Origin of the sequence: Clostridium sp. 'White wine YQ' (assembly GCF_028728205.1) — a bacterium.
Lineage (GTDB): Bacteria > Bacillota > Clostridia > Clostridiales > Clostridiaceae > Clostridium_T.
Genome location: NZ_JAQYUU010000005.1, coordinates 115,344 through 346,029, shown reverse-complemented (window position 1 = coordinate 346,029; position 230,686 = coordinate 115,344). Strand labels below are relative to the sequence as shown.

General features: G+C 34.3%; 208 protein-coding genes, 1 tRNA gene, 1 pseudogene and 1 riboswitch (1 of these 211 running past the window's edge). Of the genes and pseudogenes, 172 read left to right on the top strand and 38 right to left on the bottom strand.

Annotated elements, in window-relative coordinates; translation table 11 throughout:
• Nucleotides 1–49 precede the first annotated feature (49 nt).
• Together PTZ02_RS15780 and uraA are read left to right on the top strand one after the other, a co-directional pair.
• Nucleotides 50–796, top strand: a complete 747-nt coding sequence (locus PTZ02_RS15780; protein WP_274228755.1) for a peptidylprolyl isomerase — start codon at nucleotides 50–52, stop codon at nucleotides 794–796.
• Between the two features lie 152 nt (nucleotides 797–948).
• Nucleotides 949–2,247 (top strand): uracil permease, encoded by a 1,299-nt coding sequence (gene uraA / locus PTZ02_RS15775; RefSeq protein ID WP_274228754.1) that lies wholly within the window; start codon nucleotides 949–951, stop codon nucleotides 2,245–2,247.
• A 41-nt stretch (nucleotides 2,248–2,288) separates the two neighbouring features.
• Here uraA and PTZ02_RS15770 read toward each other — a convergent pair whose 3' ends face one another.
• Complete coding sequence (locus PTZ02_RS15770; protein WP_274228753.1) at nucleotides 2,289–2,936, bottom strand: HAD family hydrolase; 648 nt, start codon at nucleotides 2,934–2,936, stop codon at nucleotides 2,289–2,291.
• 204 nt (nucleotides 2,937–3,140) lie between these two features.
• Complete coding sequence (locus PTZ02_RS15765; protein WP_274228752.1) at nucleotides 3,141–4,496, bottom strand: [Fe-Fe] hydrogenase large subunit C-terminal domain-containing protein; 1,356 nt, start codon at nucleotides 4,494–4,496, stop codon at nucleotides 3,141–3,143.
• A 106-nt stretch (nucleotides 4,497–4,602) separates the two neighbouring features.
• Between PTZ02_RS15765 and PTZ02_RS15760 the strand changes: the two genes are divergently transcribed.
• Together PTZ02_RS15760 and PTZ02_RS15755 are read left to right on the top strand one after the other, a co-directional pair.
• Nucleotides 4,603–4,725: a hypothetical protein gene (locus PTZ02_RS15760; RefSeq protein ID WP_274228751.1), complete on the top strand. Its 123-nt coding sequence runs from the start codon at nucleotides 4,603–4,605 to the stop codon at nucleotides 4,723–4,725.
• A gap of 52 nt (nucleotides 4,726–4,777) precedes the next feature.
• Nucleotides 4,778–6,172 (top strand): N-acetylmuramoyl-L-alanine amidase, encoded by a 1,395-nt coding sequence (locus PTZ02_RS15755; RefSeq protein WP_274228750.1) that lies wholly within the window; start codon nucleotides 4,778–4,780, stop codon nucleotides 6,170–6,172.
• A 34-nt stretch (nucleotides 6,173–6,206) separates the two neighbouring features.
• On the opposite strand, the gene PTZ02_RS15750 is transcribed toward PTZ02_RS15755, so the two are convergent.
• Nucleotides 6,207–6,282, bottom strand: a tRNA-Pro gene (locus PTZ02_RS15750).
• Between the two features lie 143 nt (nucleotides 6,283–6,425).
• Here PTZ02_RS15750 and PTZ02_RS15745 point away from each other — a divergent pair.
• Nucleotides 6,426–6,728 carry a hypothetical protein gene (locus PTZ02_RS15745; RefSeq protein WP_274228749.1) on the top strand — a complete coding sequence of 101 codons (303 nt, stop codon included), beginning with the start codon at nucleotides 6,426–6,428 and terminating at the stop codon, nucleotides 6,726–6,728.
• Between the two features lie 42 nt (nucleotides 6,729–6,770).
• Here PTZ02_RS15745 and PTZ02_RS15740 read toward each other — a convergent pair whose 3' ends face one another.
• Nucleotides 6,771–8,108 (bottom strand): peptidoglycan bridge formation glycyltransferase FemA/FemB family protein, encoded by a 1,338-nt coding sequence (locus PTZ02_RS15740; RefSeq protein ID WP_274228748.1) that lies wholly within the window; start codon nucleotides 8,106–8,108, stop codon nucleotides 6,771–6,773.
• A gap of 335 nt (nucleotides 8,109–8,443) precedes the next feature.
• Here PTZ02_RS15740 and PTZ02_RS15735 point away from each other — a divergent pair, with 335 nt between their 5' ends.
• The 4 genes from PTZ02_RS15735 to rsmI all read left to right on the top strand — a co-directional run bounded on the left by PTZ02_RS15735 (nucleotide 8,444) and on the right by rsmI (nucleotide 12,986).
• Nucleotides 8,444–9,688 (top strand): C40 family peptidase, encoded by a 1,245-nt coding sequence (locus tag PTZ02_RS15735; protein ID WP_274228747.1) that lies wholly within the window; start codon nucleotides 8,444–8,446, stop codon nucleotides 9,686–9,688.
• A gap of 279 nt (nucleotides 9,689–9,967) precedes the next feature.
• Complete coding sequence (locus PTZ02_RS15730; protein WP_274228746.1) at nucleotides 9,968–11,191, top strand: C40 family peptidase; 1,224 nt, start codon at nucleotides 9,968–9,970, stop codon at nucleotides 11,189–11,191.
• Between the two features lie 216 nt (nucleotides 11,192–11,407).
• Nucleotides 11,408–12,154 (top strand): tRNA1(Val) (adenine(37)-N6)-methyltransferase, encoded by a 747-nt coding sequence (locus PTZ02_RS15725; RefSeq protein ID WP_274228764.1) that lies wholly within the window; start codon nucleotides 11,408–11,410, stop codon nucleotides 12,152–12,154.
• Complete coding sequence (gene rsmI / locus PTZ02_RS15720; protein ID WP_274228745.1) at nucleotides 12,147–12,986, top strand: 16S rRNA (cytidine(1402)-2'-O)-methyltransferase; 840 nt, start codon at nucleotides 12,147–12,149, stop codon at nucleotides 12,984–12,986. Before PTZ02_RS15725 ends, rsmI begins: the two co-directional genes overlap by 8 nt.
• A 161-nt stretch (nucleotides 12,987–13,147) precedes the next feature.
• Here the strand turns inward: rsmI and PTZ02_RS15715 are convergent, their stop codons facing one another.
• Nucleotides 13,148–13,387 (bottom strand): AbrB/MazE/SpoVT family DNA-binding domain-containing protein, encoded by a 240-nt coding sequence (locus PTZ02_RS15715; protein WP_024614332.1) that lies wholly within the window; start codon nucleotides 13,385–13,387, stop codon nucleotides 13,148–13,150.
• A gap of 912 nt (nucleotides 13,388–14,299) precedes the next feature.
• Between PTZ02_RS15715 and PTZ02_RS15710 the strand changes: the two genes are divergently transcribed.
• The 8 genes from PTZ02_RS15710 (at nucleotide 14,300) to rpiA (ending at nucleotide 20,851) form a co-directional block, all read left to right on the top strand.
• On the top strand, nucleotides 14,300–14,890 hold the full coding sequence (locus tag PTZ02_RS15710; RefSeq protein ID WP_274228744.1) for a DUF1836 domain-containing protein: 591 nt from the start codon (nucleotides 14,300–14,302) through the stop codon (nucleotides 14,888–14,890).
• A gap of 686 nt (nucleotides 14,891–15,576) precedes the next feature.
• Entirely contained in the window at nucleotides 15,577–16,014 is a 438-nt protein-coding gene (locus tag PTZ02_RS15705) for a PTS sugar transporter subunit IIA (RefSeq protein ID WP_274228743.1), read from the top strand.
• Nucleotides 16,015–16,491, top strand: a complete 477-nt coding sequence (locus PTZ02_RS15700; protein WP_274228742.1) for a mannose/fructose/sorbose PTS transporter subunit IIB — start codon at nucleotides 16,015–16,017, stop codon at nucleotides 16,489–16,491. It abuts the gene before it with no gap.
• Nucleotides 16,492–16,519: 28 nt separating this feature from the next.
• Entirely contained in the window at nucleotides 16,520–17,311 is a 792-nt protein-coding gene (locus tag PTZ02_RS15695; protein ID WP_274228741.1) for a PTS mannose/fructose/sorbose transporter subunit IIC, read from the top strand.
• A 19-nt stretch (nucleotides 17,312–17,330) separates the two neighbouring features.
• Entirely contained in the window at nucleotides 17,331–18,161 is an 831-nt protein-coding gene (locus tag PTZ02_RS15690; protein WP_274228740.1) for a PTS system mannose/fructose/sorbose family transporter subunit IID, read from the top strand.
• A 166-nt stretch (nucleotides 18,162–18,327) separates the two neighbouring features.
• Entirely contained in the window at nucleotides 18,328–19,071 is a 744-nt protein-coding gene (locus PTZ02_RS15685; RefSeq protein ID WP_274228739.1) for a DeoR/GlpR family DNA-binding transcription regulator, read from the top strand.
• A 21-nt stretch (nucleotides 19,072–19,092) separates the two neighbouring features.
• Complete coding sequence (locus PTZ02_RS15680) at nucleotides 19,093–20,154, top strand: Gfo/Idh/MocA family oxidoreductase (RefSeq protein ID WP_274228738.1); 1,062 nt, start codon at nucleotides 19,093–19,095, stop codon at nucleotides 20,152–20,154.
• 16 nt (nucleotides 20,155–20,170) lie between these two features.
• Complete coding sequence (gene rpiA / locus PTZ02_RS15675; RefSeq protein ID WP_274228737.1) at nucleotides 20,171–20,851, top strand: ribose-5-phosphate isomerase RpiA; 681 nt, start codon at nucleotides 20,171–20,173, stop codon at nucleotides 20,849–20,851.
• Between the two features lie 44 nt (nucleotides 20,852–20,895).
• Here the strand turns inward: rpiA and PTZ02_RS15670 are convergent, their stop codons facing one another.
• Nucleotides 20,896–21,255, bottom strand: coding sequence for a GtrA family protein (locus PTZ02_RS15670; protein ID WP_274228736.1), 360 nt, complete (start codon nucleotides 21,253–21,255; stop codon nucleotides 20,896–20,898).
• A gap of 197 nt (nucleotides 21,256–21,452) precedes the next feature.
• Entirely contained in the window at nucleotides 21,453–22,178 is a 726-nt protein-coding gene (locus tag PTZ02_RS15665; RefSeq protein ID WP_274228735.1) for a M15 family metallopeptidase, read from the bottom strand.
• Between the two features lie 192 nt (nucleotides 22,179–22,370).
• Here PTZ02_RS15665 and PTZ02_RS15660 point away from each other — a divergent pair, with 192 nt between their 5' ends.
• The 3 genes from PTZ02_RS15660 (at nucleotide 22,371) to PTZ02_RS15650 (ending at nucleotide 34,843) form a co-directional block, all read left to right on the top strand.
• Complete coding sequence (locus PTZ02_RS15660; RefSeq protein ID WP_274228734.1) at nucleotides 22,371–24,713, top strand: ATP-dependent DNA helicase; 2,343 nt, start codon at nucleotides 22,371–22,373, stop codon at nucleotides 24,711–24,713.
• 135 nt (nucleotides 24,714–24,848) lie between these two features.
• Nucleotides 24,849–26,075 (top strand): MDR family MFS transporter, encoded by a 1,227-nt coding sequence (locus PTZ02_RS15655; RefSeq protein WP_274228733.1) that lies wholly within the window; start codon nucleotides 24,849–24,851, stop codon nucleotides 26,073–26,075.
• A 128-nt stretch (nucleotides 26,076–26,203) separates the two neighbouring features.
• On the top strand, nucleotides 26,204–34,843 hold the full coding sequence (locus tag PTZ02_RS15650; RefSeq protein ID WP_274228732.1) for a GH36-type glycosyl hydrolase domain-containing protein: 8,640 nt from the start codon (nucleotides 26,204–26,206) through the stop codon (nucleotides 34,841–34,843).
• Between the two features lie 46 nt (nucleotides 34,844–34,889).
• Here the strand turns inward: PTZ02_RS15650 and PTZ02_RS15645 are convergent, their stop codons facing one another.
• The gene (locus PTZ02_RS15645; protein ID WP_274228731.1) at nucleotides 34,890–35,777 is read right to left on the bottom strand and encodes a VIT1/CCC1 transporter family protein; all 888 of its coding nucleotides are present in this window, start codon (nucleotides 35,775–35,777) and stop codon (nucleotides 34,890–34,892) included.
• Nucleotides 35,778–35,960: 183 nt separating this feature from the next.
• Here PTZ02_RS15645 and PTZ02_RS15640 point away from each other — a divergent pair, with 183 nt between their 5' ends.
• From PTZ02_RS15640 to PTZ02_RS15620, 5 genes are all read left to right on the top strand, one after another.
• Nucleotides 35,961–36,179: an asparagine synthase gene (locus tag PTZ02_RS15640; protein ID WP_274228730.1), complete on the top strand. Its 219-nt coding sequence runs from the start codon at nucleotides 35,961–35,963 to the stop codon at nucleotides 36,177–36,179.
• A gap of 329 nt (nucleotides 36,180–36,508) precedes the next feature.
• Nucleotides 36,509–36,964: a hypothetical protein gene (locus PTZ02_RS15635; protein WP_274228729.1), complete on the top strand. Its 456-nt coding sequence runs from the start codon at nucleotides 36,509–36,511 to the stop codon at nucleotides 36,962–36,964.
• 42 nt (nucleotides 36,965–37,006) lie between these two features.
• On the top strand, nucleotides 37,007–38,839 hold the full coding sequence (locus PTZ02_RS15630; protein ID WP_274228728.1) for a sensor histidine kinase: 1,833 nt from the start codon (nucleotides 37,007–37,009) through the stop codon (nucleotides 38,837–38,839).
• Between the two features lie 88 nt (nucleotides 38,840–38,927).
• Complete coding sequence (locus tag PTZ02_RS15625) at nucleotides 38,928–39,269, top strand: MmcQ/YjbR family DNA-binding protein (RefSeq protein ID WP_274228727.1); 342 nt, start codon at nucleotides 38,928–38,930, stop codon at nucleotides 39,267–39,269.
• 26 nt (nucleotides 39,270–39,295) lie between these two features.
• A complete protein-coding gene (locus tag PTZ02_RS15620; RefSeq protein WP_274228726.1) occupies nucleotides 39,296–39,853 on the top strand; it encodes a hypothetical protein in 558 nt (185 codons plus the stop codon).
• A gap of 16 nt (nucleotides 39,854–39,869) precedes the next feature.
• Here the strand turns inward: PTZ02_RS15620 and PTZ02_RS15615 are convergent, their stop codons facing one another.
• On the bottom strand, nucleotides 39,870–40,619 hold the full coding sequence (locus tag PTZ02_RS15615; protein WP_274228725.1) for a 3'-5' exonuclease: 750 nt from the start codon (nucleotides 40,617–40,619) through the stop codon (nucleotides 39,870–39,872).
• A gap of 173 nt (nucleotides 40,620–40,792) precedes the next feature.
• Between PTZ02_RS15615 and PTZ02_RS15610 the strand changes: the two genes are divergently transcribed.
• Together PTZ02_RS15610 and PTZ02_RS15605 are read left to right on the top strand one after the other, a co-directional pair.
• Nucleotides 40,793–41,941, top strand: coding sequence for a serine/threonine-protein kinase (locus tag PTZ02_RS15610; protein WP_274228724.1), 1,149 nt, complete (start codon nucleotides 40,793–40,795; stop codon nucleotides 41,939–41,941).
• A 203-nt stretch (nucleotides 41,942–42,144) separates the two neighbouring features.
• Nucleotides 42,145–43,944: a heme NO-binding domain-containing protein gene (locus PTZ02_RS15605; RefSeq protein ID WP_274228723.1), complete on the top strand. Its 1,800-nt coding sequence runs from the start codon at nucleotides 42,145–42,147 to the stop codon at nucleotides 43,942–43,944.
• A gap of 36 nt (nucleotides 43,945–43,980) precedes the next feature.
• Here PTZ02_RS15605 and PTZ02_RS15600 read toward each other — a convergent pair whose 3' ends face one another.
• Entirely contained in the window at nucleotides 43,981–45,693 is a 1,713-nt protein-coding gene (locus PTZ02_RS15600) for a methyl-accepting chemotaxis protein (protein WP_274228722.1), read from the bottom strand.
• A 15-nt stretch (nucleotides 45,694–45,708) separates the two neighbouring features.
• Complete coding sequence (locus tag PTZ02_RS15595) at nucleotides 45,709–46,287, bottom strand: TetR/AcrR family transcriptional regulator (protein WP_274228721.1); 579 nt, start codon at nucleotides 46,285–46,287, stop codon at nucleotides 45,709–45,711.
• A gap of 279 nt (nucleotides 46,288–46,566) precedes the next feature.
• On the opposite strand from PTZ02_RS15595, the gene PTZ02_RS15590 reads away from it, so the two are divergent.
• The 4 genes from PTZ02_RS15590 to PTZ02_RS15575 all read left to right on the top strand — a co-directional run bounded on the left by PTZ02_RS15590 (nucleotide 46,567) and on the right by PTZ02_RS15575 (nucleotide 49,448).
• Nucleotides 46,567–46,722: a hypothetical protein gene (locus PTZ02_RS15590; RefSeq protein WP_274228720.1), complete on the top strand. Its 156-nt coding sequence runs from the start codon at nucleotides 46,567–46,569 to the stop codon at nucleotides 46,720–46,722.
• A gap of 108 nt (nucleotides 46,723–46,830) precedes the next feature.
• Nucleotides 46,831–47,418 carry a TetR/AcrR family transcriptional regulator gene (locus tag PTZ02_RS15585; RefSeq protein WP_274228719.1) on the top strand — a complete coding sequence of 196 codons (588 nt, stop codon included), beginning with the start codon at nucleotides 46,831–46,833 and terminating at the stop codon, nucleotides 47,416–47,418.
• A complete protein-coding gene (locus PTZ02_RS15580; RefSeq protein ID WP_274228718.1) occupies nucleotides 47,415–48,158 on the top strand; it encodes a 4Fe-4S binding protein in 744 nt (247 codons plus the stop codon). Before PTZ02_RS15585 ends, PTZ02_RS15580 begins: the two co-directional genes overlap by 4 nt.
• A 111-nt stretch (nucleotides 48,159–48,269) precedes the next feature.
• Nucleotides 48,270–49,448, top strand: a complete 1,179-nt coding sequence (locus tag PTZ02_RS15575; RefSeq protein WP_274228717.1) for an acetyl-CoA C-acetyltransferase — start codon at nucleotides 48,270–48,272, stop codon at nucleotides 49,446–49,448.
• Nucleotides 49,449–49,540: 92 nt separating this feature from the next.
• Here the strand turns inward: PTZ02_RS15575 and mmsB are convergent, their stop codons facing one another.
• The 8 genes from mmsB to PTZ02_RS15535 all read right to left on the bottom strand — a co-directional run bounded on the left by mmsB (nucleotide 49,541) and on the right by PTZ02_RS15535 (nucleotide 59,673).
• Nucleotides 49,541–50,755, bottom strand: coding sequence for a multiple monosaccharide ABC transporter permease (mmsB, locus tag PTZ02_RS15570; RefSeq protein ID WP_274228716.1), 1,215 nt, complete (start codon nucleotides 50,753–50,755; stop codon nucleotides 49,541–49,543).
• 2 nt (nucleotides 50,756–50,757) lie between these two features.
• The gene (locus PTZ02_RS15565) at nucleotides 50,758–52,287 is read right to left on the bottom strand and encodes a xylose ABC transporter ATP-binding protein (protein ID WP_274228715.1); all 1,530 of its coding nucleotides are present in this window, start codon (nucleotides 52,285–52,287) and stop codon (nucleotides 50,758–50,760) included.
• A 71-nt stretch (nucleotides 52,288–52,358) separates the two neighbouring features.
• A complete protein-coding gene (locus PTZ02_RS15560) occupies nucleotides 52,359–53,390 on the bottom strand; it encodes a sugar ABC transporter substrate-binding protein (protein WP_274228714.1) in 1,032 nt (343 codons plus the stop codon).
• Between the two features lie 238 nt (nucleotides 53,391–53,628).
• Nucleotides 53,629–54,711: a D-xylose ABC transporter substrate-binding protein gene (locus PTZ02_RS15555; RefSeq protein ID WP_274228713.1), complete on the bottom strand. Its 1,083-nt coding sequence runs from the start codon at nucleotides 54,709–54,711 to the stop codon at nucleotides 53,629–53,631.
• A 12-nt stretch (nucleotides 54,712–54,723) separates the two neighbouring features.
• Complete coding sequence (locus PTZ02_RS15550) at nucleotides 54,724–56,274, bottom strand: response regulator transcription factor (protein ID WP_274228712.1); 1,551 nt, start codon at nucleotides 56,272–56,274, stop codon at nucleotides 54,724–54,726.
• On the bottom strand, nucleotides 56,267–57,781 hold the full coding sequence (locus PTZ02_RS15545) for a sensor histidine kinase (RefSeq protein ID WP_274228711.1): 1,515 nt from the start codon (nucleotides 57,779–57,781) through the stop codon (nucleotides 56,267–56,269). The genes PTZ02_RS15550 and PTZ02_RS15545 overlap by 8 nt, the downstream gene beginning before the upstream one ends.
• A complete protein-coding gene (locus PTZ02_RS15540; protein WP_274228710.1) occupies nucleotides 57,778–58,806 on the bottom strand; it encodes a substrate-binding domain-containing protein in 1,029 nt (342 codons plus the stop codon). The genes PTZ02_RS15545 and PTZ02_RS15540 overlap by 4 nt, the downstream gene beginning before the upstream one ends.
• Before the next feature lie 153 nt (nucleotides 58,807–58,959).
• On the bottom strand, nucleotides 58,960–59,673 hold the full coding sequence (locus PTZ02_RS15535) for a putative ABC transporter permease (protein WP_274228709.1): 714 nt from the start codon (nucleotides 59,671–59,673) through the stop codon (nucleotides 58,960–58,962).
• 272 nt (nucleotides 59,674–59,945) lie between these two features.
• Here PTZ02_RS15535 and truA point away from each other — a divergent pair, with 272 nt between their 5' ends.
• The gene (gene truA, locus PTZ02_RS15530) at nucleotides 59,946–60,683 is read left to right on the top strand and encodes a tRNA pseudouridine(38-40) synthase TruA (protein WP_274228708.1); all 738 of its coding nucleotides are present in this window, start codon (nucleotides 59,946–59,948) and stop codon (nucleotides 60,681–60,683) included.
• A gap of 82 nt (nucleotides 60,684–60,765) precedes the next feature.
• On the opposite strand, the gene PTZ02_RS15525 is transcribed toward truA, so the two are convergent.
• Nucleotides 60,766–61,200 (bottom strand): hypothetical protein, encoded by a 435-nt coding sequence (locus tag PTZ02_RS15525; RefSeq protein WP_274228707.1) that lies wholly within the window; start codon nucleotides 61,198–61,200, stop codon nucleotides 60,766–60,768.
• Nucleotides 61,201–61,495: 295 nt separating this feature from the next.
• Nucleotides 61,496–61,670, top strand: a riboswitch (Lysine riboswitch).
• A 113-nt stretch (nucleotides 61,671–61,783) separates the two neighbouring features.
• Here PTZ02_RS15525 and PTZ02_RS15520 point away from each other — a divergent pair.
• The 5 genes from PTZ02_RS15520 to PTZ02_RS15500 all read left to right on the top strand — a co-directional run bounded on the left by PTZ02_RS15520 (nucleotide 61,784) and on the right by PTZ02_RS15500 (nucleotide 68,305).
• Complete coding sequence (locus PTZ02_RS15520) at nucleotides 61,784–63,253, top strand: amino acid permease (RefSeq protein ID WP_274228706.1); 1,470 nt, start codon at nucleotides 61,784–61,786, stop codon at nucleotides 63,251–63,253.
• 236 nt (nucleotides 63,254–63,489) lie between these two features.
• Complete coding sequence (locus PTZ02_RS15515) at nucleotides 63,490–66,180, top strand: sigma 54-interacting transcriptional regulator (protein ID WP_274228705.1); 2,691 nt, start codon at nucleotides 63,490–63,492, stop codon at nucleotides 66,178–66,180.
• A gap of 174 nt (nucleotides 66,181–66,354) precedes the next feature.
• On the top strand, nucleotides 66,355–67,608 hold the full coding sequence (locus PTZ02_RS15510) for a PTS sugar transporter subunit IIC (protein ID WP_274228704.1): 1,254 nt from the start codon (nucleotides 66,355–66,357) through the stop codon (nucleotides 67,606–67,608).
• 23 nt (nucleotides 67,609–67,631) lie between these two features.
• Nucleotides 67,632–67,940 carry a PTS sugar transporter subunit IIB gene (locus tag PTZ02_RS15505; RefSeq protein WP_274228703.1) on the top strand — a complete coding sequence of 103 codons (309 nt, stop codon included), beginning with the start codon at nucleotides 67,632–67,634 and terminating at the stop codon, nucleotides 67,938–67,940.
• 14 nt (nucleotides 67,941–67,954) lie between these two features.
• Complete coding sequence (locus PTZ02_RS15500) at nucleotides 67,955–68,305, top strand: PTS lactose/cellobiose transporter subunit IIA (RefSeq protein ID WP_274228702.1); 351 nt, start codon at nucleotides 67,955–67,957, stop codon at nucleotides 68,303–68,305.
• A gap of 54 nt (nucleotides 68,306–68,359) precedes the next feature.
• Here the strand turns inward: PTZ02_RS15500 and PTZ02_RS15495 are convergent, their stop codons facing one another.
• Nucleotides 68,360–69,241 carry an aldose 1-epimerase family protein gene (locus PTZ02_RS15495; RefSeq protein WP_274228701.1) on the bottom strand — a complete coding sequence of 294 codons (882 nt, stop codon included), beginning with the start codon at nucleotides 69,239–69,241 and terminating at the stop codon, nucleotides 68,360–68,362.
• Nucleotides 69,242–69,375: 134 nt separating this feature from the next.
• Between PTZ02_RS15495 and PTZ02_RS15490 the strand changes: the two genes are divergently transcribed.
• The 5 genes from PTZ02_RS15490 (at nucleotide 69,376) to PTZ02_RS15470 (ending at nucleotide 73,966) form a co-directional block, all read left to right on the top strand.
• Nucleotides 69,376–70,566, top strand: a complete 1,191-nt coding sequence (locus PTZ02_RS15490) for a DegT/DnrJ/EryC1/StrS family aminotransferase (RefSeq protein ID WP_274228700.1) — start codon at nucleotides 69,376–69,378, stop codon at nucleotides 70,564–70,566.
• A gap of 11 nt (nucleotides 70,567–70,577) precedes the next feature.
• Nucleotides 70,578–71,156, top strand: coding sequence for an acyltransferase (locus PTZ02_RS15485; RefSeq protein ID WP_274228699.1), 579 nt, complete (start codon nucleotides 70,578–70,580; stop codon nucleotides 71,154–71,156).
• Nucleotides 71,157–71,167: 11 nt separating this feature from the next.
• The gene (locus tag PTZ02_RS15480) at nucleotides 71,168–72,484 is read left to right on the top strand and encodes a nucleotide sugar dehydrogenase (protein ID WP_274228698.1); all 1,317 of its coding nucleotides are present in this window, start codon (nucleotides 71,168–71,170) and stop codon (nucleotides 72,482–72,484) included.
• Between the two features lie 182 nt (nucleotides 72,485–72,666).
• A complete protein-coding gene (locus tag PTZ02_RS15475) occupies nucleotides 72,667–73,497 on the top strand; it encodes a YihY/virulence factor BrkB family protein (RefSeq protein ID WP_274228697.1) in 831 nt (276 codons plus the stop codon).
• Nucleotides 73,498–73,609: 112 nt separating this feature from the next.
• Nucleotides 73,610–73,966 carry a single-stranded DNA-binding protein gene (locus PTZ02_RS15470; RefSeq protein WP_274228696.1) on the top strand — a complete coding sequence of 119 codons (357 nt, stop codon included), beginning with the start codon at nucleotides 73,610–73,612 and terminating at the stop codon, nucleotides 73,964–73,966.
• 66 nt (nucleotides 73,967–74,032) lie between these two features.
• Here the strand turns inward: PTZ02_RS15470 and PTZ02_RS15465 are convergent, their stop codons facing one another.
• The gene (locus PTZ02_RS15465) at nucleotides 74,033–76,666 is read right to left on the bottom strand and encodes an FAD-dependent oxidoreductase (RefSeq protein WP_274228695.1); all 2,634 of its coding nucleotides are present in this window, start codon (nucleotides 76,664–76,666) and stop codon (nucleotides 74,033–74,035) included.
• A gap of 528 nt (nucleotides 76,667–77,194) precedes the next feature.
• On the opposite strand from PTZ02_RS15465, the gene PTZ02_RS15460 reads away from it, so the two are divergent.
• The 17 genes from PTZ02_RS15460 (at nucleotide 77,195) to uvrB (ending at nucleotide 93,941) form a co-directional block, all read left to right on the top strand.
• On the top strand, nucleotides 77,195–77,758 hold the full coding sequence (locus PTZ02_RS15460; RefSeq protein ID WP_274228694.1) for a hypothetical protein: 564 nt from the start codon (nucleotides 77,195–77,197) through the stop codon (nucleotides 77,756–77,758).
• 210 nt (nucleotides 77,759–77,968) lie between these two features.
• The gene (locus PTZ02_RS15455) at nucleotides 77,969–78,271 is read left to right on the top strand and encodes a DUF6514 family protein (RefSeq protein ID WP_274228693.1); all 303 of its coding nucleotides are present in this window, start codon (nucleotides 77,969–77,971) and stop codon (nucleotides 78,269–78,271) included.
• Nucleotides 78,272–78,404: 133 nt separating this feature from the next.
• The gene (acpS, locus tag PTZ02_RS15450; RefSeq protein ID WP_274228692.1) at nucleotides 78,405–78,776 is read left to right on the top strand and encodes a holo-ACP synthase; all 372 of its coding nucleotides are present in this window, start codon (nucleotides 78,405–78,407) and stop codon (nucleotides 78,774–78,776) included.
• A gap of 9 nt (nucleotides 78,777–78,785) precedes the next feature.
• A complete protein-coding gene (locus tag PTZ02_RS15445) occupies nucleotides 78,786–80,279 on the top strand; it encodes an NAD(P)H-hydrate dehydratase (protein ID WP_274228691.1) in 1,494 nt (497 codons plus the stop codon).
• 275 nt (nucleotides 80,280–80,554) lie between these two features.
• The gene (locus PTZ02_RS15440; protein ID WP_274228690.1) at nucleotides 80,555–81,175 is read left to right on the top strand and encodes a germination lipoprotein GerS-related protein; all 621 of its coding nucleotides are present in this window, start codon (nucleotides 80,555–80,557) and stop codon (nucleotides 81,173–81,175) included.
• Nucleotides 81,176–81,187: 12 nt separating this feature from the next.
• The gene (alr, locus tag PTZ02_RS15435; protein ID WP_274228689.1) at nucleotides 81,188–82,348 is read left to right on the top strand and encodes an alanine racemase; all 1,161 of its coding nucleotides are present in this window, start codon (nucleotides 81,188–81,190) and stop codon (nucleotides 82,346–82,348) included.
• Nucleotides 82,349–82,456: 108 nt separating this feature from the next.
• Nucleotides 82,457–82,690: a hypothetical protein gene (locus PTZ02_RS15430; RefSeq protein ID WP_274228688.1), complete on the top strand. Its 234-nt coding sequence runs from the start codon at nucleotides 82,457–82,459 to the stop codon at nucleotides 82,688–82,690.
• A gap of 7 nt (nucleotides 82,691–82,697) precedes the next feature.
• The gene (locus PTZ02_RS15425) at nucleotides 82,698–83,051 is read left to right on the top strand and encodes a type II toxin-antitoxin system PemK/MazF family toxin (protein WP_274228687.1); all 354 of its coding nucleotides are present in this window, start codon (nucleotides 82,698–82,700) and stop codon (nucleotides 83,049–83,051) included.
• Between the two features lie 513 nt (nucleotides 83,052–83,564).
• Nucleotides 83,565–84,389, top strand: a complete 825-nt coding sequence (locus tag PTZ02_RS15420) for a transketolase (RefSeq protein WP_274228686.1) — start codon at nucleotides 83,565–83,567, stop codon at nucleotides 84,387–84,389.
• Complete coding sequence (locus PTZ02_RS15415) at nucleotides 84,389–85,333, top strand: transketolase family protein (protein WP_274228685.1); 945 nt, start codon at nucleotides 84,389–84,391, stop codon at nucleotides 85,331–85,333. The genes PTZ02_RS15420 and PTZ02_RS15415 overlap by 1 nt, the downstream gene beginning before the upstream one ends.
• Before the next feature lie 194 nt (nucleotides 85,334–85,527).
• A complete protein-coding gene (locus PTZ02_RS15410) occupies nucleotides 85,528–86,376 on the top strand; it encodes a YitT family protein (RefSeq protein ID WP_274228684.1) in 849 nt (282 codons plus the stop codon).
• Nucleotides 86,377–86,401: 25 nt separating this feature from the next.
• Nucleotides 86,402–87,250, top strand: a complete 849-nt coding sequence (locus PTZ02_RS15405) for a YitT family protein (protein ID WP_274228683.1) — start codon at nucleotides 86,402–86,404, stop codon at nucleotides 87,248–87,250.
• A 321-nt stretch (nucleotides 87,251–87,571) separates the two neighbouring features.
• A complete protein-coding gene (ftsE, locus tag PTZ02_RS15400; protein WP_274228682.1) occupies nucleotides 87,572–88,261 on the top strand; it encodes a cell division ATP-binding protein FtsE in 690 nt (229 codons plus the stop codon).
• Nucleotides 88,248–89,138 (top strand): permease-like cell division protein FtsX, encoded by an 891-nt coding sequence (ftsX, locus tag PTZ02_RS15395; protein WP_274228681.1) that lies wholly within the window; start codon nucleotides 88,248–88,250, stop codon nucleotides 89,136–89,138. The genes ftsE and ftsX overlap by 14 nt, the downstream gene beginning before the upstream one ends.
• A 100-nt stretch (nucleotides 89,139–89,238) precedes the next feature.
• Nucleotides 89,239–90,495 (top strand): S41 family peptidase, encoded by a 1,257-nt coding sequence (locus PTZ02_RS15390; RefSeq protein WP_274228680.1) that lies wholly within the window; start codon nucleotides 89,239–89,241, stop codon nucleotides 90,493–90,495.
• Nucleotides 90,496–90,509: 14 nt separating this feature from the next.
• Nucleotides 90,510–91,778, top strand: a complete 1,269-nt coding sequence (locus tag PTZ02_RS15385) for a site-2 protease family protein (RefSeq protein ID WP_274228679.1) — start codon at nucleotides 90,510–90,512, stop codon at nucleotides 91,776–91,778.
• A 189-nt stretch (nucleotides 91,779–91,967) separates the two neighbouring features.
• Nucleotides 91,968–93,941 carry an excinuclease ABC subunit UvrB gene (gene uvrB, locus PTZ02_RS15380; protein ID WP_274228678.1) on the top strand — a complete coding sequence of 658 codons (1,974 nt, stop codon included), beginning with the start codon at nucleotides 91,968–91,970 and terminating at the stop codon, nucleotides 93,939–93,941.
• A 72-nt stretch (nucleotides 93,942–94,013) separates the two neighbouring features.
• On the opposite strand, the gene PTZ02_RS15375 is transcribed toward uvrB, so the two are convergent.
• Nucleotides 94,014–95,024, bottom strand: a complete 1,011-nt coding sequence (locus PTZ02_RS15375) for an acyltransferase family protein (RefSeq protein WP_274228677.1) — start codon at nucleotides 95,022–95,024, stop codon at nucleotides 94,014–94,016.
• A gap of 310 nt (nucleotides 95,025–95,334) precedes the next feature.
• On the opposite strand from PTZ02_RS15375, the gene PTZ02_RS15370 reads away from it, so the two are divergent.
• From PTZ02_RS15370 to rlmD, 32 genes are all read left to right on the top strand, one after another.
• Nucleotides 95,335–96,174 (top strand): MurR/RpiR family transcriptional regulator, encoded by an 840-nt coding sequence (locus PTZ02_RS15370; protein ID WP_274228676.1) that lies wholly within the window; start codon nucleotides 95,335–95,337, stop codon nucleotides 96,172–96,174.
• Nucleotides 96,175–96,321: 147 nt separating this feature from the next.
• Nucleotides 96,322–97,230 (top strand): N-acetylmuramic acid 6-phosphate etherase, encoded by a 909-nt coding sequence (gene murQ / locus PTZ02_RS15365; RefSeq protein WP_274228675.1) that lies wholly within the window; start codon nucleotides 96,322–96,324, stop codon nucleotides 97,228–97,230.
• 35 nt (nucleotides 97,231–97,265) lie between these two features.
• Entirely contained in the window at nucleotides 97,266–98,693 is a 1,428-nt protein-coding gene (locus PTZ02_RS15360) for a PTS transporter subunit EIIC (RefSeq protein ID WP_274228674.1), read from the top strand.
• A gap of 83 nt (nucleotides 98,694–98,776) precedes the next feature.
• On the top strand, nucleotides 98,777–99,844 hold the full coding sequence (locus tag PTZ02_RS15355) for a DUF871 domain-containing protein (RefSeq protein WP_274228673.1): 1,068 nt from the start codon (nucleotides 98,777–98,779) through the stop codon (nucleotides 99,842–99,844).
• A 201-nt stretch (nucleotides 99,845–100,045) separates the two neighbouring features.
• On the top strand, nucleotides 100,046–102,868 hold the full coding sequence (uvrA, locus tag PTZ02_RS15350) for an excinuclease ABC subunit UvrA (RefSeq protein WP_274228672.1): 2,823 nt from the start codon (nucleotides 100,046–100,048) through the stop codon (nucleotides 102,866–102,868).
• A gap of 290 nt (nucleotides 102,869–103,158) precedes the next feature.
• Nucleotides 103,159–103,602 carry an FHA domain-containing protein gene (locus PTZ02_RS15345; protein WP_274228671.1) on the top strand — a complete coding sequence of 148 codons (444 nt, stop codon included), beginning with the start codon at nucleotides 103,159–103,161 and terminating at the stop codon, nucleotides 103,600–103,602.
• A 13-nt stretch (nucleotides 103,603–103,615) separates the two neighbouring features.
• Complete coding sequence (locus PTZ02_RS15340) at nucleotides 103,616–104,836, top strand: FtsW/RodA/SpoVE family cell cycle protein (protein WP_274228670.1); 1,221 nt, start codon at nucleotides 103,616–103,618, stop codon at nucleotides 104,834–104,836.
• Between the two features lie 3 nt (nucleotides 104,837–104,839).
• Complete coding sequence (locus tag PTZ02_RS15335) at nucleotides 104,840–106,303, top strand: peptidoglycan D,D-transpeptidase FtsI family protein (protein ID WP_274228669.1); 1,464 nt, start codon at nucleotides 104,840–104,842, stop codon at nucleotides 106,301–106,303.
• Between the two features lie 18 nt (nucleotides 106,304–106,321).
• The gene (gene uvrC / locus PTZ02_RS15330) at nucleotides 106,322–108,184 is read left to right on the top strand and encodes an excinuclease ABC subunit UvrC (protein WP_274228763.1); all 1,863 of its coding nucleotides are present in this window, start codon (nucleotides 106,322–106,324) and stop codon (nucleotides 108,182–108,184) included.
• 189 nt (nucleotides 108,185–108,373) lie between these two features.
• The gene (gene murB, locus PTZ02_RS15325) at nucleotides 108,374–109,291 is read left to right on the top strand and encodes a UDP-N-acetylmuramate dehydrogenase (RefSeq protein WP_274228668.1); all 918 of its coding nucleotides are present in this window, start codon (nucleotides 108,374–108,376) and stop codon (nucleotides 109,289–109,291) included.
• Between the two features lie 216 nt (nucleotides 109,292–109,507).
• A complete protein-coding gene (rapZ, locus tag PTZ02_RS15320) occupies nucleotides 109,508–110,392 on the top strand; it encodes an RNase adapter RapZ (protein WP_274228667.1) in 885 nt (294 codons plus the stop codon).
• Nucleotides 110,389–111,726: a gluconeogenesis factor YvcK family protein gene (locus PTZ02_RS15315; RefSeq protein ID WP_274228666.1), complete on the top strand. Its 1,338-nt coding sequence runs from the start codon at nucleotides 110,389–110,391 to the stop codon at nucleotides 111,724–111,726. The genes rapZ and PTZ02_RS15315 overlap by 4 nt, the downstream gene beginning before the upstream one ends.
• A gap of 150 nt (nucleotides 111,727–111,876) precedes the next feature.
• Nucleotides 111,877–112,833: a DNA-binding protein WhiA gene (gene whiA, locus PTZ02_RS15310; RefSeq protein WP_274228665.1), complete on the top strand. Its 957-nt coding sequence runs from the start codon at nucleotides 111,877–111,879 to the stop codon at nucleotides 112,831–112,833.
• A 170-nt stretch (nucleotides 112,834–113,003) separates the two neighbouring features.
• Complete coding sequence (locus PTZ02_RS15305; protein WP_274228664.1) at nucleotides 113,004–114,980, top strand: methyl-accepting chemotaxis protein; 1,977 nt, start codon at nucleotides 113,004–113,006, stop codon at nucleotides 114,978–114,980.
• A gap of 141 nt (nucleotides 114,981–115,121) precedes the next feature.
• Entirely contained in the window at nucleotides 115,122–118,697 is a 3,576-nt protein-coding gene (locus tag PTZ02_RS15300; RefSeq protein WP_274228663.1) for a DNA polymerase III subunit alpha, read from the top strand.
• Between the two features lie 413 nt (nucleotides 118,698–119,110).
• Nucleotides 119,111–120,070: a 6-phosphofructokinase gene (pfkA, locus tag PTZ02_RS15295; protein WP_274228662.1), complete on the top strand. Its 960-nt coding sequence runs from the start codon at nucleotides 119,111–119,113 to the stop codon at nucleotides 120,068–120,070.
• A gap of 93 nt (nucleotides 120,071–120,163) precedes the next feature.
• Nucleotides 120,164–121,582: a pyruvate kinase gene (pyk, locus tag PTZ02_RS15290; protein ID WP_274228661.1), complete on the top strand. Its 1,419-nt coding sequence runs from the start codon at nucleotides 120,164–120,166 to the stop codon at nucleotides 121,580–121,582.
• 448 nt (nucleotides 121,583–122,030) lie between these two features.
• Entirely contained in the window at nucleotides 122,031–122,852 is an 822-nt protein-coding gene (nifH, locus tag PTZ02_RS15285) for a nitrogenase iron protein (protein ID WP_202766945.1), read from the top strand.
• 134 nt (nucleotides 122,853–122,986) lie between these two features.
• Complete coding sequence (locus PTZ02_RS15280) at nucleotides 122,987–123,313, top strand: P-II family nitrogen regulator (RefSeq protein ID WP_274228660.1); 327 nt, start codon at nucleotides 122,987–122,989, stop codon at nucleotides 123,311–123,313.
• A gap of 16 nt (nucleotides 123,314–123,329) precedes the next feature.
• On the top strand, nucleotides 123,330–123,713 hold the full coding sequence (locus PTZ02_RS15275; RefSeq protein ID WP_202766947.1) for a P-II family nitrogen regulator: 384 nt from the start codon (nucleotides 123,330–123,332) through the stop codon (nucleotides 123,711–123,713).
• A 23-nt stretch (nucleotides 123,714–123,736) separates the two neighbouring features.
• Nucleotides 123,737–125,320 (top strand): nitrogenase molybdenum-iron protein alpha chain, encoded by a 1,584-nt coding sequence (gene nifD, locus PTZ02_RS15270; RefSeq protein WP_274228659.1) that lies wholly within the window; start codon nucleotides 123,737–123,739, stop codon nucleotides 125,318–125,320.
• Nucleotides 125,320–126,684 carry a nitrogenase molybdenum-iron protein subunit beta gene (nifK, locus tag PTZ02_RS15265; RefSeq protein WP_274228658.1) on the top strand — a complete coding sequence of 455 codons (1,365 nt, stop codon included), beginning with the start codon at nucleotides 125,320–125,322 and terminating at the stop codon, nucleotides 126,682–126,684. The genes nifD and nifK overlap by 1 nt, the downstream gene beginning before the upstream one ends.
• A gap of 78 nt (nucleotides 126,685–126,762) precedes the next feature.
• Nucleotides 126,763–128,103: a nitrogenase iron-molybdenum cofactor biosynthesis protein NifE gene (nifE, locus tag PTZ02_RS15260; RefSeq protein WP_274228657.1), complete on the top strand. Its 1,341-nt coding sequence runs from the start codon at nucleotides 126,763–126,765 to the stop codon at nucleotides 128,101–128,103.
• Nucleotides 128,104–128,116: 13 nt separating this feature from the next.
• Nucleotides 128,117–130,816, top strand: coding sequence for a nitrogenase cofactor biosynthesis protein NifB (gene nifB / locus PTZ02_RS15255; RefSeq protein ID WP_274228656.1), 2,700 nt, complete (start codon nucleotides 128,117–128,119; stop codon nucleotides 130,814–130,816).
• The gene (locus PTZ02_RS15250) at nucleotides 130,813–131,121 is read left to right on the top strand and encodes a 2Fe-2S ferredoxin (protein WP_202766952.1); all 309 of its coding nucleotides are present in this window, start codon (nucleotides 130,813–130,815) and stop codon (nucleotides 131,119–131,121) included. Before nifB ends, PTZ02_RS15250 begins: the two co-directional genes overlap by 4 nt.
• A gap of 32 nt (nucleotides 131,122–131,153) precedes the next feature.
• Nucleotides 131,154–132,185, top strand: coding sequence for a homocitrate synthase/isopropylmalate synthase family protein (locus PTZ02_RS15245; protein ID WP_274228655.1), 1,032 nt, complete (start codon nucleotides 131,154–131,156; stop codon nucleotides 132,183–132,185).
• Nucleotides 132,170–132,973 (top strand): homocitrate synthase, encoded by an 804-nt coding sequence (locus PTZ02_RS15240; RefSeq protein WP_274228654.1) that lies wholly within the window; start codon nucleotides 132,170–132,172, stop codon nucleotides 132,971–132,973. Before PTZ02_RS15245 ends, PTZ02_RS15240 begins: the two co-directional genes overlap by 16 nt.
• Before the next feature lie 330 nt (nucleotides 132,974–133,303).
• Nucleotides 133,304–133,852, top strand: coding sequence for an RNA polymerase sigma factor (locus PTZ02_RS15235; RefSeq protein WP_274228653.1), 549 nt, complete (start codon nucleotides 133,304–133,306; stop codon nucleotides 133,850–133,852).
• Nucleotides 133,852–135,213 carry a DUF4179 domain-containing protein gene (locus PTZ02_RS15230; protein ID WP_274228652.1) on the top strand — a complete coding sequence of 454 codons (1,362 nt, stop codon included), beginning with the start codon at nucleotides 133,852–133,854 and terminating at the stop codon, nucleotides 135,211–135,213. The genes PTZ02_RS15235 and PTZ02_RS15230 overlap by 1 nt, the downstream gene beginning before the upstream one ends.
• 192 nt (nucleotides 135,214–135,405) lie before the next feature.
• Nucleotides 135,406–135,834: a MarR family winged helix-turn-helix transcriptional regulator gene (locus PTZ02_RS15225; RefSeq protein ID WP_274228651.1), complete on the top strand. Its 429-nt coding sequence runs from the start codon at nucleotides 135,406–135,408 to the stop codon at nucleotides 135,832–135,834.
• Between the two features lie 127 nt (nucleotides 135,835–135,961).
• Entirely contained in the window at nucleotides 135,962–136,327 is a 366-nt protein-coding gene (locus PTZ02_RS15220) for a DUF1540 domain-containing protein (protein ID WP_274228650.1), read from the top strand.
• Nucleotides 136,328–136,567: 240 nt separating this feature from the next.
• Nucleotides 136,568–137,938: a 23S rRNA (uracil(1939)-C(5))-methyltransferase RlmD gene (gene rlmD, locus PTZ02_RS15215; protein WP_274228649.1), complete on the top strand. Its 1,371-nt coding sequence runs from the start codon at nucleotides 136,568–136,570 to the stop codon at nucleotides 137,936–137,938.
• 257 nt (nucleotides 137,939–138,195) lie between these two features.
• On the opposite strand, the gene PTZ02_RS15210 is transcribed toward rlmD, so the two are convergent.
• Nucleotides 138,196–138,780: a sigma-70 family RNA polymerase sigma factor gene (locus PTZ02_RS15210; RefSeq protein ID WP_257531235.1), complete on the bottom strand. Its 585-nt coding sequence runs from the start codon at nucleotides 138,778–138,780 to the stop codon at nucleotides 138,196–138,198.
• Between the two features lie 403 nt (nucleotides 138,781–139,183).
• Between PTZ02_RS15210 and PTZ02_RS15205 the strand changes: the two genes are divergently transcribed.
• From PTZ02_RS15205 to PTZ02_RS15170, 8 genes are all read left to right on the top strand, one after another.
• On the top strand, nucleotides 139,184–140,062 hold the full coding sequence (locus PTZ02_RS15205) for an NBR1-Ig-like domain-containing protein (protein ID WP_274228648.1): 879 nt from the start codon (nucleotides 139,184–139,186) through the stop codon (nucleotides 140,060–140,062).
• A 2-nt stretch (nucleotides 140,063–140,064) separates the two neighbouring features.
• Nucleotides 140,065–140,286 (top strand): helix-turn-helix domain-containing protein, encoded by a 222-nt coding sequence (locus PTZ02_RS15200; RefSeq protein ID WP_274228647.1) that lies wholly within the window; start codon nucleotides 140,065–140,067, stop codon nucleotides 140,284–140,286.
• 85 nt (nucleotides 140,287–140,371) lie between these two features.
• Complete coding sequence (locus PTZ02_RS15195) at nucleotides 140,372–141,973, top strand: type I restriction-modification system subunit M (RefSeq protein WP_274228646.1); 1,602 nt, start codon at nucleotides 140,372–140,374, stop codon at nucleotides 141,971–141,973.
• Nucleotides 141,960–143,090: a restriction endonuclease subunit S gene (locus PTZ02_RS15190; protein ID WP_274228645.1), complete on the top strand. Its 1,131-nt coding sequence runs from the start codon at nucleotides 141,960–141,962 to the stop codon at nucleotides 143,088–143,090. The genes PTZ02_RS15195 and PTZ02_RS15190 overlap by 14 nt, the downstream gene beginning before the upstream one ends.
• A 13-nt stretch (nucleotides 143,091–143,103) precedes the next feature.
• Nucleotides 143,104–144,009: an AbiJ-NTD4 domain-containing protein gene (locus PTZ02_RS15185; RefSeq protein ID WP_274228644.1), complete on the top strand. Its 906-nt coding sequence runs from the start codon at nucleotides 143,104–143,106 to the stop codon at nucleotides 144,007–144,009.
• A 17-nt stretch (nucleotides 144,010–144,026) separates the two neighbouring features.
• Complete coding sequence (locus tag PTZ02_RS15180) at nucleotides 144,027–147,191, top strand: type I restriction endonuclease subunit R (RefSeq protein ID WP_274228643.1); 3,165 nt, start codon at nucleotides 144,027–144,029, stop codon at nucleotides 147,189–147,191.
• Between the two features lie 32 nt (nucleotides 147,192–147,223).
• Nucleotides 147,224–148,168 (top strand): HamA C-terminal domain-containing protein, encoded by a 945-nt coding sequence (locus PTZ02_RS15175; RefSeq protein ID WP_274228642.1) that lies wholly within the window; start codon nucleotides 147,224–147,226, stop codon nucleotides 148,166–148,168.
• Entirely contained in the window at nucleotides 148,158–150,812 is a 2,655-nt protein-coding gene (locus PTZ02_RS15170) for a DEAD/DEAH box helicase (RefSeq protein ID WP_274228641.1), read from the top strand. The genes PTZ02_RS15175 and PTZ02_RS15170 overlap by 11 nt, the downstream gene beginning before the upstream one ends.
• 47 nt (nucleotides 150,813–150,859) lie before the next feature.
• Here PTZ02_RS15170 and PTZ02_RS15165 read toward each other — a convergent pair whose 3' ends face one another.
• The 6 genes from PTZ02_RS15165 to PTZ02_RS15140 form a co-directional block, all read right to left on the bottom strand.
• A complete protein-coding gene (locus PTZ02_RS15165; protein WP_443112628.1) occupies nucleotides 150,860–152,842 on the bottom strand; it encodes a DNA polymerase in 1,983 nt (660 codons plus the stop codon).
• A 64-nt stretch (nucleotides 152,843–152,906) separates the two neighbouring features.
• Nucleotides 152,907–153,059 (bottom strand): hypothetical protein, encoded by a 153-nt coding sequence (locus PTZ02_RS15160; RefSeq protein WP_257531256.1) that lies wholly within the window; start codon nucleotides 153,057–153,059, stop codon nucleotides 152,907–152,909.
• A gap of 70 nt (nucleotides 153,060–153,129) precedes the next feature.
• Nucleotides 153,130–153,693, bottom strand: a complete 564-nt coding sequence (locus PTZ02_RS15155; protein WP_274228639.1) for a DUF2815 family protein — start codon at nucleotides 153,691–153,693, stop codon at nucleotides 153,130–153,132.
• A gap of 14 nt (nucleotides 153,694–153,707) precedes the next feature.
• The gene (locus tag PTZ02_RS15150; RefSeq protein ID WP_274228638.1) at nucleotides 153,708–154,832 is read right to left on the bottom strand and encodes a DUF2800 domain-containing protein; all 1,125 of its coding nucleotides are present in this window, start codon (nucleotides 154,830–154,832) and stop codon (nucleotides 153,708–153,710) included.
• Nucleotides 154,829–155,158: a DNA ligase gene (locus tag PTZ02_RS15145; protein WP_274228637.1), complete on the bottom strand. Its 330-nt coding sequence runs from the start codon at nucleotides 155,156–155,158 to the stop codon at nucleotides 154,829–154,831. The genes PTZ02_RS15150 and PTZ02_RS15145 overlap by 4 nt, the downstream gene beginning before the upstream one ends.
• On the bottom strand, nucleotides 155,142–155,318 hold the full coding sequence (locus PTZ02_RS15140; protein ID WP_274228636.1) for a hypothetical protein: 177 nt from the start codon (nucleotides 155,316–155,318) through the stop codon (nucleotides 155,142–155,144). The genes PTZ02_RS15145 and PTZ02_RS15140 overlap by 17 nt, the downstream gene beginning before the upstream one ends.
• A 301-nt stretch (nucleotides 155,319–155,619) precedes the next feature.
• Here PTZ02_RS15140 and PTZ02_RS15135 point away from each other — a divergent pair, with 301 nt between their 5' ends.
• The 13 genes from PTZ02_RS15135 to PTZ02_RS15075 all read left to right on the top strand — a co-directional run bounded on the left by PTZ02_RS15135 (nucleotide 155,620) and on the right by PTZ02_RS15075 (nucleotide 167,225).
• On the top strand, nucleotides 155,620–156,078 hold the full coding sequence (locus PTZ02_RS15135; RefSeq protein WP_274228635.1) for a DUF7768 domain-containing protein: 459 nt from the start codon (nucleotides 155,620–155,622) through the stop codon (nucleotides 156,076–156,078).
• On the top strand, nucleotides 156,069–158,327 hold the full coding sequence (locus tag PTZ02_RS15130) for a phage/plasmid primase, P4 family (RefSeq protein ID WP_274228634.1): 2,259 nt from the start codon (nucleotides 156,069–156,071) through the stop codon (nucleotides 158,325–158,327). The genes PTZ02_RS15135 and PTZ02_RS15130 overlap by 10 nt, the downstream gene beginning before the upstream one ends.
• 153 nt (nucleotides 158,328–158,480) lie before the next feature.
• Nucleotides 158,481–158,762, top strand: coding sequence for a VRR-NUC domain-containing protein (locus PTZ02_RS15125; protein WP_073587856.1), 282 nt, complete (start codon nucleotides 158,481–158,483; stop codon nucleotides 158,760–158,762).
• A complete protein-coding gene (locus tag PTZ02_RS15120; protein WP_274228633.1) occupies nucleotides 158,743–160,116 on the top strand; it encodes a DEAD/DEAH box helicase in 1,374 nt (457 codons plus the stop codon). The genes PTZ02_RS15125 and PTZ02_RS15120 overlap by 20 nt, the downstream gene beginning before the upstream one ends.
• A gap of 45 nt (nucleotides 160,117–160,161) precedes the next feature.
• On the top strand, nucleotides 160,162–160,389 hold the full coding sequence (locus PTZ02_RS15115; RefSeq protein ID WP_274228632.1) for a hypothetical protein: 228 nt from the start codon (nucleotides 160,162–160,164) through the stop codon (nucleotides 160,387–160,389).
• Entirely contained in the window at nucleotides 160,386–160,802 is a 417-nt protein-coding gene (locus tag PTZ02_RS15110) for a hypothetical protein (protein WP_274228631.1), read from the top strand. Before PTZ02_RS15115 ends, PTZ02_RS15110 begins: the two co-directional genes overlap by 4 nt.
• 120 nt (nucleotides 160,803–160,922) lie before the next feature.
• Nucleotides 160,923–161,291, top strand: a complete 369-nt coding sequence (locus PTZ02_RS15105) for an HNH endonuclease (protein ID WP_274228630.1) — start codon at nucleotides 160,923–160,925, stop codon at nucleotides 161,289–161,291.
• A gap of 95 nt (nucleotides 161,292–161,386) precedes the next feature.
• Complete coding sequence (locus tag PTZ02_RS15100) at nucleotides 161,387–161,938, top strand: P27 family phage terminase small subunit (RefSeq protein WP_257531275.1); 552 nt, start codon at nucleotides 161,387–161,389, stop codon at nucleotides 161,936–161,938.
• Between the two features lie 18 nt (nucleotides 161,939–161,956).
• A complete protein-coding gene (metK, locus tag PTZ02_RS15095) occupies nucleotides 161,957–163,135 on the top strand; it encodes a methionine adenosyltransferase (protein ID WP_274228629.1) in 1,179 nt (392 codons plus the stop codon).
• Nucleotides 163,110–164,351, top strand: coding sequence for a site-specific DNA-methyltransferase (locus PTZ02_RS15090; RefSeq protein WP_274228628.1), 1,242 nt, complete (start codon nucleotides 163,110–163,112; stop codon nucleotides 164,349–164,351). The genes metK and PTZ02_RS15090 overlap by 26 nt, the downstream gene beginning before the upstream one ends.
• A gap of 129 nt (nucleotides 164,352–164,480) precedes the next feature.
• Complete coding sequence (locus tag PTZ02_RS15085) at nucleotides 164,481–165,284, top strand: virulence protein (RefSeq protein WP_274228627.1); 804 nt, start codon at nucleotides 164,481–164,483, stop codon at nucleotides 165,282–165,284.
• Nucleotides 165,277–165,501, top strand: coding sequence for a DUF4314 domain-containing protein (locus tag PTZ02_RS15080; RefSeq protein WP_274228626.1), 225 nt, complete (start codon nucleotides 165,277–165,279; stop codon nucleotides 165,499–165,501). The genes PTZ02_RS15085 and PTZ02_RS15080 overlap by 8 nt, the downstream gene beginning before the upstream one ends.
• Before the next feature lie 119 nt (nucleotides 165,502–165,620).
• Nucleotides 165,621–167,225, top strand: coding sequence for a terminase large subunit (locus PTZ02_RS15075; protein WP_337992999.1), 1,605 nt, complete (start codon nucleotides 165,621–165,623; stop codon nucleotides 167,223–167,225).
• Here PTZ02_RS15075 and PTZ02_RS15070 read toward each other — a convergent pair whose 3' ends face one another.
• Entirely contained in the window at nucleotides 167,226–167,663 is a 438-nt protein-coding gene (locus PTZ02_RS15070; RefSeq protein WP_274228624.1) for a sigma factor-like helix-turn-helix DNA-binding protein, read from the bottom strand.
• Between the two features lie 120 nt (nucleotides 167,664–167,783).
• On the opposite strand from PTZ02_RS15070, the gene PTZ02_RS15065 reads away from it, so the two are divergent.
• The 32 genes from PTZ02_RS15065 to PTZ02_RS14910 all read left to right on the top strand — a co-directional run bounded on the left by PTZ02_RS15065 (nucleotide 167,784) and on the right by PTZ02_RS14910 (nucleotide 199,308).
• A complete protein-coding gene (locus PTZ02_RS15065) occupies nucleotides 167,784–169,031 on the top strand; it encodes a phage portal protein (RefSeq protein WP_257531295.1) in 1,248 nt (415 codons plus the stop codon).
• Entirely contained in the window at nucleotides 169,028–169,729 is a 702-nt protein-coding gene (locus PTZ02_RS15060; RefSeq protein ID WP_274228623.1) for a head maturation protease, ClpP-related, read from the top strand. The genes PTZ02_RS15065 and PTZ02_RS15060 overlap by 4 nt, the downstream gene beginning before the upstream one ends.
• A 19-nt stretch (nucleotides 169,730–169,748) precedes the next feature.
• Nucleotides 169,749–170,954, top strand: coding sequence for a phage major capsid protein (locus PTZ02_RS15055; RefSeq protein ID WP_274228622.1), 1,206 nt, complete (start codon nucleotides 169,749–169,751; stop codon nucleotides 170,952–170,954).
• 13 nt (nucleotides 170,955–170,967) lie between these two features.
• Nucleotides 170,968–171,183, top strand: coding sequence for a head fiber protein (locus PTZ02_RS15050; RefSeq protein WP_274228621.1), 216 nt, complete (start codon nucleotides 170,968–170,970; stop codon nucleotides 171,181–171,183).
• Nucleotides 171,184–171,205: 22 nt separating this feature from the next.
• Nucleotides 171,206–171,523 (top strand): head-tail connector protein, encoded by a 318-nt coding sequence (locus PTZ02_RS15045; RefSeq protein ID WP_274228620.1) that lies wholly within the window; start codon nucleotides 171,206–171,208, stop codon nucleotides 171,521–171,523.
• Between the two features lie 3 nt (nucleotides 171,524–171,526).
• A complete protein-coding gene (locus PTZ02_RS15040; RefSeq protein WP_274228619.1) occupies nucleotides 171,527–171,859 on the top strand; it encodes a head-tail adaptor protein in 333 nt (110 codons plus the stop codon).
• Nucleotides 171,852–172,283: an HK97-gp10 family putative phage morphogenesis protein gene (locus PTZ02_RS15035; RefSeq protein ID WP_274228618.1), complete on the top strand. Its 432-nt coding sequence runs from the start codon at nucleotides 171,852–171,854 to the stop codon at nucleotides 172,281–172,283. Before PTZ02_RS15040 ends, PTZ02_RS15035 begins: the two co-directional genes overlap by 8 nt.
• Nucleotides 172,280–172,621 (top strand): hypothetical protein, encoded by a 342-nt coding sequence (locus PTZ02_RS15030; protein WP_274228617.1) that lies wholly within the window; start codon nucleotides 172,280–172,282, stop codon nucleotides 172,619–172,621. The genes PTZ02_RS15035 and PTZ02_RS15030 overlap by 4 nt, the downstream gene beginning before the upstream one ends.
• 3 nt (nucleotides 172,622–172,624) lie before the next feature.
• Nucleotides 172,625–173,215, top strand: a complete 591-nt coding sequence (locus PTZ02_RS15025; protein WP_257531312.1) for a major tail protein — start codon at nucleotides 172,625–172,627, stop codon at nucleotides 173,213–173,215.
• A gap of 12 nt (nucleotides 173,216–173,227) precedes the next feature.
• Nucleotides 173,228–173,614, top strand: a complete 387-nt coding sequence (locus PTZ02_RS15020; protein ID WP_274228616.1) for a hypothetical protein — start codon at nucleotides 173,228–173,230, stop codon at nucleotides 173,612–173,614.
• Nucleotides 173,615–173,816: 202 nt separating this feature from the next.
• A complete protein-coding gene (locus PTZ02_RS15015; protein WP_274228615.1) occupies nucleotides 173,817–176,237 on the top strand; it encodes a phage tail protein in 2,421 nt (806 codons plus the stop codon).
• A gap of 13 nt (nucleotides 176,238–176,250) precedes the next feature.
• On the top strand, nucleotides 176,251–177,102 hold the full coding sequence (locus PTZ02_RS15010; RefSeq protein WP_274228614.1) for a phage tail family protein: 852 nt from the start codon (nucleotides 176,251–176,253) through the stop codon (nucleotides 177,100–177,102).
• Between the two features lie 2 nt (nucleotides 177,103–177,104).
• Nucleotides 177,105–179,021, top strand: a complete 1,917-nt coding sequence (locus PTZ02_RS15005) for a siphovirus ReqiPepy6 Gp37-like family protein (protein ID WP_274228613.1) — start codon at nucleotides 177,105–177,107, stop codon at nucleotides 179,019–179,021.
• Nucleotides 179,022–179,039: 18 nt separating this feature from the next.
• The gene (locus tag PTZ02_RS15000) at nucleotides 179,040–179,543 is read left to right on the top strand and encodes a hypothetical protein (protein WP_274228612.1); all 504 of its coding nucleotides are present in this window, start codon (nucleotides 179,040–179,042) and stop codon (nucleotides 179,541–179,543) included.
• Between the two features lie 11 nt (nucleotides 179,544–179,554).
• Nucleotides 179,555–182,026 (top strand): hypothetical protein, encoded by a 2,472-nt coding sequence (locus PTZ02_RS14995; protein WP_274228611.1) that lies wholly within the window; start codon nucleotides 179,555–179,557, stop codon nucleotides 182,024–182,026.
• A gap of 80 nt (nucleotides 182,027–182,106) precedes the next feature.
• Nucleotides 182,107–182,547: a phage holin family protein gene (locus tag PTZ02_RS14990; RefSeq protein ID WP_274228610.1), complete on the top strand. Its 441-nt coding sequence runs from the start codon at nucleotides 182,107–182,109 to the stop codon at nucleotides 182,545–182,547.
• Entirely contained in the window at nucleotides 182,544–183,914 is a 1,371-nt protein-coding gene (locus PTZ02_RS14985) for a hypothetical protein (protein ID WP_274228609.1), read from the top strand. The genes PTZ02_RS14990 and PTZ02_RS14985 overlap by 4 nt, the downstream gene beginning before the upstream one ends.
• Nucleotides 183,915–183,930: 16 nt before the next feature.
• Nucleotides 183,931–184,668, top strand: a complete 738-nt coding sequence (locus tag PTZ02_RS14980; RefSeq protein ID WP_274228608.1) for an N-acetylmuramoyl-L-alanine amidase — start codon at nucleotides 183,931–183,933, stop codon at nucleotides 184,666–184,668.
• 142 nt (nucleotides 184,669–184,810) lie between these two features.
• Nucleotides 184,811–185,026, top strand: a complete 216-nt coding sequence (locus PTZ02_RS14975) for an SHOCT domain-containing protein (protein WP_274228607.1) — start codon at nucleotides 184,811–184,813, stop codon at nucleotides 185,024–185,026.
• 62 nt (nucleotides 185,027–185,088) lie between these two features.
• Nucleotides 185,089–186,648, top strand: a complete 1,560-nt coding sequence (locus tag PTZ02_RS14970; protein ID WP_274228606.1) for a recombinase family protein — start codon at nucleotides 185,089–185,091, stop codon at nucleotides 186,646–186,648.
• A 4-nt stretch (nucleotides 186,649–186,652) separates the two neighbouring features.
• Nucleotides 186,653–187,069 (top strand): recombinase, encoded by a 417-nt coding sequence (locus tag PTZ02_RS14965; protein ID WP_274228605.1) that lies wholly within the window; start codon nucleotides 186,653–186,655, stop codon nucleotides 187,067–187,069.
• On the top strand, nucleotides 187,066–188,640 hold the full coding sequence (locus PTZ02_RS14960) for a recombinase family protein (RefSeq protein WP_274228604.1): 1,575 nt from the start codon (nucleotides 187,066–187,068) through the stop codon (nucleotides 188,638–188,640). The genes PTZ02_RS14965 and PTZ02_RS14960 overlap by 4 nt, the downstream gene beginning before the upstream one ends.
• A 137-nt stretch (nucleotides 188,641–188,777) precedes the next feature.
• Nucleotides 188,778–189,002 (top strand): helix-turn-helix domain-containing protein, encoded by a 225-nt coding sequence (locus PTZ02_RS14955; protein ID WP_163190774.1) that lies wholly within the window; start codon nucleotides 188,778–188,780, stop codon nucleotides 189,000–189,002.
• 15 nt (nucleotides 189,003–189,017) lie between these two features.
• A complete protein-coding gene (locus PTZ02_RS14950; protein ID WP_274228603.1) occupies nucleotides 189,018–189,701 on the top strand; it encodes a hypothetical protein in 684 nt (227 codons plus the stop codon).
• Complete coding sequence (locus PTZ02_RS14945; protein WP_274228602.1) at nucleotides 189,694–190,104, top strand: DUF6508 domain-containing protein; 411 nt, start codon at nucleotides 189,694–189,696, stop codon at nucleotides 190,102–190,104. Before PTZ02_RS14950 ends, PTZ02_RS14945 begins: the two co-directional genes overlap by 8 nt.
• 13 nt (nucleotides 190,105–190,117) lie before the next feature.
• A complete protein-coding gene (locus PTZ02_RS14940; RefSeq protein WP_274228601.1) occupies nucleotides 190,118–191,743 on the top strand; it encodes a PD-(D/E)XK nuclease family protein in 1,626 nt (541 codons plus the stop codon).
• A complete protein-coding gene (locus PTZ02_RS14935; protein ID WP_274228600.1) occupies nucleotides 191,740–192,747 on the top strand; it encodes a hypothetical protein in 1,008 nt (335 codons plus the stop codon). The genes PTZ02_RS14940 and PTZ02_RS14935 overlap by 4 nt, the downstream gene beginning before the upstream one ends.
• An 18-nt stretch (nucleotides 192,748–192,765) precedes the next feature.
• Nucleotides 192,766–193,113: a hypothetical protein gene (locus PTZ02_RS14930; protein ID WP_274228599.1), complete on the top strand. Its 348-nt coding sequence runs from the start codon at nucleotides 192,766–192,768 to the stop codon at nucleotides 193,111–193,113.
• A gap of 31 nt (nucleotides 193,114–193,144) precedes the next feature.
• Complete coding sequence (locus tag PTZ02_RS14925) at nucleotides 193,145–193,984, top strand: hypothetical protein (RefSeq protein ID WP_274228598.1); 840 nt, start codon at nucleotides 193,145–193,147, stop codon at nucleotides 193,982–193,984.
• 6 nt (nucleotides 193,985–193,990) lie between these two features.
• Nucleotides 193,991–194,485 (top strand): Csac_0668 family 2Fe-2S cluster-binding (seleno)protein, encoded by a 495-nt coding sequence (locus tag PTZ02_RS14920; protein WP_443112627.1) that lies wholly within the window; start codon nucleotides 193,991–193,993, stop codon nucleotides 194,483–194,485.
• A gap of 756 nt (nucleotides 194,486–195,241) precedes the next feature.
• Nucleotides 195,242–196,189 (top strand): glycosyltransferase family 2 protein, encoded by a 948-nt coding sequence (locus PTZ02_RS14915; protein ID WP_274228596.1) that lies wholly within the window; start codon nucleotides 195,242–195,244, stop codon nucleotides 196,187–196,189.
• Nucleotides 196,190–196,209: 20 nt separating this feature from the next.
• Nucleotides 196,210–199,308 (top strand): GtrA family protein, encoded by a 3,099-nt coding sequence (locus PTZ02_RS14910; RefSeq protein ID WP_274228595.1) that lies wholly within the window; start codon nucleotides 196,210–196,212, stop codon nucleotides 199,306–199,308.
• Nucleotides 199,309–199,459: 151 nt separating this feature from the next.
• Here the strand turns inward: PTZ02_RS14910 and PTZ02_RS14905 are convergent, their stop codons facing one another.
• Nucleotides 199,460–200,200: an SDR family oxidoreductase gene (locus PTZ02_RS14905; protein ID WP_274228594.1), complete on the bottom strand. Its 741-nt coding sequence runs from the start codon at nucleotides 200,198–200,200 to the stop codon at nucleotides 199,460–199,462.
• A gap of 161 nt (nucleotides 200,201–200,361) precedes the next feature.
• On the opposite strand from PTZ02_RS14905, the gene PTZ02_RS14900 reads away from it, so the two are divergent.
• Nucleotides 200,362–201,291 carry an AraC family transcriptional regulator gene (locus PTZ02_RS14900; RefSeq protein WP_274228593.1) on the top strand — a complete coding sequence of 310 codons (930 nt, stop codon included), beginning with the start codon at nucleotides 200,362–200,364 and terminating at the stop codon, nucleotides 201,289–201,291.
• Nucleotides 201,292–201,397: 106 nt separating this feature from the next.
• Here PTZ02_RS14900 and PTZ02_RS14895 read toward each other — a convergent pair whose 3' ends face one another.
• Nucleotides 201,398–201,967: a TetR/AcrR family transcriptional regulator gene (locus PTZ02_RS14895; protein ID WP_274228592.1), complete on the bottom strand. Its 570-nt coding sequence runs from the start codon at nucleotides 201,965–201,967 to the stop codon at nucleotides 201,398–201,400.
• 214 nt (nucleotides 201,968–202,181) lie between these two features.
• Here PTZ02_RS14895 and PTZ02_RS14890 point away from each other — a divergent pair, with 214 nt between their 5' ends.
• Nucleotides 202,182–203,114, top strand: coding sequence for an SDR family oxidoreductase (locus PTZ02_RS14890; protein ID WP_274228591.1), 933 nt, complete (start codon nucleotides 202,182–202,184; stop codon nucleotides 203,112–203,114).
• 101 nt (nucleotides 203,115–203,215) lie between these two features.
• Here PTZ02_RS14890 and PTZ02_RS14885 read toward each other — a convergent pair whose 3' ends face one another.
• Nucleotides 203,216–203,734: a TetR/AcrR family transcriptional regulator gene (locus PTZ02_RS14885; protein WP_274228590.1), complete on the bottom strand. Its 519-nt coding sequence runs from the start codon at nucleotides 203,732–203,734 to the stop codon at nucleotides 203,216–203,218.
• Between the two features lie 118 nt (nucleotides 203,735–203,852).
• Between PTZ02_RS14885 and PTZ02_RS14880 the strand changes: the two genes are divergently transcribed.
• The 20 genes and pseudogenes from PTZ02_RS14880 (at nucleotide 203,853) to PTZ02_RS14790 (ending at nucleotide 219,887) form a co-directional block, all read left to right on the top strand.
• On the top strand, nucleotides 203,853–204,878 hold the full coding sequence (locus tag PTZ02_RS14880) for an SDR family oxidoreductase (protein ID WP_274228589.1): 1,026 nt from the start codon (nucleotides 203,853–203,855) through the stop codon (nucleotides 204,876–204,878).
• Nucleotides 204,879–205,386: 508 nt separating this feature from the next.
• Entirely contained in the window at nucleotides 205,387–206,157 is a 771-nt protein-coding gene (locus PTZ02_RS14875) for a hypothetical protein (protein ID WP_274228588.1), read from the top strand.
• Nucleotides 206,158–206,263: 106 nt separating this feature from the next.
• Nucleotides 206,264–206,410, top strand: a pseudogene (locus tag PTZ02_RS14870) (helix-turn-helix transcriptional regulator); the annotation flags it as partial.
• A 273-nt stretch (nucleotides 206,411–206,683) separates the two neighbouring features.
• A complete protein-coding gene (locus PTZ02_RS14865) occupies nucleotides 206,684–207,316 on the top strand; it encodes a TetR/AcrR family transcriptional regulator (protein ID WP_274228587.1) in 633 nt (210 codons plus the stop codon).
• Nucleotides 207,317–207,336: 20 nt separating this feature from the next.
• Nucleotides 207,337–209,475 (top strand): PEP/pyruvate-binding domain-containing protein, encoded by a 2,139-nt coding sequence (locus PTZ02_RS14860; RefSeq protein ID WP_337992997.1) that lies wholly within the window; start codon nucleotides 207,337–207,339, stop codon nucleotides 209,473–209,475.
• Nucleotides 209,476–209,703, top strand: coding sequence for a PEP-utilizing enzyme (locus PTZ02_RS19675; protein WP_337992998.1), 228 nt, complete (start codon nucleotides 209,476–209,478; stop codon nucleotides 209,701–209,703).
• Nucleotides 209,704–209,902: 199 nt separating this feature from the next.
• Nucleotides 209,903–210,604: an FTR1 family iron permease gene (locus PTZ02_RS14855; protein WP_274228586.1), complete on the top strand. Its 702-nt coding sequence runs from the start codon at nucleotides 209,903–209,905 to the stop codon at nucleotides 210,602–210,604.
• Nucleotides 210,605–210,860: 256 nt separating this feature from the next.
• Nucleotides 210,861–211,184, top strand: a complete 324-nt coding sequence (locus PTZ02_RS14850) for a PadR family transcriptional regulator (RefSeq protein ID WP_274228585.1) — start codon at nucleotides 210,861–210,863, stop codon at nucleotides 211,182–211,184.
• Nucleotides 211,185–211,186: 2 nt separating this feature from the next.
• Nucleotides 211,187–211,540 (top strand): DUF1048 domain-containing protein, encoded by a 354-nt coding sequence (locus tag PTZ02_RS14845; protein WP_274228584.1) that lies wholly within the window; start codon nucleotides 211,187–211,189, stop codon nucleotides 211,538–211,540.
• 152 nt (nucleotides 211,541–211,692) lie between these two features.
• Nucleotides 211,693–212,040, top strand: a complete 348-nt coding sequence (locus PTZ02_RS14840; RefSeq protein WP_274228583.1) for a DUF1048 domain-containing protein — start codon at nucleotides 211,693–211,695, stop codon at nucleotides 212,038–212,040.
• 9 nt (nucleotides 212,041–212,049) lie between these two features.
• Nucleotides 212,050–212,400 carry a DUF1048 domain-containing protein gene (locus tag PTZ02_RS14835; protein ID WP_274228582.1) on the top strand — a complete coding sequence of 117 codons (351 nt, stop codon included), beginning with the start codon at nucleotides 212,050–212,052 and terminating at the stop codon, nucleotides 212,398–212,400.
• Between the two features lie 38 nt (nucleotides 212,401–212,438).
• Complete coding sequence (locus tag PTZ02_RS14830) at nucleotides 212,439–212,627, top strand: cysteine-rich KTR domain-containing protein (RefSeq protein ID WP_274228581.1); 189 nt, start codon at nucleotides 212,439–212,441, stop codon at nucleotides 212,625–212,627.
• A 76-nt stretch (nucleotides 212,628–212,703) separates the two neighbouring features.
• The gene (locus tag PTZ02_RS14825; protein WP_274228580.1) at nucleotides 212,704–213,465 is read left to right on the top strand and encodes an ABC transporter ATP-binding protein; all 762 of its coding nucleotides are present in this window, start codon (nucleotides 212,704–212,706) and stop codon (nucleotides 213,463–213,465) included.
• Nucleotides 213,466–214,230, top strand: coding sequence for an ABC transporter permease (locus tag PTZ02_RS14820; RefSeq protein ID WP_274228579.1), 765 nt, complete (start codon nucleotides 213,466–213,468; stop codon nucleotides 214,228–214,230). It begins immediately after the preceding gene.
• Between the two features lie 258 nt (nucleotides 214,231–214,488).
• Nucleotides 214,489–215,304 (top strand): M55 family metallopeptidase, encoded by an 816-nt coding sequence (locus PTZ02_RS14815; RefSeq protein WP_274228578.1) that lies wholly within the window; start codon nucleotides 214,489–214,491, stop codon nucleotides 215,302–215,304.
• Between the two features lie 50 nt (nucleotides 215,305–215,354).
• Complete coding sequence (locus tag PTZ02_RS14810) at nucleotides 215,355–216,203, top strand: sialate O-acetylesterase (RefSeq protein ID WP_274228577.1); 849 nt, start codon at nucleotides 215,355–215,357, stop codon at nucleotides 216,201–216,203.
• Between the two features lie 52 nt (nucleotides 216,204–216,255).
• On the top strand, nucleotides 216,256–216,777 hold the full coding sequence (locus PTZ02_RS14805) for a PadR family transcriptional regulator (RefSeq protein WP_274228576.1): 522 nt from the start codon (nucleotides 216,256–216,258) through the stop codon (nucleotides 216,775–216,777).
• 238 nt (nucleotides 216,778–217,015) lie between these two features.
• The gene (locus PTZ02_RS14800; RefSeq protein ID WP_274228575.1) at nucleotides 217,016–217,534 is read left to right on the top strand and encodes a hypothetical protein; all 519 of its coding nucleotides are present in this window, start codon (nucleotides 217,016–217,018) and stop codon (nucleotides 217,532–217,534) included.
• A gap of 249 nt (nucleotides 217,535–217,783) precedes the next feature.
• Nucleotides 217,784–218,641, top strand: a complete 858-nt coding sequence (locus PTZ02_RS14795; protein WP_274228574.1) for an RCC1 domain-containing protein — start codon at nucleotides 217,784–217,786, stop codon at nucleotides 218,639–218,641.
• 121 nt (nucleotides 218,642–218,762) lie between these two features.
• Entirely contained in the window at nucleotides 218,763–219,887 is a 1,125-nt protein-coding gene (locus PTZ02_RS14790; protein WP_274228573.1) for a radical SAM protein, read from the top strand.
• A gap of 91 nt (nucleotides 219,888–219,978) precedes the next feature.
• Here PTZ02_RS14790 and PTZ02_RS14785 read toward each other — a convergent pair whose 3' ends face one another.
• Nucleotides 219,979–220,812, bottom strand: coding sequence for a helix-turn-helix transcriptional regulator (locus PTZ02_RS14785; protein WP_274228572.1), 834 nt, complete (start codon nucleotides 220,810–220,812; stop codon nucleotides 219,979–219,981).
• 139 nt (nucleotides 220,813–220,951) lie between these two features.
• On the opposite strand from PTZ02_RS14785, the gene PTZ02_RS14780 reads away from it, so the two are divergent.
• From PTZ02_RS14780 to ppsA, 3 genes are all read left to right on the top strand, one after another.
• A complete protein-coding gene (locus PTZ02_RS14780) occupies nucleotides 220,952–221,806 on the top strand; it encodes an NAD-dependent epimerase/dehydratase family protein (protein WP_274228571.1) in 855 nt (284 codons plus the stop codon).
• A gap of 390 nt (nucleotides 221,807–222,196) precedes the next feature.
• The gene (locus PTZ02_RS14775) at nucleotides 222,197–223,534 is read left to right on the top strand and encodes a WD40/YVTN/BNR-like repeat-containing protein (protein WP_274228570.1); all 1,338 of its coding nucleotides are present in this window, start codon (nucleotides 222,197–222,199) and stop codon (nucleotides 223,532–223,534) included.
• 223 nt (nucleotides 223,535–223,757) lie between these two features.
• Complete coding sequence (gene ppsA / locus PTZ02_RS14770; protein ID WP_274228569.1) at nucleotides 223,758–226,361, top strand: phosphoenolpyruvate synthase; 2,604 nt, start codon at nucleotides 223,758–223,760, stop codon at nucleotides 226,359–226,361.
• 103 nt (nucleotides 226,362–226,464) lie between these two features.
• Here the strand turns inward: ppsA and PTZ02_RS14765 are convergent, their stop codons facing one another.
• On the bottom strand, nucleotides 226,465–226,929 hold the full coding sequence (locus PTZ02_RS14765) for a phage tail protein (RefSeq protein WP_274228568.1): 465 nt from the start codon (nucleotides 226,927–226,929) through the stop codon (nucleotides 226,465–226,467).
• Between the two features lie 23 nt (nucleotides 226,930–226,952).
• Nucleotides 226,953–227,432, bottom strand: a complete 480-nt coding sequence (locus PTZ02_RS14760) for a GyrI-like domain-containing protein (RefSeq protein ID WP_274228567.1) — start codon at nucleotides 227,430–227,432, stop codon at nucleotides 226,953–226,955.
• Between the two features lie 111 nt (nucleotides 227,433–227,543).
• Between PTZ02_RS14760 and PTZ02_RS14755 the strand changes: the two genes are divergently transcribed.
• Nucleotides 227,544–228,515 carry a helix-turn-helix transcriptional regulator gene (locus tag PTZ02_RS14755; RefSeq protein ID WP_274228566.1) on the top strand — a complete coding sequence of 324 codons (972 nt, stop codon included), beginning with the start codon at nucleotides 227,544–227,546 and terminating at the stop codon, nucleotides 228,513–228,515.
• Between the two features lie 18 nt (nucleotides 228,516–228,533).
• The gene (locus PTZ02_RS14750) at nucleotides 228,534–229,100 is read left to right on the top strand and encodes a DUF4256 domain-containing protein (protein ID WP_274228565.1); all 567 of its coding nucleotides are present in this window, start codon (nucleotides 228,534–228,536) and stop codon (nucleotides 229,098–229,100) included.
• Nucleotides 229,101–229,292: 192 nt separating this feature from the next.
• On the opposite strand, the gene PTZ02_RS14745 is transcribed toward PTZ02_RS14750, so the two are convergent.
• The gene (locus PTZ02_RS14745) at nucleotides 229,293–230,183 is read right to left on the bottom strand and encodes a multicopper oxidase family protein (protein WP_274228564.1); all 891 of its coding nucleotides are present in this window, start codon (nucleotides 230,181–230,183) and stop codon (nucleotides 229,293–229,295) included.
• Between the two features lie 191 nt (nucleotides 230,184–230,374).
• On the opposite strand from PTZ02_RS14745, the gene PTZ02_RS14740 reads away from it, so the two are divergent.
• Nucleotides 230,375–230,686 carry the 5' portion of a MerR family transcriptional regulator gene (locus PTZ02_RS14740; RefSeq protein WP_274228563.1) on the top strand. The gene runs 387 nt beyond the window's last position, so only the first 312 of its 699 coding nucleotides appear in the window; the start codon lies at nucleotides 230,375–230,377; the stop codon falls past the right edge of the window.

Sequence of the window (230,686 nt, the reverse complement as noted above, 5' to 3'; positions counted from 1 at the left end):
ATTATGTTATTATTATAAAGTATGATTTTAAAATTAAAGGAGATTTTTTATGGAAAATAAAGTTTTGGCAGTTGTAGCAGGTAATGAGATAACAGAAAAGGATCTAAATGAAGCTATTTCTAAATATCCAGCTGACAGAAGAGGAATGTTAGCATCAGAAGAAGGAAAAAAACAATTATTAGAACAAGTTATTTCTTTTGAATTGATGTATAACTTTGGTAAAGAAAATTCTTTAGATAATACAAAAGAATTTGAACAAGAAGTTGAGAAGTTCAAAAAGGAACTACTAACACAAATGGTAATTAATAAAGTGGTATCAGAAGTAACAGTTACTGATGATGATGCACTTAAATTTTATAATGAAAATAAGGAAATGTTCCTTGAACCAGATACAGTTACAGCAAAGCATATATTAGTACCTTCTGAAGAAGAATGTAATGCTATAAAAGATGAAATAGAAACAGGAAGCATAACATTTGAGGAGGCAGCAGCTAAGTACTCTACTTGTCCATCAAAAGAACAAGGTGGTAATTTGGGATCTTTCTCAAGAGGAATGATGGTTCCAGAATTTGAGGAAGCTGCATTCAATGCTGAAATTGGAAAATTAACTGAAAGTGTTAAAACTCAATTTGGATATCATTTAATAAAAGTTGAAAGTAAAAACTCAGCCAAAGAATTAAGCTTTGACGAAGTTAAGGATGGGGTTGTTAACCAATTAATGCAACAAAGTCAACAAAAGAAGTATTTTGATTTAGTTGATGAGTTATCAAAAAAATACGGTGTTGAAAGAAAGTAGCTAACTATAACTCCCTAAAGATTTTAGCGAGTTATTATTTTTATCCTGACGTTTTTTTACAGTAATAAAAAGCTTGAAAAGTTATTAAAATAATGCTATAGTTATAAAAGCTTTAATTTAGTCCAGCGAGACTAAGAAGGGGGAATTTACAAATGAATGAAAATCAATTAGAAAAATCTATAGTGGACGTTAATGAGATGCCACCACTAAAAAAAGCAATTCCATTAAGTATCCAACATCTTTTTGCAATGTTTGGATCATCTGTATTAGTTCCAATTCTTTTCAAAATAGATCCCGCAACAGTATTATTTTTTAACGGTATAGGTACTTTACTTTATGCATTTTTGACAAAGAAACGTATACCAGCCTACTTAGGATCAAGTTTTGCATTCCTTTCACCAGTATTCATGTTAACAAGCCAAGGATATTCTTTTCAAACGGTACAAGGCGGCTTTGTGATAGCTGGACTAGTATTCGCACTAGTTGCGTTATTAGTAAAATTCGTTGGTATAGGAGTAATAAATAAATTATTTCCACCAGCAGCAATGGGTGCAATAGTTACAATTATCGGATTAGAACTTGCTCCAACAGCAGCGGACATGGCAGGATTTGCCGTAGGTGGATCAAATAATCCAACTGCATCAAATACTACTTGGATTATAGTTTCTATGGTTACCTTAGCAACAGTAATACTATGTAATATAATACTTAAAGGATTTTTAAAGGTTATACCTATACTTATAGGAGTAGTAGTTGGATATATTACAGCTTATGCAATGGGATTAGTAGACTTCGCTACAATAAGTAGTTCAAGCTTTTTAGCATTACCAAATATAAAAGTAGCAACTTTTGATTTACATGCAATATTAACTATTCTTCCAGCAGCATTTGTTGTTATAGCAGAACACATTGGTCACCTTGCTGTAACAAGCAGTATTGTAGAAAAAGATCTAGCAAAAGATCCAGGACTACATAGATCACTATTAGGTGATGGACTTTCAACTATGATATCTGGTATGTTTGGTTCAGTACCTACAACAACTTATGCAGAAAATATTGGAGTAATGGCTTTAACAAAAGTATATAGCGTATATGTAATTTGTGGAGCAGCACTAATTTCAATAGTATTAGGATTTTCAGGTAAGCTTTCTGCACTAATAATTAGTATTCCAACTCCAGTAATAGGTGGAATAAGCTTATTATTATTTGGAACAATAGCAGCATCAGGTTTAAGAACATTCATCGAAAAGAAAGTTGATTATTCAAAATCAAGAAACTTAATATTAACTTCTGTAATATTTATAGTAGGATTAAGTGGAATTAAGATAAATGTTTATGGATTAGAATATAAAGGAATGGTACTAGCAACAATAGTAGCAATAGCATTAAATTTACTATTCATTCTATTTGATGCAATAGGAATAATGAACGAAAAACCAGATGAGGTTTAATATTATAAAAAAAAGCTTGGACTTAGTCCAAGCTTTTTTATTTATATAGCAATATCATTAAAGCTATTTATATATTTATCAGCTTTCTGTATTAGCTGAGGTTTTTGGTGTTCTGAGTATTTATCATAAACTGCTACAACCTTCATTCCAGCAGATTTCGCACCTTCAACTGCAGCGAGTATGTCTTCGAATACAATACAGTTTTCGGGGGAAACACCTAACCTTTTTGCGGCAAGAAGGTAAACATCTGGATGACTTTTAGGTTTGTCAACCTCGTTTGTCGTTGTAATAGAGTCAATGTAATTACTAATACTATTACTTTCTAAAGCCACATCCAGTAAAGGTGAAGAGTTAGAGGTTGCAATTGCAATCTTAATACCTTTTTCTTTTAAAGAAGTAAGAAATTCTATTGCGCCAGGTTTCAATGGAGCATTATTTTTATAATTTTCATAAGCGAGAGAATTTATTTCCTCCATTATTTCTTCAACAGACTCAGAAAGATTAAAGGTTTTTCTAAAATATTCAGCAGTTTGCTCAAAACTTAGATGATTAATGTCATCCTCCAAGGTCTCAGGCTTAACAATCCCTTTGCTTTCCAAGTAGCTCTTATCAAGCTCGTCCCAAATCCACATCGAATCTATAAGTGTTCCGTCTAAATCAAATATTGCAGCTTGTACATCTTCGAACAAAATTTTCACCTCAAATATTATTAATATTATTATAAATTTAAAATAAATTTAGATTCTTTATAGGGTTTTAAGTTAAGTATCCTATCAAAAATCCTATGACTTAATGGTATATTAAAATCTTTAAGTACGCAATTAGTAAAATATATTTATATAAGAAAATAAGAGAGGGGAGACCTCTCTTAAGGTAAAAAACATAACATTAAGTTAGCTAAATGTTCTTTCGAAAATCTCAATTTTATGTTCATCTCTAAAATCTTCTAGTTTTTCAATACCAATTTTCTTGAAAACTTCATCTAAAACTGGACTATGCGTAGCTATTTTAACAGGTGAATCATATGCAAAATCATCAACGGCAGTCTTTCCTTCATCCCTAGAAACTATTGCTTTAGGACCACCAACACATCCACCAATGCAACCCATACCTTCGATGAAGTTAACATCACCTAATTCACCAGCTTGAGCCTTAGCTAGTATTTCCTTACAATCCTTAACTCCATGAGCCTGAGCTGTCTTCAACAACTTATGTTTCTCAGGAAATAATTCTTCTATAGCTTCAGATACTGCGATGGAAACACCACCTGTACGAGCATAAAGTCTTCCACCCCTAGAAGCATATTCTACAGAAGGTATCCCAGTAAGTTCTCCTGGGTTAATTTCGAGGACATCAAAAATATCTCGTACTTCTTGGAAGGTTAAGACATAATCTACTGAACCTTTGATATCAGGATCATTCCTCTCAGCTTTCTTAGCAATACAAGGACCTATAAAGACTACTTTTGCATCTGGGTTTAATGTTTTTAATACTCTCCCGGCAGCAATCATAGGTGAAACAGAAGGCGAAACATCTTTAACTAAATCATGATAAACTCTTTTTAGCATTCCAACCCACATAGGGCAGCAACAAGATGTAATCATAAGGTCACCAGCTTTATTAACATGCTTATCAAATTCTACAGCTTCTTTTATTGTTAACATGTCAGCAGCGAAAGCTACTTCAATCATATCCGTAAATCCAGCTTTCATAAAGGCTGCTCTTAATTGATCTAGGGATACATCAGGGCCCCATTGTCCTGAAATAGCTGGAGCTACAGCTGCTATAACCTTTTCATTATTCTTTAAAAGTTCTAATATAGGCATAAATTCAATTCTATCTAGTAATTTACCACTATCACAGGCTTCGACGCACATTCCGCAGTCGACACAAAGAGATTCATCTATGTATGTACCACCAGTTAAAGGATCTTCTAAGATAGCATCGAAAGCACAAACTCTTTGGCAGTTTGTTTTCTCACCAGGTTCCTTTCGACAACTGGTATTACAAGAAGCTAATTTTTCAACAATACGTTCCCTTATCTTGTATTCAGTTATTGCTCTTTTTAAGTTATATACATAGTTTTCGTCTTGCTTTACCTCTACTCCACACAAAGAAGAGATTACGGACATAGCTTCTTTTTTATCAGATTCAGAAGCATTTAAAATCTCATTTATGACTTCGTCAAAATTTCCATCATAATAAGACTTTACTAATTTTTTAAATAGTTGTTCATAATCTTTTTTCATAAAAATCCTCCTAAATAGCAATAATAGTTAGTATAAAGTTATTTTAACCTAAAAAATAATGTTTATTATGTCAACAAAATTCTGTCTAGTGAGGAGATATTTAACTATGATGTTATTTGTTACATTCTATATATTTATAATACTTCTTTTTTGGAGTCTTTGTAAAGCTGCATCAAAAGAAGAGAAATATTATGATATTTTTGATGAAAATAAAAATAAATTGAAATAATTATATATTTCTAAAAATATTATATATTGTTATTAATATTTTTGGAGGGTATATGGTAGATTTAGTAATAGATCCTGGTCATGGTGGAACAGATCCTGGAGCAGTAGGCAAAAGTGGTTTAAAAGAGAAAGAATGCACTCTATATATTTCAAAAAAAGTTAAGGAGTTTTTGGAGAATAAGAATGTTACTGTAGAGATGACTAGAGATGATGATAGTTATGTAACTTTAGAGGAGAGGGCAAACTTTGCAAATTTAAAGGGAGCAAGATATTTTATTAGCATTCATATTAATAGTGCAGAAGTAGATACTGCAGAAGGAACAGAAATTTATGCACTAAGCAAAGGAGGGGAAGGAGAAAAATTATCTGCAGTTATTCTAGAAAAAATGGTTTCTAATTTGCAGCTTAAAAACAGGGGTGTAAAATATGCAAATTTTACAGTATTAAAGCAAACAAATATGCCAGCTATTTTAGTAGAGGTATGTTTTATAAGTAATATAAAAGAAGAAGCCTTACTTAAAGATGAGATTTTCAAAAATAGAGTTGCTGTAAATATTGCGAATGGATTTTTAAGATATATTGGTAAAAGTGAAATTCCATTGGATGGTGATAATGAAACAGTTATGACGCCAATTGTTTCAAAGCCTCAAGCAATTCAGGCACAAGCAAAACAATGGGCAAAAGATAAAAATGCAGCAGAAGTTTTTATTTCTCTCGCAGATTTATATTGGAAGTTTAGTGAAGAGTGTGGAGGTGTTAATCCATTAGTGGCCTACACACAAAGTGCATTAGAGACTAATTATGGAAAATATACAGGTAAAGTACCTGTATACTATAAAAACCCTTGCGGGCTTAAGAAAACAGATGCAAAGGGAGACAATCCTGAAGATCATGCACAATTTTCTTCATGGGAAGATGGTGTACATGCTCACTTGGATCATTTAGCATTATATGCTGGAGCAAAAGGATATCCCAAATTAGATACTAAAGATCCGAGACATTTCCAATACTTGTTAGGAAGAGCAAAATATGTAGAAACATTATCAGGAAACTGGGCTCCATCTGATAATTATGGAATTAAGATTTTAAGTCTAATGGATGAAGTAGAAAAAACAATTATTAAGGAGGAACCAATGCCAGATACTCCAAATGATAATAATAGCAGTAATAATGAAAATAATAATGATAATACTACAAATGAAGGCGTAAATATTGATGAGATGAGAGCGTATATTAATGAGATTTCAGGAGATATGGATAACTTAAAAAACAAAATAAATCTCATGAATAAGTACTTAAATGCTATTGATGTATTTTTAAAGAAAGAAGAAAATATAAAGAATATATTAAATGATAATAATAAGTCATTAACAGAGAAAAATAAAAGCTATGAACAAACTTTGGAAGATATATTAAATTCAATAGCTAAAATTAAAAATATAGGATAATAAAAAAGGAATTGCAAAAGCAATTCCTTTTCTTTGGTCGGGGTGACAGGGATCGAACCTGCGACCTCATGGTCCCAAACCACGCGCGCTCCCATCTGCGCTACACCCCGAAGCACATAGATAATTATATATACTTTAGGAAGGTATGTCAATAATTAAAATGAAAAAAGATTTGAATGTTTTGAATACTTTACTTTTCAAGTTATAGTGTATATAATACCCTTATCTTAGAAAATAATAGGAGGATATACCTATGAGGGGAACTACAATTATAATGGTATTAGCAAGCTTAGTATTTATAATTATTGGAATACTGATATTATTAAATAAAAAAATAGCAGGAGTAATTGGTGGAGGGATGTCTCCAGAAAATCATAAAGCATACATTAAATTTATAGGAACATTTTATTTAAGTGTCGGATCGATTTGCATGATTTTTGGAATTCTTGATTATTTCTTTGCGAAGTATTCACTTCTATTTGTAATATTATTTGCATTGATTATGATTTCATCATCAATGATTCAAATGAAGATAGCAACAAAATACATAAAGTAATAAAAAGGTTTCTAAAAATATTTTTAGAAACCTTTTTTTATTCTATTGCTTACTATTAAGCATTTTATTTCTTATTTCTTTAAACTTAGGGAAAGCTTTTTTGTAAGCATTATATAAAAGGTTAGAATTTACTAAGTCAAACTCACCTATAAACTCTACAAAGTTACCATTAAAACCTTTTTTAAATTTATATAAGCCATAAAGCGGATTCTCAGGATTTAAGTCTCCAGAAACTCCTCTAAAGTCATATAAGTAGCAATCTAAATCAATTGAGTCAGAAATCATAGACCATTGCATTGCAAAGTTAGGCATTGTATCTCTTAAGATATTTTCTGAGGCACCATAGAGATACCAAGCTTTTCCGCCATAATATAAGTAAATTGAACCAGAAAGATATATTTCTTGACCTTTAAATTCTTCTATATCAGCAATCTTTTGATTGAAACCCTCAATTTGTCTTAAAGATTCTTTATATTTGTTTTCTGCATCAGAAATTTTCTTTTGGATTCTACCAATTTTACCTTCTTCAGTTTCAGTTTTTAACTTTTCTTTTTGTTCTTCAATTTTAGCTAAAGCTTTTTCGCGTGCTTCTTCTTGCTTCTTCAATTTATCTGATAGTCTTTTAAAGTCATTTTCATAACTATATTTAACCATATACAGTCTGCAATAAGGACTTATTTCGGTAATCATATCTTTAAAATACCCTTTATGTCTAACTATGAAATTATCTCTCTTACCGGTAGTAACCATGATTTCATGAAATCTTTCTAGAACCTCTTCATCTAAATTATCTTTGTCGTATACCTCAACAGAAAGACCTCTTTCCTCGGCAACTTTTATATTATATCTTGTCTTACTAGAAAAATTCTTAAAAACTTCTTTCTTAATAGCATTCTTGTTTTCACCAGTAGGAAGAGGAAGTCTAAAAACAAAGTTTGGTTGAATAGCCTCAAAATTCTTAGAATCAGTATTCTTATATCCTAATGAATTTAAGAAATTTTTTATATCGTTACCGCTATCTAAAAGCACTTCATTTTCCATTAGGTGAATATCAGGGTCAACAGTTAAAAATGCTATATTGTTTACTTTGGAATAGCCTCTTAAAAATTCTGTGAATTCAGCTAAAAGTTCTTTGTTTGTAAAATCGCAAACAAAGCCTCTTGGTGCATAGGCCATGTACTTATTTATATAGGGAATTTTTCTTAGTAGTAAAGTTGCAGCCAAGACCTTATTGTCTTCTGAATCATAGCCACATATAAACTTATGAGACCAATCCTTTTTAACTAAACTCCAATATGAAGTTTGAAAAATATGACCCTTAGGATCTATTTTATTAAAATCATTAATATCACTTTCTTGAACTTCTGTGAATTTATACAAATTTAGTATCCTCCCTTAATACAAGGTTTCAATTTTAACTACTTAAATTATAGGTATTAGGCAGAGCCCCTATATATAAAGGAGCCTAAAGTTATAAATTTCGTTTAATATTCAAAACCCATAGCTAAATTAATTATAAATAGCTTATTTTAAGCATAGTAATATTGTAATACGAATATTTTTACTAATCAAGTTTAGTATTAGTATTGCTTATTGAAAAAAACGTCTTCTTAAATATTATGGACAAATTTACTAAATTTAATATTATGTAACCATTGGATAAAAATTTAATAAATGGTATAATATTACAATAGGTAGTGAAAGGAGGTTTTAGCATGTTAGATAAGAAAAAACGCAGTATATTTTCTAATAAAAAAGGAGTTACATTATTAATAACTGCTGTGTTTTTAATAGGTGGTAATACACCGGTATTTGCTGAACCGATATTTACAAAAGAACAACAGCAACAATATGATGAATCTTCCTCCCAATATTCTAAGGCGCAAGATGAATTAAATGAACTTCAAAACAAAGTAGATGGGATAGTGAAAAATATACAAGAAGTTCAAGTTGATATTGATAAAAACAATAGTGAAATATCAAATATCAAAAATGAAATTAATGAATTGAACAAGGATATTGAAAAGACTAAAAATGACTTAGAAGTAAAGGAAAAAAATTTTGGAGTAAGATTAAGACAACTATATAAATCAGGGGGAGAAAAAAGTTACATTATAGTATTACTTAATGCTAAAAGCATCGGCGATTTTATCTCTAAGGCAGAAGCTATAAGTAAACTAATGTCTATGGATAAAAAAGTAATTGATGAACTAAATGATAAAAAGGAAGAGTGTGCCAACAAAATAAGTGAAATGGAAGATAAAAATAAAGAACTAGAAAAATTAAATAAGGATAATCAAGTTAAGATTGAAGAACTTGGTAAGAAACAAGATGAGCAAAATGTTTATGTAGATGAAGTAAAAAGTAAGATGGAGATAATAGCTAAGGATTTAGCACCACTGGAGAGACTTGAATATAAGGCATACGAACCAACTGTCAATAGTCCTACCAGTAAGGCATCTGACTTAAGTAATGTGATTAACATTTTAAAGAATATTCGAAAGAATATTAAAACTCCTGAAGTTGATAGTGAAATTGCAAATCTAATAGATATAGCAAGAAGTAGAATTGAATCAGGAAACTGTGTACAAGATGATCTGATAAATAGAGGTGGAATATCAGGAAGCAATTTAGATGTAGTAAGTTATGCAACACAGTTTATTGGAGCTCGTTATGTGAGTCCAGGGAATCCGCCGTATAGTTTTGATTGTTCTGGTCTTGTTCAATATGTCTATAGGCATTTTGGAATAGGATTACCAAGAACTACTTGGGACCAAGTTAATTATGGTACGCCAGTAAGTTACTCAGAATTACAAGCTGGAGATTTAGTATTCACCAACGGTAATGGACACGTCGGAATTTATGTTGGTGGAGGACAGATGATACATGCTTCAATGCCTGGAGTAGGTGTTATCCAAGGACCTATATATCATTTTGTCACTGCAAGAAGAGTGAGATAAATATACTTAAAATAGTGTGAATGAGGATGTTAGAGTTAATTTATATAATATTAACTTTAACATCCTTTTATGTTGAAAAATAAAATAAAACGTTGTTTATAAAAAGTTAATAATAAAAGAAAACTGCTAAAATAAGTAAAAAAATTAATATATTAAATGAAAAATGTAATATATTAACATTGAGGTGAATTTGGAAAAATGGTATAATAACAATGACGTTTAAAAGACGAAAGGGGGAAGTGGTGGTTATTGACTTGTCAATAATACCATTATGGTGATATGAAAAGAAAGGTTATTTCTGTTCTATTGACAGCAACACTAGTGTTAGGGACGGGTGTACAAGCATTAGCGGTACCTTTGACTGATAAACAACAACAAGAATTAAATGACAAAAACGCGACGTATTCAGATATTTCAAATAAATTAGACGACTTAACGAGTAAAGTTTATGCAATAGAAGCTCAAATAGAACCTATACAAACTGAAGTAGATAAAAATAATAAAGAAATTAAGGATACTCAAAACCAGATTGATAAAAATAAAAAAGAAATCGAATCCACAAAAAAGGACTTAGAGGAAAAGGAAAAAGTATTTGGTACTAGAATGAGAGAAATCTATAAGTCTGGTGGAGAAAGCAGTTATATTGCTGTGTTACTTAGTTCTAATAGCTTAGGTGATTTTGTTGCTAAAGCTGAAGCAATTGGAAAGTTAATGAGTTTAGATAAAAAGATTATCGATGACTTAGACTCTAAAAAGAAAGAGTATGATGATAAGATTGCTGACTTACAGAATAAGACTGAACAGCTTAAAAAATTAAATGCAGATAATCAAGTTAAATTAGTTGAATTAAATAGTAAAAAAGATGAACAGATGGTAGTTGTAAAACAAGTACAAGCTCAAGCAAACAGTGCAAAATCATCTCTTATGGCTAGTGAAAAACAATTATATCAACCATTTGCTGATATAGTTAATAATTCAGGAAGTTCTGTTGATGATTTGAATAATGCAATTTCGGCATTAAGAGGAATCAGAAATGCAAAGCAAGTTAAGACTGATGCTTCTGATAAAGCAATAGTAGATTTAATTGAAAAAGCTAAAACTTTAGTGAAACAAAAACAAGCTGCAAGTAACTATACTCCAAGCAGAGGAGGCGGAAGTACTCCAACAGCATCAAGCTCTGCAATTGTTTCATATGGATATAACTTTATAGGAAGACCTTATGTATGGGGTGCAACTGGACCAGATGCATTTGACTGCTCAGGACTAGTTCAATATGTTTATAGACATTTCGGTATTAATTTACCTAGAACAACATATGATCAAGTTAATGTTGGCTCACCAGTTTCATATGGTGATTTACAACCTGGAGATATAGTATTCACAAACGGAATTGGACATGTTGGTATCTATGTAGGTGGAGGCCAAATGCTTCATGCATCTATGCCAGGTGTAGGTGTTATCGTTGGACCTATATATCATTTTGTAACAGCTAGAAGAATTTAATAAAATTGATTAAATGGCGTATCTAAAGGGAGACCTTTGAGACGCCTTTTTAATTTGTTAAAACATTGATGTTTTGAATATCTATAGGTTTTTTATAGGAAACTTAACTTATACACACATGAATAAGTTATTAGTTGAACTTAAAACCCTGTATAACTATAATATAAAGGTAGTTAAATAATGGAGTGTGATTTTGTGAATTATAACGCATTACTAATGAATGATGAAACTTTAGATGATCTGCAATTAAATGGACTTATGTTAATCCAAAAGCAGAATGCTTTTAGGTTCGGTATAGATGCGGTACTTTTGGCTAATTTCGCTAATGTGAGAAAAAATAGCAGGGTTATTGATTTGTGTACTGGAACTGGCATAGTACCATTTTTAATAAAAGGGAAAAAGAATCCTAAATCTGTTTTAGGAATAGAGATTCAAGAAGAATTTGTGGAAATGGCTAATAGAAGTGTAGAAATAAATAAACTTAAGGATCAGATTAGCTTTATGACAGGAGATTTAAAAGATGTTGATCTTCTAAAAAAAATAGACAAAGCTGATGTCATAACAGTAAATCCTCCATATAAATTAAACTCATCAGGAATTATTAATCCTAACGATAGGTTGGCAATAGCCAGACATGAAATCTTATGCAATTTAGAGGATGTAATAATTGCAGCTAGAATACTATTAAAAGATAATGGAAGATTGTGCATGGTACATAGGCCAGAGAGGTTAGCTGATATTCTCTGTCTAATGAGAAAATATAAAATAGAACCCAAAAGAATACAAATGATTCATCCGAATACAAGAAAACCGCCTAATATTGTTTTGATTGAAGGTCAAAGAGATGGAGGAGCTTTTCTAAAATGGGAATCACCATTGTATGTTTATGGAGAAGATGGAAAATATACAGAAGAAATAGATGAAATATATGGTAGAAGTAAAGGAGAAGGTAGTAATGAGTAAGTTATATATTGTACCAACCCCTATTGGAAATCTTAAAGATATAACGCTTAGAGCACTAGAAACATTAGAATTAGTTGATACAATTGCAGCAGAAGATACAAGACAGACAATTAAGTTATTAAATCATTATAATATAAAGAAAAATCTAATAAGCTATCATCAACATAATGAAATGGGTAAATCAGATGAAATAATTAAAAGAATCAGTATGGGAGAAAATATTGCACTAGTAAGTGATGCAGGATCACCAGGAATATCAGATCCAGGAAGTGTTATTATAAGAAAATGCATAGAAGAAGGTGTGGAGTTTGAAGTGTTGCCAGGAGCTACAGCAATAATAACAGCACTTGTAGCATCTGGTCTAGATACAACTAAATTTTCCTTTAGGGGATTTCTGCCACGAGAAACAAAAGATAGAAGAGAATTAGTTGAAGAAATAAAAGAGTACCGAGATACTTTGATTTTTTATGAAGCACCCCATAGATTATTAGAAACTTTAAAGTTTCTAAGAGAATCCTTTGGTAATAGAGAAATATCAGCATGTAAAGAACTAACTAAACTACATGAAACTTTTGTTAGGGGCAAATTGGAAGACGTGATTGAATATTTCTCAAGTAATAATATTAAAGGGGAATTTGTATTAGTTTTAAGTGGGAAAAGTGATCAAGAATTAGTAGAAGAAGCTAAAGCCAAGTGGGAAAACCTGACTATAGAAGAACATATAATTAAATTTATAGATGAAGGTTTGGATAAGAAAGAGGCCATAAAAAAAGTTGCTAAAGAAAGAGGTTTATCTAAATCTGAAGTATATAAATATGGAGTTGGGATATAAAGTTAAAATTATCTAGGATACTTATAATGTTATCCTCAACCTTAGAATATTATAAATTCCTAAAGAGTAAAAAAAGCACTTCTGGGGAAGAAGTGCTTTAATACCACAAACGCTTGGGGAAAAGAGTTTGTGTGGAGAGATTGAAAGATAAATAAACTATCTTACTTCTTTAATTCTGCTAAACAATTTTTGCAGATGTTTTTACCTTTATAGTTTACAACATCTCTTGCGTCACCACAGAATATGCAAGCTGGTTCATATTTCTTTAATATAATTTGTTCACCATCTACATATATTTCTAAAGCATCTTTTTCCGCAATATCAAGAGTTCTTCTTAACTCTATTGGGATAACGATTCTTCCTAATTCATCTACTCTTCTTACTACACCTGTTGATTTCATAAATTTTCCTCCTCATTTTACATCCTTCGACATATTTCTACTTAATATTAGCAAAGTTGTAATTTAAAGTCAATACTTTTCTGTATTAAATTCACTCAAATTACAAATTTCTTACTTAATTAGCATCTAATATAAATATAATACCATTTAATTGAAATGTCAATAGTGTATTTTACTAAAAAATGTCAATAATAATGATATTAGGAAAAAAAGTCATAATTAAAGTAATGTCGCTAAATGGCTACGTTGAGCGATTTCTATGGAATATAACGTTGAATGTGCTGTGGTAAAGAGATGGCGAAAAAAATGTAACCATTTTACAACAAGAAGAAAAACATTGTCGAATTATTATATTTATGTCCATGAAATATCATAAATATGAATCCAAATTATATTTTTACATAAAAATTAATGTGATATATTTTAAATTTAGGTTTTGAGAAAAAATGAAAATATTTAGTAATAACTCATCAAAAATTATTGACAATAAATAGCATAATATTAAACTGGTTTTTAAAAAAATAAAATTTAAATAAATATCAAGATTAAAATGAAAAAGGTTGTAGTTATATTATGAATATTATAATATTTAAAGGTAATATTTTGTATGTAATAATATGAAAGAAATAGTCACATGAATTCCACAGATAATAAACAAGTTAATAACAGCTAAAATGTTGATAATGTGGATAATTCTAAAACTTATAAAAATAAATCCACATTTTTTATAAACTTATCCACAATATATGTTGATAACCTGTGAAAATATGTGGATTACCTTCTCAGGTACTATTTTCTAATAGGTTAGTGAATTAATAAAATATTAAAAAATATGTGATAACTTGTAAAGGGTTTAGCATTACTATATAATAAAATTGAAAGTGGAGATAATTATAAAATCGAGGTGTTTATATGAATAATAACAAATATGATGATCAGTATATGATGTCATTAGCTCAGGAGATGTCAAAAAACAATATGGTTTCCTATGAAGAGTTCCCCAAGTATGATTTGTTTTTATCACAGGTTATAGACTACTTAAATGATAAATTTACTGAGGATAAATATACAAACAATATAGTACAAAATTATGTTAAAAGTGAAGTAATATCTAAACCTGAAGATGGTAAAAAAAGAGGATATACAAAAGTACATTTAGCTCAGCTTGTTCTACTAAGCTATATGAGACCAGTTTTAACTACAGAAGAAATTAAAAAAGTATTTAAGTTAGCATTTAATGAAATAAATGTAAGGACAGATGATATTATTTCTTGGGAAGATGCCTATAAGATTTTCTCAGATATTCAAAAAGAAAGTTTTAATGAGTTGATTACAGGACCATTACTAAAAGATTCTAAATTAGATGGAATTATAAAAGATTTAAATTTAGAAGAAAAAGATGAGGAAAGAATTAAGTTATTTTTACAAGTTATTTCTCTAATAGCACAGGCGAGTGTTATTAAGAAACTTGTTCAAAGATTAGTGAATGAATATAATGAGTAGAATAGTTATTATACTGTGGGTATTTATGTAATAAGTTATGTAAAAAAAATGAGGTTAAAAAGATATTCTATATATAGTTATTATTGAAAGTAAATCTTAAAAGAGATATTTAAGATTTACTTTTTTTTTGATACAGCATTATTTGAAGGTATAGGCTAATTTAATATTATAAAAGTTTATTCATAAGATTGTTAGTTATATGTAGGGTTTGTATGGCGAAATTATGAGGATGAAGTTTGAAAACGTTAAGGAATTTAGAAAGAATGGGATATGTAATAAATGAAAAAAGTGATGAATATGAAGTAGCTGAAAAAATAACTTTAAAGATTGAAAAAAAATTAAGGTAAAAGTTCCTAAAATAGAAATTGAATATTTGGCTATACTATTAGTGAATTTAGAGGAAGAAAATACTGTTGGAAAAGATGATAAAGTAGTAATAAATATATGTTCATCAGGGCAAGGGACTGCTAAAAAATTCCCCAAAAGTATCAAAAAAAGGTTTAATACTGTATCAAAACAATGAGTAAAGTGTATCAAAAATGCAGAATAAAATTAATAAAAGTATCAAAAAATAAAAAAATATCAATGAAGTGGCTTACATTCATTTATACACTTTTTTTGGCATGGTACTTGACATAAGATATAGTGTCATAAAAAACAACGGAAATATAAAAGGAGGAGTTTAAATGACAGCAGTAATAGTTGCAACACATGGTAAATTTTCTGAAGAGGTTGTGAAATCCTCAGAAATGATATTTGGTAAGCAAGAAAATGTAGAATATGTAACCTTCGTACCAGGTGAAGGCACTGAAGATTTAATAAGAAAATATAATGAAGCTATTGAAAAGTTAGATACAAATAAGGGTGTTTTATTCCTAGTAGATTTATTTGGAGGAAGTCCATTTAATGCTGCAAGTACATTAGCTATATCGAATGAAAAGATGGATATAGTTACTGGTGTAAATCTACCAATGCTACTTGAAGTATATGGAGCTAGAATGATGTCTGATTTTGAAGAAGTAGTTAAAGCTGCACAAAATGCAGGTAAAGATGCTGTTAAGGCTTTCAAGGAAGGTCTTACAATAAATAAAAATAACGACCTAGATGATGAGGAGGTATTATAAATGAAAATTGTATTAGCAAGAATTGATGACAGACTAATACACGGTCAAGTGGCTACAGTTTGGTCAAAAGTTTCTGACTGTGAAAAAATAATAGTAGTAAGTGATGAGGTTGCAAAGGATGAGTTAAGGAGTACTTTATTAGTGCAAGTTGCGCCTCCAGGAATAAAAGCACACGTACTAAGTATCGAAAAAGCTATTAGAGTATATAACAATCCAAAGAATGATTTTAAAGCATTACTATTATTTACGAACCCTACAGACGTTTTAAGGTTAGTTGAGGGTGGAGTTAAGATTGAATCAGTCAACATCGGTGGAATGTCATTTAAAGAAGGTAAAAGACAAGTTACAGGAACTATTTCTGTAAACGAACAAGATGAAAATGCATTCAAAGAACTTAACAAAAGAGGAATAGAATTAGAAATAAGAGTTGTTGCATCAGACTCTAAGGTTCTATTAAAAGATAAATTGCCATTATAAAATTCTTTTTAAAAGGGAGGAATAAACAATGAACGCATTACAAGTTATACTAGTTGTAATTTGGGCATCTATTTCTGGTATTGGATCAGTACTAGATGAATTCCAAACACACAGACCTTTAATATCATGTACAATTATAGGACTTATTTTAGGAGATATCAAAACAGGTATTATATTAGGTGGTACTTTAGAACTTATGGCTTTAGGATGGATGAATATAGGAGCAGCAATGGCACCAGATGCAGCAATTGCTAGCTGTATTTCAACTATCTTAGTAATCGTTTCGCATCAAACAGTTGCAGAAGGAATAGCAATAGCAATCCCTCTAGCAGCAGCAGGGCAGGTTTTAACTATATTTGCAAGAACATTATCTGTTGGATTACAACATAGAGCAGATAGGTATGCTGAACAAGCAAACTTTACAGGTGTAGACATGTGTCACTTAGGTGGTTTAGTAATTCAAGCACTTCGTGTAGCTATTCCAGTTTTAATAGTTGCAATGTTTGCAGGAACAGATCAAGTTAACAATATGTTAAATGCTATTCCAGACGTTGTTACAAAAGGACTTCAGGTTGCTGGTGGATTCATAGTTGTAGTTGGATACGCAATGGTTATCAACATGATGGGAGCAAAACACTTAATGCCTATGTTCTTCTTAGGATTCGTAGTTGCTTCATTCTCAACTTACAACCTAGTTGCCTTAGGTATATTAGGAACTATATTAGCAATCCTTTACCTACAATTATCACCAAAATATAATGGTGTAGTAACTTCAGCAGGCGCAGCATCTGATGATCTAGATGATGACGTATTAGATTAGGAAAGGGGAGGAAATAGCAATGAGTGAACAAAAAAAATTAACAAGAAAAGACTTAGTAAGTGTATTCATTCGTTCAAACTTCCATCAAGGTTCTTGGAACTTTGAGAGAATGCAAGCTATAGGATACGCATATGAAATGAATCCAGTGCTTAAGAAATTATATACAACTAAAGAAGAACAAGTAGAGGCTTTAAAAAGACATCTTGAATTCTTCAATACTCATCCATATGTAACATCACCTATCTTAGGAGTTACGTGTGCAATGGAAGAACAAAGGGCTAATGGAGCTGACATAGACAATGGAGCTATCAATGGAGTTAAGGTTGGTTTAATGGGACCTTTAGCTGGAGTTGGTGACCCAATATTCTGGGGAACACTAAGACCTGTTCTTGCAGCATTAGGAGCATCTATAGCAACTGGTGGCAGTGTATTAGGACCGATATTATTCTTCGTATTATGGAATGTAATTCGTTTAGGATTCAGATGGACTACTCAATTCTATGGATATAAAGTTGGAGCTAATATTGTTAAGGATTTAGCTGGTAACAAGCTTCAAAAATTAACTGAAGGAGCTTCAATCCTTGGATTGTTTATCATGGGTGCATTAGTTGCTAGATGGACATCAATAAAAGTTCCGTTTGTACTTTCAACTGTAACTAATGCTCAAGGTAAAGAAGTAACTACAACAATACAAAGTGTTTTAGATTCATTATTACCTGGATTATTAGCATTAGGATTAACTTTCCTTTGTATGAGATTATTAAGGAAGAAAGTAAGTCCAATAACTTTAATATTTGGATTATTCGCTTTAGGTATCATTGGATATTGGTTAGGTATCTTAGGTCTATAAAAGTTAATAAGTATGTCAAATTAACCCCTGGGAAATTCACCTAATATGGTGGATTTTCTCAGGGATTTTTTTATTGTTACTAGGTTTCGAATGAAACAATATTGATTTCAAATGAAAGTGGATGTATAATAATATTAAAAATACAACTAAGTGGGGTGATGTTATTTTGAATGAAAGAAGAAATGAAATATTTAATATAATTTCAATAGAACCCAAGGTATCAGTAAAGAAATTATCAAATATTCTTGGCGTCTCAGAGGTTACAATAAGAAAAGATCTTTCAGCACTAGAAGAAGAGGGTGTTTTAAAAAGGACTCATGGTGGTGCTGTACAAATGGCTTCAAGTTCTATAGAAAAAAGATTATCATTTAGACAAAATGAAAAGCAAAGAATAGCAGAAGAGGCTTCAAAGTTAGTCCTACCAGGTGAGACTATATTACTAGAAGCAGGTTCTACTAATACGGTTCTAGCAAAAGAAATTTCAAAAAAATCAGGGGTTCATATAATAACCAATTCTCTATATATTACCTACATGCTTAAAGATACGCTTCAAGTTAAAGTGACATTATTAGGAGGAGAGTTGCAACAAGATTCAGAAGCAATGGTTGGACCACTCACCACTTTAAGTTTAAGTAAAATTGCAGTTGATAAAGCTTTTATTGGAATGGATGGTTTTTCTGAAAAATTAGGTTTTACCTGTGGAGATTTCTTTAGAGCTGAAGTTGGAAAGGAAATGTGTAAAAGAGCTGAAAAGACTATTGTTTTAGCAGATTCTTCAAAATTTGATAATATAGGAGTTACTCCAGTTGTAGAACTTAATGATGTTTATATGGTAATTTCAGATAAAGATATAACAAAAGAAAAATTGAGTATTTTAAAGAAACATAATGTTAACACTATCATAGTCTAGTATGAAAAGGAGAGGATTAATATGAATAAAACAGTGAATGTAGGATTGATTGGATATGGGGTTGCAGGACAAGTGTTCCATGCACCTATGGTTTATAGTGTAAGTGGATTAAAATTATATAAAATTTATGATTCAAGAGAGGAAAGTAAGGGGAAAATAAATTCTAAATTTGAAGATGTTCTATTTACTACTAATATCGATGAAATATATAATGACAAGAATATAGATTTAGTTATAGTAGCAACTCCTAATATAGCCCATTATGAACTTGCAAAAAGAGCATTAGTAGCGGGGAAAAATGTACTTGTAGAGAAGCCATTTACAGTAACTTCAGAAGAGGCGGATAAGCTAATTCAATTGGCAAAGGAAAAGAATAAGCTTTTAACTGTACATCATAATAGAAGATGGGATAGTGATTTTAAGACTATAAAGAGAGTAATTAATGGTGGGTTACTAGGAGAACTTGCAGAATATGAAGCTCATTATGATAGATTTAGAAACTTTTTTAAGGAAAATGCTTGGAGAGAACAAAATGCTCCTGGTTCAGGTATACTTTATGATTTAGGCTCTCACTTAATAGACCAAGCTCAAGACTTATTTGGGATTCCTGATGAAATTTTTGGAGATTTGAACATACAAAGAAAAGGTGGAGAGACAATAGATAACTTTGAGGTCATATTAAAGTATCCTAATTTAAAGGTTACATTAAAGGCAGGAATGCTAGTAAAAGAAGATAGTCCACATTTTGTTTTATATGGGAATAAGGGAAGTTTTGTTAAGTATGGTATGGATGTTCAAGAAGGAAATTTAAGAAAAGATTTAATACCTAAATATACTGAAGAATGGGGAAAAGAATCACAAGAACTATGGGGCACACTAAATACTGAGCTTAATGGACTTAATTTTAGAGGAAAAGTTGAAAGTGAAAATGGAGACTATAGAGCATTATATGAAAATGTATATAAAGCAATAATTGGTGAAGAAGAGTTAATCGTAAAACCACAAGAGGCCAGAAACACTATAAGAATAATAGAACTAGCAGAAGAAAGTAATAATAAAAAAGCATGGGTAAAATTTAGTTAATTATTTGGGGGTATTTATGGATGCTAATGAATTAAAAAAAGAAAGTGCTAAGAAGGCATTAGACTATATAAATGATGGAATGGTTGTTGGATTAGGAGCTGGCGGAAGTGTAGCATATCTTGCAGATTATTTAAGTGAGAAATCAAAGAATGGATTTAATGTGAAGATAGTGACTCCCTCCCGCGCGACTAAGTTAATGTGTCATGAGAAAGGATTAAATGTAATAGATACTTCACTCATAAGTAATATTGATGTAGCCTTTGATGGATGTGATGAGGTAGATTCAAAATTAAATGCACTTAAAAGTGGAGGAGGAGTTCATACAAAAGAAAAGCTAATAGGAACCATGGCAAAAGAGTATATTCTTTTAGTTGATGAAAGTAAATTTTCAAAGACACTTACTTTTAAGGCACCGGTAGTTTTAGAAATAATAGAAGAGGCCCTTAGTTATGTAATTCGTGAGGTAAAAGCATTAGGAGGAGAGCCTAAACTTAGAAGTTCAAAAGAAAAGGATGGTTTTGTAATAACAGATAACGGAAACCTTTTACTAGATGTAAGTTTTAAAAATGTTAATAACATTGAAAACTTAGATAAAATCCTAAAGAATATAAGAGGAGTTGTAGAAACTTCACTATTTGTAAATGTTGTAACAAAAGTCATAGTAGCATCTGAAAATGAAATAAAAGTTATAGAATAGTAAAAACTCCGAAGTACAATGAATAGGCTTCGGAGTTTAGCTTATTATTTAAATGTCCATATCTTATTAATTATAAAATTGGCTGCAAATCCTAAAATAATAGCAGGTATTTGGGAGAGTGTTTTATTAGCTCCAAGTATGTGCACAAAGAACCAAAGAGTTGAACTGTTAATTATAAATGATATAACATTGGTTATTAAAAATTTTACACCTGTATCCACTGATGCTTTTTTCTTAAATACAAAGTTACTACTTAAAATAAAGCCATTTATGGTTCCTGCGACATAACCAATAGCATTAGCAATTAAATAATTAACGTTTATATATATTAATAAATTATAAATAATAAAGGTAATTAAGGTGTTAAGTACACCAACCACTGAAAACTTTAAAAGTTTATCCATTATTAAATACATCCTTCCTGGTATATTATCATATTTGGGATTTCATAATTTATATTATAACAATATAAAATGGTGATTCAATGGATATTCTATGTGAATTTTATGGGATAACTCACATAATTAATGGTAAATGTACTTATAAAAAATAGTTCTAAGTAAATTTAGAACTATTTTTCAAAAAGTATGAATATTTGAAGTTAAAAGTCTTCTAATGGTATGTCTAAAATAGGATAATTATCAGCTTCAGAATCATCATAATGCCACCATTCAGTTTCTATGGTATCAAATCCATTCTTCTCCATTACTGAGGTGAGTAGTTCAAGATTTTTTTTCGCAGTATCAGAGATCTTTGTATTAGTTCTGTAGGCATTTGCATTAAATTCATCAAATCCAGTAGGCATTTCAAGTTCTTTACCCGTGCTATCTACTAGCGTGATGTCTACAGCTGCACCTCTATTATGTCTTGAACCACTAACATATGGTGAAGCAATAAATCGTCTATCTTTAACTAAGTTCCACAGGTTAACCTGTACAGAAGCTGGTCTATAGGCATCCCAAATTTTAATTTTATAACCAAGTTTCTTAAATTCATTATTTGCATTTATTAATTTATCTAAAGTTCCTTTTTGTAATAAGCAAGTATCTACAGGATATACTTTTTTGCCAGTAAAATTATTAGTAGTTGAATATCTTAAATCTATTATGAAACTTTCATCATAATCTAGTACGGGTACTAATCCACTTTGGTCAGAAGTAGTATCTTTTGACATGAGGTACTTTTCACCAGCTAGATTAATAACAGATGTAGTGGTTGGAGTACCTTTGCTCTGTGAAAAAAAAGCACCAGCGCCGAGTCCAGTTCCAATTCCTGCTGAAAATATTAATGCTGATATTATAAAAATCAATAAATTTTCTTTCTTCACTTAAATACTCCTTTCTACAAACATACTAGTTACTAATTATTATTTCGGTTAAAATAGTAATTAGTTAATATTATACTATATAATTCACATAACTAAGTTTTAATATTTAGTAAAGGTTTTTAAGTTTCCTATAAAAAACCTATAACATATTAAAATAAGAAATTATTTTTAGAAAGCTTAAAGAGGTTCAAAATGGACAATGGAGGAATAAGAATTTCTGTTAGAAATTTAATAGAATTTATATTAAGAAGAGGAAGTATTGATAGTAGTTATATGGGTAATAAAAGAGCGCAAGAAGGAACAAGGGCTCATCAATATCTTCAAAAAGAAAATTCTAAGATTTATGAAGAATATAAAAAAGAAGTTTATTTTAAGCATATTTTTGAAAGAGAGAGTATGTCAATTTCTGTTGAAGGAAGAGCAGATGGCATTATAAAAATAGATGACAGAATAATCATTGAGGAAATAAAAAGCACAACAAAAGAACTATTACTTATAGAAGAAGATAGTAATATGCTTCATTGGGCACAAGTGAAATTTTATGGATATATGTATCTAATAGAAAATAATGAGGACTCCATAGAGCTGCAGCTCACATATATTCATCTAGATAGCAATGAAACAAAAAAATTTAATAAAGTTTTTGAATTACAAGAATTAGAGGAATTCGTTAACTTTGTAGTAGATGAATATATAAAATGGGCTCTTTTTACCTTAGACTGGGTAAAAGAAAGAAATACTTCAATAAAGCTATTAGAATTTCCATTTGAAAAATATAGAAATGGACAGAGAGAATTTGCAGTAGTAGTATATAACACAATTAAATCAAAAGGAATGCTATTCGCACAGGCGCCAACAGGCATAGGTAAGACTATATCAACATTATTTCCATCAATAAAATCCTTAGGAGAAGAATTATCAGACAGGATATTTTATTTAACAGCAAAAACTATAACAAGAACTGTGGCAGAAGAATCACTGAGATTAATTAGAGATAAGAAAGTTAGAATAAAAAGTATAACTTTAACTGCAAAAGATAAAATATGCTTTAATAGTGATTCTAGTTGTAATGCTGAAGATTGCCCTTATGCAAAAGGATATTATGATAAGGTGAATGAAGCACTTTTTGATATTATAAATAATGAAGATGAATTTACCAGAGAAAAGATTGAAGGCTATAGTAAAAGATATGAAATATGTCCATTTGAGTTTTCACTAGAAATATCTAACTGGAGTGATGTTATTATTGGAGATTATAATTACGTATTTGATCCTAGAGTTTATTTAAAACGATTTTTTGATGAAAGTTCAGAAAAATATACCTTTTTAATAGATGAGGCTCATAATCTAGTATCTAGAGGAAGGGAAATGTTTTCTGCAACATTGGAAAAGAGAGCTATACTAAACGCAAAAAAAATATTAAAAGGAGAAAAAAAGTTAATTAAGTATTTAAATAAGATAAATACATACTTAATATCATTAAAAAAAGATGCTCAGGATAAAGCGGTAAGGGAAGCAATAGTAGATGAGCCTACAGTACTTTACGAATATATAAGAGGATATTTAAAAGAATGTGATGAATTTCTTGTAACTCACAAGGATTTTCCAGAGTATGAGCAGATATTAGAGTTATATTTTCAATTAAATACATTTATAAATATTAGTGGGTTTTATGACGAAAATTACTTAACTATAGTTAAGTTAGATGGAGAAGAACTGATTTTAAAGTTGTTTTGTATAAATCCAAGTAAGAATTTAAGAGAAGGAATGAATAGATCAAATAGCAAAATAGTATTTTCTGCGACACTTTCCCCGGGAAATTATTTTATTGAATTGTTAGGGGGAAGTGAGGAAAGTTATAAGATGAGTCTTCCATCACCTTTCCCAGAGAAAAATCTTTTGACACTAATTGCACCAGTATCCACAAGATATAAGCATAGAGAAGTAACTATAAATAAGATAATTTCTATGATAGTAGAATTCGTAAAAGCTAAAAGAGGAAATTATATGTGCTTTTTCCCATCATATAAATATATGAAGCAAGCTCAAGAAGTTTTGGAATCTATAAATGAAGATATAATATTTATGATCCAGAAGGAGAATATGAGTGAGGAAGAGAAAGAGGAATTCTTAGGAGAATTTAAAGAACCAAAAGATAAAAGTCAATTAGGCTTATGTGTAATGGGAGGAGTATTCTCCGAGGGAATAGACTTGACAGGAGATTCTTTAATAGGAGCAATAATTGTTGGGGTGGGTTTGCCTCAAATATCCTTTGAACAAGACTTAATAAAGGACTTTTTTAAGGAAAAGGGAGAGGGATATGATTATGCTTATACTTATCCAGGCATAAATAAAGTTATGCAAGCAGTAGGAAGAGTGATTAGAAGGGAAGAGGATAAGGGAGCTACATTACTTATAGATGATAGATTTATTAGTAATAAGTATTTAAGATTGATGCCAGAAAATTGGAGAGACCTCAAAATAGTCAGAGATAAGGAAGATATAATTAAAGAAATGGACGATTTCTGGAGTTAACTTAATATTTAAAAGGTACCATATTAAAGATAATATGGTACTTTTTTATAAAGATTTAGTCCATTCCCTTGAAGTATACTAATTCATGTTATATAGTTATATGTAATACTTAGAAGGGCTTAAGGGGGGGAAGAAATGCTTAATAAGTTTAATATATATAAGGGGCTACCGAAAACTATATATATAGTATTCATAGTACAAATAATCAATAGATTTGGTGATTTTGTTATGCCGTTCATGACATTATTCTTAATTAAAAAGTTGAATATGCCATTAAGTATGGTAGGGATAATTGTAATGGTAACATCACTAATAACAATACCTGGATCTATGCTAGGAGGGACTTTTGCAGATAAGTTAGGGAGAAAAAAGACTTATATATTTGCACAAACTGCATCAGCATTATTTCTCGTGCCTTGCGCATTCTTAGGTACATCATACATTATAGTAGCATTTCTTATGATATCAACGTTCTTTAATGGAGCAGTAAGACCAGCCTTGCATGCAATAATTGCAGATGTTTTGCCACCAGAAAAAAGACAAGCAGGATATTCACTTCAATACTTAGGAATAAATATTGGCGTTGCAATTGGTCCTATTGTAGCAGGGTTTCTATTTAATAATTTTCTTCCGATGCTTTTTATAGGAGATTCATTAACATCATTCATTGCATTAGGACTAGCGTATATTTATATAAAAGAAACTAAACCTAATCTTATAAAAGGGGAAAATAATCCTAAAGAAAAACTTAAAAAGGATAATATAGTACAGATCTTATTAGGAAAGCCAGAAATACTAGTATTTTTAGCTATTTATATTATATTTACAGTAGTATCAACTCAGAGTACTTTTGCATTACCTCTGATGATTGATAAGGTATTTGCTATAGACGGTGCAGAAAAATATGGTTTTCTAATGAGCGTTAACGCAATTACAGTTATATTCCTCACAGTTTTTATTACACGATTAACAAGGAGAATACATTCATTAATTAATATTTTGGTTGCAATAATGCTTTATGGAATTGGACTTGGGATGATAGGAATCATAAAGTCATATACACTATTTGTTATATCTACAGTAATATGGACTATAGGAGAAATTCTCATAGTTACAAATTTTGGGGTTTACTTGGCTAATAAAAGTCCTTCAGATTATAGAGCGAGATTTAGTGCAATTGGAAGCTTGAGTTGGGCTACTGGGGCATCAGTGGGTACTTCATTAGGAGGCAAATATATTCAAAAACAAGGAATTGTAGAAGTATGGCCTTTAGCATTTGTTTTATGTTCCTTTTCAGCATTTTTAATGTTTCTTCTTTATCTACACAGTACTAAAACAGAGAAAGTTAAAGCAGAATCATAAAAAAATATAATAAAAAATAGATTATTTATTTCGGCAGAGTAGATTAGCTACCTGCCGATTTTTTTACATATTTTTATATTCATAGGGGATAATAAATTTTACAATTAGAAAAATAAGGAGTGTGTGGAATGTTCTATATTTATATAATTCTTATATTATTCATAGCCATACTTGGGTTTTATCTATTTTTTAAATATAAAGGCAATGAAGAAAATAATTTAATGGAGGATGTTCCATCTATAAGTGTAAGTCAAGAGGATTTAGAGAAACACGCATTAGAAATATCTCAACACTTTAATTTGGTAACAACTAGATCTAATTCTAGAAGAAAGCTATTAAAGAGCTTAGATAAAAGTTATAGGAATATTATCCAAACATATGAGTTTATAGATAATGAGGTGAAATATAAAAAAGAGGTTGTGGCAGCAGCAGAATGGATGCTCGATAACCTTTATTTAATTGAAAAAGAATATAAAGATATAAAATATAATATGCCTAATTCTTATTACAAAGGATTACCTGTAATAAAAAAAGGAATAATGAAAGGATATCCTAGGATATACCATATAGCAGTAGAGCTTATTTCTCATACAGACGGAAGAATATATGAAGATACAATAGAAACCTTTATAAATGCTTATCAGAAAAATACAATACTCTCAATGGGTGAGTTATGGGCACTACCAATTATGATTAGAATTGCCTTAATTCAAAATATAAGCAAAATTGCTGAAAAGATTGCTTATGCACAAAAAGAAAAGGAAAAGGGAGAATTATTAGCAGAGGAATTAATAAATGCTTATAACAATAACAGATTGAATGATAAGCTACAAGAATTAAATGATAATACAGTCTACAGCTCACATTTTATAGAGAAGTTTGTGAAAATTTTAAGAAATAATGGAATAGATAGCATTGAATTATATGAATGGTTAGATAGCAAGTTAGAAATTCAACAGACTACAACTGATAAAATAATAATTGAAGAACATCAGTTGCAGGCTGCTTTTCAAATGTCTATAGGAAACTCAATAACAAGTATAAGAGAAGTTGGAGGAATCCCATGGAGGGATTCATTTGAAAAGTTAAGTTTAGTAGAAGGAATATTAAAGCAAGATCCTATTAAAATATATACCTCTATGGATTTTGAATCTAGGGATAACTATAGGCATATGGTAGAAAAAATAGCTAAAAATAAGAATGTGCCAGAGATTCTTATTGCAAAAAAAGCTATTGAATGTGCAAAAAGCTCAAATGACGCAGAGGAATATAGAAAACATATAGGATATTATCTTATAGATAACGGAATAAACGAGTTAAAATACGCTATAAATCCAAAAGCTACAATGGATAGAAGGTTTAATGAATATGTAAATAAGCATAAAGTGAAATTGTATATTGGTACAATTGTCATACTTACGACTTTATTATGTTTTTTGATTCTAGCATTGGTTTCAAATGGTGATAGGAATGTATCAGGAATTGTTTATATAATAGAATTTCTAGCACTAATAATTCCTTGTAGTGAAATAGTAATCTCAATATTTAATTGGAGCATAAATAGAATATCTACTCCAAGATTTATGCCTAAAATTGAATTTAAGGATGGTCTACCAGTAGAATGTTCAACAATAGTTGTCATACCAACTCTATTAACAAGTAAATCAAGAGCAAAAGAATTAATTAGTGATCTTGAGGTTTACTATCTAGCCAATAGAGAGAAAAATATATATTTTGCATTATTGGGAGATTTTAAAGATAGTCTGTTTAAAGAAGAATTACAAGATGAAGAAATTATTGAAACAGCACTAGCAGAAACTAAAAAGCTTAATGAAAAATACTCCGATTCAGGTGAAGATATTTTCTATTTTTTCAATAGATATAGGCAATTTAATGAAAATGAAGGAATATGGTTAGGCTGGGAGAGAAAGCGTGGAAAGTTAATGGAGTTTAATGCTCTTTTAAGAGGAAACAAAAATACCAGCTATAACATAGTGAGCGGAGATATAGAAAAGCTTAAAAATGTAAAGTATGTAATAACCTTAGATGCAGATACTCAGTTACCACGAGATATTGGTAAAAAGTTAGTCGGGGCTATGTGCCATGTGCTTAGTAAACCGTATTTAGATAAGGAACATAAAAAGGTTTTAAGAGGATATGGACTTATGCAACCACGTGTCAGCGTAGGAACAATGGAAGCTAACAAAACTATATTTTCTAAAATATTTTCAGGTGAAACAGGAATAGATATGTATACGAGCGCAATATCAGATGTTTATCAAGATATATTTGGTGAAGGAATTTTTACTGGTAAGGGAATTTATGATATAGACGTATTTAATTATATGTTAAAGGATGAAATACCTGAAAATAAAGTTTTGAGCCACGACTTGTTAGAAGGATCATATGTTAGAGCAGCTTTGTTAACTGATGTAGAGCTGATTGATGGATATCCTGCATATTATAATTCTAGTTCGAAGAGATTACATAGGTGGGTAAGGGGAGATTGGCAAATAATTAGTTGGATAACCAAGAAATCACCATTAAATTCATTATCAAGATATAAGATATTTGATAATTTAAGAAGAAGCCTTTTGGCACCATCAATAATAATGTTAGTTGCACTATCATTTTTGTTATTTCCTTTCTCTGACAAAGGATTAGTCGTTGCATTATTGGCGCTTTTATGCCCTGTAATATTTGATGTATCAGAAGCGGTAGTTTCACCAGTTAAAGGAATAAGTTTGTCAGGAAAAATAAGTAATTGTATGACAGCTATTGAACAAATGTTTCTAATATTTTGTTTTTTGCCATATCAAGCTTATCTAATGATAGATGCAGTTATTAGAACTTTATATAGACTTATTATTAGTAAAAGAAATTTGTTAGAATGGCAAACAGCTGCTGATGTTGAAGCTAAATTAGGTAGAAATCCAAAAAGCTTTATTAAGTCTATGTGGCCTGGAAGTTTAATTAGCTTAGTAATCCTAATATTATCATTTGGGGTATCGACTCAGTCAGGTACATTAATGATACCTTCATGTCTTCTTTGGTTTATCAGTCCAATAATAGCTTATTTTATAAGCAAGGAGATAAAGCCTAAAGAAAACATTTTAGAACAAGAAGATGTAAAACTATTAAGAAGGTTTAGTAGAAAGACATGGGCTTACTTTGAGGACTTTGTGAATGATGATAACAACTGGCTTGCTCCTGATAATTTTCAAGAGGATCCTCCAAAAGGAGTAGCTACTAGAACATCTCCTACAAATATGGGAATGGGTCTTACTGCTAATTTGGTTGCTTATGATTTAGGCTATATTGGAATGTTAGAAACAGTTGAAAGGCTTGAGAAAATAATTGTTAGCATGGAAGGGTTAGAGCAGTATAAAGGTCACTTTTATAATTGGTATGATACTGTTAGCAAGGAGCCATTATTCCCCAGATATGTCTCAACTGTTGATAGTGGTAACTTGGTAGGATATTTATGGTTAGTTTCTGAAACCTTGGATGAGTATAGAAAATCTATTATGATTAACGTAAATAAAATTCAAGGATTGTATGATACATTTAATTTGACTAATAAAGAAATAGAAGAACTAACAGGAATCAAAGAGCTTAATAATGAAGATATTAATGATATAAATCAGAATGAATTTGATATTATTACTTGGAAAGATATGTTGAATAAATTCAGTAATAGAGTAGCAGAAATAGAGAAATTACAAGATGGAAGACAATTATACTGGAATTCTAAAGCTAAAAAACTAATTGATGGATATAGTAGAGAGCTTGAAGAACTTTTTCCATGGGTAGATATGATATATGAAGATGAGAATGATACATCAAGTATAGTACAAAACCTTAAAAATTTATTATCGCAAACACCACTTTATTTAATTAATTCTGAAATTGAAAAGATTGAAAATGACATAGAAAGAAATATGAGAAATGATAGCTTAGAAGAACGTCAAAAGGATAAAATACATAAACTTAAAGAACTTCTAAATGAGAGTAAAGAAAATGTTTATAAGTTTATTGATAAAATATCAGAATTAAAAGCAAGAATAGATAAAATGGCTGAAGATACTAATTTCACTATGCTATATCATAAAAATAAACATGTATTTGCAATTGGATATGATATTGAAAAAGATTCGTTAAGTAATTCATATTATGATTTACTTGCTTCTGAATCAAGGCAAGCAAGCTTTGTTGCAATAGCCAAAGGTGACGTAGAGCAAGAGCATTGGTTTAACTTGAGTAGAGCAATGACTTTAATAGGTAATAAAAAAGGTCTGGTCTCCTGGAGTGGAACAATGTTTGAGTATTTTATGCCACTGTTGATTCTCAAAAACTATCCAGATACTTTACTTCAAGAAACTTATAATAGTGTTATTTACGGCCAAAAAGGGTACTGCAAAGATAGAAATGTACCATGGGGAATATCAGAATCAGCATTCTATACCTTCGATGCAGCTTTAAATTATCAATATAAGGCATTTGGAGTACCTGGAATAGGTTTGAAAAGAGGGCTATCAAATGAATTAGTAATATCTCCATACTCAACAATTATGGCATTACAGATAGATTTACTAGATTCAATAAACAATATGAAAAGGCTTATTAATGAAGGAATGGATGGAAAGTACGGCTTCTATGAAGCTCTAGATTATACAAAAGAAAGAGTACCTAAAGATTTGAAAAAAGGCATAGTTAAATGCTTTATGGTACATCATCAAGGCATGAGCTTGATGGCGCTAAACAATGTGTTAAATAATAATATTCTACAAGAAAGATTTCATAGAATTCCTAGGGTGAAAGCGACAGAGTTATTACTCCAGGAGAAAATTTCAAAGAGGATAATCTATAATAGAAAACATCAATTTGAGCCAGTAGAGTTTAATATTGAAAAACAACCTATTGTAATAAGAAAGTTTAATACAGCAAATACTCAAAGTCCAGAAACTAATATCATCTCAAATGGCAATTACTCAGTTATGCTAACTAATAGTGGAAGTGGCTATAGTAAGTGTGATGAATTGACTGTTTATAGATGGAGAGAAGACTTGACGCTAGATAATACAGGAATGTTCTTCTATATTAAGAATTTAAACTCAAATGAATATTGGAGTGCTGCATATGAACCTTGTAAAAAAGAAGGAGATAGCTACGAAGTTAAGTTTTCATTAGATAAGACTGAGTTTAAAAGAAAGGATGGAAACTTAAGTACTAAATATGAAATTGCCGTATCACAAGAGGATAATGCAGAAACAAGAAAAATATCAATAACTAACAATAGTGAACATTCAAGGACCATTGAGTTAACAAGTTATATGGAAGTTACACTAGCACCTTATAATGCTGATATTGTACATCCGACTTTTAGTAATCTTTTTATAAGAACAGAATATGTGGGAGAACCAGCTTGTGTTATTGCTAATAGAAGACCAAGAGCTAAAGGACAGAAAAAACCCCATGTAGTTCAAACAGTAGCAGTTCAAGGGAACTTACTAGGAAATATTGAGTATGAAACTAGCAGGGCAAATTTTATTGGAAGAGGTAATGATGTTTCTAGACCATTTGTAATGGAGAATGGAGCTCCTCTTACTAATACAACTGGTGCAGTGTTAGACCCAATAATAAGTATGAGAGTAAGGCTGGAGATTAAAGCAGGTGAAACTGCCAAGGTAGCATTTACATCAGCATTAGGAAATTCAAGGGAAGATGCAATAGAATTAGCAAAGAAGTATAGTCAAATGTTTAACGTAAAGAGAATATTTGAAATGGCATTAACCCAGACACACTTAGAAATGAAGTACTTAGATATTAAGTCTACTCAAGGAAACTTATATCAATATATGGCTTCAAAAATATTATTTATTAATCAGTCTCTGAGAGAACGAGAAAAATACATTAAAGAGATTAGAAAAGCACAATCTTCCTTGTGGCCTTATGGTATATCTGGTGATTTACCTATTTTACTTTTAATATTAAGAAACCAAAAGGATTTAGATTTAGTAAGACAGTTACTTAAGGCACATGAATATTGGTCAGCAAAAGGATTGAAGGTAGATTTAGTCATATTGAATCTTCAAAATACCGTGTATACCCAGCCATTGCAAGATGGAATTAGGGATATGATTACTTCAAGTCATGCAAGAGATAAAGAAAATAAGCCAGGAGGAGTATTTGTTCATAGTAAAGGAACTATGTCTAATGATGATGTGGATTTCCTTATTGCTATAGCAAGACTTGTTATAGATGCTGAAAAAGGCAGCCTTATGGAGCAACTTAAGGTTAAATATAGAAACAATCAAGAGGGAAAATTGCTACCAGTTAGAAGTAAATCATATAATACAAAAGCTTTCAGATTTGATGAAAGAAATTTAGAATACTTTAATGGATATGGTGGTTTTGATGAAGAGATGGATCAATATACTATCATATTAAAAGAGCATAAGAATACTCCAGCGCCTTGGATTAATGTAATTTCAAATGGGGAATTTGGATTCCATATATCTGAAAGTGGAAGTAGCTACACTTGGTATAAGAATAGTAGAGAGAACAAGGTAACTACTTGGTCAAATGATCCAGTAACAGATCCACTAGAAGAAGCTTTATATTTAAGAGATGAGGAGACTGGACAATTGTGGGGGATTACCCCAAAACCTATGAGAGACCAAGGGAAATATATTATTGAACATGGATTTGGATATTCTAGATTTAAACATGAGGCTAATGGAATAATTGGAGAAGTAACGTATTTTGTTCCCATTGATGAGAGTGTTAAGCTAGGAATAGTAAAGCTTAAGAATAACTGTGATGAAAATAGAAGGTTATCATTATCATACTACGCTCATATGGTATTAGGAGTAGTTCCTCAGCAAACAGCTCAATATATATCTACATATTTGCAAGATGGTAAATACATATATGCTCAAAATCCTTACAGTGAACATTTCGGAAGAGCATATGCATATTTAACAATTGCAGGTGGGGAAGAAACATCCTATACAGGAAATCGAACCGAGTTCTTTGGAAGAGGGGGTATAATTGATAGACCGAAAGCTCTAAAGTATGAGAAATTTAGTAATTCTGTTGGTTCAGGCTATGATCCTTGTCTAGCATGTAATACTAAAATAGAAATAAAGCCAGAGGAAGAATTAGAACTTGTGATAATACTAGGACAAAAAGAGAATATAGAAAATATCAATAAGGTTGTTGAGCAATATAGCAATATAGAAGCGTCGGAAGCAAAATTAAAAGAAATTAAGGAATATTGGGAGGAATTGCTCCATAGAATACAAGTTAAAACTCCAGATAAAACTATGGATATATTGCTTAATGGTTGGTTGATGTATCAAACAATATCTTGTAGATATTGGTCTAGAACAGCCTTCTATCAATCTGGTGGAGCAATAGGCTTTAGAGATCAACTTCAAGATGTTATGGCTATTGGATTTTTAAATTCAGAATTTACAAAGGAGCAAATTTTACACAGTGCCACAAGACAATTTGTTGAAGGCGATGTTCAGCATTGGTGGCATCCAGTAGTCAATAGTGGAATAAGAACAAGATTCTCAGATGATCTTTTATGGTTACCATATGTAACAATAGACTATATTAAAAATACTGGTGATTATAGCATATTAGAAGAGGAAGCTGGTTACTTAGAAGATGAACCATTAAAAGAAGGAGAAGATGAGAGATATAAAGTTACTCCTGAGTCAGATAAAAAAGGAAGTATATATGAGCATTGTGTAAGAGCCATAGAAATAGCATTAAAATTTGGACCACACAATATTCCACTAATGGGAAGTGGTGATTGGAATGATGGTATGAGTACCGTTGGAAATGAAGGTAGAGGTGAAAGTGTGTGGTTAGGATGGTTCTTATATAGTATACTTAATGATTTTAAGGAGATATCAAAATATAAAGATGATAATGAAAGAGCAAAGAGATATGAAGAAATGAGAGACTTTATAGGTGAAAATCTTGAGGAGAATGCTTGGGATGGCGGATGGTACAGAAGAGCTTATTTTGATGATGGAACACCATTAGGATCAATTGAAAATGATGAGTGTCAAATTGATTCATTATCTCAATCATGGTCAGTAATCTCAGGAGCGGGAAGAGAATCTAGGGTAGAAGAGGCTATGGCAGCTTTAGAAAGATATCTTGTTAAAGAAAATATGGGAATGGTTCTGTTATTAACTCCAGCATTTAATAATTCTATGCTAGAACCAGGATATATAAAGGGGTATGTGCCAGGAGTTAGGGAGAATGGGGGACAATATACTCATGCAGCAACATGGGTTATACTTGCAATGACTAAGCTAAAGTATAATTATAAAGCTTGGAGAATATTCCACATGATAAACCCAATTAACCACTCCAAGTCATATCTTGAGTGCGAAAGATATAAGGTTGAACCATATGTAATGACTGCTGATATCTATGCAACAGAAGGGCATGAAGGCAGAGGTGGATGGAGCTGGTATACAGGTGCATCTGGATGGATGTATAGAGTTGGTATAGATGGTATACTTGGACTTAAGCTAAAAGAAGGAAAGGGATTTTCAATAGAACCATGCATACCAGATGAATGGAATGGATATGAAATAAACTATAGAAAGGATGGGTGCACTTATCATATACAAGTAAAGAGAGGAGAAACCAAAGAAATATATTTAGATGGAGCTCCTATTAAAGATAATATAATACCATACTTAGATGATGGTGAACATGAGGTTCAAGTAATAATATAGAACAAATAAATTAAGGTGACTAGAATATCTAGTCACCTTAATTTATTTAAATAGAAATACCTAAGAAATGTTTTATAGCAACACCTATGATAAATGCAATGAATGAAACTCCAATACTTATAGAAGCCATTTCAAAAAAACGTTTTTTGAATGGGGCACCTTGTGCAACAGAAATATAGTAATTAAAAGCTGCAATTATTAAAAGGGTTGTAATTACCATTACAATAGTTGCAAGAATATATTGAGAATTATTAAAGATTAAGAATGGTAAAACCAATAAAATTACAGTTACTATATAGGACATGCCTGTATAGGTAGCGGATTTTGCAGCATCTTTTCGCCCTTCAGATCTAGAAGCTAAGTAATCAGAAGAAGCCATAGAAATTGTTGCGGATATACCAGTAACTAGGCCAAGTAATGCTATGATTTTAGTATTTTGAATAGCTAATATTAATCCAGCTAAAGTACCAGTTATTTCAACTAATGCGTCATTTAACCCAAGGACAATAGAGCCAACATATTTAAGTTTTTCTTCATCAAGCATAGCTATGAGCTCGTCCTCATGGCGTTCTTCTTCTTGAAGAATTTTTAATGCTTCTGGTATTTCTTTAGATAAGAGAGCATAGTATTTTGCTGATATTTCCTCGCTTCTTTCCATAAGCTTAATTGCGAAAGTAAAACCTAGTATTTGACTTATTAATGTATACCAAAAAACTTTCAATTTGTTTGGAGAAGTATCTTTGTGTGTATATTTCATCCAAATAGCGCTATGTTTTTTTTCATCATTAGCTATATTTTCAAGTATTTTTTTATTGCTATCTGATTTGATTTTTTTAGCGATGTTATTATAAATATGATACGCAGTGATTTCTTCCTTCTGAACTATTTCTAGTATTTCTTTTGATTCATAAGTTAAGTTTTTTACTTCTTTCATGATATACCCCCAATTTTAAACTTGTATATTTTATTTTCTTTACAAATAAAGAATAACTATTAATCAATAATATATATTTATTATACCATGTTTTGATGCAATTGGAAATGAAGGATAGATGTTACAGAGAATAAAATAAAAAAATGGATAAACTATATAATGAAAAAATAAGGAGGGATATTTATGAATTATAGAAGACATCATTCTGGAGTAAGAGAAGGATTAATACCTACGGCTTTAGGAACTGCAGTAACTGCTGGAGCAATAGCTGCACGTTGTATTGATATGAAGCAGCATCATGGTATGAAAAGAAGAGATGTATTACCAATGGTAGAGACTGCAATTATAGGATTTGGATTAGCACACATAGTATTAGGAGCTATAGATTTATTGCAAGATTAATGGCTATAAACTACTAAAGTTTATTATAAACTTTAGTAGTTTTTTTACTCTTTAGTAATTTATAATATTTTAGGCTCAGGATAACATTAAAAGTTTCCCATAAAAACCTATGGATTCCCCTAAAGAGTAAAAAAGAATTAGTCGCCTGCCAAATTTTCCTCACATGCGTTTGGAAAGGCAGATGCGAGAAAAAAATCGACAGCTCATAATCGCCTTGGCGATTTTTTTGGTATGTTATTAGTACGTATTTATTGACAAACATCTACCTTTATAACAAAATAATAATGTACTTTAAGGAAAAAAATATAAAAGAAAGAGGAATTTCACAAATGATAAAAAATTATTTAATTGAATTGATAGTAACGTGCATACCACAAATGTTTCTAATGGCTATAACAATATATATGATAGCAAATAAAATTTTTGATAAGAAAAAGATACTTATTTCAACAGCAATTATGGGTCCAGTTGGACTTGTTGTCCCTAAGCTTCCAATAAGTTTTGGGATTCATACAATAATTATAATGTGTATCTATATATTTGTATTAATAGTAATTAATAAAATAGAAGTTAGGAAGGCCGTATCCGGTATTTTAATATGTTTATTCATAATAATCATTTCAGAATTTATAAATTTTGCAATATTAGGATCGTTCGGAATAACGCCAGACAAAAAAGAATTTATAACGCAGTTTTATATGATGCCAGCAACACTAATATATATATTAATAAATTTTGCAATATATAAGTTGTTTTATTTAAAAAGAAAAAGTGTTCAAGCCTAGTAATGAAATACTAAAACAATTGTAAAGATGTAAGGGGAGACTATGGGAAATAAGTACAGTGAGAAAAGCATAAAAATAGAAGATATATTATTAATAGTAAAAACGCTAGCATTATTTGCATCAGCCACTGTAATATTCACCAAGTTTTCAATTAAAGTAGATGCATTAAGAGATAAAAGCAGCTTTATACCAGTGATGATTATAATAGCATCTATATTTATAATAGTTTATATAATGTGGCTGATCATGAATTTTAAAAGTAATAATAAACTTATTTTAATGATAGTAAGGTATTTAGAAGGGACAGTCTTTCTATCAATATTTACATCGATTTTGATAATTTCTAACGATAATGTATTTCAATATAAGTTATTATTTTTATTTATAATAATCACTACTACAATTCAATCAGGAATGATACCAGGAATTGAGATGGCAAGTGTAGCCTCGTTTATAATATTAGGCATAGATTTGAAATATGGTTCTCATTTAGTAATTAATACATATTTAGAAAATGATTTAATCATAATTACTACATTTATAGTAACTGCATTAGTATTAGGTTATTATGTAAAAACCGAGAAAGAAAAATTAGCTATTAGAGATGATCAATTACTATCTCTATCCCAAGAAATAAAAGAATATAATAGTAAAAGAAAGTACATAGAAGAGTTACTTATAAATAATGATTTTTGCTATAATAATTTGATTGAGAATTCTAAAAATATAATATTTATTCATAGAAATTTTAACCTAATATTTGCAAATAGAAGTGCTATGGAACTATTTGGCATAGATTCTTATGAAGAGCTACAAGGGAAAAGTTTTCTGGATTTATTTCATGAATCAGATACTATTAAAATAAAAAAAGGTATTAAATCCTTAATGGAGAGAAAAACAAATGAAATAAGGTTTAAAGGAATAATACTATCAAAGGCTAATGGTGAGAAATTAAAAGTTGATGGTAGCTCAACGTATTTCTTTTATGATGGAAGGCCAACAGTATTAAGTATTTATAGAGATATAACATATAAAGAGAAAGCTGAATCCCTACAAAAGGCTGTTAAAGAAAATGAAAGGCTGTTGCAGGAATCTAAAGAATTAAATAACACAATGATTGAAATATTTTCGAATATTTCGCATGAATTTAAAACACCACTTAATGTAATATCATCAGCATCTCAAGTATTAAGTCTGTATGAGAGAAAAGGTGATCCTATAATAGTTAAGAAGCAACAGTATCTAGAGTCAATAAAACAAAATTGTTATAGGCTCACTCGATTAGTTAATAATCTTTTAGAATTGACAAAGGTAGATAAAGGTGCAATTAAATTAAACTTACATAATCATAATATTGTAGTTATTGTAGAGGAGATAATATCATCTATAGTGGCATATGTAGAAAATAGAGGATTGAGTATTATTTTTGATACAGATATAGAAGAAAAATATGTATCCTGCGATGTGGAGAAAATAGAAGCGATTCTGCTAAACTTATTGTCTAACGCAATTAAATTTTCAAAAAGCGGAGATACAATATTCGTGCAAGTGACAGATAATGATGAATATGTTGATATTTCTGTTAAGGATACAGGATTAGGAATTCCTTCAGAAAAGATGGATTTAATATTTGAAAGATTTGGACAAGTAGATAAAACCTTTAGAAGAAATAATGAAGGTACAGGAATAGGTCTATCACTTGTAAAATCATATGTAGAAATGCATCATGGCAGTATTGAGGTTAAAAGTGAATTAAATGTAGGTAGTGAGTTCATAATTAAACTAATAGCTACAAATGACAATAGTATAGGAGAAACCTTTACCTATGAGCCTAGCATCGATATTATTAACATGGAATTTTCAGATATACAGTAAATGTTTAGCTTAAAATCAAAGGTTTATTAAATACCTTTGATTTATTTTTTATAGAATATAAGTAATTAAAATATTTATGGAGGAAAATATGAATATAAAAGATTATTGTTTGACATTTCCTTATTCAGTAGAAGACTATCCTTTTGGCCCAGAGACATTAGTAATGAAGGTAAATAATAAGATATTTGCATTATTAGGGAAAGATGATTCAATTTCATTAAAGTGCAATCCTTTTGCAGCCATAGAATATAGAGAAATGTTTAATGGGGTAAAACCTGGATATCACTTAAACAAGAAATATTGGAATACTGTTAGCTTAAATGATGATGTAAATGAAGAAATGATAAAAGTGATGATAAAAGAATCCTACATTGAAGTAGTAAAGAAATTCCCCAAAAGAGATAGGGAGAAGTATCTTAGTAAATTATAATTATAATACTGCTGGGAGGCATGAGGATGAGACCTTTATTGATTCCAATGAAAGAGGAAGAATTTAAACAAATATGTAAAATTAGAGTTAAAAATATAATGCAAGGTATGGATGATTATATTAATGGAATTTTAGAAATTAATAGTGACTTAGGTGAGAAAAAGACCTTTGAGAATTTTAACTTAAAATATGAAGATAGATTTATTAAGTTTATGGAGAATATCTATGACATAAATAAAGAAACTCCTGTTGTAGTTGATTTATATTTAAAAGATGTTGATCCAGAAGGAATAATTATCATGCTAAATTCATTAGATTATCAGGATCAAATAACTCTTATCAATCATTTGAAAAATATTAAAGGTGACGAGATCTACTTTAAGATAGATTCAAAAGAATTAATTCCATTTATAACAAAACTATCAACAAGAGAATTACATTTTTGTACAATTCATTTTACTAAAATCCCAGTTACAATCTGGGGAAATTATAATTTAGCCTTTCCTATTTTTTGTGAAAAGTTAGAGGATCTAAACTTTTATAAAAATATAGCAGAGGAATTTGGAATTATAATGGTAAAATAAAAATTAAATACGAGCTTTAATTTTTAACTTGAAATTGATTAGTTTTCCCCATGAGGTAGGCTAATTTTATAATTCCTTTTTCTTCTTTTGTCATTTTTCTATTATACATCTTTTCAAATTGCTCTATTAAATGATAATTATCAATTTTGCTCTTTGTATTTCTTCTTTTTGTGTTAGTATTCTTACTATATTTTTTTGAAACAAAATTCCCATTATATATATTAGTAAAGACTTGAGTAGTATAACAAGCATCATTATAAGCATCATGAAATTGATTGATAATAGGGATATCTAATAATGTAATAGCATTATTTAAGCCAATATTAGTACCTTTTGGGCAGTTAAAATGTTTAGAAGAATAATGCTGTATATCTATATATTCTTTAGAAATTAAAGAATCATCTAAATGAAAAAAGTATATATTCCTAAATAATTCTCTAATATCTGCAGTTCCCCATACGCAAAGTATATTTTCATCCTTTCCTATAAAATCGACGAATTCTAAATATATTTCACTAAAAAATTTTGAGTTATTAAGATCTTCAGTTGTTAAAGAAGTCATTTCCTTAATAAAAGAATGAAGATTTTTATATATCTGTGGTTTCACTAACCTATTAAAAGATGAAATAATGTTAAATTCACTATTTAATTTAACTGCACCAATTTGAATGATTTCAAAAGGACAGCTGGGATTGATTGGTGAATCATTATTTCTTGTATATTTATATCCTTGGTTAAATTCTAAATCAAATATTATATAATTCATTATTTCTCCTAAGTTTCATATATATATTAATTGTAGTTAGTATGTAGAAAAATTATAAAAAAATACACCAACATAAATAGCTAAGGAACTATCTTTAACCTTGTACCTTAAAAAATATTTATGTTCTTTCGAATTATTTAGAAGTATAAATTATAAATATTAGGGTGTGTGAAATGCTTAATTGTGGAGAAGTTTTAGATAAAAAATATAAAATAGTAAAGCATCTAGGAAATGGAGGAATGGGGACAGTATATTTATGTAAAGATATTAATTCTGGAGAATTTTATGCAATAAAAGAAATGAAAGAGGATAATGAATTTAAGATAGATGTATTATCAGAAGTTAATATGTTAAATCGATTAGAACATCCGGGGATTCCGAGGGTCACAGACACGTTTTCTACAGATGGAAATTTCTATATGGTTGAAGACTATATAGAGGGATGGACACTAAAAGAATACTTAACCGAAAAAGGAATGGTTGAAACTGAAGAGGCTTGCCATATAATACTAAAATTATGTGATATAGTAGGGTATTTACATAGTTTCAATCCTCCTATTATATATAGAGACTTGAAGCCAACAAATATTATGATAACAAAATATGAGAAAGTAGTATTAATTGATTTCGGAACGACGAAGGATTATAAATACAATAAAAACAGTGATACAGTGGTAATTGGAACAACGGGGTACGCTGCACCTGAGCAATATGGATTTGGACAGTCTTGTATTCAAACTGATATCTATGGAATGGGCGCTATAATGTATTTTCTTTTTACAAGAAAGGAAGTATCAAGAATTTCAGAATTGTTTAAGGATGATAACTATACAAAAGTTGAGCATGAACTTCAAAGAATAATAAAAAAATGTTTGGAATTTGATATTGCTGATAGATATAAGACTATTGATGAATTAAGAAAGGAAATTGACGGATATTTACGTGAAGGTAGATATGAGAAAACATCAATATTAATTAGTTCAAAAGATAATTATAACAAATCAACAAAGAAACCTAGGTTAAGAAAGAATATACTCGGGTTTTTAGTGTTATCAATAGCAGCTTTATTTGTAGTATACTCTTTTTTAAATAATAACACTACTAAAGCAGAAGACAAAAATAATGTAAGTAATCCAGTTGAAGATAGTAGTATAGATACCTTGCCTAAACCTGAGGATAGCCAGCCTATAAAAGAAGATACAGTTATCGACCATAGTGATCAAACAAAAGTTGACGATAATAACATCAATAAAGAAAATAATAATAAAGAAATATATAAGAAGCCGAATAAAAATAAAGGAAAAAATAAAAATAAGCATTAAATATAAGGACTATACTTACCTAAGTTTTACAGTGTAAGTATAGTTTTTTTGTTAATAAGAGTAATTTATAAATTGCTTTGCAATTAACCTAAAAATAGTATAAACTAATAGTAATTATTAAGAAATAATAAAATGGATTATTTCTTGAAAGTTGTTAATAGGTAATAGAATTTATTAAAAAGGTTGATTGTGGAGGGTTAATTATGAAAGGGACAGTAGTGAGAACATGGATGAAAACATGTAGAAGACTTTATAATGACGAATGTGTGGATAGAGCATTAGAGTTAGCTGGGTTTTCAAAAGATAAAGTTTTTTCACCATTAGAGGATGTTGATGATAGGAACATTAACAAAATAATACAAGAAATAGCAAAAGCTAATAATCTTACAATTTCAAATTTATGGAGAACAATAGGCATAGATAATGTAAAAAGTTTTACAGGTGATTATCCAGCTTTTTTTAAACATGAAAACTTATATACATTTTTAAAATCAATGTATGATGTGCATGTAATAGTAGTTAAGAGGATTCCAGGGGCAAAGCCGCCACTTTTAGATCTTAAACCGATATCAAAGAGACAAGCTGTTTTTGAGTACTCTTCTAAGAGAGGTATGTTTGATTATTTTCTAGGAATGCTAGAAGGAGCCGGTAATCATTTTAATGAGAAATTAATTGTTGAAGAGATATCTAAGACAGAAGATAACTTGAAATTAAAACTCACATTTGAAAAAGACATATATGCAAAGAAAAAATATGGACTTAACAAATTCATATCTTTAGGCTTTATAAGAAATATAGGAGTAAAAGTTTCTTTACTTACTACAGTAATTGTAGCAATAATAAATATTGCCGTTTATTTTACTAATAAAGATTTACTTATATATAGTTCTATAATAAGTGGATTTATTGGAACACTTATTGCAAATAATCTATTACATAAACCAATGCACGCAATAATAGAGGGCTTAAATAAACTTAAGGATAATAATTATGTAGATGATTTACTGATTGAAACAGGGGATTTCTATGAAGAATTATATAATTCAATAAGAGAATACAAGGACATAGTTACAAAAGACTTTGTGGGATTTAAGGGTGTAACAGATGAAATCAATACCTTTAGTTCAGAAGTAGGTAATATAGCAAATAAGATGGGAAATACTTCTGGTGAAATAGGTGGGGTTGTAGAACAGGTAGCAAATGCAGCCATACTACAAACAGCAGAAATTGAAGCGTCTGTATCCATGCTAAGAGATAGTGTAAAGTCAATTGTATCTGTAACTGCAAAGGAGCATGAAAATAAAGGTGAACTAGAAAAAGCAGTTGTAAAAATTAAAGATAGTTATGAAAATACAAGAAATACTTCTGATAAATTAAATAATGTTCTTGAGGGATTTGGAAGTGTTAAAAGTAATAGTTTAGAGCTTCAAAATAGAGCTCGTGGAATTACTCAAATAGTTTCATTAGTATCTTCAATTGCAGAACAAACCAATTTACTTGCGCTAAATGCATCAATTGAGGCAGCAAGAGCAGGTGAGTCAGGCAAGGGATTTGCAGTTGTAGCTGATGAGGTAAGAAAGCTTGCAGAACAATCCCAGGAAGCAGTAAATAATATTACTGGAGGATTAAGTGAGTTTATAGGTGAAGTAGATAATATAGTTGGTGATATTGCAAAACAATTTGACATTTTGAAACAGGAAAATGAAAAGTTAAATACAGCAGTAACATATAGTAGTAGTGCAAACGACACAATAAACGCAGTTGCTAGTAAAATGATAGAAACATCAAATAGGTTAGAAGAAGAAACTAAGGCAATGACTAAAGTTTATGATAAGATAGAATCTCTAGTGTCTATAGCAGAAGAAAATACAGCTGCATCAGAAGAAGTAAGTGCAAGTGTTCAGATATATACTGATGACATCTCCAAACTTACAGAGAGTATAAAAGAATTTAAGAAGCTTACATATCAATTTAATGAAGATTTGGACAAGTATAAGATATAATAATAATCCCCATGATTTCTATCATGGGGATTATTATTATAATTTAAATTTAGATGCCAATTTATTTAAGTTTTCAGCCAGTATAGCTTGAGATTGAGCAGCTTTAGCTATTTCTTCAATAGCAAAGGTAGTTTCGCTAATACTGTTCATTATTTCATCAGAACCAGCAGCAGATTCCTCAGCTGTTGCAGCAACAGTCTCGATTGCGGAGGTAACTTGATCGATAGTTTCAGACATTGTTTTACTACCAGATGCAATTTGTTCGGAAATTCCAGCTATGAATTCAGCGTCTAATTCATACTGCTTTCCTGTTTCCATAAGCAATTTATAGGTTGGTTGAACGTAGTTTGTCATGAAATCAAGCATGCTTTGTCCACTAATAGATAGGTTGTTTACAGCAACATCAATCTTTGTAACCATTTCTTGAATATTCTTTACAGATTCCGCAGATTCTTCAGCTAATTTTCTAACTTCATCCGCAACGACAGCAAAGCCTTTTCCAGTTTCACCAGCTCTAGCAGCTTCGATAGCAGCATTTAAGGCAAGAAGGTTAGTTTGCTCAGCAATATCACCTATAGATGAAGCTAATTCTTTTATTTCATTAACAACCTTGCTCTCTCTGATGGCATTGTTAATATCTTCTTCTTGCTTTTTATAAATTTCATTTCCTTCTGTTATTGCTTTAGATGCTTTCTCTTTAATGTTTAAGGCTCTAGATTCAATGGCTTTTACAGAGGCTAAAGCCTCATTAGCTTTATCAGCTAAGGAGTATGTAGTATCTCCTATTTGTTCAGAGGAAGCATTTATTTCTTCAGTTGTGGCACTAAGATCTTGGGCACCTTTAGCGATATCCATAGTGGACTCATTTACTGTAAGCATTTTAGAGGATATTTCCTGCATAGTAGCTGACAACTCTTCACTAGAAGAACTTATATTTTGAGAACTTGATAATAACTCAGAGATCAAATACTTTGTGTTTTGTACTGCATTATTTAAGGAATTAGAAAGCATTCCAATCTCGTCATTTGAAGTAACTTCAATTGAATGAGAAAGGTCACCATCTCCTAATGCATGTGCGAAGGCTTCTACCTTCTTTAATCTTCTTGATATGCTGCTAGATACTAAAATTCCACAGATTAGAGCAAATAAAAGACCTATAATTGTTGAAACTACAATTAAGACGTTTGATTTTTTAGAAACATCTATGTTAGATTTATTAGCATTTGCAGCCTGAGATACATTATATTGAATAAGCTGATCAAGAATATCAGCCATATTATTTCTGATTTTTGCAGAATCTTGTAAAGCGGGTATCGCTTCATCATACTTTTTTTCTTCAACAAGTTTGACTACCTTATCTCTAGCGTCTCTATATTGAGCAAGTATATTATTATAATCATTTAATAAATTCTTTTCAGTTGTATCTAAATTGAGTTTTCCAAACTTATCTAACAATGTATTGTTTTGAGTTTTTAGCTTGTCCATAAGATCCTTTGTTTCTGCAAGCTTACTGCTATCCTTGGAATAAACTAAAAGATAGAATTGGCTTTGGAGCTGCAAGGAGTTGCCTTTTATGGTATTTAAGGCATCTAAAGATTGTAAGCTATTTTCGTACATAGAAGTAGCACTATTAGATATTTTTTTCATATCTTGCATTCCAACTAAACCAACTTCAGCAATGAATAGTGATACTAGGATGAAACTTAATATAAGTTTGTGTGAGATTTTTGAGTTTTTTAATAATTTCATGATGTACCTCCTAAACTAATAATTCTTAGTTACTTCTTTCCAATATGGATTCCAGTATTTATTAAAGTACTCCAAACTTTGAGTACCATTGGAACTGATTATATCAATAGCAAGAGATTTAATTAGTGTGTTAAAAAGATCAATATGTTTGTCTAAATCATAATCTTTTAGAATATCTTGTTTAATACCAGTTATTAATATAGGCTTTACCTTTTCTATAACTTGAGAATATTTTTCTGTAGAAATGTGATTAATTTTCTCCTTTAAGTTATAGGGGGGGAACATGAAGTTACGCAATAAAAGTTTTGAATTGCAGTGAGCTTGTCTATCATAATTTACATAAAAAGCATATACATTATAAAGTTGGGATTCTACAGAGTCATATCGATGATTGTTAATAGCCTCTTGTATACAATCAATAAAGTCATCCCAAATATTTGATAATAGCGCAAAAAGAAGCTCTTGTTTTGATTTAAAGTGAGCGTATAAAGCACCAGGTGTTATATTTAATGAGCTAGTAATATCCCTGACAGAAGTGCCATCAAAGCCATGTTCACAGAAAAGTACTTTTGCGACTTGTAGTATTTTATCCAAGGTTGTAACCACCCTTCTAAACGAATGTTCATTAACACAATGTTAACATAAATTTTAACAAGATTCAATTTATTTCGACAAAAAATAACTATTTTTACTAGGGCTCAAAATTGGGTTTGTGGAATTATTTTAATTAAAAATAAAAAAATGGAAATATGGCTAATAAGACTTATATAAAATTAAAGAATATAATAATTTACTATTTATAATAAAGACGGTTGATGATAAAATTACTTAGGTATATGAAAAGCTTACTAACATTGAATTGGAGTTTATATTATGAATAATAACAATATGGAAATGATGAAGAAATTAATAGAAGAAAAAAAGAAAAAAGGTTTAGAGAAAAATAGTGCTAATAGGGCTCATAAATCAATAGGTCAAAAGAGAAATGGTAGAAGTAATAAAAATGGTGGCGGACTTTTTGATAAGTAGAATAAGAGAATACTGCCTAAATAAGAAATTTAAATAATTTCTTATTGACAAAATAGACAGACTGGTCTAATATTTAATTAGATAAAAATTTAACAAGGAGGGGAAGGCATGGCTAAAAATACAAAAGGGGAACAATCTAAGAATAAATTAATTGAATGTGCTGCTGAGCTATTTATGAAAAATGGATATAATGCAACAGGGATTAATGATATCTTAGCCCTAGCTGAATTACCTAAGGGATCATTTTACTTTCACTTTTCTAGCAAAAAGAACTTGGCAATAGAAGTTTCTTATTATTTTGATAGAAAAATAAATGAATGGATTATAGCAACTTCTAAAGGAAAGAAGTGGGATGAATTTATAACAGAACTAATACAACAAATGATAAGTGGTGCGGAACAAAATAAGCATTATGGATGTCCTTTTGCAGTATTAGGGTTAGAGATAGCATTTTCAGAACCAGATATCTCAGAATATTATAATAAGTCAATAAAAAAGTTAATTAGTGCTTTTAAAGATATATTTGAATTTTCTGGTATTGAGTCAGATGCCTCCGAAGAAATTGCTCATAAAGTTTTCGCAATTTATGAAGGATATTTAGTTTATTACAGAATAAGCAAAGATGTAGATGTTTTAAAAAGAATGCTAAAAGATTTAATTAATGTATACATAAATTATAAAGAGGTGAAGGTATGAAGGAAGCAATAAGAAATTATATTAAAAGTCTAGGAGTCGATGATGTAGGTTTTGCAGCAGTCGCCGATTATGTAAGTCCCAACACGCCAAAGATAGAATCTTTTTTCCCTAAAGCAAAGTCCATGATAGTAATGGCTTATAGAGAATTATCCACTTGCGAAAGCTTGGATCCGCAACTAGCAATGAATGGGAGACTAGATAAAAAGGATGTAATGAGAGCTGATGCATATAAAATATGTCATTATTTAGAGGATGAGTTCAATGCAAAGCTTGTATCTATCCCAGAATCCTTTCCTAGGGGAGGGACCTCAGCAGTGTCTCTTAGACATGCAGCAGTAGCAGCTGGACTAGGAAACTTCGGAAGGCATAACCTTGTGATTCATCCAGAGTTTGGCACTAGAGTTACATTTACAGCAATAGTTACAAATTTAGAATTAGAATCAGATGAAAAAATAGAAGAAAACTTTTGCAATAATTGTGGAATATGTGTAAAGAATTGCCCAGCTAAAGCCTTAGATGAAGAAGGAAAAACTGATATTTTTAAATGTATGAAGTCATCTCAACCATTTTCATTTATAGCTTATCTATCTTTTTTAGATAAATATATAGAAGCTGATAAAGAGAAGAGACAAGCTATGGCTATGGAATTTTTCCCTTATTATCAAGCGAATGCCTTTATAACACAATATTATTGTTTTAATTGTCTTAAACTTTGCCCAGCGCGTAGAAGAAGTAAGTAGTTTAAATTAAAGAATTTAAACTAAATTTTTAAATAAAAAATAAACAAACCGGTCTATTAATAATTGTTAAAAAAATAACTAAGAATAATATTATTTTAGGAGGAATTTGAAATGAAGGATGTAGTAATAGTAAGCGCAGTAAGAACTGCAATAGGAGCTTATGGTAAAACTTTAAAAGATGTACCTGCAGTAGATTTAGGAGCCATAGTAATAAAAGAAGCTGTGAAAAGAGCAGGAATTAATCCTAAAGATGTTAATGAAGTGATTTTTGGGAATGTTCTTCAAGCAGGACTAGGACAAAATCCAGCTAGACAAGCAGCCATAAAAGGTGGATTACCAGTAGAAGTACCAGCATTAACAATTAATAAAGTTTGTGGTTCAGGCTTAAGAAGTATAAGTTTAGCAGCTCAGATTATTAAGTCAGGAGATGCTGATATAATTATTGCTGGTGGAATGGAGAATATGTCAAGAGCGCCATATTTAGCTGAGAATGCTAGATGGGGCTATAGAATGGGACACTCAGAGTTAGTTGATGAAATGATAAGAGATGGGTTATGGGATGCCTTCAATGATTATCATATGGGGGTAACTGCTGAAAATGTAGCAGAAAGATGGAATGTTTCAAGAAAGGAGCAAGATGAGTTCTCTCTTTTATCTCAACAAAAAGCAGAAAAAGCCATAAAAGAAGGACGTTTCAAAGACGAAATAGTTCCAGTAGTTATCAAGACAAAAAAGGGAGAAATTGTTTTTGATACTGATGAATTCCCAAGGTTCGGAAATAGCATGGAAGCACTGAATAAATTAAAACCAATATTTAAAGTAGATGGAAGTGTTACTGCAGGAAATGCATCAGGAATAAATGATGGAGCAGCAGCATTAGTAATAATGAGTGCTGAAAAGGCAAAGGAACTAAAGTTAAAGCCTCTTGCTAAAATAAGTGGATATGATTCAGCAGGTTTAGATCCTTCTATAATGGGATATGGAGCATTTCATGCTACAAAAGGTGTACTAGATAAGTTGAATTTAAAGTCTGAGGACTTAGATTTAGTTGAAGCAAATGAAGCATATGCATCACAAAGTATAGCAATAGCTAAAGATTTGAATTTAGATTTGAGCAGGGTAAATGTTAACGGAGGAGCTATTGCTCTTGGTCATCCAATAGGTGCTTCAGGTGCTAGAATAGTGGTTACATTACTGCATGAAATGCAAAAAAGAGATGCAAAAAGAGGGCTAGCTACCTTATGTATAGGCGGAGGACAAGGAACTGCATTGGTGGTTGAAAGAGATTAATTTAGTTATATTATAAGTGTATCCGATAAATTTAATTAGAATATAAATAAGGGGCTGTTGCATTATGCAATAGCCCCTTATTTGGGAGAAAATTAAGCTGCTTTTTTTCTTGTTGCTATGTCAACTCTTACAGCTATAAGAAGTATTAAGCCTTTAATTATATATTGATAAGTTAAATCTACATTCATTAAACTCATTCCATTATTTAAGGTTGCCATAACGAGAGCACCAATCATTGCTCCCATAACAGAACCTTCACCACCCATGGCACTAGCACCACCGATATAGCAAGCAGCAATGGCATCTAGTTCGAATAAGTTACCTGCAGATGCAGTAGCTGAGTCAAGTCTACCAGTAAATACGATACCAGCAACTGCTGATAAGAATCCCATTATTACAAATATAAGCATTGTTACTTTTTGGATGTTGATACCAGAAAGTTTAGATGCTTCTTTATTTCCACCTATAGCGTATACATAACGACCAAGAGTAGTTTTGGTAGTTATGAAGGAGAATAGAAGTACAAGTCCAAGAACTAATACAATACTATAAGGAATACCTCTATAACTAATCATAATTAAGAATAGTAAGGCTATCATAGCTGATACTGCTGTTAGCTTTGCTATTTCTAGTGGAAGAGGAAGAACTTTAAAGTTATATTTAGTTACTCTTATCTTTCTCTTTCTAATTTCAAGGAATAAGTATGCAACTATGATTAATATTCCAAGAGCTATAGTAGTATCATTTAGATTATCTGAAATCTTAGGTAGATATCCTTGTCCGATTGCCTTAAAAGCAGGTTTGGTTGGCGCAATAGTTTGACCTTTAGTTACAGCCATAACACCACCTCTGAAGATCATCATACCACCAAGAGTAACGATAAAAGCAGGAACACCTTGGTATGATACCCAGAAACCTTGCCAAACACCAACAGCAATACCAACTAAGATAGTAACTACTATAGTTGGGGCTGTTTCCCATCCATATTTAACTTGTAATAGTGCAGCTATTGCACCAGTGAATCCAGCTACTGAACCGACAGAAAGATCTATGTGCCCAGCTATTATTATAAGTACCATACCACAAGCAAGTATTGCAGTAGTAGCAGTTTGAAGTAATAAGTTTGATAAATTTCTAGAAGTTAAGAATGTTCCATCAGTTAGGAATGTGAATATCAAACTTATAGCAATTAATGCTATAAACATTGTGTATTGTCTTAGATTAGTTTTCATAGATTTTTTTAGTACGGATAATATGGAACCTTCATTTGTAACCTTGGTTTTATTTTCAGTTTGAATATCTGACATATTTATTTACCTCCTGTTGCGTAATGCATTACTTTTTCTTGAGATGCTTCTTTCCAGTCGATTTCGCCTGTGAATTTACCTCTGTTCATGACTATAATTCTATCACTCATTCCTAATATTTCAGGAAGTTCTGAGGAGATCATTATTACAGAAACTCCTTTATCCACTAATTGGTTCATTATGTTATATATTTCAAATTTAGCACCAACGTCTATACCTCTTGTTGGTTCATCAAGTATAAGCACCTTAGGATTGGTCATTAGCCATTTGGCTATAGCAACCTTTTGTTGATTTCCACCACTTAGATTTTCAACCTTTTGTTCTATGGATGGAGTTTTGATATTTAAAGCTTTAACGTATGAGCTTGTTGCATTAATTTCTTCATTTGAGTTTATAACTCCAGAATGGCTTATGCCATTAAGACTAGAAATAGAAGTATTATTCATTATGTCCATCATTAAAATAAGGCCTTTTCCTTTTCTATCCTCAGATAGATAACTGATTCCGTTTGATATGGCATCTCTAGGATTTTTTATAGTAACCTTTTTACCCTCAACAAATATTTCTCCTACAGCATTAACACCATAGGCTCCAATAAGGCTCATTATAAATTCAGTTCTACCAGAACCCATTAGTCCAGCAATACCTAAAATTTCACCTTTTCTTGCCTTCATGCTAACATTATTTATGACTTCCTTATCAGGTATTTCAGGATTGTAAACTGTCCAATTTTTAATTTCTAGAACTACTTCCCCTGGAGTATGTTCTTTTCTAGGGAAACGTTGTGTTAATTGTCTTCCAACCATATGAGTAATTATTTTATCCTCAGTAAGTTTTTCATCTGGATTATGCATATCATTTGTGCACACTGTTTTACCATCTCTTATGATGGTAACAGTATCAGCTATATCAATGACTTCCTCCAGTTTGTGAGAAATGTAAATACAAGTTACACCTTTAGAACGCAGCTCTTTTAGTATAGTAAGAAGGTTTTTTGAATCTGTTTCATTTAAAGCTGCAGTAGGTTCATCAAGAATCAATATTTCAACATTCTTAGAAAGAGCTTTAGCAATTTCAATTAATTGTTGTTTTCCAATTCCTAGCTCGATAACCTTAGTATCAGGATTATCTTCTAGTTTTACTTCCTTCAATATCTTTTCTGCTGACATATAAGTTTTATCCCAATCAATAATACCGTTAGAATTAAATTCATTACCTAAAAATATGTTCTCAGCTATGCTTAAATATTTTACTAAAGTAAGCTCTTGGTAAATTATTGCAATACCAACTTTTTCACTGTCTTTTATATTCTCAAAGCTTTGAGTATTTCCTTTTACTAATATCTCTCCAGTATAGCTATTATGAGGGTAAACACCACTTAATATTTTCATTAATGTAGATTTACCAGCTCCATTTTCTCCAACGAGAGCATGGATTTCACCTTTTTTAACTTTAAAACATACATCATCCAGAGCTTTTACACCAGGGAATTCCTTCGTAATATGATTCATCTCTAGAATAAATTGATCCATAAATTATTGCCTCCCCGTCTGATTTTTCAAAACAGGGGGTATTACTAAACCCCCTGTTTAAAGCTTTTTATCTATTTTTTATAAACATCATCTTTCTTTAAGTAACCACTGTCTATAAGAACTTTGTCTAAGTTGTCTTTATCAACTACTTGAGCAGCAAGAAGTGAAGAAGGAACATCCATTTTACCATTGTTAACTTTTCCGTTAGATTCAACTGATTCACCTTTTGCAAATTTGATAGCTGCATCTATAGCTGCTTTACCTAATTCTCTAGTATCTTTGAAGATAGTCATTGATTGAGTACCTTGAACTATTCTTTGAGCAGCAGTAAGTTCTGAGTCTTGTCCAGTTACAGGAATTTTTCCAGCTAATCCTTGAGCAGAAAGAGCTTGGATTGCAGCACCTGCAGTACCATCATTTGGTGCAAGTATAGCATCTACTTTATTACTATTTGCAGTTAATGAGTTTTCTACAATTTTAAGTGCATTTGTAGGTTCCCAGTTATCTACTGCTAAATCAGTAACAACTTTTATATCTCCTTTATCAACTAAAGGTTGGATATATTTCATAGCACCTTTCTTAAATAGAGTTGCGTTATTATCTGTTGGAGCACCAGCCATTACGATGTAATTTCCTTTTGGAGCTTTTTTAGTGATATATTCTCCTTGAAGTTCTCCAACCTTTTCATTATCAAATGACATATATAAATCTAGGTCACAGTTAGCTATTAATCTATCGTAGGATATAACTTTTATTCCAGCAGCATGTGCTTTTTCAACACTTTGTGCAGAAGCAGAAGCATCAGCAGGAGCAAGAACTAAAACGTCTATTCCTTGAGATATTAAGTTTTCTACTTGAGATGCTTGTTGAGCAACATCAGTATCAGCTACTTGGATTTTTAAATCAACACCCTTTTCTTTTGCGTAAGCTTCCATAGTTTCTTTATCTCTTACCCATCTTTCTTCTCTTTGAGTTGGTAAGGAAACTCCGATAACTAATTTCTTGTCACTAGATGTAGTAGCGGCTTTCTTTCCGCAACCAGCAAATAGAGAAGCTGCCATAATACCAGTCATTAGTAATGCGCACACTTTAATTTTTTTCATAAATTTAATCCTCCTTAAATTTGTAAACGATTGTACATATAGATATTAATATTTTTTAAAGAGAAAAACCCTACACATAATTATCAAGGAAATTAAATTAATTAACTTTTGTAATTTTTTGAAAATAAAGACAAGCACTTTTTTGCGCTAATCTATATTTTTTTGATATATATATGATTTTTTTATGTAATAAAAAAATAACCTAAAGTTTAATATAATAAACTTTAGGTTATTTACATCAATTACCCGTTGGCCAGGATTCTTTTGGTACATTTATATATATTTCATTTATGCTATGAAAATTATCTTTCACAACTGTGCTAACCATATTATTTTTATATACAGTAATAGGATCTTCAACATAAAATGGTATATCAGAGGTTCCATCATATATTGTATTCTTAATAGATAAACGCTGATTTTTTGCTAACTTTACAGCATATTCTGCAGCCGTTTCTGCTAAAGGTCTAATGGGTTTATATATAGTCATAAGTTGAGTGCTCTCAACAACTCTTTGACATCCCCCTAAGGAGGCATCTTGTCCTATTACAGGAATAGTTCCTGCAAGTTTTCTTTCTGCTAATGCTTGTATGGCGGACTCTGCTAGTCTGTCATTTCCACACATTATTGCATCTATTTTTTCTCCTTTTGATAAGGCTTCATCCACACATTTATACGCAACATCTTCATTCCAGCTTGTTGCCCAAACTTCGTTTAAAATTTTAATTTTGCCGGAGTCTAAGGAATCTTTTAAGACTCTTTTAAATCCATTATTGACTAGGTGAGTATTATAGTCCTCTTGCCCTCCATTTATGATTAAATAGTTTCCTTTTGGTGCAGCTTTAAGTAATGATTGACCCATTAGTTCACCTACTTTTTCATTATCAAAAGATACATATAAGTCAACTGAAGAATCTTTTATTAATCTATCATAAGCGATGACTTTTATACCTTTCCTTTTAGCAATGGTAAGTATTGTTTGAAAAGCAGAGGAGTCGTGTGGCACAATTACGAGTACATCGACGCCTTCATCAATAAGAGATTTTACTTGTCTTATTTGTTCATTAGTATCATTATTAGCCTTTTCAACAAGTACTTTTGCACCTAATTGCTTGGATTTAGATACAAAAATATCTCTATCAGTCTGCCATCGTTCTATAACTAATGAATCTAGTGAAAGACCAATTTTAATTTGATGAGTATTAGTTGATTCATTTAGATTTTTGCTATAAATAGCCTTTGCTGTAAAAAGTGAAGCAATGGAAAAAGTAATTACACTGATGATTACTGTTCTTTTTTTAATTTTGGAGTTTTTACTCATGAAACTCCTCCCTTACTTAATCATAATACTTTTTAAATAATCTGTAGGAGATACCTTTTGAACCTTTTTAAATAATCTACTAAAGTAATTAGGGTCATTGTAACCTATCTTATAGCATATCTCTTTAATGCTTATATTTGAATTCTGCATAAGATCTTTTGCTTTATTTATTCTTACTCTTGTTAGATAGTCAATAAAGTTTTCCCCTGTTTCCTCTTTGAATAAACGACTAAAATAGTGTGGGCTCACACAGGCCTCTTTTGCAATTTCGTCCAAAGTAATATCAAGGCTGTAGTTATCAGAGATGTACTTTTTAGCATTAATAATTATTTTGCTAATATTTTTACGGTGACCTTTTCTTATTTCTACACATGTGAAACTTATCTTATCTCTAAACCAAAGTTCTAATTCATTTAGATTCTGTAGCTCTAAGATAGAATTTATATATTCGTTATTATAAAATATGTTAATATTTGAATCTATTAGTGATTTATGAAGCACTACTAAAAACTCTATAAGTGTTGTTTTAGCCTTCATTAAGTTATTATTAAAATTCTTTTGAATCCAATTGAAGAGTTCATTAAAGTATTTAAGGGATTCATCTGTTTCTCCTAATGTACAAAATTCTATAAGTTTCTTTTCAACATCTTTTGGATAATCTGTAGAGTAAACAGAGATATTCTCTATATTATTTATATGACATATTGATTCACTAGAATTACTTAAACTTCTTAAAGCTACCAAAGATTCCTCATAGGATATAAAGATCTTTTCTAGAGGCTTATAGCTACCTATTCCTATTTTAAAATTTATACTACTATAAAGAACACTCAAGTTCTTTATTATATAATTTCCGATATCAATAGTTGAGCCATTTGGTTCAGAATTTATCAATACAAGAATTCTGTTTAATACCAATGGACCAATTAGACATTTATACTTATATTTTAAAAAATCTCTCATACTATAATATATTGAAGGATTAATATTATTTGAATCCTTACTGTTTATATCTATTGCAACAAGATACCCACCAAGTTTATCTATATTAAGCAGCTTTTTATATTCTTCAGTAATAGTAAAATTCTTATTATCTACAATTAAGGAATATAGAAAATTATGCTCTAAAAGTGGAAGAGTAGTTTGAAATTTCTCCAGGTTTTCTAACTCTTTAGCGCGCTTTTCTCGTTCTTTAGTTATTTTATTAATTGCCTTATCTATTGACGCAATTAGAGTATTTTTATTCATAGGTTTAAGTATATAATCAATTACGCCTAATGTGAGTGCTTCTTTTGCAAACTCAAACTGCTCATAGGCAGAAATTACAATGAACATAGTTTCAGGAAAATTAACCTTAAGTTCTTTGATTGTGTCAATACCATTTAGTCCAGGCATTCGAATATCCATAAGAACTATATCTGGTCTAAAGTAAGACGCTTTTTCAATGGCTTCTTTTCCAGAACGAGCAGATTCATATATTATATTTGGAAAGTTATTTTTTATAATAAAGCTTATAGAGTCAATTACTATTTTCTCATCATCAACCATTAATAATCTATACATCCTCATTACCTCTTTTTTTAGGGATTTTTAAAATTATTTCAGTTCCTAGTCCTTTAACAGAATGAATATCAACTACATCATATTCATCATAAAATAGTCTAATTCTCTGAATTACATTTTTAAGTCCAATCCCTGTAGTATGTCTTTTCGTTTTATCATTATGTTCTTTATTTATTGACTTTAAATTTAATATATTTGCAACGGTATCCTTGTCCATTCCCTTACCATTATCTTTTACTATTATATTGATATGGGATATGTTATCTATAATGGATAAAGTGATTCTACCTCCTGATTCCATATCACCAACCCCATGAACACAAGCATTTTCAAAAATTGGTTGAATTATCATTGAAGGAATAGGGTAGTCCAAAAGATTTTCATCTACTTCAACTTTAAATTCAATTAGATCTCCAAATCGTGTTTTTAGAATATAAATATAGCTATTTAAGTTTGCAACTTCTTCCTTGAGTAAGACAGATTTGTCCATTTTGCTAAGGTTATATCTAAAAAGGTTAGACAAGTTTTCTATAAACACACTTGTCCTATCTGCATTTTCCATCATGGCTAGTTGAACGCCTGCATTTAATGTATTAAAAAGAAAATGTGGATTTATTTGTGACTGAAGTGCTGAAATTTCAGCATTCTTTAAAAGATTTTTCATCTTTAAGTTATTCATTTTCTCTTCCATTAAATTAGACTCTATTTCTGCTTGTAATTTTAATTGAGAAATATAAGTTTTTATATTATTTTTCATTTTATTAAAAGCAAAGGACATTATTTGAATCTCTTTGTTAACGTTTACCGGGACATCTTTAATATCGAAATTTCCATTTGAGATTTCCTCAGCAGCATGCGAAAGTATTGTGATTGGGTGAGAGATATTATTAGTGAATATAAATAGAATAATTATATTTATAATAAGTGTATCGATTATTATTATTATGTTTAGTATTTTTAAAGTATTAAGTTTGTCATACATATTAAAGTAAGTTGAAGTATTATCTTGAAATTGGGTTTCATTTAACTTATTTATATAGGATTTTATATACTCAGAATATTTTTCAGAATCTTTATATTTCTGATTATAAAGAGCTATATTTCCAACTCTCCTTGCATTAATTGCAGAATCAGCCTCATAAATATAACTGTCAGTTATATTAGCAATATCCTTTAATATAATTTGATTCTTATCATAGGTTAATTTTCTGCTAAAGGTATCTAACTTATCTTTTAAATCATCACTTAAGCGTACATAATTGTCGTAGCTATCAGAATTTTTGGTAGTTAGATAATTTAAAAGATTTGTATCAATTGCTTCTATATCTTTTGAAAGATCAGTGAGAGTTTTGTTGCTAGAATACATAGTATTCATTTTATTTGAAAAGCTCTGAGCATTATAAAATGTATAAATACTAGTTACAAGCATCAGCAAAATAAGTATAAATGAATATAGAAGTAGACTTTTTCTTATACTGTCTATCTTAAATAAATTCAATAATCTCATTTGCCATCAGAACTCCCGTCTCTAATATTTTTGATATAAGCGTTAACATTATCTGAATTAACTATATTAATATGGGTTAGGGTACTAGTTGAAGTTCCACCCATTTGTTTTACTTTCTTTAAATTCTCTACACTACTTTTCCCAATTTCTGATGGGTCTGGTATAAGGGTACTAAATATAACTCCCTTTTGTATATACTTGAGTATTTCAGGAGAGTTATCATATCCAATAACTGAAAAGTTACCTACCTTATTATATTCAACTAATTGTTGAGCTACACCAATAGTGTCATTAGAGCTTGTACAAACAATTGTGTTTGCATTAATATTACTTGTCAAAATATCGGATAATGCGTTTTTGGCACCTAAAATGCCTAATTCGGAATTTTTTATTGTGACCAAATTAATATTAGCATTATTTTTAATTGCATTTTTAAATCCCGAAATGTATGTTGAACCATTATCATTTCTCTTGCTACGATCATTATCAAGTATTATAGCTACATTGATTTTATCATTTGAAGTTTTAACAACTTCTGTTCCAGCCTGAGAACCTAAATCGAAATCACTTGTTCCAACAAAGGAAACACGTTTGCTATTAGAACAATCAGAATCAATAGTTATTACTGGAATGCCTTTGCTAAAAGCTTTGTCAATTAAAGCAGAAAAATCACTAGTATCGTATCCACGAACAATAATTCCTTCAACATTAGAAGCTATAGCCATTTCAAGATCATTTAGTGTTTCTGCATACTCGTCATCAGCACCAGTATAAATAACTTCCATTGCTATTTTTGAATCTTTTGAGGCCTTCATTATGCCGTTCTCAATATCTTGCCAATAGGGTTCATCAGTTTTATGAATAATAGAAACAAAATGATATATAGGAGTTTCTTTAGTTGAAAATATTGATGAATTTTCACTAACTAATTTATTTAAAGAACTAGAAGTATAAATTGACAATCCTAAAGAGAATACGAGAATAATTGAAAGAAAAATTAAAAGTATATAATATAATCTTTTCATATAAACACCTTGCATAAAGTAAAATAATAAGTACATATCAATTATAAGTTTTTTTTACACTCCATGCCAAGAAAATATTTCTAAATATTAAAAATATTTTAAATATTACTTTGTTTTTGGTAAATCTACATATTTTGAAACATATGTTTTATGCTATATAAACTTCATGTTAGGGAATATTTTACGTAAGTAAATATCGTTAAATTCTTTATCTAGATGCTTATAAAATATATTGTTAGTTTGAACAAACGAAGATCTTTCTACTGATCTAAGTATTGCTGAAACAGAGATAAATACATCAAAGCAAATAAAAATAAGAAGAAGAGATGCTATTAGCTCTCCTTCAGGCCTAGGAATTAAGCAGATTAACAGGGCTACGTTAGGATATAGATATCTGATAAACAATATTCCAGATAAAGTCCAGAAGAGGGAATACATAAGACATACTCTGCCGTTTATGTTAAAAGGAATATTACTATAATCCCAAGAAACACTACCAAATAATTTCTCTTGTAAAAAGCTAAATATATATTCAACTAAAGAACCATAGAAAAAACTTCCTAGTGCTAATTTAAGTATATTTGTTCTAAAGGAATTGAGTAAGAAGAGAAAAACAACTGCACCAACACCATATATGGGGCAGAAGGGACCAAAGATAAGTCCTTTTCTGCTCTCTATATATCCATTTTTTATAAAACACCAAAAACTTTCTATCAAAAAACCACCGATACTAAATAAGATAAGAATCCAGAATAATTCATAAAGTTCGAAACCTTTTATTTGCTTATTCCATATAGACTTTGTTTTATCGCTATCTTGATTAGAATAAAATAGAAGCATTTTACTACCAATTTTAAAATTCTGCATTTTATAATCTCCAATACGCTTATTACAATATGTATAGGATTTTTTATAGGTAACTTAATTTATTACCACATAAATAAGTTATTAGTTGAACTTAAGACCCTATAAAAGGTAAGCTTCTATAAATATATTATTTGAAAATATATTTAATGAATTAAAAATAATTTATCTCTGCTATTTTATTAATATGAAAATTGATGGATTTATTCAAAACATATGGATATAATTTAAATGTAAAATTACAGATATTAATAAAAAATTAAAGGTGGAAACATATGAGAAATTTAAAAATATTAATACAATATGATGGAACAAGATATAAAGGATGGCAAAGACAGAAGGAAAATTCGCCAACTATACAAGAAAAAATTGAATCTGTTTTATCTAAAATGACAGGAGAGGAAATTCAAGTAATAGGTTGTGGAAGAACTGATTCAGGCGTACATGCGGAAAACTATGTAGCTAATTTCCGTACTAATAGTAATATGTCTATAGATGAAATGCTTGATTATTTATATGAATATTTGCCAGAAGATATAGTTGTTAGAAGTATGAAAGATACAACAGAAAGATTTCATGCAAGATATAATGTCAAATCAAAGACTTATGTATATAGAATATATAATGATAGGTTTAGAAATGTATTTAATAGAAAATATGCATATCATTCAAATGAAAAATTAAATTTAGATGATATGAAAAAAGCATCAGAAGTTTTAATTGGGACTCACGATTTTCAAAGCTTTACAAGTTTAAAATCCAATTCTAAATCAACAGTAAGAACTATTAATTATATTAATATAACTGAAAATGATGGAATGATTGAAGTAGAGGTAAATGGCAATGGTTTCTTATGGAATATGGTAAGAATCATTGTAGGAACCCTATTAGAAGTTGGGGTGGGAAAGCTTAACGATAAGGATGTAGAAAGAATATTAGATGAGAAGAAAAGAGCTGAAGCCGGACCTATAGCTCAAGCTAAAGGATTGTGCTTAAAAAATGTTCAATATTAAAGAATAAATTAAGTTATCTATAAAAACCATAAAAGGCTAATTAAAATCTTTCAAACAGATTTTAATTAGCCTTTTAAATACATTATTTACGTGGACTTAATTGAGTTAAGGTCTTACTTAATTTTTTGAAATTATCATAAGAGTCCATATATCTTGCTCTAACTATAAAAGTTTTATTTTTTTTATATCTAATTTTTATTTTATCTTTGTCAGTAGCTATTTCTTTAATCTCATTTACAGTAAATTGTTTTTTTGAAATACCTATAGTATTTATTGTTATATTTGAATCCTCGATAATAACAAATTCACAGCTTTTTCTTATAAGAACTCCTGAAGAACTTAAGATTCCAGGAAGAAAAATAGCATAAGTGACTAAAAGATAAAAAATAAAAAAACTGCTTTTTGATTGTAGATAAAATATGATACTAAGCACTGTAAGTGCAATCAAACCAGAACCCAAAATTATAGAATTTTTAGTTAATAAGCCTTTATTATAATAAAAACTAGATTTTCTCATATAATTCTCCCCTTTTATTTTAGAATATGTAAATATACTGTGTAACTCATTATATATAATGTAGCATTAATGGCAGGTATAGTAAATATTAAAAATATACAAAATAAATAACAATTTTCATGAATTTTAATATTTATCTATAAAGATTCAAAACCTTGAAAGTTGGCGAAAAGAATAGTAAATGAAAGATAAAGATAGAATTTTTATAAAATCTAAGAAATTAATGAATTGTAAAAATTACTATTGACCAATCACAATGTCGAAGTATATAATAAGTTGGAAGTTAAAACAATATAGTCTAGATAGAGGCGCAAAGTTTAAGAGTAAAATTGCTGAGGTAAGCACAATGAAGCAATTCTAAAGGAAACTTTGCCGAAGTGTACAATCAATGCTTTAAGATTGTAATGCTGGGCTTGCATAAAATATGTGCAAGACTGTCACAAATTATTTTGTGGAGAGCTATCACTGATGCGTGTTTAATATATTTTCGTATTTACCTTTATGTATGAATATATTGATGCCCTGAGTGAATGCTCAGGGTTTTTTTAATTTTTAAAAGAAAATTATTTTTAAGGAGGACAAAATGAGTAACTCAAATTCTCAAATAGAGGGAAATAATCAAGAACTTAAAAGAAGTTTAAAGGCAAGACATTTAAATATGATAGCCTTAGGTGGTTCAATTGGAACTGGTATATTCGTTGCATTAGGAGCAACAATTAATCAAGCTGGACCTGGTGGAGCATTAGTAGCTTATGGATGCATCGCAGTTATGGTATACTTCCTAATAACAAGTTTAGGAGAAATGGCAACATTCATGCCTGTATCAGGATCATTTAGTGTATATGCAACTAAATTTGTTGATCCAGCATTAGGCTTTGCTCTTGGTTGGAATTATTGGTATAACTGGGCAATAACAGTAGCAGCAGAATTAGTTGCCGGATCGTTATTAATGAAGTTTTGGTTTCCAAATGTACCAGCAGTATTATGGAGTGCAATATTCTTAGTTATAATAGTTGCATTAAACATATTATCAGCAAAGTCTTATGGAGAATCTGAATTCTGGTTTGCTGGAATTAAGGTAGTTACTGTAATAGTATTTTTAGTTATAGGAGTTGCAACTATCTTAGGAATTCTTGGAGGAAATGCGGTTGGATTCAAGAATTTCACTGTTGATGGAGCACCATTTGTTGGCGGATTTAAATCAATATTTATGATATTCTTAATAGCTGGTTTTTCATTCCAAGGAACTGAACTTATAGGGGTAGCAGCAGGAGAAAGTGAAAATCCAGAAAAAACTATTCCGAAAGCTATTAATTCTGTATTTTGGAGAATATTAATATTTTATATAGGTACAATCTTTGTAGTTGGAGCAATTATTCCTTATACTCAAGCTGGAGTTGAAACAAGCCCATTTACACTAATATTTGAAAAAGCAGGAATCGCAGCAGCAGCATCATTAATGAATGCAGTCATATTAACTTCTGTACTTTCTTGTGGAAATTCAGGTATGTATGCATCTAGCAGAATGCTATTTGCTATGGCTAAAGAAGGCATGGCACCTAAGTGGTTAGGTAAAGTTAATTCAAAAGGTGTTCCTATAAATGCAGTGCTTTTAACAACTTTAGTAGCAGCTGCTTGTTTCTTAACTGGTATATATGCTGAAAGTACAGTATATGTATGGTTAGTTGCAGCATCAGGTTTAGCAGGCTTTGTAGCTTGGCTTGGTATAGCACTTTGTCATTTCCGTTTTAGAAGAGCATATGTTGCACAGAAGCAAGACATGAGTAAATTAAAATATAAAGCAAAGTTATTCCCAATAGGACCAATACTAGCACTAGCTTTATGTAGCATTGTTGTTTTAGGACAAGGAGTTAGCTATATTGAAGCTGAAAATATTGATTGGGGTGGACTAATTTCTTCATATATAGGTCTTCCTTTATTCTTAGGAATTTGGATTATTTATAAATTAAAATATAAAACAAAGGTAGTTAAGTTAGAGGATGTAGAGTTCGAAAATGTTGAACCACAAGAATTAGAAGAGTCAGTTGGATAAACTACTATAACATTAGATTAGAACAATACGTAATAAATAATAAGTAAACATAAAAAACAATAGATTTTTAGGGATGGACGTCTTAGTACGCAATATGCATACTGAGACGTCTTAATTTATTTTAAGATATAATCATGTTTAAACATAAGTTGTGTAAATGTTTAAATATGTTATATAATTTTTCTATTAGTAATATTTTTGAGAAAAATTCATTCATAGTAAGGGTGTATCATTTTATGAAAAGGATAGATAAGGTATATAAAACTTTATATGAGCTTTGTTTAAGGCAATATAAAAGTGGAGGAAATATAACAGGAATATCAGCCATAGAGCTTTCTAAAACTTTAGAGATACAAAGAACAAATGCATCAAGTGACCTTAATAAACTATATAGTCATGGAAGAGTAGAGAAAATTGAAGGAAAGCCTGTATTGTACAAGGTGTTAGATGAATCAATCTCTAAATATAGTAAAACAAGTGTAGATGTATTTGAAAATGTATTAGGGACGGGCATTTCTCTTAGAAACTCAATATTGCAAGCTAAATCAGCGATAGTGTATCCACCGGATGGGCTTCATACTATTTTGTTTGGAGAAACTGGGACAGGTAAATCTATGTTTGCAGAAACAATGTTTAAGTATGCTAAAGAAATAGGAAAGTTCAAGGATGATAGTCCCTTTGTAACATTTAACTGTGCAGATTATTCTAATAATCCACAGCTATTAATGGCTCAACTGTTTGGCGTTAAAAAAGGATCATATACTGGTGCAGATAAAGACAAGGACGGACTTATTGAAAAAGCTAATGGAGGGATTTTATTTTTAGATGAAGTACATAGACTCCCACCTGAAGGACAGGAAATGCTTTTCTATATAATTGATAAAGGTGTATATAGGAAGCTCGGAGAAACACAATTTGAAAACAACATAAAGGTTTTAATTATATGTGCAACAACAGAGAATACACAATCAGGGTTGTTAAAAACTTTTACTAGAAGAATTCCTATGACAATAAAGTTGCCGTCACTTAGAGAAAGAAGTCTAGAAGAACGATATGATTTGATAAAAACCTTTTTGAAGAATGAAGCTAAATGCATAAAAACAGATATTACTGTAACATCTAACACCCTTAAGGCATTATTATTATATGATTGTCCTAATAATATAGGGCAACTAAAAAGTGATATAAAACTATGTTGCGCAAAAGCTTTTTTAAATAATATGCTAAATCGTGAAGAATCCTTATATATAAACAGTCAAGATCTTCCGGACTATATAATTAAAGGCGCTTTAAAATATAAAAATAATAAAGAAGAAGTAGATAAGTTTTTAAATGAAGATGCATTAAAGTTTACATCCAGTGGAATAAATACATGGGAAACAGAAGAAAAATCAAATTATAATTTTTATGATGCTCTTGAAGAAAAGAAAAAGGTTTTAGAAGCTAAGGGAATGAATGAAAAAGATATTAAGCTTATCATGAGTTTAGATATGGATAGATACCTAAAGAAGTATATTTTAACTATAGGAAATGATAATTTAGAAGAATTATATAAAGTAGTAGATAAAAAGGTAGTAAGTATTATTGATAGGTTTCTAAAAGAGGCGGGGAGGAAACTAAATAGAAAGTTTAATAATAAAATATTATACGGACTATCTATGCACATTGTTAGTACAATTGAGAGAATTAAGACAGGAAGGAATATGGAGAATCATCAATTAGAGGACATAAAATATAATTATAAGAAAGAATTCCAAATAGCAAATGTTCTTAAAGAGAGCATTGAATGTTATTTTAATGTAATACTATCAGAGGATGAAGTTGGCTTCATCACAATGTTTCTATGCATGGATAATAACGAAGTTGTTAAAGAAGAAAAAGTGGGTGTTGTAGTGGCTATGCATGGAGAATCAGCAGCTACATCAATTGTAGATGTAGCTAATAGATTGCTTGGAGAAAATCATGCGATAGGGTATAACATGCCTCTTGATCAAAAGCCAGAAGTTGCTTTAGAAAATTTAATGGATATTATAAGAAACTCTAATAAAGGTAATGGAGTGATACTGCTAGTTGATATGGGCTCACTAGTTTTTTTTGGAGATATGATTAGTGAAAAAACAAAAATTCCTATAAAGAGCGTAGATATGGTATCAACATTAATAGTTTTAGAGGCAACAAGAAAAGCCTTGTTAAATTATTCAATAGAAGAGATTTATGACGCATGTACAAGCAGTAGCCCTTATAAAGGAAAAATATATAAAGAGAGTTATGAATTTAATGAGAGATTAAAAAACAATGTAATAGTTACTGCATGTATTACTGGACAAGGCGCGGCACTTAAGCTTAAAGATATTCTTGAGCAGAAGTTGAATTTAAGCAGACATAACATTGATGTAATTCCAATAGAAATATCAGGTAGCACTAAGTTTAAGAGAAATATAGAAAAAATAAAGAAGAATAAAAATGTGATTGGAGTTGTTAGTGCAAGCAATCCTAAGGATAGAGAAGTAATATATTTATCAACATCAGATATATTCAAAGGGGAAAAGTTAGATGATTTATCAGAAGTTATTGCGCTTATACAAACTATCGACAGTATGCAGAAAGTAATAGAAGAAAATACTGATATCAATAGTAGTAAATTTATAGAGGGATTTAAGAAGTTTATAATTATTTTAAGAAACAACAATGTACAAATAAGTGAAAATCCGATGCTTGGACTAATATTGCATATCGCATGCGCTATAGAACGTGTATTAAAAAATGAAAAAATAATACACATTAATTCAAATGGAGATATTGTTAAAAAGAATATGGATAAGATAAATTTAATAAGAGATGCATTAGAGTCTCTTGAAAGTAGCTTTGGTATTAAGTTTCCTATAGAGGAATATGCCAATGTTGTGAAAATTGCGTATTATTTATAGATTTGTAGTGTATCATTTGCATATAATTCGACTAATAAAAAGATACACATTGATACAGTTTATTTGTGCCACTCTTGAACCCTCATGTTATAAGGGATTAGGGGTGGTGTATTATTTTGGCATGGTAGTTGCTCTATATAAAATACGTAATCATATTTTAAGGAGTTGAAAAGTATGGAGAAATTCATGAAATTTTTTGAAGCTAAGTTGATTCCGCCATTAGTTAAGGTTGGCAATCAAAGACACTTAGTAGCAGTTCGTAATGGACTAGCAATCACCATTCCATTTATCATAGTGGGTAGTATTTTCTTAATAATTGGGAACTTACCGTTTGATTGGTGGCCAGATTTTATTGGAGGATACGCTGATAAGTTAAACGTAGTTGTTAATAGTTCATTTGGAGTATTAGGAGTATTGGCAACATTAGGTATAGGGTATAACTTAGCTAAAACTTATAAGCTAGATCCTATAACTGGCGCAGTTATATCATTTTTTGGATTTTTAATAACTCAAATAACACCAGAGTATGCATTAGATACTAGTAAGTTTGGAGCTGAAGGTCTATTTACAGCAATATTAGTTTCAATATTTGCAGTAGAGACGTTGAAATTCTTCATTAAAAAAGACATAGTAATTAAGCTCCCAGCAGGAGTTCCTCCAGCAGTAGGTAATTCATTTATAGCGTTAACACCAGCTTTAGCTGTTGGAATTGTATTGTGGATAATTAGGGTAGTGTTAGGCTTTGATGTTACATCATTTATAACATGGATATTCTCACCAATAGTATTTGCATTAAATACTTTACCTGGAATATTAGTGTATAGTGCGTTAGTAACATTATTATGGTCAGCAGGAGTACATGGAGATATGGCTCTTGAGGGAATAGCAGATCCAATATTCCTTCAGTTTTTAACAGTTAATACAGCTGCATTTGCGGCCCATAAGGAGATTCCTTATGCTACAGCATCCGGTTTCTATTCATTGTTTGTTAATGTTGGTGGAACTGGAGCAACATTAAGTTTAGTAATCTTAATGTTAGGGTCAAGAAGTAAATTATATAAATCTCTTGGAAAAGTTGCATTCCCATCTGCATGTTTTGAAATTAATGAGCCTATAATATTTGGATTCCCAGTGGTATTAAATCCATTGGTTATAGTACCTTTTACTTTAGTTCCATTAGTTCTTACAACTTTAAGTTATATATTAATGAGTTTAAACATAATAGGAAGACCAGTTGCATTGGTTCCATGGACAATGCCACCAATAATAGGACCGTTTATTGCAACAGGAGGGGATTGGAAGGCCGGAGTTTGGTCAGCTATAGAAATGATCATAGCAGCATGCATCTATTATCCATTCTTTAAAAATGCAGAAAAACAACAGTTGCAAAATGAGGCAATTGAAGAATTAGAAGCAGCAACTATTTAGAAAAGACAAAAGGAGGAATTAAAATGAGAATTTTGTTAATGTGTGCAGCAGGGATGTCAACTAGTTTGTTAGTTAGTAAAATGGAAAAATGTGCAAAGGAAAGAGGAATTGAAGATATAATAATCAAAGCTGAACCTGTAGAGGATTTAGATAAATTTGTTGATGAATATGATGTATTTTTATTAGGACCACAAGTAAAGTTTAAGGAAATGTGGGTAAAGGAAGTAGTTGAGAGCAAGGGTAAGAAATATGATAATATACCAGCTCAAGTTTATGGATTAGTTGATGGAAAAAAGACATTAGATATGGCACTAAAACTTTTAGATAAATAATGGAGGAGAAGTATATGGAGCTAGAAGAAATAGTATTTACAATAATAAGCCATGCAGGAAATGCAAAATCTATTTGCTTTGAAGCATTACATGAAGCAAAGAAAGGAAATTTTGAAGAGGCTCGTGTACTTATTAGTAAATCTAAAGAAGAATTATATAAAACCCATGATATTCAAAATGCAATGATACAAAAAGAAGCAAGTGGGAATAAGCAAGAAATAAGTTTGCTCCTTATGCATGCTGAAGATCATTTAATGAGTGCGATGTTGGCCAAAGATCTTATAGAAGAATTAATAGATATGTATAAAGAAAATTATAAATATAGAGAAATGTATGATTCAAATTACAAAGAACACATTCTTTAATAAAATAGAATATAAAAAATCCAGCTTTTAGGCTGGATTTTTTGTTTATTATAATTAACTAACAAACTCTAAAATATAAGAACATTCAAAAGTTTTTCCTACTTCTAAAGCTTCTACTCCTTCTTTATCTTTAAAGACTCCATTAAAGTTCTCATAGTCCGCATGACCAAACCAAGGTTCAATACACACGAAAGGAGCACCTGTAGCTTTTGACCATAAGCCTAGGTATGGAAATCCTGTGAAGTCCATTGACATATATTTATTATGATTTCTTGATTTTAAATATATTTTATTCGAATTTAAGTTTCTAAATACTAGAGCATCATTATTAAACACTTCTTTAGAAAGTGGAATTTTATTTTCATTATTTAAGAAAGGAATATCCTTCCCTGTATAAAGTCCAGTTATTGTTGATAGTTCCATTAATGAAGCATTTTCATTTTCATTAAACTCAAAGTAGTAATCATTAATAGTTTCTCCAGACTCAAGAGTACATGAAAATGCAGGATGAGCTCCTATTGAAAAATGTATAGTTTTATCATCTAAGTTATTAACGATGTAAGAAATTTTTAGTTTGTTATCCATAAGCTTATAATCAACTTTTAAAGAAAACTTATATGGGTATACTTTTAAGGTTTCAGAATTGAATTTTAGTTCAAAGGTCAATGAATCTTGTGTTTGTTCTATTAATTCATAGTCGGAAATTCTTCCAAAACCATGTTGAGGAAGTTCATAGGTTTTTCCATCCACAGAATATTTATTATTCGCAATCTTCCCTACAATAGGGAAAAGTATTGGTGCATGATATTTCCAATATTCTTCATTCCCATTCCATAAGAACTCAGTAGGATTATTTTTGGTTTTTATGCTATGAAGCTCAGCTCCATAAGTATTAGCTTCAATTTTTAAAAATTCATTTTCTATTTTAAAATTCATAAGAGTATCTCCCTTCAAAAATATTATACGAGTTTATTATATCATTACAATCTGGTTAAAAATATTTTATTTATACTTTTATTTGTGATAAAATGAGGTTTGTTACAAAAGTAAATTTAAGGGAGTTGTATTTAATGAATATTCCATTGATTGATTTAAAAGCTCAATACAAATCTTTAGAAAAAGAACTTAATGAGGTAACCATAGATGTTTTATCCTCAGCTAATTATATAATGGGAAAGAATGTATCAGAATTTGAAAAAGAATTTTCTGACTATATAGGAGTAGAACATTCAATTTCAGTTGGAAATGGAACCGATGCCTTGGTAATTGCACTTAAAGCTATGGGGATAGGAGAAGGAGATGAAGTAATTACATCAACCTTCACATTCTTTGCATCAGCAGAAAGTATTTCTGCAGTAGGTGCAACACCAGTTTTTGTAGATGTCAAAAAAGATACTTTTAACATAGATCCAGACAAAATAGAAGAAAAAATAACTGATAAAACTAAAGCAATAATACCTGTGCATATATTTGGACAATGTGCAGATATGGATGAAATAAATAAAATAGCTAAAAAACATAATCTTTATGTATTAGAAGATGCATGTCAAGCTATTGGAGGAGAATATAAAGGAAGAAAAGTTGGAACATTAGGTGATATGGCTTGTTTTTCATTTTTCCCAACTAAAAATTTGGGTTGTGCAGGCGATGGGGGTATGATAGTTACCAACAATCATAAACTTGCAACAATAGCAACAGCATTAAGAACTCATGGTAGTGGCGAAAATGGACAAAAGGCATATAATCTTCTAAATAATATTCAAGAAGAAGTGAAGAAGGCTGAAGGAGCTAATGACACAGTATACAATCCATTAAAATATTATAACTATTTAATAGGTTTTAATTCTAGATTAGATGCAATGCAAGCAGCAATTTTAAGAGTTAAGCTTAAAGAGATTGATAAGTGGAATAATAAAAGAAGAGAAGTTGTTGATATATATAATGAAAACTTCAAGGGACTAAATATTCAAACACCAGTAGCTAAGGCGGATATAAAACATGTATATCATATGTATATCCTTCAAAGTGAAGAAAGAGAAAGAGTTCTAGAAGAGTTAAAAGAAAAGGGTGTAGCAACAGGAGTATATTATCCAGTACCGCTTCATCTTCAAAAAGTTTACAATAACTTAGGATATAAAGAAGGGGATTTCCCTAATGCAGAGTATCTTTCATATAGAACATTTGCGATACCTGTTTATCCAGAATTAACAAATGAACAGGTAGATTATATAATTGATTCAGTAAAAAATTCATGCAAATAAAGGAGAGAAAAATGAGTAAGGATTATTTTTGCCATGAATCCAGCTATTTAGATGAGGGAGTAGTAATAGGAGCAGGAACTAAGGTATGGCACTATTCTCACATAATGGGTGGTTCAATAATAGGAGAGAATTGCAATATTGGACAGAACGTAGTTATTTCCCCAGGAGTAAAACTAGGAAATGGTGTAAAGATCCAAAATAATGTTTCTGTATATACTGGAGTTGAATGTGAAGATGGGGTATTTTTAGGACCATCTTGTGTATTTACAAATGTAATTAACCCAAGAAGTTTTATTGAAAGAAAGAGCGAGTATAAACCAACAAAGATAAAAAAAGGAGCATCTATTGGGGCAAATGCAACAATAGTATGCGGTCATGATATAGGAGCTTATGCGTTAATTGGAGCAGGTTCTGTTGTAACTAAGACTGTTCCAGACTATGCTTTAGTTGTAGGAAACCCAGGTAGAGTAGTTGGATATGTATGCAAATGTGGTGAAAAAATTCACTTTGATAAGGGAGAAGCAAAATGCTCTGCTTGCGGTGAAGAATATATAAAAGATAATAATGGAGTTAAAGCTCGAGAAAAATAGGAGGTATTTTTATGAGCGAACTTAAGGAAGTTTTATTAGAAAAAATAAATTCGAAGACTGCAAAGGTTGGAGTTGTAGGTCTTGGTTACGTAGGATTACCACTTTCAGTTGAAAAAGCCAAAGCTGGATTTGAAACAATTGGATTTGATGTTCAAGATGAAAAAGTTAAGATGGTAAATGAAGGACATAACTATATTGGAGATGTTGTTGACGAAGAGTTAGATACATTAGTTAAGCTAGGCAAGCTAAAGGCAACAAGCGACTTTTCATTTGTAGAAAATGTTGATACTATTTGCATCTGTGTTCCTACACCATTAGATGAATACAAGCAACCAGATTTATCTTATGTAGTAAGTTCTACGAGAAGTGTATCAAAGTATCTTCATAAAGGAATGCTTGTAATATTAGAAAGTACTACTTATCCAGGGACTACAGAAGAAGTACTTAAGCCTATACTTGAGGAGAGTGGATTAGTTTGCGGCAAAGATTTCTTTTTAGCATTCTCTCCAGAAAGAGTAGATCCAGGTAATAAGACATTTAATACTAAAAACACACCAAAGGTTGTAGGAGGATGCACTGAAGAATGTACAGAGCTTGCAGCTGCTTTATACAGAAATGTATTAGAGGGTGAGATTCACACAGTATCATCTCCAGCAGTGGCAGAGATGGAGAAGATACTCGAGAACACTTTTAGAAATATAAATATTGCATTAGCTAATGAAATGGCAATATTGTGTAATAGAATGGGAATTGATGTATGGGAAGTAATAGATGCAGCAAAAACTAAACCATATGGTTTTATGCCATTTTATCCAGGTCCAGGACTAGGTGGACATTGTATACCACTCGATCCATTTTATCTAGAATGGAAGGCAAAGGAATACGATTATCACACTAGACTGATAGAGACATCTGGAGAGATTAATGATTCAATGCCAGAATTTGTGGTTGATAATGTAATGAAGTTATTAAATAAACACAAGAAGGCTATGAATGGATCAAAGATATTAGTCATGGGTTTAGCTTATAAAAATGATATTGATGATTATAGAGAATCTCCATCATTTAAAGTTATAGAGAACTTAGAAAAACATGGAGCAGAAGTAATCGTAAATGATCCATATTGCCCAGAAGCTAAATACAAGAAAAAAGTATATACATCAGTTGATTGGAATGAAGTAATAGATGAGGCGGATGCTGTAATTATAACAACAAATCATAGCTGTTATGATTATGAAGAGATAGCTCGTAGAGCAAAAGTAATATATGATACAAGAAACGCCACAAAGAATGTGAAAAATAATAGAGAAAAAATATTCAAGTTATAATACAAGGCAAAATAATATTATAAAGGCTTGTAAAATAATCGAAAGCAATCTCTTTGATTGTATTAAGGTTAAGCTTTTTACAAGTCTTTTTTCATTTAGGTATAATATGCGAGAAAAAAGTGTAAATATATAATTATGTAAGTAAAAGTTTCGTAGAAAAGTAATAGAAGGGAAGTGAAAGCATGAGTAAAGTATATATAGGCAACACATGGACACCATGGAAGTTTTTAAAAAGACTTATAACTAAGGTGAATGACGACGACATATTTGCACTTTCAGCACAATTGGCCTATTACTTACTATTATCATTTTTCCCTTTTCTCATGTTCATAATGATAATGATTGGATTCAGTCAGCTAAAATCTGATGAAGTCTTAGTGTACTTATCAACCATATTACCTCAAAATGTATATCAGTTAGTTGAGTCTACAGTAGTAGAAGTAATTAATGGACAAAAAGGACAATTAATTCTGCCTACAGTACTTTTAGCTATATGGACTTCATCCTCAGGGTTTTCTGCAGTGAACAAAGGCCTTGATAAAGCATATGAAGTTCAAGAGACAAGATCTTATATTAAGAGAACTATTTATGGAATAATTAGTACTATAGGTTTGGGACTCATAATAATATTAACGTTACTGCTAATTGTTTTCGGGGGAGTAATAAGAGCATATTTAGTTGCGAAATTTCCTTTTGATGATATAATAACCTTTGCATGGAATAGTGTAAGATTTGCAGTTATAATGCTAGTAATGATTTCAGCTCTTGCAGCTATATACTATTTTATTCCTGCCAAAAAGGTGATGTGGAAAGAGTGCTTTCCAGGAGCTATAATAAGTGCTTTAGGATGGATTGTTGTATCTTCGTTATTTTCTTTTTATGTAAATAACTTTTCTAATTATTCTAGACTGTATGGCAGTTTAGGGGCTGTAATAGCATTAATGACGTGGCTCTATATTTCTTCCGTTATAGTACTATTAGGAGGAGAAATAAACGCTATCTTATTAGAATAGTTGGTAGAAATAATTTCATATATATAAATCTTTTTAGTTGTTATGGAAATAATGTATATTTGATTAAAATATGGTTAGAATTAACAATGAAGAATTTCAGGAGGTTGTATATATGAACAAAATTGTATTAATGGGAAGAATAATAAAAGACCCTGAACTTAGAGTACTTGAGGAAAGCGAAAAGATGGTTACGAAATTTATTATCGCAGTTGAAAGGAACTTTAAAGGATCCGATGGTACCAGAAAGTCTGACTTAATTCCTGTAGTAATGTGGGGAAGAAAAGCAGAAGTTCTTTGTGAATATGGGAAAAAGGGTACTTTATTAAGTTTAAGCGGCAGATTGAGAACTGGAAGCTATGAAGACAGAGATGGAAATAAGAAATACATAGCAGAAGTTATTGCAGAAGATTTTAAGTTTATTCAAAATAAGCCTGCACCAGAAAAAGAATATGCAGATGATAAAAAATAGTAATATTTCAAGATAAATAATTGAAACAAAAAAAATTAGAGATGAAACATCTCTAATTTTTTTTGTCTATTTAAGGAATGAGAACACTTCTGATTTTGTTATCTCTTTTGAAATACCATCTATTATTTTTGAAGAGGTAGATAAATCACCAATTAATATTCCGCCGATTAGTTTATGATTTTTAAAGAAATATTTTGAATACTTAGCTTCCTCATTACTTTTTATAGATAAATGTTCTAAAGAAGAATCATTAAAATCAACTGTGCCAGCAGAGAAGATCTTTGTATTTAATGCATCAAATATTACTGAGGAGACAAAACCTTGAAATTCTAGTGAATCACCTGCAGCATTTGCTCCAGCTATCTTACCCATTTCGATAGCAGCTGGCCAGTTACCATAAGATATTCCCTTTAACTCAGCTACATCTCCACAAGCATATATTCCATTAATATTTGTCTCCATCTTGTCATTAACAATTATACCCCTATCACAAAGAACTCCAGTAGCCTTAGCTAAATCTGTATTAGCTCTAATTCCTACAGAGAATAGAACTATATCAGCTTCTATTTCTTCTCCTGTGTTTAGTTCAACAGATTTTATTATATTATTACTTGTCTTAATTTTATTTACGGATTCACCAAGCCTCAATTTTATATTTGTAGAGTTTATGGCTGTTTTAAATAGTTCGGCGCCTTCATCGTCTAACTGACGAGGTAGCAACCTTGAGAAAAACTCAACTACATTAACCTTTGCACCGGATTTATTTATTTCCCATGCAGCTTCAAGGCCTAGAAGCCCACCACCCACTACAACAACTTTCTTTTCTTTACAGAGATTCATCTTAAGCTTATTAACATCCTCTATATCTTTTATTGAGTAGATTCCATTAATAGAGTTATAGTTAAAGGCATTCAAGCTTAGTATTTCCTTTTTATTATCTAAGTCAATGACTTCAACGTTAGGAATAAAATTATGGCTTCCTGTAGCTAAAATTAGTTTATCATAATTGACTTTGGTATTATCCTCAAAATTAATTACCTTTAAATCTTTATTTATAGAAGTAACTTTTTTTCCTAGAATCTGATTGATTTTATTATCATCATACCACTTTGATGGTGCTATATAAAAAGTTTCTTCATCTATTTCTTGAGAAATTAAATCTGATAATTGAGGCCTAAAATAAGAAGATAGTTTTTCTTTAGATACTAATGTTATATTAGCTTTTTCATTTCTTTCTCTTATAGCTTTAGCAGCATAATATCCGGCAGCGCCATTACCAATGATTACAAAATTTTCTTCAGTATCATTCCTAAAACTTCTATTCTCTTTAGCAACCTCAACAAATTGATCTCTTCCTGCACCACATACTGGACAAATCTCTGGTGGAACAGTACCTTCAAAAATTTCTCCGCATACTACACACTTCCAATATTTAATTTCACCATCTGTAGATATTTGTGCTATTTCTTTAGTATCTTCCACTTTTTGCTTTGGTTCTTTACCTAAAATTTTTTCAGCAAAACCTACTCCGAATTCAAAAGCTTCTTTTAAGTCATTATCTGAAGGTTTGAAGTTAATTCTTAATCCAGGAGAGAATAAATTCATATTTAATTCCTTGAGTCTTGCTTCTATTCTAGGAACAGCCTCTCCGCTCCAACCATATGATCCAAATGCACCAGCAACTTTTTTACCATGAATTATTGGATTAAGTTTTGATAATAAGTCACGTATAGGTTCTAATAATTCACCTACAATAGTTGGAGACCCAAAAAGAATTCCATCTGAGTCAGATATATCTGCAACAATATCATTCATTTGATTATGAATAACATTATAAAGTTTTACTTCAATATCAGAAACGGATTTTATTCCCTCTGCAATTGTATTTGCTAGTTGTTCTGTATATCCGTAAGCAGATACATATGAGATAGTAACTTTTTTCTTATCATTGCTAGCTGAAGGAGTGCTCCATTCCTTATAGAGATTAACAATTTTCCATGGATCTTCCCTTAATATAGGACCGTGTCCTGGACAAATTAGATCTATATCTAAATCCTTAATTTTATCTATTGCTTTAAGGACATATGGCTTAAAAGGTCCCATTATACAATCATAGTAATATCGTAATGATTCCATATATTCTTTTTCATTTGGAATTTTATCATTAAAAATTTCTTCAAAACAGTAATGAGTACCAAAGGAATCACAAGTTATTAATGTTTTATCTTCAGGAATAAATGTATATATTGTATCTGGCCAGTGTAGAAATGGTACAGATAGAAATTTGAGAGTTTTATTTCCTAAAGACAGTGTGTCATTATCAGACACTATAATGGATTCAAATTCTCTGTTCGCAATATTTTTTAAAAATCTAATTGCTGCAGCTGAACCAACCACCTTTGCTCCAGGGGAAAGTTCTAGTAACTTAGCCACGGAACCAGCATGGTCAGGCTCTGTATGATCAACAACGATATAGTCAATTTTTGATACATCGATATTAAGATCCTTTAATCTTTCAATATATTGATCAAAGAATTGCTCCTTAACAGTTTCAAAAACAGCAACTTTTTCACTACCTTTAACAACATATGAATTGTAAGTTGTTCCATAAGGTGTATACATAATAATATCAAAAATTCTTAGCTCAGGGTCGAGCGCACCCACCCAGTGTATGTCCTTTTTTACTTCTAAAGATCTCATATTTTCACCTTCCTTAAAATCATTCACCATTAAAAAAATCTATAAACATAATTATTAGTTAATAATTATTATTAGTTATTGATTAAATTATACAACAAAAAAAATAAAAATAAAAGATATAAAAGACAAATTACTCTTAAAAATTGTTAAAAATTTAATAATGTATTGTATAGTATTATTTTTACATTTATAGAATACCATATTTTGGTTATATTTATTAAGATAAAATATTACTAATTCCATCTTTGTTTAGAATTTCTTGAAGATTTTTCATAAATATGTTGATTTTTAATTTCCATGTGTTATAATAAATTCATGGTATGGGAACGTATACAAAAAATTTCAACTATGGGATTATGGATTTATTGAGAGATTAAGAGAGCTAATTTAATTGGCTCTCTTTTCTTATTAATAAATAACATAAAATATGAAATTCCTACATAAAATAGTACCTGACACTAGTACTATTAGTATTCTTATACATTTTGAAATATCTTTAGTTAATGTATAAATAAGGGAGGGAATAAAATGATTCACAAAATGTCTTCAAAAAGTTTTTATGAATTTGTAACATTAGCAGTTGCCAGAGAGTTAGAGTATTTTATAAATGAATCTAATTATACTTTAGCTTTTAATAGTAACATTAAAAATTTAGTTGATGAATTAAAAGATTTAGGAAAATTAAATATAGAATTCATGGTGTTATTTAATACAAATGGTGACATAGCACTTATCAATGAAGAGATAGTAGGTGGATATATTGCCGAACGAATGGTTAAGCAATTAAGAGCTGACTATGGAATAAAAGACGAAGAAGAAATTTTAAAAAAAATTATAAATGGTGAAAATAGAGAGAAGGAATTGTTTATATCAAACATCTATAAATACTTAACTAAGACATTAAAGGAAATATATAAGGATATTAAATATAGAAGGGAAGTTTTAGAAAGTTATAAGAAGAGATATTCATTAAACAATATGGAGCCTGAAGAAATGGCAGTTACTTTAGCATCAATTTTGATTATTGAAGATATTTGTGGATATTTATCTCTAGATGTTGAATTAAAAAATATTATAATTCAAAATTTATAATATTTTTCACAAGAAAGTAGATTTTTGTAGATAAAGAGAAGTTCGTATATAATACAAAGTACATTTTAAGATAATAATGTCTATTTATGAGAGAAATTAATTTAAAGCTTGTTCATCTTTTGACAAGTTTTTTGAAACCCTTATGTTATGATTTTTTTATACAGTATTTTTATGCCGAAGGGAAAATTGTAAAGATTAAGGGGGATAAAAATGGTTATTTTGAAGAGTGAAAAGGCAGTTGAGGAAGTTGACTTAGATATTAGGTATGAGTATTCATACAGGTTAACAGAAAATTTATATGATAACGTTAAAGCATATGGTATTGAAGCTGAGCGATTACTGTTTAAAGCTGAAGAACTAAAGGATGTAGAGCGAGAAAGTATAAACCTAATTTCGCCAATTTATAGCAAGGTTGAAGAAATGTTAAACTTAATATATAAGCATAAAGTTTCTCCTGTTCATGTTATTGACATATTAGGAGAAAAGGTTGATGAGTGTGTTCTAGATTTTTAGATTTATATTATGATCAAGTGATTGGGTAGGGATTGGCACTTAATGCTCATTTGAACAATTATTCGCCAATCCTTGCTAATTAAATTCTCCAGTTGTAGAATTTAGATATATTTATATTAATTGGAGGAATACAATGATATATGGTGTTGGAGTTGACATAATAGAAATCGATAGAGTCGAGCGAGCAGTTAACAGAACCTCAAGTTTTTTAACTAAAGTTTTTACTGAAAACGAAATACAATACTTTAAAAATAAAAACAATAATTATGAAAGCTTAGCAGGGAGTTACGCTGCAAAAGAAGCTTTCTCAAAAGCAGTAGGGTTAGGTTTTAGAGGATTCACTTTGGGTGAAGTTGAGGTTGTAAGAGATGAACTAGGAAAACCATCAATAGTGTTATATGGAAATGCTAGAGAGTTGGTGGATAAGTTGAATGTAAGTAATATTCATTTAAGTATCTCACATAATAAAACAGACGCAATTGCATATGTTATTTTAGAAATATAAGGAGGAGTTATGATTGAAGTTTTAGGTTCAGAAGGTTGCAGAACTATGGATAGAAAAACCATAGAAATTCTTAAAATGCCGAGTGTGCTATTAATGGAAAATGCAGTTTTCTCAATGGTAAAACATTTTTATCATCTAGATGACATTTTAATTATCTGTGGAGTAGGAAATAATGGTGGTGATGGGGTTGCCTTAGCAAGACATTTATATTTTCTAAATAAGAAGGTAAGAGTAATTGTTGTAGGTTCCTTAGATAAAGCATCAGTGGATTTTATGTGTAATTATAATATATTAAAAAATCTAAATGTACATATTATATTAATTAATAAGGACGATTTAAATATTAAAACTATTTGCAGAAATACTAAAGTTATAGTCGATTGCTTATTTGGGACAGGACTCTCAAGAAGCCTAAATGAGCAGTACATAAATATAGTTGAAGGGATGAATTCTTCTTCAGCCTATAAAATTTCCATAGATGTGCCTTCAGGGTTAAATTGCGATACGGGAGAAGTTATGGGAGCATCAGTCAAGGCAGACAAAACTATAACTTTTCAGACAATGAAAAAAGGATTCTTAAACTATAAGGCTCTAAGTTATTTAGGGGAAGTAATAATTGAGCCCATAGGAATTCCAGAAAGCATTATAAAAGAAGTAAGTGAAGGAATAGTTATGACGGAAAGAGCTGATATAAGCAGTCTTATTCCTAAGAGGGAAAGGTTCGGCTATAAAAGTGATTATGGTAGAGTTGCAATTATAGCTGGTAGTGAGGAATATTCTGGAGCAGCATACTTGACAGCACAAGCTGCCGTCAAAACAGGTTCGGGTTTAGTGAATTTATATACTCATAGAAAAATAAGAGATTCTATGAGAAATAAATTAAATGAAGCTATGGTGGGAGAATATCACCAAGTAGAAGAACTAGGGGAGAAAATAAATTCAGCGCAAGTAGTTGCAATTGGTCCAGGCCTTGGAAAAACTTCGGAAGCTCACAAATTAGTTAATTGGGTAATCAACAATTATACTGGAAAGATTGTTATAGATGCTGATGGATTAAATGTATTAGCTAATCAATTGGATATATTAAATAAGTGTAAGGGCGAGATAATTATAACGCCGCATTTGGGTGAAATGGCGAGACTTACTGGTAAGGGGATAGACGATCTTAATATGAACCGAATTGATATAGCGAAAGAATTCTCAAATAAATATGGAGTAACTGTATTATTAAAGGGGTTGTATACGGTTGTTGCAGGAAAGAATCAGGTTTATGTAAATCCTACTGGAAATAGTTCCATGGCATCAGGTGGTATGGGGGATACCCTGACAGGAATAATTGCGTCGCTTGCTGGACAAGGGGTAAATATTCTTGATGCGGCTAAATTAGGAGCATATATTCATGGATATATAGGGGAAGATTTATCAGAGGAGATGTATTCAGTTAGTGCTATAAATATAATAGAAAAGATTCCAAGTTATTTAAAGGAATTATCCGGTGGATAATCTCCTTCAAGATTTTTACTCTTTAGGAACTTATAATATTTTGAGGTTGATGATAACATTATAAGTTTCCTATAAAAAACTATGGATTTACCTAAAGAGCAAAAAAATAGAATTAGTCGCCTGCCAGTTTTTCCTCACATGCGTTTGGAAAGGCAGATGCGAGTAAAAAATCGACGGCTCATAATCGCCTTGACGATTTTTTATAACTTAAATTATGAATAATTAAATTCATTTAATAATAGTATTAGTGTAGAGCAAATAACTTTGGAGGAAAAATGAAAAAAAAGATTGCACTAAGCATGTTATTATTTGTAATAATTTTATCTTGTATTTCCATTATCTATATGAAAATTTCCAGTTCACCAGAGAGGGTTTTGAAACTATTAAGAAACATTAAGAGTTATGAATGTAATGTAGATTATAAATTTTATAATTCTATGGGAGAAAAAGAAGAAACCACTAAGCAGTATTTTTTGAAGGAAAAAGGTAATAAAGTGGTCTTTGGAGACAATAGAATTCAGGTGTATAATAATGAGGGACAAGTTGTAGGTGGAAATGATAAAGATGGAGAATTACTTGAAACTTCTAAGGAGAACTATGACTTCTATGAAGCTTCATTTATAAACAATCTATCAAGGTATTTAAATGATGAAAGAGCATTATCATTTGAGTATAATAAGGAAATTGGAAAAGGATATTATAAAGTTAGTATACCACTAGATATTAATAATCCTAATTTGGATGTAGGGATTTTATATATAAACATTCCAGATAAAGTTCCAGAGCGATTTGTCATATTAAATAAAAAAGGCGAAAAAACATTTGAGGCTAGGTATACTGACTTCCAGATCAATCCTAGACTTGATGCAGGTCTTTTGGAAATTAAAAGCAACTAAGAGGTGGAATTAATGGATGAAAGCATAAGACCAGTTTGGGCAGAAATTAACCTGAATTCTTTGGAAAATAATATGAGACAGATTAAAAATTTAGTAAAGGATAAAAAGATTTACGCAGTAGTAAAGGCTGATGGATATGGCCATGGAGCACTAGATGTTGCACCAATTTTTCTAGAAAATGGAGCTACAGGGCTAGCTGTAGCGGTCATTACAGAAGCACTAGAATTAAGGAGATCAGGGGTTAAGGCACCTATCCTAATTTTAGGATATACACCACTAACATTTGGTGATAAGATGGCTCAATATGATATTGAACAAACTGTCTATGATCTTAATTATGTTAAAGGACTTTCAGATATAGCAATAAAAGAGAAGAGAAATATAAAAATTCATATAGCATTAGATACAGGAATGGGGAGAATTGGAATACTACCCAATGAAGAGGGATTGGAGATTGTAAGAAAAATAAGCAAGCTTCCTAATATAATCTTGGAAGGTATTTTTACTCATTTCTCCACAGCAGATGAAACTGATAAAAGTTATACTAAATATCAATTAAAGCTGTTTTATGATTTTACTAATAGATTAGAACAAGAAGGAATTAAATTTAATGTTAAACATGTATCTAATAGTGCAGCTATAATGGATATGGAAGAAACTTATATTGATGGAGTAAGGCCAGGCATAATAATGTATGGGTATTATCCATCAGATGAAGTTCTTAAAGATAAGCTTAATCTAAAACCTGCATTGACTTTGAAGACTTCAATTGCACATTTGAAGACATTACCTGAAGGTATGTATATTAGCTATGGAAGAAAATTTAAAACAGAGCGAGAAAGTGTTATAGCAACACTTCCAGTAGGATATGCAGATGGGTACACAAGAGCTCTTTCAAATAAGGGAAAAGTTATCATTAATGGGAAATTAGCTCCTATAGTTGGAAGGGTATGCATGGATCAAGTCATGGTTGATGTTACAGATGTTGGAGAAGTAAGTGTTGGGGATGAAGTTGTTCTATTAGGAGAGCAAGGAGAAGCTAAATTTAATGCTGATGACTTAGCTGAGATTCTAGATACTATCAATTATGAGATAATCTGTATGATAGGCAGAAGAGTTCCAAGAGTTTACATCAGAGATGGAAAAATTGTCAAAATAAGAAACTATGTGTAGTATTTGAAAAAAATAAATAGAGAAACAAAGGTCGAAATCTTTGACAACGTGACATAATTTGTAATATAATTAATACATAATCTCTTTTTCTACCTAGGAGGAATGGTTATGTCTCTATCAAAGAAAAATTTAAAATTATCCGTAAATATTGAAAAAAACTGTAAATATACAGATGGTAATCTAATATTATATATTGAAGGCAAAGAAATGATTTATTCAGAAGCAGAGCTTTCAAAGGGCTATGGTGAAATGGCCGAAATTAATTTAGAACTAGCTGAGGCTTGTATTAGTGGTTCACTAGAAGAAACCGACTATTACGAGAATTGGTTATGCGGAGTGTGATAGACATATGACCACAATGGTAGTAAAAAGAGGAGATGTGTTTTATGCCGACTTAAGTCCTGTTATAGGTTCAGAACAAGGTGGTATAAGGCCAGTTATAATTATACAAAATGACATTGGGAATAAGTATAGTCCTACAGTTATTGTAGCAGCTATTACTTCTCAAATTAATAAAGCTAAGTTACCTACTCACGTAGAGATTTCTTCAGAAGAATATGGCTTAAATAGAGATTCAGTTGTTTTACTTGAACAATTACGAACCTTAGATAAGAGAAGATTAAAAGAAAAGATAGGGCATATGACAGATTCTGATATGGACAAGGTTAGCAAGGCATTAGTAATAAGCTTAGGGCTTATTTAGAAGATTATAATAAAAATTGAACAATATACAATGGAAAACTCAGTGTAAGCTGAGTTTTTTTTACTCTTTAGGAGTTTATAGAATTTTAAGGTTTGTGATAACATTATAAGTTTCCTATAGAAAACCTACGGATTTTCCTAAAGAGTAAAAAATCAACGGCTCATAATCGCCTTGACGATTTTTTATTTAAATAGAGAAAAAATTAATCTACATATATTAATATACTTGAGGAAAAATTATATATAAGCTACATAAAGTTTTAATATGATAAAAAAAGCCTTTTTTCTATAATATAAAGGTATATTATTTGTTTTTTTAGATACTCAGAAGCAATGATAAGACGTGTGTTTGGATTATAGTATTTTTAAATAGTATAGCACATATAAATAAAAGGCATAAAAAACATAGCACATATACACTAATATTATGTACAAAGAAAAAATTGTATGATATAATGACTTAGGAAAAAAGGTAATCTTTATTAAGTTAATTTTTTTAATCAGGAGGGCAAAAATGAGTAATAAAATATCAGAATTACAAAGTATAGCCAAAGAAATAAGAAAAGATATAGTAACTATGCTAACAGAATCAGCATCAGGACATCCAGGTGGTTCACTATCAGCAACAGATATAGTTACAACATTATTTTTTAACGAAATGAATATAAGTCCGGAAAATCCAAATAATCCAGATAGAGATAGATTTGTATTATCAAAAGGTCATGCAGCACCAGTTTTATATTCCGCATTAGCAAGAAAAGGATATTTACCAGTTGAAGAATTAAAAACATTAAGAAAGATTGGTTCAAGACTTCAAGGTCATCCTAATATGAATGATTTGCCAGGAATAGATATGTCAACTGGATCACTTGGTCAAGGAATATCAGCTGCTGTTGGAATGGCTATAGCTGGAAAACTTGATAATAAAAATTATAGAGTATTTGCACTTTTAGGAGATGGAGAATTAGAAGAAGGACAAGTGTGGGAAGCAGCTATGAGTGCAGCTCATTACAGATTAGATAACTTAACTATATTTATAGATTACAACGGATTACAAATAGATGGAGATGTACATCAAGTAATGAACCCAGCTCCAATTGATAAAAAATATGAAGCATTTGGTTGGAAAACACTAATAATTGATGGACATAACTATGAAGAAATATTAGCAGCTATTGAAACTGCTAAAAAAACAAAAGGAGCACCTACAGCAATTATATGTAAAACAGTTAAAGGCAAGGGTGTTTCATTTATGGAGAATGAGGCAGCATGGCATGGAACAGCTCCAAGTGTTGAACAATGTGAAAAAGCATTAAAAGAAATTGGAGGAGAAAAATAATGAGTAAGAAAATTGCTACTAGAGAAGCTTATGGAAAAACTTTAGCAGAGATAGGACAAAAAAATAAAAATATAGTTGTATTAGATGCTGATCTTTCAAAATCTACAAAAACTGCAGACTTCCAAAAGGTTTGTGCAGATAGATTTATAAATATGGGAATTGCAGAAGGAAATATGATGTCTGTAGCAGCCGGTATTTCAACTTGCGGCAAAATTCCTTTTGTAAGCACATTTGCAATGTTTGCAGCAGGAAGAGCTTTCGAACAAATAAGAAATTCAATATGCTATCCTAGATTAAATGTCAAGGTGTGTGCTACTCATGCTGGATTAACTGTTGGAGAGGATGGAGCATCTCACCAAGCAATTGAAGACTTAGCATTAATGAGAAGTATTCCAGGAATGACAGTTATTTGTCCAAGTGATGCAGTAGAAACTGATGCAGCAATTAAAGCAATTGCAGAGTTTAATGGACCATGTTATGTTAGATTAGGAAGAGCCGCTGTAAATATAGTTAATGATAATGCAGATTATAAATTCCAAATAGGAAAAGGTGTAACATTAAAGGATGGAAATGACGTCACACTTGTTGCAACTGGAATAATGGTTGATGTAGTACTAGAAGCAAGAGAAATTTTAGAGGCTGAAGGCATTAGTACAAGAGTAATTAATATTCATACACTAAAGCCAATAGATAGTGAAATATTAGTAAAAGCAGCAAAAGAAACTGGTGCAATAGTTTCAGCTGAAGAACATAATATAATTGGGGGATTAGGTTCAGCTATATCTGAGGTAATCTCAGAAGAAGTTCCAGTTCCAGTAATTAAAGTTGGAGTTAAGGATACTTTTGGAGAAAGCGGAAAGCCTGATGAATTATTAAAGGCTTATGGATTAACAGCTGAGGAAGTAGTAAAAGCAGCTAAAAAGGCATTAAGTTTAAAAAAATAAAATTGGGTTATATAGAAATAAGCAGTATAGCATGTAAATTTTGCTATACTGTTTTCAATTTTTACGCTAAAATATTAAATGCTGGATATTTTTTTAGTTATATCGTATTTATAAAAAGCCAAAAGAGTAAAATAATAAACAAGGATAAATAGAATAAGAATAAATTACAAACACTACTGCCATAGGAGGTTATTATGAATAAAAATATATTAAAAGACTATTTTTTAATTACAGTAGGTATACTTTTAGTTGTTTTCTCACTAGAGTATTTTTTCATCCCGAATGATATTGCAGCTGGAGGAGTAACAGGTATAGCAATAGTTCTTACTAAATATGTAACTTGGTTAAAGACAGGTACTGTAGTATTCATATTAAATCTTATATTATTTGCAGTAGCATTTTTATTAATCGGTGGTAATTTTGGAGCTAAAACAATATACGCTAGCTTTGGATTATCATTTATTATGTGGGCAGTAGAAAGGTTTTTAAAACCTACGGCATTAACAACAGATTTAATGCTAGCAGCTATTTTTGGAACCATAGTTACATCTTTGGGAATGGCAATGATTTTTAATGTTAATGCTTCAACTGGGGGTACCGATATAGTAGCTAAGATAATAAACAAATATATAAGTATAGACATAGGAAAATCATTATTATCAGTAGATTTTTTAGTCACCTTAGCAGGCGCAGTAACTTTTGGTGTAAACAGGGGACTTTATGCACTTTTATGCGTTATATTTAACGGATTAGCAATTGATAGAGTAATAGAAGGATTTAAAAGTTGTAAAGAAGTTACTATAATAAGTGATAAAAATAAAGAAATAAGTCAATTTATAATTAAAGATTTAGATAGAGGATGTACATTTATTCAAGGAAAAGGTGGATTCTCAGGAAATGATACAGCTCTTTTATATACTGTTTTAGGTAGAAATGAATTTATTAAATTGAAAAATTATATAAAAGAAATTGATAAGGCAGCATTTATAACTGTAGGAGAAGTTCATGAAGTTTTAGGAGAAGGTTTTGGGGAATTACAGTAATTTATAGTAGAGGGGGCATTGCAGTTTGAAAAAATATTTTAAAGAAAACTTATTAATTACTATAGGAATATTACTGACAGCAATAGCATTAGAATACTTTTTTTATCCAAACAATATTGCAGCTGGGGGGATCTCAGGGCTTGCATTAGTACTAAATAAAATATTTGGAATATCACCAGGACTCATACTGATAATTGCAAATATCATATTGTTTGCTTTAGCATTTATGTTAATTGGGGGGAATTTTGGCGGTAAAAGTATTTATGCATCCTTTGGACTTTCACTAGTCTTATGGCTTATAGAAAAATATCTATCTCCAACTGCAGTAACACACAATCTTGTATTAGCAACAGTAGCTGGTAGTGTTATATCATCATTAGGAATAGCTATGGTTTTTTCTCAGAATTCCTCAACAGGGGGAACATCTATTATAGCTAAAATAATAAACAAATATCTTCATTTAGATATTGGGAAGTGCTTGTTAATAACTGACTTTATAATTACAATCCTTGCTATCTATACTTTTGGTGTTGATTTAGGAATGTTTGGACTGATCAGTGTATTTCTTATTGGAAGTATGGTTGATAAGTTTATAGAAGGATTTAATGTTTGTAAGCAAGTCTTTATAATTAGCTCAAAAGGTGAAGAAATTGTAAAATATATTTTAAATGAAGTTGATAGAGGATGTACTGTACTTGATGGAACAGGTGGATACTCCAAAGCAAACAATCAAATTATATTTACAGTGGTAAATAGACGCCAATTTATTAAGCTCAAATTCAAGATAAAAGAAATAGACCCAAGAGCATTTATAACTGTTAATGATGTTAGAGAGGTGCTAGGAGAGGGATTTACTATGCTTGGGGCTGAATAAAGTTATTACATATATTAAAATTAAAATTTCGCTTGGATACATCTGAGTTCAAAAATAACTGTAATAAAAAAGTTGTTTTTTTGGACTCAGATTTTTATATAATAGAATAAATCTTGAAAACATGGTTTTAGTTTCTATATAGGGTACGCCAATTTTAATATGAGTTTTTCCGAAATATTATTAAAAATGACAAAAAACTTTAAAAAATTGGATTTTGTTATGGATTTTAACTATGTTATAATGAAAAAGTGTTTATGTTTTTTATAATGAAAATAATAATCATAGTAAAAAATCACACAAAAAAAATTGAGGAGTGTTTTTATGATAGAATTTAAGAATGTAAGTAAAATTTATAATAACAATGTAAAAGCCTTAGCTAAAGTTAATATAAATATAGAGACAGGAGAATTTGTTTTCCTAGTTGGTCCTTCGGGGGCTGGTAAGTCAACATTTATAAAAATGCTTCTGAAAGAAATAGACCCAACAGAGGGAAAGATAACAGTAAATGGGACAGATTTATCAAATATAAAGAGAAATCAAATACCTTACTATAGAAGGAAAATAGGAATGGTATTTCAAGATTTTAGATTAATACCAACTCTTAATGTATATGAAAATGTTGCATTTGCTATGAGAGTTGTTGAATCTTCTCCAAGAGAAATAAGAAGAAGAGTTCCTATGGTACTTTCATTGGTAGGATTATCACACAAATATAAAATGTTTCCTACTGAATTATCAGGAGGAGAACAACAAAGAGTTTCATTAGCAAGAGCCATAGTAAACAATCCAGCAGTTTTAATAGCGGATGAGCCTACTGGAAATTTAGATCCTGAAACAGCTACAGAAATAATGAATTTACTAGAGGATATAAATAGAGCAGGAACAACAGTATTAATGGCAACACATGCTAAAGATATTGTTGATACTATGAAGAAACGTGTTATAGCCATTGAAAAAGGGCAAATAGCTAGAGATGAAATGAGAGGTAGGTACGAAGATGAAATTAAGTAGTATTAAATATTTTATAGTAGATGCATTTAAGAGTATAAGAAGAAATAGAACCATAAGTTTAGCCTCAATGGCAACTGTATTAATGACTTTATTAATATTTGGAGTATTCTTATTAGCAGCACTAAACGTTGGAAAAGGTGTGCAAGATATAGAGTCAAAGGTAGAGATTAAAGTATTCTTAAAAGATGATATAACTATGATGGACCAAAGAGATGTTCAGATTAAGTTGAAGGAACAAACTGGGGTTAAAGATGTAAATTATGAATCAAAGGAAGAAGCGTTAGATAAATTTAAAGATCAATTAAATGAATATAAAGATTTGCTTAATGGATATAATAGTGATACAAATCCATTACCAGCATCTTTTCTAGTTACACTTGAAAAACCTGAATATGCCAAAGATGTAGCAAATTCAGTAAGCAGTATGACAGGTGTAGAGAATATTGGAAATGACCAAGATGTTATAAATAAGATTTCTTCATTTACTAAAGCAGTAAGATGGGTTGGTGTAGCCTTATTTGTAATATTAGTAGCAGTTTCATTATTCTTAATAATTAATACTATAAAATTAACAGTTTTTTCAAGAAGAAGAGAAATTGGTATAATGAAATTTGTTGGAGCTACTGATTGGTTTATAAGATGGCCATTTATCATAGAAGGCGTGATTATTGGATTAGTGGGAGCTATAATGTCAAACATAATATTGTTTTTTTCGTATAAAGCACTATTCTCATTATTATCTAAACAATTAATTACAGTAAGTTTAGTTAGTCCATACTATGTTTTAAGCACTATGTCATGGGAATTTATATTAGGTGGAATTCTTATAGGTGCCTTTGGTAGTATAATTGCCCTAAGAAAGTTCTTAGTCGTATAAAATTAAAAAAATTATTAATTTTATCATATTATGCCCCATAATGAAAATATAATATAAACCTGGGTATAATTTAAATTAGGGTTATGAATGGAGGCAAAGGATGGAAGATAATCATAATAATAAAAGGGTAAGTTCTAAGACATTTAAGATTATTGCTATTGCTTTACTTATAGTTCTATTTATCGGAAGTAATGCATTATCTTTATTCTTAGGGAATAAAATGGCTTTTAGTGGAATATCACTTCCTGGAGTTGGAGGGAGTTTAGCAAAAGATTTTCAGAATATAAATGATATAGACAAATATAAGAAACTTTTTGCTATAAGAGATGAGTTATACAAAAAGTATGATGGACAAATTGATGATAACAAGCTTCTTGATGGAGCAATTAAAGGTATGACAGCGGCACTTGATGATCCATATACAGTATATATGACAAAAGAAGAAGCAAGTGACTTTATGGGAAAGATGCAAGGGAATTTTTCGGGTGTTGGAATACAATTAGATATTAAAGATAACAATCTCGTTGTTGTTTCGCCTATAGAAGGGTCACCAGCAGAAAAAGCAGGAGTTGTAAAAGGTGATATAATTCTTAAGGTAGATGATAAGGATGTTACAGCAAAAGAATATGATAAAGCCGTTGCAATGATAAGAGGAGAAAAGGGAACTAAAGTTAAACTTACCCTAAGTAGAGAAGGTAAGGGAACTTTTGATTTAACATTAACAAGAGATACTATTTCAGTAAAATCTGTTAAAGGTGAAATAATTGAAAATGGAATTGCATTAGTATCCATATCTTCTTTTGATGAACATACGGATAAGGAATTTATTGATACCTTAAATTCCTTAAAGTCAAAGGGAATGAAAGGGATAATACTAGATCTTAGAGGCAATCCCGGTGGATACTTAAGTACAGCAGTTAATGTAGTTTCACAATTTATTGATAAGAGTAAAGTAATAGTGTCCACTAAAGATAAATATAATAATGAGGAAAAATCAGTATCTAAGGGTGGTAATTTCATTAATACTCCTTTAGTTGTACTTACAGATGAAGGAACGGCTTCAGCGGCAGAAATAGTATCAGGAGCGCTTAAAGATTATAAGGCAGCTACTTTAGTTGGTACTAAAACTTTTGGAAAAGGTGTTGTACAGAGTCCAATAGAAATGAATGATGGGACTTTATTAAAAGTAACAATATCTAAATGGTATACTCCTAATGGAAATAATATTCATAAAACAGGTATTATGCCGGATATACAAGTAGAATATCCAAAAGAGTTGCAAACAAGCCCATATAATAGAAGTAAAGATCCTCAGTTTGAAAAAGCTTTGGATGTAATTAGAGAAAAACTTAAATAGGAGGATTGAAGACTATGGATCTGACTATGTATACATTGAGATCTGTAGCTTATGCAATATTTGGGCCGTATATGTTTTTTGTGCTCATATTACTCGGGGTAATGTTTTATTTTAAAAATAGAAAAGTATCATTGATGCAAAAAATGATAATAGGGGAGAGTATTAACTCTCCCCTAGAACTTACATTGTCTCAGATTGTACTTGGAATTTTTGCAGGAGCTATTGGCAGTTTAATATTAAGCTATTCAGGAGTATTATTTGGTGAAAAATCAGGAATTGAGTGGGTATTTTTACTATCAATCTTATTGATGATTTATAGACCAAAGTTTGTATGCTTTTCATATAGCGGTTCAATATTAGGGATAATTAGTATTATACTTTATCAAATATATGGAGATAAAGCTCCAATAAATATAAGTATAATCAATCTTATGATTTTTGTGGGTATACTTCATATTGTTGAAGGATTACTTGTTATGTTTGATGGTAGCAGAGGTGCTATTCCTGTGTTTACTAATAAGAGTGGGAGAATATTTGGCGGATTTGCCCTAAATAGATATTGGGCCTTACCTATAGCTATTTTTATGATTATTACTAGTTCGACATCTCAGTTTGGTACTGAATCTATTAATACGCCTAATTGGTGGCCACTTTTAAATCATAACTCTACCTTAGAATTTTTGAAGATGGCAGTAGTGGGGTTATTCCCTTTTTATGGGATGATAGGTTATTCATCTATTACTTTCACTAAGAGCAAACGAAAAAAAGCAGTGATGTCAGGAATATTCATTTTATGTTATGGAATGATTCTAGTTTTAGTATCTCAGCTTTGTAGGGTAGGTCTAATTGGAGAGATTATTGTGGTTATTTTTGCTCCATTAGCACATGAAGTTATGATAAGACTTTCGAATAGTATAGAAGCAAAATCAGCGCCTATGTACATAAGTGATGATCAAGGTATATGTATTCTTGAAGTTTCCCCTAGTTCTCAAGCTTCTAAGCTAGGGATAAGAAGCGGAGATAAAATTATAAAAGTTAATGAAGAATATATTCAAAGTGAACTTGATATTTACAAAATAATAAGGGAAAGTTATTTAGATATAAAATTAAGAATAAAGAAACTAAATGGAACGTTTCATGACTTTACAATTACTCCTGATGAAAATAGGAGAATAGGAGTAGTATTAGTCCCTAAGATGGTAAAAGAAGAACAAGTGGTTAAGTTAAATAATGATTTTCAAGAGATATTAGAAAATATAAAAAAGAAAAAAGATGATGAATAGTTAAAATTAATAAAAGTAGTTTATGTAGGCTTGAAATATGTGGTATAGGGTTTTTATAGAGAACTTAAAACCCTTTAGTATTATTTTAAGCTTACATTTTTTATTTAAGTACGTCATTTTATAAGTTGACTGGCAATAATTAAAGGTATAAAATATATTTACACAAACAAATGTTCGTAGGAGGCGGTTATGGGAAAGTTTAAAATAGAATCAAAATTTAAGCCGACAGGAGACCAGCCAGAGGCTATAGATAGTATAGTTAATGCATTAAATAATGGAGATAGGGGTCAGACACTTCTTGGAGTAACTGGGTCAGGAAAAACTTTTACAATGGCGAACATAATAGAAAGGGTACAGAGACCTACCTTAATATTAGCGCACAATAAAACACTAGCAGCTCAACTTTGCGGAGAGTTTAAAGAGTTTTTCCCAGACAGCATAGTTGAATATTTTGTATCCTATTACGATTATTATCAGCCAGAAGCATATGTCCCACAAACGGATACCTTTATAGAAAAGGATGCTTCAATAAATGATGAGATAGATAAGTTACGTCACTCTGCAACTTCAGCACTTTTTGAGAGAAGAGATGTTATAATTGTTGCCTCAGTTTCATGTATATACGGATTAGGAAATCCAGAGGAATATAAAACACTTACAATTTCATTGAGAACTGGTATGGAAAAGGAAAGAGATGAAATAATAAGAAAGCTTATAGAGATTCAATATGAAAGAAATGATATAGATTTTGCAAGAGGAACCTTTAGAGTTAGAGGAGATTCGTTGGATATTATTCCTGCATCTTCTTCAAACAAGGGTATAAGAATTGAATTCTTTGGAGATGAGATTGACCGAATTAGAGAATTTGATGTTCTTACAGGTAAAATTTTGGGTGAGAGAAAGCATGTATCTATATTCCCAGCATCCCACTTTGCTACATCTTCTAGTAAGTTAGAAGTTGCATTAGGAATTATAGAACAGGAATTAGAGGAAAGATTAAAAGTGCTTAATGCAGAGGGAAAATTGCTTGAAGCCCAAAGACTAAAACAGAGAACAAATTTTGATATAGAAATGATAAGGGAAATGGGATATTGTACTGGAATAGAAAACTACTCTAGAATTTTGGATGGAAGAGCTCCTGGAACTTCACCTAAAACATTAATAGATTATTTCCCAGAAGATTATTTATTATTTATAGATGAGTCCCATGTAACACTTCCTCAAGTAAGAGCGATGTATGCAGGGGATAGAAGTAGAAAAGAATCCTTGGTAGAGTATGGGTTTAGATTGCCTTGTGCTTATGATAACAGACCATTGAAATTTGAAGAATTCGAAGAAAAAATAAATCAAGTTGTATTTGTATCAGCAACTCCTGCAGCTTATGAAATTGATCATTCAACTAATATAGCAGAACAAATAATAAGACCTACTGGATTACTAGACCCTGTAGTTGAAGTAAGGCCTGTAGAAGGACAAATAGATGATCTTTATGCTCAAATTAATGAAACAATAAGTAAAGGCTTTAGAGTTCTAGTAACAACATTAACAAAGAGGATGGCTGAGGACTTAACTAAGTATATGAAGGATTTAGGAGTTAAAACTACCTATATGCATTCTGATATAGATACGATTGAAAGAATGAAAATCATAAGAAGTTTAAGACTAGGAGAAGTGGATGTTCTTGTAGGTATTAATTTATTAAGAGAAGGGTTAGATATACCTGAAGTTGCCTTAGTGGCAATATTAGATGCTGATAAAGAAGGATTCCTTCGTTCAGAAACTTCATTAATACAAACAATAGGAAGAGCTGCAAGAAATTCTGAATCAAAGGTTATTATGTATGCAGATAGAATAACAAATGCTATGGATAAGGCATTAAAAGAAACTAATAGAAGAAGAGAAATTCAAATGAAGTACAATGAAGAACATGGAATTACTCCTCAAACTATTATTAAAGATGTTAGAGATGTTATTGAAGCAACTAAGAGTGCAGAGGAACAAGAAACTTATAGCATAGCAGCATTATCTTTAGAGGAAAGAATAGAAGATCCAAAGAAACTTATTAAAAAATATAAAGCTGAAATGGCAGAGGCAGCTAAGAATCTTCAATTTGAAAGAGCAGCTGAACTAAGAGATATGATAAAGAGTTTAGAATCAAAATAAGTAGAAGTATAAAAAATGGAAGGCTTGCCTTCCATTTTTTTATATTATCTATTAGGTTACAATTAATGCATCTTAAGAATGAGAGTTGCTTAATGATAAATGTAATCCTCCTTCAGGTAAAATTCCTTTAAATAAGGTTTTTGTTATATTATGTTTGTCAATTACATAAGTAAATAACAATGCGAAACTTAAACCAGCAACTGTGAAACTTACCCAGCCTAAAGAAGGAATTTTATCTAAAAGTAAATTACCAACTGGACGATGTAGATACATAATAATTAATGAGTTTTTGCCACAATAATTAAGGAATCTTTTTAAACGACCATTGTATAAATTATTACTAAATGCAAGTATAAATATTGTAAAGCATAAAGGATATATTAAATCCCATTGGATAGATTTAAAGTAGGAATCTTTAATATTCATATAATAATAAATATTCTGAGTAGAATTTATATGAAATAAAATGAAGCACATAATCCCGCTAATAATCATAGCTGATTTTGTAACTAAGTATTGCAGAATATTCTTTGAATAAAAACCTATGGAGTAATATGCTATTGCTATAGGAACTACATCAATGTCTAGGGGATACCAGTATCTATCAGTTATATCTGTTATTTGATTTGGAATAACCTTCATTGAATATATATGGGCAGCTATGTATCCAATAGCGATTATTGCAACAACATAAGGTGTTTTAAAATGAGTTTTTAATTTTGAAAATATAAACTTACTTATTAATAATACAGGTATAAACCAAAAAACTCCCCAGGCTGCTTTACCACTATATATATGATTGTTAAAAGATTGAATAAAGTTACTTAATGAAATCATATCAGGAGAAATTAAAAAATCAAAGATTATATCAATAGCTGAAAAACAAATATATGGTATATAAAATTTCAGAAATTGAGTTTTGAAGTTAATTCCATCCCTATAAAGTAACCCACTAATTATAAAGAATGCAGGCATGTGAAACCAATACATATATTGGGCATACTCGAAAGGGCTATGAGATAAAATTACTGTAATTATTAATATTCCTTTTGCTATGTCTAAGTACTCAATTCTCTTATTCATAAAATATCCTCCTGTATTGCATCTAAAAAAAGTATAATCGAAATTTGTTTCATTTCTATGTCAAAACTTATAGTAGATAAAGTGAAATTCCGAAAAAATTATCAAACGAATAATCGTCAAGAACATAATAGTTTAAGGATATGAATTTTATGTGAAGAGGATATGAAAATAAGATAAGAAATACAAAGACCTTTAAAAATAGTATTAAATAAAGAAATCAGAAATATACAAAAAAGGTCATGGTATGATAAAATGAGTTAAATATTAAACTTTTCAAATAACAATAATTTATAAATTCCAGGAGGATATTATGGGATTTTATGTACGTATAAAGCAGTATGCAACAGAGTTTACCCAGGCAGAACAAAAAATAAGTGATTATATATTACAGAACCCTGAAGAAGTGATTAACTTCTCAGCGCAGCAATTGGCCGAAAGAACAGAAACCTCTGCAGCCTCTGTAGTAAGGTTTTCTAGAAAACTTGGTTTTGGCGGTTTTGGAGAACTTAAGATAGAAATTGCTAAAACAATTACTAATAACTATGAAGATAATTTTGATGCAATAATATCTTCCGAGGACTCAATTATAGATATTACTGATAAATTAGTTAATAAAGCTGTCACATCAATAAAAGAAACTCAAGGATTAATAAACTTTAAAGATCTAGAAGAAGCCATAGATATAATACGTAAAGCAGAAAATGTATATCTATTTGGAGTAGGGGCATCGTCATTGGTGGCCATGGACTTCATGTATAAACTTGCTAGAATAAATAAACGAGTAGTTTATTTTATGGATAGCCACTTGCAATTAGCATCCTCAGTTCACATAACAGAAAAAGATGTGGCAATAGGAATATCTTATGGAGGAAAAACAAAGGAAGTAAATGAAAGTATATCTATAGCAATCGAAAAAGGAGCAAAAGCTATAGCAATTACTAGCTGTAATAAAAATCCTCTTTCTAGTATGAGTGATATATCATTAAAGGTACCTAATGCAGAAAAACAGATTCGTTTTGGTGCAATATCTTCAAGGGTGGCTCAGCTTATAATAACAGATACATTATTTTTAGGTGTTGCAATTGATAACTTAGATAAGGTTGAAAATAGTTTACTAGAAACTCGAAAAGCAGTAGAAAAACTGAAATAATATTTCAAAAGCATCTTCAGAAATTAAGCTGAAGGTGCATTCTTTTTACATAATATAAAATAAAATTTCAAAAAATAATAAAAATACTTGAAATATTATTTCAAAGGTATATAATTATAAATAAGAACAATAAACGGGGGTGAAAAAATGAGTGATATTAACTTAGAAATACTTGTAACAGAAAAAAGAAATGAAAATACTAAGAAGATAGATTCAGTAACAACAGTAGAAATGCTTAAATTAATTAATAATGAAGATAAAGCAGTTCCATTAGCAGTGGAGAAAGAATTAAATAAAATTTCAGATGCTGTAGATTTAATTTCAAGCAAGATTAAGGAAGGTGGACGCTTCATTTACTGTGGTGCTGGAACATCAGGAAGATTAGGTGTCTTAGATGCTTCAGAATGCTTACCAACTTATGGTGTAGGTGATGATGTAATAGTAGCATTAATCGCAGGTGGAAGAGATGCAATGTTTAAAGCAAAAGAGGGAGCAGAAGATTCTAAGGAACTTTGTGTAAAGGATTTAAAAGATATTGAATTTACCAATAAAGATGTTTTTGTTGGAATCGCAGCATCAGGAAGAACTCCATATGTCATAGGAGGATTAGAATATGCAGGAAGCATAGGCGCTAGTACTATTTCAATTTCTTGCAATCCGAATTCACCAATGGCCAAGATATCTGATATTTCAATAGCACCAGTGGTAGGTCCGGAAGTTGTAACTGGGTCAACTAGAATGAAGGCTGGTACGGCCCAAAAACTAGTATTAAATATGATATCTACAGGAGTAATGATTAAGATGGGAAAAGTATATGGAAATCTTATGGTTGATGTAAACCCATCTAATGAAAAGTTAGTAGAACGTGCAAAAAGAATAGTAATGCAAGCTACTGATGTTAGTAGAGAAAAGGCTGAAGAAATACTTAAAGAAACAAACTATAATGTTAAGCTTTCAATTATGATGATTATTTCGAACTTAGATAAAGAAAAAGCAGAAGAACTATTATTACTAAACTCAGGCTACATAGCTAAAGCAATAGAATCATTAAAATAAAACTTAAAAAACAATTAAAGAGGGGAGTGTAAAAAATGACAAATTTAGAACTTGCAATGGAGATTTTAAAAAAGGTAAACGGAAGTGGTAATGTAGCTAGTTATGCAAATTGTATGACTAGATTAAGAATTAAAGTTAAAGACCTTGATAAGGTAGACTTTGATGGGTTAAAGAAAATTGATGGTGTTCTTGGAGTTATACAAAATGAAACAGTACAAGTTGTAATAGGTCCAGGAAAAGTTAAAAAGGTAGCGGATGAGTTCGGAAAACTAGTTGAAATGAAAGGCGGTACAGTGGAAGAATCATCTGAAGGGGAACATGCTACATTGAATGAAAACCTTGCCAAAGAAACTAAAGATAAATATAAGAAAAAGCAAAATACAAAGGTACATGAAATCCTTAAAATAGTAGGAAATATATTTGTTCCATTAATTCCCGGGTTCGTTTCATCAGGATTAATTTTAGGTATTTCAAATGTCATAGCAAATATGGCAACAGCGGGAATAATAGATAAAGGAGTTATTAATGCATCCTGGTTTATTTTATTAAAAACTATTGGAGGATTATTATTTGGAGCTTTAGGAGTATTTACTGGTATAAATGCAGCTAAAGAGTTTGGTGGAACTGGTGTAATTGGAGGTATTGCTGGTCTACTAATATATTCACCTGCATTAACTCAATTAAAGACCTTTAGTATTTTTGGATTTGACTTACAAATTGCTACAGGCTTAGGTGGAGTATTAGGAGTTATTCTTGCAGCTTATATATTCAGTGTAATTGAAAAATACTTAAGAAAGTATATACCAGATTCATTAGATTTGATGATAACACCTTTAGTTACTATATTAGTAGGATCATTTATAACAATTGCAATTATTATGCCTTTATCAGGATTTATTATGAATGCTATTACTTGGTTCTTAGTAGACTTCTGCTTGTATAAATTAGGTGCACTAGGAGGATATATTTTAAGTGCAACATTCTTGCCTCTAGTGACCGTTGGATTACATCAAGGATTAACACCAGTTCATTTACAACTTATTGAAAAAGATGGATTTACAACATTGCTTCCAGTTTTAGCAATGGCAGGCGCTGGTCAAGTTGGTACAGCTATAGCTATCTATGTTAAAACTAAAGATAAGTCACTAAAAAATAGAATAGCAAGTGCACTTCCAGTTGGATTTTTAGGTATTGGGGAACCATTAATATATGGAGTTTCACTACCTCTTGGAAGACCATTTATATCAGCATGTATAGGTGCAGGATTTGGTGGAGCTTGGTGTGCAATATACAAATTAGGAGCTATAGCAGTTGGTCCTTCTGGATTAGCATTAATTCCACTTGTTGCACAAAATAAATATTTAGCATATTTTATAGGTCTTTTAATTTCTTATGCAGCAGGCTTTATATTAACTTACTTCTGGGGATTTAAAGAAGAGATGGTTGAAAGATTATATGACTAATTAATAAAATGTAAGGATGAATGGAATTTAACTATTCATCCTTATATATTTATAGTTAAGATTTCAGAATTAGGAGGGTAAATATGCTTGGAATTTCTATATATTTAAGTGAAAATGAACAAGATAATATGAAAAGAATTGAGGATGCATCAAAATATGGGATAGATAAAATTTTTACTTCGCTACATATACCTGAGGATAGAAATAAGGGGGAACAACCAGCTTTATTTAAGCGATTATGTGAATATGCGAAGAAGCATTCTATGGAAGTATATGGTGACTTTGGACCAGAAAGTTTTAAAAGAATGGGATTATATATTAGTGATATTAAAGGCATATATGATGCTGGCATAAGCGGAATAAGAATAGATTATGGATATGATGATGAAACAATAGCTGAAATATCTAAAGGCATTAGAATTTTCTTAAATGCTAGTACATTAACAAGAGAGCAGATAGTAAATTTAAAAGAATTAGGAGCAAATTTTAAAAATATTGAAGCTTGGCATAATTTTTATCCTAGACCTGAAACTGGGCTTGATAAGGCGTACTTTATTGAGAAGAATAAAATGATTAAAAGTTATGGAATAAAAGTATCAGCTTATGTGGTAGGAGATAAGCTTAAAAGAGGTCCATTGTTTTTGGGATTACCAACTCTTGAATGCCATAGATTTGAGAGTCCTTATAATAGTGCAGTTGAACTTTTATATGAGTATGACGTGGATGATGTATATATAGGAGATATAGAAGCATGTACAGAAACCCTAGAAAGAATGGCACACCTTAAAGAGAATATAATTGTTCTAAGATATAATAAAGAAGCTTGTTCTGAAAGATATAAGGAATTACTAGATAAAACTTATACAAGCAGGGGTGATGAGTCAAGGGATGTAATTAGGGCCGAGGAGTCTAGAAGCTATGCAGGAAGCAATAGTACAGTAATAAAAAAAGAAAATACTATTGAAAGATATAAAGGAAGTATAACAATAGATAATGAAGGTTATAAAAGGTATATGGGAGAATTACAGATAACTAAAGATGATTTAAGAGCTAATGAAAATGTAAATGTTATAGGAAGAATAATAGATGATGATATAAGTCTTATTAACTTTATAAAAGGGGGAGTAAGATTTAAATTAATAGAAGTTTAGATATAAATATAAAAGATGTATTCGATTTTATGGTAAAGCATATAAATGGATACATTTTTTTATTTTTTATATTATTGACTAATAAGTTTTAAACATATAAAATATTATTTATACGAACAAATGTTCATATTTAAATGCATTGAATTACATAATGACTTTAGGCAAGAATACAAAAAGATAGATATATTTCAGGAGGAAAAAATGAAAGACAAGATAATTATAAAAGGAGCAAAGGTACATAACTTAAAGAATGTAAATTTAGAGATACCTAGAGATAAATTAGTTGTTTTCACAGGGCTTTCAGGTTCCGGAAAGTCATCTTTAGCCTTTGATACTCTTTATGCGGAAGGACAAAGAAGATATGTAGAATCATTATCCGCATATGCAAGACAATTTTTAGGTCAGATGAATAAACCTGATGTAGAATATATTGAAGGGCTATCACCAGCAATTTCTATAGATCAGAAAACTACCTCTAAAAATCCTAGATCAACTGTAGGTACAGTTACAGAAATTTATGATTATTTAAGACTTTTATATGCTAGAGTTGGAGTACCTCATTGTCCTAAATGCGGAAAAGAAATAACTCAACAAACTGTAGATCAGATAGTTGATAGGGTAATGGCATTAGGCGAAAAAACTAAAATTCAAGTATTAGCTCCTTTAGTAAGAGGAAGAAAAGGAACCCATGAGAAAGTATTAGAAATCATTAAAAAGAATGGATTTGTTAGAGCAAGAATAGATGGTAACATTTATGACTTAACTGAAGAAGAGGTAAAGCTTGAGAAGAATATAAAGCATAGCATTGAGGCAGTGGTTGATAGATTAGTTATAAAAGATGACATAGAAAGAAGATTAACTGATTCTTTAGAAATGGCACTTAAACTAGGAGATGGACTTGTTCTTATAAACATGGTAGGTGGAGAAGATATATTATTCTCCGAGAAATTTGTTTGTCCAGATTGCGGAATTAGTATAGATGAATTAGAACCAAGATTATTTTCATTTAATACTCCTTTTGGAAAATGCGATTATTGTGATGGATTAGGAACATTATTAGAGATAGATGAAAACTTAGTTATTCCAGATAAGTCATTATCAATTATGCAGGGAGCTATAGCATCTTGGGGAGAAGGAAGATTAAAAGAAGATGCTTGGACTTTTGCAGTTTTAAAAGCATTAAGTGAAAAATATGATTTTAGTCTTAATACTCCAATAAAGGATTTACCAAAGAATATTGTTGACCTTTTGCTTTACGGAACAAAAGGTGAAAAAACAAAAGTTGAATATGTTAAGGATGGAGTTAAGGGAATATATTCTCATAGTTTTGATGGTGAAATAAACTCTTTAAAGAGAAGGTATATGGAAACAAACTCTGACTTAATAAAAGGTGAAATAGAAAAATATATGAGCAATAATCATTGTCCTAAATGTAAAGGGGCAAGACTTAAGCCAGAAGCATTAGCAGTTACTGTTGGAGATAAAAATATAAATGAATTTACAAAATTATCAGTAAAAGATGAGTTGCAGTATATTGATTCTATAGAATTATCAGAGAAGAATAAGGTTATTTCTGCACAAATTCTTAAGGAAATCAAAAATAGATTACAATTTCTTAAAGATGTGGGTTTAGATTATCTAGATCTAGCTAGAAATTCAGGAACCTTATCAGGGGGGGAAGCACAAAGAATAAGACTTGCTACCCAAATTGGATCTTATTTAATGGGAGTTTTATATATTTTAGATGAACCAAGTATAGGGCTTCACCAAAGAGATAATGATAAATTAATCTCAACCTTAAAGAACTTAAGAGATGTGGGAAATACAGTAATAGTTGTAGAGCATGATGAAGATACTATTAAAGAAGCAGATTTTATAGTAGATATTGGGCCAGGTGCAGGAGAGCATGGAGGAAATATAGTTGCAGCAGGACCTCTTAGTGTAATTGAGACTTCTAAGGAATCAATTACTGGACAATATCTAAGAGGTGAAAAGAAGATTGAGGTTCCAAAAGAAAGAAGAAAAGGTAACGGTAATTTTATAACTGTTAAAGGAGCAAAAGAAAATAATCTTAAGAATGTTAATGTAAAATTCCCATTAGGTGCATTAACAATGGTTACTGGGGTATCGGGTTCAGGAAAAAGTACATTAGTGAATGAAATTTTATACAAAGGACTGTATAAGACAATTAATAGATCTAATATAGTACCTGGAGAGCATAAGGAAATACTAGGACATGAAGCGATTGATAAGATTATTGATATAGATCAAAGTCCAATAGGAAGAACTCCACGTTCAAATCCAGCAACCTATACAGGAGTTTTTGATATAATCCGTGAGCTATTTGCTCAAACAACGGAATCAAAAATGAAAGGATATAAGGCTGGCAGATTCTCCTTTAATGTTAAAGGTGGAAGATGTGAAGCTTGTTCTGGAGATGGAATAATAAAGATAGAGATGCAGTTCCTTTCAGATGTATATGTTCCATGTGAAGTATGTAAGGGAAAAAGATATAATAGAGAAACTTTAGAAGTAAAATATAAGGGTAAAAATATAGATGATGTTTTAAATATGACTGTAGAAGAAGCATTAAAGTATTTCGAAAACTTACCTAGAATAAAAAACAAACTTCAAACTTTACATGATGTAGGATTAGGGTACATCAGATTAGGGCAGCCTTCTACGCAACTTTCTGGAGGAGAAGCACAGAGAATTAAACTTGCTTACGAGCTTTCAAAGAGAAGTACAGGAAAAACTCTTTATATACTTGATGAGCCTACAACTGGATTACACATAGATGATGTTAGTAAGTTAGTAGAAATACTTCAAAGATTAGTTGAGGCAGGAAATTCTGTTGTTGTAATTGAACATAATCTTGATATGATTAAATGTGCAGATTACATTGTAGACTTAGGACCAGAAGGTGGAGATGGCGGAGGTACAATAATTGCAACAGGAACTCCAGAACAAATAGTGAAGGTTAAAGAATCTTATACTGGGAAGTACTTGAAGAAGTATCTATAAGCAATCAAAGATTAATTATTTAAGAATATAGAAATTTAATGAAATACATCATTAAGGGTATCCTATTTATATGTAATAAACTGAAATAATTAGGATATCCTTATTTTCTTTAGATTAATTTAATAAATAAATCATTCATTCTACAATGTTAGGACAATTTTTAGTGTATAATCATAAATATAATCATAAAAAAGTTTTAAAATCTATAACGCAGAAATATTAATAGATTATATAATGAATTTTAAGTTTTGCATTATATAACATTGAAGTAATTAAATAGGGGTGAGTACATGAATTTTCAAAAACTGATAGCGGGAGCCTTCGCAATTTTATTTATTGTAATATTATATATTATTATTTATTATGCATTGAAGATTATGAATAAAGATATAAGAGGTGGAAATAGAAGACGAGGTGCTTCGAAGAAAGGCCAAAAATCTTATGGAATAGAAGTAGAGTCATCAGGAGATAATCCAAATTTAAAGCAAGGGACTCTTATTCATATTAGAGATACAGTTTCTATAGGAAGAAGAGATGATAACTCAATAATTTTGACAGATTCATTTGTATCAGGGCATCATGCTAAATTATTTATAAGAAATAATAATTTTTATGTAGAGGATTTGGGAAGTACTAATGGTACTTTTATAAATGGTTCGAGAATTGATGGTAGCGCAAAACTAAATGTAAATGATGAATTAAAAATAGGATCTGTAGTTTTCAGGGTTATTTAATTGAGGTGAGTAAATGAATACGGTAAAAGATGAAAGAAAATTACTATTTATGGCATACTTTTTGACAATAGCTCTTTTTGGTGATTTGGCACTATTAAAAGATCCTATTGATATAGGAGCACTTATTATGGGAGGGGTAGTATTATTACTTATAGCATATGCGCATTTTGTTGTAAGAAAGTTTTTCCCAGACGGTGATAAGTTTTTGCTGATATTTGCAGTAGTATTAGCTGCGATAGGAATAGCTGTACTATATAGGCTTAATACTCAAACAGCTATAAAACAAGTTATATGGTTTGTATTGGGTATAACTTCATTTGTTTTAATCACAGTTTTATTACCTGACTTTAAGCGCTTTTATAAATATAAATACTATTACTTAGGTGCAGTAGCAGTTTTTATGCCTATGGCTTTACTAATAGGAAAAGTACAGTATGGGGCAAAGAACTGGGTAATAATAGGACCAATAAGTATACAACCATCAGAGATTGGAAAGATATTTTTAATTCTATACTTAGGTGCTTCACTAAAGGATTATGTAGATAAGAAAAACTTACTTGGTGATGCAAAACAATTAATAGAGCCTGCTCTTGTTAGTATGGCATCTATTGGATGCATGGTGCTTCAAAGAGACTTAGGTTCCGCACTTTTGTTTTTTGGAATCACAGTAACAATGCTTTATGTAGCATCATCAAAAGTTAAGTATGTTTTAATATGTCTAGTATTGTTTGCAGCAGGGGCAGTAGCATCCTATTATTTGTTTGGGCATGTAAGAGAAAGAGTTATTATATGGCAGAACATATGGCAATATGCCAATGATGAAAGTTATCAAATAGTTCAAGGATTATTTTCTATTTCTTCAGGCGGAATGTTTGGTACTGGGCTTGGACAAGGTTATCCAGCATTTGTTCCAGTAAATACTTCAGACTATATTTTCGCAATTATTTGTGAAGAATTTGGAATGGTTTTTGGTATAGGAATATTAATAATATATTTCTTATTATTTTATAGAGGAATGAGAGCAGCTATTAAAGTAGAAGATAGATTCTCTCAACTAGCAGCAGTAGGATTTTCTGCAATGATAGCATCCCAAGTTTTAGTTATAATTGGAGGAGTATTCGCAGTTATTCCCCTTACAGGAATAACCCTTCCGCTTATAAGTGCTGGAGGAAGCTCGATGCTTACAATTTTCTTGGCATTAGGAATGATTCAGAAAATATCAGAGGAGGGTTAAAGGATGAAGGATACACAAGCAAGCATAAAAAAAGTAATGGTAGTGTTCGCTTTCTTACTTTTAGCCTTAATAACATATATTGCATACTTTCAGGCATTTAAGGCACCAGCAATAGCTGAAAAGCCTGAAAACCAGAGATTATGGGCGGAAAGAAATAAGGTTCTAAGAGGGACTATTTATGATAGAAATATGACAGCTCTTACTGAAAGTAAGAAAACTGGAACATTAACTCAAGAAAGAAAATATGTGTATGGATCTTTATATTCACATGTTTTAGGATATTCAAACGAGAAATATGGGTTAAGTGGGTTAGAATATTTATATGATAAAGATTTAAGAAGTTACGATAAAGTATCAGCGTCAATTAACAGTATATTAAATAAACTAAACATTAAGGACGTATTTAATAATCGAACTAGCCAAGGAGAAGAAGCTATAGGAAATTCGCTTGTTACTAGCTTAGATACAAAGATTCAAACTACAGCATGGCAAGCATTAGGAAGCCGTAAAGGAGCAGTCGTTGTACTAGATCCCAAAACAGGGGAAATAGTTGCATCAGTTTCTAATCCTACTTTTGATCCCAATAATCTAGATAAAGCAATGCAAACTGCTAATTCGGGAGCTAGTTCAGGTTTTCCACTAATAAATAGAGTTGTTTCAGGAATGTATGCGCCAGGGTCTACATTTAAGATAGTAACATTAACATCAGCACTGGAAAATATACCTGGAGTTACAAGCAGAACGTTCCAGGATACTGGTAAAATAGATTTTCCAGATGGAAGCAAGCTTTGGAACTTAGATCATAATGTTTATGGTTCGCTTTCCTTAAAAACAGCTTTAGCATATTCATCAAACGTAGTATTTGGAACACTAGCTATGGAATTAGGAAATGATAAGCTTAAGAAAACCGCTGAGGATTTTGGATTTAATAAATCACTGCCTTCAGATGGAATTGCATTTAATAAAAGCACTTTTCCAACATTGAATTCTAGTGAAAAAGGAAGCATAGCACAAACTGGTATAGGGCAAAGTTCAATTTTAGCATCGCCACTTCAAATGGCTTTAGTTGCTTCAGCTGTTGCAAATAATGGAGTTATGATGGAACCTAAATTAGTAAATAAAGTTGTAGATAAGAATGGAAAAACAGTGAGAGAAATTCAGGGTAAACAAATTGCAAATCCTATATCAAGTGGGGATGATGCAATTATAAAAGATTATATGAAGAGCCTAGTAGATGGAAGAATCAATAGAGACTGGGGTGTTTTCAGAGGCTTAAATGCTGCTGGTAAAACAGGAACAGCGGAAACAAGTGATGCAAATGCAGACCCGCATTCATGGTTTATCGGGTTTGCACCGGTAGATAATCCAAAGTATGCAATTGCAGTAATTGTAGAAAATGGAGGTGCTGGTGGCGGAGTTGCTGCGCAAATAGCAGGTTCCGTATTGAAAGCTTCATTAGGACAATAAACGGAAGAGGTGATTTCTATATTTGACTTTGAGTATCATTTAAAAAACCTTCCTGATAAACCAGGAGTTTATATTATGAAAAATTCCTTGGGAGAAGTTATTTATGTTGGGAAGGCAAAAGTCTTAAAAAATAGAGTAAGACAATATTTTCAAAGTAATAAAAATCATTCAGAAAAAGTAAAAAAAATGGTGAGTAACATAACTGAATTTGAATATATTGTTACTGATTCAGAAATGGAAGCATTATTATTAGAATGTAATCTAATAAAAAAATATAGTCCAAGGTACAATATTGCGTTGAAGGATGATAAATTTTATCCATTTATTAAAATAACGACAAATGAGGATTTCCCTAGAGTGTATGTAACAAGAAATTATGCTAAAGATGGGAATAAGTATTTTGGACCATATGTAAATGCAACATCAGTTTATGAAACCATAGATTTAATTAAGAAAATATATCCCTTAAGAACATGTAAGAGATCCATAACAGAAGGAGGAGAAAAAACAAGGCCTTGTTTGAACTATCATATAAAGCTATGTAAAGCTCCTTGTGCAGGATACCAATCTAAAGAAGATTATGGAAACATGATTAGGGAAATAATTGATATATTAAATGGCAAGGATACAAAAATTATAAAAGACCTTAAAGAACAAATGCAGGAAGCATCAAATGAATTGGAGTTTGAGAAGGCTGCAGAGCTTAGAGACAGAGCTTTATCAATAGAGAACATAATCGAAAGACAAAAGATGTTTACTGTAAGAGAAGGAGATGAAGATTACATCAACCTATATTGCGATGGCAAAGATTGTTGTGTTCAAATTTTCTTTTCAAGAGATGGTAAGATAAGCGGAAGAGAACATTTCGTTTTTGAAGATAAAGCAGACTATAACAAGAGTGAAGTGCTATATCAGTTTATTACCAGTTTTTATGGTGGAACGGCACAAATACCTAAAAATATTTATTTGCCAGAAATTGAAGAGTTAGAATTATTAGAAGAATTTTTAACAATAAAAAGAGGTTCTAAAGTTTGGATTAAGATACCCAAAAAAGGGGAGAAACTAGAACTTTTGCAGATGGTTGAAGAAAATGCTAAAATGACATTAGAGAAATTTAAGGATAAGATTTTAAGTGAGAAAGAAATAAACAGGATTTCTTTGGAAGAATTAAGAGAACTACTAGATTTAGATGAACTGCCTATGAGGATAGAAGCTTATGATATATCTAACATACAAGGGGTAGATTCTGTAGGAACTATGGTAGTTTTTGAAGAAGGAAAGCCTAAAAATAGTGATTATAGAAGATTTAAAATTAAAACTGTACAGGGCCCAAATGATTATGAAAGTATGAGGGAAGTCTTATCAAGAAGATTTAGTCATGGGCTAGATGAAGTAAAACAGATTCAAGAGAGAAAACTAACCTTAGCAGGTGGAAAGTTTTCAGTTTTCCCAGATTTAATTCTTATGGATGGAGGAAAAGGGCAAGTTAATATTGCACTTCAAGTATTAGATTCATATGGCATTGAGATTCCTGTATGCGGATTAGTAAAAGATGATAAGCATAATACAAGAGGTCTCATTTATAATAATGAGGAAATTATTATATCAAGAAGAGGAAACCTATTCCATATGTTAACAAGAATACAAGATGAAGTTCATAGATTTGCAATAACCTACCATAGGTCATTAAGGGACAAAAGAACTCTTCATTCTATTTTGGAGGATATTCCGTTTGTAGGAGAGAAGAGAAGAAGAAACCTTCTAATGAAGTTTGGAAGTGTAGATAATATAAAAAAAGCTTCAATAGATGAGCTCTTAGAAACACCTGGAATAGATAAAAAAGCAGCTGAAAGTATAAAAAAGTACTTTAGTGGCAAATAAAATATAATAGGAACCTTAACACAAGTTACAGTAAAACCGTATAATATATAGGGTTTTTTATAGGAAGCTTAGTTTATTAGTCAATAAATAAGTTATTAGTTGAACTTAAAATCCTATAAAACTTGTTAAATTTATAAATATTAATTATACTTATATATTGGAGTATTACTAAACAAGAGGAGTTTTGAAATGAATCAATACCATAACCTATTAAGTTCACTGGAGAAAGTATTAGACAAATCTGATATTGAAATAGATGCACCAATGAGTGAACACATTTATTTTAAAGTTGGAGGACCTGTAGACTTTTTAGTTAGTCCAAGAAAAAAAGAACAAGTTGCAGAGATTGTTAAATTATGTAGTTTAGAAAAAGTTCCATATTATATAATTGGAAATGGTTCAAACCTATTGGTAAAAGATGGCGGAATAAGAGGAGTAGTTATTAAACTTACTGAGCTTAAAGACATAAGAATAGAAGATAATTTAATATATGCAGATTGTGGTGCATTATTAAAAGATGTTTCAAAACTAGCATTAGAGCACTCCTTAACTGGTTTTGAATTTGCTTGTGGAATTCCAGGAAGTGTTGGGGGAGCTGTGTTTATGAATGCAGGAGCCTATGATGGCGAGATTTCCAACGTAATTAAATGGGCAGAAATTATTGATGATAATTTCAATATAATAAAGCTAAATAAGGAAGATTTAAAGCTAGGATACAGAAGCTCCGTTGTAATGGAAGAAGGCAATGTGGTTTTAGGAGCATGTTTTGAACTTACAAATGGAGATAAAGATAAAATAGAGGCTAGAGTGAATGAACTTACTTCAAGAAGAGAAGAGAAGCAACCATTAGAATATCCTTCAGCAGGAAGTACATTTAAAAGACCAGAAGGTTATTTTGCCGGAAAGTTAATTCAAGATTCAGGGCTAAAGGGTTTTTCAATAGGAGGAGCTGCAGTATCTGAAAAACATTCAGGGTTTATTATAAACAAAGATAAAGCAACAGCTCAAGACATCATTGATGTTATACATCATGTTCAAAAGACTGTTAAGGAAAAGTATGGAGTAGAACTCCATACAGAAGTTAGAATATTAGGTGAAGATAAATAACCTAAGATAATACTGATTTATAAATAAAAACTAGAGAGATTGAAGTGTTTTATTAAGTCTCTCTAGTTTTTATCGTTTTAAAGTATAAATGTCAGCTAAGTTAATATAAATATAACTACAAAGAACTCTAATTATGATATAATTTTATACAAGAAAATCTTTTGAGAAAGGACGGTGAATTCCTGATTTTAATTAGTGTAAATAATCAGGATGCTTATGAGATTTGTAATTGTAACAGGACTGTCGGGAGCAGGGAAAACAGAAGCTACAAGAAATCTTGAAGATTTAGGATATTTTTGTGTTGATAACTTGCCACCTAAACTTATTCCTAAGTTTGCTGAAGCATGTGTGCAAAGTGAAGGGAAAATAGATAAGGTTGCATTGGTTATAGATATAAGAGGTGGGGTATTCTTTGATGATATCTTTGAGAGTTTGAATTACTTGAAAAGACAAGAATTTAAATATGAAATCCTCTTTTTGGACGCATCAGATGATGTCCTAGTAAAAAGATTTAAGGAAGCAAGAAGAAGCCATCCATTAGCTCAAAATGGAAGAGTAATTACAGGGATAAATTTAGAAAGAAATAAACTAATTGAAGTGAAGCATAGAGCAGATTTAATAATAGATACATCTAAATATGCTATTAAAGACCTAAGAGAAAAGATGAATGAGTATTATGGGACTGGAAAAGAAGTTGAAAGACAGCTTTCAACTACTGTGCTTTCCTTTGGATTTAAGTATGGAATACCTGTAGATGCAGATTTAGTATTTGATGTTAGATTTCTTCCTAATCCATTCTATATACCTGATTTAAAGCCATATTCTGGTATGGATAAACCAGTAAGAGATTATGTAATTAAACATGAAGAAACAAAAGGTTTTTTAGAGAGACTAGAAGATATGATAAAATTTCTAATACCGAATTACATAAAGGAAGGAAAACGACAACTTATCATCGCTATAGGTTGTACTGGTGGTAGACATAGATCAGTAGCAATAGCAAACGAAATTTATGAGAGATTAAATAAATTAAATTATAAGGCATCAATCGAACATAGAGATATACATGAAGATGTAAATAAGGGAGCAAAGAAGCTATGAAGTTTTTAGATTGGCTTAGGCCAGGAATTAAGGTAAAAAGGTGGATACTATTTGGTATCTTTGGGGTACTACTAATTGCCTTTGGATTTACTGAATTAGCATTTCATAGAGCATATTATTTTTACTATAAAGTATTTTATATATTCTTAAATATAACTGGAATATTTGTATTATATGTATCTGCAACAGAGGTAATGAGAGGAATAATAGCATTAATTAATAAAGGATATATAAAAGTTTCATTAGATTCTCAGAAGATTGAAAACCTAATTTATGAAAAGAGATTATTGATTAAGGGGCCAAAAATTGTTGTTATTGGAGGAGGTACTGGACTTTCTACAATGCTTAGAGGATTAAAGTACTACACCTCTAATATAACTGCAATTGTAACAGTTGCCGACGATGGGGGCGGTTCAGGTGACTTAAGGGAAGACTTGGGAATTCTTCCTCCCGGAGATATAAGAAACTGTATACTTGCATTAGCTGATATGGAACCTCTTATGGAGAATTTATTACAATATAGATTTACGGATGGAAGACTTAAAAATCAAAGTTTTGGAAATCTATTTCTAGCTGCGATGGATGGTATATCTGATAATTTTGAGGATGCCGTTCAGAAAATGAGCTCTGTACTTGCAGTTACTGGTAAGGTTGTTCCTGTAACTCTTGAAAATATGAGATTAAAGGCACTCTTAGAAAATGGAAGCATAGTTGAGGGAGAATCACAAATTCCAGAAGAGGCATTAAAGCAAAATAGTAAAATTAAAAAGCTTATGATAGAACCAGAGGATGCAGAACCTTTAAAGGAGGCCATAACAGCTATTAGAGAAGCGGATGCAATTATAATGGGCCCTGGTAGTTTGTATACTTCTGTTTTACCAAATTTATTGGTTAGAAAGATAGCCTCAAATGTTAGAAGAAGTAGTGCACTAAAGATATATATTTCAAATATAATGACTCAACCAGGAGAAACAGATGGGTTTAAGGTATCTGATCACTTAAAAACTTTATATAAGCACTGCGGAAGAGATATAGTAGATTATGTAATTGCAAATGTTCAGAAATTGCCTAAAAATCTTTCGCCTAAATATAAAGAGGAAGGTTCTGAGATTGTTGCACTAGATAAAGATGCAATAAACAAAATGGGAATAGAAATAATAGAAGCTAATTTGATTAATTATACAAATGATGTTGTAAGACACAATCATGAAGAGTTAGCTAGAGTAATAATGACTACAGTTATGGAAAAATCACTTTTATTTGATAAGAAGAAAATCATTGAATATATGTATTTATCTCAACGTTTAAAGGAAGAGAGTAATAAAAAAATATGATTACTAAACCAAGGGGACGTATTGTTTGCCGTGGCAAACAATACGTCCCCTTGATTAAAATTTTTGAAATGAGAATTCCTTATTAAAATCCTCTATGCTATAATAAAATATATTTTTGTGGTTAAAAATAATATTTTGAAAGGAGAGACCATGTCATCATTTTCATCAAAAGTTAAAGGCGAAATATGCAGATATCAAGATGTTACAAGAGAAGAAGCGTTAGCAGAACTTTCAGCCATTATGAAAGTAAGTGGTACTTTAGCTTTTAGCGGAAGACAAATAAGCTTTAAGATTACTACAGAAAATCCAGGCGCAGCAAGGTTGATTTTTTCTCTTCTTAAGGAGCATTTTGATATACACTCAAAGTTAATGGTAAAGAAAGGGAATGCTTTAAAGAAGAATAATATATATATGATTGTAATGACAGAAGAGATGGGAGTAAAAGGCTTGTTGTATGAAACAGGAATATTTAAAGAAGTAGATTCTGTTATGTCATTAAGTTATGGAATAGAGCCAGAAATGGTAAATGAGGATGAGAGGGCAAGAGCATATATTAGAGGTGCTTTCTTAGGTGGAGGAAGTATATCTAATCCTGAAAAAACTTATCATCTAGAATTTGTTACACATAGTGAAGAATATGCTAAGGATTTAAGTAAATTAATTAATAGGTTTAGCTTGAATTCCAAAGTTATACAAAGAAAAAACAGTTTTATCGTATATATAAAAGAAGGCGAGCAAATTGTAGACCTCCTTAATATACTCGGAGCGCATACTTGTTTGTTAGAACTTGAAAATATAAGAATAATGAAAGAAATGAGAAACAATGTAAATAGACTTGTAAATTGTGAAACTGCTAATTTAAGTAAAACAGTTAATGCAGCAGTGAGACAAGTGGAGAGTATAAAGTTAATTCAAAATCAAATTGGACTACAGAGATTACCTCAAAACTTAAGAGAAATTGCTGAGCTTAGATTGAATTATCCAGATGAATCCTTAAAAGAATTGGGAGAAATGCTTGATCCTCCAGTTGGTAAGTCTGGAATAAATCATAGACTTAGAAAAATTGAAAAGATTGCAGAAGAGTTAAGAGAAAATAAATCTTTTTAATTAATCAATATTAAGATTTAGTTGAAAAATGTTACGCCAAGTTAAATAAGGTTAAAAGTGCATAATTTACATGCACTTTTTCTTTTTTTCATTGTACAATCTAGGAGAATCAAATGAAATATAAATAATTTACTCTGGTAATTTATTATGTATAGCTTGGGGGATGAAAAATGAGATTTGGCAAAACTATAAAAGTGCAGCTTCTTGTTCCAATTATGACAATTATAATTTTATTAGTACTTGGATTATCGTATATTGCTATGAGTGAATCAAAGAAGAATATTAGTGAAAATTCTAAAAGATATTTGCAGGTATTAAGTAAAGAAAAGACTAATAGTATTAATAGTTTAATCAATGAGAATTTAACAAATATGTGGGGAATAAGCAATAATAAGATATTGAAGGATGGAGACTCCTGGGAACTAATTAAGAATCTATTAGAGTCTCAAAAGAAATCAAAAGATCATATTTCAATTGGAATTGCAGATTTAAATGGTAGAATTACTTTTAGTGATGATACCACTGGACAAATAGATGATATGGACTTTTTTAAGGGAGCATTAGGTGGGCAAGGAGTGGTCAGAAAAGCAGGAGTAGATTCTGAAGGAAAGATAGTATTTCAATATATAGTACCAATAGTGGCAAGTGGAAGTATTTCTAAAGTTTTAGTTGTAAATAGATATGAACCAGAGATTGATAGAATTGTTAATAAAGATGTTATGGAAAATGGTACTGGGGTTATTATAGATTCAAAAGGAAACATAGAAGTATATAAAGATAAAAATAAAATAGGTAAAAGTTTTGGGCAAACTATAGGCAGTAGTGATTTAGTAAAAATTCAAAATAGTATGGTTAAAGGTAAGGAAGGTATAGAAGATTATAAGCAAGATGCAAAAACTAATATGATAGCTTATGGATCAATAAAAGAATTAGGATGGTCTTTTGGGCTATATTTAGATCAAGAAGGAATACTAAAAGAAGTAAGAAACATGACTGATAGGCTGCTCATGGTAGGAGTAATTGCTTTAATATTAGCAGCAATTGTAGCAGTTATAATAATAAATGTAATATCAAAGAAGCTAAAGACAATAAAAAAACATGTGGAAAGTCTTTCGAATGGAGATTTAACCTTTAAAATTGAGGAAAAGCATTTAAGAAGAAATGATGAAATTGCTGAAATTGAAAAGGCAATTGAAACTACGCAAGGATATATTTCAGATATAATTACTTTAATAAAATCCAATGCTTCGATAATAGACGAAAAATCAGAGGTGCTATCAAATACATCTGTGGATTTTGTGGCATCAACTGAAAATGTAGCAAATTCCATTAATAATGTAGCAGAAGGAAGTAAGGGACAAGCAGAAAGATTATCAGAAATAGTTGAAGTGGTTAATGAATTTAGTAATGACCTTGATGGAATAACCAGTCAATTCGAAAACATAAATAGAATGACAGAGGGAATTGATAATAAGGCTAATAATTCTAATGTTTCAATGGAGAAGGTAATAAATAGTCTTAAGGAATTGAAAAGCACATTTAATAATTTTAACGAAAAAATACAATTGATGAATAACAATATGCTAAAAGTAAATGAAATGACAGTGATGATAAAAGGAATATCTGAACAAACAAATTTACTTGCATTAAATGCAGCTATTGAAGCAGCCTCAGCAGGAGAAGCAGGAAGAGGTTTTGCAGTTGTAGCTGATGAGGTAAGAAAGCTTGCAGAAAAGAGTAAAATTGCTTCAGATAACATTTTTAACATAGCAACAAATATATTAAAGGATACAAATAGTATTTCAACAACCAGTGAAAAGATGAACGATGAGCTTCAAGATCAAGAGGAAGCTATAAATGATTCTATGGAGGCATTTAGAGAAATATCTTCATCAATTAGAGAAATAGCTCCTAGAATAAAAAAAGCAAATGAAAATGTCGAATTACTTAATTCTCAAAAAGACACTATAGTGATTAAAAGCATAGAAGTAGCAAATATTTCTCAGGAAATATCTTCTTCAGCAGAAGAGATTTCATCTGCAACACAAGAAATGACTGCATCCTCTCAGGAGTTATATGCAACTTCACAAGAGCTAAATGAAATGACTGTAGTAATGAAAGAAAATGTAGATATATTCAAGGTATAAATAGCGACATTTTATATTAAAAATCAGCTTCGGCTGATTTTTTAGCTTAATAGGTATTTTAATTGTAACGATTTTTGTCTAAAATAGAAGATAGGGAGTTTTAAATGAAAAGTTTAAAACTCTAAGAAAGGAAGTGATAGATTGGAAGAGAGAAAATTTTGTCACTTGCATCTACATACAGAATATTCCCTTTTAGATGGATCAGGGAAAATATCTAAGATGATAAACAAGGCAAAGGAATTAGGAATGGAGTCCATAGCCATAACTGACCACGGTGTTATGTATGGTTGTGTGAATTTTTATAAAGAAGCCCAAAAGGCTGGAATTAAAGCAATTATAGGTTGTGAAATATATGTAGTTCCAAAATCTATGCATATAAAAAACGTAGATAGTGAAAATAATACACACCACCTTGTGTTACTAGTAAAGAATGAAGTAGGGTACGAGAACTTAATGAAAATAGTTTCTCAAGCTTCTATCGAAGGTTTTTATTATAAACCAAGAGTAGATCATGACTTTTTAAGAGAGCACAGTGAAGGAATAATAGCTTCTAGTGCATGCCTAGGAGGAGAAGTAAGTTCAGCTTTAAATAATGGAAATTATGAAAAAGCAAAAGAAATAGCTTTGATTTATAAAGATATATTTAAAGAAGGATTCTACTTAGAACTTCAGTATCATGGGTTAGAGGAACAAAAGAGAGTTAATGCGGGGTTAATTAAACTTTCTAAAGAAACTGGTATACCACTTATTGCGACAAATGATGTGCACTATATAGAACAAAAAGACTCAAAATCCCATGATATACTTTTATGCATACAAACTGGGAAAACAGTTGATGATGAAAACAGAATGAGATATGCTTCAGACCAATTTTATTTGAAATCTCCTGAAGAAATGTGGGATATGTTCTCATATGTTCCGGAAGCATTAGAAAATACACTTAAGATAGCTGATGAGTGTAATTTTAACTATGAATTTCATAATTCAAAGCTCCCTAAGTTTCCATTAGAAGAAGGACAGGATGCTTTCGAATATTTAAGAGATGTTTGCTTTAAAGGACTTCTTGAAAGATATGATGAATTCAAGGAATATATAGAAACATATAATTATCAGGGTTTAAAAGTCTATTCAGAAAGCCATTCTAAGGCTAAAGAATTAGTGGATAGATTAGATTATGAACTTCAAGTAATAAATCAAATGGGATACGTAGATTATTTTCTTATAGTTTGGGATTTTATTAGATTTTCAAATGAACATGGTATTCCAACAGGACCAGGTAGAGGGTCAGCAGCTGGTTCTATAGTTGCATATACCTTAGGAATTACAAAGATTGACCCAATAAAGTATGGATTGATCTTTGAAAGATTTCTTAATCCTGAGAGAGTAAGTATGCCTGATATTGACTCTGATTTCTGCTACGAAAGAAGACAGGAAGTAATTGACTATGTAGTAGAAAAGTATGGAGAAAAAAATGTATCACAAATAATTACCTTTGGAACAATGGCTGCAAAAGCCTGCATAAGAGATGTGGGAAGAGCTATGAACTATAGTTATGCAGAGGTAGATAAGATAGCTAAGATGATTCCAACAATGCTAGGAATTACGATAGAAAAAGCACTTGATTTAAATCCTGAATTAAAAGCATTATATGAAAGTGATGAGAGAGTTAAAAATCTTATTGATGTAAGTAAAGACTTAGAAGGATTACCAAGGCACTCATCTACTCATGCAGCAGGAGTTGTTATCGCATCTAAACCACTAGTGGAGTATGTTCCATTACAGAAAAATGAAGATAATATAGTAGCTCAGTTTGATATGAATACCTTAGAGGAACTTGGACTACTTAAGATGGACTTCTTAGGACTTAGAACTTTAACTGTAATGAACGATGCTATTAAGATGATTAAGGAAAATAGAGGCGTAGATATTGATGTAGATAAGATAGACTTGGAAGATAAAGAAGTTTTTAAGATGTTTGGAGAAGGTAAAACCGTAGGTGTATTCCAATTTGAATCTCCAGGAATGATAAGCTTTCTAAAAGAATTAAAACCAGATTCAGTGGAAGATATTATAGCGGGAAATGCTCTTTATAGACCAGGCCCAATGGCTCAAATACCTAGATATATTGAAAATAAGAAACATTCAGATAAAGTAAGCTATATAACACCTGAGTTAGAGAGTATACTTGATGTAACCTATGGTGTAATGATATATCAAGAACAGGTTATGGAGATAGTTAGGAAGATCGGTGGGTACTCTTTAGGACGTGCAGATATGGTTAGAAGAGCCATGTCAAAGAAAAAACATAGTGTTATGGAGCAGGAAAGAAAGAATTTTATATTTGGAATTACAGATGAAAATGGAAATGTTGAAGTTCCTGGATGTATAAGAAATGGAATATCTGAAGAAGCAGGAAATAAAATATTTGATCAAATGATGGATTTTGCTAGTTATGCATTTAATAAGAGTCACTCAGCAGCATATTCCATTGTAGGATATCAAACAGCATACTTAATGAGATACTATCCAGTAGAATACATTGCAGCAACACTAAATTCTATAATGGGAGCTAATGAAAAAGTTGCCTCATATATAAACCTTGCTGAAAGCTTTGGAATAGAAGTTTTACCTCCAGACATAAATGAAAGTTTTTCGAAATTTACTGTTAAGGGAGATACAATTAGATTTGGATTAGCTGCTATTAAAAATGTAGGCTATAACGTTGTTGAATCAATTGTAAAATCAAGAAAAGAAAAAGGTAACTATATATCACTTCAAGACTTTATAAGCAAGCAAGACTTTTCAGCTATAAATAAGAGAGCGGTAGAAAGTTTGATTAAAGCAGGGGCTCTAGACGGATTTAAAGTTTATAGATCTAGATTGCTTGCAGTATACGAAAAAGTAATGGATTCTATAGCAGGAGATAAAAAGCGAAATATAGATGGGCAAATAAATCTTTTTTCTGGGTTAGAAGAAAAAATTGAAAGTCCAGGAGTAAATTATCCTCCAATAAATGAATTTAAGAAGAATCATATATTGGCAATGGAAAAAGAAATGACAGGGTTATACTTAAGCGGTCATCCACTAGATGATTATAAGGAAAGTCTAAATCAACAGACTACAACCACCATAAATAAGATATTAGCTACAAATCAGACACTAGAAGAAGGCATGGATACTGAAATAAATCCTGTTATGGAAAGCTTAAGTAATAGAGGAATAGAAGATGGGACAAGAGTAGTAATAGGCGGAATAATTAGTGAAGTAAGCAGAAAAGTAACTAGAAATAATACCATGATGGCATTTGTTAAGATAGAGGATTTAACAGGAATTATGGAGGTTATTGTATTCCCCAAAACTCTAGAAAAGGTAAATAAATTAATAAATACAGATTCGTTAGTTGTTATAAGAGGAAGGGTAAGTATTAGTGAAGAAGATGTTCCTAAGTTACTCTGTGAAGATATAACACCTTTAGAAAAAATAAATTCAGATAAGATTTATTTGAAAGTTGAAAATATGGAAAAAGCTAGAGAGATTAATAAGATATTAAAAATTTTATTAAATGATTTTAAAGGTGAAACACCTCTTTATATATTTGCGGCAAAAGAGAGACAAAGCTATAGACTAGCGAGAGAACTTTGGGTTGATACAGAAAAAGGAGCACTTGAATATTTGAGGAAAAAATTTGGTGAAGATAATGTAAAGTTAGTTGAATAATAAGATAAGGATAGATGGTATATGAGTAATATAGCATCTATCATCTTATTAACCAAAGATTACACAAGACAGAATAATATTACATTTATTGAATTAAAATAAATTTATTTAAATATTACTTATTCATAATAAAGTATAGGGTTGGATAAAATATAGTTAATGAAACTAGTGAAAAAATTTTTTTGTGTTAAAACATTTTAAATTATATGAAAATAACTTGAAAATAATTCAAACATTAAGTAAAATATATTTGACTCAGTATGTGTAGATTTTTTAGGAATTTTGGAGAAATTTATATATTAGACATTATATTGTGGAAAAAATATGATCAATAATTTTTTTGTACAATGGGTGGGCAAAATTTAACATATGTGGGACTTTGTGCGTCCCTTAAGTATAAGGAGGCAAATAAAATGAAGAAAATAGCTATATTAACAAGTGGTGGAGATGCACCAGGAATGAATGCAGCAATAAGAGCAGTAGCAAGAACAGCAATACATAACGGACTAGAAGTAGTAGGAATACAAAGAGGATATGCAGGTCTTATTAATGGAGAACTTACTCCAATGGATAGACGTTCAGTTTCAGATATAATTCAAAGAGGTGGAACAGTTTTAAGAACAGCTAGATGTTTAGAATTTAAAAAGGAAGAAGTTAGAGAAAGAGCAGCTAAAATACTAAAGACTTATGGAGTAGATGCATTAGTTGTTATAGGTGGAGATGGATCTTTCACTGGAGCAAAACTTTTATCAAAACTAGGAGTTAAAACAGTTGGACTTCCAGGAACTATAGATAACGATCTTGCTTATACTGATTTCACTATAGGTTTTGATACAGCATTAAATACAGTTTTAGATGCAATAAACAAACTAAGAGATACTTCAACTTCTCATGAAAGAGTTTCAGTTGTAGAAGTTATGGGAAGAAATTGTGGAGATCTAGCTTTATACGCTGGTGTTGCAGGTGGAGCAGAATCAATAATAATACCTGAAAAAGGCTTTGACAGAGATGAATTATGCAGACAAATACTTGAAGGTAAAAAAGATGGAAAAATGCACAATTTAATTCTAGTTGCTGAAGGTGTTGGCGGAGCAGATGATCTAGCTAAATACATTGAAGAAATAACTGGAATAGAAACTAGAGCAACTATATTAGGACATATTCAAAGAGGTGGAAGTCCAACAGCATTTGATAGAGTACTAGCATCTAGACTTGGACATAGAGCTGTTGAAGTTTTACTAGAAGGAAAAACAGCAAGAGTTATTGGATTAAGAAACAATCAAGTAATCGATGATGATATAGATGAAGCTTTAGCTATGGAAAGAAAATTTGATGACGAATTATTTAAAATATCAGAAGCACTATCAAATTAATTTTGGTTTAAGAGCCTAGAGCTTTTTAAATATTTATTTTTTATTTTTATTATTTAATGCATTTTGGAAAAAGAAAACGGAGGAATGTTATCTATGAGAAAAACGAAAATTATTTGTACAATTGGACCAGCAAGTGAAAGTGACGAAATACTTTCTAAAATTATCGAAGCAGGAATGAATGCTTCAAGACATAACTTCTCACATGGTGATCATGAAGAACACGCAGGAAGAATCAACAAGGTTAAAGCATTAGCTAAGAAATACAACAAGCAAATTGCTGTATTACTTGATACTAAAGGACCAGAAATAAGAACAGGAAAATTTGAACCAAGCAAGGTTGAATTACAAGCTGGATCAAACTTCGCTATATATGCTGGTGGAGATGTAGTAGGTGATACTACTAAATGTTCTGTAACTTATGAAGGATTAGCAAATGATGTTAAACCAGGAAACATCATATTAATTGATGATGGTTTAGTTGGACTAGAAGTTAAATCTGTAGAAGGCAATAGAATCGATTGTGTTGTTAAAAATACAGGTTTAGTAGGTACTCATAAAGGAGTTAATGTTCCAGGAGTATCAATTAAGTTACCAGCAATGACAGAAAAAGATGCAAGTGATTTAAAATTTGGTTGTGAAATAGGTGTAAATCTAATTGCTGCTTCCTTTATAAGAAAAGCTGAAGATGTTTTAGCTATAAGAAAAATATTAAAGGAAAATGGCGGAGACGAAATAGAAATATATTCAAAGATAGAAAACCAAGAAGGTGTTGACAATATAGATTCAATCATCGAAGTTTCTGACGGAATAATGGTTGCTAGAGGAGACCTTGGGGTTGAAATTCCAATAGAAAAGGTACCAGCAGTTCAAAAAATGATAATAGAAAAATGTAATGCTGCTTGCAAACCAGTTATAACTGCAACTCAAATGTTAGACTCAATGATAAGAAATCCAAGACCAACAAGAGCGGAAGTTTCAGACGTAGCTAATGCTATATTAGATGGAACAGATGCAATAATGCTTTCTGGAGAATCAGCTAATGGAAGCTGGCCAGTAGAAGCAGTAGAAACTATGGCTAAAATAGCTATAGAAGCTGAAAAGAAATTAAGCTATGAAATGGCTAGATCTACAGCTAAGAAACATATTCCAGCTATAGCAGGAGTTATTTCAAGAGCTGCTTGTAACGCTGCTCATGAATTAAAAGCTGCAGCTATAATATCTTCAACTCAATCAGGAGCTACTGCAAGAAGAATTTCTCAATGTAGACCAGATTGCCCAATAATAGCTGTTACTCCATGTGAAACTGTTGCTAAGAAATTAGCGTTAAGCTTTGGAGTTTATCCATTAGTTTCTGAAAAACTTACTTCAACTGATGATATAATGGATAAATCAGTTCAAGTAGTAGAACAAGCTGGAATGGTTAATAAAGGAGAGACAGTAGTGTTAGCTGCTGGAGTTCCTGCAGGAAACATAGGAACTACAAACCTATTAAAAGTTAGTGTTGTAGAATAATTGTTATAGAAAAGCTGTCACAAAATATTTGTGACAGCTTTTATTTTATAAAAAAATATGAAAGTTATATAAATGTTTACATTGGCATTAATATTATATTTGTAATTTTAACAAAAAAACTAATAAAAAAATTAGAAAAATATCTATTGTAAATGGAAAAATTATGTGTTAGCATAAAAAATATAAATAATTCTTGAGAAAAAAACAAAAATATATGACTATCGTTAATAGAAATTGCTTAAAAACTATAAATTATTATTAAAAATATAATTGGGCAAGGAAGTCTGTTTTGTAAAGACAAAGGAGTCTACAATTTTAGTATTTTACTAAATTGAGGACTTCTTTTTTATTTACCCTATTATAGAAAAAAATATAATATATATAAATTTCTTCCACATAGTTGGGAGAGTTTATAGATAAATATTATTTTTAAGAGGAGGAAGGTAATATGAGACAAGTAGCTATTTATGGGAAGGGTGGAATTGGTAAATCAACAACAACACAAAACTTAACAGCAGGACTTGCAACTATGGGAAAGAAGATAATGGTTGTTGGATGTGACCCAAAAGCAGATTCTACAAGATTACTACTAGGAGGACTTGCTCAAAAAAGTGTTCTTGATACTTTAAGAGAAGAAGGTGATGATGTTGATCTTGATTCAATATTAAAGCCAGGATTTGGTGGAATTAAGTGTGTTGAATCAGGTGGACCAGAACCAGGAGTTGGATGTGCAGGTAGAGGAATAATCACATCAATCAATATGCTAGAGCAACTAGGTGCTTATACAGATGATTTAGATTATGTATTCTATGATGTTTTAGGTGACGTTGTATGTGGTGGTTTCGCAATGCCAATTCGTGAAGGAAAAGCACAAGAAATATATATAGTTGCATCAGGTGAGATGATGGCACTATACGCAGCTAACAATATAGCTAAGGGTATTCAAAAGTATGCAAACACTGGTGGCGTTAGACTAGGAGGAATAATCTGTAACAGCAGAAAAGTTGATAGAGAGTTAGACCTATTACAAGCATTTGCTAAAGAGCTTGGAAGCCAATTAATTCATTTTGTTCCTAGAGATAATATGGTGCAAAGAGCTGAGATAAATAAGAAAACAGTAATAGAATTTGATGATACAGCAGATCAGGCAGATGAATATAGAGCTTTAGCAAAAGCAATAGACGAAAATCAGTTGTTCGTAATTCCTAAGCCAATGTCACAGGATAGATTAGAAGAGATATTAATGGAATATGGCTTAATGGATATATAAAAAAAGAAGATATGCAAAAGCCTACGAAAACTTTAAAGCATATCTACAAAATAAAATTTGCAATAAAAGTATACCATGAATCTAGGTGAAAATTCAATATTTACAAATTATAAATATAAGGGGGAGTACTTAATATGTTAATGGTTCGTGCTATTTTAAGACCAGATAGGGTAGGGATAGTCCTTTCAGAACTTCTATCAGCTGGATTTCCTGAAGTTACTAAGATGGACGTGTTCGGAAGAGGAAAACAAAAGGGGATAAAAGTTGGAGATATTTATTATGATGAACTTCCAAAAGAAATGATTTTACTTGTAGTAAAAGATGAAGATAAAGATGACGTAATAAAAATAATTATGAAAAATGCTAGAACTGGAGAAAAGGGAGCGTTTGGAGATGGAAAAATATTTGTATCTCCTGTAGAGACTGCTTTTACAATTAGCAGTGGAAAAGAAGGCTTATAAAAAGGAGAGATGTTAAATGAAAGAAGTAATGGCAATTATTCGATCAAACAAAGTGAATAAAACTAAAGAATCTCTTGCAGAAGCTGGATTTCCTTCCTTTACTTGCAGAAAGGTACTTGGAAGAGGGAAAAAATCAATTGATATAACATTAATTGAAAGTTTACTAATGCAAGTAGAAGTTCCAGTTTCTCCAATGGCTGAAAATATATCTGAAGTTGGAAGGTTAATACCTAAAAGATTATTTACGCTAATAGTTAAGGATGAAGATGTAAAAAAAGTAGTAGATACAATTATTAACGTAAATTCTCAAGGTAATCCTGGAGATGGAAAGATATTTATCATACCAATTAATGAGGCATATAGAATAAGAAACGAAGAAGCTGGAGATGAAGCTATATAAATAAAATATTTGGAGGTGATTTCATGAGTACGTTAGATAAGGTTTTGGATGATTATAGTGCTAAGGTCTTTAAAAATAGAAAAGCACATTTGATAGAAATAAAAGATGACACACAAGAAATAACTGCCAATGCTAGAACTATTCCAGGAATAATGACCAATAGAGGGTGTTGTTATGCAGGTTGTAAAGGGGTTGTCCTAGGTCCGCTTAAGGATGTAGCGATAATAACTCATGGACCTATTGGATGTGGGTTTTATTCTTGGGGAACAAGAAGACACAAAGGTAAGGGTGATGAAAATACTCAAAACTTCTTAGAATATTGCTTCTCAACTGATATGCAGGAAAGTGATATAGTATTTGGTGGAGAAAAGAAGCTTAGACAAGCAATTAAGGAAGTTGTAGAAATATTCAATCCTAAATCAGTTATGATATGTTCCACTTGCCCAGTTGGGCTAATAGGAGATGATATCCATGCAGTAGCAGCTGAGTCAGAGAAGTTGTATGGAATAAAAGTATTAGCTTTCTCCTGTGAAGGATATAAAGGAGTATCACAATCTGCCGGTCACCACATTGCAAATAACGGGCTTATAAAGAATGTTATAGGAACCGGTAATTATGTACCTAAGAAGTATGCAATTAATATTTTAGGTGAATACAATATAGGCGGAGATGGTTGGGAAATAAGCAGAGTGCTTAAGAAAATAGGTTATGATATTGTATCAGTTATGACTGGAGATGGAAGCTTTGAAGAACTAAAAAATGCACATGTAGCTGACTTAAATGTGGTTCAATGCCATAGATCCATAAACTACATTGGTGAAATGCTTAAGACAAAGTATGGAACTAGCTGGATAAAGGTGAATTTCATAGGCGTAAAATCAACAATAAAATCCTTAAGAGATATGGCTAAATTCTTTGGAGATCCAGAGCTTATACAAAGAACTGAGGAAGTTATAGCTGAAGAAATTGAAGATATTAAAGATGACATGGATTATTATAAAGAAAAATTAATGGGAAGAACTGCAGCGCTATTTGTAGGAGGTTCAAGATCTCACCATTACCAAAAGTTATTAAAGGATTTGGGAATGAGTGTTGTACTTGCTGGTTATGAGTTTGCTCATAGAGATGATTATGAGGGACGTGAAGTACTTCCATCAATAAAAATTGATGCGGACTCTAAAAACATTGAGGAATTGAAGGTTGAAAAAGATGAAAAGAAATTTAAGGTATATCTTTCAGAAAAACAATATGAAGAATTAAAGAAAGAAATTCCACTAGACTACTATGAAGGTATGATGAAAGAGATGGATAAGGGTTCAGTTGTAGTAGATGATTTAAATCATTATGAAACAGAAGAATTCTTAAAACTTCTTAAGCCAGATATATTCTTCTCAGGAATCAAAGATAAATTCGTAGCACAAAAAGGTGGTATATTATCAAGACAGCTACATTCCTATGATTATAGTGGACCATATGCAGGGTTCAAGGGTGCAGTGAATTTTGCAAAGGATATAGCAATGGGAATATATACTCCAGCATGGAATTATACAATAGCTCCATGGAAAACTGAACCAACCTTAGAGGGAACTGTAGGAGGTGAGGCGTAATGTTAGATTTAACACCAAAAGAAGTATCTGAAAGAAAAGCACTAAGAATTAATCCATCTAAAACATGTCAGCCAGTTGGAGCTATGTACGCTGCTTTAGGAGTTCATAAGTGTATGCCACATAGTCATGGTTCACAAGGTTGCTGTTCTTTTCATAGAATGTACTTAACAAGACATTTTAAGGAACCAGCAATAGCCTCAAGTTCATCATTTACAGAAGGAGCTTCAGTTTTTGGAGGAGGAAGTAATTTAAGAACTGCTGCAAAAAATATTTTTGATATTTATGATCCAGATATAATTGCAGTTCATACAACCTGTTTGTCAGAAACTATTGGAGATGATTTAGGCTCAATTCTTCAATCAATAACAGTACCAGAAGGAAAATACATGGTTCATACAAATACTCCAAGTTATGTAGGTTCACATGTAACAGGTTTTTCAAATATGGTTACTGGATTTATAAAATATCTTTCAGTATCAACAGGAGTATCGAATGGAAAGATAAACATCATTCCTGGATTCACAAATCCTGGTGACATGAGAGAAATGAAGAGAATATTAAAACTGTTAAAAACAGAATTTACTATGCTTCCAGATACAAGTGGAGTATTAGATGCTCCAATGACAGGGACCTATGATATGTATCCAAAGGGTGGAACTAAGATAGAAGATATAATCAAGCTAGGGGACAGTGATTTAACTTTAGCTCTAGGAGATTTTGCTTCAGAGCAAGGAGCAAGTCAACTAGAAAAGAAATGCGGTGTTCCATATAAAACGTACATGTTACCTATTGGAATACAAGGGACAGATGATTTTGTTATGGAGTTATCAAAATTCTCTAAAAATGAAGTGCCATACGAGTTAGAGGAAGAGAGAGGTCAATTAGTTGATATTATAGTAGATTCACATCCTTATTTACATGGAAAGAAGGTTGCTATATACGGAGATCCAGATACTGTACTAGGATTAACTATATTCGCATTAGAACTAGGAATGATTCCTAAATATGTTATTACAGGAACTCCAGGAGCTGCATTTGAGGCTTCGGCTAAAGAACTATTTGATAAGTTCAATGTAGAAGGATGTACAGCAAAAGCCGCAGCAGATCTTTTTGAATTACATCAATGGTTAAAGAATGATAAAGTAGACTTACTATTAGGGGGAACCCATGGAAAATACATAGCGAGAGCTGAGGATATTCCATTTGTAAGAGTTGGTTTCCCAATTATAGACAGATATATACACTCATATATGCCAATGGTAGGTTATAAGGGTGCTATGAGACTACTTGAATTAATGCTTAACGCATTAATGGATAGACAAGATAGAGATTGTGCAGATGAAGATATGGAAATGGTAATGTAATTAAGTTTTGAAGGATTTTCAAGGGAGAAAGTCAACCTTGGGAATCCTTCTTTTTATTTTAGTTAAGGGGGGAATTATATGGAGCTAAAATCATTGCCCGAAGTATTGGAAGAAAGAAAAGACTTTATTTTCTGTAAAGATAAGAATCATGGAAACTCAATGAAATGTGATAGTGAGAGTGTGTCTGGAGCAGTAAGTCAAAGAGCTTGTGTATATTGTGGAGCCAGGGTTGTACTTAATCCAATAACGGATGCATTCCATATAGTTCATGGTCCAATAGGCTGTGCTAGTTACACTTGGGATATAAGAGGCAGTCTTTCTAGTGGAGATGAGTTATATCGTAATAGCTTTTCTACAGATTTAAGAGAAAAAGATATAATTTTTGGTGGTGAGAGGCGACTTACTTCAGCTATAGAAGGGATAATGGAAAAACATAATCCTAAGATTATATTTGTATACGCAACCTGTATTGTAGGGGTTATTGGTGACGATGTAGAGGCTGTGTGTAGAGGGGCTGAAAGAAAATATGGAATACCTGTAATTCCGGTAAAATCTCCAGGCTTTGCAGGCCATAAATCCATGGGATATAAAGCAGCTTGTAATGCACTTATGGATTTGATCGGGAGAGAAAAGTCGCCAAAGGTAAAAGGAATAAATATTCTAGGGGATTTTAATTTATCCGGTGAAATGTGGATAATAAAAGACTACCTAAAAAGTATTGGAGTAAATGTAGTTTCTCAAATAACTGGAGATGCAAAGTGTGAAGAACTTAAAAGGGCTGATGGAGCTGAGCTTAATATAGTACAATGCGCAGGCTCTATGACCTATTTAGCTAAGAGAATGGAAAACGAAATGGGAGTTCCTTATATAAAAGTAAGTTTTTTTGGAATTGAGGATACTGTAAGCTCGTTAATGAATATTGCGAATGCTTTAAAAGATGATGAAATTATAAAAAGAACAAAAGAATTCATAGAAGAAGAAGTTAGTAAAATGGATAAGATTTTTGATAAGTATAAGAAAAACCTAGCAGGAAAAAAGGCAGCAATATATGTAGGTGGAGGCTTTAAGGCAATATCGTTAATAAAGCAATTTGAAGAACTAGAAATGGAAACAGTTATAGTTGGAACTCAGACAGGTAAAAAAGAGGATTATGAAGTTATAAGCAGTTTAGTTAAGCCTGGGACAGTTATATTGGATGATGCTAATCCTTATGAATTAGAGCACTTTATAAATGAAAAAGGAGCAGATGTATTGGTTGGTGGAGTAAAAGAAAGACCACTAGCTTATAAGCTTGGAGTTGCTTTTTGTGACCACAATCATGAAAGAAAACATCCTTTAGCAGGTTTTATAGGAGCAATTAATTTTGCTAAGGAGATAAATCTTACTATCAACAGTCCTGTATGGAAGTATACAAAATAGAGAGGTGATATGTATGGCAGAAGATTATGTAAATTTAACAGTTAATCCTTGTAATATGTGCATGCCTATGGGTGTGGTTAATGCTTTCTATGGGATAAGAGGAGCTATGACAATACTCCATGGTTCTCAAGGGTGCAGCACATATATTAGAAGGCACATGGCAACTCATTATAATGAGCCCATAGATATTGCTTCATCTTCCCTTACAGAACAGGGCACAGTTTATGGTGGAGAAAAGAATCTTATTAAAGGGCTAGAAAACTTAATTAAGCTATATGATCCTGAAGTTATAGCAATAGCTACTACTTGTTTGGCAGAAACCATAGGAGAAGATGTGGCTAGAATATCTAAGACATTTTATGAAACACATGATAGTTCAAAGGTTAAGTTAATACCAGTACCTTCGCCAGGATATGGAGGAAGTCAGTATGAAGGATATTTTAGAGCATTAAGAGCAATTGTAGAAAATACTGAGATGAATGAAGAGAAAAATAATAAGATTAATATAATAACTAGTCCCATTAGTCCAGCTGATACAAGAGAACTTAAAGAAATATTAGAAGCTTTTGAAATAGACTATATACTTTTACCTGATATAGCAGATAATCTAGATGCTCCACGTCAAGAAAAGTATAACAGACTGCCTTCTGGAGGAACCTCTATAAATGATATAGCTCTAATGGCAGGGGCCAAGGCTACTATTGAGTTATCCACCTTAATAAAGGAAGAGTACTCAGCAGGAAGATACTTAGAAGATACTTTTGGAGTAAAAAATTATAGACTAAATATTCCTAGAGGGCTAAGAGATACAGATGAATTTATTAATTTACTTCAAAGAATAACTGGTAGAGAGATACCGAAGAAATATAAGGAACAAAGGGGAAGATATATTGATGCCATGATTGATTCTCATAAATATAATGCTGAGGCTAGGGTAGTTATATATGGAGAACCAGACTTTGTATATTCAACAGCAAGGTTATGTTTAGAGAATGGTTCAATGCCAGTATTACTTGCAACAGGGAGCAAGTGTCAAGAACTTAAGGAACTATTAGATGAAGAATTAAAAGAGCTATCTGAAAAATTATTTGCTGGAGAATATAAGATACTAGATAATACGGATTTTAAAAATATAGAAAAGTATGCACTAGAACTAAATGCAAACTTAATGATAGGAAGTTCCGATGGCAGAAGAATTGAAGAAAAGCATGGGATACCATTAGTGAGAATGTCCTTCCCTATACATGATAGGATTGGGGGACAGAGACTTATGACTTTAGCTTATGAAGGGTCAATAAAGCTGATGGATAGTATAACTAATTCTATTTTAGAGGCAAAAGAAAAAAGGTACAGGAAAAGCATTTATGATAAGTTCTACAAAGAGGAGGGGAAGGTTATGGAGAAAAAATCAAATATAGAAATTGAATTTGAAGCTGTTCAGGAGGAAACAAAAATAAGTATAGAAGAAAAGACAAAAACACATCCATGTTTTAGTTGTGGGTCAGCTCATAAATATGCAAGAATACATTTGCCTATAGCACCAAAATGTAATATTAGCTGTAACTATTGTTTAAGAAAATATGATTGTCCAAATGAAAGTAGACCAGGGGTAACTACAGAAATCTTATCACCTATTGAAGCCTTAGAAAAATATAAATATGTTAAATCAAAGATGGATAATTTAACAGTAGTAGGAATAGCAGGACCTGGAGATTCTTTAGCTAATTTTGAGCAAACTAAAAGGACACTTCAATTAATTAAGAATTACGATAAAGATGTAACCTTCTGTCTTTCAACCAATGGACTTATGTTGCCTTTTTATGCAAATGACTTAGTAGAGCTTGGAGTAACGCATGTGACCATAACAATAAATGCAGTAGATCCTAAAATAGGAGCAAAGGTTTATAAGTATGTAGATTACTTAGGAACAAAATATATAGGAGAAGAAGCAGCAGAAATACTTTTAAATAATCAACTATTAGGACTTAAGTTCTTAACCAGTAAAGGAATTGTATGCAAGATTAATATCGTAATGCTAAAGGGTATTAATGATGAACATATAGAAGAGGTTGTTAAGAAAGTAAAAGAATATGGAGCAACTATTACTAATATAATGCAGCTGATACCTGTAAAAGGAAGTGTATTTGAAGACATGCCTTTGGTTAGTAATGTAGAATTGATGAATTTAAGGAAAAAATGTGGTGAGCATATTGAGCAAATGTATCATTGTAAGCAATGTAGAGCAGATGCAATTGGTACCTTAGAGAATGATCAATCTATTAAGTTTAGGAATTTTGCATCAAAAGAAGAAGAAAATATTGAAAAACCTGCACTAAGATTTGCAGTAGCATCCAAAAGTGGCATGTTAGTTGATAAGCATTTCGGACATGTATCAGATTTTTATATTTATGAATACAAGGATGAAATAGTATCACTTATTGAAAAAAGAAAAGTTGATAAATACTGTAATGGAGTAGAAGAGTGTGATGATGAGGAAGATAAAATAACAAAAATAATGAGAGCTATTGAGGATTGTAATGGAGTACTAGCTCTTAGAATTGGTGATATGCCATTGAATAAACTAAAAAGCAAAGGAATTGAAGTATTTATAACCTATGAAAGAATTGAAAAAGCAGTTAAAAATGCAGCAGAAGAAGTTTTAATCAAAAATAAAGAAAAAGAGATATCTAATATTAAGGAGGAGATAGTATGATAAGCCCTAAATATCATATATTTGTATGTGCTAGCTGCAGGATAAATGGAACACAAAAAGGTTTTTGTCACTCAAAGGATTCAGTTAATGTAATACAAAGATTTATGGAAGAGGTAGATGAAAGAGATTTATCATCAGAAGTAATAATAACAAATACAGGTTGTTTCGCAATATGCGATAAAGGTCCTATAGTTGTAGTGTATCCAGAAGGGACTTGGTATGGTGGAGTAACACCAGATGATGTGTTTGACATTATGGAAGAGCATATTGAAGGTGGACAAAAGGTAGAAAGGCTATTAATATAATTAAAATTAAGCAATAGAAAGGGGAAATAGTCATGAAAAAGAAAAATATTAAAATTATAGATAAAACTCTAGTGACCCTTTCGGAGTTATATAGTGACAAAATAGCTAATAACTTAAATGAAATTACAGAGTTAAGTGTTATTTTAAATAACATTGGAACAGATTGTCTTGAGGTAAGCCAAGAAATATTATATCTTGCATTACCATCAGTAAAAAGTAAGAATAAACATTTAATAATAAAAAATAACTTAGATATAAAAGAATATAATGATTTCAAGCTAATAGTCCATGATTATATTATGTTCTCAAATAGTAAAGAACCAGTGAGAAAGATTCATGTTGAAATTGAAATAGCAGATGCAACAAAAATTGATTCCTTAAAAGATATAGCGGTACTTAGAGGAAATGTAAGTGGATTTACGATAAAAGGCTTAGATAATATTATGCTGTATGACTATAAAGCAGTATATAAGAAATTAATAGAGTTCTTTGGTGAAGATTTAAGTCTATGTCCAGGTAATAGCTATGGCTGTGCATCAGCTATAGCTATAGAATGGCTAGTGTATGGTGGAAGATGTGTTAGTACAATCTATGGAGGAATTGGAGGCGGTTGTCCTCTTGAAGAAGTATTAGCTGCTAGAAGATTTATATTTAATGATAAATTTCAAGGGAACTTAACACTTTTACCTAAAGCAACAAAATTAATAGAAAGTATAACAAAGGAGAAACCTTCGAATAACAAACCTATAATTGGGAGCAGTATATTTGATTTTGAATCAGGAATACATGCAGATGGAATATTTAAGAATCCTAAAACCTATGAACCCTATAATCCTAAAAGAATAGGAACCGAAAGACATTTAATTATAGGTAAGCATTCAGGATTAACAGCATTAAAAAAGAAATTAGGACAATTAAAAATAGAATTAAATGAAGATACACTTCCAAATATATTGGAAAGCATAAGATTAGATAGTTCTAGAAAAGAGAGATCTCTAAGTGATAATGAGATATTAGATATATGTAAACTAGCAGGAGGGTATATACCATGGATGAGGTATTAATTGTTGATACAACCTTAAGAGATGGAGAGCAAAAGGCAGGTATAGCATTTTCTCCTGAGGATAAAGTGAATATTGCAAAGATATTGGATAATAATAAAATTTATCAAATAGAGGCTGGTATACCTGCTATGGGGAATATTGAAAAAAAGTCTATATGCAAAATACTAGAAGATAGAAAGTTTTCAAAAATATCAGTGTGGAATAGATTAAATAGAAAAGATTTAGTTCATTCAGTAGAATGTAATCCTGATATTATTCATATAAGTGTTCCAGTTTCTGAAATTCAAATAAAAAGCAAATTAAAAAAAGATAATATTTGGGTAGAAAATAGAGTTAAGGAATGCGTTACCTTTGTTAAAGAAAAAGGATATGAGGTAACCATTGGATTTGAAGATGCTTCAAGAGCAGATATAGCTTTTATGTGTCATCTGATGAAGATTTTAAAATCTATGGAAGTTAATAGAGTAAGACTTGCTGATACTGTAGGAATATTAACACCATCAAAAACGGCTTTAATCATAAATAAGATTAGTAAAAATACAGAAATGGACTTGGAAATGCATGCACATAATGATTTTGGAATGGCAGTAGCTAATTCCATAGAGGCCTCAAAAAATGGAGTAAAGTATATAGATTGCACGGTTGATGGCATAGGAGAGAGGGCTGGAAACTGTTCACTTCAGAAATTTCTTAAGGTAATTAAGGAATTTAATCCACTAAATGAAGTGTCTTTAGATATAATAGAAGAAGAAATTATGTTTAAAAAACTAGGCATTTATAAAAATTAACAGAATGTTAACAAATATAGTTGCCATTTTTAGGCTATAATATGAATGTTATGGGGATTTTAGAAATTAAAAATTCTCATAGCAATTTAGATTATTTAAGAGTCATATGGCAACTGATTCAACTTATTTGCACCGAAAGGTGCTCTTTTTTTGTCCAAATTTAAGTGTTAATATTTATATATATGTAAACTAATAAGAAAATATAGTTAGTGCACTAACTATATTTTCTTATTAAGTTAAATAAGTTTCCATTATTGGGAGCATTTTATCAAATTCATGCATCTAATAGATGTAAACTTAGCTAAGGTTTTACAGATTGGAGGAAAAGTAATGCAGACAATACCTTTTTTGAAATACAGAGCAAAAAAAGAATCAAATATTGATTTGATGAAAAAAGGTAATAAAGAAGCTTTTATAAAAGTTATAAAACAGCACGAAGTAACTCTATATAGGGTAGCTAAAGGTATTTTAAAGTTAGAAGAAGATACAGAGGATGCAATACAAAATACTATTATTAAGGCATATGAAAAGATATCTACTTTAAAAAATGATGAATACTTTAAAACTTGGCTTATAAGAATTTTGATAAATGAAAGTAATCTAATAATAAGAAAGAATAAAAAATTGGTATCTATATATGAAATAGAAACAGAGAAATACCATATGGATTCTTATGAAAATATTGATATAACAAGAGCCATAGAAGGATTAACTGAAAATTTAAGAATAGTAACTTTGCTATTTTACTATGAAGATATTTCTATAAAAGATATAGCAAAGATACTTGGTATACCTGAAGGAACTGTAAGGTCCAGGCTCACAAGGGCAAGAAAAGAATTATATGAAATTATGAAGGAAGATGGTGAGGTGGAATTATGATGAAGGAAGATTATATTGATAATATAATCAAGCGTAAAATTAATGAAGCTAATATTAAAACACCAGATAATATAAAAAATAAAATAGATTTAACTTTAATGGATTTACCAGAGAAGAGAAGAAAATCCAAAAGAATATATAAGGTTGCAGCAGGAGTAATATTAAGTGTTGGGGTACTTACGGCCTTTGGGTTTGCTATGCCTACTTATGCACAAAATATTCCTATAATAGGATCAATATTTAAATTGCTAGATAGGGGTCAATACACTAATTATGATAAGTATGCTTCAGATATTAATATAACTAAGGAGGATAATGGAGTTAGTATTACAATAACCAGCATTGTATATGATGGGTTGGATTTAAATATAGCCTATAAGGTTGATAGTGAGAAGCCTATGCAAGATGAACCACATCTACTAGATAAGGACTTAGCTATAGATGGAAAGATAACTACCTTTGGCTCAGGTGGAGGGGGACAATTTTCTGAAGATAAGAAGAGCTATGTAGGAGTTGAAACCTTACATGTGTCAAAAAATGAAGTTCCTAAAGAAGTGCAAGACAAGATGTTCTTAGGTGGATATGTAGAAGTTCCTGATAAATTTACACTTACCTTGAATATAAAAGAATTACTTGGAGATATAAAAGGAAAATGGAGTTTTAATTTTCAAGTAACAAATGAAAAAGTTAATGGTAAGGTAAAGGAATTTGCACTAAATAAAGATTTAAGCAATTTAGGTAAAGGTACAAAGCTTACAAATGTAACCTTAACTCCAATAAATACTGAAATACAACTGACATCAAAAGAAGATATTGTTACACCAATTATCAAAGAAGGAGATAATCCTGAATATGGGAATGGGGTTAAATTCTTATTAGTTGATAATAACGGTAGACAGTTAGCAGATAAATCAGGTAGTGGTGCAGGAAATGATGGAGTATACTATTATTCTTTTAAATATAGAGAAACATATGAGAATACAAAATCAGTTACTATTATTCCATATATAAAAGAAATGGATAGGAAGAGAATAAAAAGAATCCAATCACCTTTAAATTTAAATGGAGAAACTAAAGTAAGTTTAGGCAAATTTGGGGATTTGATAATAGATAAAATAGAAATAGTTGATAATAAAACAAAGGTACATTATAGATTTAAATATGGTGCATTAGCAACTCTTAATACAATTAGAGATAAGGATACTGGAAAAGAATATAGTGGCTATGCAGGTGATAGCTCAGAGGGAGACAATGTTATGATATTTGATGAGGTATTACCACAAGATAAAAATTATATAATAGAATGTGATGATTTAGAAAGTTCAGTAAAATTATATGATGAGATTAAGTTAGATATATAATTTTTAGTGCCGCTTAGTTATACAGGGTTTTAAGTTCAACTAATAATTTATTCATGCCTAAAAATGTCCAGAAACCGATATTTTAAAACATGAATAAATTAAGTTTCCTATAAAAAACCCTATATACTTGAAAAACTAAGCGGCACATTCTATAATTAAATTAGTTTGTATACTAACTAATTGGAGAAGGAAATGGATATAGATAAGTTAATAAATAAAGCATCAAAGTTAATAAGAAATAAAATGAACAATGAACTTGAAAGTATTGGATTAACATATGTTCAATGGAGCATAGTTAAGGATATTTATACTATTGAAGAGGTTGATGGAGACATAGAAAAACTAACCCCTTTAGAAATAGGAAAAAGAGTAGGATTAGATAAAGCAACAATGTCTTCAGTTATAAATAGGCTAATCCATAATGAATGGGTAGAAAAGATAAAAAATCCAATGGATAAAAGGAGTTATTATTTGTTATTAACCCAAAAATCTAGGTATCATGTAGATGAGCTTGAAAAAGTAAGTAGAGAGGTTAATATTAGAGCAACAAAAGAATTAAGTTCCCAGGAAAAAAGTCTTTTAGAGAGTTATTTGAAAATTGTAATTGAAAATTTAGAATAAAAATCTTTATCTTGGTTGAAAATATAGTATAGGGCTTTAAGTTTAACTAATAACTTATTTATACGTGAATAAATTAAGTTTCCTATAAAAAACCCTATATATAAACAAGATAAGGAGATGTTATCTTATGGGAAAGCTAAGTTGTAGCGCCACTAATTGTGTTAATAACGTAGGTGGACTTTGTTCAGCAGATATTATATCAATTAAAGGAAGAGATGCAATATCCTCATCAGAAACAGTATGTGATACCTTTAAACAAAAAGGAATCATGAATGCACTAGCGAGTATGGGTAACACTAATTATGTTGGTGAAATTGAGCAGATGTTTTCAGATTTTCATGAGATATTGATGACACCAGAAGTACATTGTAACGCTAAAAAATGCATATATAATAAACAAGGTATATGCGGCGCAGATAATTTGTTTATTTATGGTCCAAGAGCCACCAGTGTTCAAAACACTGAATGTGAAACCTTTATTAATAAAAGGTAGCCTCCTAATATGTATAAGGCACTTGGATCTTAATAAAATATAATGAAGAAGGTAAGGGCTTATATACTGGGAATTAGGCACTTACCTTTTTTATTTATATTAAGAAAGCTAAGAAAGTTAAGAAAAGTTATTGCATGAGATTTTTTTTGTTGATAAGCTATATATATTCCATGATAAATAAAAGAAGGAAGAGTAGTTATGTAGTGATATAAAAATTCATTATATATAAGGGTGATAGTTTTGGTAGAAAAGAATAAAGAATATATTTTAGAAGTAGTTTCACAAGGATATGAAGGAGAAGGAATTGCAAAAGTAGATGGATTTCCTATCTTTGTAGAAGGCGCGCTTAAGGGCGAAAAAATAAAAGTACTAGTTATAAAAGTTAAAAAGACCTATGCTTTTGGTAAGCTATTAGAAATATTAGAGCCATCGGAGGATAGAGAAACACCAATATGTCCTATTTATAAAAGATGTGGTGGATGTACACTTCAACATATGAAATATAGAGGCCAATTAGATTTCAAAAAGGATAGAGTTAAGGATTGTGTAAGTAAGATAGGAAAACTATCTGAAGACTTGGTACTTGATACTATAGGTGCAGAGTACCCTTATAGATATAGAAATAAGGTACAATTGCCTGTAGGGCTAATAAATGGAGAAATCCATATAGGATTTTATGCACCAAGAAGTCACGATATAATTGATCTTAAGGACTGCTATATTCAAGATGAGGCTGCGGATAAGGTAGTGGCATTAACAAAAGAATGGATGAAGAAATATAATATTCAACCAGCTACTATTGATGGGAAATATAACCCTAAGGGTGTATTAAGACACATAATGATAAGAAAAGGCTTTAAAACTGGAGAAGTTATGATAGTTCCAGTTACTAATAGCGTAGAGATTCCTTATAAGAAGGAATTTATTGAAGTTATGAAGAACAACATAGAAGGATTAACTTCTATAGTTCAAAATATAAATGATAAAGAGACAAATGTGATACTAGGCATGAGAAATAATACCCTATGGGGAAAAGATGTTATTACAGATTATATAGGTGATTTTAAATTCAATATATCACCATTATCATTTTTCCAAGTTAACCCTATGCAAACAGAGACCTTATATTCTAAGGCTTTAGAATTTGCAGAATTAACTGGAGAGGAAGTAGTATTTGATGCGTACTGTGGAACAGGAACTATAACCCTTTTCTTATCTCAAAAGGCTAAAAAGGTATACGGTGTAGAAATTGTTCCTCAAGCAATAGATGATGCATGGAAAAATGCAAAAGAAAATAATGTAGAGAATGTTGAATTCTTTGTAGGAGAATCTGAAACAGTAATACCAGAGCTTATATCAAAAGGGGTAATGGCTGATGTGGTGGTTGTTGATCCTCCAAGAAAAGGCTGTGAGCAATCTTTATTAGAAGCCATAGCTAATATATCTCCGAAGAGAATTGTTTATGTATCTTGTGATCCAAGTACACTAGCAAGAGACTTAAGAATACTTGATGATATGGGGTATAGTACTAAGAAGGTTCAACCAGTAGATATGTTTCCTCAAACTGCACACGTTGAGACAGTCGCCTTGATAACAAGGAAAGATAAATAAATAGGCTGTAAATAGCTTGAAATCAAAGGTTTCCAGACTTTCGGCAACAATTACCGATTGATGGAAACCTTGTTTTTTATCTTTCAAAAGTAGCCTAGGCTTAATAAACATTTTTGGGTTGAGGCTATAGAACTACTTTTTGCCTTGCGAGACAAGGGAACTACTGTTTTTGGATAGGGTTGAAACTAGGGAACTGTTGTTAAATGAATGAAGTAAAAGGCAGTAGTCCTATTACAGAACTACTGCCTTCTACTATGTTATCTTCCTAAATCATCTCGGCTAATATGTTGTTGTAGAATTGTTCTCATACGCTTGATCATATCGTTAACCGATGACTGAGGCTTATTAATAAGGTTTGCGATTGTACGTTGTGATTTTCCGTCATAAAGCATTTCAAATATTGGTGCCAACTCAGGAGCCTTGTTGCGAAGACTGTCAAGAAGGTCTTCAAAGAGCATAGCCGTTAGGATTGTTTCACACTGTATAGCAGCTGGGTCCTCGAATTCAAGCTCTGTTTCCTCGAAGAAAGATTCAAGCGAAAGAGGAGCTCCATCCTTCATCTTCTTGCAGGCCTTACAGTCCATTTCGCAGCGCTTGAGTTTTCCCTTGCCATCGCTAACTATGCAACGGCGGCTGCGTTCTTCACGTTTCATTTCTGCCCAAATGGGACGCATGTACGTAAGATAAAGTTCTTCGTCATCTGTAGGAATCATGATAGCTGATACTATTTTATTCCCGATTTTTGCTGGTACCACATCTTCCTTCTTGATACCGTACGCTTCGATTGTCTCTCTTGTTACCTCCATGGGGATGAGATAAGTTTTTTTGTCTTTCTTTGTCATAATATAAGCCCTCCTTCGGCTTGAAACCGAAGCGAGAGCTCACATGACGTGCACCAGCCCAAAAAGGCAATAGTCGACCGTCCGAATGGGATTACTCCCGCTTCAGAATTGGCGACCAGCTATTCCAGTGGCTGGTGGCAGTTATTTAGTTGTTCACCCGATAGGTCTGGAATCATCCTTGATCAGGGGATGTCCTATGGGGTGGGTTTGATGGAAGAGGCTAGTCAATGCTTAAAGTCGGTCTACGATGGTTTACATGTGTTTTTGCCTTAAATGATTGATTTTTGTAGTCTATTGTGATACCATGTTTGTGGAAATATCTGTATAAGCACCGTAAGCATGTCTTCCTCGTCCATCTAAGTAAAGAATACCAAGGCGAGTAGGTACAGGCGTATAGGTCAAAATGGTGTTTATTAGGTACTGTAGGTACAGGCTAGGTACAAGTGAGGTGAGCACGATCAAGAGTTTTGAATTTTTCAGAGACCTTTATAGATATCTTGTAAAACAAGAAAACCAGGGTGTCTTTATCATCAAATTTTTTATTGCCGGAGGAAGTAGCTACTTTACGCTGCCAAAGTCGAAAACACATAGAACAACATCATATTTAGAGAATGAGCGTCATTACGCAAAAGACAGAGTGTTGACCCCTGAAATGAAGGCGAGTTTCCCAAAACCGGCAAGGGTTGATGAACTTAAAAACTTTCTTGAAACGAACCTTGATTCCGATAAAGTTAGAGACTGCATGAATTCATTCGGTGTACCCGCATCATATGAAGTGAACAAACGCTATCTTGCAAGGGCATTAGCAGTTCAATTTCAAATGTTTATTGTTCGTGGCGATGATGATGTTGATAATGTCATAATCTCTGAATATCAACGACAAGTGCTCGGAGTTGAAGATGAGCCGAATATGATTTGTGGGCCTTTGAATAATGGCGATGATGTTTGGGTTGAAGATAAAGGTAGAAATCACAAGGCCAAATGTTACGAAACTTTTGAGCATACATGGGTGATTCACAATTCTGGACATCTAAGTTGGTACAGTAGAAAACTTGTCTTTGTAAATGCTACAGATGTCCGTCCTAGTGCTAGTGAAACGGAAATAGAGATACCGGAAACTGCTCCGGGTGAAATAATAAAAATAACCACGAGCTTTTACGCCCGTGGCTTTGAAGGAAAGTTCGATTGTATTTGGGAGATGCAAGACTGTGATGGAAATAACTGCTTTCCAAATTACAGATGGATTTTCAATGTTGCAATTGATACTATTTTTGAAGCCTAATCATGGAGGTTAACAACGTGAGTGATTATAACATTGAGAAATGGTCCACCTTGAAAGAAGTCATGGAATACCTTGGCATCGGCAGAGATACCGTTCTGCAGTGGATTGCAAAAAGGAATATGCCAGCTTACAAGGTAGGCAGACTGTGGAAGTTTAAGCTATCAGAAGTAGACGAATGGATTCGTTCCGGCGGCGCAGCTGATGAAGCTCCTGACAAAGACTAAAGTCCAGATTATTGGACAGACAAGATTATAAAATAATAATGGCAAGGTGTATTTGAACGCCACGAGCCGGAAAGAGGATAATGTTATGGCAAAAGCTGCTAAAAAAGAAGTTGCGGTTTCACTGGAGACCGTTTTGTGGAACTGTCGTGTTGCCCTTCGTGGGATTGGAAGTACTGAAAAGAATAGAGATGCTGTTATAGGATTAGTGTTTTTAAAGTTTGCAGGGGACAAGTTTGAAAGACGAAGAGCAGAATTATTGGAGCAATACGGGGATATACCAGCTTTCCTTGAAAAAGTATCGTTCTATAATGCAGTAAATGTATATTATTTGAAGGAAACTGCACGGTGGTCTTATATCGTTAAAAACGCAAGCGCTAATGATATTGCAGTTATTCTAGATCAAGCAATGGCAGATATTGAAGAAAGTAATACTCCATTAAAAGGAGCTTTACCACTTAATCTTTTTGCAACCCTTGGGGCAAGTAAAGAGGCTATCAAAAATCTAATAGATGAAGTAAATAAAATAGATGAGAAGCGCTTTCATGAAGATGATTTGATTGGCCGAGTATATGAATATTTTCTTCAGGTATATGCTGCTGCCGGAACAAAGGAAGATGGTGAATTTTATACCCCTGCTTCAGTAGTTAAACTGATTGCAGAAATGATTGAACCTTATTCTGGCACTGTATATGACCCATGTTGTGGTTCGGGCGGTATGTTCGTTCAATCTCTAAAGTTTGTAGATCGTCATAATGGTAATCGCCAGAACGTTTCAATTCTGGGCCAAGAGAGCAATCCCGACACATGGCGTCTTTGTAAAATGAATCTTGCTATCCGTGGTATTGCGCATAATCTTGGTGAAAAAAATGCTTCAACATTTACTGAGGATTTACACAAAGACAAAAAAGTTGATTATATTATGGCTAATCCGCCTTTTAATTTAAAAGGTTGGCGTGGTGAAGATCAACTTACTGACGATCCTCGGTTTAAAGGCTTTTCAACACCACCTGTAGCAAATGCAAACTACGCATGGATTCTTCATATGATTTCAAAATTAGATGTAAATAAAGGCGTTGCAGGTTTTCTGCTTGCAAATGGTGCATTAAACGCAGATGGTGTTGAATATGAAATCAGAAAAGAATTGCTTGAACGAGATAGGATTGAAGCTATTATCGTTCTACCTCGTGACATGTTCTATACCACAGATATTTCTGTCACTTTATGGATTGTTAATATGAATAAAAAAGCTTGTACATCAGGCGGCAGACAGCTTCGTGACCGTACAAATGAAGTACTATTTATGGATTTGCGCCGCTGGGATGGTAACATTGAAGAAATTGTAATTGATAAAGGGAAGAAAAAGAAAAAAACTGTTCTTACTGATGATCAGATTTCTGAAATAAAGAAAGTATACAGTAATTGGCAAAGTGCAGATACATCATTATATAAAGATGAACCAGAGTTTTGTAAATCTGTATCTCTTGATGGAGAGGATGGAATTCGCTCCAATAACTATTCTCTTGCACCAAGCAAATACATCGAGTTCATTGACCATGACTTAGAAATTGATTTTGAAAAAGAGATGGCACGTATTCAGGCTGAAATGCGCGAAGTGATGAAGGCTGAAAAGAAATCACAAACCATGCTCGAAGAAGCGTTCAGGGGGATTGGTTATGGGATTGACTAAACATAAAATTGGTAAGTACATTGAACTGTATGTGGAGGCTTGTAATAACCCGAATCTTACTGTTTATGATGTCTCTGGTGTAAATCGTGATAAAGAATTTTTTGAACCGTCTAAACAAGTAGGACAAGATACAAGCAAGTATAAAATTGTTCCTCCAAATTATTTTGCATGTAATCTAATGCACGTTGGACGTGATGAAGTACTTCCTATAGCATTAAATCATACTGATGATAATAAGCATGTGAGTCCTGCTTACACTGTATTTAAAATTAAAGATAATGATTCTTTGCTTCATGAATACTTTTTTCTGATGTTGAAATCTAGCGAACGCGATAGATATTTTTGGTTTCACACTGACTCATCTGTTCGTGATGGTATGGCATGGGAAGATTTCTGTGATCTTGAAATCGAACTCCCACCGCTACCGATTCAGCAAAAGTATGTTGACATATATAATGCTATGCTTGCAAACCAGAGAGCCTATGAAACAGGTCTTGAGGATTTAAAGCTGACTTGTGATGCTTATATTGACCGTTTGCGTCTTAAACTACCACACGAGGCAATAGGACCGTATATTGAACTCTCAGATAAAAGAAACGATGATTTGGATTATGGTGTCCATGACGTGCGTGGTGTATCGATTGAAAAACGATTTATAGATACAAAAGCCGATATGAACGGAGTCTCGCTAAAGCCGTACTACCTTGTTGCGCCTGACGAGTTTGCATATGTAACGGTTACTTCCAGAAACGGGGAAAAGATATCGATTGCCCATAATGGAAGCGAAAAGACATATATATGCTCTTCTTCATACGTAGTTTTCCGTGTAGTAAACATAAAAAAGTTGTTGCCAAGCTACCTGCGCATTTTCTTTAGTCGAAGCGAGTTTGATCGCTACTCACGCTTCCATTCTTGGGGCAGTGCTCGTGAGACATTCGATTGGTCTGAAATGTGTGATGTTAAAATACCTATACCAGAAATTAAAGTGCAGGAATGTATCGTTGAAATCTACAATGCTTATCTTATGAGACGCGATATAAATGAAAAGTTGAAAGAGCAAATAAAAGACTTATGCCCTATATTAATTAAAGGCGCGTTGGAAGAAGCAAATACGTAAAGGAGGGTTAAAAATGAGTTTATATACAGAACGTCATGGATTAAGAAAGCCAATCGTACGTACGAGTAAAATTTCAAAAGAAGTTTACACCTTGCTATTAAATATATGCCAAAAATACTATAAAAATCTAACACATATCTTTAAACTTCAGCAGCATTGTTCTTTTGTAGGCCAGGATTATATTGAATTTAACCGTAGTCAATTTGAAAATAGAATGGCAATAAAAATTCCTAACATTTTCAGAGATGAACATGGTCATATAGCTGCTCCACAATATAATGATGATTATGACCAATATTCATTAATTGACCTTATAGAATATGTTGCTGAAAATATAAAGGATATTTCTGAAGGATGGAATAATGATCGTTATAAAAATTATTGGTATATTCATTGTTTGGATACAACAAATGTTTTCGATGACTACAGAAATGAAATAAACGAAATATTTGTAGAGTCTGGGGTGTTGTTTATTTTAACCACTGAAAAGATCATTGAACGCATTGTAGAAAATAGTCCTTTGTCAGCAAAAATAGAAGCGGAAACTCAACAAATTTCTGAGGTTGGGACAAGAGAATTAATGAAAGATGCAATTGCATTATATAAAACACCAAATCCTGCAGCCCGCCAAGATTCAGTTGAAAAAATATGGGACGCTTTGGAACGACTGAAAACTTATTATACAAACATGGATAAAAAAACATCAGCCACAAAGGTTGTTGAGGATATGAGCAATGGGCAAAGTGATTTTATTACTGTGTTTAATGCAGAATTTAAAGCGCTAACGGATATTGGTAATAATTTTAGAATCCGTCATCATGAGACAAATAAAATTGATATTACAGATAATCGTCACTACGATTACTTTTTTAACCGATGCTTATCGTTAATTGCTTTAGCAATTCAATATTTACAATAAAAGGAGGAGGGGTTAAGTTGGATTATATCTTTGAAAAAGGAAAATTTACTGAAGATGAGCTTGAGCAGGCCATAATTACGCTTTTCAAACAACAAGGCTATACTTATGTCCAGGGGGAGGGTCTTCATAGAAAGTATGAGGATATCCTTCTTCTTGATGACCTACGTGCATTTATAGCTGATCGTTATGCATCTGAAAGTTTGAGTGAAGCCGAGATTCAGAAAATTATTAATCGTCTTAATCTCATTCCTTCTACACCACTTTATAACGGAAACCGCGAGACATTTTTACTTGTAAACGAGGGTTTTGACTTGGTACGTGATGATATTAGCCAGGTCGCGTTACATGTGGACTACATTGACTTTGATGAACCAAGTAATAATATTTTTAAGGTTGTTAATCAGTATTCTGTTCAGGGAGAGCGTTTGCGTCGCCCTGACCTACTTGTGTTTATAAACGGTATTCCTATTGCTATTTGTGAGTTCAAAACAGCGATCGAAGAAGATACTACCATCCATGATGCATGGGAACAGGTTACAATCCGCTATAAAAGGGATATCCCGAAATTAATGAAGTATTGTTTTCTTTCTGTTATTAGTGATGGAGCCAATACAAAACTCGGAAGCATTTTCACACCATACAAGTTCTATTACTCGTGGAATAAAGCAAACGATCAAGATAAAGTATCAAATGGTATAAGCTCTCTGCTCACCATGATTGAAGGTGCTTTTGCAAAAGATCGGGTTACTAAAGTTCTTAGAGACTATATTTTCTATCCAGATGATAGTAAGAAGGATGAAGCTATAGTTTGCCGTTATCCGCAGTTCTTTGCTGCGCAGAAAATGCTTGATAACATTAAAGCACATATGCGCCCCACCGGTGATGGAAAAGGTGGTACATATTTTGGTGCTACCGGATGCGGCAAGACTTATACTATGTTATTTTTATCACGTTTGATTGCATTGAGAGATAATGAGGCCTTCAGTAATCCTACCATTGTCATTCTCGAAGACCGTGAGGATTTGGATACACAAACTTCAGAATTATTTGTAACGGCGAAAAAGTATCTACATGAAAGTGATGTTCGAAGCATTGAAAGCCGTGAAGATATGGAGAAGACGTTGCGAGATAAACCAAGCGGCGGTATTTACATTACCACCATCCAGAAGTTTTGTGAAAAAACTAGCTTGCTTTCTGACCGTAGCAATATTATTTGTATTTCTGATGAGGCTCATAGAACGCAAACTGGTGTTGGTGCGAAGCTTAAGAAAACTGATAAAGGTGTATTCACCACTTTTGGATTTGCAAAGTACCTGCGTGACAGTTTCCCTAATGCTACATATTGCGGTTTCACAGGAACTCCGATAGACGAAACAATAGCTGTCTTTGGTAATGTTGTGGACAGTTATACAATGAAAGAGTCTAGTGATGATGGAATAACGGTTCGTATTGCTTATGAACCACGTCTTGCGCGGGTAATTGTATCTGACGAACAGGCAAAAGAAATTCAGAAGTATTATGACCAGTGCATAGCTGATGGCTCTAATCCGGAGCAGGTTGAAGAAAGCAAACGCGCTATGAGTTCTATGACAGCTATACTCGGTCATCCTGATAGGATTAAAAAGTTGGCTTCTGATATGGTGACTCATTATGAATCGCTCTGTGCAGAAAAGCCAGAAATTGTGCAAAAGGCAATGATAGTATGCGCAGATCGGCCGTTGGCTTTTAAAGTATTAAAGGCGGTAGAAGCTATCCGCCCTGACTGGTTCGTGGCTCGTAAAGCTGAAAACGAATCAGATCTGACAAAAGATCAGTTAGATAAACTTGTAGCCTTACCTAAAATCAATATGGTTGCCACGCAAGGCCAGAACGATGAGAAAGAACTGTTTGATATATGTGGCACAAAAGAACATCGTAAGATGTTAGACAAACAGTTTAAGAATAACGACTCAAACTTTAAAATTGCGATTGTTGTTGATATGTGGATTACAGGATTTGATGTTCCGTCCCTGGCTGTCATGTATATCGACAAACCACTTCAAAAGCATAGCCTTATTCAGACGATCTCCCGCGTAAATCGTGTATTTGATGGTAAGGATAAAGGTTTAGTTGTGGACTACATTGGAATTAAAAATGACATGATGGAAGCTGTCAAAAAATATGGTGGCCCTCAAGAAAACCCGATTGATGAACTTAATATTTCATTGTCTATATTCCGTAACCATTTGGCGTTAATAGATGAGCTTCTTTCAAGTTTTGATTCTACGATGTTCCATCATGGGACACCGATACAAAGACTTAATTGCTTAAATGCTGCCGCAGAATATGTTCAAGCCAGTAAAGATATGCAAACTCGTTTCATGGGCTTATCTCGCAGATTAAAAGGAGCGTACCATATTTGCTTCCCTTCCGGCGAACTAACTGACGAAGAAACAGCAAAGGCACAGTTCTACTTAGCAATACGCTCAATTATTTATAAGCAGACTAAGGGAGATGCACCGGATTCAGAAGTTATGAATAGCGTAGTTGAAGAAATGGTACGCGAAGCTATTACTTGCACTGGTATCGAAAATATTGTCGATGAACATAAAGCTGTTGATCTATTCAGCGACGATTTCCTTGCTGAGCTTGATAATGTAAATCTTCCAATTACAAAGTTTAATGCACTGTTGAAGCTTCTGCGCAAAGCTATTACAGCTTATGGGCGCACCAATAAAGTCAAGGCTATCGAGTTTGATGAGCGATTGAAAGAAGTTGTTGATGCTTATAACAGCCGTGATAAGCTGGTATTTACAAGTGAGGTTGTTTCGGACTTCGTTAATGACTTGTCTGAACAGTTGCTCAAGATAATGAAAGACTTGCAAGATGATAAGTCTTCATTTGAGAAACTTGGAATCAGCTATGAAGAAAAAGCTTTTTACGATATTCTTGTAAAAGTTCGTGACGATCATGGGTTTCCATATGAGGATGAAAAATGTCTTGTTCTTGCTAAAAAGATAAAAGAGCTCGTTGACGATAAAGCACAGTTTGCTGATTGGTCATCGCGTGATGATATAAAGAATCAACTCAACATGGACCTTACAGTGCTTCTTTATAAAAATGGTTATCCTCCTGAATGGGATGAAGAAGTATTTGAAAAGGTTATGGAGCAAGCTGAGAATTTTAAGAAATATAGTGATTAAAATATCTCGGAAGGCACTGTAGGAGGTAGTTTATGATCAATGCATTAACAAAGAGCATAAATAGCAGAGGCTTTGACCAGGTCTTTAAAGAGGTTCTTCATTCGGAGAGTCTTGGCTTGCTTGCAAATGAAGAACTGCGTCTATTCAGGCTAAAAGAAGTCATAGATAATAAGTTTTCAAAGGACTCACTCCGTACATTCATAAGTAAAAATATAGGGCATTATGTTTTCTCGCGTTCAAGGATTGAACAGTTCCGTGTCGAAGGCGATGAGTTTAGTGTTGGTATTGAGGCATTGGACCTTATGTATAAGAGTGGTCGTGCAGATGAGAAAGGTACTGGAAACGAGCTAGGTGAAATACTTTTGTATGCCTTCCTTGAGACGGTTTTGGGTGCACCAAAGATATACAGCAAGATAGAGTTAAATTCATCAGTCAAATCTGGGATAAGCGCATGTGATGGTATGCATTTACGAGCACTTAACTCCGGAGGAAAAACGCTGTCTTATGAGATGATATTTGGTACCTCATGCGTTGTTGGAGATCTTGGTTATGCCATAGATGAGGCCTTCGAGTGCATTCAACAGATATCTGGTAGAACAACAGAAGAATTACAGATCGTTGATAGTACGGTTTTTGAATTGCCCGCTAATGATCCTGTGGCTCTCCAACTAAATGATATTATAAAACCTGCTCCCGGTAAGGATGTATATCGAGATACAGCTTTTGGCATTTTTCTCGGTTACACAATTGGTTTAGACTCTTCACGGTATAAAAGTTCAGATTATCGAGATGCACTAGAAAAAAAGATGGACAATGATATTAAACACTATGCTCCTTATATAAAAGAAAAGATTAACAAGCTTAGCCTTAACAATCGTTCTTTCTATGTGTACGTGCTTCCCTTTGATAACGCAGAAGATGACAAGAAGGCCATTATGAAAACTGTCATGAGAGAAGGTGACTCTTATGGCAGATAAAAAGAACTTGAAGTTTGGTGATGTTTTCTTTGCTGAATTGAACCAGGATGCCTATCTAAAGAAAATATATGAAGACATATTATACAATTACGCTATCAAGGTTTTTGGATTTAATAAACGCCGGAAGCGCGAGATACCGATAAAGGATGCTCTCGCTTTTGCAGATCTACTTTCAAAATCCAATCATGCAACACTTTACGATTCCCAAAAAATGTGGGCACAAGAAATAGTCACAATGTTGCATTATATTTACCCCGAAGACGAGAAGGTCTCTTATATAGCTGGTTCTGTACTATCAAGCATTGGTAATTATCAGGGTACGAATATTGTTAAATCATCGTTTGATGGAGTTGGCACTCTTGATAAAATTTTCGCGGGTTACAAAAAGGAATATTATACAATCCCGGCGGACCCCGAAAAGCAGTTTATGAGTGCTCAAAAAATCGTGTATGACCATTTTGCCGATGAGTATTACAGTTACTCTGGCCCAACGTCTATGGGTAAATCTTACATAATGAGGATGTTCATCAAGCAACAGATTTTTTCTGGTGTCAAAAATAATTTTGCGCTTGTTGTGCCAACGAAAGCTTTAATTAATGAGGTTCGAATAAAGATAACAGATGACTTGCAGTATATGTTACATGAGAATAACTATCACATTGTAACGGCTGCAGGAGATGCTGTATTAATGAAAAATTCCGAAGAAAACAGTGAACGAAGATATATTTTTATCATGACTCCGGAACGGTTGCTCTATCTCCTTATTAATGAACAAAATATTCAGCTTGACTACTTGTTTATTGATGAGGCCCATAAGCTTTCTGGTACTGATAATCGAAGCCCTTTTTATTACCAAATTGTTCATATGCTTTCAGAACGAGAGCATAGACCGCACTTTGTTTTTGCGTCTCCTAATGTTCCTAATCCTGAAATATATTTAAGTTTGATAGCAGGCGTGGAATCAAATGAGTCGAAAAAGCAAAAACTCGCGTCATCATTTTCCCCTGTTTCTCAAGTTAAGTTTTTAATTAATCTAGATGACAATGAGGTAGATGTATATAATGAGCATACAAAGGAAACGGTGCCTTTAACATCTATAGCACTTGAAGACGCGGACTTGACAGATGTGCTTCTCCGCTTTGAAAAGGATGATAAAGGTGTAGAAAGACAGTGTATTATATACTTCCCTTCTACCCGTAAGACAGTAGTAGCGGCAAGGGATTTTGCTGCTAATCGTGTTGAAAAGAGTAATGATAAAGAGCTGATAGAACTCGCTAAAGACATAAAGAATGATATACATGGAGATTACTATTTAGCTGAACTTATTTCCAAGGGCATTGCATATCATATAGGTTACTTGCCAGCGTCTATTCGTCAGAGAATAGAAGATTTGTTCCGGGCAGGTTCTATAACGGCATTATTCTGTACAAGTACGCTTGTTGAAGGTGTTAATTTGCCAGCGGACAATTTGTTTATTACAGACTTTAAAAATGGCAGCAAGCATATGAAAGCTGTAGATTTCCGTAACCTTATCGGCCGTGTTGGACGCTTGGAATACAATCTTTATGGCAATGTATTTCTAGTCGCGAGTAGTGAAAAAGCAAATGAAAAATATGTAAGCCTGCTTCAGGAGGACATAGCACCACAGACATTGTCTATTGAAAAAGGACTTACAAAACCACAAAAGCAAAATGTTATAGAAGCCCTTTTACATGGAACAGTGGAGCTTGTGAAATATCCAGAAAAGCAGTCAGCAGATTCGTATGATCTAATGCGTAAATTTGCAATCATTCTCTTAAATGATATTTTGAAAAATCGCAATAGTCGTGTTAGACAAGAATTTCGGCAGCTAATGAAACCGGGAGACGAAGATAAGATCAGAGCCCTTTTTGCTTCCAACGAAGAATACATCCAGGATGATGATATAACAATATCTGTTGACCAGTCAGAGTCCTTGTATCAAGCAATTTCACAAAACGGGCTTGAGTTCCCTGCGGTTGATGAACAAGGTAACTTTGATTCAGCAAAATTACTGGCGTTTCTGGAGCGTCTATGCAGAATATTTAAATGGGAGATATATGAATCTGAAACTTTAGGACATGTAGGCAAATATTCCAAGAAGCATGGTAGGCTTAGTTGGTATGCTGTTATTTTAAGCCAGTGGGTACAAGGTGACGGTCTAAACAAAATAATGTTTCAGGCTATTAGTTATAAGCAGCGTAATCCAGAAAACGCTCTATATATCGATAACAACTACGTTGACTACAATGACTCTCGTGAACATAGAAATATAGTTATTTCTGATGTGCTCAGTGTTATTGATAAAGTCATTCTTTTCAAAATATCAAATTATTTCTTGAAAGTATCAAAGGCTTATAAAGAAATAAGACAGGTTGAAAAGGTCCCTAATGACTGGTATGAGTTTGTTGAGTATGGTTCTACGAATAAAAAAATAATAAATATCCAGAAGCATGGTTTTTCACGTGAGTCATCTCTTTATATTTTAAATCATGGAAAAGACTATATTGCGCAGACTGAGCCTGAATTAAAACTAAAAAAGAGTCTGTTAGAATGTTCAAATGAAGGCGTGAAGAAAGATGCCGCAATCATCAAATACAACATTCCAGACTTATTTGTAGATTAGAAATGAGATAAGGCCTCTGAAGGATTAAGTTCCCTCAGAGGTCTTTTCTAATCTTTCTTATAAAACATTGTCTCATAGCCATCGGCTCTAAGAGCCAACCCTTTTATCCAGGGTGGCGTTCGCCCCATCTGTTCACAAACTGCTTTAAGGGAGACATCCATGCTGCACTCAATAATTAGCTCGTCGTGGACGTGACCACAGATAAAGCAATGGCTGAGTGTTTTCATTGCGTAGGCCAGGATATCCCGGCTGATTGCCTGGACAACATTTTCCGTAAACTTCGGCCCGTAACTTTCGATGCGTTCCCACTTCTTAGTGTTGCTGGTTCCTTCGTAGGTGACAGACTCACCACCGAACTGGTTCTGTTCGATCTTAGGCTTTACATAGGAAAGCCTCCTGCCGGAAGGAAGCTCAATAAAAAGCATACCCTTCTGGTAGTAGAAATTAATGCCATGTGTTTTGGTATGTGTTCTTAAACGAACTGCTTCTTTAATATTTCTGTCAACATCCCACCACAGCTTTGTAATCTTCGGGTTTGACGCTCTCCAAGAATCAACCAGCGGCTGCAATTCGTCTTCAGTAAGGCCCATTTCCAATGCACCCATAGCCTTAAGTGCTCCAACACTGCCGCCATATCCAAGTGCCAATTCTGCGATTTTACCTTTTTGCCGAAGGTGGCTATTTACACCATGCTTTTCAACTGGTACATGGAACATAGCAGAAGCGGAAGCGCAGTAGATATCACCATTGCTTTCAAATACGTCTAATCGCCATTGCTCCCCGGCTAAGAAGGACAGAACCCTAGCCTCGATAGCACTAAAGTCACACACAATAAGTTTGTATCCTGACCTTGGAACAAAAGAGGTTCGGATAAGCTGAGAGAGTGTATCAGGCACATCCTCATAAAGAAGTTTCACTGCATCATAATCTCCGAGCTTTACAAGGGACCTTGCATCTTCCAAATCAGGGATATGATTTTGAGGTAAGTTCTGTAATTGTATATGCCTGCCTGCCCAGCGACCAGAACGGGAGGCACCATAATATTGGAACATGCCGCGAGCCCTACGATCTAAACAGACAGTGTTCTGCATGGCCTGATACTTTTTAACGCTACTTTTTGCAAGCTGCTGGCGAAGTTGAAGCACGTCGCGTTGTTCCTCCGGCGCAGTCTTTATAAGAGCTGCGACATTCTTTTTCCCAAGCGACTCGGTCTCAACACCATTATCAGAAAGCCACTGTTTTACCTGAACGACGCTGTTTGGATTATCAAGATTGGTAAGCTCCTTCATTGCAGCAGTAAGTTCTTCTTTGGATTTCTCATCGAAGATGATGGCATTTTTAACGACACCCATATCAAGTAGGATGCCTCTGTCATTAATCTCTTGATCCAGATGGTATTCGTCCCATACAAACTCAGGTACGGGATAGCTTTCTAGTCGCTTCTTAATTGCCTGTTCCACCTCAACATCTCGGATATTATATTTTTTAAATAGGGACCACTTCGCCATATCATGTTCAGGCAGATTACGAGTGCGGCCACTATTTGCTTTGGTAGGCTTGCATGGAACGCAGAAATATTTGATAAGGTCTTTGCCTTCTTTTAGCTTCTGTTCACCGAGCTTAAGAACTGTGCCTACACCTTCAAGGGAAAGAGGTAAGCCCATATAAGCAGACCATATCATGCTGCAGCGCCATGAAGATGGGTTAAGGTAACCTTTAACTGAGTCCTCTGGGATGCTGTAGCTATTAAACTTATCCGGGTAGTGCTTACGAAGCCAATATGATAAACAGACACGTTCGAATGAAGCGTTAAAGGCCCATTTAGTTATATTTTCATCGGTTAATGCATTTAGTATATCTTCTGGGACTTTCTCCCCTAAGGCTAAGTCAATAATGTGAACCTCACCGCCATTAATTGCGTAACCAAATAGGAGGACTTCAAAGCTTGGAGATTCTGCATAGCGATAAACGCCACACTTACCAAGGTCCACATCCGAGTAAGTTTCAAGGTCAAGAGAAAGTGTTTTTATATCTTCCATAACATCCTCCTTTCAAAAGAAAAGGGCGGCAGCAGGAGTGCCACCGCCCAAGCAATTAAAACTTATCAAGTGTATCAAAGTTTTTCTTTGCTTTTTCTTTCTTGTGCTTTTTGATGGCGTCATTAATTTCAGTTACGACCCAGAATAGGGCTCCGATGATAAACACGCCGTATAAAGTAATAAGTTCAATAACAAGAATAGTTTCCATATGATTTACCTCATTTCTTTGATTGTCTAAGGTGGCAGGTTATCCTACCACCCGGATTGTCAGTTACTGTTTAGGAAAGGAAGTCTTCATCATCCTCAGTAGCGAAGTCATCCTCGGCATTAGACTTACCGCCAAGATGCTCGCCATCACGGATCTTCTGAAGGTTATTAAGGGAACAAGCGATACCCTTATTTCCGTTGGTGTTGAATGCGTAGAAATTTACACTGGCACGACCGTAAACACCGGAATAAATCTCAGAGCGCTCGATGATAGGCTGACGGTCTGCATCTACGATGCCAGGCGCAGAGCTGTTGTTGGCATTCATAAAGTAGGCATTTTTGTAAGCGGGATCGTCAGGACGTTCTACATCACCATCACGAAGAGGAGTCTTAAGGGCAGCAAGAGGAGGTACAGTACGACCATTGCCTTTAAGCTTACCTTCGCCTTCGTGGTAAGCTGCTTCTATTGCGGCTTTGATCTTCTCGATGGTCTTTGTGTCGGACTTAGGGATAATGAGAGATACACTGTACTTAGGGGTGCCACCATTTATGGATTTAGGCTCCCATGCATTCACATAGCTCCAACGGGTATCAGGGCCAGTAACTACTTTTAACGGATTAACTGTCTTTGTCATGATTTATTTCCTCCTTAATTTTCATCAAAATCTTCAAATGCTGAGTTGTATACAGGTCTTTTGTCATCAGCGGTAACAAGGACCGGTTTCCCAGGCGGCTTAAAGGTTAGCCCACCGAGAATATCTTCAAATGTTTTCTTGCCGAGAAGTGCTGTCATGGCTGTGATGCCGAGCAGTTTCTTCTCATACGGGTCTTTACCAGCTGCAATAACAACATCAGCTACCGCAGCTTCGTCGGTGTACTTTCTGTTGGAACGACCGGCGACTAACTTAAAGCCTTCAAACTTGGTACCGTTCAGAGCTTCCTTCAGAGCATATTCCTTGACATCATTGGCCCAAGATACCAGCTCATCTGCTTTTGTAAGGATTGCTGCGATTTCATCGTTATCGAGAGTGGCAGGTACCTCAAAGTCGTACTTTGCGAGCTCCAGGTTGTATTCAGCACGCTTCCTGCAGGTTGCTTTAGCCTTACAGAACTGGCAGTGCTCGCCAGCCTTGTATTCGCCCTCGCCTTTAATAGCAAGCTGTGCAGTAGGAGCCAATACTTCCTCAGCCCACTTGATTAGTTCGCTCTTAGAGATGCTGTATTCGCTAATGTTTTCTCTACGAGGCTGATAGATGATCAAGTGGATATTGTCGATGTCGTAAATGCCATCGAAAAGAGCCAAACCTCCAAGTGCATAGCAGAACATTTGTGGATTTCTTTCCGCAGATACCTTGATGCCAAGTCCGTATTTGTAGTCAATTACGGTAAGAGTGCCGTCTGATATAATCAAACAGTCAACATGGCCATAGCCTTCTGGGACATATTTCGAGAAGTCGAGTTTCTGCTCAATAAGTATCTGAGGATCAGCACAGGTTTCTCTTGCTTTCTCAAGCTGTTCAATTACAAAGGCTGCGTAGTATTCAGCGTGGCTGTTCATTTCCTCATCGTAGAAGCTTAAAGATTCGGTCGGGTCCTTTGTATCAAGTCCCAGCAATTTTTCAAGCTTGTACTGTGCGAGTGTATGGGCATCAGTGCCTTCCTGTGCAAAGCTGCTGGACGCATCTTCAAACTTCTTACTAAGTAGCGCTGATGGCGGACAAGATATCCACTTGTGTGCGGATGAAGCTGAAAGCAGTGCATGTTTTACGCTCATTTAATTGCCTCCGCATCCGAAAGTAATGCGGCATACTGTGACGGGTCTACGCTGGAGAGCTTCTCCGCACCGTATTTTTTCAGAAGTCCCTTAAGCGCTTCTGTGTATCCGGCTCTGGACATTTCTGCAAACTTCTTGCGAACATCTAAGAACGAATACTCTGGTTTCGGTTCCTCTGTTGGTATTGCGGGTGCTTCCATAACACTTTCGGGCTCGTCACCTGTACTTGAGAAAATCTCTGCAAGCGAGTCAGCAATGTTAATGAGAGTTTTGCCGCAGTCCCTAAGTTCAGAAAGAACCTGACTAAGTTCACTCATCTTGCTCATTTGGAGTACCTCCTTCCTTCTTTTCTTGTTCCTTTGTAGACAAGGCTTTGATTTTTTGAGCCAGTCTTTTGGATACAACGCTTATGGCTGTGAGGGTGTCAGCAAGTTCTTCATCCAGCTGATTATCTTTCGAAGCCTCTGCATTCGTCTGTGTCTGCATCGTATTACCTCCCTTTCCGAGAGGATTTGTTCCCTCTCTAATAGTCCCAGGACAGTTTTGTGTGGTTTGAACGAAATCTTTTTGATTTTTTTTAGGCCACACATTTTTCATGTCCTTCACTAATCCCAGGACACTTAAAACGAAAATGAACGAAAAAAGACAGCAGATTTTTCAGGTCTGCTGTCACTTATATAAGGAAGGAAAAATTTATTTTCAAAAGTTCGTTCAAAGCGGCGGTTTCTGTCCTGGGACTGGTAGAGGGACTTTTATGCCGCTCGAATCTTAATAAGGAGGTTCGCTTATGAACGAACAGATGAGATGTAAATATGGTACCGGCGGAGTGGACAAGAAAAACAGTGAAGGCTATCCCGACCCTACCGCATACGAGGCGCTGACAAACATTAAAAAGGAAGACAAGACCTTCAGGCCGCTGGTGTATATCTGCTCACCATATGCGGGTGATGTAGAGAGAAACACTGAAAGGGCAAAGCTTTATAGCCGGTTCGCTGTTATCGAAAGAAATGCTATCGCCTTTGCACCACACCTACTATTTCCTATGTATCTATCGGATGATGATCCTGCGGAACGCGAGCTTGCACTGTTCATGGATATTGTCTTCTTAGGAAAATGCAATGAGCTGTGGGTGTTTGGTAAGAACATCACAAATGGAATGCAGATGGAGATTGATAAAGCGAAGAAACGCCATATGACTATTCGCTATTTTACCGAGGATATGGAGGAGGTAGAAACATGCAACTAACAATTTGTACTGCAAGCTGTGTTGGAAATCAAAAGAATTGCCTCTATCCAAATAAGAACGTTGTCACCTCGGCTGAAGAATTAAAAGAAGCCGCAAAGCTAGACCACGTTTGCGCGGAGTACAAGAACAACTATCGCAGTGCAGATAATTTCTTAAAGTCTGATGTCATCGTCATGGATTGCGATAATGATCACACTGAAAATCCGGATGAGTGGATAACGCCAGAGGCATTGGATGAAATTTTGACGGATATTTCATATGCGATTGCTCCCAGTCGCCATAATATGCTTTCTAAAGATGGAAAAGCAGCAAGACCCAAGTTCCATGTTTACTTTTCTATAGAAGAGCTAACAGATGCGGAAGCATATGTGGCTATTAAAAGAGCTATCCATGCTCAGTTTCCATTCTTTGATGATAACGCTCTGGATGCAGCACGTTTTATCTATGGGGCTGATACCGGCGAAGTTATCTGGCATGAAGGTTGGCTTACGATTGATGAGTTGTTGGAGAATGTTCCTGCACCTACAAATACAGGTCGCAGCAATTCAATACCTGAAGGTCAACGCAACAATACGCTTTCTCGTTTTGCTGGCCGCGTTGTAAAGAGATACGGCAGCACAGATAAGTCCCATGAGATTTTTCTGGAAGAAGCTAAGAAGTGCGACCCGCCTATGGATGAAGAAGAGCTTACTGCTATCTGGAATAGCGCTATCAAGTTTGCAAGGAAGGTGCAAGGTCAGGATGGGTATGTTCCTCCAGATGACTACAATTCCGACTTCGATAATAACTCGTTGAGACCTTCCGATTTTTCTGATATTGGTCAGGCGAAGGTGTTGACTCGTGAATATGGCAATGAGCTCTGTTACACCGACGCCACTGATTATCTTCGTTTTAACGGTGAGTATTGGATGGAATCACGGCAGCAGTCGGTTGGTGCAATGGAAGAGTTCCTCGATTTGCAGCTTCAAGATGCCATCGGTGAGGTGGAAAGCGCTCTTAATGCCTTAGTTGCTTTGGGTGAAAAGGAAGAAGATATTCTTGCTGGTGGCAAAAAGTATGAAGCATCACTTTCAGGAGATCCATTAAAGGCATTTAAGAAGTATCAGTCGGCAATAGCTTACAGAACTTTTGTAATGAAGCGCAGGGATATGAAATATGTCATCTCAGCATTGCAGGCTGCAAAGCCAATGCTGGAAATCAAGGTGAGCAACTTAGATAAGGATGAGTTCCTACTTAATACACCAGGTGTTACGTTTGACCTTCGCAAGGGTCTGGCCGGTGGTCGTGCTCCAGATGCAGCGGATTATATAACAAAGCAAACAACCGCTTCTCCGGGAGATAAGGGTGAGCAAATTTGGTTAGATGCTCTGAACACCTTTTTCTGTAATGACCAAAAGCTGATTGATTACGTTCAACAGATTGTTGGCCTTTCTGCAATCGGTAAAGTCTATCTCGAAGCTATCATCATTGCCTATGGTGGAGGCCGCAACGGTAAATCAACCTTCTGGAACAGCATCTCAAGGGTACTCGGCTCCTACAGCGGTGCGATCTCAGCCGATACACTTACAGTTGGCTGTCGCAGAAACGTAAAACCTGAAATGGCAGAGCTTAAGGGCAAACGACTCATCATTGCTTCCGAGCTTGAAGAGGGTATGCGCCTCAACACTTCTATTGTTAAACAGCTTAGCTCTACGGATGAAATCGAAGCTGAGAAAAAGTATAAGGACCCGTTTAAGTTTGAGCCTTCTCATACACTGGTGCTTTACACGAATCATCTTCCCAGAGTCGGTGCCAATGATGATGGCACCTGGAGACGTCTCATCGTCATTCCCTTTAATGCAAGAATTGAGAATAAAAGTGACATCAAAAACTACGCCGACTACCTTGTTAAGAATGCAGGCTCGTACATCATGAGCTGGATCATCGAAGGTGCAAAGAAAGCTATTGAGGCTAACTACCATTTCAGTGTTCCCGCATGTGTTCAGGAGGCCATTGAAGCATACAGAGAAAATAATGACTGGCTTGCTTCCTTTTTGGAGGATTGTTGCGAAGTGGATAAGACATACCAGCAAAAATCCGGAGAGTTTTATCAGGAATACCGTGCCCATTGTGGGCGCAACGGTGAGTACACAAGAAGTACAACAGATTTCTATACTGCTTTGGAGACTGCTGGGTTTGAACGTAAAAAGACCAAAACAGGTAGCTTCATTTATGGAGTGCGCTTAAAGGAGGAAGAGTTTCTAAGTTGAGTTGCACCGAGTAGCACTGACTTAATACGGTGACGGTCAGTTATGGTCATATACAGAACTTCGCATTAGAGAAAAATTTATAAAAATTCTTTATATAAGAGGTTTATGAGTAGACCTTCACAGACCGTCACCAATTTTGATGGAGATATAGCGATGAGAGAAAAAGAAATAGAAAAGAAGTTAACTTTGGAAGCAAAAAAGCGTGGCGGGCTGGCAGTGAAGTTTGTATCTCCGGGCTTTGATGGTATGCCGGATAGAATCGTTCTAATGCCTGAAGGAAAGATGGCCTTTGTTGAGGTTAAGGCACCTGGTAAGCGCCCGCGCCCATTACAGATGGCAAGGCACAAATTGCTTAGAGCATTAGGCTTTTTAGTGTTTGTACTAGACGACGAGAGTCAGATTGGAGGGATTTTAGATGCAGTACAATCCACATGATTATCAGAAATACGCTATCAGTTATATCGAATCTCATCCGGTGTCAGCAGTACTGCTTGATATGGGTTTAGGAAAAACAAGTATCGCTCTTACTGCAATAAATGACCTACTGTTTGATTTCTTCGAAGCCCATAAAGTGTTAGTTGTAGCACCACTTCGAGTGGCAAGAGATACCTGGCCAGCTGAAGTTGAAAAATGGGATCATCTATCTGACCTGATCGTTTCTGTCGCAGTAGGAAGCGTCACTGAACGGGTTCAAGCGTTAAAGGCCACAGCCGATATTTATGTAATCAACCGAGAGAATCTTTCATGGCTCATTGATGAGAGCGGACTTCCGTTTGATTTCGATACAGTAATAATTGATGAGCTTTCTTCCTTCAAAAATCATCAGGCTAAGCGTTTTAAGTCTTTTATGAGGGTGCGTCCTAGAGTAAAGCGCATTATTGGTATGACAGGAACACCAAGCAGCAATGGACTAATGGATTTATGGGCCGAGTTCAAATTGCTTGACATGGGTGTAAGGCTTGGAAGGTTCATAACTGCGTTTCGTAACAACTACTTCATGCCGGATAAAAGAAATGGCCAGATTATTTACAGTTACAAGCCTCTTCCCGGAGCGGTGAAATGCATCTACAAGAAAATTTCCGATATTACAATTTCAATGAAGTCAACGGATTATCTTAAGATGCCTGAACTGGTTAGTAGTGAATACACAGTTATGCTTTCTGAAAAAGAGGCAGAACGTTATGACGAATTAGCAAAAGACCTTGTACTGGAGACCCCTGGTGGAGAGGTTACTGCTGCGAATGCTGCAGCGCTTTCCAACAAGCTCTGTCAGATGGCTAACGGTGCCATTTATAACGATAGTGGTGAAACCCAGGTCATTCATAATCAGAAATTGGATGCATTGGAGGATATTATTGAAGCAGCTGCCGGAAAGCCAATACTTGTGGCCTATTGGTATAAGCACGACTACGAAAGAATCGTAGAAAAGCTTCATAGCATAAAGGTTCCATTTTCTAAGCTGGATACCGCTGAAAGTATTCGAAGGTGGAACAACAAGGAAATACCAGTAGGTTTAATTCATCCGGCATCTGCAGGACATGGCTTAAATCTTCAGGCTGGTGGCTCTTGTATTGTGTGGTTCGGTCTTACCTGGTCACTAGAGTTATATCAACAGACAAATGCTAGGCTCTGGCGTCAGGGCCAAACAGCTGAAACGGTTGTGGTGCAGCACATCGTTACCAAAGGCACTATTGATGAGCGTGTCTTGAGGGCTCTTTCCTTAAAGGACAAAAGCCAGTCGGCGCTTATCGAAGCTGTCAAAGCTGATCTGCAAATGAGAGTCAAATAGAGACAATCCGTGCCAATCCGAGAAACAAAAACTTGGAGGTGCGATATGGAACCATATGAAAGTTTAGCGAATGCGATTATAGTACAGGCAGTCAAGGACTACCGGGAAGCTTTACAGCGTTTGGACCGTCACCCGGAGAAAAATGATTACAAAGCTGAGGTTAAATCTCTTGAGCGCTTCTTCTGTTCCGGCTGGTATCAGATACTAACTGATCTTGATGGCAACCTCTTAATGCGCAAGGTACGAGAAAAACTGGAGGTGGCTTGCCTATGACTGCTAAAGAATATCTGTCCCAAGCCTATCGTTTGGACCAGCGTATCAACAGCAAGCTGGAGCAGGTTGCTTCGTTGAATGATCTGGCAACCAAATGCACGACCACGCTGACGGGGATGCCACGTAATCCCAATCAAGGTACATCTATGATGGCAGACGCTATTTGTAAAATCATTGATCTTCAGAACGAGATCAACAGAGACATTGATCGCCTTGTGGATTTAAAGGGTGAAATAATAGGAGTCATAAAAGCGGTGGACAGTTTGGAGTGTCAGACGCTCCTAGAGCTACGATACCTATGCTTCAAATCGTGGGAACAAATTGCAGTGGACCTGGGTTATAATGTGCGTCACGTTTATCGTCTGCACGATGTTGCAACCTCACTGATTAAACTTCCTGAAACAAGTCAGTGAATGTCACTGTTTGTCAGTGTGGTTCGTGTGATACTATTACAATAGAGAAATAGAATTCCAAAGGCCATCGTGGAGAGATCTGCGGTGGCTTTTGTTATGCCTTGAAAGTGAGGTGAACCAATGCCCTACAAACCTAAACGTCCCTGTGCTTACCCCGGCTGCGGTCGGCTTGCTGTACGCGAGCAATACTGTGCCGAGCATCAAAAAGCAATGGATAAACATTACAACCAGTACGAACGTGATCCTTCTTCCAATAAACGATACGGTCGTGCTTGGAAGCGTATCCGTGACCGCTACATCAAGTCGCATCCTCTCTGTGAGGAATGTGATAAGCAAGGTAAGCTCACTCCTGCCGAAGAGGTACACCACATTCTTCCGCTTTCCAAAGGCGGTGGCAACGAGAAGAGCAATCTCATGGCTCTTTGTAAATCCTGCCACTCTAGAATTACTGCCGAGAGCGGTGACCGGTGGGGGCGGTCAAATCTCTAAAACTTTTTTAAGCGGACAGCGGCGTGGGGCTTCGTGTTAAAAAACGCGATTTCAAACGAGGGAATAGCCCCACCCCTGCTAAGTGAGGTGAAAATATGGCGAAAGACGGTACAAATCGAGGCGGCGCTCGTGTAGGTGCAGGTGCGAAAAAGAAGCCCCTGACTGATAAAATAGCCGAAGGCAATCCAGGAGGCAGAAAACTGACCGTGATGGAATTTAAGGATACGGCAGACCTAAAAGGACTTGAAATGCCCGAGCCAAATAAAATGCTTGAAGCTATACAAAAAGACGGCAAAGCACTGGTTGCAGGAGAAATCTACAGAAACACATGGCAGTGGCTGAACGAACGTGGATGTGCTGTTCTCGTATCGCCGCAGCTTTTAGAACGCTACGCCATGAGCGTGGCTCGCTGGATTCAATGTGAGGAAGCAGTCACAGAATATGGCTTTTTAGCAAAACACCCGACTACAGGTAATGCCATTCAAAGCCCCTATGTGGCAATGGGCCAGAATTACATGAACCAAACTAATCGGCTGTGGATGGAGATATTCCAGATTGTTAAAGAAAACTGTACAGGAGAATACAACGGCGCTAGCCCGCAGGACGATGTAATGGAACGTCTGCTCATGGCAAGGCGAGGAAAATAAATCAGATAGGAGGAAAATATGATTACTTATAAAACAGCGGAAAGTGTCTGCATGGGACATCCGGATAAACTCTGTGACCTCATTGCTGACAATATTTTGGATGCTTGTATGCGTAAAGATAAATCTTCCCGCGTGGCCTGCGAGGTCATGGCAACCAAAGGCAAAATTATCGTGGCGGGCGAAATCACCTGCAGCGGTAAAGTGGATATCCGCTTCATCGTAAAAAATGTACTTCGTGAGGTCGGATATAATCCGTGGAAGTTCACAGTATTTGTGTTCGTCCACCATCAAAGCTCAGATATTGCGGCGAGTGTAGATAATGCACTTGAAGCAAGAAATGGTATCAATGATCCATACGGTTCTGTGGGGGCTGGTGACCAAGGCACGGTTTACGGTTACGCAACCAATGAAACCCGTGAGAACCTGCCCCTCCCACTGGTGCTTTCCCATCGCATCATAAAGCGCATTGACAACTGCCGGAAAGGAAAACTCATTAAGGGTATTCTGCCTGACGGCAAAGCACAGGTTACTGTGGAATATGAGGATGGCAAGCCCAAGCGTGTAAAAACAATTGTAGTTTCAGTCCAGCATGATAAGGGCAAGACTCAGGAAGAATTGAAATCGGATATCTTAAATAATGTACTTTGGCAGTGCTTTGAGGATTTTCCGTTTGATGATGATACTGAAATTCTTATTAACCCCTCCGGAAGATTTGTCGAAGGCGGTCCTGCTGCTGATACAGGTTTAACCGGCAGAAAGATCATGGTCGATACTTATGGTGGCCTTGCATCCCACGGGGGCGGTGCACTTTGTGGCAAAGACCCGACCAAGGTTGACCGAAGCGGAGCATATATGGCGAGATACATTGCAAAGAACATCGTATGGAGCGGTCTTGCAGAGAAATGCGAGGTCGCTCTTTCTTATGCCATTGGTAAGTCAAATCCTGTGGCAGTTGACGTGACTTCCTTTGGTACTAGCAAACTCACCGATGAGCAGCTTGCCAATATTGTACAGGAGGTATTTAATCTCCGACCAGCTGCAATCATCGAAAAACTAAGGCTGCGTAATTCCATTTACTCCGATACGGCGGTTTATGGTCATTTCAATTCCTGCCTGTTCCCGTGGGAGGATGTAAACATGTACACAAATTTAAGAAAGGCGACTGAGAAATATGCAGATAGAAAAACTGAAAACTGAGCTATTGATTCCAGCCGACTACAATCCTCGTAAAGACTTGAAACCCGGTGATCCGGAATACGAAAAGCTGAAACGCTCCATCGAGCAGTTCGGTTATGTTGAACCTGTTATATGGAATAAGACCACATCTCATGTTGTCGGTGGCCACCAGCGTTTGAAGGTGCTGCTTGATATGGGCATCACCGAAGTCGAGTGTGTGGTTATTGAAATGGATGAGGAAAAAGAAAAGGCACTCAACATTGCCCTCAATAAAATCAGCGGTGATTGGGATAAAGATAAGCTGGCTCTCCTCATTGCAGATTTGCAGGGCGCGGATTTTGACGTGTCCCTCACTGGCTTTGAGCCTGCCGAACTTGATGCGCTGTTTAAGGATTCACTCAAGGACGGTATTCATGATGATGACTTCGATGTGGAGGCTGAACTGCAAAAGCCTGCACTCACCAAGCAAGGAGATGTCTGGATGCTTGGGCAGCACAGGCTAGTCTGCGGTGATTCCACTAAGGCTGACACTTTCACACTACTGATGGACGGGAAACTTGCAAACCTTGTTGTAACCGACCCTCCGTACAACGTCAACTATGAAGGTTCGGCGGGTAAGATTAAAAACGACAATATGGGAAATGAAGCATTCTACAATTTTCTGCTTGAGGCGTTTAAGAACACCGAAGTGGCAATGGCGAAGGATGCTTCTATTTATGTGTTCCATGCAGATACTGAAGGTCTGAATTTCAGAAAGGCATTCTCTGAATCAGGTTTCTACCTTTCCGGTACTTGCATCTGGAAAAAGCAGTCGCTGGTTCTCGGCCGTTCACCTTATCAATGGCAGCATGAGCCTGTTCTTTTCGGCTGGAAGAAGTCAGGAAAGCACAACTGGTATGCCGATCGTAAGCAGACCACCATCTGGGAATTTGAGAAGCCGAAGAAAAATGGCGACCATCCCACCATGAAACCCGTGGCGCTGGTAGCATACCCGATCCTCAACTCAAGCCTGACCAACTGCATCGTGCTCGATCCTTTTGGTGGTTCAGGTAGTACGCTCATAGCCTGTGATCAGACGGAGCGTATCTGCTACACCATTGAACTGGATGAAAAGTACTGCGATGTTATTGTAAAAAGGTATATCGAGCAAGCCGGAAACGCAGATGGTGTATTTCTTTTGAGAGATGGTATGAAGTATAGGTATTGTGATCTGCCGGAAGTAAATGCTGAGGAGTAAACTTCGATCCAACAAAACACCGCCGATTAATCGGAACGATTTCACTACAGAAATATGCTCGAATCGACTTGCTATTTACAGCGTTCAGAGTGATATATGTAGTACCGAAAAAGAAAGGCGGTATAAAAAATGCAGATTAATTATAATGTAACAGGCGCAGAACGAAAATCACTGGTAGGCGCAATCAGTCAGGAACTAAATGCTCCGACAAAATACCTCGGTGCACCAACCTTCGCATACGAGGTAGGCGGCTACCATATTGACAAGAACGGGATACTCAGAGGAGATGACAATCCCGAATTGGTTGCTGACCTGCAGGGATTGCACGACTTTAAAGCTATTACAGAAGAATACGATACTCCACTCCCGGAAGCAGAACCTATACCAGAGGATGTTCAAATTCCATACGAAGCCGGTCTTGGTGGCAGGGCCAACCCTTACTGTGATTACGAGGAGCCACCCGCATATGGGGGACCAGAACAAGGAGATGAGCTCGAAGCCAACCGTTTGACTATCGAGATGCCAAGGTCGACTTTCACCGATATGGCTCTTGAAAACCTCAAGCGATTGGTTGAAAGCAAATCGTCCCTAATCCAAAAAGCTCTCGGTACTGATTACAGCACTATCATTTCAGGCGAAGAAACTATCAACTTCCCTTGGTTTCAAGGAGAACTTACTTCAGATGAGGTCAAAGCCTACACCCATTTTGTTACTGCACTATGCGAGATGGCAAAAACACAGCAAAGAGTAAATGCTACTGAAAAGCAAGTGGAAAATGAGAAGTACGCTTTTCGATGTTTCCTTATCCGGCTTGGTTTTGTCGGCACTGAATACAAGATGGAACGCAAAATCCTGCTAAAGAACCTAACAGGCAACAGCGCCTTTAAGAATGGCACTCCGACTAAAGCTGAGGAGGTAACGGCTGATGAATAACTTTCCTTCAAGGGAGACGGTGGAACGCCTCCGTAAGCAATATCCATCAGGCACACGAGTGGAGTTGGTACACATGAACGATCCTTATTCCAAGCTAAGGCCCGGCGACAAAGGAACCGTGGACTTCGTGGACGACACGGGCACAATTTTCTGCTCCTGGGATATCGGTTCCTCCCTCGGCGTTGTGTACGGAGAGGATGCGGTACGAAAGCTGTAATAAATAACTAAACACCAATCAGGGAACAGTGCCGAAAATGGCTCTGTTTCTCGTACAGATAGATTTAGAAGGCTTGCTTAATGCAGGTCTATTTTTATGCTCGGAAGGAGGCGGCGGATATACGAAAACTCAAGAAATACACACCAACCCGGTTTAAGTCGGCTGATTCAATCTACGATAAGTCATCCGCCGATTATGCCGTTGCTTTTGTCGAAGCCCTCTCACATACCAAAGGCACGTGGGCGGGAAAGCCTTTTGAACTAATCGATTGGCAGGAGAGGATAATTCGTGATGTATTCGGAACTCTGAAGCCGAACGGCTATCGGCAGTTCAACACAGCTTATGTAGAAATACCTAAGAAGATGGGAAAAAGTGAGCTTGCGGCGGCTGTTGCCCTGTTGCTCACTTGCGGAGATAACGAGGAACGCGCCGAGGTCTACGGCTGTGCTGCTGACCGCAACCAGGCATCCATCGTTTTTAACGTAGCAGCGGATATGGTTCGAATGTGCCCGGCTCTATCCAAGCGAGTGAAAATCCTGGACTCAATGAAGCGGCTCATCTATCAACCGACAGGCAGTATTTATCAGGTGCTTTCAGCTGACGTAGGCAATAAGCACGGCTTTAACACCCATGGTGTGGTGTTTGATGAACTTCATACCCAACCTAACCGAAAGCTGTACGATGTTATGACCAAAGGCAGTGGTGATGCAAGAATGCAGCCACTGTATTTTCTTATAACTACTGCCGGGGACAACCAAAATAGTATCTGCTGGGAGGTACACCAGAAGGCCCTTGATATCATAAATGGCAGAAAAAACGATCCCACCTTCTATCCTGTTATATTTGGGGCCGATCCTGAGGACGACTGGACAGATCCAAAAGTATGGAAGAAGGCGAATCCATCTTTAGGAATCACCGTCAGCATGGATAAAGTCAAAGCAGCGTTTGAATCAGCAAGGCAAAATCCTGCCGAGGAGAACAGCTTCCGGCAGCTCAGGCTTAATCAATGGGTAAAACAAGCTGTACGCTGGATGCCAATGGACAAATGGGATGCCTGCGCTTTTGCAGTTGATCCGGAATTATTGCGAGGACGCGTTTGCTACGGCGGACTTGATCTCTCAAGTAGTACGGATATAACAGCGTTTGTTCTGGTGTTCCCACCGGAAGATGAAGCGGATAAATACACAGTTCTACCATTCTTCTGGATACCGGAGGATAACATCGATTTGCGGGTACGGCGTGACCACGTAAACTACGATGTGTGGAAAAAGCAAGGATTCCTACAAACCACCGAGGGTAACGTAGTACATTACGGCTTCATTGAATCGTTTATTGAAGAACTCGGAACAAAATATAACATTCGAGAAATCGCCTTTGACCGTTGGGGTGCTGTACAAATGACGCAGAATCTTGAAAACCTCGGCTTTACGGTTGTTCCATTCGGCCAAGGCTTTAAAGATATGTCTCCACCGACCAAAGAACTGATGAAACTGACCTTGGAACAGAAAATAGCTCACGGAGGTCATCCGGTCCTTCGGTGGATGATGGATAACATATTTGTCCGAACCGACCCTGCCGGAAATATAAAGGCGGATAAGGAAAAGTCGACTGAGAAAATCGACGGCGCGGTGGCAACCATTATGGCGCTCGACCGCGCCATCAGATGTGGCAACGGGAGTGGTGGAGAATCGGTGTACAACGAGCGGGGATTAGTTATTCTGTGATTATTCTTCGTCCTCTGGCACATAGCCTTTGCGAAGAGCGCTATCTCGGCGGTATGTTACATTGCTGACAGAACACCCGAGTTCTTGAGCTGTTTCTCTAAGAGACATCTTCCTCCCGAAAATGCAGTCTACGACACGTTGCTCGGCTTCTGACAGATCAGCATTCTCAATTGGAAGATAGCCGTTTTTTACAAGCCAAGTGTAGTACTTTTTAACTTGTGCCATACTCACCCCGAGCTCTTTGGCTGTACCTGAATGCGTACCTCCAGCAAGATATGAGTTCAGTGCCTTTGCGTAGTTTTCGTTATCCGGAAGGGGTTTTAATGGAGATGTACTTTCTGCTTGTGAAGCCTCCTCGGTATTGAGTCTTTGGATGATACGTGTTTCGGCTTCGGAAAGTTCTTCCTTAATAATTTGGATGATTTGAGTAGTATTCATAGTATCTGATTCCTTTCTATTAAATTTAGATTATGTTTGCACTCCGTGTTATACTCACACTATAACACGGAGTGAGTATAGGTGTCAATATCAGAAATAAAAAAAGTGGAGGTGATGCTTATGGATTTATTAAAAGGACTGTTCCGTTCAAGGGATAAGCCCCAAAACCGTGTGGGAAGCGCGTTTTCATTCTTGTTTGGCGGCACCAGCAGTGGCAAAACAGTAAACGAGCGAACGGCTATGCAGACCACTGCGGTTTATGCCTGCGTAAGAATATTGGCCGAAGCAATCGCTGGACTGCCTTTACATGTATACCGATACCGCTTGGATGGTGGGAAGGAACGCATCGCACAGCACCCACTGTACTATCTTCTTCATAACGAACCTAACCCTGAGATGACTTCATTTGTGTTTCGTGAAACACTGATGAGTCATCTTTTACTTTGGGGCAATGCTTACGCGCAGATTGTCCGAAATGGTCGCGGTCAGGCTGTTGCGCTTTACCCACTGCTACCAAACAAGATGGAAGTCGGCCGTGCTCAAAACGGCGAGCTGGTTTACACCTATTACCGTGATGTTGATGAAAGCGGACTAAAGCCTAAAGGCGGCTATGTCACGCTCCGTAAGGATGAGGTGCTTCACATACCCGGTCTTGGCTTTGATGGGCTCATTGGCTACAGCCCCATAGCAATGGCCAAGAACGCCATCGGCATGTCACTTGCCACTGAGGAATACGGCGCAGCGTTCTTCGCTAACGGTGCCAATCCCGGTGGCGTGCTGGAGCATCCCGGTGTAATTAAGGATATCCAGCGAGTCAAGGATAGCTGGAACAGCGCCTATCAAGGAAGCGGTAACGCACACAAGGTTGCCGTACTGGAAGAAGGCATGAAGTTTCAGGCCATTGGTATTCCACCGGAGCAGGCGCAATTTCTGGAGACCCGGAAATTTCAGATTAACGAAATCGCCCGTATCTTCCGTGTGCCGCCACACATGGTGGGCGACCTTGAGAAATCCAGCTTCTCCAACATCGAGCAACAATCGCTGGAGTTCGTAAAATACACACTCGATCCATGGGTAGTTCGCTGGGAGCAGAGCCTTCAGCAATCGTTAATCCTGCCTTCAGAGAAAACGTCGCTGTTTATCAAGTTTAATCTGGATGGATTGCTTCGTGGTGACTACCAGAGCCGCATGAACGGTTATTCAGTCGGAAGGCAAAACGGATGGATGTCTGCCAATGACATCCGTGAACTGGAGGATATGAACCGCATCCCAGCTGAGGAAGGCGGTGATTTGTATCTTGTGAACGGCAATATGCTCCCGCTCTCACAGGCGGGCAATTTTTATGAAAAGGAGGCTAATGGCCAATGAGAAAATTCTGGAACTGGGTGCGAGATGAAGCCACCGAAGAGCGCACCCTCTATCTCAATGGAGAAATCTCCGACGAGACCTGGTGGGGCGATGAAGTAACACCAAAGTTGTTCAAAGATGAATTGATGGCTGGCTCTGGCAATGTTACGGTTTGGATCAACTCGCCCGGCGGTGATGTTTTCGCTGCTGCACAGATCTATAACATGCTAATGGAGTATACCGGAAAAGTCACCGTGAAGATCGATGGATTGGCAGCAAGTGCAGCATCGGTTATCGCTATGGCAGGTGGCGATGTATATATGTCGCCCGTTTCTATGCTGATGATCCATAATCCTTCGACCATTGCTATCGGCGACAGTGAGGAGATGCTCCGAGCCAAAGCCCTGCTGGATGAGGTCAAGGAAAGCATCATCAACGCATATGAACTGAAATCCGGGCTATCCCGCGCAAAGCTATCGCATCTCATGGATGCAGAGACTTGGATGAATGCGAACAAAGCCATTGAACTTGGCTTCGCTGACAAAATCATGTTCACGGAAGGTGAAGATCGTATCCCTCTTGATACAGGGCAAGGACTTATATTTTCCCGTGCAGCTGTGTGCAACTCCCTACTTGGGAAAATACCCAAAAAGTCAAAACCGAAAACAGGTACCCCGATAGAGTCGCTGGAAAAGCGGCTCTCTTTAATTTCACACTAATTTGAAGGAGGAAATTACAATGAGTAAGATTCTTGAATTGCGCGAAAAGCGCGCTAAGGCTTGGGATGCGGCAAAGGCGTTCCTTGATACAAAACGTGGCGGCGATGGGCTACTGTCCGCCGAGGATACCACTACTTACGAGAAGATGGAAAACGACGTCGTCGCATTAGGTAAAGAAATTGAGCGCCTCGAGCGTCAGGCCTCTATCGACTTGGAACTTTCCAAAGCTACCAGCAATCCCATTACAAACGCTCCATCCAAAGGAGCTGAAGAAAAAACCGGTCGTGCATCCTCCGAATACAGGAAAGCGTTCTGGAATGCTATGCGTACTCGTGCAGGAGAAGGACTTGATGTAAACGTAAGAAATGCCCTGCAAATAGGTACAGACACCGAGGGTGGTTATCTCGTACCTGACGAGTTTGAGCGTACGCTGGTAGAGGCCCTCGAGGATGAGAACATCTTCCGTTCACTGGCCAATGTTATCACCACATCTTCCGGTGATAGGAAGATTCCAGTCGTAGCTACCAAAGGTACTGCTTCATGGGTCGATGAAGAAGGCATTATTCCAGAGAGCGATGACAGCTTCGGTCAGGTGTCTATCAGTGCCTATAAACTGGCAACCTTGATCAAAGTATCCGAAGAGTTGATGAACGATTCTGTGTTCAACCTCGAAGCCTACATCTCTAAAGAGTTCGCAAGACGTATCGGCAATAAAGAAGAGGAAGCTTTCTTCACCGGCGATGGCTCCGGTAAACCGACTGGCATCCTTGCCGCTACAGGTGGTGCCCAAATCGGTGTAACTACAGCAGGTGCTACAGCAATCACCATGGATGAGGTGCTCGACCTGTTCTACTCACTTAAGGCTCCTTACCGTAACAGGGCTGTATTCGTTATGAACGATGCTACTGTAAAGGCAATCCGTAAACTAAAGGACGGTCAGGGCCAGTACCTTTGGCAGCCTTCACTTCAGGCAGGCACGCCTGATACCATCATGAACCGCCCTCTGTACACCTCAGCATATGTGCCAACTATTGCTGCGACCGCCAAGAGCATCGTGTTTGGTGACTTCAGCTATTACTGGGTAGCCGACCGTCAGGGACGTATGTTCAAGAGATTAAACGAGCTTTATGCAGTCACCGGGCAGGTAGGCTTTGTAGCTACCCAGCGTGTGGACGGTAAGCTGATCCTGCCGGAGGCTATCAAGGTTCTCCAGCAGCACGCATAAGGAGGGCTGACCTATGAGTTATAACTCAAAGAATTATATGGAACAGGGCGGCGAAAAGTGGATCATCGGTGGCACATTGGAAGTCCTGCCGGGAGCCTCGGTAACGGGGCTTCCTGCTGCAGAGAATCAGGCGTACAGCACGGCCACCGATGTTGCTGGTCTGGTCACGGATTTCAATGCTCTTCTCGCCAAGTTAAAAGCGGCGGGTTTGATGGCGGCAGACGAATAATGACCGGAAGGAGGCGGATGGCATGACAACAGATAATCTTCTCCCCAAAGTAAAAGCGAACCTGATCCTGGCACATGATGCAGACGACGGCCTTCTGCTGCATTACATCAAAGCCGCCGTTTCCTACGCGGAGAGCTACCAACATGTTGCTGAGGGATATTATACTGAAAACACTATGCCGCCCACTACTGAACAGGCAGTAATCATGCTGTCGAGTCATTTCTACGAAAGCAGAGATGGCTCGACGGCTGGTTTCTTTGCCGATAGCGTGCAGGCAGGTCAACAAGTTTGGAACACAGTAAACTTGCTACTCCGCCTCGACCGGAATTGGAAGGTGTAGATTATGAGCTTTGGAAAGATGAACACCTTTATAGATATTATTGAGACCGTAACTATAAAAGACTCGGAGGGCTTCAGTACTGAGATTGACAATATTGTAGCTTCCATCAAAGCGTATCGGGAAGGTCGGCACGGCACTGAGATATGGGCAAACAGAGCCGCATTTTCAGAAGCCACCGATCTTTTCCGTTTCCGCTGTATTCCAGGTGTTACCGTTACGACCGCAATGCTTATTGCTTGTGAAGACGGAAGATTTGAAATCACCTCGGTGGAGGACGTCAAAGGTCGTGGAATGTACATTGAAGTACTCGCCAAGGAGGTGAAGCCTAGTGGCTAAAGTAACTATGAAAATGCCGGAGGACTTTCTCCAGAAGGTTTCACGGTTGAATGATAAAACTGATGAAATTATCCCTCGTGTGCTTAAGGCTGGCGGTGAGGTTGTGCTTGATAAGGTAAAGTCTAATCTTAATTCAGCAGTTGGCCGTGACACAAAGTATCCTTCACATTCCACCGGCGAGCTTTCGGCAGCATTGGGGATTTCACCCGCTTTACAGGATAGAGATGGCAACCATAACGTTAAAGTTGGTTTTTCTGAACCACGTCGTGATGGAAGCAGCAATGCAAAGATAGCCAATATCATCGAATACGGAAAATCGGGTCAACCGGCAAAACCATTCTTAAAACCAGCGAAAAGCACCAGTAGAAAGCCGTGCATCGAAGCGATGAAAGCAAAGCTGGATGAGGAGGTAAATAGGATATGAGTCTACTTTCAGATTTGAGCGAAGTCCTGGAACCCTTTAATATTCCTATCGAAACTGGTGTGTTCAGCGGTGTGCCACCTGACGAATATCTGGTCTTTATCCCTCTGACGGACATTTTTGAAGTTCACGCGGATAACCGCCCCGGCTTTGATGTGCAGGAAGTGAGGATATCACTTTTCTCAAAAGGCAATTACTTAGAGCGGAAAAGGCAGATTACTACGGTTTTGCTGAATGCGGATTTCACCGTGACTGAACGACGGTACATCGGACACGAAGACGATACCGGATATCACCATTACGCCATTGATGTGGCAAAAAACTATGGATTGGAGGAATAACACATGGCAACTATCGGTCTTGACAGACTGTACTATTCAAAGATAACCGAAGATTCTAGCGGTGTAGAGACCTATGCTGTACCTTCGGTGCTTGCTAAAGCTATAACCGCCGAGCTTTCGGTGGAATTAATTGAGGCGATTCTATATGCGGACGACGGTGCTGCAGAAGTTGTAAAAGACTTTAATAGCGGCACGCTCACCCTCGGCGTGGATGATATTGGCCCAACTGTCGCGGCAGATCTAACCGGAGCATCAACCGATGACAACGGTGTGCTGATCTCCGCCAGTGAGAACGTGGGCACACCCGTTGCTGTAGGCTTCCGAGCGCAAAAGGCCAATGGAACATATCGTTATTTTTGGCTTTATCGCGTAAAATTTGGCCTACCCGCAACAAACCTGCAGACAAAGGCGGATTCTATCACCTTCTCTACGCCAACCATCGAAGGAACGGTTATGCGTAGGAACAAATTGGACGGCATGGGCAAACACCCATGGAAAGCAGAGGTCACTGAAGGCGATGCAGGCGTATCTTCTGCAACTATCACCGGTTGGTTCACTGAAGTTTACGAACCGGTCTACACGCCGGAACCTTAGGAGGATTGAGCTATGGATAATGAGAGAAGCGCCACCATCAACATCGGCGGCAAAGAGTATGAACTGGTTCTGACCACACGTGCGACAAAAGCGATTGCTGGTCGTTACGGTGGCCTTGAAAACCTCGGAGAAAAACTGATGAAATCCGAGAACTTCGAGATGGCTCTGGACGAGATTGTTTGGCTAATTACGCTGCTTGCAAACCAGTCAATTTTGATTCGCAACCTTAAGAATAAGAACGCACCAGAAGAATTGCTTACAGAGGAAGAAGTGGAGCTTCTTACCTCACCGCTTGACTTAGCGGCATATAAAAATGCAATTACCGAGGCGATGTTCAAAGGTACAAAGCGCAATGTAGAAAGTGAGGAGGAAACTCCAAAAAACGTGGAAGTCGGGTAACGGACGCTGAAGTCTTTACCCGGCTTCTTTATTATGGAACAGTTCAGATGAGTATGGATGCAGAAGAATTCTGGCTCATGCCTATCGGACTGTTTTTTGATTTATGGACCTGCCACAAGCAATGGCACGGAATTGAAAAGCCGAAGAAAACCAGGACAATTGATGACATTATCCCGCCGGGTATATAGGAGGAGGTGAAGATATGACGGACAATTTTGGCTTAAAAATAGGCGTTGAGGGTGAGCGTGAATTTAAGAACGCTCTTTCTGAAATCAATCAGTCATTTAAGGTGCTCGGCAGCGAAATGACCCTTGTTACCAGCCAGTTTGATAAAAACGATAAATCCATACAATCGGTTACCGCTCGGAATGCGGTTCTGAATAAAGAAATTGACGCACAGAAAGAGAAGGTTTCCACCCTTAAAGCTGCTCTTGATAACGCCTCCTCCTCTTTTGGTGAAAATGACCGCCGCACGCAGAACTGGCAGATTCAGCTGAACAAGGCGCAAGCTGAACTCAACGGTATGGAGCGTGAACTTGCGCAGTCCACTATCGAAGCGGATAACCTCGGTGCAGAATTAGATGATTCTGGCAAAAGAGCAGAAGATGCTGGTGGCAGGTTTGATAAACTTGGTGGCGTACTTAAGGGCATTGGTTTGGCGATGGGCACAGTTGCCGTTGCCGCCGGAGCTGCCGCAATTAAGTTGGGCAAAGAAGTGGTCACTCAATTTGGCGAGTTGGAGCAAAACTTGGGTGGTTCAGAGGCGGTTTTCGGTGCATACGCTGCGTCGATTCAAAAAACCGGTGAAGAAGCCTATAAAAACCTCGGTGTCTCCCAAAGCGAGTATCTCGCTACTGCCAACAAAATGGGTGCGTTGTTCCAAGGTTCCGGTATACAGCAACAGAAAAGCCTTGAACTAACCGAAAAAGCCATGCAACGTGCCGCAGACATGGCATCCGTTATGGGAATAGATATGTCTACTGCGATGGAGGCTGTCACAGGTGCTGCAAAGGGCAACTTTACCATGATGGATAACCTCGGTGTTGCTATGAACGCTACCAACATCCAAGCCTACGCTCTCGCAAAGGGTCTGGATTTCACCTGGAATACCGCAACACAAGCAGAAAAAGCCGAAGTTGCAATGCAGATGTTTTTCGAGAACACCGAGCAGTATGCTGGCAACTTTGCAAAAGAATCGACTCAGACCATTTCTGGTTCGATTGGGTTGTTACAGGCTGCGGTTGGCTCTTTTACAGCAGGACTTGGCAATGCTAATGCGGATATGACAAATCTGACCGAGAATCTTGTTGATGCTTTCGAGGCAGTTGTCACTAATATCGTACCGGTTTTAGAGAATATAGTAGCAGCACTACCGACAGCGACGGGCGCAATTTTAGCAGCGGTGGCAGACTTGCTTCCAATGCTTCTTGAATTAGTGACAAATATATTCAAGCAGCTTCTGGAGGCTATTTTGAACCTTTTACCTGAACTTATCCCGGCGGCGGTTAGTGCTCTAATGACAATTGTTGGAGCGCTGATTGATAATCTTCCATTGCTCATAAATGCAGCAATAGAACTGGTTACCGCGCTTGTGGAGGGTATTGGCATTGCTTTACCTAAGCTCATACCCGCAGCAGTTTCGGCAGTCACAAAGATTGTTCAAGGTTTGATTGAGAACCTGCCAATGCTGTTGGATGCGGCTTTGCAGTTGATTATAGGATTAGCGCAGGGATTGGTGGACGCGATACCTCAGCTTGTTTCTGCCTTGCCTGCCATCATCGAAGCACTGGTGGATTTTCTGATTGAATCCATTCCAGAGATTATCGATGCGGGTATTCAATTGCTGACTTCACTGGTGACAGCATTGCCTACCATCATTACGGCAGTTGTGGAAGCAATTCCGCAAATCATCGACAGTATTATTAATGCAGTTATTGGGTCGATTCCCATGATTATTGATGTAGGCATCCGGCTTTTGATATCGCTAATTCAGGCACTTCCTCAGATTATTACTACTGTTGTAGCCGCAATTCCAAAGATCATAACCTCACTGGTAAATGCCATTGTAGGTAATATCGATAAGATCATTCTGGCTGGTGTTCAGCTGTTTGTGGCATTGATTGCAAACCTGCCAAGGATAATTGTGGAGGTTGTTAAGGCAGTTCCACAGATCATCTCAGGGCTGGTTAGAGCCTTTACCGGTTATATAAGCTCAATGGCCCAAGTGGGTGGCAATTTGATTAAAGGGTTGTGGAATGGTATTTCAGACGCAGGTGCTTGGCTATGGAATAAGATTTCAGGATTTTTCGGTAATGTGGTATCGAAGATTAAGAACTTCTTCGGTATCAACTCCCCTTCAACTCTATTTGCTGGGATTGGCCGCAATATGGGCGAAGGCATCGGTGTGGGCTTTGAGGATGCAATGACAGCAGTTTCAAGGGATATGCAAAATGCGGTACCTACAAACTTCGATTTGAATTATAGAGGTTTGTCAGGACAAGGCAGTGCTACCGGCACAAGCATCACGCAAAATCTCTCGGTGGTGACACCAAGGGCTCTATCTGAAAAAGAACTGGCACGGGAGTTCAAAAACCTCTCCCGTAAGCTGGCTCTTGAATTATAAAGGAGGTCTGACTGTGGAACTTACTTATATTAATGCTGATGGCAGAAGTATTACGCTCAAACAAAGCCGCCCGTATTTCCTTACCAAGATAGAAGGCACAGGCAACATACGTCAGACCGTTAATACCTTCAAGGCACCGGATCAGGACGGTGCTTTTTATATTTCCTCTACACTGGATATGCGAAACATCATACTGGAGGGTACGGTCTTAGCAGATACACCTGACGAGGCCTTTACGCGACGACAGCGTTTCCTTCAGATATTTAGCCCTAAGCTGAATGGAACACTCATCTATCGTGAACGGCAAATTGCCTGCGTTGTAGAAGAAGCGGGTTTTACCGTTTCCACCAGGCAGCGGATACCCAACTTTTTTGTCAGTCTGCTTTGCCCGTCTCCTTTCTTCGAGACGCTGGATGAAGTACGTGAGGAACTGGCATCTTGGATACCTTTATTCGAGTTTGAACTGGAAATACCTGAGAGCGGCATGGAGTTTGGAATGCGCCAGCCAAGCCAGATCATCACCGTGGACAACATCGGTGATGTTTCGTGTGGATGCGAGATCGTATTCCAGGCGCTGGGAACTGTAACAAATCCAGAACTATTAAATATTGATACCGGGGAATACATCCGCCTTCTCACTACAATGAATACCGGAGATGAACTTCGTGTATATACCCATTTCGCTGGTAAGCGAGTAGTCAGCATCAACGGCTCTGTGGTAACAAATGCTTTCTCCCTGCTGGACACTAATTCGGTATTTTTCCAGCTTGCAGCAGGCATTAACACTTTGCGCTACGATGCTTCAGCCAATATGGAACTGCTGGAAGTTAGCATTTACTATCGTCCGCAGTTTCTGGGGGTGTGAATATGCAACTATATATCTACAATCCAAACCGGGAGCTTACGGGTATTGTGGAGTCTTTTGAGTACCTGCGTTGGACACGGCGTTACTCTCAGTGTGGTTCATTTGAGCTAAAAGCCATTGCAACGCAGGAGAACACCGCGCTCTTAAAAGAAGGGAACATCATTTGGAAGAACGATGATGAGGAAGCTGGAATTATTGAGCATCTGGAATTGTCTCAATCCGAGCATGAAATTATCACTGCGAGCGGCCGCTTTGCTACCTCCTTCCTCGCCCGTCGTATTTTGTGGCAAACAGAGATACTTTCCGGAGATCTTTCTGACTGTGCCCTGCAGCTGATAAATAATAATCTCATCAACCCTACGGATGCAACCCGGCAGATTACTGGAATATCCTTCTCGTCTCCTAACTTTGGTATTCCTGTTAGTACCCAGATATCATATCGGAATCTGATGGATTCAGTAACGGAACTTTGCGTTGCTTCGGATATTGGCATTAAGACTGTGTTCACTCCTGCTACAGGTATTTTTACAGTGACGCTGTATAACGGAGCCAACTCTCAGGCGGTATTCTCTAAGGAGTACGAGAATCTGACTGAACAGATATATACAGAGAGTGTAGCGGATTACGCTAATACTGCACTCATCGGTGGTGAGGGTGAAGGCGCAGACCGTACATTTGTTGCCATCACAAGCGGTTCTGGGGAGACTCGCCGCGAAATCTTCGTGGATGCCAAAGACTTACGGGCTGAGGACTTTGGAACAGATTACGTCAATACTCTGACTTTTCGAGGTCAGAGTAAGCTGAATGAGCAGGCAATACGATATACGTTCGACACATCGGTCAATCCGCATAGCAACTTGACCTACAAGATAGACTTCGACCTTGGGCAGACCGTCAAAGTCATATCCAAGGCATGGGGCGTATCTATGACTACGCGAATCACCGAGATTGAAGAAACATATGACGCGGACGGGCAGAGTATCAGCGTAGTGTTTGGAAAGGCTGAGCTAACTATAGCGCAGAAAGTCCGATCCGACATGAGCGAGGTTAAAACAGCACTATTGGCCCCTACCGGCATATCAGAAGTTGCCGAAGCCCTAAGCGTCGTGGAAGGAACACTGGGTGACTTGACGCAGGTGGACCCGAAAATTCAGGGTGATGACGTCGCGGATACCTTCAACAACCTGTTTGGGAAACTTCCTGCACTCGAAATATTTGTAGGTGCGGGTACCATATCGGTGGGTCAGTATGCCTTATACAACATGGTACCGGGAGATACCTTGTATTTCACCTCGTATAGTGGTAACAAATTCAGCGACCAGCCAAGTGAAAATGGACACGTATTTTTAACAAAGCATAATGGGGATAACACGGGCTATGGCTATCAGCGAGCAATGGGTTTCTTTATCAGTAGGGACACTATGACGTTTTATGTAATTTCTGTTTTCGTATTCAATAACCTATCAGGGCAGGCGAACTGGCTCAACATCAATAATGAACCAATAACTACGACTAGGCTTGCAAACGGCGCAGTCACTGGCGTAAAGATCGCAGATCGTACAATTACCGCTTCTAAAATTTCATCTGCGTTTACTGACTACTCTACGACAGAACAAAACACAGGGCGTTTATGGATTGATGGTAAGACGATTTATCGAAAGCACGTGAATCTTGGGTCACTTACTAATACGACACCGAAAAGCGTAGCTCATGGCATATCAAACCTCAGCACTGTTGTCAGTTTAACAGGCTTTGCGACAAACGGAACCGTATTCTTACCGCTGCCACTTGCTCGTTACAACAACTTCGCCTCGCAAATCGGTCTGTATATGGATACAACCAATGTCGTTGTCGAACCCGGCAATGACCGGACAACATATACAGGTTATGTGGTTATAGAGTATACGAAAACTGTTTAATAAGGAGGAAAATAGTGTATGGAGAAAAGCGGATTTTTCAACTCATCGGATGGAGACAGAGTCTACGATGCAACGGACTTTGCGGCATATTTCGGAAGCCTCGTCTCCAACGGTGTTTTTTATATGGCAGCAACAAATCTACAGGTGTCGCCAGCAATTGGCTTGGCTGTGAATGTGGCTGCAGGAAGCGCATGGATTAACGGATACCGTTATGAGAATACAGATGTCTTAAATATACCACTGACAACTGCAAACGGAAGCAATCTCCGCATTGACCGGATTGTAGTCCGTTTAAGTCAGATCAGCCGTAGCATTCAACTTGCCGTTGTTACTGGTACTCCCGCTGCAACGCCTGTGGCCCCTGCGCTGACAAGAACCAGCGACGTCTACGAACTTGGTATCGCAGATGTGCTTGTACCTACAGCCGCTACATCAATAGTCGCAAACAACATTACTGACACCCGTCTGAATACCGACCTTTGTGGGTTGGTGAATTCGCTGGTTTCGGCGGTATATGAGTGAGGTGAATTTATATGGCAACTTATCAGGCAACTAATGCGTGTACATGGCGTAATGGTAGCTGGATCGCAGGTGTAACAGATTATGTTCGGCAAGGGGTTTATCCTGATGCTAACAATTATGAGAACGTGGGCGCTATGCTGTTTGACCTTGCCAGCATCCGGAATACTTACGCAAACTATTATCCAACATCGGCCAGCATTCACCTTGTCAGAATAGCTGCGGGTGACTGGGGCTCCGCCAGAACCATGACGCTGTATGCAGGAAATGCTTCTGGCATGCCAGCACCCAGTTCCAGCACCAGTGTGTCCGGGAGCAGGCCCACGAAGGTTACCTCAGGGTATAACTACACCGTTTCAGCCGGACAAGGCGCAAAGGATATCGCCATTTCTACCGCGCTAATAGATTCCATCGGTAGTGGTGCCAGCAACTGCCTATTCATGGATGCAGGCTCAAGCACCTTGAATTACATGGGCTTTGGCGCAAGGGATGACCTGAGCCAGATCGTTCTAACTATCAATTGGGCAAGTCGGACAACCGCTTGCAGCGCACCTACTTCCTGCTCAGTTAACGCGACCCTCTCAGAAGGTAATGTCACACTATCGTGGAGTGGTGCATCGGGCGGTATAAATAACTCAATATCCTCCTATGAGATACAATACAGCGATTCCTCCGACAATATCACATGGGGAGCATGGACAGCACTGACCACGGTAACCACAACTGCTACTAGCGGCAGCGCTTCTGTTGCGCCGCCTTCGACGCGAGGTAATTATCGTAGGTTTCAGGTGCGAACACGTGGTACTGCAGGAGCAAGCTATTATTCGGGCTGGAAGGTTTCGACGAATTCCGTCCGTAGAAATACGGTACCAAGTCCGGCAACCACTGCAGTCGCTTCTCCCTCAAACTATAGCGACGAAACCATTACGCTGACATGGAGCGGAGCTTCCGGTGGAACCAGTGCTATCAAGGGATATCAGATTGCAAGTAGGACATCAACGGATAACAGTACATGGAGTTCATGGAACGTCCTTACCACGCTGACTTTGTCGGCCAGTGGCGGTAGTTACAACCCAAATGTATCAAGAATTCCAGGAACATATACTCAATTCGGCATCTGGACGATAGATACTCTTGATGTGTATTCTTCAGAGGTTGTCAGTAACAGCATCTATTGCGATATCACTGCTTGTGTAGCGACGACCGCTTGCTCAGTAAGTGCAACGTTGGCCGAAGGAAACGTAACCCTTTCATGGAGCGGAGCATCCGGTGGTGCGGGAAATGCCATCACATCCTATGAGATACAATATAGTGATTCGACAGATAACAGCACATGGGGAGCCTGGACAGCACTGACTACGGTGTTCACTTCAGCGACAAGCGGCAGTGTAATCGTAAGTCCACCGACTACACGCGGGAATTATCGCCGATTCAGGGTAAGAACACGTGGCGCAGCTGGTGAGAGTTTCTACTCAGATTGGACTATTTCCAGCAACACAGTCCGCAGAAATACACTACCTACGCCACCGACTTCCTTTACCGCCGCTCCTGCCATTTATGAATCCAGCACCGTAACTCTTACGTGGAGCGGAACGATACCCGGAACCAGTGCTATCAAACAGTATGTCATTCAGCGTTCAACTTCAACGGACGGGATTAACTGGTCGGCATATGAGGCTCTGACAATCGTCGTTACAAGTACAACCTCTGGGACATATATAGCGAACGCTTCTCAGATAGCTGGAATGTATACCCGCTACCGTATCAGCGTAACCGATACATTGGATGCAGTTTCTGCCTATGTAGTCAGCGGCACAGTAAAGAAAAACAGTCCCCCGACTCCCCCAGCAATCATATGTCCCGTATCTGGCAGCTCCAGTTACAATACCGCCCCGCGTTTCATGATAACAACGGGTATTGAGCCGGACGGTCAGACGCAGATTGTAGAAGTAAAAATCGACGCGGGTATTTGGATTAACAGCGTAGATAACCCTGAGATGTTTTCCGTAAGCGGCTATCTGGGCAATGGAGCAAAAACTGTGTATCAATCCGTAGCGCTGGCCGCAGGCAACCATACTGTGACCGTCCGCTGCAGTGATAGTGATATTGAGTCGTCAAGTCCGGAGGTTGTACGCACTTTTACTGTATTGCCACCGCCATTTGAGACGATCACTGCGAACGAAACACATGTAAAGGCAATTCATATCCAGATGCTCCGAACTGCTGTAAATACAGTACGTAGCTATTACAATCTGTCTCAGGTGACTTGGAGTGAGGAGATTGTTGCTGGAAAGAGCACCATCAAAAACTGGCCTTTCCACATCACAGAGCTTAGAAAAGCCATCGAGTCGGTTATTACAATAGTGAACAGCTTTGATTCCTCGTCTACTTTTGATATCCCGCCCATAACATGGCTGCCCATTGGAACTGGGCGACCAAAAGCGGATGTGATGCAACAGATTCAAGACCTGATCTTGGAGCTTTAGACACAATACAACCAATAGCGCTCTCGTAATATGCGGGAGCGTTTTTCTATACACAAATTCATGAAACGGAGGTATTTCAAATGAAAGAGATTTGGAATTGGATACAACTAGCTTTTATGGCTGTCGGTGCTTTTCTCGGGTGTTTTCTCGGTGGGATGGACGGGTTCCTTTATGCGCTCATAGCATTTGTCGCCATAGATTATGTGACCGGAGTGCTCTGTGCCATTGTAGATAAAAAGCTGTCCAGTGAAATCGGCGCGATAGGCATCTTCAAAAAGGTGCTTATTTTTACATTGGTGGGTGTAGCGCATATCCTTGATACGCAGATACTGGGTAGTGCTGGGGACAATGGTGGTGTCCTTCGGACAGCAGTAATCTTCTTCTACTTGAGCAATGAGGGTGTATCTATTTTAGAGAATGCCGGACATATTGGGCTACCAATACCTGAAAAACTCAAGGAGGTTCTAAAACAGCTACATGGGCGTGATGATGAGCCCCCTAAGTCAGGTGATGGAATATGATTGATTTAACTAAAGCAGCAACAGTGTTCATCGGTAGACGAGGGGAACACTACTTTCGCCACCTTGAGTTTGACGTTTCCAGTTTGTTGGAGGGCACCTACCCCGGAGCTGCCCTAAATGCTATATATAAAAGACCCGATGGTATTGCATATCCTGTGATCACTACCTATGCAGATGGAGTCCTTACATGGTCGCCCAGCGCAACGGATACACTGCTGGTCGGTGTCGGTCAGCTGGAGATAAGGGCTACTTATGGCGATGTGGTTGGAAAAAGCGTTCGGATACTGACCATCGTCGAGGAGGCACTTGCAGACGGTATCGCTGAACCACCCGAGCCGCCAGCACAGGAATGGCTTAATCAAGTGCTTTCTGCCTTAGCTGAACTGGATATTGATGAGATAAATAATCTGCTAAATCTCACTTATAATCTGTTAAACACTACACACGACTTGGTCGAAGATACGCGCGACAATCTGTATATGCGGACTGGGGTTCTCCTGAACCATTCGCATCCGATAGAAACTGCCACAGCACCGGATATGATAAGCCGAAGAGCGGCCATCACATTTAATGGCATCACGAATGGCAACAACGTAGTAATCGGCACGGTAACATATACCTTTGTTACGGCTTTAGGTAGCCCTGCTGCAAACAATGTGCAAGTGTTAATCCAGGGCACCCTCCGCAATACCGTCAAGAAACTTGCCGAAGCTATAAGGGGTATCCAAGATGTAGCGAACATTGCTTATGGGTCAGGAACATCATCAAACCCGGCTTGCACAGCCTATTGGACGAGTCAAATTTTCTCCATTGGTGATGTTACCATTCCTTCTGGTGAGAGTCTATTCTTATTGGAAAGAACAGAAAATGCTACGACACCATTGACCCTTACCTCTACTGCAACAGCTACTATCAACGCATTCACCAGAGCAAGCTATTTGAGATATGTCTTGAGCGGTAATGCTACCGGCGCGGGCGGTATTAATAGTATCCGAGGACCTTTGCACACATTATTGCCCATTGGTAGTGTGGTTATAGGTGGACAGGGCGGATTGCTTTATCCGACGGCTTATGATTGTCATTTGGTTACCCTTTGCCGTCAATCGGATACAAGTGAAAAAGAACTAGACTTATATATCTCAAATGATGAAGTGAACTTTACCAGAATCTCACGCAGCACGCCTATCGGTGCTGATAGTTCAAACGCTGGGTTGCATATTCATATTCAAATGCGTCAAAGCCGAGTGCCTTCTGGATATGGGCTGTATATCAGTATGGGAAGTGATGGCACATCGGCGAGTGCTTTCTGCGATTTGAAGTTTACCTACCACCTATACCCTGTCAGTCTTGCAACAATAAACATTTGAATTAGAGGTGATTTTAATGAATTTACGCAAGTTAATACTTACCAATAATGCCTGCTTCAAAGCAGGCAAAACAATAATTCCCAAGGGCATCATGGTACACTCTACCGGGGCAGATAACCCATGGCTGAAGCGCTATGTCGGCCCGGATGACGGCTTACTCGGAAAGAACCAATACAACAATCATTGGAATCAAGAAAAGCCCGGCGGCCGTCAGGTTTGCGTTCATGCCTTCATCGGTAAGCTGGCAGATGGAACAATCGCCACATATCAGACTTTGCCGTGGAACCATCGAGGCTGGCACGCCGGAGGAAATGCAAACAACACACATGTAGGATTCGAGATTTGCGAGGACGGTCTTTCGGACAGCACCTATTTCAATAAGGTGTACCGGGAGGCCGTTGAACTATGTGTATATCTTTGCAAACTCTATGGCTTAACCGAAGAAAACATACTCTGCCATAGTGAAGGTTATAAACTGGGCATTGCCAGCAATCATGCCGATGTGATGCACTGGTTTTCGAAGCACAGAAAAAATATGGATATGTTCCGGGCAGAGGTGAAAGCTTTGCTCAGTACGCCCGCTTCGGATGATCCAACGCCATACACCGTCTACACCGTAGTCAAGGGAGATTCACTCTGGGCGATTGCTAAAAAGTATCTCGGTGACGGCTCCCGCTATAAGGACATTGTGACGCTGAATGGACTTAAAAGCAATGTCATCATTATCGGTCAGAAATTGAAAATTCCAAAATAAATAGCGTTAGAAGTATAAAAGCCTGCAAGAGTTCCTTAATTGGAATTTTTGCAGGCTTTTTTTTCGTTCATTCGGCTGATTTCTGTCCTGGGACTGTTAGAGGGTGTTGATTGATATGTTCCCTCGGAAAGAGGTCGAGAAAATGAAATTAACAAAATTAGAAGCCGTTGAATCCATAAAGTATGAAGCAGAAAAGCCTACAGAGGCTTCACTTAAAAATGAGCACGATTATTTGGTGGCAGAAAAACTTACAAAAAAGCTCTTAGAAAAGGGTCTTATTAGCCAGAGTGAATTTGACAAGATCATGGCCAAAAACCGCGAAACTTTCTCTCCGTTTTTAGCGGAGATTATGGTCTAAAAGACTTGATAAATAAGGCATTTAGAGTGATGTATAGTACTGTGAGAAAGGAGGTTGAGACAATGAAACGGATAACAAAGATTGAAGCAAACGAGAAACTGCAGAAAGCACCTAAAAAACTGCGTGTTGCTGCCTATGCTCGTGTTTCAACAGATAGCCGCGAACAACTCGTCAGTTTGGATGCTCAAAGAAGTCACTATGAGACCTGCATTAAGAGCAATCCAGACTGGGAGTATGTCGGGCTTTACTATGATGAAGGTATATCAGGTACAAGCATGGCCAAGCGTGATGGGCTTATCAAAATGCTTGATGATTGTGAAGCCGGTAAGATTGACTTTATTATTATCAAATCCATCAGCCGCTTTGCAAGAAATACAACAGAGTGCCTTGAAGCGGTTAGAAAGCTTATAAAGCTAAAAGTGTTCATTTACTTTGAGAAAGAAAATATCAACACCGGCGATATGGAGAATGAGTTGCTGCTCACGATTTTTAGCAGCTTAGCGGAAAGTGAGTCTATTTCCCTTTCGGAGAATGAAAAATGGTCCATTGAGAAGAGATTTCAAAACGGAACATACATTGTTGCCTCTCCGCCTTACGGGTACAAAAACGAAGATGGCTTGATGGTGATCAATGAAGATGAGGTTGATGTAGTAAGGTACATTTTTGCAGAATGTTTAGCTGGTAAAGGTGGTCATGTAATCGCTAGGGATCTTAATGATAAAGGAATCCCAACCAGGCGAAAAAGAGAATGGACTCCGGGCACAGTAAATGCAATTCTTCGAAATGAAAAGTACAAAGGTGATGTGCTTTTTCAAAAAACATTTACCGATGAGACTTTCGTTAGGCATATCAATAATGGTGAGAAGGCACAGTACTACGTTACTGAGCACCACGAAGCGATAATCAGTGTTGAGGATTTTGAAGCGGCGCAGGCCATGATTGACCAGCGCTCCAAAGACATGAAAATCAAGCAAGGCGATGCAAAGTATCAAAACCGCTATCCCTTTTCTGGAAAAATTGTTTGTGGAGAATGTGGTGCCACATGGAAAAGGAGAACTCATAGCGAATCGAAAGTAAAATATTACGCTTATGCTTGTAACACACATCTTAAGAAAAAAGACCAATGTAGCATGCAGTTTATACGCGAAAAAAGTTTTGAAGTGGCTTTTTTGAATATGATCAATAAGTTAGCATTTACTAAGAAGGTATTGTTGCAGCCGCTTATTGCAAGTCTTAAAGCCATTAACCAGGAAGCAGCAATCGCCCGAATTAATAAGTTGGAAGCGGCTCTTGAGGCTAATTTCAACAAAAGGCAGCAGCTCATGAATTTATTTACGAAGGAATATTTAGAGCCAGCCGTTTTTAACGATCAGAATTCAGGTCTTCTTGCTGAAGCTAAAAATTTAAGTGATGAAAAAGAAGCCCTATATGCTTCGGTGAATCATGAGTACGAGCATGTTGAAGCTTTGAATAAACTCATTAAGTATGTCAACAGCGCAAAGATTTTTACTGAATTTGATGCGGATGCATTTGAGGAGCATGTGGATTACATTATCGTGTTCAAAAGATATGAAATAGGTTTCGTATTAAAGTGTGGATTAACGCTAAGAGAAAGGTTGTGAGACTATGCCAATTCCATACGGATACAAAATTGAGAAAGGCAAAGCTGTTATAGATGAAGCTCAAGCCGAGCAGATTAGGATGATTTACAAAGGTTACCTTTCTGGACTCGCTTATGTCGCTGCGGCTGAAGCAGCTGGGCTTACGCTTTTCCATCCAGGTGTAAAGAAAATACTACAAAATAAACGCTACCTTGGTGATAAGTACTATCCTGCGATCATCGATCAGGAGACTTTTGATAGAGCTGAAGCAGAACGAATCAAACGTCAAAGAAGGCTTGGTAGAGTATTTGCGGATAAGCCGGTAGAGGAATGCAAGCCAGCGACAAAATTTACTATGCCGAAAGCAGGAAAGATATTCATTGACCCATTTAAGCAGGCGGAGTACATCTACAGCTTGATAGATAGTGAGGTGGAGGTATGATCTCCTTAGCGAGTAATGTAACTGTTATTCCAGCAAAGAAAACCATCGGGACACAGAAAGCAACCGACAAAAAGCAGAAAACCAGAGTCGCAGCATACTGTCGTGTCAGTACTGACAGCGATGAACAAGAAACCAGCTATGAAGCCCAGATCCAGCATTATACCTCATACATTGAAAGTCATCCGGACTGGGTACTGGCCGGAATTTATGCAGATGATGGCATCTCAGGAATGAATACGAAGAAGCGCGATGAGTTCCAGCGCATGATTAATGACTGCAACGATGGCAAGATAGATATGGTTATTACCAAGTCCATCAGCCGGTTTGCAAGGAATACGGTGGATTGTCTGAATTATACTAGAGCCCTTAAAAATAAGAACATTGGCGTCTACTTTGAAAAAGAAAATATCAATACGCTCGATGCCAAGGGTGAAGTGCTAATGACAATTATGGCTTCGCTTGCACAGCAAGAAAGTGAGTCATTGTCGGCCAACGTTCGTCTGGGCTTGCAGTTCCGATACCAACAAGGAAAAGTTCAGGTCAATCACAACTGGTTCCTTGGATATACCAAAGATGCAGATGGTCACCTCATCATTGATCCAGAGCAAGCCGAAGTCGTGAAGCGCATTTATAGAGAGTACCTTTCCGGTAAGAGCTTCTTACAGATAAAAAGGTCTCTTGAAGCTGACGGAATTCTAAACGGTGCTGGTAATGAAAAATGGCATGAAAGTAATATAAAGCAGATACTTACAAACGAGAAGTATATCGGAGACGCTTTGCTCCAGAAGACTTATACGGTGGATATTCTTGAAAAGAAGCGTGAAGCTAATAAGGGTCAGGTTCCTAAATATTATGTAGAGGACAGCCATGAAGCTATTATTCCAAAGGATATCTTCCTAAAGGTACAGGAGGAAATCGCACGACGCGCAAATCTTACTAAAGGCACCACAAAGCGCAAACGAATCTATAGTGGCCGTTACGCTTTATCTGGAATAGTTTTCTGCGCATACTGTGGCGATATCTTCCGCAGAATTAAATGGAACAATCGCGGGTGTAAGTCCACCGTTTGGCGCTGTGTCAGCAGGGTTGAAAAAGATGGCCCTGATTGCCCGGCAAGAACTGTTCACGAGAAATTGCTTCAGGAGGTAGTTATCAAGGCTATAAACGAAGCGTTCCGTGAAAAGGAAGCAATCCTGCCACTTTTGCGAGAAAATATCGAGAGTAGCCTTGAGGAAGTCACCTCAAATCAGATTGCAGCAATTGATGAACAAATGAAGTCAATGCAGCAGGAGCTAATGGCAACCGTTAATTCAAAGAATACCGGTGATGAGCTTGGTATGGAGATTAGAAGGCTGCGAGATGAGAAGCAGGCCCTTCAAAATGAGCAGGCATCCCAACAGGATCTGAAAAAGCGAATTGATGAGTTGATGCGTTTTCTTAACGACCTGCCTTGTGAGCTGATTGATTATGAAGAAGATTATGTGAGGACTCTCCTGGAAAAGATAACGGTTTACGACGACCACATCATAGTTGAATTTAAGTCCGGAATTGAAATCCAAATTGACGAATAACTAAGCAATGCTAAATCACCCGCAGCTCTTGTGTCAGAGTTGCGGGTTTCGTTGTTTATAAAACAATTAATGTGTAAATATTGTAAATTGAAACCAAATGGTTTACAATGTTCCTATTGAGGTTTGGAGGAATTATAATGAAAACTTCGGACATGATACGACAGCTTTGTGAACAAATGAACATGAGCGTTTCCGAATTAGCTAGGCGGTTAGGCCAGTCCCCACAGAACTTCGGGAAGAAGCTAAAGCGTGAGACTATTACATTAGAAGAACTTAAGGCTATAGCAGATGTGATGAATGTTAAGTTTGAGCAGACTTTCATTCTGCCCGATGGCAATGAAATAAAGACAGGAAATGAGTAAAGGAGGCGGCCTAACATGATGATTAGCCCAGAAGGATACTATGAAGAGCATCTTAAAGGAAAAAATAAAGAACAGATTATGACCGTTATACGTGGGCTTAAGCAAGAAATAGGTCGTCTTAAAAATACAATGGAAAGCCCCGACTATGGCGTAAAACCTATTATGCATCCGAGTGAAGATACACGCCTTCACTGGACTCGTGAATATTTGGAAAGAGCCAAGCAAGCCTATGCTGAAGCTGGTGGAGCTTATACCTTATCAAAGTCAGAAGAAAAGGTTGCTGACTTTGATGCCAATATGGATGCCGTCTGCAAGATTACCTTTAGCATTGGCGGTTTCTTTGGTGGCTACCGTAGTTATGTTGTAGTACTATCAGATGGATTGGAAGCCTATACAAAATTATGGGAGGATGAAGAACCACTCTCATTGTTGGATGGTGATAACGAGGAGCCATTTACAAAGGACACTTTTATAGCCGCACTTAGGGAGTTTCACATCGGTGAATGGCGCAGAAGATATTCAACTAAGCGCTTCGGATACACGGTGTGTGATGGTACACAGTGGGAGTTGGAATTTGAATATAGCGATGGCCATAAACCGGTAAGATTTGATGGCGATAACTCATACCCGTATAACTTCGATAAGTTGCAGATGTTATTTGGTATTGATGTTACTGAGGAGGACGACGAGGATGAGTAAATTTGATATTTTGACAAAATACATACCTATAATCCAGGCGGATGGCATCGGAGAATGGGTTGTTGATAAAGAAAACGATGGAACACCGGAACATCCGATACAGATGCCTTTTGTAGATTATTCCGAAATGGTACATAACTTTATCGATGATGTTTATGCCTTTGAAGAAAGCAATAAAGATATGGAACTTACCCGTTATGGAGAAATTCTCAAAGATAACGGACTTGAATGGGATTCAGAATCTATGGAAAATGCTGATGTTTCAAACTTGAACGCACAGTGTGTTCTTGTACTGATTATGGGTGCAGTAAGAGCTGAGCGTTTTTGCGATGGTGCATTATTAGATTTCTTCAAGAGTGGCTGCATATTGAAGTGGCTTGAAAGATTAAACAGTATTGAGTAAAGGAGGTTTGACTTTGGATATTAACAAAATGAAAGCTCTACCGTATGATGAACTGCGTGCTTTATATAAGAACTTCCTGCATAGCCAGAACATTTCAACAGCAACAATCAATACTGCTTATGTGGACACCTTCTACCTTTGGAGGAAAGGAAGCAAAGATCTGTTCTGGAATGCGGTGAACGCTAATGATTTTGAGACTGAAGCAAAGAATGCATTGATAAAAGCTCTTTCTGAGAACTCGACCGGTAATGTCAATTCACTTGTTAGTGGTTACTTGTCTCATCTAAGAAGGTTCCGCTTGTTTCTATCGTCGGATGAAACCATTGTTCCGGTTGAATATAAACGAAAAACCACAGTAAAAGTAAACCCAACACAGACGAGCCGTGAAATAATAATTAATAAAATGTATGTTGGAGCATATTTGTCAGAGGGCGATAATATAGGTCATGAAATCATAAATCTCTATAAGGCAGATGATGGAAAAAACTATATTTATCTCAATTCACAAGGAACAATAGAATTATCTCATGGAGAAAATAGAATAACTGTTTTGTTGGTACGAAAATTTGCCTCGAAAACATATAAAGTATTAGCCAAGGCAGAGGGTGTTACGATTCTTGATTTTGCAGACAGCAAACTCCCACGAGAAGAGAGATATAAAGGACAAGTTGCATTAGGATTGACCTATGGCGGTATTAGTCTTGTAGATTTATTTAATGAAAACTCATATCACGGCAGTCTTCAAGAAGAAAAGAATGCTTATACTACCTTTGTTGCAGATAAGGTTATCAAGCCCAAAAATCAGATATATATTACAGACGATGCATCTGTAAGTGGTGACAACACTTTTTTCGTCCGAACTAATAAAGGATTTGGCAAACAAACATTAAGGGAATTCTACAACGAAAATGAAAAGCCGGATTCTTTCGCTGATTTGAATCAGATAATTGAGAACAGAGAGTTGTGGGAAGATGCAAATACTACACAAGCAATTTCTGAATTGCCGGAACTTCAAAAAGATCCGTATTTTAATTTCCTAAAAATAATCAGGCAGGAAGACAATGAACTCGCTTTTTCAAATATGTTTGCTTACTTTTTTGATATAAACAGAGAAGCTTTTTCTCGTTTTGCAAGAGAGGTTCTACATATAGAGGTACAAACAGATTTTACTATTGAGAGAGAAAAGAGAAACATTGACCTACTTATTTCTGACAGAAATAATGCCATTGTAATAGAAAATAAAATCAAATCGAGCATCAACGGTATTGATGACCGACATGATATCTACAGTGACCAAGTACAGTCACAGCTAAAAAAATACTATCAATTTGTTACATCTGATGATGAGTATCGCAATAAAACAGCGAGCTGCTTTATTTTTTCACCTAATTACAATCGCATTGACCTAAGTAAGTTTTCGTTCGGTGAAAAATATACTATTGTTTATTACAGAGAAATCTATAATTTCTTTGTTGAAAACAGAAGCCTGTATGATGGGGTGTTTTACTTTGATGATTTCATTAATGCAATGTATAAGCACACCAAGGACTACGATAATGATTTAGAGGAAGAAATGCAAAGAAGATTTCAAAATACTATTTGCAATGCGAAAAAGGGGTATGGGGGCCAACAATTATGAAGATACATTATTTCCAAAGATACCATGAGAAAGAAAATGTAGCTACAGCTAATACAATGCTGTTGTTATCTCGTTTATATCAATATTCTTCTGATAAATTCTTTCGGTTTTTGAAATCCGAGTTCTTTTCTGACGCCTTTGAACCAGAGATTGTTTTCAATCTTCAGGAAAAAAGTGTGGAGAGTATTCCGGATGCTACTATCACACAGGAGAGCTTTAAAATTGTTGTTGAGACTAAAATGTCTGATTGGTTCTATACAGATCAGCTGCTGCGCCATTTGAAGTCTTTCGGTGATGAAAAATATAAGGTGATGATTACTTTAGCACCGGAGTTGATGAATCCAGAAAAGAAGAAAGAATTCGAAGAGCATCTGAAGGAATACAACGCCACACAGACGTATCCGGTAATGCACGTTAATACTGTATTCGAACGGATTGTTGATGCAATACGTGATGTTATTGATGACAGAGATTATGAAATGCAGGAGGTTTTGGACGATTATCTAAATTACTGCTATAACGATAAGCTCATCATTGTTTCGGATTCATGGAAGCGCATGAGAGTGCAACTGGCAGGTACCACATTTAATTTTAATGTTAGTGAAAATCTTTACTATGACAATATTGAACGTGGCTTTAGCGCACACGATTATCTTGGGCTGTATAAAGAAAAAAGCGTAAGGGCCATTGGGAAAATTAAAGCAATTATTACAGCAGTCACTACGGAAGCCGGTATTGAGTATAAAGCTGAACTTGGAGAACTTACTGACGATAGGAAGCAACAAATATGCAAGGCAATAGAAGATGGAAAGAACTATGGATATGTGATGACCGGTGAAAGATATTTCTTTGTTGATAAATTTTACGAGACAGACTTTAAGAAGATAACACCTAGAGCGCCTATGGGTACGAGGGTGTTTGATTTGACACAAGTTCTGGAGACAGAGCAATTACCCGAAACTGAAGGAATTGCTGAACTTCTTAAGACTAAGACATGGGGTTAATTATTGGAGGGAACGGATATGTATTTGGGTTCATTGGAAGAACGCCGAGCAAGAGGCAATGAAATAAAACTTGTAACTGCTGCTTTGTATGAAGCAAAAGTTAAGGACGAAGAAATTCTGCGAGTATTGATGAAGGTATGTGATGCAGATAGAGAGGAAGCAACTAATGCGTTTCGTAATGAAAAGTTCATGTTGTTCCCTTGTAGAGAATTGTATCAATACCTGATTCTTGAAAAAGGCTTTGAAGAACATGACGCTGATGTGTTTGTACACAATAAAGCTAAACGTGCATTGGCTGACAACAGAGAGCTAAGTAAATTATCACCAGCTAAATTGTTTGACGCTATTAATAAAGCTAATAAATAGTGGAGGAAGAGAAAGAGTTTGAGGTATTCATATGCTTACAATTGAGGAATACATAGCCCGAAGGAAAAAAGAAGATAAGCTCAATGAGTTTGACCTTGATGCACGTACTCAAAACATGAAAATTTGTGTTGATTATGTATTTGAGTACTTTAATAACTATCTGAATACTACAGAAGCTGATGAAAAAACTGTCCTACATAATGAAAAGCTGGAGAAGTATCATAAGCAGCTTAGAGAGTATGAACCTGAAGTTAGGGAATGGGCGGTTGGTATTTATAATGAATATGGGAAGCAAATACATAAATACGTTGGAAAGATTATAAAAGAGAATGAGTTTTTCTTTCTTTATAATGCTGATAGTGAATTTAGAAATGCTTCATATGATTGCTATTCACAGCTCATTAAAAGGTTACCGTTTCTTAAGGATCAGACAGAGATGCTTTTTCTTCTTATAAAAGACTATCATAGGGTAGAAAGCGAGCAAAGGTTTAATTTCGGAATACCATCAATATCAGAAGAAATAACTGATTGGGTTGATAAAACCTGGGCAAAACATCAGGTTAATCTTCTTGCTTTTGCTTACGATTGGATAAACAGTTTTTATGATAATGAGGATATTTGGCCTTCAACTCATAGAAAAAAGAGCCAGTATACATGGAGAAAGTATGATTATGATTACCGGCAAAAAAGTAATCTTTTCAATCTGGATTCTCTGTATAGAAAGATGCCCAAAAAATCCTTCACAAAAGGCAGAAAGCAGGAATTTGAGATTTTATTTATGTACTATTGGATACATGACATGGAAGGCGATAATGATTATTGGCAGGAGTATTTAGAGGCTGTGTTGCCTGGTTTAAAAAAGACTTTATAATGAAAGATGGAGGTTAAGAATATGAAGATTGACAATGAATGTTGCTGTGGGTACAATACACAAAAAATAGAACAAACTAAGGATAATTGTCCAGCATGCAGTAATGAAGGAGTTTCCGTTAGCAAGGTGACCGTAGAACACTTAGTTTCAGACAATTATCGCAATACCGTTGAGGGAGACCAGTATAAGATTTGCATGAATGAAGATTGTAATGTTGTCTACTATAACGTGGATAATGGAATCAAATTTCTAAAAGATCAAGTTAGAGTTCCTATCTGGTTTAAAAAAGATGCAAATCCTAAGTATGCATGCTATTGTAGTAAAGTTACGGAGGAACAAGTAATTGAGGCTGTAATTAAACACGGTGCAAAAACAGTAAAAGAAGTGAATGCTATAACAGGGGCTATGAAAGATTCTAATTGTAAAGAAAACAATCCACTGGGGTTATGTTGCCATAAGATTATACAGGAAGCCATTGATAAGGGCTTAACCATGAAATGATTTGAGTTGATATGTTTCCACGAAAAGATAAACCGTTGATATATTTCCACATACCTCTAAAACGCTTAAAATCGGTTGACCTGTTCCCACGCACGTATGGTACAAAAATTTGACTTAAGACATTAGTTGGAGTGTCTCGGCCCACGTTGAGTGTGTGGCATTGATAGAGAAGAAATAAATAAAAGAGAATCAAAACTCTTATAAATAAAGGATTTCTGAGATTGAAGGTAACTCTGACAGTTGTGTGATGGGGTGCGTATGATTCAGAAACCCTTATTTTTATTTTGAAGAGAAATATTATAAGTATTAGTATATCTTAAAATCTCATGGATGTGATTAAACCTCTAAATGGAGGGTAAAATGAAGGTGTAGCTACTTATGTTATCCAATACAGGTATCACTAGTTTTAGTGCTAAACATGCAAAAAACAGTAGATTACTTTTACTACTCCCATTTATAGTAAGTTGGAGAAAAATGTGATAAAATGATAAATGGTTATCTTATGATTACTGTTAGTAAGAAATTTGTTGAATACTTTAGAACAAAGGATAATTACTACAAACTCAAGACATTAAATATAGGTGATGTTTAAGAATAGTGTTGGAATCTACAACTACTCATTATTGTAATGGTGTGATTTCTATGACTTAAAATTATTAAACTGAAAATAATCCATGAAAATTAGCATTTTCAGTAGTTTCAAAATAAGGTGGTTCTTTAACATAGCCTAAATATAAAAACGGGGTGCAAAATAAAATGAAAAAAATAACGGTATTAATACCTGCTTATAATGAGCAGGAGGTACTTGGACAGTTATATAAAAGAGTTTCTCAAGTTATTGATTCAATTTCAAATTATGAATTTGAAATGCTGTTTGTTAATGATGGAAGTAAAGATGCAACGTTAAGCATAATTCAACAGTTAAGACAAGAGGATAAAAGAGTGTCATACGTTGACTTATCCAGAAATTTCGGCAAGGAAATTGCAATGATAGCTGGATTGGATTATTGTAATGGAGATGCGGTAATAATAATAGATGCTGATTTACAGGATCCACCAGAACTTATTCCTGAAATGATAAGTTACTGGGAGAATGGGTATGATGACGTATTTGCCAAAAGAAAAAGCCGTGAAGGAGAATCATGGATGAAGAAGTGGACATCAAAGGCTTTTTATGATGTTCTGCAGAAATTAACCAGAATCCCAATACAGAAGGATACAGGAGATTTTAGGCTTTTAGACAGGCGTTGTATTGAAGCCCTTAAAAAGTTCAGAGAAGCGCAGAGATATACAAAAGGAATGTTCAGCTGGATCGGATATAACAAGAAAGAAATATTATTTGACAGGGATCCAAGAGCAGCTGGAAATACAAAATGGAATTACGCTAAGCTCATTGACCTGGCAATAGAAGGGATTACATCCTTTACTATAGCCCCCCTAAGATTATCAAGTTGTTTTGGAATAATCGTTTCTATTCTTTCATTTATGTATATTGTTTTTATAATAGCTAAAACATTAATATTTGGAGAGAAGGTTCAGGGATATCCTTCAATGATGGTTGTATTGTTGTTTTTGGGAGGTGTTCAGTTAATATGCATGGGCATAATAGGTGAATACATCGGACGTATATTTAATGAGACAAAACAAAGACCTTTATATTTTGTAAATGAGTTTAACGGGGAAAAAGAAAAAAATAATAGATAGGATGAATCAGAAGAATGGGTATGAAGTTAAAAGAGTACAAAGAACTTCTTTTAAAATATGGAACGGGAGAAAAAATGCTGTATTTAATTTTTGGTGTACTGACAACCTTGGTTAATATAGCATCTTATTGGGTTTTTACAAAGATCTTAAAATTAGACTACATGTCAGCATCGGTAATAGCATGGATAATTGCTGTTATCTTTGCATATGTAACAAATAAGATATATGTATTCAACAGCAGAAACTTCAATGCAGCAGTTATTTTTAAAGAAGCGGTGTCTTTTTTTGCATTCAGGTTTTTATCATTACTGATTGATTTATTAACCATGTTTATATTGGTAGAAAAGATGCAGATTAATGATATGTATGCAAAAGTTGCGGCCAATGTTATTGTTATTATTATGAATTACTTTTCAAGTAAGTTGTTTGTTTTTAAAAAGAAGAATCATGCATCTTCTGAGGTGGATAAAAAGGCTGACAAGCATATAACTTTTTCTGCAGTAATGAAGAACTCAGTTGCGGTATTACTTTTGCTGATTTTTTCTGTATGCTGCCATTTTTATGTGATTCACAGTGGAAGTTTATTTGGAAAGTCAGGCACTGATAGCACACTGCAATTTATGTATTTTGTACCATTTATTCAAAAACAATTCCTTTCAGGACAGCCTTTCTGGTCCTGGGTTTATGGGCTCGGAGGGGATGTTTTCGGCGGGTTTAGCTACTATTATACTACAAGTCCGTTTTTTTATCTTATGCTTTTATTGAGAAAGCTTGGAATCGGAACATGGACATTGGAGGATACTCTTAGATGGAAACTAGTATTCAGTATTTTAAAGCAATTTTTAAGTATGTTATTTTTATATGTGTTATTAAAATATGAGAAAAGAAAGACATATTCTTCTCTTATTGGTGCTGCCATATACGGTGGCTGTATTAATTTTATATGGTTTTCTCTTTTCAATGATTTTATGGCAGATGCATACATATGGCTTCCACTCACAGTATTGGGGTGGAGAATATATAAGAGAAGCAGTAACTGGGTTCCTTTTGTCATAAGTGCTGCATTAACTGTTGCAAACAGTTTTTATTTCGGATTTATCAGTTTTGTTTTTTATATTATTTTTATTATTGTATTTATGGATGTTGAAGGGACGAAATTAAAAGACAAGATATGTTCATTTTTCGGACAAATTTCAAAATATGCGATATTTGCAGTCATTGCACTGGGACTTTCAGCAGTGGCATTCTTACCTTCAGTCTTGGCCTTTTTAAAAGTGGATCGTTTTTCAAATTCAGCAATCATACCTATGTTTTATGACAGAAGTTATATTTTACAACTTCCTGAAAAGTTCTTTTATTATTTTAGTACATTAGGATTTCCAATGATTGTTCTGATTGTTTTTGCATTACCGTGGAGAAGGCTTTCTAAGGTTGCTAGAAAAAAAACAATTCTAGCTGGAATTTTCTTTGTTTTATATTTAATTCCGTATACAGGAAGTTTTTTTAATGGTTTATCATATTCTGTGGACAGGTGGTTCTATTTATTGATATTTTCAATAGCATATGCAGTTCCGGATTGGTTAGAGGAGAATGACAGACTAAAAAGTGCAGGTTTAAAATTTATTTCTATTTCTTTTGCATTAATATTATACTTTTACTATACAAAAGCCTCGCGAGGTTTAAATTATACAATTGAAAATGTAAAATTAACTAGCATTATAAACAGATTAATACTAGTTTCAGGATTAATATCTATTTTAGCAGTAATCTTAAAAAGATATATTTCACATCGTTTTATAAAAAATATATTAAGCTGTATTATAGTTTTTGCAGTAGGAATATCCCTTATTTGTAATATAAATAGTTATTTATACATTGTTCAGCCTGATATGTCTAAAGAAAAAATTGAAAATTATTTCATGCACGGCAATGAAGAGGAACAAGTATTTAATGAGTTAGCCCCATCAAACAGTGAATTTTTTAGGACTATAACTAGTTCGCCTTTTGAAAATTCACCATTAAGTCAGAATTATTACGGCACAAGTGCCTATAATAGTATGGTTGATGGAAATCTTCATAAATGGTTAAAGGTTAATGAAGATGTTTTAAATCATTATGTTGCTCCAAATATATATGCAAATTTCGATGACCGCTTGTTTTTGGAAACTGCCTTTGGAGTGAAGTATTTAGTCAGGGACAAAAATGATCCGTATGTACCAGCTTATGGATATGTGCTTAAGAAGGAAACTGATAAATATAAAGTGTATGAAAGTACCAATAATGTGGGTTTTGACTTATGGTATACAAACACTGTAGATGTACAGAGTAATAATAAAATGAATTTTGCGGAAAAGGATGCATTGCTTCTTCAGGAAGCAGTTGTTGATAAAAGTGTACCTGGTCTTAGCAGCGGTGCAATTGATGATGTAACAACAGAGCTTTCACTAGCATGGGGAAGAGCAGTTACTGAAAATATGGAGTATAAAGACGGAACATTAACAGCTGGAAAGAATGCATCTATTAGTATTCCTATAAACAATACACAAAAAGGAGATAAGGGTGAAATTCTTTTTTCAATGAATATTAAGCCTGCAAACGGGCAGATGATTAATTTAAATGTTAACGGAAAATCCACACTTAAGATGGAAGAAACTTATCCTTATATATATCCACTTAATACATTTACGTTCAGACTTGACGGCAATACTAAAATATTAAAAATAAATATCTCTGAGGGCAAATTCACAATAGATAATGCTCATGCCTGGTTTAATTCATACAAGCATTATGAAAACTGGATAAATGCACGAAATAAATATAATCTAGAAAACCTGCATATAAATGGTGGAGATATTAAGGCAACTATTAAAAATGATGAAAAAGGGATTATTGCCCTTAGTATACCTTACAGCAAAGGGTGGTCAGCAAAGGTTGATGGGAAAAAACAAGATTTAATTAAGGTGAATGGTGTTTTCACAGGATTAGTACTAGAGCCTGGAGCTCATAGAATTGAACTGACATATATTACGCCAGGTTTAATTCCAGGAGCATGTATAAGTATTACTTTTTTAATAGGTATAATTATGTTCCATATTTTAAAGAAAAATTTTTCAAAGTAAAAGTTGTCAGGACAATCGTAAAATAGAGCTTAAAGATTTTCAAGGATAATAAAAATAAAACCCCTCTTTAGTAGATATGATAGATTCATCTCTCCTAAGAGGGGGTTCTAAATTACTCGCAAATTATTGCAAGTACTAAATTGTTAATTTTCTAAACCATACCACCATTAACATAAATGGTTTGACCATTAATCCATCTAGCGGGACCTGCTAAAAAGGAAATTACTTCTGCAATGTCTTCTGGTTTTCCTAAACGTTCAATAGGATTCATTTTGGCCATACGCTCAATTGTCTCAGGATCCTTGCCTTCAAAAAATAGTTCTGTTGCTGTTGGTCCAGGAGCTACTGCATTTACTGTAATATCTCTGCCACGAAGTTCTTTTGCAAGTACAAGGCTGATTGCATCAACAGCTCCTTTGCTAGCAGAATAGGCAGCATAAGTAGGCAATGCAAGTTTCTTTACTGAAGTAGAAAGATTAATAATAGCACCTCCAGATCTTACATGGCGAGCAGCTTGTTGATCAACAACAAAGGTACCACGTATATTTGTACGAATTATTTGATCAAGCTTATTAAGATCGAAATTAGCAATTGTATTAAGTCCCATAATGCCAGCTGAGTTAACTACAACATCAACTCCGCCAAAGTTTTTCTCTGTCATATCAAAAAGCTCGCTAACTGCAACTTCATCACTAATATCAGCTTTAACAGCAATTGCCTTACCTCCTTTTTCTATTATAGATTGTACAGTTTTATCAGCTTCAAAAACATTATTTGCATATGCTATAACTACTATTTGGCCATCAGATGCAAGACGTTCTGAGATTGCGCGACCAATTCCACGTGAACCCCCAGTAACAATTGCAACTCTATCTTTTTTTATTGTATTCATAATAAAATCCTCCTTTAAGCTTGCGTTAAATACCTTGTATCTAAGATAATTATATATATTTGGTGCGATAGCTAGGTAGCCTATTTTAATAAGATTATTGCCTAATCCTACACAGAATAATATAATTTGTATATCAATTAATAGTAGAAAAGGAGTTAGAAATGGATAAAGAATTAGCAAATGACAAAATTGCAATTTATCAAAAAGAATTAGTTTCAATGATTAATGGACTTGTAGATGTGGACGGAATACATAATACAGCTATACCTTCTTTGCAGTTATTCCGAGCATCAAATGTTTCTGAGCCTTTGCACACTATTTATGAACCAGCATTATTGATAATTGTACAGGGATCAAAAATAGTAACGCTTGCTGATGAAAATTATCAATATGATCCAACATCATATTTGGTTACATCTGTTCACCTTCCTATTACGGGGCAAATTATACAAGCTACTCCTGATGAGCCTTTCTTATGTGTACAAATAAACTTTAATATGGAGCAAATACTTGATATTATTAAGGAATCAAACGAGGCATGGAGTGGTAGGATGGATTCAGGACGTGGAATAGTAGTTAATAGAATTAGTTCTGATTTACTTGATGCTGTGTTAAGACTTGTACGTCTCTTATATACACCTAAGGATATTAAAATCCTTTCACCTTTGATAATTCGTGAAATCCTTTATAGAATTCTGCAAGATAAGCAAGGAGAACTTATTAAGCAATTTGCAATGATTGGAAGTCATGCACATTGTATTGCAAAAGTTATTCAGATTATAAATAGTAATTTTTCAAAACCCTTGAGAATTGAAGATTTAGCAAAACAAGTTAACATGAGTACATCATCATTACATAATCAGTTTAAAAAAGTAACAGCAATGAGTCCTTTGCAATATCAGAAGTTGATAAGATTACAAGAGGCTAGGCGTTTGCTGTTTGCAGAGTCATCTGAAGCTGCAAATGTTGGTTTTCAAGTAGGTTATGAAAGCCCATCTCAATTTAGCAGAGAATATGCACGTATGTTTGGATTGCCTCCTATAAGCGATATAAATCGTCTTCGAGCTTCGTTAGATTCAGGCACTACATAATCTAAGTGTGTTTTCTGTTTTAAGGCCGTATAGGCAAACAGAAAACACACTCTTTTTTTACGCCTGAGGTACAAAAAGAGTGCTAATTAAACACGTCAATAGATATTCAGCTTTCGCTACTTCTATCTGATGGAATTGCATTGAATATTTTTACAAATATATCAGTCATTTCTTCAGAATTCTTCCCAAAGTCATTTTCTATCCAAACATTCAATAGATTCCATAAACCACCTGCCACGAAAACTGCATCGTAATATTGCAATTCACTGTCCGTAAAACGGTGATTTTTTATGATAGTAAGTGAGTTCATATTTCTGAGAAATTCTTCAAAAACCTTAATAAGAATCGGAAGATTGTTCTTTTTTAAGAGACGAAGCAGATTTCTATGGGAGAACCAATAACTGAAATATTCATTAGCTATATCTTTGGCCGTCAAACATTCATATGTTTGTAGTATCTGAATATATTCATTTACTAATGTATCAAAATGATATTTAAGTATGTCTTCTTTTGTTTCGAAATTTGTATAAAACGTACGTCTGGAAAGTTTCGCTCTGTCTGTAAGCTCTTTGATTGATATAGTCTCATAACTTTTCTCATCCATAAGTTCTAGTAAAGCTTCAACTAAATAGGTTTTCGAACGAATGGATGCTGGATTCTCGCTAGTATTTATCATTGTAGTACCTACTTTCACATATTTCAAATTGTGTATAACTTATACTAAGCATATTGATTTGCTATTTAAGGTATATTATAATTCAAGTCATAAACTTACACAAGTGTGTAAGTTTTAATATAAGTAAAAGAATTGGTGTTGTTATGATTTTAATTAGGAATGCCATGCGATGTAAGTAGTTAAAATGATTATAAAATAATAAGGAGTTTTTATTATGGCAGAAAGAATGAAGAGTAATTGGACTTCAGCAGATATTCCCTCACAAAAAGGACGCTCGGTAGTTATTACAGGAACTGGTGGAATAGGATATGAAATAGCATTGGAGATGACTGGCGCAGGAGCTGAAGTTATAATGGCGGGGCGAAATAGAGATAAAGGGGAAGAAGCAATAAGAAGGATTAATAAAATAAATCCAGCTGGAAGTATATGTTTTGAAGAACTTGACCTAGCGGATCTTTCATCTATAAGGGAATTTGGAGAAAGGATAAAGGAACAACGCAAAAGCTTAGATATTCTTGTAAATAATGCAGCAGTAATGAATCCTCCAAAACGTATAGTTACAAAAGATGGATTTGAACTGCAAATGGGGACAAATTATCTTGGACATTTTGCGTTAACAGCACATATGCTTCCCCTTTTGAAGAAAGGAAATAAGCCTAGGGTGATCACCATGAGTAGTCTGGCTCATCTTTCAGGAGTTATAAACTTGGAGGATTTACAATCAGAACAAAATTATAGACCAATGGTAACTTATTCTCAATCAAAGCTTGCGTGTCTAATGTTTGCACTAGAGCTGCAACGACGAAGTGATGCAGCTGGATGGGGAATTAGCAGCATAGGTGCACATCCGGGGATATCTAGAACAGAATTGATCCCTAATGGAGCAGGAAAAAACAGCCCAGCTGGAATTGCTCGTCGCTTATTTGGACCATTTTTATTTCAGCCAGCAGCTCATGGAGCGTGGCCAGCACTTTACGCAGCTGTAGCTGAAGAGTCAAAAAGTGGTACTTATTACGGACCTTCGAAAATGAACGAAATGAGAGGGTATCCTAAAATAGCTAAAATTGCACCACAAGCAGAGGATATTAAGGTTGCTTCAAAGCTTTGGGAAGAATCTGAAAAGTTGACAGATGTAAAGTTTATTTAATAAAACAGTAACTGTAGTAAATACTAAAACATATTAAAAGTCATAGGTAAATTACTAAAGCAAGACACCATACGTTAAATTTTGTAGGGTGTCTTGTTATCTTATTTCTGCGGAAACATATCAAATTGCTTCAAAAAGTCCATTATCTCTTCGAGTGGTTTTTGCCTACCATCAAGTAACCATTTTCTCCAAATGGCGTAAACCCCAGCTGACATGAAAGCTGTCCAGTATCCATCGCTATCTTCGGAATAAAATCTTTGTATTTCTTCTATGAAAATCCTCTGAATAATTGGCTCAAATCCTCGGGCATTAGACAGTAACAAATCATCACCAAAGGTGTTGAAAAAATTCAACTGGCTATCAAATTTGATAGAGAATTGTGAATTTTTATGAATTATGTCAAAGACAGCTGCAATCTTTGGCTTGTAATACTCGTATAAAATTTGCTCAAGTCCATCAAAATTACGGTAAAAAGCCATACGGCTCACTCCAGCTCTTTTACAGACTTGAGAAACTGTCAGTGTTGACAACTTCTCTTTTGTTAGCATTTGCAGCAACGCTGTTGTGATAAAATCTTTTGTATCTTTTTTGATGGCTTGTGCGTGATTAGTAGCAGCCATTACAATACCTCCTTATCTGTCACAGATGATCGTTTCTGAATTGAATTCGTTCTGATGATAGTATATACTAATGGCACAGAGGTTACAAGTGAAACCTCAGTTAAGGGAGGAATTTATAATGGGAAAAGAATTGGTATTAGTAACAGGCGGAAGTGGCTTTATAGCCGTACACATAATTTTGAAACTTTTGAATGGAGGATATCGCGTTAGGACAACACTTCGCACAATATCACGTCAGGACGAGGTCAAATCAATGCTCGCTCAAGGTGGAGTAACTGATTTTGAGAATTTGGAGTTCATCGAGACAGATTTAACAAGTGATAAGAATTGGATGGAAGCTGCAGCTGGTGCAACTTACGTTATTCATGTAGCATCTCCAACACCAGCCACCCGTCCAGACGACGGTGATGAAATGGTGAAAATGGCTGTTGATGGTACATTGCGTGTGATGAAGGCTGCCAAGGCAGCGGGAGTTAAACGTGTAGTCTTAACTTCTGCTTCTGGGGCAGTGCTTGCAGGGCATAAATCTCATCCAGAGATTTTTACTGAGGAAGATTGGACAGACTTGTCTGCCGATATTGATGCATATCAACGTTCAAAAACTATGGCAGAACTCGCAGCTTGGGAGTTTGCGAAGAAAAAAAATATGGAGCTTTCAGCTATCAATCCGACTGCTGTCATGGGACCTATACTTGGCCAGGACTTTTCACACTCCAATCAAATTATTCGTGCCATGTTAAATGGTAAGATGCCATTTCTTTTAAAAGCTGGATTTGATTGCGTTGATGCACGAGACGTTGCAGACTTACATTTGCTAGCGATGACACGTTCAGAAGCCGTAGAAGAGAGATTTCTTGCTACCACAGGTGAAAATCTGACATACAAAGAAGAAGCAAAAATTTTGAAAAGATGTTTAGGGAGTACAGCAAAAAAAGTCTCAACTAAAGAAATGCCTAATTTTGTCGTGAAATTTCTAGCGACTTTCAATAAAGATTTACGTATGCCAGCGACCTTCTTAGGAAAAAATACTGCCTGTAGCAATGCAAAAGCCAAGAAGTTGCTTGGCTGGCAGCCAAGATCAGCAGAAGAAGCAATCATAGCAACTGCGAAAAGTATGGTTGAGCTTGGATTGATTGATAAATAAATATTTGAATTTAGTATGCTATTTTTCTAACTTGTGTGAGATTAAAATTGCGATAAGGAAAATGGTTGTAAAAAATATATATTTATAATCGGTTATGGTGGAGATATAGAGGAAAATCACAGTTATTTAATCCGAGATAATGCTCCTTTAAAGTTGGTGAATAAAGAAAGTATTAAAACGAAGTTCTTTAAAACATCTTTAAATACAGTTGAAGATAATGAATTGAATTTATTCATGTATGAAGTAATAAATAGGTAGAGAGATTAAGTACAGCATTGGAAATAGCAATACCAGATATAATTGATAATGTAGGAAATGGGAAGCCACACTAATTCTGAAAGATGGAATTGGGAGGGGCTTTTCTTTTTGTGAACAAATCGTTTAAAGGGAACGGTCTAATTAAACGATAATAAGTGTAAATATTGAGATTTTATATAATTTCAATAGGGACACAATTTTAATAAATTACACCAGATAATAAACATATTTTAAAATGGGGGAATAAAAGGTGGAGAAGAATAAATTATATTTTTCAAAAGTTTGGATTAAATCTTTACTTATTTTAATACCTATTGTGTGCATACTTTCATTTGGTATCATTAAGAATATTACAAATGGAAATGCTCAAGGAGGTATTCTAATAATCATTATAATAGTGATTTCAGTTGTACTTATTTATTTTATTAGAAATAAAGGTAAGGAAAATATAAGTAAAAGATTTCAAAATGAGACTTCTGCAGAATTACTACAGTATTATGACAAAATTTATAGTAATCTAGCTCCGACACTAAAGGATAAAGATGCTATGTTAATATATTCTAAGTGCGTAGTATGCTGCTATTATGGGGAATTTGATAAAGTTGAGCAGATGCTAAATGAAATAAATTGGAGTTTTAGAATTTCTTACATTCAATCGTTGGAAATTTCGATAAAAGCATTAATATGCTATCTACAGACTGAAAACTATAATGAGGGAATAAGGCTATCAATTTTATCTAAACAGTTAGGCAGTGTATCTGATAATGTTCCAGGAGGCAACAAAACTCAGAATTTTTATGAAACATATATACAAATTGGTGAATTACTAAATGGGAGCATAGATAATAATATAATCGAATCTTTAGAGGGTAAATATAAGGAATCTCCAATACTAATCAAGCCTTTAATTGCGTACTGTCTTTCAAAAACATATATGAAAATGAATATGAAAGAAAAGGCTGGAGAAAAAATTCAATACTGTAAGCAAGTTATGCCTAATTGTAAGCCACTCTTTAATTGAGTAGGAATATATATTATCAAAAGCACTCCATTGTTAGCAATTTATCACATAAGTGTTAAAAGTCGTACTAGAAGGCTGTATTTTTGAAATCATCAATCATTAGGAAATATACGTTTACGAAATTACGAAGGGGCTCGATGGTCTAGGATTTACGGGGGTTGTAGACGGGACAGTTTATACGATCTTGGTGAGACTAGAAAAAACAAACTTGTGGACTACTAAAAAGCCATCTAATATGGTATCACCACGAAAGAAATGCCAAGTTTTATTGAGCTTGGATTGATTGATAAATAAATATTTGAATTTAGTAGTCTATTTTTCTAAATTGCATACATATTTTTTACAGATAAACTTTATAAAATAACACCTCTAGAATAAAATTCTAGAGGTGTTTATTATTGAAAAAATTTAATATAGAAATTTTTGATAATTTTGTGGTAATATAATTGACTAAATCAGTCAATAGTGTTATATTTAAATTGACCAATCCAGTCAATGGATTTTCGTTTTTTTATTTAGAAAGAAGGTGAACAGCATTTTTACAAAGTTTTTAAGCTTAAAACCTGAAAAACAAGAGCGAATATTAAATGCAGCAATAAAGGAATTCGCAAGAAAAGGATATAAAAATACTGCTACAGATGAGATTACCAAGGAAGCTAACATTTCAAAAGGAGCATTATTCCATTATTTTAATAGTAAGAAGGACCTGTTCTTATTTTTGTATGACCATGCATTAGAGATTCTTATGAATGAGTTTTTCGGGAAAATAGATTTAAATGAAAAAGACATATTAAAAAGATTGCGACAAGTTTTATTAGTTGAATTTATGCTTGTTAATAAATATCCCGATATGCTTGACTTCGTCAAAGTTGCGAATTTTGAAGATGCTGATGAAGTAAAGGATGATATGGAGTCAAGGAATAAAGAATACTTTATAAATGCCTATAGTAAAGTACTAAACAATTTCGATACTTCCAAGTTTAAAGAGAATATTGATATAAGAAGAGCTGTAGATGTTATTATTTGGACTATGGAAGGATTTACAGCCAAAGAGAAGGAAAAGATAAAAACTAACCCTATAACTAATCTTAATTTCGATGAAATATTATCGGAAATGGATATTTATTTTGATCTGTTAAAAGACAGTTTTTATAAGTAAGGAAAAAGGAGATGCATGATATGTCAAATATGGTTAAAAGATTTAAAGATTTGACTCCTGAGCTTCAGGTACTTGCAGGAGGAAAAGGAGGCAGCCTAGCAAGAATGTATCAAGATGGGTATCCTGTTCCTGAAGGTTTCGTTGTTTTACCATCTGCATTTGAGAAGGAAAAGCTTAATGATGAAGCTTGGAATGAAATAAGGACTTATATGGATGCCATTAGAAAAAATCATGAAGGAGCATTGTTTGCTGTAAGGTCATCTGCATTAAGTGAAGATTCAGCACAAGCATCATTTGCAGGAGAGTTTGAGACTGTTCTTAATGTAAAAACTGATAAAGAAATACAGGAAGCAATTTATACTGTTTTTAGATCAAGAGAATCAGAGAGAGTAAAAGCATACAGTTCTGTTCAAGGAATGGAGGAATCTCATCAGATTGCAGTAGTGATTATGCTTATGATAGAGTCTGAAATTTCTGGGGTACTTTTTACTGCTGATCCGATTACAGGTAGCCACACAAGTATGTCAGGTAATTTTGTATATGGGTTGGGAGAACAGCTTGTATCTGGAGAAGCTAATGCATATCCATTTAAATTGATGAGGCCAAAAGGAAAGTATGAAGGGCCAAGTGATTTTAAGAAGTATGCCTCAGAGGTGTATAAATATGCTTCAAAACTAGTGAGGAAATCAGGAAGTCAACAAGATATAGAATGGGCTGTTGCAAAAGGAAAGTTATATATTCTTCAAGCACGTCCTATTACAACCTTGAAGCCTGGTAATCCAGATACTTATGAATTGAATGATTCATTTGATGGGGATTTCTTATGGACCAACACAAATGTTGGTGAGGCTATGGCTGACGTTTTTACTCCACTAAGTTGGTCTGTAATAAGGGCTCTTGACGAGGAACAAATGGTAGTTCCAGGGTATTATTTATTTTCTGGTAATATATGCGGAAGAATGTATTCGAATGTAAACATGGCATTATCAATATATCCAGCCTTTGGTAAGGATTATAAGCCTGTGCTAAAAAAAATGAATGATATATTTGGTCAGATGCCTGAAGGAATGAATATTCCTATTTACCCATATTCGGGGTTAGGATTAATAAAAGCAATGATACCAGGAATAAAGAATACTTCAAAAAATTCTAAAGAAGTTGCGAAGGCAATGCCGAATTATCTTAAGGACACACCAAGCTGGTGCAGATCAATGAAAGAACGCATTGATAGAATAGAGAGTAATAAAGAATTGCTTGATCTTTGGAAAGAAGAACTTTGGCCTTATAACTGTAAGGCATTATGGGTTGGACGTTTTGCTCCTCGAAAAAAATTGATGGGATTATTCAAGTTAAATGAAGAACTTCCAAAGCTTTTAGGAAAAGAGGACGCAAATACATTGCTGTCAAACTTAAGGGGAAATTCTGAACTTGAAAGTCTTGGTCCAGTTGTGGGAATATCAAAGATTATTAAGGGAGAGATGAGCAAAGATGAATACTTGATGAAGTACGGGCATCGAGGTCCTCATGAGTTTGAGATATCCATACCTGATCCTTCAGAGAATCAAGCTTGGCTTGAAAAACAGATAGAGGAATTTGAAAAGTCTAATGTAGATGCTGAAGGACTTTTAAAAAAGCAGCATATTCAGTATGAAAAAACTTTAAAGAAGCTTGAAGAACGTTTTCCAGGAAAGGCAAAAAAGATTATCAATCAAATTGCAAATGCTTCTGAAGGAAGTTATTTAAGAGAGGCTGTTCGTTCAGAATGGACCAGAGTATTTAGGGTTAACCGTGCATTTGCGATTAAAGTAGGAAAGCTCACAGGAATTGGAGACGATGTATTTTTTCTCCATTTAGATGAAGTTTTGAATTTGCTTTCCGGAGACCAATCAGCGTTGAAGAATATTCCAACTAGACGCAAAACTTATGAAAAATATAAAACACTACCTCCATTGCCATCAATTATTCGTGGAAGATTTGATCCATTTAAGTGGGCAGAAGATCCAAATAGAAGAGTGGATTATTATGATCCTGCATTAACAACTATTAGTACACCTAATTCTGAAACACTCAATGGCTATGCAGGAGCAGCAGGTAGGATAGAGGGAGTTGTGCGTGTATTGACTAATCCAGAGGAAGGGGAAAAACTTAAAACAAATTAAATATTAGTAGCATCAACCACTAATGTAGGCTGGACTCCTCTTTTTCCTAAAGCGGCAGCAATTATTACTGATATAGGAGCGCCCTTATCTCACGCAGCCATTGTAGCTAGAGAACTAGGTATTCCAGCTGTTGTTGGATGCGGCAATGCTACCGCACGACTTAAGACTGGAGATCGAGTACTTGTTGATGGTGGACAAGGAATTGTTCATATAATAAAGAAGTTATAGCAAAAGATAGACTCTAAAAATAACCAATGATACTCGAGTTTTGCAATTTAATATTTCTTTATAAATCAAGGCACTCTATGCTATAACAAAACGGCATAGGGTGCTTTTTATCTGTGAGTATTTATTAGAAGGTGTTGATTATTAGATAACAAAGTGATATTCTATAATTGATAATAAATTTCAATTAGGAGTGATAATCATGTTATCTAGTTTAGTGCTTTCTTTCAGAGAAGGTTTTGAGGCCGTTTTAGTAGTAGGAATTATTTTAACTTATCTTAAGCAAACAAATAAAGAAAAGTTAGCTAAGTTTGTGTACTATGGTACAATACTTGGTATTTTGGTCGGAGTTATCGGCGGATACATAGGATTCAAGGAAGCACAGGAACTTGAAGAAGAAGGAGATGAGTTATTTGAAGCTATCATGATGCTTGTGGCATCTGGGCTTATTGGCTACTTTGTAGTATGGATGTCTAACCAAAACAAAAACATATCTCAAAGTATCAAAAGTAGTGTAGATAAAACATCTACAGGATTTGGACTTTTTATACTTGCCTTTTTGTCAGTTTTTAGAGAAGGAATAGAGCTTATAGCTTTTATTTTGACTAAGGTTAGTGAAAAAGCCTCAAGTGTTGCGGTAGGAACAGGAATTGGTATCATACTAGCTGTACTTTTAGGTTACGCTTTATTTAAGACATCAGTAAAGTTTAATATTAAAATTGTGTTTAAGGTATTAGGAATTATACTAATCTTCGTTGGAGCTGAATTGTTCGGGGAAGGTCTTTCAAAACTTATACCTACAGCAGGAGAGTTTCTTGAAGAAGGTGGAGCAATATTGTTTGGAGGAGCTTCATTAATATATTTTTTAAAAGAAGATTTTAAGAGATTATTTAGTAGAAATTAATTTGTTTAAAAAATGCTAAAAACAGGCTAACTAAAGGAATTATACTGGTTGGCCTGTTTTTATTTGAGTTTAATAATATTTTGCTAGATCAGAAGGTGTTTGTAATCTTTAGTATTATTTTAAATCTCACTGGCAAAAATAAGCACAAAAAAAGATAAAAAAACTATATTGACAGGATCACTACCTAGTGTTACTATATAGTAGTAGCAAGTAATACTGAATACCGGTAATACTAGATAGTGAAGAGGTGACTTAGTTGGAAAATATCACAGAAATGTTAAAAGGCGTACTAGAAGGCTGTGTTCTTGAAATCATCAGTCATGAGGAAATATACGGTTACGAAATTACCAAGAGGCTAAATGCTCTGGGGTTTTCGGATATTGTAGATGGGACAGTCTATACAATCTTGGTGAGACTAGAGAAAAACAAACTTGTGGAAACTACTAAAAAACCATCAGATATGGGACCACCACGAAAGTTTTTCACACTTAACGATGCGGGTCGAGATGAACTGCGAAAGTTCTGGGAAAAATGGGAGTTCGTTGAGTCGAAAATCAACCAATTAAAGGAGGAAAAGTGATTATGATGGAACTTTTAAAAAAAATAGTAGGAGATAAAAAAGAGTATAAGGAACAGATGGCACGGGTAGAAGTGCTGCCTCATGACTATCAGTTCGTATATAAAAAAATACAAGAATATATGTGGAATTTTGCAGCAGGAAACGGCTATGACATGTTAAAGATTCAATATGAATTGATAGATCTGTTCGAAGCCGGCGCAGCTGAAGGCAAACATGTATTGGAAATCACTGGCGAAGATGTAGCAGCGTTCTGTGATGAACTTCTCCGCAACGCTAAAACATATACGGAAAACTGGCGCGAGAAACTAAATAGAGACGTAGTGAATAAATTAGGAAAGATGAATGCTTCGAAATAACTGATTTAGCCATAACCATAAAAGGATTGAAAAAGCACAAAAAAGAGGTTATGAAGGCACCCACTTCGACAATGGGGAAAAGAACTACAAAAGTTCTGGAAAAGGTGGGAATCCGTATAATCAAAAATTAATGAGTTAAAGGAGAATATATAATGAATTTTTGGGAAAAAGTTACGGGAAGTGACATGACTAAGGAAATGAAAACTTTTGAATCAAGAGCTAAAAAGCTACCGGCTGATTACCAAGAGGCATGGGAAAAAATTAAAGCCAATGTTTGGCCACACTCAGACTTAACTGGTCGTAACCTTATGCCAATTCTTGATGGTGTGCTTGGTATGTTAGAAGAAACAGCGGCGGACGGGCAGAGTATCCAAGAAGTTTTGGGTGAAGATATCAAAGGTTTCTGCTCAGCGCTAGTAGGCGAAGAAGGGGCAAAGTCTTATCGCGACAAATGGCGCGAGCAACTAAATAGCAATATCGCTAAAAAATTAGGTAAATAGGAGGATGAAATGAGAATACAAGATATAATTGAAGGCAAAAAAGAATGGCGAGCACACGTAGCGCGTGTCAAAGCTCTACCAAAAGATTATCAGATTGTTTATAAAGAAATTCAAAAATATCTTTTCAAGGTTGGCCCTGTTGAGTTAACTGAAGGCACAGGATTACTATCAGGAATTATCGATCTTTTTGAAGAGGGGGTAGCCGTAGGAAAAGGCGTACTCGAAGTGACTGGCAGTGATGTAGCAGCTTTCTGTGATGATTTAATAAAAGACTCAAAAACTTATGCTGACATCTATCAGGAATCTGTTGAACAAAAAGTTAGTGAGGCTGTGAAAAAAGCTATGGATAAAACAAAATAAATAGTGGATATTAAAACGTCAAGTAGGGGGATGGTATAGTGAATAAATACGAGTGGATATTATGTCCAGTCTGTGGAAACAAAACACGGGTCAAGATAGGTGCTGATACGGTTCTTGAAAACTTTCCACTATTTTGTCCCAAGTGTAAACAGGAAACTATAATCAATGTAAAACAACTGAATATATCAGTTATCAGAGAGCCAGATGCTAAGACACAGAGCCGATAACCGTGAATGAAATCACAGTTATCGGCTCTTTTTTTATGATAAATATTTAAGCTTCACTATAAAGGAGGAAAAGAAAATGAAAAAAAATATCATACAAATTAAAGGGGTAAAGAAATCTTATAAAGATGTAGAAGTACTCAAAGGAGTAGATTTTGAAGTAGAGGAAGGAGGTATCTTTGCATTACTAGGTTCCAATGGAGCAGGAAAAACAACGATGATTAGAATTATGGCTACTTTACTTAAAGCAGATGCTGGAAGTGTTGTAATCAATGGGTTTGATGTTGAAAAAAATTCAGGAGGCATTAGAGGGTCTATAAGTCTTACAGGTCAGTTTGCAGCTATTGATGAAATCTTAACTGGACGTGAAAATCTTCAAATGATAGCAAAACTTAGACATCTTAAAAATCCAAATCAAGTAGCAGATGAATTAATTAATCGTTTTGGAATGTCAGAGGCGGCAGACCGAAGAGTGGGTACTTACTCCGGAGGTATGAAAAGAAGAATTGATATCGCAATGAGTCTTGCGGGAAATCCAAAGGTTATCTTCCTAGATGAACCAACCACAGGTCTTGATCCAGAGGCACGTTTAGAAGTTTGGAAGATTGTAAAAGAGTTATCAGCTTCAGGAACTACAGTATTCTTAACCACTCAATATTTAGAGGAAGCAGAACAGCTTGCAGATAAAATTGCTATTCTTCATGGAGGGAAAATAATTGCTCTAGATACACTGGAAGGATTGAAAAAATTATTTCCACCTGCAAAAGTTGAATATGTTGAAAAGCAACCTACATTAGAAGAAATATTCCTAACAATTATAGGTAAAGAGGGGGAAAAATAAATGGAATCAACAAATAAATATTTTTTGAAAGATATGAGTGTTATGTTTGGACGTTCTATGCGTCATATTTTTAGAAGTATGGATACAATTATTACAGTTTGTATCACACCAATTGCGATGATGTTATTATTCGTTTATGTATTTGGTGGAGCAATCAAAACAGGTACAGAAAATTATGTTAATTACCTATTACCAGGTATACTGTTGATGGCTATTGGTAGTGGTATAGCATATGTAGCTTACCGCTTGTTTATAGATAAAGAACGTGGTATCTTTGAGCGTTTTCACTCTATGCCTATAGCGCGTTCTACAGTATTATGGGGACATGTATTAACCTCATTAATTTCTAATGGAATTTCTGTAGTAGTGATTATACTAGTTGCATTATTAATGGGATTTCGTTCCTCAGCAGGAATACTACAATGGTTAGCGGTATTTGGAATTCTTGGGGTCTTTACACTTGCATTGACTTGGGTCGCTGTAATTGCTGGACTTGCTGCTAAAACACCAGATGGTGCAGGTGCATTCTCATATCCAATTATCTTTTTACCATTTATTAGTTCTGCCTTTGTGCCAACAGATACTATGCCTTCAGCAGTACGTGTCTTTGCAGAAAATCAGCCTGTAACGCCTATCGTAGAAGCTATTCGTAATTTATTAGGAAACCAACCAGTAGGTAATAATATTTGGGTTGCACTTGCTTGGTGTATAGCAATAATAATTATTGCTTATATATTTGCAATGAGGAGTTATAAAAAATTATAAATTATATTTATATAAGTACGTTATTGATAGAGAGGAAATATGGCAGCAGTAAAGGGGAAGAGAAATCTTCTCCCTTTTTTGTGTTTCTTAGGTAAATAGTTTTAGTGATTTGTCACCCCGTGGTGAATATACAAAAATATATTTGACAATTAGTCTAATTAGACTATAATATTTAAGTATCGTTAGTCTAATTAGACTAGGGGTAAATTTAGTAGGTTTTGATATTTTATTAGAGATTAATATGAAAGGCGTGATGATGTGAAAATTTATATTTCAGCTGATATTGAAGGAATAGGTGGAATTGTTGCTATTAATCAGGTAATACCTGGGGAGAGAGATTATCAAAGGGCAAGAGAACTTATGACTAATGAAGTTAATGCGGCAATCGAAGGAGCAATTGAGATTGGCGCAACAGAAATTGTTGTTAATGATCTACATGGTGCTGGAACTAATATACTTATAGAATCTTTAAACAATAAAGCACAATTAATTACAGGTTCATCGCATAAGGGTGCTATGATGGAAGGATTAGATTCATCCTTTGACGCAGTAATATTAATCGGATATCATCCCAGAATGAATGTAAGTGGAGTTTTGAGTCACTCTTTTCATGGAGGTGTGATTTCAAACATAAATATAAATAATAAAGATGTTGGAGAGTTTTATATGAATGCATGCGTTGCAGGTCACTTTAATGTTCCAGTTGTTTTGGTTTCAGGTGACAACATTTTAGATGAGGAAGTAAAAGAGGTGAATGCTGCAATTGAAACAGTTGTAGTTAAAACCTCATATGGAAGATATGCAGCAAAATGTTTAACACCTTCTGTAGTATCTGAAAAATTAAAAGAAAAAGTAAAAGTTGCCTTAATAAATGCCAAGAATATAAATCCTGTAAAATTACAAGAGTCGCCTGAAATGAAGGTTACTTTTTTAAATAGCGGGCAAGCCGAATTTGCATCAATAATGCCTGGAACAGAATTGGTTGAACCTAATATTGTATCATATAGAGGAAAATCAATTATTGACATTTATAGAGCATTAACAGCTATGATAAAAATCGCAAGTAGTAATTAATTTATTCACATTTCTCGTAAATATTAAATAACAAAGAAAGGATGAAAAAAATGATAAAATCATTTTTAATGTTAGGACAATCAAATATGGCTGGAAGAGGGTTTATTCATGAAGTAACCCCAATTTATAATGAAAGAATACAAATGTTACGTAATGGTAGATGGCAAATGATGACTGAGCCAATTAATTATGACCGTCCTGTTTCAGGAATAAGTCTAGTGGGCTCATTTGCAGATGCATGGTGTAGTGAAAATCAAGAAGAAGTTATTGGCTTAATACCTTGTGCTGAAGGTGGAAGTACACTAGATGAGTGGGCTGTAGACGGAGTGCTTTTTAGACATGCAATAGCTGAAGCTAAATTTGCTATGGAAAGTAGCGAGCTAGCAGGAATCCTATGGCATCAAGGAGAAAGCGATAGTCTTAATGGTAACTACAAAGTATATTATAAAAAATTACTTGTGATTATAGAGACTCTTAGAAAGGAATTGAATGCACCTGAGATTCCAATTATTATTGGTGGGTTAGGAGACTTTTTAGGGAAAGAAGGATTCGGAAAAAGCTGCACTGAATATAATTTCATAAATGAAGAGTTACAGAAGTTTGCACTTGAACAAGAGAATTGCTATTTTGTAACGGCTGAAGGATTAACTTCTAATCCTGATGGAATACATATTAATGCAATTTCTCAAAGAAAATTTGGGCTAAGATATTTTGAAGCCTTTTCTAAAAGACAACATGTACGTAAGCCATTAATTAATGAAAATGAGCTTCTAAATATAAATGATTCTAGAACACATACCAAAACAGAAAAGATATATATAGAAAGTATGAATTTTGCATTAGGAAAAACATCATATGATGAATTCATGTCTCAAGTTATGCAAATTAACAATGATTAAATCTTATAATTAGTAATCTAATTTTGATTAAAAATATAAAGGATGTGTTTTTTTGATACCATTACTAATTTTAGGCTTATTAAAACAAAACCCAGGTTCTTATGGATACGAATTATTAGCCTTAATGGAAGAGAGACACTATAAATATATAGTAAATTTCACTAAAGGATCATTCTATTATAATCTCCAACAATTAGAGGAAAAACAATTAATTGAAAGAGTTGACCAATTAGATAACTCTAGAGAGACACGAAATTATGTCATCACTGAACTTGGGGATAAAGAATTTGAAAAATTGATGTATAAGTATGGATCTAAGACAGATTATATAAATTTATCTTTTTATGCAGCGATGTTATTTGCTAATGAGTATAAGAGAGAAGAACTAACAAAACTAATAGAAACACAAATAGAACAAACTAAAAAGAAGATTTCTTTATTAGAACAATCTATTGAACATAATGATATCGTACCTACTTATTTTAAAAAGATGCTAGAAAATTCGCTTTCGCATCACATAGTAAATGTTGAGTGGTTTGAAGAGCTGCTAAAAGATATAAGAACCGAAAATTAATTAAAGTGTATTTTATGTTCCCTCAGACTTATGTTTGGGGGAATTTTGCTTTTGGTAGTTCAACTTTTACGCAGAGCTAGGAATATTTACGTTAAGGTAAATATTTATGTAGATAAAAAATAAGCTAGTATGTTCTCCACAATTCCTCCATATTTGCAATATATAATTTAATTAAAGAATCAGAAATGAAGAAAAATATACAAATATTTTATTATGATAAAGACAAGGAGGAAGTATTATGAAGAACAAACTAATAGCTATATTAGGTTCAGCAGTAATTCTAGTAGGTGCAATTGGTGGAGTAGCTTTTGCAAGTGGTATTGATAACAATTCTAAATTTAATCAACCAATTGCTATGAATGATGGTAGTATAAAAGCAAGTCCATTAGCTGCTCAAAATGGTGATACAAAAGTGCAGGATTTAGTAGAGACTATTAATGCTAATAATTCTAGCCTTAATGAAAATAGTAATGATATAAATCAAACATATAAGAATATGGCAAAAATAATGAAAGACAATGGATTTGAAGATGGAGCCAGATATATGCAGACCGGTAATTATACTGCTATGGCAGATTATATGAATAAACTATCACAGGAGGATTATGACAAAATGATTAGTATCATGAAGGATAACGGTTATGGTTATATGGCACAAATGATGGAATCTATAGGTAAAGAAGGAATGGTCCAGATGCACAATTCAATGATTGGGAATGGGAGTAATTCTAATAATATGATGAGGAATTTCAGGTAGTATATAAAATTCATTCTTTTAAAATAGAGATAAGGAGTCCTACTACTCGCTGAAATATATTTAAGCAAAATCAATATTAAAGTATGTTTTATTCTCCCCCCAGACTTAGGTTTGGGGGATTTTGCTTTAATATGAAGTACACTTATAAACTCTCCATTATCACACCAATGTTTTAGTTGCATGCTATACTGGGGATGGGGGATACTTAACCCCTACTGAAGAAAAGAAAAAACTTAACGAGGTAGAATTATGGTGAATAAGGAAAATAGGCATATAGGAAATAGAATAGCAGCAGGTCGCCGGCATACAGTTGGTATTAAATCAGATGGCACTGTAGTAGCCGTTGGTGATAATAAATGTGGCCAATGTAATGTAAGCGGATGGCGTAATATTGTGTCTGTTGCAGCTGGTAATGTTCATATGGCAAGGAACACAGGAAATGCTCATGCAATCGGTCTTAAAGCTGATGGTACCGTGGTTGCTACTGGCTGGAATCAGTATGGCCAGTGTGATGTAATTAGCTGGAGAGATATTGTTGCAGTTACCACTGGTTGGCGTTATACTATTGGATTAAAATCGGATGGTACAGTAGTTGCCGTGGGTAGAAACAATGAAGAACAATGTAATGTAAGTGACTGGAGTGATATTGTGGCGGTTGCAGCTGGTGATTGGCATACAGTTGGTCTTAAATCTGATGGCAGGGTTAGGGCTGTAGGGAATAACAGATATGGACAATGCAATGTAGGTGATTGGCACGATATAGTAGCAGTTAGGGCTGGTTACCTTCATACTGTAGGGCTTAAATCTGATGGTACTGTGGTTGCTGCTGGGCGAAACAGAGAAGGTCAATGCGATATAGGTAATTGGAGCGATATTGTAGCAATTGCAGTGGGGAGTAGTCATACAATTGGCCTTAAAGCAGATGGTAATGTGGTGGCAGTAGGCTGGAATGAATATGGCCAGTGTAATGTAAGTGACTGGGGTGATATTGTTGCGGTTGCAGCTGGTTGTGCGCATACAATTGGCCTTAAATCAGATGGCAGGGTGGTTGCTGTTGGTGATAATGAATATGGTCAATGTGATGTAAATGACTGGAGCTGCATTTAAGTGCCGTATCTTATATAAATTAATACTCTAGCTTGAAATAAATTGATTTATAGAGGTGTCGACTATATAATAAGTGAGTAGTATGTGTTTGTATGTAGGCACTGCAAGAGGAGGATAAGTTATGAAAATATCAAAGAAAGATGCTTTAATGTGGTTTGAATTTTTTTCAATGCTACCAGAAGATGAGGAGCCGATGATAAAACAACAAGAAATCATTTATGCTACCTTTGCACAAATTGAAGCAGCTATTGATCATAGAAATGATATGTTAATGTCAGAAATTAAGAATTTAAAAAATTTAGAGAATAGAACATTTTTTGTAGGAGAGGAAAGTAGATTTCCAAGGGGATGTAGTTCATGTCTATTTGGAACTGGTTTAAGTGCAATTAGAAAAACTAACAAATGTAATATAGAGTGTAAGTTTTGTTACAACTATGGAGAATTAGATTTTATTCCTCCGATTGGCGAAGGTATGTGGCAAATTGGGGATACAAAATTTTATGAGAAAGATATTGATTTACTTCTTTCTATCCACAAGAAGCCTACAGGGGTTGCATATGTTTATTTAGAGCCATTTATGGAAATAGAAAAATACTACTCTGTAGTAAAGAAATTTAGTGATGCTAAGATTCATCAACATTTATATACAAATGGTACTCTAGCAACAGAAGAGACACTAAAAGCATTAGGTGAAGCTGGTCTTGATGAGATACGTTTTAATCTAGGTGCATCGAATTGCTCTGATAAAGTTATTGAAAATATAAGAATAGCAAAAAAATATATTAAAAAAGTAGGTATTGAAACTCCAATGACACCTGAGTTTTTTGAAACTTTCTTTGAGAAAAAGCAAGTAATCTTAGATACAAAGCTTGATTTTATAAATTGTGCAGAATTACATTTAAATGAGAATAACATAGACAATTATTATGGAGAAAATATGTATATATCAAGACAAGGATACATATCTCCAACTTGGAGTAGGGAGTTAACTCTAAAGTTTATGAAAATAGCCGATGAAGAAAAGTGGGATTTAGTAGTTCATGATTGTTCAAACCACACAAAATTTGCGAGAGATTTGAATTTAAGCAGCAAAGAGGGCAAGTGGTTTGGAGCTAGTAGTTATGGCTGTGAATTTTCAAAAATTCCATATGAAGTATTTTTACCAATACTACGTGATGAAGATTTTAAGTTCTTAAGCGAAGAAGAATTGCCTAGTGGTTATAAACCTGGAGAGCTTATTTTTTAAAGATGCTTTTCGTTAAAAAAGTGAGGAATTTTATTTGAAATTCCTCACTTTTTTATTATACTATAAACATTTTAGTCACTAAAAAGAGTATTTATTTAGTTGAATATATTTTTTCCTTAAGCTTATCTACTGTAGAGGGGGAGGCAGTATAAATCATTAATTTTAAATCAGGATAGTCTGATAACTGTAAGTTCACATGATCAAACTCCAATTCTCCAATTTGAGGATCATTCAATAACTTATGACAGTCAGTAACAGTTTTAACTTCATAACGAGGCCACCATAAACGGAAGAATTCACTTTCTTGCTTATATTTCTCAATCATTTCATTTAATCTCGCATCTTTAGGGGAGCGAGCACAATCTGCTCTAAATCTTGCAATAACGATTTTAGCCCGTTCTTCCCAATCTGAAATGTTTTCTTTTATAAGTGGGTCAATTAGTGAAGAATGTAATAAGTTTGGTTTTGTATTCATGTTTTCTGAATATGGAGGAAATTGAAATATATATTCTGCAGCACGATTCCATAATAATATATCCCAGTATTTATCTATTATATATGCAGGATGAGGTTCTAATGCGAAAACAGCTCTTTCTAATCCAATACTAATATCTTTATAAATTTCTGATTGACCCATTTCATCTGATTTAGCTAATAAAAAAAGATATCGTCTTTCATCATCAGATAATCTTAATGCAGCAGCCAAACTCTCCAATACTTGATGAGAAGGATGTACGTCTTTCCCTTGTTCTATAGATGTATACCAAGAAACACCGACATTGGCTAGTTGAGCTACTTCCTCGCGGCGAAGTCCAGGTGTGCGGCGACGTCCATTTGAAGGTAATCCAACCTGTTCTGGTGTAAGACGTTCTCTATTAGCTCGTAAAAATTCACCTAGAGATTGCTGTAATGTAATCTCATTCATATATTATCCTCCTTATATCCTACTACTCTCAATCGTATGATAACTACAATGTGGTTGAGTTATTTTGGCTCTTATATAATCAGTAATATAACATAAATAACTAATAAACAAAACTATTTGGATTGGAGTGAATTAATTTATGAAGATATTTGTAACTGGGGCAACAGGTAAGGTAGGAAGTCGATTTGTACCATATTTGCTTAAGCAAGGTCATGCTGTACGTATTCTTGTAAGAAATGCTGAACGAGCACTAGAATTAAAAGAATTAGGAGCAGAAGTGATAGAGGGAGATCTTTTAGATAATGAGAATCTCACAAAAGTTATACAAGGGGTTGATGCAGTTATACATATTGCTGCTCAATTTCGAGGTGGTATTAGTGAAGAAGTAGCTAGAGCAGTGAATTTAGATGCAACTATTACACTAGCTAAAGCATCTCTAGAGGCAGGTGTTACAAGATTTGTTTTTACTAGCACCGGAAATGTGTATCGTGACATTAGTGTAAATAGGCTATGCAGAGAAGATGATATTCTTATGCCAGCTAAACTGATATATCCTAAAACAAAAATTGCTGCAGAAGAAGCTCTGCTAAGATTACATCGTGAGCAAGGACTAGATATTCGCATTATGAGGTTAGCATTTGTTTATGGAGATGGTGATCCACACATTGAAGAAATTTTGCCTTATATGATTAACTGGTACCCATTAAAAAAACAATCCATGGTGCATCATGAAGATGTCAGTCAAGCACTACTACTTGCAGCTAGTACACCAGGTATTGGCGGGCGTATATACAATGTTGCAGATGATAATCCTATAGCTATTGGTGAATTATATAAGCTCTATGGAGGACCAGAACAGGTACCAACTAAAGACGGGTGGCTTATGACTAACCTATGGGAATTGACAGCTGATACAGAGCGTATTAAAAATGAACTTAATTTCCGTCCAAAATATCATTCTATCTATACTGCTAGGGATATGGGAACTCTTTAGTCACAAGTTTAACTAGATATGGAAGTGTGTTTTTTCCCTCAGACTTAGGTTTGGGGGAATTTTGCTTTAGAGCACTAATTTTTTAACGAATACTGATATAATTAAGTTAAGGATTTATATAATTTGCTGTAGTAGAAGAGGTTCCTAAAACCTCTAAGTATAAGGTAGGAGAGTGGTAAAGTTGGAGTGGAATGAGAAAACGGAGATATTCATTATCTGTATCTATATAGTACTTCCAATATTGGTAGTGGGGGTCGTACTAACTGGATTAATTATATTATTAAAGAGTTTTATGAAATCTAGAAGAGAGAGAAAGAAAAAATAAATGTCTGTATTTCATTAGGCTAGAGTATAATTATAATTGATATAGTTATTAAGGAGAATAAATACGTGTTTATAAATAATATTAAAGAACAAAAAAAGAAAATATATAAGATAGGGTTAATAAGTTTTATAATTATTTTGATTCTATTGGCTTGTTATTTCGGTTATTATAAATACCAGCAAAGTAAGATTAAGTTTCAATCGCCTGAAGGTTTCCAAGTTGAAGTTAATACCAAGGATCTTACTATAGTGGGGAAAAAGTGGCTTGAATCATATACGGAACAATACAGAGGGAAATATGTGCCTAAAGATCAAAAACTAATGGACTATTCTATTGATGATATTGAAATCAAAGAAACTAATGTAATTCAAGTTGACTTTTCAGTTGTTACAAAGAAGATAGATGAAAGAAGTGCCTATAGTTGGAATGGGATTGTAGAGGAAAATAAAGTAAAAGTTCAATGGGTTTTATGGTTTAATGAAGAAACAAAGTCAGATGGAACTATTACTTATACAGTAAATAAATTGCAAAGACCAGCTGGATATGATTTAGAAAAATACCAAGTTAGTGGTGCGAAAGAAAGCGACGAGTATAGAAATGAACATGAAGCTGAAATTCCTTATGAAAATAAGCAGTATACATATAAGATAGAAAATAGAATCTTATATGTAAGTTATGATAAGGGAAGTTCGTGGAAAAAGGTCCCTATTCCACTAGAAACATTAGTAGCAGTTGGAGATGGGAAACCTTATTCTAATAAGTTGCAGGAAAAAAGTTATGTAATATCTCCTGAAAAAACAGCCTTCGTCTATGGAGGAACTAGGGAAAATCCGCTTATGATGATTCACTCAGAGGATAGTGGAACCACTTGGAAAACATCTGAAATAAATAAAACCATAGATAGTGCAAGGGTGAGGTTTTGCAGTTTCCCAACGGATACAGTAGGTTATGTTATTGTAACAAATGGAAGGACTATGTCTCAAGAAGGACAAGTAATCTGTAAAACAACAAATGGAGGGGACACATGGAATGAGGTGGGAAATGGGCCTAGCACTTGGCTTTTGCAGTCAGCAGGTTTTATAGATGAAAATCTAGGCTTTGTATGTTATCCAAAGGTGGAAGGAGCAGTTACCAACTTTTACAGAACACAAGATGGAGGTAAAACTTTTGAGCCAATAAAGATACCTGTTCATACTGAAGAATGGAATGGTATCACCCTCGAGCCTTTTATTCAACCAGAAACTCCTTATATTGAAAATGGACAATTGTTTCTTTTGGTAGGACAAGGGGAACAAGGTGATTTCAAGGGAGGTACTGTTATGGCAAAATATAAATCAGAGGATAGGGGAGTAACTTGGAGTTTTGTTGAATTGGTGGAGCCACCATCTAAAGAAATAGGGTAATGAAAGGTAAATATTTTATATTCCCTCAGACTAAAAGGTTTGGGGGAATTTTGCTTTAGGAGTTTGAGTTTTGTAGTTAACTACTCCTCCCAGTTTAATTATATCATATGCAATTTTTAAATAATAGGCTTATAATTCGTACTTATTTAGGATAGTATAGGAGCAGATAAACTTGATAGGGAATTGCTCCATCAACACTTAGAAAATAGGAAGGAGAATATGTATGAATTCATATGTGCTTAGCTTTAAAGAAATTGATAAAACAAAGCTATCCCAGGTGGGAGGTAAAGGTGCTAATCTAGGGGAATTATCCAAAGTTAAAGGAATTCTAGTCCCAGAAGGGTTTTGTGTTACCACAGAAGCTTATAAAAAAGTGACTGAAAATAATCATGAACTTAACGGGCTATTAGATGAATTATCTAAGCTTAGAATAAAAGATAGAGAAAATATAAGTGAAGTTAGCAAGAAAGTTCGTAGAGTCATTGAAAACATACCTATTCCAAAGGAATTAGCAGAAGACATTGAGGATTACTTAATAAGGTTTGGTGAAAACATTGCCTATGCTGTGAGGTCTAGTGCAACAGCAGAAGATCTGCCTACTGCATCTTTTGCAGGTCAGCAGGATACGTATTTGAATATTATCGGAAAAGATCAAGTACTGAAGCATATAAGTAAGTGTTGGGCATCGCTATTTACTGAAAGAGCAGTAACTTATCGCATTCAAAATAGTTTCGATCATAGTAAAATTCAACTGTCTGTAGTTGTTCAGAAGATGGTTTTCCCAAAAGCTTCAGGAATTTTATTTACTGCTGATCCAGTAACTTCTAATAGGAAGACGGTATCTATTGATGCGAGTTTTGGACTTGGTGAGGCGCTAGTCTCAGGGCTAGTGAATGCTGATAATTATAAAGTGCGTAACGGCAACATTATTGATAAGAAGATATCCACTAAGAAGTTAGGGATTTATGCCTTAAAAGATGGAGGGACTAAAGAACAGGAGACTGAGCCAGAGAAGCAAAATATGCAAGTGTTAAGTGATGAGCAGATTTTGCAGCTTGAGCATTTGGGCAGAAAAATTGAAGAACATTTTGGGTGTCCTCAAGATATAGAATGGTGCTTGGATGATGATATATTTTATATTGTTCAAAGTCGTCCAATAACGACTTTATATCCAATACCGGAAGCAGGGGATAATGAAAACCACGTTTACTTATCTGTTGGTCATCAACAAATGATGACAGACCCATTGAAACCATTGGGAATGTCCATATACGAGTTAACATCTATGGGGCATAGGTTTAAAGCAGGAGGAAGAATGTTTGTTGATGTTACCCAAATGCTAGCCTCACCTGAGAGTAGAGTAATTTTATTAAAGAATATGGCACAACACGATCCACTTATGAAAGATGCACTTGCTAACATAATAGAGCGAGACTATATAAAATCCATACCAAATGATAAAGAAAAGCAGAATCTTGGTAAAAGTGTGCCGCCATCAGATTCAAATAATCTAATGGAAAGTAATCCAGAGGTTGTTTCAGAGTTGATTAGAAGTACTCAAGAGTCCATAGAAGAATTAAAGAAAAACATTCAAACCAAATCAGGATTGGATTTATTTGATTTTATTCTAGAAGATATTAATGAATTAAAGAGGATTTTATTTAATCCACAAAGTACAGCTGTATTTATGGCTGCAATAAATGCTTCATATTGGATTAATGAAAAAATGATTGAGTGGTTAGGTGAAAAAAATGTAGCAGACATACTTTCTCAATCTGTACCAAATAATATTACTTCAGAAATGGGACTGGCGCTAATGAACGTGGCAGATGTGATTCGCCCTTACCCAGAAGTAATTGATTATTTAAAGAATGTAAAGAATGATAATTTTTTAGATGAATTGGCTAAATTTAATGGTGGGCAGGAAGCTAAAGAAGCAATCTTGTCGTATCTAAACAAATACGGAATGAGATGCAGCGGGGAAATAGATATTACTAAAACTCGTTGGAGTGAAAAACCAATTATTCTTGTCCCTATGATTCTTAATAATATTAAAAACTTTGAACCTAATGCAGGCAGTAGAATATTTGAGCAAGGAAGGCAAGAAGCATTAAAAAAAGAACAAGAGTTATTGGAAAGACTGAAAGAGTTACCAGATGGTGTGAAAAAGGTAAAAGAGACAAAAAGGATGATTGACCTAATTAGAAACTTCATGGGATATCGTGAATATCCAAAGTATGGTATGGTAAGTCGTTTCTTCATCTATAAACAGGCTTTACTTAATGAAGCTGAAAAGCTCTTACAGAAGGGTGTTATTCATGAAAAAGAAGATATATATTATCTAACTTTTGATGAGTTTAAGGAAGTGGTATTAACAAGTAAATTGGATTATCAGATTATAGATATGCGAAAAGGCGAGTACAAATTATATGAAAAATTAACTCCACCTCGTGTAATCACCTCTGATGGTGAAATTGGTATAGGTAAGTACAGTCGAGAAAATATCCCAGAGGATGCAATTGCAGGTCTACCTGTTTCTTCTGGAGTTATTGATGGACGCGCACGTGTCATTTTAAATATGGAAGAAGCTGATTTAGAAGAGGGAGATATATTAGTTACAGCATTTACTGATCCGAGTTGGACACCACTTTTTGTATCCATAAAAGGTCTAGTCACTGAAGTTGGTGGACTTATGACTCATGGGGCAGTTATAGCACGAGAATATGGCTTACCGGCAGTTGTTGGAGTAGAAAATGCTACAAAGCTGATAAAAGATGGGCAGAGAATTCGTGTGCATGGAACAGAAGGGTATGTAGAAATTCTATAATAGATAAGAAATAGATTATAGTAACAGGCTCATAATTCATGAGCCTGTTACTTTTATGTACAAATAAAATTTTAATTAATTTCATAACATTTAAAAGATTACGTTAGTATTCTCCTTTAATTATAAAAAATGAGCCTCTAATTGTTCCAGCTAGCTTAGACTTTTGCCTAGCAAACTTAAATTTACCTTCAAGCTCCTTTGGTATATCCATTCCTTCAGAAAGTTTCAAACCAACGGCACGTTTCTTAGGATCATCAACAGTATACATAACGTTAATTGAAAGACCATCCTCATAAAAAACATAAGCAAATTTGATATTTTCTACTTGAAAGCGTGATGTTTCTAAGGGCTTTGCTGAGAACTCAATATCACGTTCTTTTTTCAAAATTTGATTCACATAATCAAGGGTATCCTGGCTTTCACTAGCAGGTATAACAGTAAATTCATGCTTGTATTTGTTCATAAAGTAGCGAGCCTCATTAGCACGTAATCCAGCAAGTGCATCAACTACAGGTGAAGACTCTAAACCAACTGTAGATACATTTTTAAAATCAACAATATAAGACATATTTATGCCTCCTTTATAATTATTTATTTTCTAACAACCGGAATCCACATTTCACCAAAAACTAAACCATTTTGCTGTCCCATCTCAACCATTGCATTTGGACCACCAACATAGGCAAAATCCTTTGCTTCTGGTAAGACCTGACCAAAGGCGATTCCAGTAAGTTTATTATTCAATTCATCGATTGTATTTCCGTCACCTTTAACAACTAGGTATTCCCCTTTAGGAAATTGGATAGCTCTAGTTTCCTCTGATAGGGATGCATCTGTAAGGACCCCAACATAATACATCATCTTGTTATTTACCGCTTCGTTTACGGTAAAAATATAGTCATTTGTAGCGATAGATTTTAAAGCATCAAGCCTTCCATCTTGGCTAACTGATATCCAAAAGTCTGATTTTTCCTTGTTTAATCCTGCAAAGTCTGTGTAATGACTCTTAAGTTCAGTTCCTAAACCTAAAACAACAAAACCGTCTTTTTCTACTAATGTATAATCTGCCATATTTAAAACCTTCCTTTTCTTATAATTTATCTAATGAATTTGTAATATTTAGTTGATAAGTATATAATAATCTTAAATTATGTCAAAAAGTGATACTGTTTAGGAGGCTCTATGAAAAAAGTAGAACGGATTAATACAATAATGAGGTATATCAACAATCGCGGTCACTTTACAATTTCTGAAATTATACAAGAATTTAATATATCCCGTTCTACAGCAATTAGAGATATCAGAGAAATCGAGGAAATGGGGATGCCACTGGTGGCTGAAGTAGGAAGGGATGGCGGGTATTTTGTCATGCAAAACTCTGTTCTTCCAGTTGTTCGATTTACTAATAATGAAGTGAAAGCCCTTTTTATTGCCTTTATGGCAACAAGAAATCAGCAACTACCATATTTAAAGAGTCGTCAGTCCTTAGCCGAAAAATTACTAGGTCTCATTTCAGAAAGCCAGCAAGAAGATCTTGTCCTTTTAAATCAAATATTACTTTTTGAAGGAACCAATCCCTATAATCCAGACTTGCTTGATCTTTCAGATCTTCCACATCCAATGCTAGAAAAACTCATTCAAGTCCTTCTTCTGGATAGCTATTTGTTAATTACAATAAAAGAAGAGAATATAGTAAAGTCTTACCCAATGTATCTCTTGCACCTTTATCATGAAAATAGTATTTGGTTAATTGAAGGTTTTGACTTAAAGGAAGAAAGGAAACATATTTTTCCTGTGGATCATCTAATTGATGTGAGTCCTTATAATGAGAAAAAAAGATTAAGTAAGAAAAAGATATTAGAAAAACTAAGTAAGCAGGAAGAAGTAATTAACCTCATTCTCGAACTTGGTCCTAAAGCAATTGCTCAGTTTAAAAAATACCACCCTGTAGCTGTTTCAATTTCATATACTAACCCTTACCAAACAACAGCAATTCTAAAAACTTTTATTGACATTAATAAACCTGAAGAGTTAAGTGAAATAATAAACTGGATACTTTTCTTAGGTGAGGATATTAAGGTGAAGGAAATGCCGGAAGAAGTATTAGAAGTGTTACAAGAGAGATTACGATTATATAAGATTATGAAAATTTAATTATGAGGAGGTTTCACTATGGAAAATAAAAAAAAGGAGTTGTTACCAGAACAACGTGAGGAATTGATCAAAACATTAAAATCCCGTTTTGAGAAAAATATGAATCGACATAAAGGGTTTGAATGGGCTAAAGTAGAAGAAAAACTGGAAGCTAATACTGAAAAATTGTGGTCACTTAATGAAATGGAAGTATCAGGCGGTGAACCAGATGTTATTGGTCATGATGAGAAAACTGGGGAATACGTATTTTATGATTGTTCAGCAGAAAGTCCTAAAGGTCGAAGAAGTGTATGTTACGATCATGAAGCGTTAGAGTCAAGGAAAGAGCATAAGCCTAAAAATAGTGCTATTGGCATGGCAACTGATATGGGAATTGATATTTTAACTGAAGAACAGTATCGAGAACTGCAGGAGCTTGGAAATTTTGATATAAAAACATCCAACTGGGTGAAAACACCTTCTGAGATTAGAAAACTCGGTGGAGCCATCTTTACGGATTTTCGCTATGGTAATGTCTTTGTATATCATAACGGTGCTGAATCCTACTATGGTGCAAGGGGATTTCGTGGCTCACTAAGGGTCTAAAATTTAACATACAACTGAAGAATATAGTAAACTGAAATAAGCTTATATGAATAAAAAGACCATGGAGTAAGGGAAATAAGTTCTCAATCCATGGCCTTTTTTGAGTGAAATAAAAAGTCATTTGGATTTGCTACATAATATGTTGATGATAGAGGTATTGTAAATACCAAAAAAGTATGATTCAAGGGAACATTATTTATAAACTAAGGTTGTAAACATGCCTCCAGTTCCATCGGTAAAGTTATTAGAAACATGGTGGGAAATATGACAATGAAAAGGCCAAATTCCAGGGTTATCTGCTTCAAATAAGACATCCCAAGTTTCTCCAGAGGCAACTAATATTGTGTTTTTTAAAATTCTATTATTATCAGCTATAGGATTGCCATCTGATTTTTCAACAACGAATTGATGTCCATGAATATGCATAGGGTGATGATTAATCTGTATAGCGCCTAATCTTAAACGTACAATATCACAATATTCAACTGGCATAGCAGTGGTTGATGGAAAACTTTTACCATTAATAGTAAACATATTGAAGTCCATAGCAAAAGGATTAAGATCATACTTTCCAGGTTTTATTTCCTTTCCTTTGTCTAAACCAACAAGACTCCACTCCTGCATAAGAAGGAGGTAATCTTTATTAATATGTCTTTCATATGGATCAAGAATTATAAAACCACCTAAAAGGCCTAGCATATCTTGTTTTGCTACATTAACATGAGAATGATACATATGTGTTCCTGGTGGGTTAGTTATCCTAAAGTGATAATCAAAATAATTCCCAGGTTCAATCAGTGGTGAAGGTTCTACATGGGGTACACCATCCATGACATTAGGAACATCAAGCCCATGCCAATGAATACTTGTTGCTTCTGGCAAATGATTTATTACACGTATGTTAACATAGTCCCCAGGATAGGCTTGTATAGTAGGTCCTGGTATACTCCCATTATATCCCCAGCCATTGATAAAGACTCCGGGAAGTATTTCTTGATTTACGGGTTCAGCTATTAGTTCAAAGAACTTAATACCATTTCTAATAGTACACTTAAGTGTAGGAATATCTGGTGTAATAACCATGTAATATTTACTCTCCTGCAAATTATTTCATTCTATTATTTTATGTCATACTTATAGAAAAGTGATAAGTCACAATTATCTTCATTTTCCAAATAACTTTAAAATATCAAAACCCTCCACTATCCTGCCAGGGTTTTGGCTGTATGTTATAATGAGAAGGCAATTTGGTTAACCAAAAAGGGAGGTATTCAATGAGAATTTACAGTACTTCTGAAATTGCTAAAATAGTTGGGATGCATCCCAATACTATAATGTTATACGAGAAGTGGGGCTACATAGAGCCTGTTGAAAGAAAAGAAAATGGCTACAGGGTTTATACTGAAACACATCTAGATCAGATAAAACTAGTAAGAATAGCATTGAAAAGTGATTGGATTAAATACTATATGAGATTTGAAGTTAGAAACATTATAAGAAGTGTAGCCCAAGGTGACTTGAGAAAAGCTTTAAAGCTAAGCAAAGAATATTTAACACATATACAAAATGAAAAGAATCATGAATTT

Coding starts and splice junctions, on each gene's coding strand:
- PTZ02_RS14975 (WP_274228607.1), top strand. CDS start 184,811: ATGAAATTAACAAAATTAGAAGCCGTTGAATCCATAAAGTATGAAGCA.
- PTZ02_RS15220 (WP_274228650.1), top strand. CDS start 135,962: ATGGGAAAGCTAAGTTGTAGCGCCACTAATTGTGTTAATAACGTAGGT.
- PTZ02_RS15235 (WP_274228653.1), top strand. CDS start 133,304: ATGCAGACAATACCTTTTTTGAAATACAGAGCAAAAAAAGAATCAAAT.
- PTZ02_RS15630 (WP_274228728.1), top strand. CDS start 37,007: ATGGGAAATAAGTACAGTGAGAAAAGCATAAAAATAGAAGATATATTA.
- pfkA (WP_274228662.1), top strand. CDS start 119,111: ATGAAGAAAATAGCTATATTAACAAGTGGTGGAGATGCACCAGGAATG.
- PTZ02_RS15130 (WP_274228634.1), top strand. CDS start 156,069: ATGCAACTAACAATTTGTACTGCAAGCTGTGTTGGAAATCAAAAGAAT.
- PTZ02_RS15470 (WP_274228696.1), top strand. CDS start 73,610: ATGAACAAAATTGTATTAATGGGAAGAATAATAAAAGACCCTGAACTT.
- PTZ02_RS14905 (WP_274228594.1), bottom strand. CDS start 200,200: ATGAATACAATAAAAAAAGATAGAGTTGCAATTGTTACTGGGGGTTCA.
- PTZ02_RS15545 (WP_274228711.1), bottom strand. CDS start 57,781: ATGAGATTATTGAATTTATTTAAGATAGACAGTATAAGAAAAAGTCTA.
- PTZ02_RS15150 (WP_274228638.1), bottom strand. CDS start 154,832: ATGAGCGTAAAACATGCACTGCTTTCAGCTTCATCCGCACACAAGTGG.
- PTZ02_RS15015 (WP_274228615.1), top strand. CDS start 173,817: ATGACGGACAATTTTGGCTTAAAAATAGGCGTTGAGGGTGAGCGTGAA.
- nifH (WP_202766945.1), top strand. CDS start 122,031: ATGAGACAAGTAGCTATTTATGGGAAGGGTGGAATTGGTAAATCAACA.
- PTZ02_RS15420 (WP_274228686.1), top strand. CDS start 83,565: ATGAGTAATAAAATATCAGAATTACAAAGTATAGCCAAAGAAATAAGA.
- ftsX (WP_274228681.1), top strand. CDS start 88,248: ATGAAATTAAGTAGTATTAAATATTTTATAGTAGATGCATTTAAGAGT.
- alr (WP_274228689.1), top strand. CDS start 81,188: ATGGATGAAAGCATAAGACCAGTTTGGGCAGAAATTAACCTGAATTCT.
- PTZ02_RS15135 (WP_274228635.1), top strand. CDS start 155,620: ATGAACGAACAGATGAGATGTAAATATGGTACCGGCGGAGTGGACAAG.
- nifE (WP_274228657.1), top strand. CDS start 126,763: ATGGAGCTAAAATCATTGCCCGAAGTATTGGAAGAAAGAAAAGACTTT.
- PTZ02_RS15745 (WP_274228749.1), top strand. CDS start 6,426: ATGAGGGGAACTACAATTATAATGGTATTAGCAAGCTTAGTATTTATA.
- PTZ02_RS14825 (WP_274228580.1), top strand. CDS start 212,704: ATGAAAAAAAATATCATACAAATTAAAGGGGTAAAGAAATCTTATAAA.
- PTZ02_RS15485 (WP_274228699.1), top strand. CDS start 70,578: ATGAGTAAGGATTATTTTTGCCATGAATCCAGCTATTTAGATGAGGGA.
- PTZ02_RS15555 (WP_274228713.1), bottom strand. CDS start 54,711: ATGAGTAAAAACTCCAAAATTAAAAAAAGAACAGTAATCATCAGTGTA.
- PTZ02_RS15475 (WP_274228697.1), top strand. CDS start 72,667: ATGAGTAAAGTATATATAGGCAACACATGGACACCATGGAAGTTTTTA.
- PTZ02_RS15525 (WP_274228707.1), bottom strand. CDS start 61,200: ATGAGAAAATCTAGTTTTTATTATAATAAAGGCTTATTAACTAAAAAT.
- mmsB (WP_274228716.1), bottom strand. CDS start 50,755: ATGTCAGATATTCAAACTGAAAATAAAACCAAGGTTACAAATGAAGGT.
- PTZ02_RS15445 (WP_274228691.1), top strand. CDS start 78,786: ATGATTGAAGTTTTAGGTTCAGAAGGTTGCAGAACTATGGATAGAAAA.
- PTZ02_RS15060 (WP_274228623.1), top strand. CDS start 169,028: ATGAGAAAATTCTGGAACTGGGTGCGAGATGAAGCCACCGAAGAGCGC.
- PTZ02_RS14760 (WP_274228567.1), bottom strand. CDS start 227,432: ATGGCAGATTATACATTAGTAGAAAAAGACGGTTTTGTTGTTTTAGGT.
- PTZ02_RS15240 (WP_274228654.1), top strand. CDS start 132,170: ATGGATGAGGTATTAATTGTTGATACAACCTTAAGAGATGGAGAGCAA.
- PTZ02_RS15410 (WP_274228684.1), top strand. CDS start 85,528: ATGAATAAAAATATATTAAAAGACTATTTTTTAATTACAGTAGGTATA.
- PTZ02_RS15680 (WP_274228738.1), top strand. CDS start 19,093: ATGAATAAAACAGTGAATGTAGGATTGATTGGATATGGGGTTGCAGGA.
- PTZ02_RS14935 (WP_274228600.1), top strand. CDS start 191,740: ATGAAGATACATTATTTCCAAAGATACCATGAGAAAGAAAATGTAGCT.
- PTZ02_RS15050 (WP_274228621.1), top strand. CDS start 170,968: ATGAGTTATAACTCAAAGAATTATATGGAACAGGGCGGCGAAAAGTGG.
- PTZ02_RS15565 (WP_274228715.1), bottom strand. CDS start 52,287: ATGGATCAATTTATTCTAGAGATGAATCATATTACGAAGGAATTCCCT.
- PTZ02_RS15760 (WP_274228751.1), top strand. CDS start 4,603: ATGATGTTATTTGTTACATTCTATATATTTATAATACTTCTTTTTTGG.
- PTZ02_RS15370 (WP_274228676.1), top strand. CDS start 95,335: ATGGGATTTTATGTACGTATAAAGCAGTATGCAACAGAGTTTACCCAG.
- PTZ02_RS14750 (WP_274228565.1), top strand. CDS start 228,534: ATGGAAAATAAAAAAAAGGAGTTGTTACCAGAACAACGTGAGGAATTG.
- PTZ02_RS15375 (WP_274228677.1), bottom strand. CDS start 95,024: ATGAATAAGAGAATTGAGTACTTAGACATAGCAAAAGGAATATTAATA.
- PTZ02_RS15725 (WP_274228764.1), top strand. CDS start 11,408: ATGAATGATGAAACTTTAGATGATCTGCAATTAAATGGACTTATGTTA.
- PTZ02_RS15065 (WP_257531295.1), top strand. CDS start 167,784: ATGGATTTATTAAAAGGACTGTTCCGTTCAAGGGATAAGCCCCAAAAC.
- PTZ02_RS15315 (WP_274228666.1), top strand. CDS start 110,389: ATGAAGTTTTTAGATTGGCTTAGGCCAGGAATTAAGGTAAAAAGGTGG.
- PTZ02_RS14745 (WP_274228564.1), bottom strand. CDS start 230,183: ATGGTTATTACACCAGATATTCCTACACTTAAGTGTACTATTAGAAAT.
- PTZ02_RS14855 (WP_274228586.1), top strand. CDS start 209,903: ATGTTATCTAGTTTAGTGCTTTCTTTCAGAGAAGGTTTTGAGGCCGTT.
- PTZ02_RS15610 (WP_274228724.1), top strand. CDS start 40,793: ATGCTTAATTGTGGAGAAGTTTTAGATAAAAAATATAAAATAGTAAAG.
- PTZ02_RS15535 (WP_274228709.1), bottom strand. CDS start 59,673: ATGCAGAATTTTAAAATTGGTAGTAAAATGCTTCTATTTTATTCTAAT.
- PTZ02_RS14980 (WP_274228608.1), top strand. CDS start 183,931: ATGAATTTACGCAAGTTAATACTTACCAATAATGCCTGCTTCAAAGCA.
- PTZ02_RS15355 (WP_274228673.1), top strand. CDS start 98,777: ATGCTTGGAATTTCTATATATTTAAGTGAAAATGAACAAGATAATATG.
- PTZ02_RS15250 (WP_202766952.1), top strand. CDS start 130,813: ATGATAAGCCCTAAATATCATATATTTGTATGTGCTAGCTGCAGGATA.
- PTZ02_RS14990 (WP_274228610.1), top strand. CDS start 182,107: ATGAAAGAGATTTGGAATTGGATACAACTAGCTTTTATGGCTGTCGGT.
- PTZ02_RS14955 (WP_163190774.1), top strand. CDS start 188,778: ATGAAAACTTCGGACATGATACGACAGCTTTGTGAACAAATGAACATG.
- PTZ02_RS15615 (WP_274228725.1), bottom strand. CDS start 40,619: ATGAATTATATAATATTTGATTTAGAATTTAACCAAGGATATAAATAT.
- PTZ02_RS14945 (WP_274228602.1), top strand. CDS start 189,694: ATGAGTAAATTTGATATTTTGACAAAATACATACCTATAATCCAGGCG.
- PTZ02_RS14900 (WP_274228593.1), top strand. CDS start 200,362: ATGGATAAAGAATTAGCAAATGACAAAATTGCAATTTATCAAAAAGAA.
- PTZ02_RS15275 (WP_202766947.1), top strand. CDS start 123,330: ATGAAAGAAGTAATGGCAATTATTCGATCAAACAAAGTGAATAAAACT.
- PTZ02_RS14895 (WP_274228592.1), bottom strand. CDS start 201,967: ATGATAAATACTAGCGAGAATCCAGCATCCATTCGTTCGAAAACCTAT.
- PTZ02_RS15465 (WP_274228695.1), bottom strand. CDS start 76,666: ATGAGATCTTTAGAAGTAAAAAAGGACATACACTGGGTGGGTGCGCTC.
- uraA (WP_274228754.1), top strand. CDS start 949: ATGAATGAAAATCAATTAGAAAAATCTATAGTGGACGTTAATGAGATG.
- PTZ02_RS15055 (WP_274228622.1), top strand. CDS start 169,749: ATGAGTAAGATTCTTGAATTGCGCGAAAAGCGCGCTAAGGCTTGGGAT.
- PTZ02_RS15030 (WP_274228617.1), top strand. CDS start 172,280: ATGAGTCTACTTTCAGATTTGAGCGAAGTCCTGGAACCCTTTAATATT.
- PTZ02_RS15160 (WP_257531256.1), bottom strand. CDS start 153,059: ATGGAAACTATTCTTGTTATTGAACTTATTACTTTATACGGCGTGTTT.
- PTZ02_RS15510 (WP_274228704.1), top strand. CDS start 66,355: ATGGAGAAATTCATGAAATTTTTTGAAGCTAAGTTGATTCCGCCATTA.
- PTZ02_RS15780 (WP_274228755.1), top strand. CDS start 50: ATGGAAAATAAAGTTTTGGCAGTTGTAGCAGGTAATGAGATAACAGAA.
- PTZ02_RS14925 (WP_274228598.1), top strand. CDS start 193,145: ATGCTTACAATTGAGGAATACATAGCCCGAAGGAAAAAAGAAGATAAG.
- PTZ02_RS15340 (WP_274228670.1), top strand. CDS start 103,616: ATGAATACGGTAAAAGATGAAAGAAAATTACTATTTATGGCATACTTT.
- nifB (WP_274228656.1), top strand. CDS start 128,117: ATGGCAGAAGATTATGTAAATTTAACAGTTAATCCTTGTAATATGTGC.
- PTZ02_RS14965 (WP_274228605.1), top strand. CDS start 186,653: ATGCCAATTCCATACGGATACAAAATTGAGAAAGGCAAAGCTGTTATA.
- PTZ02_RS15100 (WP_257531275.1), top strand. CDS start 161,387: ATGGCGAAAGACGGTACAAATCGAGGCGGCGCTCGTGTAGGTGCAGGT.
- PTZ02_RS15070 (WP_274228624.1), bottom strand. CDS start 167,663: ATGAATACTACTCAAATCATCCAAATTATTAAGGAAGAACTTTCCGAA.
- PTZ02_RS15625 (WP_274228727.1), top strand. CDS start 38,928: ATGAATATAAAAGATTATTGTTTGACATTTCCTTATTCAGTAGAAGAC.
- murB (WP_274228668.1), top strand. CDS start 108,374: ATGAATCAATACCATAACCTATTAAGTTCACTGGAGAAAGTATTAGAC.
- acpS (WP_274228692.1), top strand. CDS start 78,405: ATGATATATGGTGTTGGAGTTGACATAATAGAAATCGATAGAGTCGAG.
- PTZ02_RS15690 (WP_274228740.1), top strand. CDS start 17,331: ATGAGTGAACAAAAAAAATTAACAAGAAAAGACTTAGTAAGTGTATTC.
- metK (WP_274228629.1), top strand. CDS start 161,957: ATGATTACTTATAAAACAGCGGAAAGTGTCTGCATGGGACATCCGGAT.
- PTZ02_RS14755 (WP_274228566.1), top strand. CDS start 227,544: ATGAAAAAAGTAGAACGGATTAATACAATAATGAGGTATATCAACAAT.
- PTZ02_RS15600 (WP_274228722.1), bottom strand. CDS start 45,693: ATGAAATTATTAAAAAACTCAAAAATCTCACACAAACTTATATTAAGT.
- PTZ02_RS15480 (WP_274228698.1), top strand. CDS start 71,168: ATGAGCGAACTTAAGGAAGTTTTATTAGAAAAAATAAATTCGAAGACT.
- PTZ02_RS15495 (WP_274228701.1), bottom strand. CDS start 69,241: ATGAATTTTAAAATAGAAAATGAATTTTTAAAAATTGAAGCTAATACT.
- PTZ02_RS15655 (WP_274228733.1), top strand. CDS start 24,849: ATGCTTAATAAGTTTAATATATATAAGGGGCTACCGAAAACTATATAT.
- rapZ (WP_274228667.1), top strand. CDS start 109,508: ATGAGATTTGTAATTGTAACAGGACTGTCGGGAGCAGGGAAAACAGAA.
- nifD (WP_274228659.1), top strand. CDS start 123,737: ATGAGTACGTTAGATAAGGTTTTGGATGATTATAGTGCTAAGGTCTTT.
- PTZ02_RS15650 (WP_274228732.1), top strand. CDS start 26,204: ATGTTCTATATTTATATAATTCTTATATTATTCATAGCCATACTTGGG.
- PTZ02_RS15195 (WP_274228646.1), top strand. CDS start 140,372: ATGGCAAAAGCTGCTAAAAAAGAAGTTGCGGTTTCACTGGAGACCGTT.
- PTZ02_RS15605 (WP_274228723.1), top strand. CDS start 42,145: ATGAAAGGGACAGTAGTGAGAACATGGATGAAAACATGTAGAAGACTT.
- truA (WP_274228708.1), top strand. CDS start 59,946: ATGAGAAATTTAAAAATATTAATACAATATGATGGAACAAGATATAAA.
- PTZ02_RS15635 (WP_274228729.1), top strand. CDS start 36,509: ATGATAAAAAATTATTTAATTGAATTGATAGTAACGTGCATACCACAA.
- ftsE (WP_274228682.1), top strand. CDS start 87,572: ATGATAGAATTTAAGAATGTAAGTAAAATTTATAATAACAATGTAAAA.
- PTZ02_RS15515 (WP_274228705.1), top strand. CDS start 63,490: ATGAAAAGGATAGATAAGGTATATAAAACTTTATATGAGCTTTGTTTA.
- PTZ02_RS15700 (WP_274228742.1), top strand. CDS start 16,015: ATGAAAATTGTATTAGCAAGAATTGATGACAGACTAATACACGGTCAA.
- PTZ02_RS15385 (WP_274228679.1), top strand. CDS start 90,510: ATGGATCTGACTATGTATACATTGAGATCTGTAGCTTATGCAATATTT.
- PTZ02_RS14960 (WP_274228604.1), top strand. CDS start 187,066: ATGATCTCCTTAGCGAGTAATGTAACTGTTATTCCAGCAAAGAAAACC.
- PTZ02_RS15520 (WP_274228706.1), top strand. CDS start 61,784: ATGAGTAACTCAAATTCTCAAATAGAGGGAAATAATCAAGAACTTAAA.
- PTZ02_RS14880 (WP_274228589.1), top strand. CDS start 203,853: ATGGGAAAAGAATTGGTATTAGTAACAGGCGGAAGTGGCTTTATAGCC.
- PTZ02_RS15175 (WP_274228642.1), top strand. CDS start 147,224: ATGATCAATGCATTAACAAAGAGCATAAATAGCAGAGGCTTTGACCAG.
- whiA (WP_274228665.1), top strand. CDS start 111,877: ATGTCATCATTTTCATCAAAAGTTAAAGGCGAAATATGCAGATATCAA.
- PTZ02_RS15640 (WP_274228730.1), top strand. CDS start 35,961: ATGAATTATAGAAGACATCATTCTGGAGTAAGAGAAGGATTAATACCT.
- PTZ02_RS15415 (WP_274228685.1), top strand. CDS start 84,389: ATGAGTAAGAAAATTGCTACTAGAGAAGCTTATGGAAAAACTTTAGCA.
- PTZ02_RS14785 (WP_274228572.1), bottom strand. CDS start 220,812: ATGAATGAGATTACATTACAGCAATCTCTAGGTGAATTTTTACGAGCT.
- PTZ02_RS15460 (WP_274228694.1), top strand. CDS start 77,195: ATGATTCACAAAATGTCTTCAAAAAGTTTTTATGAATTTGTAACATTA.
- PTZ02_RS15705 (WP_274228743.1), top strand. CDS start 15,577: ATGACAGCAGTAATAGTTGCAACACATGGTAAATTTTCTGAAGAGGTT.
- PTZ02_RS15710 (WP_274228744.1), top strand. CDS start 14,300: ATGAATAATAACAAATATGATGATCAGTATATGATGTCATTAGCTCAG.
- PTZ02_RS15490 (WP_274228700.1), top strand. CDS start 69,376: ATGAATATTCCATTGATTGATTTAAAAGCTCAATACAAATCTTTAGAA.
- PTZ02_RS15115 (WP_274228632.1), top strand. CDS start 160,162: ATGGAACCATATGAAAGTTTAGCGAATGCGATTATAGTACAGGCAGTC.
- PTZ02_RS15140 (WP_274228636.1), bottom strand. CDS start 155,318: ATGCAGACACAGACGAATGCAGAGGCTTCGAAAGATAATCAGCTGGAT.
- PTZ02_RS15765 (WP_274228752.1), bottom strand. CDS start 4,496: ATGAAAAAAGATTATGAACAACTATTTAAAAAATTAGTAAAGTCTTAT.
- pyk (WP_274228661.1), top strand. CDS start 120,164: ATGAGAAAAACGAAAATTATTTGTACAATTGGACCAGCAAGTGAAAGT.
- PTZ02_RS15185 (WP_274228644.1), top strand. CDS start 143,104: ATGAGTTTATATACAGAACGTCATGGATTAAGAAAGCCAATCGTACGT.
- PTZ02_RS15155 (WP_274228639.1), bottom strand. CDS start 153,693: ATGACAAAGACAGTTAATCCGTTAAAAGTAGTTACTGGCCCTGATACC.
- uvrB (WP_274228678.1), top strand. CDS start 91,968: ATGGGAAAGTTTAAAATAGAATCAAAATTTAAGCCGACAGGAGACCAG.
- PTZ02_RS15230 (WP_274228652.1), top strand. CDS start 133,852: ATGAAGGAAGATTATATTGATAATATAATCAAGCGTAAAATTAATGAA.
- PTZ02_RS15145 (WP_274228637.1), bottom strand. CDS start 155,158: ATGAGCAAGATGAGTGAACTTAGTCAGGTTCTTTCTGAACTTAGGGAC.
- PTZ02_RS14985 (WP_274228609.1), top strand. CDS start 182,544: ATGATTGATTTAACTAAAGCAGCAACAGTGTTCATCGGTAGACGAGGG.
- PTZ02_RS15580 (WP_274228718.1), top strand. CDS start 47,415: ATGAAGGAAGCAATAAGAAATTATATTAAAAGTCTAGGAGTCGATGAT.
- PTZ02_RS14795 (WP_274228574.1), top strand. CDS start 217,784: ATGGTGAATAAGGAAAATAGGCATATAGGAAATAGAATAGCAGCAGGT.
- PTZ02_RS15110 (WP_274228631.1), top strand. CDS start 160,386: ATGACTGCTAAAGAATATCTGTCCCAAGCCTATCGTTTGGACCAGCGT.
- PTZ02_RS14820 (WP_274228579.1), top strand. CDS start 213,466: ATGGAATCAACAAATAAATATTTTTTGAAAGATATGAGTGTTATGTTT.
- PTZ02_RS15080 (WP_274228626.1), top strand. CDS start 165,277: ATGAATAACTTTCCTTCAAGGGAGACGGTGGAACGCCTCCGTAAGCAA.
- PTZ02_RS15550 (WP_274228712.1), bottom strand. CDS start 56,274: ATGTATAGATTATTAATGGTTGATGATGAGAAAATAGTAATTGACTCT.
- PTZ02_RS15020 (WP_274228616.1), top strand. CDS start 173,228: ATGGATAATGAGAGAAGCGCCACCATCAACATCGGCGGCAAAGAGTAT.
- PTZ02_RS14860 (WP_337992997.1), top strand. CDS start 207,337: ATGTCAAATATGGTTAAAAGATTTAAAGATTTGACTCCTGAGCTTCAG.
- PTZ02_RS15335 (WP_274228669.1), top strand. CDS start 104,840: ATGAAGGATACACAAGCAAGCATAAAAAAAGTAATGGTAGTGTTCGCT.
- ppsA (WP_274228569.1), top strand. CDS start 223,758: ATGAATTCATATGTGCTTAGCTTTAAAGAAATTGATAAAACAAAGCTA.
- PTZ02_RS15620 (WP_274228726.1), top strand. CDS start 39,296: ATGAGACCTTTATTGATTCCAATGAAAGAGGAAGAATTTAAACAAATA.
- PTZ02_RS15170 (WP_274228641.1), top strand. CDS start 148,158: ATGGCAGATAAAAAGAACTTGAAGTTTGGTGATGTTTTCTTTGCTGAA.
- PTZ02_RS15695 (WP_274228741.1), top strand. CDS start 16,520: ATGAACGCATTACAAGTTATACTAGTTGTAATTTGGGCATCTATTTCT.
- PTZ02_RS14890 (WP_274228591.1), top strand. CDS start 202,182: ATGGCAGAAAGAATGAAGAGTAATTGGACTTCAGCAGATATTCCCTCA.
- PTZ02_RS15540 (WP_274228710.1), bottom strand. CDS start 58,806: ATGAAAAGATTATATTATATACTTTTAATTTTTCTTTCAATTATTCTC.
- PTZ02_RS15730 (WP_274228746.1), top strand. CDS start 9,968: ATGAAAAGAAAGGTTATTTCTGTTCTATTGACAGCAACACTAGTGTTA.
- PTZ02_RS15575 (WP_274228717.1), top strand. CDS start 48,270: ATGAAGGATGTAGTAATAGTAAGCGCAGTAAGAACTGCAATAGGAGCT.
- PTZ02_RS14920 (WP_443112627.1), top strand. CDS start 193,991: ATGGAGGTTAAGAATATGAAGATTGACAATGAATGTTGCTGTGGGTAC.
- PTZ02_RS15670 (WP_274228736.1), bottom strand. CDS start 21,255: ATGGATAAACTTTTAAAGTTTTCAGTGGTTGGTGTACTTAACACCTTA.
- PTZ02_RS15120 (WP_274228633.1), top strand. CDS start 158,743: ATGCAGTACAATCCACATGATTATCAGAAATACGCTATCAGTTATATC.
- PTZ02_RS15430 (WP_274228688.1), top strand. CDS start 82,457: ATGTCTCTATCAAAGAAAAATTTAAAATTATCCGTAAATATTGAAAAA.
- PTZ02_RS15090 (WP_274228628.1), top strand. CDS start 163,110: ATGCAGATAGAAAAACTGAAAACTGAGCTATTGATTCCAGCCGACTAC.
- PTZ02_RS15715 (WP_024614332.1), bottom strand. CDS start 13,387: ATGAAATCAACAGGTGTAGTAAGAAGAGTAGATGAATTAGGAAGAATC.
- nifK (WP_274228658.1), top strand. CDS start 125,320: ATGTTAGATTTAACACCAAAAGAAGTATCTGAAAGAAAAGCACTAAGA.
- PTZ02_RS14970 (WP_274228606.1), top strand. CDS start 185,089: ATGAAACGGATAACAAAGATTGAAGCAAACGAGAAACTGCAGAAAGCA.
- PTZ02_RS15210 (WP_257531235.1), bottom strand. CDS start 138,780: ATGACAAAGAAAGACAAAAAAACTTATCTCATCCCCATGGAGGTAACA.
- PTZ02_RS15585 (WP_274228719.1), top strand. CDS start 46,831: ATGGCTAAAAATACAAAAGGGGAACAATCTAAGAATAAATTAATTGAA.
- PTZ02_RS15305 (WP_274228664.1), top strand. CDS start 113,004: ATGAGATTTGGCAAAACTATAAAAGTGCAGCTTCTTGTTCCAATTATG.
- PTZ02_RS14810 (WP_274228577.1), top strand. CDS start 215,355: ATGATAAAATCATTTTTAATGTTAGGACAATCAAATATGGCTGGAAGA.
- PTZ02_RS15105 (WP_274228630.1), top strand. CDS start 160,923: ATGCCCTACAAACCTAAACGTCCCTGTGCTTACCCCGGCTGCGGTCGG.
- PTZ02_RS15755 (WP_274228750.1), top strand. CDS start 4,778: ATGGTAGATTTAGTAATAGATCCTGGTCATGGTGGAACAGATCCTGGA.
- PTZ02_RS15560 (WP_274228714.1), bottom strand. CDS start 53,390: ATGAAAAAAATTAAAGTGTGCGCATTACTAATGACTGGTATTATGGCA.
- PTZ02_RS14790 (WP_274228573.1), top strand. CDS start 218,763: ATGAAAATATCAAAGAAAGATGCTTTAATGTGGTTTGAATTTTTTTCA.
- PTZ02_RS15005 (WP_274228613.1), top strand. CDS start 177,105: ATGCAACTATATATCTACAATCCAAACCGGGAGCTTACGGGTATTGTG.
- PTZ02_RS14995 (WP_274228611.1), top strand. CDS start 179,555: ATGGCAACTTATCAGGCAACTAATGCGTGTACATGGCGTAATGGTAGC.
- PTZ02_RS14765 (WP_274228568.1), bottom strand. CDS start 226,929: ATGTCTTATATTGTTGATTTTAAAAATGTATCTACAGTTGGTTTAGAG.
- PTZ02_RS15040 (WP_274228619.1), top strand. CDS start 171,527: ATGAGCTTTGGAAAGATGAACACCTTTATAGATATTATTGAGACCGTA.
- PTZ02_RS14910 (WP_274228595.1), top strand. CDS start 196,210: ATGAAGTTAAAAGAGTACAAAGAACTTCTTTTAAAATATGGAACGGGA.
- PTZ02_RS14885 (WP_274228590.1), bottom strand. CDS start 203,734: ATGGCTGCTACTAATCACGCACAAGCCATCAAAAAAGATACAAAAGAT.
- PTZ02_RS15455 (WP_274228693.1), top strand. CDS start 77,969: ATGGTTATTTTGAAGAGTGAAAAGGCAGTTGAGGAAGTTGACTTAGAT.
- PTZ02_RS15645 (WP_274228731.1), bottom strand. CDS start 35,777: ATGAAAGAAGTAAAAAACTTAACTTATGAATCAAAAGAAATACTAGAA.
- PTZ02_RS15225 (WP_274228651.1), top strand. CDS start 135,406: ATGGATATAGATAAGTTAATAAATAAAGCATCAAAGTTAATAAGAAAT.
- PTZ02_RS14780 (WP_274228571.1), top strand. CDS start 220,952: ATGAAGATATTTGTAACTGGGGCAACAGGTAAGGTAGGAAGTCGATTT.
- PTZ02_RS15505 (WP_274228703.1), top strand. CDS start 67,632: ATGAGAATTTTGTTAATGTGTGCAGCAGGGATGTCAACTAGTTTGTTA.
- PTZ02_RS15390 (WP_274228680.1), top strand. CDS start 89,239: ATGGAAGATAATCATAATAATAAAAGGGTAAGTTCTAAGACATTTAAG.
- PTZ02_RS15590 (WP_274228720.1), top strand. CDS start 46,567: ATGAATAATAACAATATGGAAATGATGAAGAAATTAATAGAAGAAAAA.
- uvrA (WP_274228672.1), top strand. CDS start 100,046: ATGAAAGACAAGATAATTATAAAAGGAGCAAAGGTACATAACTTAAAG.
- rpiA (WP_274228737.1), top strand. CDS start 20,171: ATGGATGCTAATGAATTAAAAAAAGAAAGTGCTAAGAAGGCATTAGAC.
- PTZ02_RS15440 (WP_274228690.1), top strand. CDS start 80,555: ATGAAAAAAAAGATTGCACTAAGCATGTTATTATTTGTAATAATTTTA.
- PTZ02_RS15200 (WP_274228647.1), top strand. CDS start 140,065: ATGGAGGTTAACAACGTGAGTGATTATAACATTGAGAAATGGTCCACC.
- PTZ02_RS14800 (WP_274228575.1), top strand. CDS start 217,016: ATGAAGAACAAACTAATAGCTATATTAGGTTCAGCAGTAATTCTAGTA.
- rsmI (WP_274228745.1), top strand. CDS start 12,147: ATGAGTAAGTTATATATTGTACCAACCCCTATTGGAAATCTTAAAGAT.
- PTZ02_RS15735 (WP_274228747.1), top strand. CDS start 8,444: ATGTTAGATAAGAAAAAACGCAGTATATTTTCTAATAAAAAAGGAGTT.
- PTZ02_RS15660 (WP_274228734.1), top strand. CDS start 22,371: ATGGACAATGGAGGAATAAGAATTTCTGTTAGAAATTTAATAGAATTT.
- PTZ02_RS15045 (WP_274228620.1), top strand. CDS start 171,206: ATGACAACAGATAATCTTCTCCCCAAAGTAAAAGCGAACCTGATCCTG.
- PTZ02_RS15190 (WP_274228645.1), top strand. CDS start 141,960: ATGGGATTGACTAAACATAAAATTGGTAAGTACATTGAACTGTATGTG.
- PTZ02_RS14915 (WP_274228596.1), top strand. CDS start 195,242: ATGAAAAAAATAACGGTATTAATACCTGCTTATAATGAGCAGGAGGTA.
- PTZ02_RS14835 (WP_274228582.1), top strand. CDS start 212,050: ATGAGAATACAAGATATAATTGAAGGCAAAAAAGAATGGCGAGCACAC.
- PTZ02_RS15245 (WP_274228655.1), top strand. CDS start 131,154: ATGAAAAAGAAAAATATTAAAATTATAGATAAAACTCTAGTGACCCTT.
- murQ (WP_274228675.1), top strand. CDS start 96,322: ATGAGTGATATTAACTTAGAAATACTTGTAACAGAAAAAAGAAATGAA.
- PTZ02_RS14950 (WP_274228603.1), top strand. CDS start 189,018: ATGATGATTAGCCCAGAAGGATACTATGAAGAGCATCTTAAAGGAAAA.
- PTZ02_RS14845 (WP_274228584.1), top strand. CDS start 211,187: ATGATGGAACTTTTAAAAAAAATAGTAGGAGATAAAAAAGAGTATAAG.
- PTZ02_RS15025 (WP_257531312.1), top strand. CDS start 172,625: ATGGCAACTATCGGTCTTGACAGACTGTACTATTCAAAGATAACCGAA.
- PTZ02_RS15125 (WP_073587856.1), top strand. CDS start 158,481: ATGAGAGAAAAAGAAATAGAAAAGAAGTTAACTTTGGAAGCAAAAAAG.
- PTZ02_RS14930 (WP_274228599.1), top strand. CDS start 192,766: ATGTATTTGGGTTCATTGGAAGAACGCCGAGCAAGAGGCAATGAAATA.
- PTZ02_RS15280 (WP_274228660.1), top strand. CDS start 122,987: ATGTTAATGGTTCGTGCTATTTTAAGACCAGATAGGGTAGGGATAGTC.
- PTZ02_RS15205 (WP_274228648.1), top strand. CDS start 139,184: ATGGTGTTTATTAGGTACTGTAGGTACAGGCTAGGTACAAGTGAGGTG.
- PTZ02_RS15345 (WP_274228671.1), top strand. CDS start 103,159: ATGAATTTTCAAAAACTGATAGCGGGAGCCTTCGCAATTTTATTTATT.
- PTZ02_RS15500 (WP_274228702.1), top strand. CDS start 67,955: ATGGAGCTAGAAGAAATAGTATTTACAATAATAAGCCATGCAGGAAAT.
- PTZ02_RS14840 (WP_274228583.1), top strand. CDS start 211,693: ATGAATTTTTGGGAAAAAGTTACGGGAAGTGACATGACTAAGGAAATG.
- PTZ02_RS15360 (WP_274228674.1), top strand. CDS start 97,266: ATGACAAATTTAGAACTTGCAATGGAGATTTTAAAAAAGGTAAACGGA.
- PTZ02_RS15425 (WP_274228687.1), top strand. CDS start 82,698: ATGACCACAATGGTAGTAAAAAGAGGAGATGTGTTTTATGCCGACTTA.
- PTZ02_RS15085 (WP_274228627.1), top strand. CDS start 164,481: ATGCAGATTAATTATAATGTAACAGGCGCAGAACGAAAATCACTGGTA.
- PTZ02_RS15000 (WP_274228612.1), top strand. CDS start 179,040: ATGGAGAAAAGCGGATTTTTCAACTCATCGGATGGAGACAGAGTCTAC.